Source organism: Pseudoalteromonas sp. PAB 2.2 (assembly GCF_001938575.1).
GTDB classification, from domain to species: domain Bacteria; phylum Pseudomonadota; class Gammaproteobacteria; order Enterobacterales; family Alteromonadaceae; genus Pseudoalteromonas; species Pseudoalteromonas lipolytica.
Map to the genome: position 1 here is coordinate 57,672 of NZ_LYPI01000008.1, position 230,686 is coordinate 288,357.

The window sequence follows — 230,686 nt, forward strand, 5'->3', positions numbered from 1 at the left end:
GGACAGTTCTTCTTAAATGGCGCTGATACAGAAACCGAAGGGGTTGATTTAGTCGCAACGTGGAATACCGAGGGCCTTGGTGGAACACTTGATTTTACTTTTGCTGCTAACTTTACAAAAACGGATGTCGTTGATTTATTCACCCCTGCAGGCAGTGGGCTTGAAACGATTCCGGTTGAAGATGTGTTTTCTGCGCAAGAAACATCGATTATTGAAGAGTGGCAACCCGAAGACCGCATTAACTTAAGTGCACTTTACCGACTAGAAGACTGGACGGTCAATTTATCACTTAATCGTTACGGTGAGTACACGGTAGAAGATGGAGGTCGCCAAACGTATGGTGCTGAAATCTTAACTGACGTAAAAGTTAACTACTTCTTTAACGAAAATCTGTCGTTTAATATTGGTGCAAACAACTTATTTGATGTTTACCCCGATAAGAATACCATTGGTAATTCGCGTTCGGGTACCATTGTTGATGCAAATGGAAACACTATTGTTTCAAGCCCGGGTGTGTTCACTTATTCACGTCGCTCAGCACCCTTTGGCTTTAACGGTGCGTACTACTACGTAGGCGCAGAATATAAGTTCTAAAAATCCTATCGATTCCTTTATTATTTAACCTTCAAAGGGCCGTTAGGCCCTTTTTTAGTTATAGAGACGTGCTTATAGAGATTGGAACATCTTGATATTGTTTTATTTTATCAAGCAAGGTGACTAAGGTTTTGTGGCTGCTTTGCTCACTTGCAGTTACTTGCACCTGTGTCATTTCAAACTGTGCGGCAAATAACGCGAGGTTAGCTATAATTTGCTCTGGTGTTATAAGTCGGTTTGCAAAGTAAATACTGTCGTTTTCAGTAATAGTAAATTGCGCTTGTTTTTTTGGGTTTTCAAGAGTTGGTTTTGCTAAAGGGCGATTGACTTCTATAGCGCGCTCTTTAACAAATGAGGTTGTAACGATAAAAAATATCAGCAATATAAATACAATATCGAGCATCGGGGTCATATCTACATCAGCGTTTGCAGTGGTTTTTTTAGGTTGTTTCACCATAATTAGGTCCTTGTTGTTTTTGACCAAGCCACAAAATTTACGATTAAGTGGACTAGCCATAGTCGTGTTAAGAACACGGATTATTTTTAAAATGCTGGGCGCCACAGCCATTTTTCGGATCCTAAATTTAAAGTTAGCAGCTTTTAAAAATACTGTAGTTAAATAAATATTCTAAGTTTATTAAATGTTTGTAGCGTTTTTGTTGGTAAAAATATTTATTAACTTTGATGAAATCATTTCGAGGTTTGTCAGGTCATTGTTGTTGGAACTAAGTTTAAAGGATGGATAAATGCTAAAAATTAAGTCTTTAGTTTGTGCTATGTGCCTTGTTTTACCAACAGCAAGTTTTGCTGAGCAATCAGTTAACGGGCAAGATTTTATAAATTTATTTGAGAAGCTGTCAGGTAAGCAGCCCGGAATTAGAAAAGGTCACGCCAAAGGTGTATGTGCTGTGGGCACATTTACACCTAATCAAGCAGCAAAACAGTATTCAATCAGCCCTTTATTTAACGCACCATCAAAAGCAAATATTCGTTTTTCTATGGGTGGGGGTAACCCTAATGCTGATGAAACATCACGTTCTCCGCGAGGAATAGGGGTGCAGTTTGTGCTAGAAAATGGGGATGTGCACAATATTGCAGGGCTAACTACGCCCGTATTTGCAGGTAACAGCCCTGAAGCATTTTTTGGTTTGCTAAGTACCTTAGTACCTGACGAAAAAACAGGTGAAATCGATTTTGCAAAAGTGAAAGCATACAGAGAGCAAAACCCGAGTACGTTAGGACAATTTAATTGGCTACAAAGCCATAACCCGCCAGCATCGTATGTGTCTTCACGTTATTTTGGTGTGCATACCTTTTACATGGTTGATGAAAAGGGCACTAAGCAAGCTTTTAGATGGACCATGGTGCCAGAAGCGCAAGAACAAGTACTAACTGAAGAACAAATGAAAGCATTACCTAAATCATTTCTTGCTAAGCGACTTGAAGAGGATTTAGCGAAAGGGAAAGTTCATTACCGTTTTCAAGCTGAATTAGCCGAGCCGGGTGATGCATTAACGGATCCTTCAGTGCAATGGCCTGCTGATCGCAAAACAGTTAATTTAGGAAAGCTCACGATAGAATCCACGGGTGAATCAGGGTGTGATTTAACTAATTACGACCCAAATCTGCTTTCACAAGGCTTTATGCCAAGTGAAGATGAAGTGTTAAAGCTGCGCTCAACTGCTTATGCTATTTCATTTTCAAAACGTATTACTGGGCAATAACGTTCTTTAAATTTTCAATATGAAGCCCAGTTATGCTGGGCTTCATATGATTAGCAGTTAATGCTTTTTCATTTTACTCATTTCGGCATGACAGCTTTGAATAGTTAGCAGGGTTTTTGATAACGCTGCTTCACAGTCGTGGGGTTGAGGTTTTTTGAGCGCACTTTTTATTTCTGCGAGTGTTTTGTCTTCGACTTCTTCAAGCTCACTGACGTAGGTTGCATCTTTGTCTGCACCGAGTTTAGTGATTAAAGATGTGTAAGCTTTACGAGCTTCTACCGCAAAGTCTGAGCCATTTTCACGGTGACCTGTTTGGTTGATGGCGTATGGCTGTAAACGTTCAATACTTACTTTACGGGCATCGATCATGCGCTGAAATAACGCGACGATACTGGGGTCTGAAACTTTTTCCTGTGCTTTTTCATAAAAATCGATACCACTATTCATAACTTGAATGATATCTGCAATATGATGAACGTCATGTCCTTGATGTGTTTGCATAATGACCTCTCTAATAATATAGACTGAATTAAAACAATGCTCTCTACATGAAGCAAAGCATGTTCCAATCCCTAACATAAAAGTATTATCATTAATAATCAGAGTGTTACATTTTTATTTTGAGATAAAGAGAGTTTGGTACGCCCATATAAAAAGGCGTACCAGCAATAATTACAGGTTAATAGGTAAAATATTACTTAAGCTCATTGGCCACTTCAGCTACTTTTTGTCTAAGCCAAATATGGCTGGCATCACGGTGTAAAAGAGGGCTCCAAATCATGTCGAGTTCAAAAGGCGGAATAGGGAAAGGTGGCTCAAGAATTTTTAATCCCGGATCATCTAAATAAATATTCGCCGCTTTTGATGGCAGTGTGGCCACTAAATTCTGCTCTTTAGCCAGGTGAATGGCGACATGATAGTTTCGAGTAAAGGTTGCAATATTCCGGTGCTTACCAAAATGAGCAAGCGCTTCGTCTACCCAACCTAACTTTTGGACATCTTTTGGGTCCATCCCTACGCCAACACCAAAACCTGTTTTACTTACCCAAATATGGCGCGCTTTTAAGTAACTATCGAGACTGAAGTCTTTAATGATAGGGTTGTCGGCTTTTACTAAGCAGCAAAAACTGTCTTTCCAAATTTGTTTGTAGTGAAACGATTGGGGTAAGTTTTCAAAGCGGTTAATTGCCATGTCGACCTTGCCGTTTTCAACGTCATGAAACGTAACGTCACTGGGGGTCAGGATATCAAGCGTGGTGTCAGGCGCTTCTTCGTGTAACTTACTAAGTAGTTTGGGCGCAAGGGTACTGGCCGCATAGTCACTGGCCATAATACGAAATACACGTTTACTTTGAGATGCTTCAAATTCACGGTTAGGAGCGAGTGTTTCTTCTAACGTCATTAAAATACCGCGTATGACAGGTTGTAGCTCTTTAGCACGCTCTGTCGGCACCATTCCTTCACTGGTGCGTACCAAAATCGGATCATTAAATAAATTTCTCAGGCGCTTTAAACCGTTACTCATTGCGGGTTGTGTAATGCTTAACTGATTAGCCGCTTTGGTTACATTGCACTCTCTGAGTAATGTATCTAGGTAAACAAGTAAGTTTAAATCTATTTTACTTATATTCATTCTGTGTCCTTGGTGTTTACCAATAATGGATAAATCGTTGTGCAGCAGGGTAAGGGTAAATGTGGCTTACCACGCCTTGCTTAATATTATATTGAGCTTGTCGCCAATAAGCGGGGTCTTCAAGCTCTGGGTGTGTACTTAATAAATAGTGTTTGTACACAGGGTTAGCCGTAACAAAGGTGCACAATTGCTCAGGAAATACGTCTTGCGGTGCCACTGAATAACTTTGCTCATTCGTTAAGTAGTCATCGTATGACTTGGCTTTTGGTAAGGCACGAAAGTTCATATCAGTTAAATATTGCACTTCATCGTAGTCATAAAAAATAACGCGGTTATGCTTACTTACCCCAAAGTTTTTCAATAGCATGTCGCCTGGAAATATATTCACGGCTATCATTTCTTTTAATGCTTGACCATATTCTTCAATGGCTTCAAATGCTTGTTGTTCACTGGCATTTTCAAGGTAGATATTTAATGGTGTCATGCGCCGCTCAATATATAAGTGTTTTATGATCAGCCAGTCACCTTCAATAATCATTGAAGAGGCGATTGTTTTATGCAGCTCTGCTAACAATTTACTATCAAAACGACTCAGAGGAAATACGACGTTAGAATACTCTATAGTATCGGCCATGCGTCCGACACGATCATGACTTTTAACTAATTGATAGCGTTTAAGCACGGTATCGCGCCCAAACGGTTTGCTTTCGCCAAAGGTGTCTTTAATCACTTTAAACACATAGCCAAAGGATGGCAGAGTAAATACCATCATCACCATACCCGGTGTGCCAGGGGCAATAACTAATTGATCGTTTGAGTTATTTAAATGCTGTAAGAACTCACGATAAAACTCGGTTTTACCTTGCTTATGAAAGCCAATTGCATTGTAAAGCTCTGCCAATGTTTTGTTGGGCATTAATTGATTTAAAAAACGAACTAATGCAGAAGGAGCATGCGTTTCAACCATAAAATAGGCGCGGGCAAAACCAAAGATAACCCGCATTTGCGATGATTTCGTCAGCAACGCATCAAGGTATAAGCCTTTATCCTCATGGTGTAAAACAGCAATGATAAAAGGTTGTACGCCACTTTCAGACACCACTCGGCCAACAATGTAAGCGGCTTTATTTCGGTAAAAAGGGGCTTGAAGGATATCAAAGCGCATGTGCCACGCTTGGTGGTGTGTATCGGGAGCTTGCTTATAAAACGCCTTAACCAACAATCGAATATCACGCTCAAGGTCCACAAAAGGGGCTTTAAAGTCAAATTGATTAATAATTTTACGTATTGTGGGTCTTAGCCCATCTACGACAGGAAAATAACTGCGATATTCAGCTTCCATTGGGAGGGCGGGAGCATCTGCGAGAGTGGCTTTTACAAATATAAAGTCGTTATTAAAATAGCGGCGGTGAAATAAGCGACAAAAAACGGAGTTATAGAAAGTTTCAGCCAGCTCGGCTTGTGGGTGAAAGCTTAAAAATTGTTGGTATATTTGTTTGGTTTCGAGCCAGCAAGTCTGATTGAGCTCAATAATTTGTTGTTCATTCAGCGATTTTAGCTTGGTAATGGTTTCGTTAACCCGATCATCATAATGGCTAATTCTGAGCTTACTAATTTCATTAATTTTTTGCCAATCTCGGTTGGCAAATGCGATAGGAGCTTTGGCTGTTATTGCTTGGAAGAGTTTATAGTGATTACGAAAGCCAGATAAAATTAACTCCGCAATATGTTGTGGCTGCATACAAACTCCTTCGAAACGGCTGAAATGTCGTGTTTAGAGCATTAACTCTATCCGTGTTAAGAATATGTTATTTATTAGTGAAACCCAATAGTAAAGTTAATTAATTATAGCGTGCTAATTTTTTTTCTAAGTCAGCCAGCTTTTTATTAGCCTTTTTTACGTCTCGTTGGTATTGCTTATTGATACTGTTTAGCTGCTTTTGTATGTCTTTGCTGATTTGCTTGCTTTGTGAATCAGACAAAATGCGGTTAAGCCGTTGCTCTTGTTGGTACTGCGCTCTATCACGTTCGCGACTTAAAATGTCTAAGCGATGTTTTTGACTACGAATTTCGGCTTCTAATCGCTTTATTATTTGTTCTCTTTCCAGTTCATTAAGTTGTTTAACATAATTATCAGGTGCTTGTATATCAGGATCAGTTACTGTAATGCGGTGTTTAGTTGCGCGATTCCCACAAGGAAATTGGCTAAATACGGTGCCTTTGTCAGTTACACATTTATAGTATTCCGCCGCTGTAAGTGCGGGAGAAAAGGTAATGAAAAGAGAGGAAAATAACGCGGTGATTGTGGCTTTCATGACATCCGTGTCCTTACTTTAATACGTGTTATTAAATATAATAAAGCCAGCTCGTATAGCAAATAATCAAAAGGGCTAAGGTGTATAGCGTTTTAGTTTTTTAATGCTTTGCACTAAAAAGGGTACATCAAGTCGCTGCTCTATTGCAAAGCCCTGAGCTGCAGAGATGTTTTTAAAATTACCATCCGAGTCAATTAAAGTAATTCTATCTTTCTTAAATGCAATAAACACATTTTGAGAGTAGTTTACGCCGGTATCATCATGGCGTTTATATAAATTACTGCCTAGCATGCTTTGTTTCGCGAGCGTTTGGCAATTTAAATAATGCCCAACACTGGTGGCTATTATGTCACTTGGTTGAATAAGCCCGTCTGTTTGCACAACTTTTTTATCTGAGCTGTACAGGCGAGACGTAGTCACAATGCCGTTGCTATGCTGAGCAAGGCTAAATGCGAAAACAGCGTGTGCATTATTACGCACTGTGGTTGTTTCATCTGCGCTGACAAGTCTTATTGATGAGTCTTCATTGGTTGAATTGATAAATTCAAATTGTTCGAAGCCCTCTACCTGTAATGAGCGAGATTCGCTTAACCAAACAGGCGACTGCTGTTTTTCAAATATAGGTGATTTGTAAAAAGCCGGTAAGCCATAAACAAGGCTAAATAACGTATCTTCAACTTCAATAGGTTGTAAGAATAAATCAGTTTTACGTAAATTTGGTTGAGTATTTACAAAGCTTTCAAGGGCGTCGTTGTTTGAAAATACTAAAATATCGATTTTTGCTGTAGTTTCATCAACACATTGTGCTGGAGGCGTCGGTGCTAAATAATCAATATTGTGCGGATCTAGCCTAACATCATGAGCTTCTTTATAGCTGTCAAGGTCAAGTAAATCGTTTTTAGCCAGCAGGCTTTTTGCAGTTGTTGGGTACGATAATGGCAGTACATTATCTTGCTTAGTAATATCAAATTTTAAATTAGCATCGGCCCAAATATGAATACTGTGACTAAGAGCAAAACACACTAAGATTGTGCTCGTAGCATAACGTGCGAATTTATACTGTTTTAAGCGTGCCAGATGATGCCAAGTGTAATTACTGACTAATAACTGGAAAGCTAAAATGAGTAGTACGATACCGCCCGCAAAAATAGTCGTGAGTGCAGGGGAGTCTGTAAGACGATGCCACAATAACGACACAATCTCAGGTAAAGCTGATGAATTCAAATGATAGCCTAGGTTGAAATAAACGTAGGCATCAAGTGTCAGCAGTGATGCACCAAAGGTCGCAATTACAGCGGCCATCCCCCGAATATGTCGAGGGTAAGGAAACACCAAACTCAGCGGAAATATCGTCAGAACAAAGGCAATAAACGTAATAAAGCTTGTGTGGCTTAACCAAGTTACAAACATGTACAGGTAACCCACAAAAGTAGTGGGGGCACTGTCGGCAAATAAATAACTTAAGCTGATAAACAGCAGTAAACCTATATTTGCGAAGGTGAACCAATGGCCCCAACTAAGAAGCTGACTTACTTTTGATGAAAATTGACTTTGTTGCGATAAATTCATAAATCTTATTTAACCGACTGCGCTAATGCTTTGGCAAAGTTGTCGGCAACCGCTTGTCTTTTCTCTGAAGGTACATGCTCTTTTAAAATATGCGTGATAGAATTTCCTAAACACATAAGGCTTAAATCTACAGGCGCTTTATGCTCTGTAAGTACATCAATCAGCTGATCAACGATTTGTTCTACTTGCTCATTAGAATATTTTGATATGATAGGCATCAGTTGGTTCGATAAAAAGAGTTATATTCCCGTATTTTAACACCAGAGGCGTGAAAAACAAAGATGACAATAGATGTTAAAAAATTAGTCGTTCATTATGTAGACAAAAAAGACGACGATACTGAAATTCATTTACGCAATGATGAAATGGTTGTTAACGACAAAGTCGCTGTATTCATAGAACAGCTTCACCATGCTTACAATGGTAAACCGGGTAAAGGGTATTGTGCATTCAGTGGCGAGAAAAACAGTGTTGTAGCTTCTGCAATGCAGAGCTATCGAAACAATGAGCTGGGCTTTTGGCATATGACTGAGCAGGCCACAAATGTATTAAAAGAAGAGCTAAATAAGTATGCGTTTAACGAAACTGGTTATTTAGTTTTTTGCCATTATCAATATGTTGCAAGTGATTATGTGTTAATTGCGCTGATCAATATTAAAGAACATTATTCAATTACTTCGGAACTTGATTTAGCGTCATCGCGTCACTTAGATATCTCACGCATGCAATTAGCTGCGCGTGTCGATTTGACAGCCTGGGACACGCAAGCGGAAGATAATCGCTATATTTCTTTTATTAAAGGGCGTGCGGGTCGTAAGGTTGCGGATTTCTTTTTAGACTTTTTAGGTTGTGAAGAGGGTATTGACCCTAAACAACAAAGCCAAGTAATGCTTAACGCCGTTGAAGACTACTTATCAGAGCAACAGTTTGATAAATCAGAAAAAGATGAGCTTCGTAAACAAGTTTTCGATTACTGTAATGACTGTGTGACCACAGGTGAAGATGCCAACGTTAAAGAATTATCGGCGACATTATCTAAAAGTGATGACAGCCCATTTGAAAGCTTTTGCCAAGAACAAAACTATGATTTGGAAGACTCGTTCCCTGTTGATAAAAAGACGGTAACGAGCATGGTTAAGTTCTCTGGTATGGGTGGTGGCGTAAGTGTGAGCTTTGAGCGCAAACACCTAGGCGAGCGCGTTACATACAACGAAGCAACAGACACACTTGTCATTAAAGGTATTCCACCTAACCTAAAAGACCAACTGCAACGCTTTATGGAGCAAGAAGAAGGTTAAATAAAGTCATGCGTTAAGGCATTAGACAGTTGGGTAAACCTCGACAAAACTGACAGACTTTTGGCCCAGTTACTGCTGGGCTTTTTATTGTTTAATAATTAAGGCTTGCAGTAAGACAGTTTATCATTGTGTATTAATCGTTTAGGGTATTATCGGTCATTATTGGTAAAGATCTGGCGTATACGTAAGGATGAATAGGGACTTTTCTAAGGCGTTTCACTACAAAAAGTGGGCAAATACTCAATTGCTTGATTTAGGAGAACAGCATTTTTCAAGACTTCCAGAAAGTGATGCTACCTTTTTCGTCAGAATTTTAAATCACACAACTGTCGTCGATAGCCTGTTTATTAGCCGAATTTTGAGAGAACCTGAAAAATACAGTGATGATAATACCGTTGAAACACAAACATTTTTAGAGTTGCGCGAGAGAGTAAATGAAAATGACTCATGGTTAGTTCAGTATTCTAAAACAGTACAGCAAGAAGTACTAGAGCGGGTTGTTTCATTTAAATTTGTTGATGGTGATACAGGGCAGATGTCAGTGACAGAGATTCTAATCCATTTGTTAACTCATGGCAGTAATCACAGAGGTATGGCATCTAGGGTACTTGCGGCAAATAATTTAGAGAGACCTAAGGATACATTCACTCGCTATCTGCATCAATTAGAGCCATAAAGAAGAGTTATAGTATAGCCTCTTCTTTATGGGGCGTTATATGCAAAACCTCAAGACGACATAAAGCGTATATCCAGAGTTTAATTGTCACTGAAAGTGAAGATAACAGAGATAAATGAGATGAGTCTTTAGATTTATTCGACCCTCAAATTAAATTTATAAATAGGGATTTTATGACTTACAAAGCAATTAATTTTAAAGAGAAGTTTTCTAAATTTACTGAACATTGGTCACCGCGAGTAATTGCAGAAATGAACGACTATCAATTTAAACTCGCTAAAGTTGAAGGTGAATTTGTTTGGCACGATCACCCTGATACTGATGAAGTGTTTATTGTTATTGAAGGCGAGCTAGAAATCGAATTTAGAGATGGCATTGTAAATTTAGAGTCGGGTGAAATGTTTGTAATCCCTAAGGGGGTAGAACATAAACCCCATGCGAAGACTGAATGTAAAATTATGCTTGTTGAGCCGAAAGGCGTGGTAAATACCGGTGAAGCTGGTGGTGAACTTACCGCAGCGAATGATGTTTGGGTGTAACAAACAAGTCTGATGGTGTCAGATTTGAATCAGCAGCAATTACAAACCCTGAAAAAGGCAGCACTGCGCAGTGTGTGGGTGTTTTTGCTATTAAATAGCAGTCTGTTGCTGTTGTTTTTCTTAGGTAATACAGAGTTTGTGTTTATCGCTTTAGTGATACAGATTAGCATAGTTGTTATTTGGCAATTACCCGTATTTATATTTCACGTAGTTTATAAAAAACAGCCAATATTAATATCGTTTTATAAAGCATTAGCGTCATATCGTTACGTTATAGAGCAAGTGCAATGGCCTTAGTATTTAATTTATATAAAAGAAGCGTGTAATGATGGTAACTGCATTTGTAGCAAATTTGCAGGTGGCACAGTCGCGAACCTTGCAGGCGTTGTATTAAATGCGGATAAGCTTTCTGATGCTGAAAAATATAATTGCCTAATTATTAATATTTATCTGTAACAGAGACAAAATAACCGCTAATCTACTGAGATGATTACGACGTATTCTAAGAAAAGGTTTTGAGGTGTAAATTTCTTTTAATACAGCTCTTTATTTTGAGCACCTTTAACCCATTTTTAGCAAGTTGTTAAAATGAAAATATTAGTTAGGAGAACTAATGTCACACTTTATAATGGACTGCTCTGAAAGTATCCTGAAATCTCATCATGAAGAATATATTATGGAACAAATCCATCATGTCGCTAATTCTACAGGATTATTCGATGAAGGTGATATTAAGTTAAAAATTAATCCATTTCAAAAGTATTCCGTGGGTAATACGAGAAGGTTTTATCCCCGTTTTTTCTCAAATTGATTATTCCATTATTTAGTTTTAGTTAGAAAAGGATGTCTAGCCTATGTATCAACTTTATTTTTCTCTTGCTGTAATATTTATTATTTTTAGTTTGCCCATTTATATTTACTATATAACATTAAAACTTGAACAGTTCGAAGATAAAGGTTCTAGTTTTTTCTTTTTATTTTTTGCAGAGCCAAGCTTGAGGGTAGTACTAACAGTATTGTGCTTTCCGTTTATAGGCATTATAAGTGTTCTAAGCACTATTAAGACTTTATGTAGACGGAAGCCAGTTAAACCATCTTTGTTATTTTCTGCAATAGTCTCATTACTGTGGTTGGCATTTTTACTTACAGGGCTTGTGCAATATTTAGGCGAATAGAAGTTAAATAAGCACGAAAATATTTAAAATTTTTATTCGCTTTTTAATGCTATTGTTTTTCTGTTATGACTATTGAGTTGTTTACAAGGAGATTTTAAAAGCATGAATATATTTCTTATTATTGCAGGTGTATTAAGTGGAATCGTTGCAATTTTGCATCTTGGATGTATTTATTTTGGCGCACCGTGGTATCGCTTTTTTGGTGCGGGGGAACAAATGGCGCTACTATCTGAGCAAGGTAGTATAAAACCAACCCTTATAACCAGTGGCATTACACTCGTGCTCTCAATGTGGTCAATGTATGCGTTTTCTGCTGCTGGGATTATTTTCAAACTCCCATTAACGCGTTTAGCGCTTATATTAATTACGTTCATTTATATTGCCCGGGGCATCGTCGGTTTTTTGTTTGTAAAGTCACCCCAAGGTCGAACTCCCGAGTTTTGGATTTGGAGTTCAATTATTTGTTTATCTTTAGGTGTTGTTCATCTAATAGGACTGAAACAACAATGGGCTAGTTTGTAGGCAAATTTAAATAAAGTCATTATGATTGCAGCACATATCCAAAGTGCCATCTCGTCAACAGATAAGGTGAGACAAGTTGCACTGCGCAAGATTTGAAAGTGCTGTTTGAGAATAAGGCGCAAAGCTATAAATTAAAACTACGGATATTCAACGTCTATATCAGTACTCTCTATATCGGTAATCTCTATATTGGTACTGACTATAACAATACTATTTATATTGACACTGTCTGTAGCTTTGATTCGTTAAATCTAAAAAGAGAGTTGTGTGAATGAAAGTAGAAGCATTTTTAGTTAACTCGTTTACTGCAGATGGAAGCGGAGGTAACCCTGCCGGTGTTGTATTCAATGCGGATAAACTTTCTGATGCGGAAAAACTGACTATTGCGAAAGCCGTGGGCTTTTCAGAAACGGCCTTTGTATCAGACGATGAAGAGGTCGATTTTTCGGTGTCATTTTTTACCACAACAGAAGAGGTCGATTTTTGTGGTCATGCTACGCTTGCTGTATTTTCGACTCTATTCAAGCAAGGTGTGATAGCTGCGGGTAATTACACGCAGAGAACCAAAGCGGGTCTACTCGGAATAACGATTGCCAATGACGGTCAAGTTACGATGGAGCAAACCTTACCTAAATACCTCGGCAGCTTTGCGTATCATGAGGTCGCTGGATTATTGGGGGTTGATGAAGCGGTTTTAGCATCAACGGCTTTACCGATAGACTTAATCACAACAGGTTTACCCGATATTATCGTTCCTGTACCACGGGGCTATCTCGATAAAATTGAAGTTAATAACGCTGCTCTCAGTGATTTTTGTAAACAACATGAAGTGATTGGTGTGCATGCATTTGAGCTTTACGATGCGCATGAAAAGCTGACTGCAAGTTGTCGAAACTTTGCACCTTTAGTGGGTATTCCAGAAGAATCAGCAACAGGGAGCGCGAGTGGTGCGCTTGCTTGTTACTTAACTAGGCATCTTTATTCTGAACACATTAATCATTTCAAATTTGAACAAGGACGACTTATGGGATGTGCCTCACATATCTCAGCATGCGTTAGATCAGACAAACAAGGTGTGAGTCAGGTGTTAGTGGGTGGATACGCCAGTGGCTTCGGAACCCAAATAATCGAAATATAGTGTATATATCTAAAACAAAAAAGCCGCGTTATTTTCATAACGCGGCTTTTTTCATATAACAGCTAGACTAGTCAGCCGATAATGTTTTAGCCATATCAGCACGGGCTTTACCGGCAGGTTTAATTGAACCTGCGCGTAAACCACTGTCTGGAATAGCTTCACGTTTATCGTGTGCCATAGCACCTGGTGTTGGTACTGGCTCGCTGTCTGCAACTGGTGCAGGTTTTGCCATTGCAGCGCTTGCTGAACCCTTAACTAACACTGTTCTTTCATTGTTAGGTGCTTGTTTAGCGTGCACTGGTTCGTCAGCTTTAACAGGCTCTTCAGCTTGCACTGGTTCATCAGCTTGCACTGGTTCATCAGTTTGCACTGGTTCATCAGCTTTAACTGGTTCATCAGCTTTAACAGGCTCTTCAGCTTTTACTGGTTCGTCAGCTTTTACTGGTTCGTCAGCTTTTACTGGCTCTTCAGCTTGTACTGATTCGTCAGCTTGCACTGGTTCGTCAGCTTGCACTGGTTCGTCAGCTTTTACTGGCTCTTCAGCTTTAACTGGCTCTTCAGCTTTAACTGGCTCTTCAGCTTTAACTGGTTCGTCAGTTTTTACTGGTTCGTCAGCTTTTACTGGTTCGTCAGCTTTTACTGGCTCTTCAGTTTTTACTGGTTCTTCAGCTTTTACTGGCTCTTCAGCTTGTACTGGCTCTTCAGCTTTAACTGGCTCATCAGTGTTAGCTGATTCAGGCGCTTCAACTGGTTGCTCAGTTTGCGCTTGTTTAGCTTTTAATTCAGCTTCATATTCAGCAGCAGCTTGATCCGCAACAGGAATAAAGGCAGGTGTGTCACCTTTATCTTCATTTTGCTTTTCATCTTGCTCAGGACGACGACGGCGTTGTCCAGCTGCACGAAGGTGACGAGGTGAACGACGTGAGCGTGTGCGCGGCTGTGCTTGTTCATCATCAGCAACTGACTCAGCGTTTACATTTTGCTCCTCAACCGGTGTGTTGGTTTCTTCTGTTTTAACCGATTTAACGTCAGCTTTTGCAGGTTTTTCTGCTTTAACCTCAGTCTGTGCAGGCGTTTCAGATTTAACCTCTGGTACTACATCGTCTTTCGCTTCTTTCGCCTGCTTGGCAGGTTTTGCTGCTTTGTCTGTTTTCTCAGCCTGAACAGTATCACTGCTCTGAGTTGATTTTACTTCCTCGGCATTTTCGTCTTGTAAACGCACTTTCTTACGAATATTACGACGTTGACGGCGAACCTTAGGTTTAGTCTCTTTCGGTTGCTCCGTTTGCGTTTCTTGAACTGCCTCTGTTGACGTTGTTTCTACGTCATCAGTACGCTTTTCATTTCGCTTTCGGTTAGTCGAATTGCGACGGCGCTTATTACGGTTTTCGTTACTTTCTTTTTGCTCAGGAGCTGAAGTAGTGGCCGGTTTCTCTTCTTTAGCTTCAACGTCTGAAGGACGCTTATTACGAGAGTTGTTACGACGACGTTGGTTATTGCTTCTGCGACGGTTGTCGTTATTGCGACGGTTGTTGCTGCGCTGTTGTGCCGCTTTTTTCTCTTCTTGCTCTTTTTCAGTCTCTTCTTCAGAGTTGCTGAAGAGTGATTTAAACCATTTACCAATGGCTGCAAATAAACCACCGTCACTTTTCTTAACGTCTTGAGCTGGTTGTTCAGCTTTTGGAGCAGCTTGTGGCGCTGGGTTTGTTGGCATAACAACACCCTTTAACACAGGCTCTTCACGAACCGGTGCTGTGGGTGCTTTAGCCATTTCAAATGCTTCTGGCTCTGGTGCAACGACTTGCTCATAGCTAACAGTTTCAATCGTTTCATCTTTGCGTAAACGAACTACTTCATAGTGCGGTGTTTCCATGTGTTGATTTGGAATAATGACCACATCAACACTATGGCGTTTTTCAATACGGTGCACACTACGGCGTTTTTCATTTAATAAGTAAGCAGCTACCGCAACAGGTACTTGTGCGTTTACTTGCGATGTATTGTCTTTGATTGCTTCTTCTTCGATTAAACGAAGGATAGACAATGCAATTGATTCGTTTGAACGAATAGTGCCTTGACCATTACAACGCGGACACGGACCTTGGCTTGCTTCACCTAGAGATGGACGCAGGCGTTGACGCGACATTTCAAGAAGGCCGAAGCGTGAAATTTTGCCTATTTGTACGCGAGCACGGTCTGGACGTGCAGCATCTTTTAGGCGATTTTCAACTTCACGTTGGTGGCGAGGTGGTGTCATATCGATAAAATCGATAACAATAAGACCACCTAAGTCACGTAGACGTAATTGACGTGCAATTTCATCAGCGGCTTCTAGGTTCGTATTAAGCGCGGTCTCTTCGATATCACCGCCTTTGGTTGCTTTTGACGAGTTAATATCGATAGAGGTAAGCGCTTCTGTTGGATCAATAACGATTGAACCACCAGAAGGTAAGCGAACTTCTCGTTGGAACGCTGACTCAATTTGGCTTTCGATTTGGTAATGTGTGAATAATGGCACATCGCCTTGATAAAGCTTAACACGGCTCATGAAATCAGGGCGGAAGCGTTCAATATGCGCTTTAGCTTCTTCAAAAACACGGGCTTTATCAATTAAAATTTCACCAATATCACGACGTAGATAGTCACGGATAGCACGGAAAATAACGTTACTTTCTTGGTGAATTAAGAATGGAGCAGGGCCGCTATCTGCAGCTTGTTGAATGGCATCCCAGTGAACTAAAAGCGCTTTTAAGTCGTAGTCTAGTTCCTCGAATGATTTGCCAACACCCGCAGTACGGACAATGAGCCCCATACCTTTAGGAAGTTCTAAACGGCTTAGCGCTTCTTTTAGTTCAGTACGCTCATCACCTTCAATACGACGTGAAATACCGCCGGCACGAGGGTTATTTGGCATAAGTACTAAATAGCTGCCTGCTACGCTTATAAAGGTTGTTAGTGCCGCGCCTTTTTGGCCACGTTCTTCTTTATCAACCTGAACAATTACTTCTTGGCCTTCTTTGATTACGTCACGAATATTCGGACGACCTTGGAATGTATAGCCTTGTGGAAAGTATGTGCGTGCAATTTCTTTCAGTGGAAGGAAACCATGTCTCTCCGCGCCATAATCAACAAAGGCTGCTTCTAGTGATGGTTCGATACGGGTAATTTTACCCTTGTAAATATTGGCTTTTTTTTGTTCGTGACCTGGGCTCTCTATGTCTAAATCATACAGGCGCTGGCCATCAACCAGTGCAACGCGCATTTCTTCTTGCTGCGTCGCATTGATTAGCATACGTTTCATATTGTTACTCTACTAATTTCTGTCGCTGACATGACGATATCATTTCGTCTGTTCAGTGGTTTTTGACGGTTATTCTTGTGCAATCTCACGACTGGTTAAAATCAAAAACCGACGTTGTTCGCTTACATTGAGCGTGTCTATGGTGTGGCTGACAATAACATGTTGTCACGTTATTAAATTCTTTTTGGTGCCAAAACTGCCGCGTCTTTCACGGTTTTAATTTACGAGTTCTGTTCCGAAGTCGACCATGTTCAAATTTTAATTCAATGTCTTGCTACAACAGCTTACTCTGAATGACGTTGTTACGTCGTCACTATCAGACAATTTATCTTGTTCAATTGCTTTTTCTATTCATTAATCAGCATTCGTGCTCAAATTATGCAGGCAATATATTACGCGCATCGCCGATAATTGAACGCTCGTGTTGGCTGGGTAATTATAAAAGCTTTGGAAAACTTAGCGCGGATCTGTATGATCGGCAACCCAGAATATGCATCACGAATGTTTTAATGTGGTAAAAAGCACCGTTGTTACTTGCAAACTTTATGTTCGCAGCGGTGATTATCCCACTATTACAACCGCGTTAGCAACTAAATTATTTACTTAAATCAGTGATTAGGCAATGTCAGAAAAAACCGGCTTACAAGTATCATTTGTTACCATAGGTGAAGACCACTTAGGTCAACGCATTGATAACTTTCTTATTACTCACCTGAAGGGTGTGCCTAAAAGTGCAGTTTATAAAATTCTTCGTAAAGGTGAAGTGCGAGTAAATAAAAAGCGCATTAAACCCGTTTATAAATTACAACTTGATGATGTTATTCGTATTCCGCCCATAAAAGTGGCCGAAAAAGATGAATTTGTGCCGAAAAAGCTAGATAAGGTTAAACAGCTTGAAGAGGCCATTTTATTTGAAGATAAATACTTGATGGTGATTAATAAGCCGTCAGGAATGGCGGTGCATGGCGGCAGTGGTTTAAGTTATGGCTTAATCGAGGCACTGCGAGTACTTCGCCCAGAAGAGCGCAGCCTTGAACTGGTTCACCGTCTTGACCGTGATACTTCAGGCTGTTTACTTATTTCAAAGCGCCGTTCTGTGCTTACACACTTGCATCAGCAGTTGCGTGAAAAAACCATGGAAAAAAATTATTGGGCACTGGTTGATGGGCAATGGGATGCGAAAACTAAAAACGTCACTGAAGGCTTACGTAAAAATACTTTAAAGTCTGGTGAGCGCGTGGTGCGTGTAGACAATACCGAAGGTAAACCGTCGCACACACGTTTCCGTGTTCTAGAGCGTTATGCAGAGTGTTCACTGGTACAAGCGTCGCCGGTGACTGGGCGTACTCACCAAATCCGTGTTCATACGCAATGCAAAGGTCACCCAATTGCGTGTGATGATAAATATGGTGTGACTGAATTTGATCAATACGTTAATAAGTTAACGGGGTTAAATCGGTTGTTTTTACATGCGCATGATTTACGCTTTATCCACCCTAAAAACGAAACAACGATGCATGTTGAAGCGCCGTTAGATAAAGCTTTAAGTAATTGTATTAAAAAGTTACGTGCTGATAATGAACAGGTTTAAACTCGCTATTTTTGATTGGGACGGCACAGTCATGGATTCTGTGCCAAAAATTGTGACCTGCCTGCGAAATACTGCGCGAGATTTAGGTATTCCAGTTCCAACAGAGCAACAAGCGAAAGATGTGATAGGTTTGTCGCTAACTAAGGCCACTGAAGTACTTTTTCCTGCCCATTTGCATTTAAACGATGAACTTGTTGCAGGTTATAAAGCACAATATCGTGAATTAGATGTCACACCTACACCTCTATTCGCAGATGTAGAAACTGTGCTGAAGCAGCTAAGCGAGGCTGGCATGCAACTCGCTGTGGCTACAGGTAAAGGACGTGAAGGTATTGATAGATTACTTAATGAGTCGGGCCTCGGTAAGTATTTTATGAACGTAAAATGCTCAGATGATGCTATGTCAAAGCCATCCCCTGATATGCTTAAGCAAATTTTGCGTGAGCAGGGTATAGCGAAAAGTGATGCCGTGATGATTGGCGATAGCCAATTGGATATGGCGATGGCGAATGCCGCTGGTATTGCCTGTATTGGTGTGAGCTTTGGTGCCCACAGCAAGGCGCAGTTGCAACAACATGCGCCGATTACTGTCGTTGATTCGTATTGTCAGTTACTTAGCGTGTTGACATCTCATGCTGAAGAGTCAGTACATCAACACCAAACTCAGCCAGCACTTTAGTTAATGTGATCAGTGGCAGGCCAATAAGTGTATTTGGGTCATCGCCACTGAGCTTGTCAAATAAGCAAATACCTAACCCTTCACTTTTAAAGCTGCCAGCACAATTGTAAGGTTGCTCAGCATCGCAATATGCGCAAATTTGCTCAAGTGTTAGTGTTCTAAAAGTCACGTCGAATGGCACAACCGTCGTGATTGCGTTATTTGATTCTATATCGAAGACACTCAAACCCGTTAAGAATCTCACAGTATGGCCGCTAAATGCGGATAATTGCGCAACGGCATTTTCTTTATTGTGTGGTTTACCTAGTATTTTATTGTTGAAAACGGCCACCTGATCAGAGCCTATCACTAAGCCATTGGTAAAATGTTCAACTGCGACACGCGCTTTTTGCTCACTTAGTCGCTTAACAAGTTGCGAGGGCGTTTCATTTTCTAGCGCTGATTCATCGATATCAGGTGAAAAACTTTCAAAAGGTAGATTTAATTTAGTTAATAATTGCTGTCTAAATGGTGAGCTTGACGCTAATATAAGTGTTGGTTTCATAAAATATTCTGGGTATAAAATGTCTTTTGGCAAGGATAAGCCACAATGAATCCGAAAACAAAGCAGAAGATCGTTAAAAACCGACTAAAATTGGTTTTTTACTTTGACTAACCAACTAACTATCTATATGATGCAGCCCCTATGCAAAAGGTGAAAATTCCCATCACTCTTCATCCCAGCAAAGCAGCACAACATCGTTTAACGTATGACGGTATTGTACCGCTTGAAAAACTTTCTCGTTTAGAGCAAGTTGTGCAGGAAGAAGCAGGTGAAATAGCGGTAAAGATTCATTGCAAAATTGATGACCAGGGTTTAGTAGTGATAAGTGGTAATTTATCAGTACATGTAACCGTAACTTGTCAACGCTGCAATGGTGAATTAGGCTTGGATTTGGATCAAGACTTTGTGTATTCGCCAGTCGGTTTGGATGCAGAGTCAGATCATCTTCCTGAAGGTTACGATGAAGTAGAACTGGACGAAAATGGCGAAATCAACGTGTTTGAGTTAATCGAAGACGAACTGATTTTGGCAATTCCTATAGTGCCTACACACAACGAAGCCTCGTGCAGTTATTCATCAGAGCCTACAAGCTTTGGTAAATTATCAGCAAAAGATGACAAACCAAATCCATTTGATATTTTGAAACAACTTAAGAAAGATTCTTAGGAGAAGACTAATGGCTGTACAAAAAAGCAAAAAGTCTCGTGCAAGACGCGGCATGCGCCGTTCACACGATGCGATCAGTGGTCCAACTTTAACTGTAGACCAAGTTTCTGGTGAGACTCACCGTCGTCACCACGTAACTGCTGACGGTTACTATAAAGGCGTTAAAGTAATTTCTAACTAAGAGATTGCTATATGCTGACCAATCTAACCATAGCGTTAGATATGATGGGGGGCGATTACGGCCCCCGTTCATCTATCCCCGCCGCCGTAAGAGCGGTAAATGCTAATACCAACTTAAGACTGATCTTATGTGGTAATCAGCAAGTTATTCTTAAAGAACTTGAAGCACTTGATTCGCTTTCTCATCCGCGATTAATCATTCGTCATTGTAGTGAAGTTGTTACTAATGCGTGTGAACCCGCTTCAGCTGTTCGTTCAAAAAAAGATTCCTCAATGCGAGTTGCCCTTGATTTAGTTAAATCGGGTGAAGCGCAAGCCTGTGTAAGCTCGGGTAATACTGGCGCGTTATTTTTTATGGCGCATTATGTATTAAAGATGCTACCGGGTGTAAAACGACCAGCCCTTATTTCAGCCGTCCCTACTGAGCGAAAAGATCCCGTTTATCTATTAGATTTAGGGGCCAATGTGCATTGCGATGCGCAAACACTTTATCAGTTTGGCATTATGGGCTCTGTGGTCGCAGGACAAGCGCTTGGCTGTGATAATCCTCGCGTTAGTTTATTAAATATTGGCTCTGAAGACATCAAAGGGCATGAGGGAATAAAGCAAGCTGCACAACTAATGCAGCAATGTAAATATCTCAACTATACAGGTTACAGTGAAGGTAGCGATATTTTCAGTGGTAAAGCCGATGTGATTGTGTGCGAAGGATTCGTAGGTAATGTGGCATTAAAAACCTGTGAAGGGATTGCCAAACTTATCATGCATAAATTAACGAAAGCCTTACACAAACATTTTTTATACAAATGTTTGGCGTTTTTATTGCGTCCAGTGATAAAAAAGCTCTACAAGCGGGTGAACCCCGACCAGTATAATGGCGCAAGTCTGGTAGGATTGCGCGGTATTGTTGTTAAAAGCCATGGTAATGCCTCTGCAAAGGCGTTCCATGCTGCTATAGATGAAGCCGTGCGGGAAGTCGAACGCCAACTCCCTGAAAAAATCGCTGCGATTTTTGAGCAAACACATCCAACAATAAAGTAGTGCAGCATTTAAAAAACTTGTTATGCTGCCTACAAAAGAATTATTTTTTTGTTTAATGATAAGAGCAAAGTATGGCACATAAAATTGCACTCGTATTTCCAGGTCAAGGCTCACAAACTGTGGGCATGGTATCTGAACTTTTAGCCGATTCTGATATTGTTAAAGCAACATTTGCAGAAGCATCAGACGCGCTTGGCTATGATCTAGCTGCACTTGTACTTAATGGTCCAGAAGAAGAATTAAATCAAACCCATCGTACACAACCGGCCTTGTTAACTGCCAGTGTGGCAATTTACCGCCAATGGTTAGCAGCAAACCCTGATGCAGACGTTGTTATGGCTGGCCACAGTTTAGGCGAGTATTCAGCGCTTGTTTGTGCAGGCGTTGTTAGTTTAAGCGAAGCCGTCAAGCTTGTTGAAAACCGTGGTTTATATATGCAAGAAGCAGTACCAGCGGGTACCGGTTCTATGGCAGCTATTATCGGTTTAGGTGATGATGAAATTAAAGCCGCATGTGAAGCATCGGCTAATGGCGAAGTGGTTTCACCAGTTAATTATAATTCACCTGGTCAAGTTGTTATTGCAGGCCACAAGGCCGCGGTAGAGCGCGCATCAGAAGCGTGTAAAGAAGCAGGTGCAAAACGTGCCTTACCGCTTGCTGTAAGCGTGCCTTCACACTGTGAGTTAATGAAACCTGCGGCAGAAAAATTAGCCGCTGATTTAGCCGCTTTAACATTTAATACACCTAAGTGTGATGTAATTAATAATGTTGACGTTAAAGCAGAGCAATCAAGTGAAGCAATTAAAGATGCGCTAGTACGTCAACTATACAGCCCAGTACGCTGGACTGAAACTGTACAGGCCCTTGTAGCGCAAGGCATTACACAAAGCTATGAATTTGGCCCAGGCAAAGTATTAACGGGTCTGGCTAAACGTATTGATAAAGCAATGGTATGCGCAGCGGTAAACACGCAAGCTACGATTGATGAAGCGAAATAAGTAGGAATAGAATGACAAATTTATTTTCTCTTGAGGGCAAAGTTGTCCTTATCACAGGTGCTAGCCGCGGTATAGGTAAAGCGATTGCGAATACCTTAGTGGCACAAGGTGCAAAAGTTGCGGGCACAGCGACAAGCGAATCAGGTGCTGCAAAAATCAGTGAGTACTTAGGCGATAATGGTAAAGGTTATGCGTTAAACGTGACTGATCCAGAGTCGATTGAAGCAACACTTGCTGCGATCAAAGCTGATTTAGGTGATATTGATGTATTAGTAAATAATGCGGGTATTACGCGCGATAATTTACTTATGCGAATGAAAGACGGCGAGTGGGATGACATTATTGACACCAACTTAAGCTCTGTTTTCCGTTTATCTAAGGCTGTTTTACGTCCTATGATGAAAAAGAAAAATGGCCGTATCATCAACATTGGTTCAGTTGTAGGCACGATGGGTAATGCGGGTCAAGCAAACTATGCTGCAGCAAAAGCAGGTGTGATTGGTTTTACTAAATCACTTGCACGCGAAGTGGCGTCTCGTGGTATCACGGTTAACGTTGTAGCGCCTGGATTTATCCAAACAGACATGACTGATGAGCTGACAGATGAGCAAAAAGCAGCCACGCTTGCAAATGTGCCAGCGGGTCGTTTAGGTCAGCCTGAAGAAATTGCAGCCGCAGTGTGTTATTTAGCATCTGACGCAGCTGCGTATGTATCGGGTGAAACATTGCACGTAAATGGCGCGATGTACATGGTTTAATGAATGTTAGCACCAAAGTGCTAACAAAAGATTATCGAAAAATGTTGAATTTTTTGTGATCTTGCTTTAAACATACTTGAATTCGCTATGAAAATAAGCGATAAATGAACAAATACCAATCAAGAGGTTTGACCAGATAAGTAATTATCAGCAAATCCTTGAATCACAGAATTATGCGGCGTAAACTACGCCGCAATCTGAAAATAACGCATTGGCGTATTTAATAAAGGAAAGAAGAATGAGCGACATCCAAGAACGCGTAAAGAAAATTATTATCGAGCAACTAGGTGTTAAAGAAGAAGAAGTAAAACATGAAGCTTCTTTCGTTGACGACTTAGGTGCTGATTCACTTGATACTGTAGAACTAGTAATGGCTCTTGAAGAAGAGTTCGACACTGAGATCCCAGACGAAGAAGCTGAAAAGATCACTACAGTTCAAGCTGCAATCGATTACGTTACAGCTCACGCTGAGTAATCAATCGCATTTTGATTTTAAGGGCAGCTTTAGGCTGCCCTTAGTCTATCTAAAGAATGATACTGAATATTTTGGTATACACCCCACCTAAAATAATTTCCTTATTGGAGGCAACCCGTGGCTAAACGTCGAGTCGTCGTAACTGGCTTAGGAATGTTGACACCGCTAGGTAATGATGTTGAATCTACTTGGCAAGGTTTGTTAAACGGTAAAAGTGGTATTCAAACTATCACGCATTTCGATACCTCAAGTTTCGGCACCAAATTCGCAGGTTTGCTGAATGACTTTGATGCATCAGCTTACATGTCACCGAAAGATGCAAAAAAAATGGATTTGTTTATCCAATATGGCATTGCAGCGGGTGTACAAGCACTACAAGATTCTGGCTTAGAAATCACTGACGAAAACGCGACACGCGTTGGCGTCGCAGTGGGTTCGGGCATCGGTGGTTTAACGTTAATCGAAGAAAACCACGTAAAACTATTAAACAGTGGTCCGCGTAAGCTTTCTCCGTTTTACGTACCGTCGACCATCATTAACATGATTTCGGGTCACTTATCGATCATGCATGGGCTACGTGGTCCTAATATCTCAATTGTTACGGCCTGTACAACAGGTTTGCATAACATTGGTCACGCAGCGCGTATGATTGCATACGGTGATGCTGATGCGATGGTTGCGGGTGGTGCTGAAAAAGCATCTACGCCAATTGGTATGGGCGGATTTAATGCAGCTCGTGCATTATCAACACGTAATGATGATCCACAAGCCGCATCTCGTCCGTGGGATAAAGACCGCGATGGTTTTGTTCTGGCCGATGGTGCAGGTGTTATCGTACTGGAAGAGTATGAGCATGCAAAAGCACGTGGTGCAAACATTTATGCAGAGCTTGTAGGTTTTGGTATGAGTGGTGATGCTTACCACATGACCTCACCGCCAGAAGATGGCGCTGGGGCAGCACTTGCTATGGAAAATGCGTTGAAAGATGCACAAGTAAATGCTGATCAAGTGGGCTACATTAACGCGCATGGTACTTCAACGCATGCAGGTGATAAAGCTGAAACATCGGCTGTTAAATCAATTTTTGGTGATGCAGCAAAAGATGTGATGGTTAGTTCGTCTAAATCAATGATGGGTCATTTGTTAGGTGCAGCGGGCTCTGTTGAGTCTATTATTACTATTTTGTCTTTACAAGACCAAAAAGTAAGCCCAACAATTAACCTTGATAACCCTGATGAAGGGTGTGATTTAGACTATGTACCGCACACGGCACGTGACGCTAAATTGGATTATGCACTGTGTAATTCGTTTGGTTTTGGTGGTACTAATGGCTCGTTGCTATTTAAAAAGGTATAATTGCCGGTAACAACGGACTAAATTAAGAAGAGCCCAGTTTAACTGGGCTTTTTTATATGAGTAAATTTAAACAAACAATAATTATAACCAACGACCACACCATGGTCAGCTTTCAAGATCGTGGTCTAAACTATGGTGATGGCTTCTTCACGACGGCTCGCATTGATGATGCCAGTATAGAGCACTGGCCATTACATAAAGCCCGTTTAATAGAATGTGCAGCGCGCTTAGCATTCCCAACTTTAGATGTCATGGCAATAGAAAATGCCTCGCTTCAGGCCATAGGCGATATGCAATCAGGCATTTTAAAAATTGTTATTACCCGCGGCAGTGGCGGCCGAGGTTACGGCTTACCTGAAGCGCCTTCGATTCAAGTTCTTATCACGGTATTACCTGCTGTTGCACATTATAAAACATGGCAAGAGCAGGGGGTTTCACTCGCTATAAGCAGTATTAAACTTGCACATCAGCCTGTGCTTGCCGGTTTAAAAACCTTAAACCGCCTCGAGCAAGTGCTCATTAAAAATCAAATGAACACACTTAATTGCGACGATGTTGTGGTGCTCGATATTAATGACAATGTAATAGAAAGCTCTGCTGCTAATTTATTTGCGATAAAAAATGAACAGATTTTTTCGCCACAATTAAATAACTGTGGGATTACTGGGGTTTACCTAAAATCGTTATGTGCTAAGTTAGCAATTGAGTTTAAACAAATTAGCGTAGAAGAGTTATTAGCGATGGATGCGGTTTTTATGTGTAATAGCTTAATGGGTGTTGTGCCTGTTGCAGCCATTACGGATACACAGTTTGACATTACTCGAAGTAAAGCATTATTAGCGACCCAGTTTGCCAAGGAGAATGTGTGATAAAAGTCATTGTTAGCGTGCTTTTATTAGCATTGCTATGTTGTGGTATTGGCTATCAACAACTTCAAGCAGCATTGAGTATGCCATTAAATGTTACTAACAGCACACTGTTTAAAGTGGACCGCGGAACAGGATTTAATCAATTATGCCAACAGTGGCAAAGTAAGCAATGGCTTGACAGTTGTTTTAAATTTCAGGTGCTTGCAAAGTTAGACCCGACCTTAACGGATTTAAAAGCAGGCTTGTATGAGCTTGATTCTACCTCTGTAATCGATAATATTCGCCGCATTAATCAAGGTGCTCAAGTCAGCTTTAGTTTTACTATTATTGAAGGGCAACCACTGAGAGAAGTAATTACCAACATTGCTAAGCAAACTCATTTAAAGCAAGACCTTGATGAAGAGAATTTAGCAAAGCAAATTAGCAATAAAGATGAAAATATAGAAGGCTGGTTATTCCCTGATACTTACCACTATCATAGTGAAGACACGGCCAGCAGTGTATTAAAGCGTGCCTACTCTAAAATGCAAACAGAGCTCGATAATGCGTGGCAAAATAGAGCACACGATTTAATCTTGAACTCACCGTATGAGGCACTGATACTTGCCTCAATTATCGAGAAAGAAACAGGGCTTGCAAGTGAAAGGCCCTTAATATCGGCTGTTTTTACGAATCGGTTAAAGAGCAATATGCGCTTACAAACAGACCCAACGGTAATTTACGGCATCGGAGCCGACTTTGATGGTGATATTAAACGTAAAGATTTAACCACTTACACACCGTATAATACGTATAAAATTAAAGGGCTGCCGCCAACGCCGATTGCCATGCCATCGCGAGCGGCATTACTTGCAGCGATGAATCCGCCTGAGTCAGAGTATGTTTATTTTGTAGCGAAAGGCGATGGGAGCCATCAATTTTCAAAAACATTGAAAGAGCATAATCGTGCTGTGCAGCAGTACCAATTAAACAAATAACCAGAATAGAGTCATATGACAGCGAAATTTATAGTGATTGAAGGTCTTGAAGGGGCTGGAAAATCAACGGCAATCGCCGTGTGCCAAGCTTACCTACAGCACAAGCAGGTTGAATTTATTAATGTACGTGAGCCAGGTGGTACCCCTGTGGCGGAAGCACTACGTCACATTGTAAAACAGGCTCATGAAGAGCAAATAACGGGTGAGACAGAATTGCTTATAATGTACGCTGCACGGTCTCAACTTGTTGCGAATGTTATTAAACCTGCAATCGATAAAGGGACCTGGGTACTGGGAGACCGTCATGATCTCTCATCGCAAGCCTACCAAGGGGGGGGGCGTGGTATTGAGCAATCAAAACTCTCTTTTTTGGCTGATATGGTTTTAAAAGGCTTAAAGCCAGACTTAACAATATATTTAGATATTGACCCTGCTGTGGGCCTTGCACGTGCGAAGGGACGCGGAGAACTTGATCGAATTGAACAAGAAGAGCTCGGCTTTTTTGAACGTACACGTGAGCGTTATTTGGCACTTGCTGAACATGATCCCAGTATTCAAACTGTTGACGCAAATAAAGCGATGCCTGAAGTGCATGCTGCCATCACCACGGTACTTGATACCTTTTTTGAGAGTTTAAAATAATATGCCATTGCCTTGGCTTGAACCCTTACAACAACAGTTAGCACAGAGCTATTCTCAGCATCGTTTTCACCATGCGCAATTGTTTAATGGTGATAAAGGGGTTGGCAAGCAGCGCTTAGTAGAGCAGCTAGCTGATGGTTTGTTATGTGCCTCAGCCAATAATTTGGTTGCCTGTGGTCATTGTAAAAGTTGTTTGTTAAATCAAGCAGGCACGCATCCCGATAAACGGGTGGTTAAAGTAGACGGGCAAACGATCGGTGTTGATGAAATTCGTGATATTACCGATTTTATAAACCATTCAGCTGCTCAAAACGGTAATAAGGTGGTTGTACTTGAGCAGTGCCATAAAATGACCACAGCCGCTGCAAATGCGCTATTAAAAACGCTTGAAGAGCCAAGTTTACACCGCTACCTATTATTAACCTGTGAACAAATCGCGCAATTACCTGCGACCATACTCAGTCGTTGTGCGGTGCACGAAGTGAAAGTTAATATAGAAACTACGACACAATGGTTAGCCTCCCTAGATATTCCTAATTATTCTTGGTTAGGTTTGTTTTCGCAACAACCACTCCTTGTAGAACAATGGCAAAATGAACAGCAATTAGAGTCTATTGATACACTCTATAAATTTGCAACTGAGATAAAAGACAGCCATAATTTCAGTGCGTTAGTCGACATACTGAATAAAGATACAAGTTTGGTTAATGTCTTTACTTTGTTTTTAACTGAGCATCTAAAAACGCAATTAGTATTGGGAATGGATTTTTTCAGCTATCAAAAAGCGCAATCTGCAATTTCTGAGTTTATTTATAACAGCTCACATGTGCTTGGTTTGAATATGCCGCTGGCCATTTCGAAACTAGCGTTTTCTTTACGTGAAAGCCATAATTAGGACATATTGTGCAAGAATTATTAGTAGATATCGAAGATTTAGAAGAATTATATCGCTGTTACATGCCTTTCATAAAAAATGGTGGTTTGTTTGTACGTACTAATATGCGGTTTGAAATGGGGCATTCATTGGCTTTAAAAGTGACATTACCAGATGCTTTAGAAGATGACGTAATTACTGGGAAGGTTGCTTGGATAACCCCACAAGGTGCACAAAGCTCGAATCCGCCAGGTATTGGTATAAGCTTTATCGACGATAAAACCAATTTAAATGCCAAGATCGAAAAACTGCTGGGTACTATGTTAAACTCTGACAATCCGACGTATACCATGTAAAAAAGTAGTACCATGATTGTAGATTCTCATTGTCATTTAGACCGTCTTGACTTCGACAAACTCGACCTTAATTTAGACCAAGTACTTGAAAACGCACGTACAAAGCAAGTCGAACACTTTTTATGTGTTAGTGTGACTTTGGAGCAGTTTCCAAGCATGCTTGAAAAAATTAAAGATTATCCAGATGTATCCGCTTCGTGTGGCGTACACCCTCTTGATCAAAAAGATGCACTTGATAAACACCAACTGATCAACCTTGCTACTCACGATAAAGTCGTTGCAATTGGTGAAACAGGTCTTGATTATTATTACTCAAAAGAAACGCATATCGTTCAGCAAGAGAGCTTTGTTGGGCATATAGACGTTGCTAATGAGCTTAACAAACCCCTTATCATTCACACTCGAGATGCGCGTGAGGACACAATTAACCTGATGCGCGCTCATAATGCTGAAAAATGTGGTGGTGTACTGCATTGTTTCACTGAAGATTGGGATATGGCTAAGAAAGCGATTGATATGGGCTTTTATATTTCGATTTCAGGCATTGTCACATTTAAAAATGCCGTTGAACTAAAAGACGTTGTGAAGAAAATCCCATTAGATCGGCTCTTAATCGAAACAGATTCGCCTTATTTAGCCCCTGTACCATACCGTGGAAAAACAAACCAACCCGCGTATGTAGAAGACGTTGCGTATTATATTGCTGAGTTAAAAGGGCTTACTTTTAACGAATTGTCTAACGCAACGACAGATAATTTCTATTCACTGTTTAAGCAAGCAAAAAGGGCTTAACAATGACCGGCGTATCAAATTTACCTCAACTTATTATGGGGCCTATGGTACGCCGTGCAGATCCTCATCAAGTTTGTTTTCAGTTTGTAACAACCCGAAATAGTGATTATAGAATTGAGTTTAAGGGCCTTGAATCTACCTGTCAGCATGAGGTCATTCAATTAGGCGAGGCTCTCTTTCTTCACTATGTCATTGTTTTACCAATCTCACAGCCATTTGGGGTTGATTCACTGATCTATTATTCACTTCATGATCGTGATAAAAGCCTCGATTTATCTGCATTTTGCTACGAACGTGCCGACTTTCCTGCATTTGTAATTCCCAATAGACTCGATAAAATCTTACATGGTTCGTGCCGTAACCCCCATCATCCTGCTAAAGATAGTTTGGTGGCAGCCGACACGTGGCAAAATGAGCAGCGACAATCGCTAAACGCGGGTGCTGATTTACTTTTGTTATCGGGTGATCAAGTATACGCAGATGATGTTGCAGGGCCGATGTTACTGGCGATAGAAAAAATCATAACGCTGTTTGGGATCTTTATAGAGCCGCCGCTTAAGCTCAATTTACCCGTCTGTTTTAGCGAACAGCTTTATAGTCGCCATCTTTATTTGCCTAAAGTGCCTTGGCAAAATCGCAGCAAATGGGGAGTCGGTTATTGGCTTAAAAAAGATGAGCCTCATTTTTCTAGTTTAAAAGCTGAAAATCATTTAGTACATTTTCAAGAGTTCATTGCACTTTATATACTTAACTTTAGTGCTGTTTCGTGGCAGCTAATTGATTTTGCACAGACAGATTGCCCAACACTGCCGCCTAAACACGCCACGCAATTTCAGCTTGAAAAGGATGCACTCCTTGGTTTTGCGGATGGGTTGAATAAAACACAGCGGTTGTTTGCTAATGTATCAACCCTGATGATGTTTGACGACCATGATGTCACAGATGACTGGAATTTAACGGCAGGGTGGGAGCACGCTATCTATCAACACCCAGTCAGCCGACGAATCGTTAATAACGGCTTAATAAGTTATTGGTTAATGCAAGGGATTGGTAATGATGCGGGTGAAAAAACGCTGTCTTTGTTATCTGCGTTCACAAAAAGCTTTGACGGCCAAACATGGCAATTCAAAGAGTTCGATAAGCTGATCCTCAATTTTAATTATTGGCATTACGAGCTCAATACCATTCCTAAAGTGGTGGTGCTTGATACGCGCACCCATCGCTGGCGTAATGAGCAAAACTTTAATGAGCCTTCAGGTTTACTCGACTGGGAACGCTTAACTGAACTTGAAGAAAGCTTACTTTCGCATGATAAGGTTATTATCGTTTCTCCAGCGCCCGTATTTGGGGTGAAATCAATAGAAGCGATTCAGGCTATGTTTAATTTTTGTGGTCAGCCTTTATTAGTTGATGTTGAAAACTGGATGGCTCACGAAGGCTCTGCTAAAAAGTTACTCGATACATTTCGGCGTGAAGATACACCGAAAGAAACATTAATTCTTTCTGGCGATGTCCATTATTCATTTTGTTTTTCTGTTCAAAAGCGCTTTGGGAAACATAAAAACCGTATTTGGCAATTAACGGCCAGTGGTATTAAAAATGAGTTCCCGCGAAAACTTATTAACGTACTCGATAAGCTTGATTCAATTTTATATGCCCCGAAAAGTCCCCTTAACTTTTTTACTAAGCGCTGGCAGATGGAAGTTGATAAACATCAAACCAAAGGCGACGGGCAAAAATACCTTGTAAGTAATGCGGCTATCAGCTTGATTGAACTTAATGACGGGTTGCTTGCAAAGTATGAGCTTATTCACGCTGATAACCAAATTACTGAATTTGATTTAAATGATCATTAATCAATTTCTTGTCGGTTAGCTTTTACATATTTAGCCATGTTACTCACGGTATCAAGCCAAAAACCATTGTCTGGGTTTTGTAAATACACGATAAGCTTCTCAAGTGCTTCGCTGTCTGTGGTGTACTGACTGCTTTTACCCACCTCATGCCCCGCAAGAATAATCCAGCTGTTATTTGTACGGTGCTGCTCAAGCATGGTTTTTATTTGTTCAAAGGTAAGGCCATCAATCGCTAAGCTAGTAAGCTGAGTAAAATCAGTAAAATTGGGGTTGTTGGCGGTTTCATCTAGCCAAGTTCGACCTGTTTCGAAGTGCTTGGCAATAACAGGCACATAACTTTTTGTGTTAGCACCACGCCCTACAAATGTGTTTCCACACGGATATGCGAACGAGGTTGGTTCAATGCCCAGCGCATGCTTGATATAGTCTTGCGCTTTTAGAATATCTTGTTCTATATCTTTGAGCGTAATTTGCTCAAGAGAACCCCCCTGTTTACGCAACCACTCAAAATTGCCGGTGCATAAATGGCTGGTAGTGTGGTTCGCTATCTCATGCCCAGACTGTACTGCCATTTGCCATTTTTCAACGCGTTCTTTGACATTAAAAGGGGAGACATAAAAGGTGGCCTTAACCTGATACTTGTCTAATAGTGCTAACCCTGTGTCTACCTGACTGTGTCTGGCATCATCAAAGGAAATACTAATGGCGTTTTTTGCCTTATTCGGATAGCTAAAGCCTTCGTATTGGCTGTTTTTTGCAATACTTTGGAAGCTAATAAAAACGGGAAGTAATACACACAGCGGTTTTAACATAGAGGATCCTTTTTAGTTATTTTATTAATGAAATCAAAAAGGATTATGTTTGGCTATGCGACTTTTGAATAAAAAACGCCCAGAACGAATCCGCATTGTTCTGGGCTTAGGGGGTGGCTCTTGCGAGCCTGCGCTAACTTTAAAAAAACACCTTCTAAATTCAGTAGGGAGAAGTAGAAAGTACTTTTAAGTGTAGTTAATGAGATGAAAATTGCACTATAAATGTATAAATTTTATACTGGTTTAAAATCAAGTTGTTACCTTTGTTTACCCAAAGTAGAACCGTGTTTATACAGCGTTTGTTCGCATGTTATACCCATGTTATCAACTGGGTATTTTGCACGAGATCGCGTGGTAAAGAGTTTTTAATTTTATTTTTTTGCCATTTACCTAAACCCACGGGACAGCCACACAGCAATAACACAACTTCACCATTGTCTTGAACCGGTTTCTCAAGACGGATATCTTTACCATTGAAGTAATCATTTGCTTGAGAAGCTGTCATTTCATAAGTGTTTTTAGCGCAATCTTGGCCAAATACTGTGGCAAACTCATGCGTTAAGCGCACACCCCCTTTGTGGATCACACCAATTTGGATTCCTAAGCGGGAATATTTGATTTTATCTTGAAGTGCATTAAAGGATTCAGGAAATAACCAAAGTTCTTTGTCACGCTGCATTAAGCTGCCTGGCAGTGATTTTAGACCGAACTGTTTTTTAATTGTTTGCATAAATGCTTGGCTTTGTTTTTTATCAAACGCCGTAAATGGAAAAGCCCCTTTTTTGACTTTTTGATTCGGGTTATCAACTGAAGCTACTTTTTTGAATTTTGCGATAAAGAAGCCTTCGCTATCGTATGTTTGTGGCCATACGTGTAAGTAGCCCTCAGGGGTTGTCGCCTTATTTGCCCCTTCGAATAAACAATCAAGTGGCTGTACTTCAACACAGTTAGGAAATGTGTCTAATAAATACTCACAAACATGCTGGTTTTCAAGTGGGGTTAGGGTACAGGTTGAATAAACGAGTGTACCGCCAGGCTTCAATGCATAAAATGCACTTTTAATGAGTGCTTTTTGAACCGCTGCAATATCGATGTTAGATTCAATGGACCAATTTTTAAGGGCGTCTGCATCTTTACGAACGGTGCCTTCACCAGAACACGGTGCGTCGAGTAAAATGCTATCAAAGCATTCATACATGTAATCACCAAAGATCACACCATCAAAATGTGACAGCGCACAGTTACCCACGCCCATGCGTTTAAGTGTGGCAGCCAGTACTTTTAAGCGTGATGAAGACAATTCATTCGCGACTAAAACCCCTTGATTATTCATCATGGCGGCAATTTGTGATGTTTTAGAACCCGGCGCCGACGCCATATCAAGTACCGCATCGCTGTGCTGTACTTCTGTTCTAAGTGCAACCGGGGGGAGCATTGAGCTTGCTTCTTGTACATACATAGCGCCACTTAAATGCAAGTCAGTATTGCCTATGGCAAGAGCGGATTCCTCTTCGCTTGGTCGTGTTAACCAAAACCCTTCTTCGCACCACGGAATGGCCTTTAACTCCCAGCCTTTGCGTGCGCATTGGCGCTGAAACTCTTCAACAGACATCTTTAAAGTATTAACGCGTACAGAGCGTCTGAGCGGGCGCCTACAGGCAGTAATAAAATCGTCTAGGGATAAATGTGCAGGAAGGTAGCTTTTTACATCATCAATAAATGAATCGGGAATAAATGTATTAGCGTCCACGAAAGGGCTCTCAAGTCACGTGATAATGTGCTGATCATATCATTTTTGATGTGTACGGGGGACTTTTTTATAGTTTTACACGTATGACTAAACTGTCGACACTTCACCCCTATAAACACTGTTTATTGTCAATATTTTCAAAAGATATCACTTTATGTCGACATTTAGCTGTTTTTTTAGCCTGTTTTCATGGTCTGAAGGTTGACAGTTTATACGATAGCGCGCATAGTGACGTTATTAATTGTCGACAATCTAAATTCAGCACGTTTAAAGAAGTGACTATGACAGAGCAAAAAGCCAACGATAACTATAACGATATCACGATAACGACAGCGTCAGACCAAGTGTTTGTCGACATGCGCCGTGAAATAGTTCAAGGCACTATTGAACAGGGTAGTAAAATTTCTGAGCCTGAACTTGCGAAGCGTTATGGCGTTAGTCGCGCTACATTACGTGAAGCACTTAATCGTTTAGAAAGTTGCTACTTAGTTGAACGTAAAGCAAACGTGGGTTGTCGTGTTGTGGCACTGACTGCTGAGCGACTTATTGAAGTGTATCAGGTTCGCAGTGCGCTTGAAGGGCTTGCGTGTCGTTTAGCTGCCGACAATATGGAGCCACAAGAAGTGCAAGGTTTAAAGCAGTTACTTAATCAACACTTGCAAACACAACGTGTCAAAGAAGGTGAATCTTACTACCAAGAAGCGGGTGACCTTGATTTTCATTATCGCATAATCAAAGGCTCTAAAAACGCACACTTAATTCATCTTTTATGTAATGAGTTGTATCAGTTAATCCGTATGTACCGTGTACAAATGGGCATGGCGGGGCCTCGCGTATCAAAGGCTTTTGATGAGCATCTTGCAATTATTAATGCCATTGAAAATCATGATGGGGAGTTAGCTGAAATGCTAATGAAGCGCCATATAAGTGCATCTCAGGCCAATATACAGACTAAGTTTGATTTACACGCGGCAAAAAAATAGCCGAGTTGTCGTCAAACCGTCACAGATTAATTTTAAAAATTAGACACAGCCAAAGAGCTGTGACCGTTCAAAGATAGGAGTTATCCAATGTCAGCAGGATTAAAGTTCAAACAGGCGATAGCCAACAATAAGCCACTGCAAGTGGTCGGCACTGTCAATGCGTATTGTGCCATGATGGCTGAAAAAACAGGCCACCAAGCGTTATACCTCTCAGGCGCTGGTGTGGCTAATGCATCATACGGCATGCCAGATTTAGGCATGACCAGCCTAGACAACGTACTTGAAGATATTCGTCGAATTACCAGCGCTACCGACTTACCGCTTCTTGTTGATGCCGATACAGGCTGGGGCGGGGCATTTAACATTGCGCGTACAGTTAAAGAAATGACGAAAGCGGGCGCGGCGGGTTTTCATATTGAAGACCAAGTAGCACAAAAGCGCTGTGGTCATCGTCCAAATAAAGAAATCGTTTCTAAAGATGAAATGGTTGACCGTATTAAAGCCGCGGTTGATGCAAAAACGGATAGCGATTTTTACATTATGGCGCGTACTGATGCATTCCAAAAAGAAGGCCTAAATGCAGCTATCGACCGTGCAGCAGCCTGTGTTGAAGCGGGCGCTGACGCAATCTTTGCTGAAGCAGTTCATGATTTAGCCGATTATCAAGCGTTTGCGAAAGCGTTAAATGTGCCAATCCTTGCGAATATCACAGAATTTGGTCAAACACCGATTTATACCAAAGAGCAGTTAAGTGAAGTGGGTGTTGAAATGGTGCTTTACCCATTAAGTGCATTCAGAGCCATGAACAAAGCAGCACTTAACGTGTATGCATCTATTCTTAACGAAGGCTCACAACAAAGCCAAATCGATAATATGCAAACACGTGCTGAGTTATATGAGTTTTTAGACTATCACTCATATGAAAATACACTTGATAACCTTTTCTCAGCTAAAAAATCATAACGACAACATTGAAGGAGAACACTCATGGTAGATAAAGCATTAGGCGGCGCAGGTTTACGTGGTCAAGTAGCAGGTGAAACAGCTCTGTGTACGGTAGGTAAGTCAGGCTCTGGTTTAACGTATTGTGGTTATGATATTAGTGAACTGGCTGATAAAGCCCAGTTTGAAGAAGTCTCTTTTTTACTATCGCGCGGTGAATTACCAACAACCGCAGAACTTACTGAATATAAAGCTAAGTTAAAAACACTTCGTGGTTTACCAGACGCACTAAAAACAGTACTAGAAAATATTCCTAAAGATGCACACCCTATGGATGTTATGCGTACGGGTTGCTCTATGCTAGGTAACCTAGAAATGGAGCAAGATTTTAGTGAAGCCAATGATGCAATCGACCGCATGGTGGCTGTATTCCCAAGCATTATTTGTTACTGGTACCGTTTTAGTCATGACGGTGTACGTATTTATACTGAAACAGATGATGATTCGGTTGGCGCACATTTCTTACATTTATTACATGACAAAGCGCCATCGGCATTATTTGAGCAAGTAATGAATGTTTCGCTCATTCTATACGCAGAGCACGAGTTTAATGCATCGACATTCACAGCGCGTGTGTGTGCTTCAACTTTGTCTGATATTCATTCATGTGTGACAGGTGCAATTGGTAGTTTGCGTGGTCCACTACATGGCGGAGCGAACGAAGCTGCGATGGATATGATTGAAAGCTTTACGAGTGCCGATCAAGCTGAAGAAGCATTAATGGGCATGCTTGAGCGCAAAGATAAGATTATGGGTTTTGGTCATGCCATTTACCGCGAGTCTGACCCACGTAACGTGATCATCAAAAAATGGTCTGAAAAACTGGCAGCAGAAGTGGGTGATACTGTGTTATACCCGGTATCTGTTCGTTGTGAAGACGTTATGTGGCGCGAGAAAAAATTGTTCTGTAACGCTGATTTCTTCCATGCATCAGCGTATCACTTCATGGACATTCCAACGAAGTTATTCACGCCTATTTTCGTGATGAGCCGTGTAACAGGTTGGACTGCTCATGTTAAAGAGCAGCGTGCTAATAACCGTATTATCCGCCCAAGCGCTGATTACACGGGCCCAGAAGCACGAAGCTATACGCCAATTACTGAGCGTTAATAACACCAATCAAACCAATGACAGGGGCGGCCAAGCCGCCCTTTTATAAAAGGGCATAAAAACACTAAAAACAAGCCCAACTTCCTTCATCGTCACCAAGTACAAGTAGAGTCATCATGAATACAGAATTTAGAAAACCATTAGCAGGCACCGGCGTTGATTATTTTGATACTCGCGCTGCTGTTGATGCTATTAAGCCAGGCAGCTACGCCACACTTCCTTACACATCACGCGTATTAGCTGAAAACTTAGTTCGTCGCTGTGAACCTGAAATGTTAAACGATGCACTTTCGCAATTAATTGAACGTAAACGTGACCTAGATTTTCCGTGGTTTCCTGCACGTGTCGTGTGTCATGACATTTTAGGCCAAACAGCGCTGGTTGATTTAGCCGGTTTACGCGATGCAATTGCCGCGAAAGGCGGCGATCCTGCGAAAGTAAACCCAGTGGTACCTACTCAATTAATCGTTGACCATTCATTAGCAGTAGAACACGCAGGTTTTGAACCCGATGCGTTTGAAAAAAATCGCGCCATTGAAGATCGTCGTAACGATGATCGCTTTCACTTTATAAACTGGACAAAAACGGCATTTAAGAACATTGATGTTATTCCACCGGGTAACGGCATCATGCACCAAATCAACTTAGAGAAAATGTCGCCTGTTATTCAAAAACGTGATGGCGTTGCATTTCCAGATACCTTAGTCGGCACAGACAGCCATACTCCTATGGTTGATGCATTAGGCGTTATTGCTGTAGGCGTGGGCGGGCTTGAAGCTGAAAGCGTCATGCTTGGCCGTGCTTCGTACATGCGCTTACCTGATATTGTTGGTGTTGAACTTACCGGTAAACCACAACCAGGCATTACTGCAACCGATATCGTACTTGCGATCACGGAGTTTTTACGTAACGAGAAAGTTGTTTCAACTTACCTTGAGTTTTATGGTGAAGGGGCTGATGCACTGACGTTAGGTGACCGTGCAACGATTTCAAACATGACACCTGAATTTGGTGCCACAGCAGCTATGTTCTATATTGACGACAACACACTTGATTACTTGCGTCTAACCGGCCGCGAAGAAGAGCAAGTTAAGCTGGTGGAAACCTATGCAAAAGAAACTGGCTTGTGGAGCGATAGTTTAAAAACGGCTGAATATGAACGTGTTTTAACGTTCGATTTATCATCCGTTGGCCGTAATATTGCGGGCCCATCTAATCCACACCGTCGTGTTGCAACCAGTGACCTTGCTAAAGCAGGGATCACAGGGGTTGTTGAAAATGAAGCAGGCTTAATGCCTGATGGTGCATGTATTATCGCAGCAATTACGAGCTGTACTAATACCAGTAATCCGCGTAACGTGATTGCTGCTGGTTTACTTGCGCGCAATGCGAACGCGAAAGGTTTATCACGTAAACCGTGGGTTAAAACCTCTTTGGCACCAGGTTCTAAAGCGGTTAAATCATACCTTGAAGAAGCCAATTTATTACCAGAGCTTGAAAAGTTAGGCTTTGGCATTGTGGCATTTGCATGCACAACCTGTAATGGGATGAGTGGCGCGCTTGATCCTAAAATTCAACAAGAAATTATTGACCGTGACTTATACGCAACTGCTGTGTTGTCGGGTAACCGTAACTTCGATGGTCGTATTCACCCTTATGCCAAACAAGCATTCCTTGCGTCACCTCCCTTAGTGGTTGCTTATGCCATTGCAGGTACTATTCGTTTTGACATCGAAAAAGACGTATTGGGAATCGATTCACACGGCAACGAAATCCGCTTAATGGACCTATGGCCATCAGATGAAGAAATTGATGCAGTGATTAAACAAAGCGTTAAACCTGAACAATTTAGAAAGGTTTACGAGCCTATGTTTGATTTAAGTGTTGATTATGGTGAAGACAACGACCCACTTTATCAATGGCGTCCGCAAAGCACTTATATTCGTCGCCCGCCATATTGGGAAGGTGCATTGGCTGGTGAGCGTAGTTTAACTGATATGCGTGCATTAGCTGTATTAGGTGACAATATTACGACTGATCACTTATCACCCTCGAATGCAATCTTAGCATCAAGTGCTGCGGGTGAGTACCTTGCTAAAATGGGCTTACCCGAAGAAGACTTTAACTCGTATGCCACTCATCGAGGGGATCACTTAACTGCTCAACGTGCAACGTTTGCAAACCCTAAACTATTGAACGAAATGGTTAAAGAAAATGGTGAAATAAAGCAAGGTTCTTATGCTCGTATTGAGCCTGAAGGTAAAGTGACCCGTATGTGGGAGGCTATCGAAACCTACATGGCGCGTAAACAACCACTCATCATTGTGGCGGGTGCTGATTATGGTCAAGGTTCATCACGTGACTGGGCTGCAAAAGGAGTTCGTCTTGCTGGTGTACAAGTTATTGCTGCAGAAGGCTTTGAGCGAATTCACCGCACAAACCTTATTGGTATGGGTGTGTTACCACTTGAATTTAAAGCGGGCACAACACGAACTACATTAGGCATTGATGGTAGTGAGACCTTTAGCGTTAAAGGCGAGCCAACACCTGGTGCGACATTAACTCTGCTCATTACACGCACAAGTGGTGAGGTGGTTGAAGTACCGATGACCTGTCGCTTAGACACTGCCGAAGAAGTATCAATATACTCAGCTGGTGGTGTACTTCAACGCTTTGCTCAAGACTTTTTAGAGTCTGAGGAGCATTAATTATGGCCTTTAAACCACAAATTAAAGTGCCTGCTACTTATATGCGTGGCGGCACCAGTAAAGGGGTGTTCTTTAATTTAACTGATTTACCTGAACCTGCCCAAGAGGCAGGTGAAGCACGCGATAATTTACTTCTGCGTGTTATTGGTAGCCCAGATCCATACGGTAAACAAACGGATGGTATGGGGGGAGCTACATCAAGCACCAGTAAAACCGTTATTTTATCGAAGAGCCGCAAGGACGATCACGATGTTGATTATCTTTTTGGTCAAGTTGCTATCGATAAGGCATTCGTTGATTGGAGTGGTAACTGCGGTAACTTAACCTCTGCAGTGGGCGCATTTGCGGTGAGTAATGGTTTGGTTGATGCCAGCAAGATTCCAGATAACGGCGTTGTAGAAGTTAAAGTTTGGCAAGTAAATATTAGTAAAACCATCATTGTACATGTCCCCATTACCCATGGTGAAGTTCAAGAAACAGGTGATTTTGAACTAGATGGTGTGACATTCCCTGCAGCCGAAGTAAAGCTTGAGTTTATGGATCCGGCTGATGGTGAAGGCGCGTTATTCCCAACGGGTAATCTCGTTGATGAACTCGACGTTCCGGGCGTTGGGGTGCTATCTGCGACCATGATTAATGCGGGTATTCCTACTGTATTTATTAATGCCAGTGAAATCGGTTATGACGGTACTGAGCTTCAAGATGCTATCAATAGTGATGCTTCAGTCCTTGAAAAGCTAGAAACAATTCGTGCCTATGGTGCGCTAAAAATGGGTTTAATTCAGCACGTAGAGGAAGCTAAATCACGCCAGCATACACCCAAAGTTGCGTGGGTTGCACCCGCTAAAAGCTACCATGCATCCAGTGGAAAAGAAGTAACAGCCGACAGTATTGATTTACTCGTTCGTGCTATGTCGATGGGTAAACTGCATCATGCCATGATGGGCACGGCAGCGGTTGCTATTGGCACTGCAGCTGCGATACCCGGCACCTTAGTAAATCAAGCTGCAGGTGGCGGACAGCGCCATGAAGTAAATTTTGGGCACCCATCGGGTACGTTAAAAGTGGGAGCCGCAGCAGAACGAGTTGGTGAAGATTGGCAAGTAACAAAAGCCAGTATGAGCCGCAGTGCGCGAGTACTCATGGAAGGGTGGGTAAGAGTGCCAGCTTAACAGCTTTCAGTTACAAAAAGTTACATTGTAAATGTGAATAATTGTAAACAGGGATAACGCCTTATGGCACTGTTTTTAGTTATTCACATTTTTTTTTGTAATTTACGGAGGGTTTTTATGTAACCTAATGAAAATCAATGTCTTATTTTTTATTTCTTAGATGAAATACTCTGTGTATTTCTGCATTTTATATTCCATTTTCTTATGAATGTCATAAACATCCGTTATTTTGTCACGCCATAAAAAGGAATTATGCCTGCATAGTTTCTCGGTTACGTTTAATTAATGTTTGATAATAAATTGTAACCTAGTATTTTATTACTGCTAAGCTACAGAAGTAGCCATTAAGGAGAATAACGACAATGCGAATTAATAAATTTACCCCGATAGCAGCTTCTGTTGCTTTATCACTTGGGTTAACGGGTTGTAATTGGTTTGACGACGACAATAAAAAAGAAACAGTCAAGCCGGTTCAAACATTTGAAGGTTCAGCTTCTGCAAGCTTTGGAACAGAAGTAACAGGTCGAGCTGTAAAAGGCTCATTATCAAACGCAGCGGTCGTTGTCAAAACGATGAATGATGCAGGAGAGATGATACCGGTTGCATTTCGTTTAGCAGCTTCTGCAGACGAATCGTTTACAGCAACTGCTAACACACAAGCTGAAGCTGATGCGATGGCAAAAGCAAAAGTTCTTGCTGCAAACCCAGAGTCAGTTTTAACGGCAATGAATGGTGGTTACTCACTATTTGTTGAAGATGATTTTACTGGACCATTATATATCACAGTTACAACCTCATCTGAAGGTGATGACAGTATGGTCAAATGTGACTCTTTCACAGGATGTGGCGACTACGATACAGCACCAGGTGTATCAGAAGAAGCGGGCATGGAAAACAATGGTGATAGCAACATCGATTTCGGCGAGTGGTATAAAGACGATGTAACATTGCAAGTTGTTAAATTTATAAGTGCTCCTGCTGCAGCGGCATCTGTTCGTGGTATGAGTTATGCTGAAGGCGAAAATAAGTCAACTCAGTATTTTGCTAATTTAACGTTGTTTACCAGTATTGCTGCAGAGCTTCTACTTGAAGGTGCGGGTAACGGTGAAGCAATTTCTGAAGACGCAATCTCTCAAGCAAGTCTAAAAACATTAATTCAACTACTTGGTCCTGATACTGCCATTGAGGCTGCAGCCTTGTTAGCTGATATTTCAACAGGTGGTGCGGTAGATTTTACCGAACTTGAAGACGGTGATTCATTAGACGCGGGTACATTAGCGCTAATTCAAACTGCTATATCTCTACAATCAATGGCTGGCACGGGTACAAACGGTTCGCTTAATGAACTGATGTCACAGCTTGCTAAAGGTGTTTCTGATGGCAAAGTCGCCGATAATGATGATGATACTGTCAAAGCGGTTGCTGCGGCATTACAACAATCGGTAATTAATACGAGTTTAATTTTTGCAGCCCTTGTAACAGGTGAAGGTGTTGATGAAGCTTTTGCCGCGGTAGCTCGAAGCTTAGGTATAACGGATTCTGACGCTATCGCAAAACTAAAATCGAAAGCAACGAAAGCTGTTGAAAAAGTAGTAAAAGACGCTAAAAAAGCAGGCGCTGATGATGAGCTTAAAGAAACAGCTAAGAATGTAAAAGATGCGCTAAGTAAGATTGGTTGTTCTGGTGAAGAATGTAATGCTGGGGATGACTTTGATTCGAAAGCTGCACAAAAACTAAATGAAAAAGTGATTGAAGCCCAAGCTGATCTAGATGCTGTGATGGCTCTTATTGATACTGCGCAAGCGTCACTTGCCGATGTTACTGAATTAGGTGATGCAGGACTTGAGACCAATGAGCAAGTAATAGCATATAGTTCAGCGGTATATTTACTAAATGGTAATGTAGATACTTACACGGTATGGCAGAAGCAATTAAAATCAGTTAAATCTAAGATGAATGGTATTGCGAAAGCAGCTGCGGCATTTGCAGCTAAAAATAGTGATTACCAACAACTTGCAGAGCAAGCTGCAAGTGTCCGTGATGCGGTAGCACAGGAATACGACAACGTTGTGTCATTGATTGCAGGTATCGAAGCTGAAGTTGTACGAGCAGATGAAGCGGTATCGGCATTAGGTTTAGAGTTTGAAGTAACGAAAGCGAATGCGGTAGCTGCAGCAGCTGCTGCACTTGAAGCCGCAACGGTTGCAATGACAGCTGATACAACTTTGGCTACTGCGATGATCGCCGTTGAAGCTGCTGATGTATCAAACCTTGAAAGTGCGACTGCGGCTTTAGAGGCAGCAGAACAAGCAATAGCGGCTGCAACAGACTCGCAAATGAAAGCTGCGGCTTCAATTTCTGCGTCTAATTTATCAACAGATGCTGCCACAGCATTCAAGAAAGTCGCCACTGAAGCTGATGATATTGCAATGGCAGATGCGCAACTCGAAACTGCAGCAGCTGAACTTAAGTCAGCCGCTATGTATGCAGAAAACGCAGATGATGCACTATTAGCAGCACAAGCGCTTTATGATACTGCTATGGATGCAATTGCTAAGTTCAAAGTATTAGTCGACGTGAAAGCGGGAACAGAGACTGTTACTCAAGCAACGATTCTTACGAAGTCAGGCGGTAAAGCACTTTTTGATAAAGCTGAAGTAATCTACGACATTCTAACAGAAGCTTGGGACTTAGGTGACGAAGCCGACAATGTACAGTCTACTCGTTTCCCTGAATGGACATACAGCTTTGATAAAGATGCGTTAGAGTTATCGTTGTCTAACGACACAACATCTGAAATGATCAGTGTTAATGGTGTTATTGAAACAGATACACTTGTGTTCGCATTTGGTGGTACAGTTACCACCGAAGATGGAGTCACCGTTATCGTTGAAACGCTTGAGGATACAGCGCAAGCAACGCAAGATTGTGTTGATGTAAAAGACGGTAAGATCGCTGCAGATTTATCTGATTCATGTTTGATTGTTAAATTTAACGATGAGATATCTTCAGATACATTAGTGGATGGTGAAGTTGAAACTATCGAAGCATGGTCTCGAGTTCAAGTAACTGATGGCGATTCTGGCTTTACGGGGATGTTAAGTTTAGAAGGCTCTGATCTAACTAGTCTTGCTAATATTAAAGCATCAGGTATGACCGGTGACACTGAATTTACGGCGATGATTGGCTTAGACAGTGCTGTTGATGAGATGGAAACATACATGGTCAGCGTAGAGCTTCATAACGATATTGCTTATATGATGTCACTCAGTGCTGTTGAAAGTGCTGACTTCTCTGGTTCTGTTGATGCATTATATTCAGGGAAAATGATGAAGTTTGGTACAGTGACTGAAATTACCAATGGTATCTCTATAGAATATATTGATGGTGAAGTTATTGACTACACTGATATTAGTTTTTTAGACATGACTAAGTAATAACGCAGTATAAAAAAGAGGGGAGCTTGCTCCCCTTTATAATAATAAGTGGATAAACTATGAAAAAAACACTACTTGTTATGGCTATAACAAGCTCTTTATTTTCTTCCTTTACAGCTGCCGCAGAGCCAACTACTTTTTTCACCACCCTAGATGCAGAAGTTTACACTGAATCTCAACCTGTAAAGTCTTTTATAGATGACTTTGATGCTCCTTTAAAAAGCGGAGATAGTGCGTTTACTTTTAATATTTTTGAGTTAGGTATTAAAACCCGAAATTATACAGTGGGTGTACAAAGTCGATTTGATTACTTGCTTGAATTTGATCCTGATACCGCACGATACTTACACACAGAAAAAAATGATCTGCCGTTTGAAGAACGTGATTATCGTTATTTTTTAGACGGCAAACAAGCAACTACTAATGGTGTTTTTGTCGCTTATGATTTTAAATTTTTAGATAATAATGCGCTGACAATTACCCCCAAAATCACCATTTTTTCAAGTGCACATTTCCAAGACGCCAAGGTCGATGGCACGGTGTTTAGTGATGAAATTCAAGGAGCTTTGGAGGTTGATTATTATTACTCTAAGGACCTACTTTTTAAGCGATTTACTTCAGATGAAAACCCGACCGGTTTAGGCTATAGCTTCGATCTAAATATTAATTGGCAAATTACACCAGAGCTAGAGTTGAATGTACAAGCTCAAGACCTCGCGTATGAAACAGAATATAAAGAGGCGGGTTTTGTTCAAGGCTATACAACCGAAGTGCCATTCACTGAAAGTGAGAGTGGTAGCATCATTACTGAGCCTACAATAAGGCTTACTACCTCAGCGAATGGTCATGAGGTTGATCATACATTTGAAATGCCAGTACGACTAAAAGCATCATTAAATTATCGTATTAACAACGCATTCTCTGCGCATTTAATGGCTAAACAAATAAAAAGTGACACGTTTACTCAAGTAACTGGACGCTATCATTTTGCAGATACATGGAAACTACTTGGTGGATATGAGAGTAATAGCCAGGCATTTTTAGTCGGAATAGAAAATGAATACATAGGGTTAACTTTGCAAACTGATAGCTTAGATTTAGACGAAGCATATTATGCAAATTTGAATTGGTTTGTTAGAGTGAATTTCTAAGGATAAAGCATGGTAAAAAGAATAGCGCCCTTAGGCATTTTTTTATTTTTGGTAGGATGCGGAGGCTCATCAGAGCAAAACATCGTACCCGAACAAGTCGTGATTAAAACTACCTCGACAGCAAACTTCTACATTGCGCCATGGCAGTCAAATGCTGGCACGCTGATACTTACAAATAACGCAAGTGGTGAACGACAAACGTTTGAAACTTCAGATCTCAATAGTTTAGATATCTCACTAACGAGTCTAGCAAATTATTCAGTTGAGTTTGTATCAAATGATGACTTTGTTTTGTGTCCAAGTTATGAAGGGTGCGGCAGAACGTATCGTGACAATCCTGATGACACAAACGTAAATCGTCAAATTGATTTTGAAGAAGTTTTACCGCTTTCGTTAGATTACAGTGCGTCATTTTTTGCAGCTCCTGGTGAAAATAGGCTATTTTTATCGCCAGTCAGTGCCGTAATTAGCGCTCAAAAGCTAGATGTTACATCACAGAGCGTTAGCGCAACTCCATTTTATCACTTAACACATAGCCAATTGAATGATTCATTAGAAGCTGAACTATTAACTAACGCGTTAAGTTTTGGAGTCATTTTAAAGCGTGCGGCTGAATTAGAAGCAAACTTATCGCAACCTGAGCTTATTGAACTTGAAAGCCAGGCGCAAATTTCACGCTTCCCTGAGTACGCGCAGTATGCAAATCGCTATATTCGTGAAAATTTATTGAATGTAAAAGGAAATCAACTTATTCAAACGGTTGTGGGGAATTTAAAGCAACGTTTAGTTGGATTAGGCAAGGTTTCTGAACTTTCAGCATTAGATGAACACCCCCCCATACTTCAATCGCGCGAATTATTGGATGATATTCGTAATGTTATCGGCGTAGTAAGGTTACAAGAACAACAATACAGCGCTGAGTTGTCGTCACATTTAAATGGCTTCACGAATGCATTGGATGATGATTCACAGTCGGTTGTAGTTGCATTAGCAAATGTACTATTTGATGTTCTCTCAAATGTATCGCCCGCAGATGATACCTTACCGGGACTTTATACTGTAAATGGTCTTACAGTGCAGTATCAACATTCCCCTTATCGATGGTCAATTTCAGGGCAATACGATGGCATCGATGTGAATATGGATATAAACGTTCCTCAATGGCGGATTAGTAGTCTACTAGGAAATCAAATAACAGGCGTTATGAGCGCCCAAATGAGCAGCAATGAGACTCAGTTATTGGTTGATGTTAGTGAGTTACTGTTATCGTTTGATGGAACGGATGATCCCTTTACAATTTTAAGTGAGGACTCTACTGGTGAAGGGACTCTTAATACAGATATTACCTTAGTAAAAAAAGACAGCGAACTTGTAGGAAACCTAAACTTGACACTTAATCGCTTTGTGTCACCGTTTGAAGAATTACTTACTATTGTATCTGACTTTGATCTTGATGGTGAGTTTTCAACCGCATCGAAAACAACATCATTTAATCTTCAGGCTATTGAGGCTACGCCTTTTATAAATGAGGAAACTGAAAATCTTGTTTTCGCATTACATTTAGGCACGCCACTAAATGGTGCTACAGATTTTGAGTTTGGCTTTGTTGGTAAGTTAACTGCTTTAGCGCAGTTGACGAATACAGATATATTTATCAAGCAGAATAGCCGAACACTGGATATTAACCTACGAACTGTTGGTAATAATGTAAACGCGGTTATCAAAGGTGCTGATGGCCGATGGTTAGATTTGAAACAAAAAGGACGTAATTTTAGTGGTGGACTTTATTTTGGAGATACCCAGATTGGTGATGTTACTACTGTGAGGGGGGCACCCGGTATCTTGTTCCCTGATGGTACGTTTGAATCATTATTTTAAGTTAAGAAGCGGCATTTATGCCGCTTTTTCGACTCCGTAGCATTGCTGTTTCATCTTTTTAATGAAGTTTTCAAATTGGCCGCTTTGTCGTTTTTGCTTGATCTCATCATTTAAATCTTTCAGTACTTTTTGCCAGTGCGGTGTTGATTTACTAATAGAAAAATAGAGGGGCTTATATTCAAGTTTTGGTTCAAGCGCAACCAATGATTCAATGATTTGTCTTTTGCCATTAATCGATAACTCTGATTTATAAACACTGGCTTTAAGCACTTCAAGATCTGCAACAATGAGACTAACGCGATTGCTTAGTAGTAGGTGGATAAGTTGGTACTCATTGTTTGCAACGATGGTGTCAATTTGTTTATTATCAATCATTTCATCAAGTTGCTGAGTGTTTTTGTAAGATCTGACAACGCCAATCACCTGGTCTTTAACAGAGTTTAGGTCGCCATTAAAACGAATTTGGTTTCCTTTCAAGGCAACAAATGAGAGATCCCCACCAGGAATCGGTTGGCTGAGAGCTAATAACTCGTTGCGTGTCTTGTCTAAAAAGTTATCTGAAATAACCGTGCTTTCAATAAAGTATTCAGGAAAAAGGATGTCTGCTTTGCCAAGCTCTGCCTCCCTTACTGCCCGTGCCCATGGGTAGAAGCCGATATAGACGCCATAGCCTTTTTTAAGCAAAGATTGAATTGTAAACTGGTAAAGCCAGCCTTTGTTACATAGGTGTTCATCGATATAGGGTGGCCAATCAAGCGTAACAAGTCTTAATACATGTTCGGCATTTACGTTGTAACCATAGCCGTCTTTGTAGCGTACCGCATTTTTGGTAATGACTTCTCCATCTTTTTCATAGGTCACGGGTGTAAGCATTGCAACCACTTGAGTAGAGAAGAAAAAAAAGAGCATTACTAATAATTTCATATTTTTTCTAAGCATTTGTTATGTATATAAAGCTTAGCCTCTTGTTGCAAATATACAACATCGAAAAGTAACCGTGTAAATAGAATATACGCTTAAACGAGTTGGCAGAATTAAAAGCAGGGAATAAAGGGCCGATGCACCCGTTTTTAATCACTGCTATCAGAGGCTGAACTAGGGCGAGCATTCGTATCGAGTAAATTGAGTCCACTTTTAAAATTAGCGTTGTTTTTGGTACAAAACGATCATGTAAAAAATTATAATATTATAACGTCAAGAAGATTAGGAATTATGATGATATTTAAAAGGATATTGGGTGTATTATTTTTTGTTGTTTGCGGTGTCTTTACTCAAAGTAGTTTAGCGAATATATACGCTGAGAATGAAGTCTTTATCACGAAAATAGATGAAGGCGTTTGGTTGCATACCTCTTTTTATGTTTATCCTAACGGGACAACATTCCCTTCGAATGGTTTGATTGTCAGGGAGGGGCAAAGTTTAACCCTGATTGACACGGCGTGGGGAGAGTTACAAACACAACAGTTATTAAGCGTCATTAACACAGAAATAAACTTGCCGATAACCAAGGCACTTGTCACTCATGCACATGCAGACCGAGCTTCAGGGGTTGATGTATTAGAAGCGCGTGGTATCAAAGTGTATTCTCACCCTTTGACGCAGCAATTGACAATAGAGCAAGGGACTGCTGTGCCAAACAATGTGATAACCGAACTTGCAACAGTCGGTGCACAGGTGAAATTTGGCTCATTGAATGTGTTTTTCCCAGGCCCCGGTCATGCGATGGATAATATAATGGTATGGTTACCAGATAAACGTATCTTATACGCAGGCTGTGCGGTTCGTGCATTACAGTCTAACTCTGTAGGGAATATGGCCCATGGAGATATTCATTCATGGCTGAAAATTACTCAGCAGTTGAAGAATGATTACCAAAAATTACGAAGAGTGGTTCCCGGACAGGGTGAAATAGGCGGTTATGACTTATTGAGCCACACCGAAAAACTCATTCTCAATCAACTTAAGTAACGTCAAAACGTTGGGTTTTTAATAAAATTATTAGGAATATTTCGCAATGATTAAAAGCCCAATGGCCCCCGTTTATCCCCCTTTTTTTTACGCGTTAGAAAACCTAAATTCTGTCGCTAATCCTCTTTTATCTGAATCCAGTCTCGCTTTGTATTGTTTGAAACTCGCTTTGCCGAATTTGACTAGTAATGAAAAATGCTCCTTTAGATACTGTTAATTAAACGTAAAGACTTTAACACTAGAACACACATTAAAAAGGTCGAATATGCACACAATAAATAAAAAAGCTGTTGCTATCGCTGTCGCATTAGCATGCTCATTACCGGTATATGCACAGAATAATGATCAGCAAGATTCAAAATCTAAAGACGTTGAACAGCAGAATAGTGGGTTAGAAATTATCTCAGTAACGGCAACAAAACGTAAAACCAAATTGATGGAAACACCGGTGGCCATCACTGCACTTACAGAGGCTGAGCTTAAAAAAAATGGTGTAAATAACATAAAGGATATAGCGAACTTGGTGCCTAGCTTAGATATTTCTACAGCAACGGATCAATCTGCTCCTGTTATTTCAATGCGAGGCGTGCGTTCAACTAACTTAACTGAGTTAGGGGACCCTGCTGTTGGTGTTCATTTAGATGGTATTTATTCACCAAGAATGCAAGGTGCGCTTGCGCTGATGTATGATATTGACCGTGTTGAGGCGCTTCGTGGACCACAAGGTACTTTATTTGGCCGAAACTCGACGGTGGGAAGTATCAATGTGATTTCCGCCAAGCCTGAATTTGAAAACCAATATGGGCAGTTGAATATTGAAGCGGGCAAGTTTAATAGCCGCAGTATTGATGGCCTTATCAATATTCCAGTAACTGAAGAGTTTGCAGTTCGTTTTTCAGCGAAAGGCCTAAAGCGTGACTCTTACCTAGAGGGTTACTATGACCCTAACCAATATGACACGCGCCGACTTTCTGATGAGGTTTTAAATGCCCCTGTAATCTCTGAAGATTCATACCAAGGTGTTGGACAAACAGTGACACAAAGAGAAAACTGGTGGATTGATGGCGCAGGAACCGATCCTGAGGCTCAAAAAGTTCGTCAGTTAACAGCTGCAGATAAAAGTGATTTTTATAATAATGCAGATGAATATTCCTTCCGTATAAGTACACTTTGGGAGCCGTTGGATGGCAATTTTTCAAACCACACCGTTTTCCAAAAATATGTAAACGATAGTAATAATAACCTTGATTTAGTTAACTGCGATAAGTTACGTGGAAGACCCGCTGAAATGGGAGGTGATTGTACGAATTTCCTACCGAGTGATAACACGTATCAAGCCGTAGTTAATGTGCCTGGAAAGTTGAATCTAGACATAACATACCTTCGTAATACCTTTAACTACACCATAAATGATCAATATGATCTGGTGTGGTTAGTGGGATATGAAGATATGGAAAGGTCTTCAGCACAAGATAGCGAAGTTGGTTTAGACCCTTGGGATGGCGCTACTTATTTCCTAGATGGCACCGGAGCAGAATCATTTTCTACAGAATTACAACTGCAATCAGATGAATACGGCGACTTTATTTGGATTGTGGGTGCCAATTATTTTCATGAAAAAACAACCACAGTTGGTTATTACGATAATCCAATGGATGATAAAGCATTTTGGGACCAGCCAGACCGTTCAACAGATGCGTATGCTTTGTTTGGCCAAGGCACTTATAAATTAACTGAAAAGTTGCATGCGACATTTGGTTATCGCTTTAGTGATGAAACGAAGCAGGATAAAGGCGGTCGTACCTATCGTTGTTCAAATGCTGATGGCTGTGCTGTTGGTTGGTTAAATAGAACAGAGCTTAACAATCAACCCGTCGATTATTATGAAGATCCGTCTATTTATGCCTCGTACTTTGAAAACGACAATAAAGGAAGTTGGCAGCATCATGATTTTCGTGTTGGCTTAGATTATGACATCTCCGAAGAAACAATGCTCTATGCCTACCTTGCAAGCGGATTTAAAGCGGGTGGTATTGGTGATGTTTACGAAGTGGTTAATGATAGAACGGGTGAAGTAACTCGGTTTGAAACAAAATTTGATCCCGAAGAAGTGCTGACCTGGGAATTCGGTGCAAAGTCTAGCTTTTTTGATAATTCATTGAACCTAAAAGCTGCATTTTTCTATACAGATTATACAGATATGCAATATGCGTCAGTGGGATCAATTGGTAATGTTGAGCGCTTGTCTGTTGTTGAAGATGAGGATGGGGCACCTGTAATCGGTGAAGATGGTCAGCCAATTCTTGATTATCAGAATCAGCCTGTAATTGCTTATTATACTCAAAACGTTCCGGGCTCTACGATTAAAGGTCTTGAGTTTGAATTTGACTGGAAACCGTATCCAAATGGGCGAATTACTGGTTATGTGACCTGGACTGAGGCAAAAATTACGGAAGATTGGCACACTAAATGGGATTATGATTCTGAGTATTTGTTTAATATTTCTTATGAAGAATCTAAAGACCCTGAAAATACATTGCTAACGACTAACCTTAGAGGTAATAACTTAGCAATGACGCCAAAATACACGGCTAACATTAGTTATACACATACCTTTGATCTGGGCGAATATGGATTTATTCATGGTTGGTTTAATGCCAGCTGGAAAGATAAAGCGTATACCACCGTGTGGAATCTCGATAAGCATTTGGATGATATGGACTTTGCAGTTTCAGACGAAGCGACTAAATACATAGACGATAGCCGCGATGCCTTTGCTGTATACAATGCCTCTTTAAAATATGAGCCAAAAGAGAAAAACTGGTATGCAGAAATGTTCATCAATAATGCATCTGATGAGACGATTCAATACTGGAACAATACCAGCAAAGGTATTCCTAAGGGCAGCTTTGGCATGCCTAGGTATTATGGTGTAAGAGCTGGATTTTCATTCTAACCCCTCTATTTTACGCTCCCATATTTTTAATATGGGAGCCAAATTATTTAAGGCATAACAATGAAAAAACTGTTTCTTAGTGCATTATTGGGCTGCACAACTTTAGTCGCTACCCACGCGAATGCTAATTATTTTAAAGATAATTTTTCATGGGGATATGATAGCTCTGTTTGGACTGCACGTACTGGCAGTAATGGCACACCCTTTGGTTGCGCATTTAAAACTGATTTACTAAATCCTAGTGAGCATGGTTTAACGTTGTCATTAGCACAAGGCTCATGTTCAGAACTACAAAGCAACCATTTTTATGGGTACGGTAAAGTTCAGGGAAGATTAAAATCTGGCAACGTGGCGGGCACTGTTTCATCAATTTTTACCTATACATCGTGGTGGGATAGCCCTGGGAGAGCGTGGCAAGAAATTGATATTGAATTGCTTCCTTCGTTAGGTAATGTTGTTCATACAAATGTGATTTACCAACCGCAAGGTGGTCAATACCAAAGTTGGGAAAAGGATATTGACTTAAGTCAGTATGGGCTAGATTACCGAGAAAACTTGCTGACTATTGGCTTTGATTGGTCAAGCAATGCCATTCGCTGGTATTTATTCGATGCCAATGGCCATGAGCAAACGATCCGAACGGTGTATAAAGAAAACGGAGATGGTCATTTAGCAGAGAATGAAATTCCAGCTTACGCGTGGCCCATCGATAATAGCAAAATTATGATTAATCATTGGCATGGTGATAATTCTGTCGAAGCAAATTATTTCCCAGGTCAATATTATGGCGCTTCATCTTGGGTATATTACGATTTTATTGAATACATACCGCGTTGATTTTCTCTGTAATTAATTGTTCTTATAGGTTTTTGATGTCTAAATTTAAATTTTTAAAGTTACTGTTTTGCCCACTCTTTTTAACCGGCGTTGTTCATAGCCCATTGTCGTATGGTGTAGAAACGGGCAGTGTAAAATGGCCAAATGTTAATACGAAACTAAAACGCGACCCTGCAGTTGAAAAGCATATAGATAAACTGCTAGCCACGATGACAATTGAGCAAAAAGTAGCACAAATGGTTCAGCCAGAGATTGGCTATTTAACGGTTGAGCAAATGCGTAAATATGGCTTCGGTTCATATTTAAATGGTGGGAACACGGCCCCTTATGGCAATAAACGTGCATCAATGGACATGTGGTTAAAGTACGCTGATGAGATGTATCTCGCTTCAATGGACGCATCTGTCGATGGTATTGCTATTCCGACTATTTGGGGTACCGATGCCATGCATGGCCACAGTAATGTTTATGGCGCAACGTTGTTTCCACATAATATTGGACTTGGCGCAGCTAGAGATACTGATTTGATTAAGCGAATCGGTCAAGCGACAGCTAAAGAAGTTGCAGCAACAGGAATTGAATGGAGCTTTGCACCAACCGTTGCTGTAGTAAGGGATGACCGTTGGGGGAGAACGTATGAAAGTTATTCAGAAAATCCAGATTTAGTAAAAGAATATGCTGCAGAGATGGTGATTGGTATCCAAGGAGAAATCGGCAACGACTTTTTGAAAAAGACCAAGCGAATTGCAACAGCCAAACACTTTGTTGGTGACGGTGGTACAGAGCGCGGTATAGACCGTGGCAACACCATTATCGACGAGCAAGGATTAAAAGTGATTCATAGTCCGGGCTATTTTTCAGCCATTAATGAGGGTGTGCAATCGGTCATGGCCTCTTTTAATAGTTGGAATGGTCAACGCGTCCACGGTGATAAGTATTTATTAACCGAAGTACTGAAAAACCAAATGGGCTTTGATGGATTCGTTGTTAGCGACTGGAATGCGCATAAATTTGTTGAAGGCTGCGATCTTGAGCAATGTGCTGCTGCCATAAATGCGGGTGTTGATGTCATAATGGTGCCTGAACACTTTGAAGCTTTTTATCATAATACGGTTAAGCAAGTGAAAGAAGGTGTGATACCAGAGGCTAGAATAAATGATGCGGTTAGACGTTTTCTGAGAGCTAAAATTAGATGGGGAGTGTTTGCAAAAGGTAAACCTTCATTACGACCTGAGTCGCAACACCCTGAATGGTTAGGTGCTCAACCACATCGAGAGTTAGCTAGAGAGGCAGTGCGAAAATCTCTTGTACTACTTAAAAATAACAATAATGTACTGCCAATTAATGCTAAAAGTCGCGTTCTCGTTGCCGGAAACGGTGCTGACAATATTGCTAAGCAAGCTGGTGGATGGAGTGTCTCATGGCAGGGAACGGACAACACCAATGATGACTTCCCCAATGCAACCTCTATCTTTGCGGGTCTAAAATCACAAATTGAAAAGGCGGGTGGTGACGTTGAGTTTGCTGAATTTGGCGATTATTCTGTTAAGCCTGATGTCGCGATTGTCGTAATCGGTGAAGAACCTTATGCCGAATGGTTTGGTGACATTGAGTACCTAGAGTATCAATATGAAACCAAAAAAGATTTAGCATTATTGAAGACGCTTAAGGCAAAAGGTATTCCAGTTGTTACTGTATTTTTAACGGGTCGTCCACTTTGGGTAAATAAAGAGCTGAATGCATCAGATGCTTTTGTGGCTGCGTGGTTACCGGGGTCAGAAGGTGAAGGTATTGCTGATATTTTATTAACCAATGAAAAAGGCGCTATTCAGTATGATTTCACAGGGAAATTGAGTTTTTCTTGGCCAAAATATGACGACCAATATTCGTTAAATATTGGCGACGAAAATTACCAACCATTATTTGAGTATGGTTATGGTTTAACATACGATGATACGGTTAACTTACCTGTGTTAACCGAAAAAACGACACCGAGGAAAGTGGCAAGTACAGATTCGAAAGCGTTGTTTGTAAGAAGTTTATCTGACAACTTAGTGTGGACTCTTCAAGCTGGCCAAACTGATAAAGTCATTACCAAAAATTCATCGGCTACAAGTACTGATGGTATGAGTTTGTTGATGCAATCGGTGAATTTATCTTATCAAGAAGATGCGCGACAATTTATTTGGCGTTCTGGAACAGATAAAGCGACATTTGCTTTAGCGTATCAAAAACCAGAAAAAATGAGTGAGATGTATCAGTCAGGTTACTTAACACTGAAGATGCGAATTAATAAGTCACCCGGTGAACATACAGATTTACAGGTTATGTGTTCTCAGAAACAGTGTTTAAGGAAGGTTAGTTTTTCTTCATTTGATGCGATACTGAGTGATAAAAAATGGCATACCTTAGCAATACCGTTAAGCTGTAACGTTGAGGGTAATGAGTCGAAAGCGATAACTGAGGTTTTGAAAGTTGAAGCAAACGAAGCGAGTATCGCCTTCGCAGACATTGGTTTAACGATTAAACCTAACAGTGATGCTGTTGTGGTAAAATGCAGTAATTAAATTTGGAGCAAAGCAGTGGGGTTGATAGCCCGACTGCTTTGCTTTTTGGATAAATGATTTGAATACATCGAACCCTCGTAGCCAGTTATTTTGGTTATTTCAAATTTGCGGTTGGCTAGTTTACGCGATTCTGACCGAACTCATGATCAAAGTTCCCAGTAATGAACCATGGGCTATTCACATCCCTCATCTGATAATTGATACGTGCTTTGGCTTTTTAATTACTCTTTTTCTAAGAAAGGTTTTCACCTATCTTAGTTTACTCGAATTTAAGTTAAAAGTTGCATTGCATATCGTGGTCGTTATCTCTGCAACCTTAATTTGGACCCAAATAAAGTGGGTCACTTTACAATGGTTCTATGGTAACTTTTGGCTGCCAATGAGCTGGTTTGATTTTGGTACTTGGACATCCGCCTCATTGACAATGTTGTCGACATGGACTGCCTTTTATTATGGTATTAAGATTTATTTAGATAACTTAGAACAAACACAAAAAGCGGCTGAGGCAACACATTTAGCAAAAGAGTCCCAGCTAAAAATGCTTCGTTACCAGCTTAATCCTCATTTTATGTTTAATAGTATCAATGCGATTTGTACATTAATCCTAAAAAAGGAAAGCTTAGAAGCCGTTAAAATGCTTGAAAAGTTATGTGATTTATTGCGACACAGTTTGTATACCGACCCGCTTGAAAAAGTCACAATTAAAGAAGAAATCGCTATTCTTCGTACATATTTAGACATTGAGAAGTGTCGTTTTGCCGATAAACTATCTGTCAATATCTCAGTTGAAGAAGGGTGTAGTGAGCTACTTATTCCCTCTATGCTAATTCAGCCATTAGTTGAAAATGCACTCAAGCACGGTATGGCAGCTGATAAAACAATGGCTATAACAATCGTAATTGAAAAGAGTAAAAACACCCTAATAATAAAGGTTTCAGATACCGGCAAAGGCTTCACACATAATGAGAGTACTAAACGAGGAATAGGCTTGGCAAACTGCGAGCAACGTTTGAAATTAATTTATGGTAAAGCCCAGCGGATAGAAAAAGGCAATCATTCATCTGGTGGAGCTTGGGTATGTATGACATTGCCAATTAATGGTCTTATTAAATGATTCAGTTAAAAACGTTATTAGTTGACGACGAGTATAGTGCAATTGAAGGCCTACGTATTAGGTTAGAAGAATTTGCTGAGATTAACGTCATAGGCAGTGCAAGCGGTGTGGATGACGCAATTCAGTTTCTGAATGAACATGAAGTAGATTTAATTTTCTTAGATATTGAAATGCCATCAAAGTCTGGCTTTGAATTAATAAAACATTTTCAACCTGAAACCTGTCCTGCTGTTATTTTTGTCACTGCATTTCATCAACATGCAGTGCGGGCTTTTGAAGTCAGGGCAATTGATTACTTATTAAAACCAGTCAAACTCACTAGGCTAGCAGAGGCCATAGACAGAGTGGTTAATAATGTAAAGCTATACCAAAAAAGTGAATTAATAGAAGTACAACAAGAAATAGACAAAGCAGAAGAATCAACATTTGAAAAATCAGCGCAGTCAGATTATAAGTTTGACGATGAAAACTTGGTTATTAGAGATGCAAAAAGCCCAATTCAAATAATACCTTTTGCAGATATTCTATGGATTGATGCGGCGGGTGACTACATGTGTGTCCACACAGAAACGGAAACCTATGTAATGCGAGCCAGACTAAAAGAGCTTGAAAGCAATACCTTGCCAGAGGCATTCTTGAGAATTCATAAATCGACGATCATCAATCTAGAGTATGTAAAACAGCTTGATCCCTTGCGTAACTCTGAGTACATGGCAACACTACACAACGGAAAAACACTAAAAGTAAGCCGTACTTATAGTAAACATCTAAAGGGCTTATTTAAATAATGACGTGATAATAGTTGCTGACACTGCGTATATTGCGAGTGGCAGCAACGATGATTAATACTTATCACATTACTGTTTTGACCATACTGATTTTACAATATTAAAACCAATCACACCGAGAACAGCACCTGTAACTTTATCTATAAAATAAGACGCTTTAACAAATTTTTCCCTGACTCTTTGTTTGGATAGCATGTAAATAATGGCAACATCCCATATAAAAACAATCAGGGTCATCCACACACCTAAAATCACCTTAAAGGTAATGCTAACCTCAGGAGTAAGCGCGACCGTAAACAAGCTCAGATAAAATAAGAGGTTTTTTGGATTAAGAATGCCTGAGAGGAATCCAGTCGCAAACTCTTTACAAAAGCAGGTGAACGAAAACGCAACCGAGCTGTGAGCTGCGATAACAACATTATTGTAAGCGCTCTTAGGTGCTTTCAACGCGTGAAAAGCGATATACATTAAAAACAGCCCACCAATCACTTTAAGTGCGATCATTAAGCCAACAGACGTTGATAAAATTGCCCCAACACCAATCAAACATAACCCTATATAAACTGCATTTGCTATCGCAATTCCGAGGGCGACGCCAATAGCGTTCTTTTGGTTTCCTTTTAGAGCACTTTTCACTACCAGCACGAAATCTGGCCCTGGGCTGAGTAAAGCAAGGAAATGGGCTAGTGCCACAGAAATAAAAATACTCAGTAAACTTATATCCATATATACCTCTGTTAAAAATTATCTAGATTTAATTAGCGCTTACGGGCTTTGATTGAAAAAACCAATGGAACCTGTTGCCCGTTATGTAATAGTTGATAACCAGCGTGGGGAATATATTCTAGGCCATCAAAGCAATCATAAGGGCTGAAAGGGTATTCATCGTATGCTTCTATACTTAATCCCGCTTTTAGTAATGAGCTGATTACTTCACTTATTGAATGACTCCAACTGACTGTTTTGGATTTCGTGCCATCGCAGTTTTCGGTGTATGTTCCTTCCTCTTCAATATCAGGTGTTGATTTAGGAAAGTAACTGTAGCCATCAAAAAGTCCTTGAAAAGGATGAAATTCAATTAAGTAGAATTCACCACCAGCCTTCAAAGCATCGGCAATAACCTGTGCCCAGTTATCTAAATTTGGCAGCCAGCTAAGCACCCCATAAGACGTGAATACAATATCGTATTGTGTATCATTGAACTGACCGAACTGGTAAATATCACTTTCAATGAAATGCGCATTTAAAGCAAGAGAGTCTTTGAGTTTATTTGCCTGTTCGATAGCCGTTGATGATAAGTCAACGCCAGTTACATTAGCCCCCAATCTTGCCCAAGACAAAGTATCTTGGCCAAAGTGACATTGTAAATGCAGAAGTGACTTCCCTTTAACATCACCCAAAAGTGAAAGTTCTATGGGGTTTAGTGACGTTTGGCCTTCTATAAATGCGGGGAGATTGTAAAATTTTGATGCGATGTGCAATGGGGTCTTGTTGTTCCACGCCTCTTTATTAATTTTAATATAATCCATCATTATTCCGTTTAAATATATGCGAATATTTAGCGGGGCTCCCTCATAAGAGCAACGCTAAGCATAGAGTATAATAGCCTGTACTTTTTAATATAAGCCTTTAGTCACAGTGTGAACCCCGTTTTATAATATCAATTAAGCCAGTGTTGTTTTTGGGCATCGTCAGATAATATGACTGAGCGTATTCTGCAGCTAGCTCTGCGGGTGTGTCCATTGTAAGAATGACTCTTGCAGTTTTCCCTTTGAGGAGTTGAGTCGCGAGTAAGTTGCTATTTTAAAATTTAAAAGTTGAGCCAGGTAAAAATGCGCGTTCAAATAAGCCCAATGAAGAGATTTGCTAAATTCCTTTAAACATGGCGCAAGCGGTTGGTCATCATCATAACCACACACTAAATTTGGATCAAAATCCATTTCGGGTAGATTAAAAATACGAATGTTCGCGGACTTGCGTGCTGCCTGTGCATATTTATCAGTAATACTCGATGAAAAGCTGTTCTTTTTAGGATTGCCATTTACTAATATAATATTTTTCACAATTACCTCTCATGGGTAGAAAATAATTGTTATTTTAAAGTCTCCCCTGTGGTGGAGAGTCAATAGGCTTTCATTATAAAGAGTGTTTATTAGCAAATATTTATAATGTGAAATATTAATGTACTTGTATGGGGTCTTGGCAAAATTGCATTACGCGTAGCTGCGGTTATTTATTTTTTACCAACCAGTTAAAAGATTGTCGCAAAAAGTCTGTTGCGTCTTTCTTTATTATTTCACCATGCGCCATAATTAGCATATCTGCCTCCCAGGCAAATATCTTTCTAATATGTTTACTCGCTTGTGTTTTATTAAACATAAAGCTTAAGCGCCAGTCTATCGGCGTTTTTCCCTTTGGCGCTAAAATACCTGCGCCTTTAGCCAGCCATTTTTGCCAAAAGTTAAAATCGTTACCCGAAAAGTTTTCAACCAAATCGGTGACTATTAGGGTGTTAGATTGCTTATGAAAGAAGACACATTCCTCCATTAATGCTGAACCGGTGAATAATATCTGTGCAATGTCGTGTGACCAAGGGTATGACGTTTCATTATTTAATGATGCGTTGAATGAAATGTCATTGCGTTTCTTTATAAGCTCTTGCGTGCCATAAACTTTAGCGTCGCTGTATGCATCTATCCATTGTGGTAAAAACAAATGATGAAGGTGGTTAGGTGCAATTAAAAACGTTACTTTTCCTAAGCTATCTACTTGCTGCTGCAAAGCCTCTGTTAATTCGATAGGACTGTGTACCCACAACTCATTATTTGAAAGCTTGATTATGGTCATACGCGTAGAAAAGGGTAAGCCTAAAAACGTGACACTTTTGCCATTAAAGATCCAAAGGTTTTTTGCTAAATTTTCCATGTCATTCCTTATAGTTAGAAATCACTTATAAACAACGCAGGCAAGGGCCTGAAAGAGTAGGCTACAAAGCGAATTTATCTATTCAAAAACATACCAATTCAAAAACTAACCGATTAGTAAACGGATAAGCAGTTTGTTTAAAATGGTTTGATTTATTTCGTTATCGCGACCTTTTGTCCATCATACACTCTCTCGTTAAGGGGAGAGTCAAGAGGTGTTTGCTGATTGATTATACTGATACATGAATCTATTTTGGCAATTTTTGCTGCGGTTGCGTTTATTTGCTCTGTTAGACGTTCTTTTAGTATCACTAAAAACTCACTAATTTCTGACCAGTTAGCCTTTGAATCTTTAAATTTAATTAATCCCTTAAGTTCAGACAATGTGACGCCTAGGGTTTTAGCTTCAGAAATTAGCTTTAATATTTCAACGTGATCGTCTGTGTAGACACGGTACTTTCCTTGTCTTAGAGGTACTGGTATTAGACCTTTTTCTTCATAAAATCGGATTGTTTTGACAGTTAATTGTGTCTTCTTTGATACTTCACCAATAAACACCAACATCTCCTTTATCATATTTAGATATTAGTTGAATGTAACAAGTAGAAACGAAGACGTTGTCAACGCTCTACTTATTTATATTAGATAATACTCTCAAGGGGTTACCGTTAATTTGACCTTGGCGTTGAGTCTCGCATCATAAGATTGGGCGAAAAGATATGTTCTATATCGGCACGATTTTGTTTATAAATATCTCTTAAAACTAAATTAGCGGCCATTTTCCCCATTTGTTCAACGGGATTGTCAATCGTCGTGAGAGTAGGGTACAAATAACTTGTAAAATGAACATTATCGAAGCCAATAATTGCGAGATCTTTAGGAAGTTCAAAATTATGTTCTCGCGCACATTTCATCACGCCCGACGCCATTTCGTCATTAGCACACACGATGGCAGTAAATTGCTTTTTGTTTTCAAAAAAATGCTTTAAACCATTGTATCCGCCCGTTTCCTTAAAATCGCCAACGTACAGAGATTGCTCATCAAAATGGATATTGTATTCGTTGAGAGCCTTTTTATGCCCTGTCAGACGGTCCGCTGCATCTGGCTTAAACAAGGGCCCTGCTATGTAAGTTATATCGCGGTGCCCTAAGTCTAGTAGGTGCTTGGTTGCTAAATAGCCTCCCATGACATTATCAAGGCTGATGCAGTTTTCTTTCATTTGCTCAACATATCGGCTGATTAAGAAAATAGGGGTTTTTCCTTTATTTAGCTCAACTAAATAATCATCAGTAACAGCCTCAACATGGGCAATAATGGCGTCACAGTTTCGAGAGATCAAAAATTCTAAACCATTTTTTTCTTTGTCTTCTTCACTGTGCCCCGGCGTGATTATGACATGCTTACCTGCCGCTCTTAGTTGGGCTTCAATGGCAGACATCATTTCTCCAAAGAACGGACCGTCGAGCTCTGAGACTAACACGCCAACACTATTTGAACAGTTTGAAGCAAGAGAACGAGCAATAGAGTTAGGCTGATAGCCTAGCTGTTTCATTGCATCAAGCACTTTTTGTTTTGTTTTTTTACTTACATAGTCGTTTTCATTCAACACGCGAGAGACGGTTGAAAGAGAAACACCTGCAAGCTCAGAGACCTGATAAATAGTTGCCATAATGATAATTTAATAAATACCTTTGTAGATTAATTTACAGACTTGCACGTCTAATTGCCAAGTCTTCTGTAATTTTTTCTGTCATCTCAGTGGTTAATGGATATAAGAGCATGAGTGCGGCCGCTAAAAGTGCAAACGCTGCGGGTAACCAGCTCATAAGCAATTTCATACCTTCTAAAGATTGAGCGATTGTTGTTTCATCCATACCGTTATAGCCGTAGCCCGCGAGTACGACTAAAACAAGCGCACCGGCGAATCCACCGCCTGTCTTTTGCACAAATGTACCTGCAGAATAAATAAGGCCAGTAGCACGGCGGTTATTTTTCCACTCAGAATAATCAGCACTATCACCGAGCATCGAGAAAAACAGGGTAGGCATCATGGCTGCAAAGAATTCGGCACTACAACCAAGAGCAAAGATCAGCGGGATGTTGTCACTTGGTAGCCAGAAAAAGGCAATTGTAAACAGGGCGCTTAGAATTAATGAAAGAATAAATAAAGTGCGTTTTCCAAATATTTCAGCCAGCTTCCCCGTTAGTAAAGCCCCAAAGATAGAGACAACTAACAAGGCAATAAAATATTGTCCGGCCATCAGCTCATTACCCACATAATATTTAAAGTAATAGGCAATCACACCGTACTTTATGCCATTAAACATCATGGTTAAAAAGCCCATGCCTAATAATATAAGCCACGGTTTATTGGTTAATAAGTCCACCATATCCTGCTGAGAGCCACTGAGTTTACTGTGATCTTGAGACAGCAATTTACGAATGACAATTGTCATTAAGCCCATTGTTACTGCAAAGAAAAGGCCTGAATAAAGTTCACGATAATAAAAAAACAACGTAGTTGCTAATAATGGAAGCACTATAAAAGGTAAGCTCTTACTTAAATCTAATAACTCATATTTTAATGGGGTCTGTTTTTTTAAAGCGGGTTGAACGCGCTCTTTCGTACTGGCAAAGGTGATCAGCATGAGTATTGTGAGTAAAGCAGCGAATAAATACATAGTGTATTGATAACCTTGCGCACTGTTTCCTTGGCCAAAGTAAGCAACTAAATCCGGCAAAAAACCCATTACTAATAGTCCACCAGTGAATGCTCCAGCAAAACGGAATCCAGAGAGTTTTGCCCGCTCTAGGTCATCCCCTGTCATGACTCCCATTAAAGCTGAATAAGGGACATTACTTACTGTGTAAGCTAATGTGAGTCCGATATAAGTAAAGTAGGCGTATATTAGTTTTGCGACTGGGCTAATGTTGGGGGTGGTAAAGCACAGTACCATAAATAACGCTAAAAAAGGCGTCGACCACAAAATCCAAGGACGAAATTTTCCTAATCGCGTTTGCGTGCGGTCAGCTATCATTCCCATAATGATATCAGTGACACCATCGGATAAACGTACGACTAGAAAAAGGAGGGCAGCGGCAGACGCTGAAATACCAAATGTGTCAGTATAAAAAACGGCTAAGTAGGCTAATGCGCCACGCCACACTAAGTTGGCGCCCGCATCACCCATTGCGTAGCCTATTTTTTCATGTAAGGGCAGAGTGTTTTTTATCATTATTGGTATCTTTATTATTAGCGGTTTTTAATTAAGTGACTGTATGCGTTGCCACTGTCTTTAATAACACGTTGCTGGGTTACATAGTCGACATAAACAATACCGAAACGTTTTGAGTATCCTTCTGCCCATTCAAAATTATCCATTAAGCTCCATGCAAAATACCCCGAGACAGTAACACCTTGCTCCATTGCGTCGTTCACAGCGTTTAGATGGCTATTATAATAATCAATTCTATCTTGATCATGAACCTCTGAATTAATCATCTTGTCATCCATAGCTGCCCCATTTTCAGTAATAAAAACAGGAGGTAGCTGGTATTTTTCATGCAGCGATACTAATAATTCAGTGAGCGCTTTTGGGTATATCTCCCAGCCAATATCGGTCATTGGTGCTTGGTGAGGCATTTCTTCATAATAATCAGTTTCGCTCGCTTGATAGTGTAATCGCGTGTAAAAATTGACACCCAAAAAATCAAGTGGTTGAGCAATTGTTTCCATATCCCCTGGTAATATGTCAGGTTTATGAGCCTCAGGTAACTGCTCTATAATGTCAGGGTACGCTCCGGTCATTACCGGTTTCATGTACCATTGATTTATATAGTCATCAGCAAATGCTGTGGCAGCTAAATCGGCATCACTTTGAGTAACCGGGTAACAAGGGGTGAAGTTAAGTACAATTCCATTGAGCGCGTGTGGGCTATTTTTATTCAGAACCTTCATGGCTAATCCATGGGCAAGTAATAGGTGATGCGCTGCTTTTCGGCCAAATTCACGGCCTTTTATTCCAGGAGCATGAACACCAATTTCATAGCCTAAGTATGAACTACAGAAAGGTTCATTCAATGTCGCATATGAATAAACCTTATTACCAAATGCTTTACTTATTAAATCAACATAGCGTTCAAATTCAAAGGCGGTTTCTCGATTTAACCATCCCCCTTTGTCTTCCAAGTGTTGCGGTAAATCCCAATGGTAAAGCGTCACAAAGGCTTTTATATTACGACGTGCTAACTCATCTAGTATATCGGTATAAAACTTTACACCATCATGATTTAAAGTGCCGTCTAAGGTTATGACTCGTGGCCAAGAAATTGAGAGGCGATAAGCATCCACTCCCAAAGAGTCAATGAGAGCAATATCTTCACGCCATTTTATGACATGTTCACACGCACGTTCACCATTCGAATTATCGGCGATTTTCCCCGGGGTTGCGCAAAAAGTGTCCCAGATGCAGGGGAGGCGCTTATCCGCAGAACCTTCAATTTGAAACGAAGCCGTAGCGACGCCATAGATAAAGTCTTTGCTAAGCATAGGTGAGTTTTTTGGTAACGTGAGCTGAGTCATTTAAAGAAACCTTTGGTGAACAATTGCAAGTTAAATGGTGACTAATTCTTTTCTACTGAAAGCGCTTCCATGTTTTTTCAAAAAAACACGCAAAATATTGGGTGTATATGGTAGCGCTTCCATATTTAGGTTAGAGACTAATTTGGTTATGGTCAATAGTTTATTTTAATAACGGGTTTAATACGGTGTTTTTTGCATTTTAAAAAACAATAAAGCAAGTGTTACTGCTTGCTTTATAAAAGAAAAAACGATTAATAATTACACATCTCTGTTGACACTCGCTGTAATAGTATGACCTTATAAAACGCGTATACTTACCAAACATATTTAACGAGGTATGAGTACTGACACAGCATACAGACTCTATGCGATATGAGCCTAAAAAGTGCATGGCAATCAGTCAATACACTAATTGTTCTGTGAGCAATACTTACTTACAAACTCTTTATGGTTAGGCAATTGCGCAAGGCGATGTGCTATTTGCTGTTTAATACCGTGTAAAAACTGCATTAATTCTTGTTCACTCATTAAGCTGGCTACATGATGATATTGCTGTGGCTTTATTCCTTGACCAAGCATTACCTGCACCCATGAATCAACGCGAAATATGTCACCGTCATCTAAAAAAACGCGCCCTGTTTGTTTAAATAATGCAATTTTATGGCTGAGTGTTTGAGTGATCTCCATTGTTTTGCAATGACGCCAAAATTCACTATCGTCTCGGTCGGTTACACTGTAGTGCAGCACGATAAAATCACGAATGCTCTCGAGTTCAGATTTTAATTGTTTGTTGTATTCATCAATTGCATGTTGGCTGATATGGGTGAACGGGAATAATCGTATAAAGCGGATTATACCGGTCATAATAAGGTGAATACTGGTTGACTCGAGAGGCTCTAAAAAGCCACTTGCGAGACCCAGAGCGAGGCAGTTTTTATTCCAGCCTTTTAGACGACGCCCCGTTTTAAATTTTATGACTTTTGGTTCTGTTAAAATCTCGCCACTAATATTGTTGAGTAATAGGTGTGTGGCATCCGCGTCAGTCAAATAGCGACTGCAATACACTAAGCCATTACCTGTACGGTTTTGTAATGGTATTTGCCACTGCCAGCCCGATTGGTGTGCGATTGAGCGTGTATAAGGGAGAATTTCATCTGAGCCTGTTGTTTGTACAGCGACAGCGCTATCACACGGTAATAAGTGTGACCAGTCTTCAAAGCCTGTATGCAAGGCTTGCTCTATAAGTAAGCCTTTAAAGCCAGTGCAATCAATAAAAAAATCCCCCGAAACGGTGGTGCCATTTTTTAAAGTGACACTTTCAATGAAGCCATTCGTTGCAGATTTGTTGATGTGCTCTATCTTTCCTTCTATGCGTTTTACGCTGTGTTGTTCAGCAAAATCTCGTAAAAATAAAGCATAGCGATTGGCATCCAAATGAAAGGCATAGTTGATTGGGTTTTGCTTGTTGAAGCCAAATTTTCCGTGTTTTGCAGCCTGCAATTCGTAACAATAGTCGCCAAAATCATCTTTAACACCTTGATTTTTAGCATGTAACCAAAAGTGATGGAATTCGCCAGCCCAGCACTCTTTGCCTGTCATGCCAAACGAGTGAATATAGTCACTGTTTGGTTTGTGCCAATTTTCAAAACTGATCCCGAGTTTAAAAGTCGCCTGTGTTTGGGTCATGAAGCGCTGTTCATCTATACCCAGTAACTTATGAAAGGTGCGAATAGGGGGGATTGTTGCCTCGCCGACACCGACAGTCCCAATTTCATCAGATTCAATTAAAGTGATGGTTATTTCATTGCCTAATAATTTAGCTAACGCAGCTGCGGCCATCCAACCGGCGGTACCGCCCCCAGCAATAACGACATGTTTGGTAAAGTGATTTGTCATTCTTAACCCTTACTTAGCTAATAGTTGTTGGAGTAATAAGCGGTTGCTAGGTAAATTTTTTAAGTAATGCCCAATCCGCTCTCGATTTAGCTTACACAGTTGCTGCGCAAATTCTTGCTGTTTTGTGCTCATATGAGCGGGTAAACGGGTGTGAAAACCCATGCCATAAAGCACATATTGATAACTAGCCGAAGGGAATACTTCTTCATTTTCAATTAAGTCAAACCGACTTGGCGGTTGATAACACCATAATTCGAGTAATTTCTGTAACGCGGTTGGAATTGTATTCGTTTGGCGGTTATCGAGCCAGTATGGGCTATCATTGCGTTTGCTAAGCACATAATGGAGTTTTAAGAACTCGATGACTTTTTGCCAGCGGTAGTTAAAGCGCTCATTAAAACGTGCGCTTAATAAAGTCATATGTTGGCGGTTTGACGGCATTTGCTCGCTTAGCATACTAATACTTAGCTCCACCATCGCTAAAGCTGACGCTTCCAAGGGCTCAATAAAGCCTTGTGACATACCAACAGCGACACAGTTTTTATGCCAAAACTCTTTTCTGTATCCTGGTGTAAAGCGCAGCGTTCGAGTATCAAGTTGCTCCGCTAGTTTGGAGCCAATAGATTGCTCTGCATAGTGTTTTAAGGTCTTTATTGCCGTTGCTTCGTCACAATATTTATCACTGAATGTGTACCCTATGCCCCGTCGAGTAGGTAATCCAATATCCCATATCCAGCCTGCTTGTTGCGCAGTGGATAACGTTGCTGACGCGATATTATCGTGTGGATCCTGATAGGGAAGGTGGGTCGTGACGGCGCAATTATTGAATAAAATGTGATTCTGATTTAAGTACTCTATTTGGTAGTGCTTTGCAATTAATAAGCCTGCACTACCTGAGCAATCAATAAATAAATCCCCAGAAATAGCTGCGTTACTGAGCGTATTTACGCTTTGAATATAGCCATGACTATCATTATTTGCATTCAGTACATCATCAACAATGTGTTTTACATTAAGCTTGTTAACACAATGATGCGCTAAAAAGTGAGCAAACTTATGTGCATCAAGGTGGTATCCATAATTTGTAACAGCTGCATAATCAGGTGTTTGGGCTTGCTTTGGGGCGAGAGCGGCCTGACAAACAAAGCTTTGCATGTTTACAGTGTCAGCGTATTTATGCTCTGGGGATAGGTATTGCCATGCCGCATGAATATCACATTCGGTATAGCCTTGAGGCACCATAAAAGGGTGATAGTAATTATCGCCTTCTAATTCTGTTTGCCAGTTAATAAATTTAGAACCTTGTTTAAAAGAGGCGTCGCAATGACGTAAAAAGTCAGTTTCTTTAATACCGATGCGTTGCAGTGTGTTTCGCATCGACGGCCATGTGCCTTCTCCAACCCCAGAGATCCCAATATTAACTGACTCGATTAACGTTATGTTTTTATCAGGGTGTTCGCTTGCCAGTAATCCTGCTGTTAACCAACCTGCGGCGCCACCACCCACGATGACTATGTTATTTATGTGTGTATTCATAGCATTACTTTAAATAATAAAAGCCGCTCCAAACAAGGAACGGCTTGCGGGCATAAAAAGGGTTCAGCTAAATATGCCTCTGACAACAAAGCTAATTCTCATTACCATGAGCAATAATTAACCAGCGGTCCACACTGAAACACGTACGGTGTTTGTGCATCAAGAGACTGGCTAAAAATGCATCACGATAAGAGATAGTATCTAGAAGTTATAGCGCATACCGACATTATAACGCGCGCCATTTTGTTCTAAATTCCATAACTGTGCTTTGTAGCGACCATGCTGGCGGCTATTTTGTTCTGTGATGTTAATCCCTTCTATAAAGAAAGACATTTTTTCACTGTAGTTATATGCCACATTAAAATCGACTTGATAATATTCTTCTGTGAATGCTGGTTCGTTAACATATCGTGCAGCACTGTTTAAGAACTTATCTCGCCAGTTATAGGCAATACGCGCTTGGAATTTATCATTTTCGTACATGGCTATGATATTTGCTGTATCACTTAAACCGACTAATGCAAATTGTGTTGTTGTGGGATCTGCTGCAACGTTAAAATCAATATCGCCATTTACAATGGTGTAGTTGGCTTGAACACCAAACCCAGAGTCACCGAAGAAGTGCTGAATCGCTAATTCATACCCGTCTATTTTGGCGTCTTTATTGTTGGTTGGCACTTGAGCTGTAAATTCCATTAACGGATCGTCACCATTAGGCAATATATCATATGCGGCTTCGAATTCTTCGTAGCTCATTGAGTCAAATTCAACCCCATTTTCCATTGCAGCCACCATTTGGAATAGGTTTGAATCTGTTATTGCAAGTCCTCTGGCTTGTAATTCAGCAATGGCCGCTTGTGCACGAGGGCCAGCTGAGACATCACGTAAGTCATAGTAGTTTTGTGTCATGGGTGTTAAACCAATAAAGTTGTCGACTTTTTTATTGTAATAACCAACAGATACATAACTGACATCACTGTAATACCATTCAACAGACACATCAAAATTGTCAGACTCAAGCGGGACTAACCCCGGGTTACCTGTTGATGCTGGTGCATTCGTTGTTCCCGGAATAAGTTTTGGACCTGTAGGTACGCCGACAGTCGCTGCAGAACTTAAATTATCATAAGTAGGGCGGGCGATTGTGGTGCTGTATGATGCTCTCACTTTTACATCATCAACCACGTTTATATCGAAATCGATACTCGGTAAAAAATGGTTGTAGTCAGAACTGAGAGAGTAATCTTGTTTATCTGTACCATAACGCACATTGAAGTCATTATTGCCTTCCCATGCAACAGCATTAGGTAAATCAATATTAGCAGTTGATGTGACATCTGTGGTTTCGTAACGCGCACCCACTAATAGGTTGAATGGCATATCACCTATTTCACCTTGATGTTTATATTGTACAAAGGCTGCTTTAATTTCTTCTTTTATTGTTCGGTTGGTCGCGAATGCACCGTCAGCAGCAAAGTTAAAACCGTACTGTTGTGCAGCCCAATAACCAATTTCAGATGCACTGCCAGTAAACCCTTGATCAAATGATCCTGAGGTATCGTAGTCATCAAATTCATTTAAAAAATTAGTCGGGTTTAAATAACCATCAGGAAGTTCCCCTGGGTTTTCGATACCCCAGTTACCCATTGTATTTCGAGTAAGAGATTGTAATGAATGACTTTCCATTGAACGAGACTCAATGCCGAAGTCAATCACGCCCGTTTCTATTTCATATTTACCGAGTAATCGGAATTCATCGACTGTTGATTCTTGACGAGCAAAGTTACTATCAAGAATAGAAGTACCTACATCGCTTTGTTCCAAAGCACCACTGCAGTTTAGGTTAGTGCGCGAGCAATCATCAAAATTGATAACCATCGAAGGAAGATCGCGGCTAAAGTCAACTTGCTGGCCTGCAACTATATTGGCACCTAATCCCGCATTTACCCAGCTGCCGTAGGGGGCATCGGGTTCACTTGTTGCTTTTGAGCTATGTGCGTCAAAAACAAAGCTGAGTTGATCATTAAAAAAGTACTCAAGGTTTAGGCCGATAGAGTCATTTTTATTTACTTGATTTAACTCTTGTAGAGCCAAACCTATATCTCGAGTTGATAAATCACGACGCTCTTCTTGGTAATAAATAGGCGTTTTTACGGCATTATCGTCAAATATTAGGTGGGTTTTATAGTTATCCATCCATATTGACTGCTCTGCGCGTGCTTCATATAAGTCTTGTTGCGAATAGGTATAATCAAGTGTTGCTGTTAATGATTCGACGGGACTATATTGTAAAGTTAATTGAGCGTTCGTACGTGTTCTTTCGCGGTCCGCAATTGTATAGCGAAGATCAGATGGCATTGAATAATACTGGCCCATAGCAGGGGCGTTCTCAACAATAATGTCATCAGCTGCTTGTGGAATTGTTCCATCGTATGCTGTTGTGCGCCATTCGTTGACAAATGCACCCGTTGCAGAGCTATCACGTTTTTGCATACTCGCGGTGAGTGATGCGCCAAATTTGGCATCGGCATCAGTCCAACTAAAAATACCTGATATCTCTGGAGTGATATCATCAGCAACACGATTTGTTGTATCGTGCATTGCTTTTACACCCACGTTTGCAATTAAACCAGGGTTATCTAATGGGCGAGTTGTATTAATGTTGATTGCTGCACCAATTCCACCTGAAGCAATGCTTGCTTTACCTGTTTTATAAACTTCGACTGATTTAACACTTTCAGAGGCTAAGTTTGCAAAGTCATAAGCTCTTGAGTTAGGTGTTCCTCCTCCAGCTGGTAAGGAAGCTGCTGGCATAGTACGGCCATTGAGGGTAACCATATTATAATCAGGACCAAAACCACGCACAGTGACCTTCGAGCCTTCACCATTACTTCTATCAATTGATACACCCGTAATGCGTTGTAATGATTCTGCTAGATTCGTGTCTGGGAATTTACCAATATCTTCAGACGATATTGCATCCACAACACCGGAAGAGTAGCGTTTTAGTTGCGTTGATTCTTTTATACTACCTTTAAAACCAGTAACTTGAATAACTTCAATGTCGCTGTTGTGTTCAGTTTGTTCTGCGAAGGCCGGTAAACAGGTACTTGCACCTAAGAGCAAAGATAAGCTAGTTGCTAACTTTGTTCTTTTAAAGTTATGGCTTGACATTAGGTTTCCCTCGTTCTTTATCATTGTTATTCACGCAGCAAGTGCATGCTATTGTTGTCTAAATATGCCTTTTCATAAATATGGAAGCGCTACCATAAATAACGAAAAAGAAAACGCTTCTGAAAGCGCTTCCAGAAAAGGGTAGTGCTAATTTTCGTTTACGTCAACAGTTGATTTAAAAAATTGATTAAAAAATAACACAAGCCATTTACCGTTATTTATTAATTCGTTTTCATTATTACCGTTTACTTCATGTAGTAATTAAATGATAAATAAGTGCGGTAACTAACAGAGTCATTGCGATTTTTAATTATTCTACGACTCGCTTAAAGCTTGCAGTATCTGGCGTGGGCTAGGAGCAGTGAGCGTGATATAACCAACAGTGCTAGGGGAGATATAATTAAGAGTGGGTGTGCTTTAAGCCACTGGGCTAATTATTTTTATGAAAAAATTTTGGAGAGAATTAATTGATACGACCGAGTGGATACGCACCACAGACCACTGGACCGGGTCATTAAGAGTGGGTGTGCTTTAAGTAACTGGGCTAATTATTTTTATGTAAAAATTTTGGAGAATTGGTACGACCGAGTGGATTCGAACCACCGACCCCTACCATGTCAAGGTAGTGCTCTAACCAACTGAGCTACGGTCGTACAATAAAGAAATATCAAATAAATCGTGGTACAACCGAGTGGATTCGAACCACCGACCCCTACCATGTCAAGGTAGTGCTCTAACCAACTGAGCTACGGTTGTATTTTGATTTTAGTGGTTGTTTAATTGGCTAAACAACGGTGGCTAATATATAGCGACTGGTTTCTTGAATCAAGCTGCTTTAGCTATTTTTGTGTTAAGTGCTGTTTTTTTATTCATAATGGACTAATTTCACACTGCTTATAAAAGTTTTGCCACCAAGTAACGTGTTGTTTTGCTGAAAATTTAAGCTGTGTAAGAATGTTGCCTTCATGGCTGCTATCAACATAATGACCTAACGTTGGGTCTTGCCATATTTTTTCGTACAAAGGTAGCAGTGACTCGAGTTTACCCGTTAAGAATGATTGATAGGGTTGTAACTGCTCTAAATAAAACTTTTTAAAAATATTACTGAGCTTTTGTGCTTTCTGTTTATTTTTGTTAACAGGGCAGAGTGCGTCTATTTCATATTGCTGCAATAACGTTGTGAGTTGCTCATTATAATGAATTTGTGTTCTTACGGCAGACACTAATAAGGTGTTGTATTTAAACTTATTTAATACTTCTAACGCGTTTATAAGCGACGCTGTATCAATTTTACTAATGTCACCGGTTTTAATGTGTTCGTTTAACATCGCGAACATGCTCATAGCGTGCTCGGTTTCTGTGAAGCCTGCCGTGTGTTCATCTAAGTTAGATGACGTAAGTTGCCAAATAACTTTGAATTCTCTTTCGTTCGTTATCATTGCTTCAAAATACTGCGGGAGCGTTTGTTGTTTTTGCTCAGAAGCTTGGGCAATTTTTGTATACAGCGGATTGTCAGGCGATAGGGTATCTAAGCACTTTTCAGCGGCTTGAATAAATTCAATTTGATAGCTAAGCACACCCGCAGCAGTGGCTGTTTTACCTAATTGATTATTATGCTCTGCAATTAACGTTGCGAGTTCACATTGACGTAACTGCGCAAGTTCTAACATGCCAATGGTGTGAACGCTGCCTGAAACGATATCAAAATGAACGGGCTCAATGCGCGCGGGTTTAGTGAGTTCAAATTCTTTAAATGCTAGAACATTATTGAGCCTTTCGGCATATGTTTTGTTTATATCACTGGCTGAGGGTGAGCAACCAAATAGCACAAGGCTCACAGTACACACTGTGAGCTTAAATAAAGACTTAGTTTTGCTGAAAAGGTGCATAGTTAAATCGCCTATGAACTGTGTAGATCAACATGATGGCCGCAGCACTGAGGCCAACGATAATACCTATCCAAAACCCATGAGGCCCCATCGCTGGCACAATTAAATCTGTACGAGCAAGTACGAATCCAAGTGCAAAACCGATCAACCAATACGACACGAAGGTAATATAACCAATTGGGGCGGTATACTTTAAACCACGTAAAATTCCATTGGCAGAAACTTGTAATGCATCAGGTAATTGGTAAATACAGGCAAGTACCATGATTGATGAGGCAAGCGCTAAAACCTCAGGATTATCTGAGTACAATTGGCTTATAATATCTCGCGCAAAGAAAGTCACACTCGCCAATAAAAAGGCAATAATAGCGGCTAAAATGTAGCTTGTACTCACCGCACTTCTTAATTGTTTGAAATGCTGTTGTCCAAACAAATTACCAATACGAATACTAATAGCTATAGATAAACTCAACGGCATCATGAAAAGTAAAGTGGTTACACTTGCCGCTATTTGATGGCCTGCGACAGCAACAGCACCTAAATGTGCAATAAACAGTGGAATACAGGCAAACAGTGTCACTTCGAAAAATGTGGCCAGTGAAATAGGAATGCCGACTTTAGTGATTGTCCATATAGTGGCAGGCTGTGGTAACGAGAAATTCGCTAATAACGCCTTTGCATTAATTTTTTTATCAAAATGGCAGTATATCATTTGTGTGATAGCCATCGCCGTAAAGACTAACGCGGTTGCAATACCACAGCCTGCACCGCCATACGCATTAAAACCTAAATGACCGTGTATAAACACGTAGTTAGCAGGAATATTAACGGCTAAGCCAATTAAGCTTATGTAAAAAGCAGGTTTGGTCATGCCCATACCCTCAGTGATATTGCGATAAACACTAAAGAGTAAAAAGCCAAAAATGCCCCATTTTACAAAATGTATATACTGTTCAGCGAGCGTTGTAATCGCCGCTGTTGTATTTAAATGAGAGAGAATACTGTCAGCTAAAGTAGCAAGCCCTAAGCCAATGACACTAAGCACCAGCGCTAAATATAGGCCTTGTTGAAAATAATGGCTTATGCCGTGTTTGTCATTTGAGCCCGAAAACTGCGCAATAATTCCCGTCAGTGCAAGCAGGATACCTTGAAGCGCTAACATTAAGGGGTTCCAAATACCTGTTGCGATTGATAAAGCAGCCAGATCTGTTGCACTCACTTGTCCTGCCATTACGGTATCAACAACCGTCATTAATATCAGGGTCACTTGCGCCAAAAATACAGGGATGGCTAAAGAAATTAACCGTTTGGCTTCCCAACTACAAAAAGACATAAAATACACAACTAAAAAAACAGGTTGTCATTGTAATCTATTCAAAGATCAATAAAAATCGCAGATATGTATTTTGCGAATAAAAGAAGACGCCAAGATGTTTACTGGAATTATACAAACTCAAGCCATTGTCGAACACACAAAGCACGAGGGTGGGGTACTAAGGTTAACCTTAAAAGTCGCTAATGAGTATGCGCAAAAACTGACTATGGGTGCCAGCATTGCAATTAATGGCTGTTGTTTGACTGTTGTCGAATTTAAAGCACTTCAGGACAGTGATTTTACACTTATTTATTTTGATGTGATTGATGAGACATTAAAGTTGACTAACCTTGGTCAATTGCAAAACGGACATTGGGCCAACTTTGAGCGCTCCGTAACGGTAGGCACTGAGCTTGGGGGGCATATTATATCGGGCCATATTCACTGTATGGCAAACATAACGTCTATTATACATGAACAAAATAACTGCAAAATGCATCTTGCAATCGATCCAAAGTGGCAAAAATATGTATTGTACAAAGGGTTTGTCAGCGTAAATGGTGCAAGTTTAACCGTGGGTGAGGTTGATGAGCGTGGTTTTTGGTTACACCTCATACCTGAAACTCTCGCGATTACTAATTTAGATAAACAACGCGAAGGCAATCTACTCAATATTGAGGTTGACCAACAAACTTACACAATTATAAACACGGTTGAAAACTATTTGGCACGACAAGCAAATTAAAAAATTTGCTCGTCGTCACTGTCAACATGTAATTCTAATTTGTTGTGTGCGTAATCAATGTGCATGTTTAAATGAATAGGGTTACAGCAAGCGCTACATTCTTCGTAATAATCTTGGTCGCCTTCGCTGGCATCTAATGCCACGAATATATGATGTCCACAATGAGGGCAGGATATACGTTGAGAAAAGTTGTCTTTCATCAGCTTTTACCTTAATCAGGCATGCCTGAATTCGTTAAATTGCAATCTTATAAAATCGTAATCTAATGGTGATGAACGCAAATTTAATAAGATTGATATAACTTACACACTAACCGCTAAACAAGCGGCTAGCACCTGTATATAAACGTGTTCTATTTACACTATAGTCCTGTTCTTGCGTTTATGACATTCGTTTTACAGCAATTTAAAGTTTATTTAAGCAGCAAATCAATTTGTTGTTTAGCTTCAGTCAGATAGTGTCCGGCAAAAATATTAGCGTGATTTAAAATAGGGTATAGCTGATAGATCAATTTACGCTGTTCATAGCCATTTTGCAGGGGGTATTGTTGATTGTATGCAGTATAAAAAGCATCAGGAAGCGGTGCGAAAAGTTCGCTCATAGCGATATCGCATTCCCGGTCACCATAATAACAAGCAGGGTCATACAGACTAGGAACCGCTTGTATAAAGCCCATATTTCGTCGCCAAAAGTCGCCATGCAGTAATGAAGGTTCGACATTATGGCCGTGCAAGGTGTCTTTAATAAAAGCGATAAACATATCTTGATCAACGAGTTCAATGCCTTTCTCTTGTAAGAGTTGAAGTTGCCAACCAATCCGTTCTTCTGCAAAAAAAACATCCCATTTTTTGTGCCATCGGTTTGGCTGGACTGTGGGGCCTAAAAAGTTGTCGTGATCAAAACCAAACATGGCTTGCGTATGTTTTTGATGAAGTGTGGCTAAATGTTCGCCCATCGTATGCCAATTTGAGTGAGGAAGTTTGTCCAGTTCTAACCACTCTAAAACGATGAATGAAAATTCAATATTGCACCCTGTGGCAATGCAGTCGGGGATCATAAATAAGCTTTCTTGCGTTAAAAGCTTTAAATTAAAGGATTCGCACTCTAATCTTTCTAAATCACTTAAGTGAGCCACCTTGACAAAAAATCGGTGATTTTCATCGCGCAGTTCAAAGTATTTATCGCTGTTGGGCGATTGCAGTTGGCGTTTAAAGGTATGCTTAAAATCAAAGTGCATAGCTTGGCTTATCTGTTCATTCACTGAATTCCACATAATATCGCTCACCTTTTAACCATGTAGTTAAACTATGGCAAAAAGTCGGTGAATTAACAATCTCATAGCGTTAATATTATTAAATATTTTGCTGTGTGCATGAGGATTTAAATGAATAAAAGTCTTGTTACTAATTTAGTGGCTTTGGCCTTCGTGTTAGTTGGATTTTTGTTTGATCAGGCGATTGTATTATCTGTGGGATTATTTGCCTTGTCTGGCGCTGTAACAAATTGGTTAGCGATACATATGCTGTTTGAAAAAGTGCCTTTCTTGTATGGCTCAGGTGTCATTACGCTAAAGTTTGAGTCGTTTAAAGCATCCATCAGGCAGTTAGTCATGACGGAATTTTTCGCGGCAGAGAAAATAGATCAAGTGATGGCTCTTGCGAAACCTCAAATAGAATTAGAGCCTGTTATTGCTGAAGTAAACCTAAGCCCAGCCTATGACTCATTAATCGAAGTTATTGAGCAATCGCAATTTGGCAGTATGTTAGGAATGTTTGGTGGACGTGATGCCTTAGAGCCAATGCGTGAGCCGTTCATAAATAAAATGAAACAGGCCGTCATTGATATTTCTCACAGTGACGAATTTAAAACAATACTCGATGAAAAGCTGTTTGCAAACTCGCACATTGGTGGCTCGTTACATAACACGGTAGAAAGGTTAGTGGATGAGCGTTTAAACGAACTAACTCCCGTCATGGTAAAAGATATCATTCAAACAATGATTAAAGAACATTTAGGCTGGCTGGTTATTTGGGGTGGCGTGTTTGGTGGTGTATTTGGCTTAATTGCTGCGCTTTTATAAAAAGTGTGTAGCAGACCTATACAAGGTCTGCTACATCAAATCTGTCATTATTTAGAACCCGAAATGACGTAGACGGTGTTATCACTGACTTTAGCGATATCTTGAATACTTGTTTTTGTTTGTTGCTCTAAATTTAAGTAGCTTGCTGATTTATTAAAGCCATAGGTGCTGGCAAACTGTGCCGTAGACATATCATTGCACTGTAACTTGTCTGAGATGACGCGTTTGTTTAAGCGTAAATCACGCATTGTTTGAGCAAGGTTTATGGGTTTATTTGACACAATAGCCATACATGCTTGTGTCCCAGCAGAATTATCTGCAGCTACAAACTGTGCGGCGTTTGCATCTGTTGCTGTCATTGAAGAACCGACAATAAGTGCTGTACCAAATGCTAATGTTAATGTATTCATCTTTCTCTCCAGTTGTTTGTCCATGTGACATGAAAGTCGTGCAACCTCGCGTGGGATACTTCACAATTCCTATTTGCTAGGCACCATTAAAGTATTACCCTAAATTTGATTGATTGCTGTTAATGAAAACGGACAAGATGTAAGCAAGTATGTAGATGTGTACCCCAATATATAACCGTTTGATTAGACATATTTTAAAGTATGAATTTTGACACAAATAACGAGAAAATAATTTCATTTTAGAGCAAACTGAGCAGGTTTAGAGAGCGTATTTTCTATTTGTTTTACGGTATTGCTACATTTACGTTTTAACTCTAATTTAAATGTTCACTATTAGACACTGAATAAAGTGTAAGGAGTTTAAGTGACCACAAAATTATCAGGCTATTATCAACAAGCCTATGCCTCACATTCTAAGCATTTTAATCAATGCTTTTATTGTGGTTGTGAGGCAACTGAGCGCGATTATTGCCCCCCTCTTCATATGATGCAAAGTATTATTGATTTAGGTGAAGACGCTGAATTTATTTCAATACCAGCGTGTTATGAATGTTTTGCGCTACTTCATAATGAGCGAGTGCTAACGATTGATGGCCGATTCACCAAAGTAAAAAAGAAAATAGCCAATAAATATGCCAAAGCGCTGCGAGTATTTCACATGTGGCATGAAAATGAGCTTGATGATATGAGTGATGAATTTGTTCATAGTATTAAAGCGGGAATGAAATTAGGCGAAGAAGCTGCACAGCGGCTTGATTTTCAGGGGTACAGTTATGCGACTGAAGATGCCCGCGTTACTATTCGCGAAAAACGCACTGAATTTGATGTGCAAGGAATAGTCTTTTACGACTTTAAAGAGGCGCTAAATTACTGTATCAACGAGCTTAGCGTCGATAAAAGTGACTTTTATAAATTAGTCGTTGAAGATTATAACGGCGATTTTAATCGTGCCTTGAGTCAATATCGCCACCGTCATGAAAAAGTAACGGCAGCCACTGATACCAATACTTTAATCAAAAGCTTTGCTAAACAACATAAACAAAACTCTGATTTCGTAACCCGTACCGTGACGCATTTTATTAATAAAGATCCCAGCCTCACGACCGAAGGTGCATTAGAGAAGCTCTATACGAATTACATTAAAAAATAAGTAACGGAAGAAATAACGTAATTCGTCTTACTTAAACGTCACTTACCTCGTTTGTTAGCATTGCTATTAACATTTGATTAAAGTTATATAATAAAAAAAAGGAGAAACAACAAAATGCATAAATTTGCACCATCCTTGATGGTTATTTCACTTGGTATCGCGCTTGCGGGTTGCCAAGATAATGGCCCACAAGATCCAAAAGTAACGATTGATAAAAACCCATACCCAAGTACTTATAAGCCACTGGCATCAACAAGTACTCTTATTACCAATGCAACGGTACTAACAGGCACCGGTGAGCGTTTAGACGAGGCTGATGTTTATTTTGTTGATGGTAAAGTACAACAAGTAGGCAAGGACTTATCTGTACAAGCAGATAACACCATTGATGCACAAGGCAAATGGGTCACGCCCGGTATCATCGATGTGCATTCGCATTTAGGCGCATACCCAACACCGTCTGTGGCATCGCATCAAGATGGTAACGAAATGACAAGCCCAGTGACTGCTGAAGTATGGGTTGAACACTCTATTTGGCCGCAAGACCCTGGTTTTAACCGTGCTCGTGAAGGTGGCATTACGTCATTACAAATTTTACCAGGCTCAGCAAATTTAATTGGTGGCCGTGGTGTTACTTTAAAAAATGTTCCTTCACATACAATGCAAGGTATGAAATTCCCTGATGCACCCTATGGCTTAAAAATGGCCTGTGGTGAAAACCCAAAACGTGTTTATGGAAGCAAAGGGGTATTACCTTCAACACGTATGGGTAATATGGCAGGCTACAGAACAGCATGGATTGATGCAACGGAATATAAGCGCCAGTGGGAAAAATATGACAGCGATTATGCGGCAGGTAAAAATCCTGAAATTCCTCACCGTGATATTAAGCTAGACACACTAGCGGGTGTCCTTGATGGCGATATTCTTATTCATAACCACTGTTATAAAGCAGAAGAAATGGCGATGATGATCGACCTAGGCAAAGAATTTGGTTATCACTCAGGCACTTTCCACCACGGTATTGAAGCGTACAAGATTGCCGATTTACTCGCTGAAAACGGCAACTGTGCAGCACTGTGGCCAGATTGGTGGGGCTTTAAAATGGAAGCCTATGACATGGTTCAAGAAAACGTGGCTATTGTCGATGCGGTTAAAAACTCATGCGCGATTGTTCACTCAGATTCCGATACAACTATTCAACGCTTAAACCAAGAAGCAGGTAAAGTGATGTACCGTGCAAACGATGTTGGTTTTAATATTTCAGAACAACACGCTATTAAGTGGATCACAGCAAATGCTGCTAAATCACTGGGTATCGATGATAAAACAGGCTCACTTGAATCGGGTAAACAAGCCGATGTTGTTATCTGGAATCAAAACCCTTTTAGTGTGTACGCAAAAGCTGAGCAAGTATTTATTGATGGTGCCAAGGTATACGATCGTCATGATGAAAAATATCAAGCACAAAGCGATTTCATGCTTGGTCAACAGTAGGAGTAACATTGATGACAAAATTAACTAAAACATTTTCGCTCTCTTTAGTTGCTGCTGGTTTATTTTCGTCGGTAGCGAGCGCACAATCGATTGCAATTATTAATGCAACCATTCACACATCAACAGAACAAGGTGTATTAGAAGGTGCTAGTGTCGTTATTGACGAGGGAAAAATTGTTGCAATTAATCCAGAATCAATAAATGCAGACACCACTGTTGATGCTCAAGGTCAAATCGTGACCGCAGGGTTTATCGGTACGATGAACCAACTTGGCTTAGTTGAAGTAGGGGCTGTTGCGGGTTCTCGTGACGGCGGTGATGATAAAGCGAGTATTGATTTCGATCCTAGTCTTGCTTTTAACCCACGCAGTAGCTTAATTCCTTATGCTCGAAAAGGCGGGATTACTCAAGACGTAATCGTGCCAAATGGTGGTGAAAGTATTTTTGCAGGTCTTGCCTCTGTTGTTGATTTATCGGGTTCTTTCGATAGTGTAAATCAAAAACAAGTTGCCCTTGTGGTTCATTTAGGTGAAAAGCGTAAAGGCTCACGTGCAATGTCGATGAAAACACTGATCGACAAGCTTGAAGGGCACAAGTCAGCTAAAAAAGATGATAAAAAAGACCCCACCACAGAGCAAAAGATCCTTGATAAAGTACTCTCAGGTGAAATGCCACTGATTGCCAGTGTACAACGCGCGTCAGATATCTATGAATTAGTGAAATTAAAAGACACGTTTGGAATTAATTTAGTAATTCATGGTGGTGATGATGCCGTTGTTGTTGCAGATACTTTAGCAAAAGCTAATGTGCCGGTGATTATCAGTTCTATGGCAAATCTACCGGGTAGCTTTGATTCAATGCATGCTAACTTAGCCAATGCAGGCAAACTCGAAAAAGCCGGTGTTAAAGTGATTATTGGTGTTGCAGGGGACTCGAGTCACAATGTTTACCAGTTACGTTTTGATGCGGGCAACGCTGTGTCGTATGGTATGACACAAGAAGGTGCATTGAATGCGGTGACCAGTAATATTGCGGATGTTTTTGGCTTGAACTCAGGAGCAATAGCAACAGGCAAACGTGCGAACTTAGTTATGTGGTCTAATGATCCATTTGAATTGAAATCACACGTAAGTAAAATGTGGATCAATGGTGAAGAGGTTTCAACTGAAGCGCGTCAAGATAAATTGCGCGAACGTTACACAACCGAATCAGCGATGCCAAGAGCGTACACAAAGTAACTTTAATAAGAAAGGCCGCCTATGCGGCCTTTTATACCAATTAGCTTAATTAACTGTTCTTTTTTTCACGTAATAAAACCCCGTTTATACCAAGGCAAAAATGTCGTTAGCTAGTTGTTCTCGGCAATTGCTCCTGCATTGCTCTATCTCCTGCATCCATGCTGTCGTAAATTAGACATTTTTAACGCAGGTAGCGACGGGTTTAATCACTCAAAATAATTAAGTCGTATTGCGGATTGGTATTATCGCATTCATAAAAAAAGCGCTCAATGAGCGCTTTTTTAACAGATTTCAATAACAATTAAACTAATTTAGCTAAAATGTCATTGAATGTTGTGCTTGGACGCATTGCTTTAAATGCCGCATCGTCATTTGGTTGGTAATAACCACCTACATTCATTGCTTGACCTTGTGCATCGTTCAACTCAGTAACGATTTGCTCTTTTTGTGATTCAAGGTCAGAAGCGATTTGCGTGAACTGTGCTTTTAACTCAGCGTCATCGTTTTGAGCAGCAAGTTCTTGTGCCCAGAATAATGCTAAGAAGAAGTGAGAACCACGGTTATCAATCTCTTTCACTTTACGTGAAGGTGATTTGTTTTCAGCAAGGAAAGTACCTGTTGCTTTATCTAGCGTATCAGCAAGTACTTGTGCTTTCTTATTACCAGTATTAACGCTTAAGTGCTCTAAAGAAGCCGCAAGTGCTAAAAACTCACCCAGAGAATCCCAACGTAAGTGGTTTTCTTTTTCGAATTGCTGTACATGCTTAGGAGCAGAACCACCCGCACCCGTTTCGAATAAACCACCACCATTCATAAGTGGTACGATTGACAGCATTTTAGCGCTTGTACCTAGCTCAAGAATAGGGAATAAGTCAGTTAGGTAATCACGCAGTACGTTACCTGTTACAGAAATCGTATCTTTACCTTCTTTAATACGCTCAAGTGAGAACTTAGTCGCTTCAAGGGGTGCTAAAATACGGATATCTAAACCATCAGTATCGTGATGTGGTAAATACGCATTTACTTTTTTGATTAGCTCGGCATCGTGCGCACGATTTTCATCTAACCAGAATACCGCGGGTGTATTTGTTGCGCGAGCACGATTAACAGCAAGTTTAACCCAATCTTGAATTGGTGCATCTTTTACCTGACACATACGCCAGATGTCACCTTGCTCAACAGCGTGCTCAAGTAATGTTGTGCCGTTTGTATCTACCACGCGAACAGTACCTGCTGCTGATACTTCAAACGTTTTATCGTGTGAGCCGTATTCTTCCGCTTTTTGTGCCATAAGGCCTACGTTAGGTACGCTACCCATGGTTGTAGGATCGAATGCACCATTTTCTTTACAGAAATCAATAGTTGCTTGGTAAACACCAGAATAACAACGATCTGGAATAACAAAACTTGTGTCTTGTAATTTACCTTCGCTGTTCCACATTTGACCGCTTGAACGGATTGCAGCAGGCATTGATGCATCAATGATCACATCGCTTGGTACGTGAAGATTAGTAATACCACGGTCTGAGTCAACCATCGCGATAGCAGGGTTGTTGTCATAAACAGCTTGGATATCGGCTTCGATTTCAGCTTTTTTAGCAGCATCTAGTTTTTCGATTTTAGCAAATACGTCACCAAAACCGTTATTCACATCAACATCTAACTCTTTGAAAAGGTCAGCGTGTTTGGTAAATACATCTTTAAAGAATACTTTTACTGCATGACCAAAGATGATTGGGTCAGATACCTTCATCATCGTTGCTTTCATGTGTAGTGAGAACAATACACCTTTTTCTTTAGCAGTCTGAATTTCTTTCGCTAAGAAATCTTGTAATTTTGCAACGCTTAGACGAGATGCGTCAATCACTTCGCCTGCTAGAAGCGGTGTGCTTGCTTTAAGTACTGTAACGTCGCCATTTTCTGCAACGTGCTCAATACGCACATCAGTCGCTTCTGCAACAGTCACTGATTGCTCAGAACCAAAGAAATCACCTTCTTCCATACTTGCAACATACGACTCAGAATCTTTGCTCCAAGCACCCATTGAATGTGGGTTATTACGAGCATACTCTTTTACAGAGCTAGGTGCACGACGGTCAGAGTTACCTTCACGAAGTACAGGGTTTACAGCACTGCCTTTGATTTTGTCGTAAGTCGCTTTAATTTTTTGCTCTTCATCAGTTTTTGGCTCTGATGGGTAGTCAGGTAGTGCGTAACCTTTTTCTTGTAGCTCTTTGATTACAGCGCGTAGCTGTGGAACCGACGCACTGATATTAGGAAGCTTGATAATATTTGCTTCAGGCGTTTTAGCCATTTGGCCTAGTTCAGCAAGTGCATCATCAATACGTTGCTCTTCTGTAAGGTACTCAGGGAAGTTAGCAATTACACGACCTGCTAATGAAATGTCGCGAGTTTCAACTTCAACACCTGCCGCGTTAGTATACGCCTGGATGATTGGTAACAATGAATACGTTGCCAGTGCTGGCGCTTCATCTGTTTTAGTGTAGATAATTTTTGATGTCATCATCATTCCTAGATAGTTGGCGTAATGTTTGGCAGTTACTGCAAGCAGCCACCCTTAATTAGCCATATTCAACAATGCAATTATATTGCTATCAAATAATACCAACTCGCCATAACATTTGCTTTATTCGAGAATAAACCGCACCTAACAGCATTGCAGCGCTTATTTAGAATCACTAAATAACGACTTTTGCTGAGTTATCGGCAAGATTTTCCTCAATATCGCTCATTTAATTAACTGAATTGGTATCATAGCAATCAGTCTGTTAGCTGTTGCAACTTAATACGGGGTATCAAAATAACCACAGCTGACAGACTGTAAAATTCTTATAGCCTAAACAGGCATAAAATGAAATTAGCCATAAGCCTTAGGTCAAAATGACGAAAAAGCTAAATTTAAGCAACAAGAGTGTAACAAGCTTGGCTCTAAAGGGCTAATAACAATTAAACAATTGGGATGAAGAAAAGGAATTTCAAGGATAAATATGAGATATATTAGTGGGAAGAGAGTAAGCGAGGAACTTAACAAGGTCGCTCGCTTGATACTCGAATAGGTAATACCTAAGAAATTTCATCGTTAGGCGCAATATTCGTTGCGTGTAACCCTTTTGGACCTTGTTGCAATTCGAATGTTACATCTTGACCAGCTTTAAGTGTTTTATAACCGTCCATTACAATCGTTGAGTAATGAGCGAATATATCAGTCTCGCTACCGTCTTCTACGATGAAACCAAAACCTTTGGCATTGTTGAACCATTTGACTTTACCACAAGCCATACTTCTACATCCTTCTATAAGTTGACTAATTTAGTTATTCTAAACCGTGTAATTTGCTAGACTGACTAAGGTTTAATCAATCTATAATTGACTGTAGTTTATTTAGGCAGTCAGTCAAGTGTTTTGAACTATTTTTTAACAATTTATTTATTTTTTTATTCAAGTTTGCTTGAGTTCTAAAGACAAGACTATATTTAATTATGAGTGGTATGAAAGATTCTGGTGTTATTGAAACGGTTCGCGATAGTGAAAAGCAAAAACTGCAACCACCGCGAAAATATAAGGTCATTTTAAATAATGATGATTACACGCCAATGGACTTTGTGATAGAAGTACTAATGACGTTTTTTAATATGGATAGCGATAGAGCAACAGATGTGATGCTTCAAGTTCATCATAATGGTAAAGCAATATGCGGCATTTATAGCGCCGATGTTGCTTACACTAAAGTTGAGCAAGTTAATCGTTACGCACGAGACAACGAGCATCCACTGCTATGTAGTTGTGAGCAGGAATAAATACCAAGGTAGGGTGAACATTTAGCCCATCACAACGGTATATAAATATTATCTCAGTAAGGGGTTGCCAATGCTAAACAAAGACTTAGAACTAACCTTGAATGCGGCGTTTCGCGAAGCAAGAACGCGCCGACATGAATTTATGACCGTCGAGCATCTTTTACTCGCGCTGCTCGATAACCCTTCTGCTGGAGAAGCGCTTAACGCCTGTGGTGTAGATATGAGCGCGTTAAAAGTTGAGTTATCAGATTTTATCGACGAAACAACGCCGGTTATTCCTGACTTAGAAGAAGACAGAGAAACACAGCCTACATTGGGTTTTCAACGTGTGCTTCAACGCGCGGTGTTTCATGTGCAATCGTCAGGTAAGAACGAAGTAACAGGCGTAAATGTACTTGTGGCTATTTTCTCTGAACAAGAAAGCCAAGCTGTTTATTTACTTAAAAAAGCGGATGTAAATCGTTTAGACATCGTTAACTTCATTTCGCATGGTATTTCGAAAGCCGATGATGATATCGGTGGCGATGACCATGATGATATTCATGAAGAAGTACAAGAGGTGCAAGGCGAAGAGCCGACTAAACTTGAAAACTTTACAACAAACCTCAATCAGCAAGCGATTGAAGGAAATATCGATCCGCTTGTTGGCCGTGATAATGAAGTCGAGCGTACGGTACAAGTATTATGCCGTCGTAAGAAAAATAATCCATTGTTGGTTGGTGAAGCCGGGGTAGGTAAAACAGCCATTGCTGAAGGCCTTGCTTATCGTATTGTGAAAAACGAAGTGCCTGATGTAATAGCCGATGCGGTTGTTTATTCACTTGATATGGGCGCATTATTAGCCGGTACAAAATACCGCGGCGACTTTGAAAAACGTTTTAAATCGTTACTAAAAGAGCTGCAAGCTAAACCGCATTCAATTTTATTTATCGATGAGATACATACCATTATTGGTGCGGGTGCTGCGTCTGGTGGTGTAATGGATGCGTCTAACTTAATTAAGCCGTTACTTTCAAGTGGTAAATTACGTTGTATGGGCTCGACCACTTACAACGAGTATAAAAATATTTTTGAGAAAGACCGTGCTCTGGTACGTCGTTTCCAAAAAATTGATGTACTTGAACCAAGTGTGGCTGATACAACGAAAATCCTCAATGGCTTAAAAGAGCGTTACGAAGAGCATCATGGTATTCGTTACACGCAAAAAGCCCTTAAGGCAGCTGCTGAGCTGAGCGCAAAATACATTAATGAGCGTCATTTACCTGACAAAGCGATTGATGTGATTGACGAAGCCGGTGCAAATCAGCGCCTACAACCGATATCAAAACGCAAAAAAACCATTGGTGTAGCTGATATCGAGTTAATTGTGTCAAAAATGGCGCGTATACCACAGCAAAGCGTTTCTTCAAGTGATAAAGAAACATTAAAGAACCTTGATCGTAACTTGAAGATGCTTGTATTTGGTCAAGATCAATCAATTGATGCATTAACATCGGCTATTCGTTTATCTCGCTCTGGACTCGCAAATGAAGATAAACCTGTGGGGTCGTTCTTATTTGCAGGCCCAACGGGTGTTGGTAAAACAGAGGTCACTAAGCAGTTAGCTAAGTGCATGGGGGTTGAGTTTATTCGCTTTGATATGTCTGAATACGTTGAACGTCACGCAGTAAGCCGTTTGATTGGTGCGCCTCCAGGCTATGTTGGCTTTGAGCAAGGTGGTTTATTAACCGAAGCCGTTATCAAAAACCCACACGCGGTGGTGTTGCTTGATGAAATTGAAAAAGCGCATCCAGATATCTACAACATTTTATTACAAGTGATGGATCACGGCACCTTAACGGATAATAACGGCCGTAAAGCCGACTTTAGAAATGTGGTAGTGGTAATGACAACCAACGCCGGTGTACAAGAGACTGTGCGTAAATCGATAGGCTTTACAGAGCAAGATCATTCTCACGATGCCATGACTGAGATTAACAAGGTCTTTTCACCTGAATTTAGAAACCGCTTAGATAACATTATTTGGTTTAATCACCTTGAAAAAGACGTTATTTTGCAGGTTGTTGATAAATTCATTGTTGAGCTTCAAGCTCAGCTAGATAAGAAGTCTGTTAATCTTGAACTGACATCTAAAGCACGTGAATGGTTGGCTGATAAAGGTTATGACAAAGCAATGGGCGCACGGCCAATGGCGCGTGTGATTCAAGACGAGCTTAAAAAGCCGTTGGCCAATGAAATTCTATTTGGTGAGCTGGCCGCGGGTGGTTCAGTGAAAGTGTCGGTTAAGGACAAGAAAATTCACTTTGAATATGAAACAAACCTCGAAACAGCGTAAGGTTTAAAAGGCAGAAAACAAAAAGCCCAGCTAATGCTGGGCTTTTTGTTTATTAAATGGAATTGAAACTAGGGTAGTTTGAACACCATTTAATAAACGCTTTTAGCTCTTTGTAATAAACACACCTGCCCATTCAAAGCAGCAAAAAGCTAAATCTCTCGTTATCGCACTAACTTAGCGAGCACGGAATACGATGCGACCTTTCGATAAATCGTAAGGAGTCATTTCTACGGTTACTTTGTCGCCAGTTAAGATGCGGATATAGTTTTTGCGCATTTTTCCAGAGATATGAGCCACAACTACGTGACCATTTTCTAGCTCAACTCGGAACATTGTATTTGGTAAAGTATCAAGGACCGTACCTTGCATTTCGATTACGTCTTCTTTCGCCATGTTTAGCGTAACACCTCTTTAATAGTTAAACGCTGCAGATTTTGCCGAAAATACAGCAATAAGTAAAGCTACAGGGCTCAAATTTGTAAATTAAATCGCCAACCAGTGATCGCCAAGATGCTTTTCTGCGGGCAAAAATTGGGTTTTGTATTTCATTTTGTCACATTCGTCGATTTGATAGCCCAAATAGACAAATTGTTTTGCTTGTTGTTTAGCAAACTTAATTTGCTGCATGATCATGATACTACCAATGCTGTACTTCTCATAATCGGGATCAAAAAATGTGTAAATTGCGGAAACTGCATTGTGCATGCAGTCGGTGACTGCTACAGCAACGAGCTTGTCACCTTCTCGCAGTTCAATAAATGTCACAGGCAACCATTGGCAAAATAAAAAGCTTTCATATTGGTTCTGATCAGGCGGAAACATAGAGCCATCTTGATGTCGTTGCGTAATGTACTTGCAATAAAGAGGGTAATATTCTGCGCGTTCATATTCACTGTAACTAACCGTAAAAAGTTTGTCTGCTTTGTTTAGTTTACGTTTTTGTGATTTAGAAGGCGTAAATTGTTGCGCTAAGACACGCACTGAATTACAGGCGTTACAAACAGGGCAGTGAGGACGATATATTTGGTCACCACTGCGCCTAAACCCCAATGCTAACAATTGTTCAAATTTATCAGGGCAATAGCAACTTGGGTCCAATATAACGAGGAGCTGCTCTTGGCGATCCGGTAAATAACTGCAATCAAATTGCTGGCTCAAACCAAGCCTAGCGGGTAAATGCTCAGTCATAAATATTTATCAACTCTTGTGGTTGCCACATGTCTGCTGTGGGAACATAGTTTTTTGCTAACTTAAGTCTAGTTAAAAATTCACTACGTGGGATAACTTTTGCACCTAAAGTTAGCAAATAAGGGTTCTCTAACTGACAATCAATAAAATGAGCATTGTGTTTCTTTAGCCAGTTAACGAGTGCCCACATCGCTAGTTTTGAGCCGTTTGATACTTGGTGAAACATCGACTCTCCACAAAATACGCCATGTTGCATAATGCCATAGAGACCGGCGACTAACTCATTGTCATGCCAAATCTCGACACTGTGTGCAAGACCTTGTTGATGGGCTTGAATGTAAGCATCCATCATTTGCTCAGTGATCCACGTACCTTCTGCGTCTAAGCGTTGTTCACGGCAAGCTGAAATCACGTGAGAAAAAGCATGATTAATCGTGACGCGAAACGCAGAGCGCTTTAAATATTTTTTTAAGCTACGACTAACATGAAACTCGTCAAGTTCAATGATGCCTCGCAGGCTAGGTGACCACCACATAATCGGCTCATAATCACTAAACCAAGGGAATATACCGGATTGATAGGCGTTCTTTAAGCGCGCAACAGATAACCCACCGCCAATTGCTAAAAGGCCATCAGGCTCGTCAAGGGCATGCTCAGGGTTGGGGAAATCAACACCTGATTCAGGGAGTTGATAAATTTGCTTTGTCATTGCAGCGGATTCATTATTATTTTTGATAATTTTAGCAAAATTTTTGCCTAAAAAAAGGGGCTGTATAGCCCCTTGGTATTTTAAAAAGGTGTTTTAAATCGCTGGTTACAGATTGTCTAGGAAGCGCTCTGCATCAAGTGCTGCCATACAGCCTGTACCGGCTGATGTGATGGCTTGGCGATAAATATGGTCACATACATCACCCGCAGCAAAAACACCCGGTACGCTTGTTTGTGTTGCGTTACCGTTTAAGCCAGATTCAACCACTAAGTAGCCATCTTTCATTTCAAGCTGACCTGCAAACATATCCGTGTTTGGCTTATGACCAATCGCAATGAATACACCGGCAAGATCTAAATTCTCAGTCTCATCAGAATCCGTGGCTTTAATGCGAATACCGGTTACACCCATTTCATCACCTAATACTTCGTCTAGGGTACGGTTATAGTGTAAAACAACATTACCATTTTCAGCTTTTTCTTTAAGGCGGTCTGCTAAGATTTTTTCACTGCGGAAGCTATCACGGCGATGAACCACGTGAACTTCTGCTGCAATATTTGATAAATATAACGCTTCTTCAACAGCCGTATTACCACCGCCTACAACAGCAACCTTTTGGCCACGATAAAAGAAACCATCGCACGTTGCACAGGCTGAAACACCTCGACCTTGGAAGTTTGTTTCAGACTCTAAGCCTAAGTATTTAGCTGATGCGCCTGTTGCAATAATAAGTGCATCACACGTATACGTACCAGAATCACCTGTTAGAGTGAAAGGACGCTTAGATACATCTACTTTGTTAATGTGGTCGAACACAATTTCAGTTTCAAAACGTTCAGCGTGTTCTTTCATACGTTCCATTAATGCTGGGCCTGTTAGGCCGTGAGCATCACCCGGCCAGTTTTCAACTTCAGTTGTCGTTGTTAATTGACCACCTTGTTGAATACCCGTAATAAGAACAGGGTTAAGGTTTGCACGTGCAGCATATACAGCAGCAGTGTAGCCAGCAGGGCCAGAACCTAAAATTAGTAATTTACAGTGTTTTGCGTCACTCATGGTTTTTCCTAAAAACGTTTTGATACGATGTCTATGCGCCCGATTCTAAGAAAAACAAGGCGGAAGTAAACAAAAGGGCGGATTATTTTTTTAAGTAAATCGCGAAGCTGTCAAATAATCCTTACTTAATAAAATTTAAATGCCTCTTTTTGCTTATAAAACGAGCTTATAGTGAAGTATTAGCGTAGCAAAGTGCGTTAATTCATGACCAAGCAATATTTTTTTGGTATGTTTTAGCTAATTTTGATATTAGCTTAGACTTTAGGCTAGATAAACGAACAGGCAATTATGGTATTTTGGCAGGAAAAGCCCGCATTTGGGCTGACTACAGAAGACGTCCAAGTCTTAACCAATGCGAGAGAGTATCGCACTGAACTATTGCGTCTAATTCGTTCGGCGACGAAAAGAATTTATATTACTGCTTTATATTTGCAAGACGATGAAGCAGGTCAAGAGGTTTTAACAGCCTTACATGAGGCGTCTTTAGCGAATCCTGAGTTGGAAGTAAACGTGTTAGTAGACTTTCATCGTGCTCAACGGGGCTTAATTGGTGCTGCCAAGTCTGATGGCAATGCCAGCATGTATTGTGATTTTCAAGAAAAATATCAGTCAAACGTTAAAGTGTATGGTGTACCTGTAAAAGCGAAAGAGCTTTTTGGGGTATTACATTTAAAAGGCTTCGTAATTGACGACACCTTACTTTACAGCGGTGCGAGCTTAAATAATGTTTATTTACAACAGGATGATCGTTATCGTCTTGACCGTTATTTTTTAGTTCACCAAGCAGGCTTGTGTAATTCGGTCATCGAATTTATTAACACACATTTATTGAGCTCTGCAGCTGTTCCACGCATTGATACGCGTCCGTTAACTCAATTCAATGATATCAAAGTTGCTCAAAAGCAATTAATGAGAGATCTAAAATCAGCAAGTTATGACAGTGCGGCTGAGGCAAGTGCAGGTGAGTTAGGGGTGCGTTTGTTTTTGGGTTTAGGTCGGCGTAGCAATAAGCTAAACCGCTTAATCAAATCATTATTTGATACAACAGAGCACGAACTCATTCTTTACACGCCGTATTTTAATTTCCCTGCACCGTTGATGCGCTCGTTACGTCGCCTTTTAAAACAAGGTAAAAACGTGACCATTGTGGTGGGAGATAAAACAGCAAACGACTTTTACTTACCGCCATCTGAGCCGTTTAGTAAAATTGGTGCGCTGCCATATTTATACGAAACCATTTTGTATAAATTTTTAAAATCGCAAAAGCGTCATATCGCCAATGGTAACCTTAACGTTTATCTGTGGAAACACGAGAGCAACTCATTCCATTTAAAAGGAATTTGCTCTGACAAGCGTTTGCATCTGTTAAGCGGGCATAATTTAAATCCGCGTGCATGGGGGCTTGATATTGAAAATGGTATTTTAATTGACGATCCGCAGCAGCATATACTAAAGCAAATAGAGCAAGAAAAGCAGGCGATATTAACTCATTGCCGACGCTTATCAGGCCCGCAAGATTTAGAAACGATGGATGACTACCCAGCGCCTGTAAAAAAATTACTGGGTCAGGCCAAACGTGTGAAAGTTGATTTTATAATCAAACGATTTATCTAACTATCAACCAGATAAACAGAGTCTTGTGTTTTTGAGACGAAAAAAAAGCAGCGATATCGCTGCTTTTTTGTTTCACAATGCTAATTAAGCATTTTCAACTGCTGTACGTGGGTCAACATATTCCATGTTGAATGCTTCAGCTACTTCTTTGTAAGTAACTTGGCCTTTAATCACGTTTAAGCCTTTTAAGAAGTGTGCATCGTCAAGAAGCGCTTTCTTATAGCCTTTGTTAGCAAGGTTGATGATAAACGGTAATGTTGCGTTATTAAGTGCGAACGTAGAAGTACGTGGAACAGCACCTGGCATGTTTGCAACACAGTAGTGAACAACGTCATCAACAATGTAAGTAGGATCAGCGTGTGTCGTCGCTTTTGAAGTCGCGATACAACCACCTTGGTCGATTGCAACGTCAACGATTGCAGAACCAGGCTTCATTGCTTTAATGTGTTCAGCTGTCACTAATTTAGGCGCTGCAGCACCTGGGATTAGTACGCCACCGATCACAAGGTCAGCTTCTAGTACGTGTTTCTCTAGCGCATCAGCGGTTGAGTAAATCGCTTTCACTTTGTTACCAAACTGAGCGTCTAGTGCACGTAATACATCGATGTTACGGTCTAAAACAACCACATCTGCACCTAGGCCAACTGCCATTTGTGCTGCACTACGACCAACCATGCCGCCGCCGATAACAACAACTTTAGCTGGCTCAACACCTGGTACACCACCAAGTAACATACCACGGCCGTGGTTCGACTTTTCTAGCGCTTGTGCACCAGCTTGGATTGACATACGACCAGCAACTTCACTCATCGGTGCTAGAAGTGGTAAACCGCCACGAGCGTCTGTTACTGTTTCGTAAGCGATACAGATTGCGCCACTTTTAACAAGGTCTTCAGTTTGTGGAAGATCGGGTGCTAGGTGAAGGTAAGTAAATAGAATTTGGTCTTCGCGTAACATTGCACGCTCAACCGCTTGTGGCTCTTTTACTTTTACGATCATTTCAGCTTTAGCAAAAACGTCAGCTGGGGTAGGTAAAATTTCAGCGCCTGCTGCAATATAATCTTCGTTAGTGAAGCCAATGCCCATACCTGCATCAGTTTCAACGAACACTTGGTGGCCATGGTTTACTAGTTCACGAACACTCGCAGGAACCATACCTACACGGTATTCATGGTTTTTAATTTCTTTTGGTACACCAATAATCATAGTTTTTCGCCTTAATAGAACGGGATAAAATTTTCGACTATTATATTCATGACATGGCAGTGTGTCTCACCTTTTTTAAGTTCATTTGTAGTGATATAATCTAAAAAATATATTTTAACAGTGTAAAGCTCTGGTTTGGCGTATGCATCAATTACTTGACAGAATAGACCGAAAAATTTTAATGGAATTACAGCTTGATGGAAGGCTCTCTAACGTAGAGTTAGCAAGGCGTGTAGGCTTAAGTGCGACCCCGTGTTTAGAGCGTGTAAAGAAGCTTGAAAGAGAAGGCTACATACTCGGGTACAAAGCAGTTGTTGATCCTGCAAAATTGGGTCAGGGGTTGTCGGTGTACGTTGAGGTCACGATTACGAAAACCTCACCTGATGTATTTGAAGAATTTAATGCGGCGGTAAAAAAGCACGATGAAATAATTGAGTGTCACCTTGTTTCGGGTAATTTCGACTTTTTATTGAAGACCCGCGTTAATGACATGTCAGAATACCGTAACGTACTGGGTGATATCTTACTTAAGTTACCTAATGTAAGTGAGAGCCGTACCTACGTCGTGATGGAAGAAGTAAAAGGTGAGCAAGGGGTGATTATTCGTCCTTATATTGCATAAACTGTTAAAATAAACAAAGAGTAACAAAAACTTGTTCATTATCAGTCCATCATGGTTAAGATAAAGTGCAACAAACGGCATTTCCTGCTAAGGTATTTCACTGCTAATCGATGAGTAAAGAATAATAAGGAATAGGGAGCTATGCGCCTAAATGGTGTTCAAAGACTGTTAGAGACTGGGCTAATTATCAGCACCTTTGCTGCAGTATTTATTTTATGTGCATTAATCAGTTTTGATCCTGCCGACCCATCATGGTCGCAAACCGGTGAATTTGTTAATGTAAAGAATATTACCGGCACAGCAGGTGCGTGGATAGCAGATATCTTATTGCTTACATTTGGCTGGCTTGCCTATTTGGTGCCAGCGGCTATTCAGTTATTTGGTTACTTATTATTTAAGCAGCCCCATCGCATATTCCAACTTGATTACACCACGCTGGCTTTAAGAATCATTGGTTTTGCTTTATTTATTACCTCTGCAACCGCGATTAGCAGCATCAATTTTGACGATATTTATAATTTTTCATCGGGCGGGGTAGTAGGGGACGTTATTGCCTCGGCGATGATGCCGACCTTTAATTTTACTGGCACATCTATTTTATTACTGTGTTTCTTTTTCGCAGGCTTAACGCTTTTAACGGGTGTGTCATGGGTGCAATTTGTTGACTTCTTAGGTGATTGGGTAATGCGTGCCTTTTATTTTACACGCAAGCACTTGTCGGCCTGGCTTCAACGCGAAAAAGACGCAAATAAAGCTGTTCTTTCATCAGAACCCGATGCGAATTTTGTCGAGCCTGATAGTGAGCCTTCAATTGGTTTTACCGAACCCGATGTAAACCAACCTGCTCAAGAAAAAGCGGCTGCAAAACCAGCTAAAAAAACAGAGTCTGAATTTAATGGTTTTGATGAACTTGACGATATTTTAGATCAAGAAATCGGTTTTAGTGCGCTTGATGATGAATCGTTTGACACTGTATCAGCTCTCAATGCGCTTGATCAAAGCCCCGTTGTTGAACCTGAAAAGCCAACGACAACGGTTGTCTCTCCTGCACGCCCAATGCCAAAGGCAAAGCCTGCGTATCAGCCACCTCCTACTGCAAAAGAAAAATTTGAGGCCTTATTAGAAGAGCAACCGCCAGCAACCCCGTTACCGTCGCTTGAGCTGTTAGACCGCCCAGATAAAGCGAAGAACCCATTATCGCAAGAAGAGCTTGATGGCATTTCACGTTTAGTTGAAACTAAATTGCTTGATTTTAATATTCAAGCCACGGTTGTCGGCGTATACCCAGGCCCTGTTGTTACGCGTTTTGAACTCGATTTAGCACCGGGTATTAAAGTGGCGAAAATCACCGGTCTTGCAAAAGATTTAGCGCGCTCGCTGTCTGCTGTCAGTGTGCGTGTTGTTGAGGTTATTCCGGGTAAAACCTATGTAGGTATTGAGTTGCCGAATAAACACCGCGAAATCGTGCGTTTAAGCGAAGTAATCAATGCCCCTAAGTTTGAGTCAAACCCATCACCATTAACCATGGTATTAGGAAAAGATATTGCCGGTGAGCCTGTGTGTGCTGACTTGGGTAAAATGCCTCATTTACTTGTCGCTGGTACCACTGGTTCAGGTAAGTCAGTGGGCGTTAATGTAATGATATTAAGCTTACTGTACAAATCAGGGCCTGATGACGTACGTATGATTATGATAGACCCTAAAATGCTTGAACTTTCTGTGTACGAAGGTATTCCGCATTTATTGTGTGAAGTGGTCACAGACATGAAAGAAGCGGCTAATGCACTGCGTTGGTGTGTGGGGGAAATGGAGCGTCGTTATAAGCTTATGTCGGCACTGGGTGTGCGTAACTTAAAAGGTTACAACCAAAAAGTATTGGATGCGAAAGAGGCCGGTCAACCGATCCTTGATCCACTTTTTAAAGACACTGACGGCATGGCTGATGGCCCTGAAGAGCTGGGTAAACTGCCTAGTATTGTCGTGGTGATTGATGAATTTGCTGACATGATGATGATTGTCGGTAAAAAAGTAGAAGAGCTAATTGCACGTATTGCACAAAAAGCCCGTGCAGCAGGTATTCACTTAGTGCTTGCAACACAGCGCCCGTCGGTTGATGTTATAACGGGTTTAATTAAAGCGAATATTCCAACGCGTATGGCGTTCCAAGTATCAAGTAAGATTGACTCGCGCACCATTTTAGACCAACAAGGTGCTGAAAACTTACTGGGTATGGGTGATATGCTTTACTTACCGCCTGGCACCAGCGTGCCTGTGCGTGTTCACGGTGCATTTGTTGATGATCATGAAGTTCATGCCGTGGTCGACGATTGGAAGAAACGGGGCAAACCAAATTACATTGATGAAATTTTAAATGGTGATGCCACAGAAGAAATTTTACTACCAGGAGAAACCAGTGAAGACGGTGATGAAGAGTCAGATCCGCTTTACGATGAAGCAGTATCATTTGTGATAGAAACCGGCAAAGTGTCGGTATCGAGTGTACAACGTAAGCTTCGCGTTGGTTATAACCGCGCAGCACGTTTAGTGGAACAAATGGAAACGTCAGGCATTGTCAGTGCGCCAGGTCATAATGGTGCCCGAGAAGTATTAGTGCCCAATGGTGGAGCAAATTAATGAAAAAAATTACAGTGTTAACCCTAATAGTAGGGTGTTTATTAAGCGGTCAGAGTCGTGCTGACGACAGCCAAGCATTGCAACAGAAACTTGACGCAATTAACAGTTTTAAAGCGCAATTTATACAAAAAGTAACCGATGCACAGGGCGAAGCCATTATGCAAGGTGAGGGCAATATTGCGCTTCAGCAACCTATGATGATTCGCTGGCAACAGCAAAGCCCAGATGAAACGTTATTTGTTTCTAACGGTGAAAAAACCTATTATTTTGATAGCTTCGCTGAGCAAGTTACCATTATGAATACCCATAGTCTGATAGATTCAACCCCGTTTGTGCTACTTACATCAAAAGACCCTGAGCAGTGGGCTAAATACCAAGTATTGGCCACCGATACAGGCTTTAGTGTTACACCAAATAAAGGCATAGAAAGCCAAGTTGAGCAACTTGATATTGCATTCAGTGATGATAAACAGGCTTTATCTTCATTGACCGTGATGGATACCTCTGGTCAGCAATCGTTATTTACCTTTAAAGATGCTCAGGTTAATCAACCATTGGCTACGACGACCTTTGAATTTATCATTCCTGAAGGTGTTGAAGTTGATGATCAAAGCCAAGGTGAATAGGGCTTGAGTAATCTAGGATTTAATTTTGGTCCTGATGTGCGCCCACTTGCGGCGCGCATGCGACCTGAAACATTGAATGACTACATTGGTCAGCAACATCTTTTAAGCCCTGATAAACCGCTATACCAAGCAATTTTAGCTGGGCGCTGCCACAGCCTGATTTTGTGGGGCCCGCCGGGGGTTGGCAAAACCACTCTTGCGCAAATTATTGCTAATCATGCAGATGCAAGTCTTATTCAAATGTCTGCTGTCACTGCTGGCGTAAAAGACATCCGTGAAGCAGTCAATGAAGCCAAAGCTAACCTTGCTGGGCGAGGTCAGCGTACGTTATTATTTGTCGACGAAGTACACCGTTTTAATAAATCACAACAAGATGCCTTCTTGCCTCACATAGAAGACGGCACGTTTATTTTTGTTGGCGCCACCACAGAGAATCCTTCGTTTGCACTCAATAACGCCATACTTTCACGGGCACGTGTTTATGTACTTAAAGCGTTAGAGCAAACCGATTTACACAATGTGATTGAGCGCGCATTACGTGATGATGTAGAGCTAAGTGAAAAAAACATCGTCATTGCTGATAACGCGAAGCAGGCACTTTGCCAAGCCAGCGACGGTGATGCCCGTAAAGTACTCAATTTACTTGAACAAGCCGTTGATTTAACCACTGAAAAACAAGGTAATTACCTAATTGATCAGCATGTTTTAAGTCAAGTGCTGCCAACGCATTTAGCGAAATATGACAAAGGGGGCGATGAGTTTTACGATCTAATCTCTGCGTTTCATAAGTCTGTACGAGGCAGCTCACCCGATGGTGCTTTATATTGGTATTGCCGTATTTTAGCGGGGGGTGGCGACCCGTTATATGTTGCAAGACGTTTATTAGCCATCGCGACAGAAGATATCGGCAATGCAGACCCTCGCGCTATGGAAGTTGCACTCAATGCATGGGATATTTATCAGCGAGTGGGGCCAAGTGAAGGTGAACGTGCCATAGCGCAAGCCACGCTCTATTTAGCCAGTGCGCCTAAGAGCAATGCTGTGTATATGGCTTTTAATCAGGCCAAGCACGATGCGCAAAATGAACCTAGTTACCCTGTACCAGAGCACCTGCGTAATGCACCTACCAGCCTAATGAAAGATTTGGGCTATGGTGCTGAGTATCGTTATGCGCATAACGAAGAAGGCGCATTTGCCGCAGGCGAAAAATATTTTCCTGAAGCTATTAGCGATAGGCAGTATTACTTTCCTACGGATCGCGGGCTTGAGCAAAAAATAAAACAAAAGCTGGATTATTTAACGCAGCGAAATGAGCAAAGTGATATTAAACGTTATGAATAGTTTAAAACTTTACATGATGATTGCATTGGGTGGCGCATCAGGCGCTTGCTTACGCTATTTTCTTAGCGAAACAATGCTAAAACTGCTGGGTAGGGGATTCCCTTTTGGCACGTTGACAGTTAATATTCTTGGTTCATTGTTAATGGGCATTTTATACGGCTTGATTGAAAAAGAAATAATCGCTGTTAGCCCTGCTAAGACCTTAATTGGTATTGGCTTTTTAGGTGCATTGACCACCTTTTCAACATTCTCAATGGATTCGTTGTTGCTGTTGCAACAAGGTCACTTTTTTAAAATGGCCCTCAATATCACCTTAAACGTGGTGGTGTGTATATTTATGGCTTGGCTGGGCCTTCAGCTGGTAATGCAAAAAGGTTAAAAACTAACATGTTAGATTCTAAATATTTACGTCAAGATATTGAACAAGCGGCTGCGCGTTTAGCAACACGCGGCTTTGAACTTGATATCGATGCAGTGACTGCACTTGAAGAAAAACGCAAAACATTACAAGTAAAAACGCAAGAACTTCAAAGCGAACGTAACGCAAGTTCCAAAGCTATCGGCCAAGCTAAAGCCAAAGGCGAGCACGATAAAGCACAAGCTTTGCTTGATTCGGTCAGTACCCTTGGGGATGAACTAGACAGCGTAAAAGCAGAACAAGACGCAGTGCTTGAAGAGCTTAAGCAAATTGCCCTTGCCATTCCAAACTTACCAGATGAGTCAGTTCCTGTTGGTGAAGATGAAGAGCAAAACGTTGAAATATCAACGTGGGGTACACCAAAATCATTTGACTTTGAAGTAAAAGATCACGTTGATGTGGGTCAAGACGTAAAGGGTCTTGATTTTGAAATGGGCGTGAAGATCAGTGGTGCACGTTTTACTGTGATGCGTGGCCAAGTTGCGCGTATGCACCGTGCATTAACTCAATTCATGCTTGATACGCACACCGATAAAAACGGTTACACAGAAATGTACGTACCTTACCTTGTTAATAGCGCAAGTTTGTACGGTACAAGCCAACTGCCTAAGTTCGCCGGTGATTTATTCCACACGTTAGGTTTAGTGGATGACGAAGGTCAACAACAACCTGGTTTTAGCTTAATTCCAACAGCTGAAGTACCCCTTACGAACTGTGCCCGCGATGAAATTTATGACGAAAGTGACTTGCCAATTCGTTTAACCGCGCATACGCCATGTTTCCGCAGTGAGGCCGGCAGCTATGGTCGTGATACACGTGGTCTTATCCGTCAGCACCAATTCGACAAAGTTGAATTAGTACAGCTAGTAAAACCAGAAGACTCAATGCAAGCGCTAGAAGAGCTAACAGGTCACGCAGAGCAAATCTTACAAGCATTAGAGCTTCCTTACCGTAAAGTGATTCTTTGTACCGGCGATATGGGCTTTGGTGCCGCGAAAACTTACGATTTAGAAGTATGGTTACCTGCACAAAATACCTATCGTGAAATTTCATCGTGTTCAAACATGGTTGATTTCCAAGCACGTCGCATGCAAGCGCGTTTCCGTCGTCAAGGTGAGAAAAAACCAGAACTACTGCATACACTTAATGGTTCAGGTTTGGCTGTAGGTCGTACATTGGTTGCCATTTTAGAAAACTATCAACAAGCTGACGGCTCAATTGTTGTGCCAGAGGTATTGCGCCCATACATGGGAGGCTTAGAGGTTATTAAATAAGTTTTATTAGCCTAATAAGTTAAAAATGCCGCATAGGGAAACCATGCGGCTTTTGATTAAGTAATATTGCGCTGGTATAGACGACTAATCTGTATAAATGGCTTTGATTTTACCATTTCGCACAATCACTTTAGAAAATCAAACTGAATAATTTATAAATACTTAAACTAAAAATGAGTAACAAGACAGGGAAAACAACAACATTAACAAAAACAGAGTTAGTGTATTCTCCCATAATTGATTTTTGATTCACCAACCAAACAAGGTAGCAAGTCACAATCGGCAGGAGTAAGCCATTGGCTGCTTGCGCAAAGATGATCACAGCAACAGGGTCAAGTCCGAGAGACGCCACAACCGCACCAAACGCTAGGATAATAATTGCCACACCTTTAAAGCGTGTATGACTCATTTTTGTTGACCAACCCAACATACCACACACGGCATATGCACCCGCTAGAGGAGCCGTTATTGCACTGGTGAGGCCCGCAGCACATAAGCCAATAGCAAAAAAGTAGTGGGCCATTCCACCCAACAAAGGCTCTAATTGTACGGCCATATTGGCTGCAGAAATTTTACCCGCGTCGGTGCCATAAAACGCCACGGAAGCTGTTGATAAAATTGCTAAGGTAATAATACCGCCTAGGGTTATTGATATACTGGTATCTACATTCGTTTCTTTAATTACCTTTTCAATATCTTTATTTTTGTCATGTTTTTGGGCAAGAACGCCTGAATGTAAAAACAGATTATAAGGAACAATGGTGGTGCCGATTAAGGCTAATACCGTGGTAATGGAGTTATCAGGTAAACTTGGTATAAAGCCCTTTAAAACGAGAGTTAAGGGCGGCGCAGCCATTATTAATGTCGAAATAAAGACCAAGCTCATCAGCACAACTAAAACGATCAATGCACCTTCAATTACTTTATGCTTTGCGGTATACAACAGCACGGCACTTAAAATTGCAATCAAAGGTGTCCAAATCAAAGGGTTAAACGAGGGCAATATTTCTTGTAAACCCAGGCTTGCTCCAGAGAGGTTGCCTGCTTCATAGGCTGCACTGCCAATCCCTATTGCGCTGATCACCAAAAACGCGGCTAATAACTTAAACACAGGCGTTTTGATGGTTGTTCTCAGTGCAGTTGCTAAGTCTTGTCCCGTTGTAACACCGAGTCTAGCAGCCATAGATTGCAGCAAAATAGTGGCAATAACCGAAAATAAGAGTGTCCAAATTAAAGCAAAACCAAAGTTTGCCCCTGCAACGCTTGCGGTGGTAATGGTGCCTGGGCCTATAAAGGCAGCAGTGACAAGAAGTCCGGGTCCTAAACGCATGTAAAACCTTTTTATTATTAGAATAGTGAATTTTAGCTAATCAACTCATCGCTAGGCAGCAAAGCCACCGTGTGAGAAGTGCTGTCTGTAAATGCTCACGATATAATGTGTGGTTCTGAGGGTAAAGTAAAAACGGTGAGATTTGAGGGGGCAAAACGAAAACTACTTCAAAAGTGCAAGTAAATTGATAGTTAGCATACTTAATTATGATTATTTGAATGAATTTATTTACTCTTTTATAGTGTTTTAACGTTCTTAAATCAATATAGTAAAAATGAGCACAATAAAAAATATTCTTGTTTATTTTGCGACGCTGTTTGCGGTATTACGTCATACACATTTATTTAGCGCAGTGAGATAAATGGCAGTGAACGTTGAGTGAGTTAACTTTATCAAAGCGTGTTCAGCGCATTCCCTGGTCATGTTAATTACGCACAGTCATTTGGTTTTGCAACTAAAGAACAGAACTTTAATGTCACCAACAACACATTGTAAACTGGGTTCAATCTCTAAAGACGGCAAAGCAACAGTGATTGCCCGAGTTGCAGCACAAGCAAAGCTTACGGTGCACTACTAATATCGGACTTTTCAATTCAGTGACCGCTGACAAGCGTATAATAGTATACAGCGCATCCGCTTGGTGACATAGGCAGCAAGTAGCCAGCCTGTTGGTCATTCATAACAGCAGCAAAGCGCGCTCGGCCCGCGGTGGTACATCGCAGGAGCTGGGGCATTTTATCGACAACAAATGATATGTCTGATTTTACTTTATTTAGCTCTTCGAGAAAGCAAAATACTCTTTAAACAGTCTTGATAAGAAATGTTCGCGCCTTGAATAAATGAAACAGCGGGTTATCAGTGTTTTTATGGCAATGCTAGGGCACTTTATGTTTTAGGCCACTTAATAAGGTAGGGCACTTAATGAAGTGGTCGCGGGAAATAAGCGTATATTGCATGTGGCACACACATTGTAAAATTTATACACAGTCCGTACTAATTATGCAGCTTTAAGATTTAAAAAATTAATCTCATTAAAAATCAGTGGGTTAAATTGGTTGGCTTTTTGCAAGGTTAAAAGAATTCGTCTTATTTTAACAAAAGGAATTAACAATGCCTGAATTAACCTTGTCTGCTTATTTTGCTGTCTATGTTTACTTAATCATGCTTATTGTTCAATGGGGTGTGGCTGCGGTTGTTAAGGCAAAACAACCCGGTGCCGTACCTGGTAAGTTTAACGCATCTTTGGGTCATGAAAGCTTTGTATTTCGTGCGCATCGCACGTTTATGAATAGTTTAGAAAATAGCCCGTTGTTTTTAGGTGCGGTATTTTTAGGTTTTTTTCTAAATGTGAATAGTAATGTATTCGCTCTGTGTATCTGGGTGTATGTGATAGCAAGGATTATTCACATGCTGCTGTATTACGCTATTGCAACAGAAAAGAACCCAAGCCCGCGCAGCTATTTCTTTTTGATTGCAGCGATTGCCAATATAGCCCTCGTGGTATTAATAGGGTTACGTTTAGTGTAGTGGTCATCATTTTTTAAGCCTAATGTGCTTTGTTTTTAAACCACATTAGCGAAAAAAAAGAGGCATTGAATGAATTATCAATGCCTCTGCGATTAAGCGTTTAAATACGCGATTTACTACTCAACACCTATAAAACCACCGGTTTGATGAGACCATAAGGCAGCATAAATACCGCCTTGCGCTATTAATTGTTCATGGCTGCCTTGTTCAACAACACCGCCTTCATCCAGCACGATGAGTCTGTCCATTTGCGCAATGGTTGATAAGCGATGGGCAATTGCGATGACCGTTTTACCCGTCATTAAATCATCAAGGCTGGTCTGTATAGCGGCTTCGACCTCGGAGTCAAGCGCACTGGTTGCTTCGTCTAAAATGAGAATAGGTGCATCTTTGAGTAGTACGCGTGCAATGGCGATTCGCTGGCGCTGTCCCCCAGATAGTTTGACACCTCGTTCACCCACTTGAGCAGCAAACCCTTTATTGCCTTTGCTGTCTTCTAAATCTTCGATAAACTCAAGCGCTTTTGCTTGTTTTGCTGCGGCTAACATTTCATCTTCTGTTGCATCAGGTCTACCATATAAGATGTTATCTTTTACAGAGCGATGCAGTAGTGATGTGTCTTGCGTCACCATTGCGATGTGTTTACGTAAGCTCTCTTGGCTTACCGTAGCAATATTTTGGTTATCAATGGTGATATTTCCGGAATCAACATCGTAAAAGCGAAGAAGCAAATTAACCAACGTTGATTTACCGGCACCTGAGCGGCCAACTAGGCCAATTTTCTCACCTGCTTTAATGTTTAAATTTAAACCATTAATAACGGGGCCACGGTGCGTTTCATTTGCTGCTTTACCATAATTAAACTGCACGTTTTCAAAGCTGATTGCACCTTTCGATACTGCAAGCGTTGACGCGTTGGGTTGATCGTCAACCTCGATAGGCGCCGATAAAGTCTTCATACCATCGGCAACCGTGCCAATGTTTTCAAATAGGCTGCTAATTTCCCACATGATCCACTGTGCCATCCCGTTTAATCGCAATGAAAGACTGACAGCAATAGCGATTGCACCAACAGAAATAGCGCTAATCGACCACAGGTATAAAGATAAGGCAGCAATACTAAAGACCAGTAAATAATTTAAGGTATTGATCGAAAAGTTAAGGCTCGTCACTAAACGCATTTGCTTATAAACAGGTTGTAAAAACACATCCATGCTGTCTTTGGCGTATTGCTCTTCTCGCTGAGTATAAGAGAACAATTTGATTGTTGAAATGTTGGTGTAACTATCGACTACACGGCCTGTCATTTCTGAGCGTGCATCAGCTTGAGAGCTGGCAACACGCTTTAGCTTAGGAACAAAGTACAGTTGAATGGCGGCATATAATAGTAACCAAACTAATAGTGGGATCATTAAACGCCAGTCAGATTCTGCGACTAAAAATACCATCGCGCCAAAATACACCACAATGTACATCAAAACATCGAGCAGCTTCATCACGGCCTCGCGAACTGCAAGAGAGGTTTGCATTACTTTAGTCGCAATGCGGCCCGCAAACTCATTTTGATAAAAACTGATACTTTGCCGAAGTAAGTAGCGGTGAGCTAACCAACGTATAGACATTGGGTAGTTACCTAGGAGTGCTTGGTGTAAAACCGCAGAGTGAAAAAACACCACAATAGGCAACACAACAAGCAGTATCACAGCCATTCTGATCAACTCAGATTTTTGCTCAACAAATAAAGTCTCTGGTGTGTATTGGCCTAGCCAGTCAACTAACTGACCCATGTAACTAAAAAGAGAAACCTCTAAAATAGCTAATGCAGCTGCACTTAATGACATAAAGAATAATGACAGCTCCATGCCTCGCGTATAATGGCGGCAAAAAGCAAACAAACTATTGGGCGGCTGAGAAGGCTTTTCTTTAGGAAATGGATTGGTCATCCGTTCAAATATACGATACATAAGCGACGCTTTTATAAAATTAAGTAGTGGTACTATATCATTGAGCTGGCTTTTTAGCAGAGCATTTACGATAAAAATAACGTTTAAAATACAACATTTATTCATGTATTTACATGTATTTAAATTAATGAAAACATAGCAGGAAAAAGGACGCCATCATGAAAAAATTACTCTGTGCATTGTCGCTATTAGTGTGTTTGCCTGTCAGTGCGTATCAGCTCGAAACCGTTACGTTTAAAGGTCAAAAAACAGCGATTGAAAAGCCGCTGACTGTCATTCTACCGCAGGGTTACAATTCGTCTGTACGTTATAACGTGGTGTACGTATTGCACGGCTTTAGCGGAAACCATACCGATTGGTCAAACCTGACAGAGATAGAAAGATTAGCAGATCACTATAACGTCATTATCGTCAATCCGGATGGTAACTATGGTTCGTGGTATGTTGATTCTGAAGTTGATAACGCATCTCAATACGAAACATACATTGCAGATGATGTCGTTAATTTTATTGATAATACATATGCAACGAATGCCAGTAAATCAGGCAGAGCAATAACAGGCTTGTCGATGGGAGGCTTTGGTGCATTACATATTGCAATTAATAACCCTGAACGGTTTGCTGCGGTATCGGGTATCTCAGCTGGGGTTGATGTAAGGCCGTTTTCGGCAGAATTTGACTTAGCAAATGTGCTGGGCAGTTATGCACAAAATAAAGCCCGCTGGGATGATATTGCCATTATAAACAACCTTCATAAAATAGCTGGGGGCAATACGGCTTGGAAAAAAGGCGATGACAGTTTAGCGATTATGCTCGATATAGGGGTTGATGACTTTTTTATTGAACAGAATCGTGCATTACACCACGCTATGCTCACAATGCGAATCCGCCATGACTATATTGAGCGTGCTGGGAAACATGACTGGCATTATTGGCGTCGAGTGATCCCTTATCAGTTTTTATTCTTAACATCTCATATGGAGTAATAACATGTTACAACGCGCACTGGTCGTTTTAGCTGCTGCTTTTTTTATTTTTATCGGCTGGGTAATTTACCTCGCTAATACGGGTCAAAAAGCGGTGTTTTTTGATCTCGTTGCTGCCATTCCTTACGGTGATAAAGTAGGCCATTTTTGTCTGTTCGGGTTACTTACTTTGTTTATTAATCTTGCCTTTAAATTTAAAACGTTTGTTGTGGCCGGGTATACTATCTATTATGCCGCAGCAATCGTGGCAACGTTCGTGGTGTTAGAGGAGTTGAGTCAATACTTTGTTGAAACTCGGACGTTAGATTTTATTGATTTAGTCGCTGATTTCATGGGCATTGCTTTTTTTAGTGGTATTTCTGTTTGGTTATCTAAGCGCTTATACCCGATCAAAAATTAATTTTTAGTGGTTTAGTGACTCGCTTTGTTTCGGCTATACTCAGAATATGGGTTGCTTAGAAGTCGCTTATGAATACAAAAACATCTGAATATTTACCTGATATTGTTGAGCTTTTACTAGACGCTGTGTGTGTTGTAGATGTTAAAGGTTGCTTACTTTTTACAAATCCTGCCTTCGAAACTATTTTTGGTTATTCACCTGGCGAAGCAATTAATAGACAAATGCTCGATTTTGTTTACCCCGAAGACAGAGCAAAAACCATACATGCAATTAACCAAATAATGAACAACAATCAGCACCCACGGTTTGAAAATCGCTGGGTAAGAAAAGATGGCCGGATCGTGCATGTTTTGTGGTCTGTGTATTGGTCACAAGAGAAGCAAGTAAGAGTCGCCATTGCGTTTGACATAACAGAGCAAAAAAAACTCGAACAAAAGCTTATCTATTTAGCAGGGCATGACCCGCTCACTGACTTACCAAATCGAAGCTTTTTAATAAACCAACTTGAAGAATCACTGTCAATCGCTAATACGCTTTCGTCGGTGCTTGGGGTGTTGTTTATTGATATAGATGGATTTAAGCAAGTTAATGATATTCATGGTCATGCAGCAGGTGATAAATTATTAAAAACCATCGCGATGCGAATTCGTCATGTGCTTAAAAAAAATGACAGTGTAGGTCGCTTAGGGGGTGATGAGTTCGTTGTCATTTTAAACAGTATAAAGAACAAGCAAGACATTCTCATGTTGGTCGACACGTTAAAGAAAGAGATAGTAAAGCCACTTGAATTTAACGATGCCGAGCTTGCTTACTCCCCTAGTATGGGGGCCGTAATGTTTCCTGAATATTATGGTGATGCAGAGTATTTGATTCAATGTGCTGATAAAGCCATGTACCGTGCCAAGCATTCGGGGGGGAATCAAGTTGTGTTTTATAACGATGATATAAAGTTACCCGGCGCTCAAAACACAGGGTAACTTTAGAGTGAACACTACGTTATTTACAGTAAGTATTTAGCGCGCAAAATTTGAATATCTTCATCGCTTACGTCTAATTCAGTTTTAATATAATTAAGTACGCTACCATGCTGCTTTTCCATGCTTTGAATTGCAGACTCAAGTAAAGGTTGAGTTACTCCTTTAAGTGGCATCGCCACATCTTTTGGTAGACGGGCAAAAAACTGCATCATTGCTGCATATTTGGGATCCATTTTACCGGTGTCTTTTGCAAGCATATTTTCAAAGTCGAGATAGTCGTTTGATGCTAGGTAGTCGTTCATAATTGTCTGTTGATCGACTCCTAACACGGTCAAAATCAGTGCTGCACTGATCCCAGTTCGGTCTTTTCCTGCAGTACAATGAAACAATAAACCACCGTCTTTATTGACTAAACGGTCGAACATTTGCGTGTAGTTCTGTTTTTGATCTTCAACAATACGTGGGTACATTTGTACCATGATATTTTCAAGCTTTTCACGACTTAAGTTAGGGTCGCGAAGTACTTTGCCTATTTGCCCCATATCAAAGTCCATTTCGTAGTCACGGTCAATGATTTCTACTTTATCAGCAGCCCACACTGTTACTTCTGAATCACGTTCTGAATTAGCACGAAAATCAACTAGAGTATCGATATTTAAGCTATTGATAAGCGCATAATCATTGTTTGTTAGACCTGCTAAAACCCCAGAACGATAAATTTTACCCCATTTTACAGTGCGACCATCTTGTGTTTTATAGCCGCCTAAGTCGCGGAAGTTACGGCCGCCTTCAAGTGGAATTAGTCGAGTTGTGGTCATAATTGCTTCACCATTTTCTGGTTTTACAAAAAAGTAGTAACGCTGATGCTCATCGCTCGGTAGCCAATCAAATACATTGGTAGAAATATCATCAGCAATTATTGTTGCTTTACTTAAATCTGGCGTCGTTGATACCAGCACATCAACAGGTGCAGGGATATCTTGCTGCCAACTAATTTGATAGTTCTCATTATTAAAATTAGTCTGCGCAGATTCAATAGCGACTTTGGGCTCAGTTGTCGTACACGCAGCAAGCGTTGATGATACTAAAGCAGCAATGGCAATTTTTTTAAACACTGTTTTCATAGTTATTCCTAGGCTATTACTCAGCTCAGAGCTATTAAACTCTGAGCTGTAAAGTTAAAAAGTAGGTTAGAAGTTGATGCGTACACCCGCCATATAACGGCGACCATAGCGTTCAATTTGGTTAGGGGTTGCTTCTGTGCCGATGTAACGTACGTCAATTTCATCGGTAAGGTTGTTGATGTTGGCGTAAAAGCTCACATCTGCGTCATGCACAGGCTCTGCTAATGTATAACTGAGTGATAAGTCTAAACGGGTTTGTGCAGCCCAGTATTCACCCATGCTGTCGTTTTCTGTGGTAGATAACCAGTCATCACGATACTGATAATTTAAACGCGCAGAGAATAGGTCGTTTTCGTAGTAAACGGAGCTGTTGAAAATCATGTCTGATGTGCCCGGTAAACTAAAGCTATTACCTGAAAGCGTGGTAAATTCACTCTCTAATAATGTTAGATTGGCAGAAAAGCCAAAACCATCCCAACTAGGCGAGATAAAGTCACTTGCTTGGCCGATAAAGTTAAGCTCGATACCTTGAAAATGACCTTCGTCACCATTTACAAAACCAGTGTATTTCCATTGTTCACCGGCAAACTCACTGATGTAGTTACCTGCATCTATATAGGTAGTATCCGCATAAATCACATCATCAATGTGTCGGTGAAAAGCACCCACTGCAACAAGACTTGCATCGCCTGCATACCACTCTAATGATATATGAGCGCCATATGAAGACTCAGCGTCTAAGAATGGGTTGCCACCCGATATGGTTTGCTCTGTGGTATCAATCGACGCTGATGCACGCCATTCATTGTAAGTAGGGCGGCTCATACCCGTTGAAAGTGCAGCTCTGAATTTAACGTCATCATGTAAGTCAACGTTTAAATTCACGCTCGGCAATACTTCTGTAAAGGTATCTGAATGTTCACCCTCTGGTCCACTGCTCGTGTAGTCTGTACTTTCAATACGCACACCACTGACCACTGAGCCCCATTTGAATTGGTTGGTAACCATAGCATACGCTGTGGTGATTTTTTCATCGATATTTATTTTGCTGGCGTTATCAGGTGTGACCGTAAGCCCACCTGATGCGCTTTCTAAATCTGCTCGAAGCTGTTTATTGTTGTAGTAAGTGCCGTTAATACTGTTTGTGAAATCAGTATGCCACGCTTTATCAGTAACATAGTCGCTTGGATTAATGCCATTAAGTGATGCCATGCCACCATTTGTGCCATAACCTTGTGCTTCACGCTGGTCATGACCGACCCCCATTTTAAAGGTGTTATTAAGCCCTGCGAAAGCAAAGTCAGTTTCTGCATCTAGTTTAAATTGCAAGCTATCAATCGATAATGAACTGCCGTAAACCAACAACATTTCATAGCCATAGTCTATATCATTAAGTGAAGTGCCTGGTGCAAGCGTGACAAGTGGGTCGTTTATATCTGATACATCATAACTTACAGTTGCAGCGCCATATAAGCTGTATGGCAGGGGTAAAAACACATCGTTTTCTGTTTTAGTGAAGTTTGTACGTGCCTCTAAAAACCAATCACCTAACTGTAAATCAGCGCCTAGGGTATTGGACCATGTCGAGTTTTCATACAAACCATACTCTAATGAGCGACTTACCAATGCAAGGCCGGTACCTGTCTCACCCGAAACTAAGTTGCTGCCTGAAGTTTCTGCACCGCCTGCAAAGTCAAAAACATACTGGTTGCGCTCTTCGTGATCTTGGAACTTGCTGTAAAGAGTACTGAAGAAAAAACGGTTCATTGAATCACTTGGACGATATTCTAATCGGCCACCATAGGCTTCATCTTCACGTTTTACTTTATAACTTCGCATATCAAGTTCGTTAACAAGTAGCTCTCCATCCATGTATTCTAAGTCGAACTCGCGGTTATCCGTGATTTGTTCACGGCTGTTTTGTGATGCGAACAAGCTAATGCCTACATTTTCGTTAGACCATGAAGTACGAACTGAGAACTTACTAATATCACCATCCCCTAATGCTTGATTACCTAAACCTACATCAGTGGCGAGTGAGAAACCTTCGACATCAAAGGGGTTAAAGGTTTCGATATTAATAAAACCAGCAATCGATTCACCAGGCATATCAGGCATAATCGCTTTATTTGCTGATAAACGACTGGTAATAACAGAAGGGAAACTGTCAAAACGGGGAATACGGCCATTCTCAGCGCCAGGAATGGTTATGCCATCAATAGCAATTGTGGTGTAACGAAATGGTGCACCGCGGAAGTTAATATATCGTGCTTGGCCTTGATCCCGTTCAATAGCGAGACCAGGAACGCGCCCTAATGAATCTGCTAAGTTTTGATCAGGAAAACGTCCAATGGTATCAGCTGCTACAATATCAACAAAATTTGAGGCTGATTGCTTTGCCATGATTGCAGCTTTTTGGCTATCTTTGATGTGAGATGCCACAGCGACGACTTCTTCTATTTGGTTATAATCGCTTGTTTGTTCTGCATAGCTATATGACGATGAACAGGCAAGTACAACACACGCTGCTAATCGATTTCGAGTAAATGGTGTCACTTGAATACTCCGGGTTATTTTTTGCTGTTTAAAAAGTTGCCGAAAGAATGGAATAGAAATATTGCAGTTTGGTTAAAAAATAAATGATTCAAAATACAGGGATATCTTTTAAATTTTTGTTTATATAAAACATAGGTTTATTGTTTTTTAGAGATGTCTTTATGATTAATTTACTTAACCGAATAAGGGGACAGGCAAGGTGTGAATTTATGTTTCTTTGATAATAAAAAGTAATCAAATCGCTTTTCATAACTTTGTAATATTAATGCTATAAATTAGTCATTTAAAAGACCCCTTTAAAAATAATAAATGCCCCATAATTCTGTTTTCTACATTTTGAAGCTGCTTATTGTCATTGCGTTTTTTTTGTCTTGCATGGCTTTTTTTACCCATCAGACAATTGAGCCATTGACTTTAAAACAGCAATACACTTATCGCTGTAATGTTAAACAGCCTAGTGGTAAAAAGCGCTTTCATATTTATTTGCCCACTAATTGGCAAGTAGAGGTGTTTGCTGAAAAGTTATGTGGCTCATTGTTAGTTGGCCAACCCTTTGAGACAGTCACAGTATCTTGGCAGCCCAGAGAGATGCTCAATACAGAACAATTACTCAATGACAATTATGCACTTATTTTAAATCGTGATTATGCCTTAAGCGGGTTACTGCCAAATTGGGATGATTTTTATACGGCAATATTAAGTTTACCTAGTTATCAGATTTCATGGTTTTCACATCAACACAACATGCTACTTTCAGCAAATTCATTAAAGAATAAACGAATCGGTTTACTTGAAGACAAACGAAGCGAGTCTGGTTATCTAGCTCCAATGAGTGAGTTAAAACAGCTTGGTCACGGCCTTGATATTGCACAACTTGTTTTTTATCCAAATAGAGAAAGTTTGGTCAATGATTTCATGGCGGAAAAGCTCGATATAATTCCAAGTGTAGGTCATCATGAGCAGCTTCGGCATTGGCCTATATCAAAAACGCTGCCCTTACAACATGTTTCATCGACATTGTCTTGGTATCTCAATAATCAATATACTTATTTAGCTGCGCCGCTGACATCTTATTTACAACAATATCAAACAAGACTTTTAAAAGTTCATACTACGCATCCTTATAGTTTAGATGGGGGGTTAAGATGAGCTACTTAAAAATGCTCGTCTTATTTTTAGTCATTGTTGTTGGGCTTGTTTTCATGTCAGGGCAAAGTGCGAAACAGCAACTATTGATGACACTTGCAGATCAACTCCCTAAGGTAGTTAACCCATCACTCAATAATGCTATTGATGAAAGCCATGAACTTTTGTGAATGAGCCATTCGTTAGCACAAGACATGAATGAAATTACCTTTGTATCTCAATTACCGATAAATTTAGTCGAGTCATTGACTGTGACTAAATTAAACCTCAGTAAAATAGAGCTTTTAGGCAGTAATACGCTCAACTGGCAATTTGGTAATCATAGGCTTTATGCAAGCATTGCTAGCTCAATTAAATTTCGTTACTGGCTGGTGGTCATTTGCGCTAGTATATTAACTGCGCTTGGGGTATTAATTGATTATCTGTTGAGTCTTTTTGTAAAGCATAAAATTAATGCCAACAACATAGCGGCGTATGATGAAACAAGGTCTGCCGCGATTGAAGAAATAAAGGCGATTACAGAACCAAGTTGGCTTGACGATTTAAAACATCAAGGTTTAATTAATGAATTAACTGCCCAGCAAGCGTTACAATTAGAATCATTACCAGCACAGCAACGGTGCTGGCTAAGTATTGCGTTAAAGCAGGGGTTAACGATGTCTAACGCATTGCAAGCGGCAGAGGCTGACGATGAGTTGTGCTTTGACTTAGTTAATCAACAAGTGATTATCCATGGTGTACCTATCAGAATTTCCAAAACCCCTTTACTTTATTATTTTTGGTATGCGAAAAGAAAGTTTGAGGGTGAGCCTGCTTATTTGAATCCACCACAAGCTAAACCCGATCAAAAAAGTGGTCAGGTATTAGCCAAGTTAATGTTGCAATATAGTGGTCATCAAAAAGCAATTCGTGATCTTGATGGTGGCTTAAAGAGCAAAACTTTGGATCAGAACCGTAATAAGATTAAAACAGAGCTACAACGTGTACTTGATGATTTAGCATGTGACTACTTGTTTGACTGCGAACGGGATGAACGAACAGCTCGATACCGTTATAGCTTGAAGCTGTCAGCCTCTCAATTAAAGTTCGTCTCATAGTTTTAACCTAATAATCTGTCTTCTAACTCATTACTATTGCTTGAAGCGAAATATTAGTTAGCCTTGAATGATTCATTGAAGGAGTGACACTATGTTAAAGCGAAAAACAATAACAACGAGCAGTGTTTTGTTTGGCTCATCATTACTATTAGCAACGGCTGCACACGCCACAACGCCTGAAGTTAATAACCAACGAGCGTTGCATGAAATAGCCAGTGCAGTTTCAAAGACCCGTATAGAGCAAGATATTCAAACCTTGGTTGATTTTGGTACGCGACATACTTTATCAGAGACTAAATCAAATACTCGTGGTATTGGGGCTGCAAGACGCTGGATAAAAGCGGAGTTTGAAGCAATTTCAAAAGCGTGTGGCCAGTGCCTTGAAATCATTGAGGTCAAAGACACTATTTCTGGAGAAAAACGTATTCCAACCCCTGTTGAAGTGGTAAATATAATTGCCATTCAGCGAGGACAGGTTGACCCTAATCGGATGGTTATGATGTCGGGTGATATCGATTCTCGTGTCAGTGATGTGATGGACTACACCTCAGATGCACCGGGTGCGAACGATAATGCCTCAGGTGTAGCGGGTGTGATTGAGTCTGCGCGAGTGTTGTCACAATACACATTTAATGGCTCGATTGTTTATGCCGCACTATCAGGTGAAGAGCAAGGATTGTTTGGTGGTAAAATATTAGCGAAATACGCGCAAGATAATAACTGGCGAGTACATGCTGTCTTAAATAACGATATGATCGGTAATTCTACCGGTATTAATGGTGTAACAGATAACACCACCGCACGTATTTTCTCTGAAGGCACACGGGTTATTGAAACCAAAGAACAAGCCCATAAGCGTCGGTTTACCGGGGGAGAAGTCGATTCCGCGAGCCGCAACCTCGCACGCTACATCGATACAATCGCAGACAAATACATAGAAAATCTTGATACCATGTTGGTGTATCGATTAGACAGGTTTGGGCGTGGAGGGCATCACCGCCCATTCAACGATGTTGGCTTTGCTGCTGTTCGTATAATGGAAACCAACGAAAATTATAATCAACAACATCAAGACTTGCGCACCGAAGATGGCATTACATATGGTGATACAATTGATCATGTTGATTTTGCATATGCTGCAAAGTTAACGTCATTAAATGCAGTGAGTCTTGCGTCAATGGCATGGGCGCCAGCACCACCAACGGGAGTCAGTATTTCAGGGGCCGTTAAACCAAGCACCACCTTATCGTGGCACCACAGTGATGATCCTACAATTACAGGCTATAAAATTTACTGGCGTTATACCAGTGAACCTCAGTGGCAATTTAGTCGTGATGTTGGCAAAGTGACAACAGCGACGTTAAAAAATGTGGTGATTGATAACTACTATTTTGGTGTTGCAGCAGTAAATAAAGACGGTATTGAATCACCCGTTGTTTTTCCGGGAGATGTGGGTGCATTCGAATGGGCGAATAATGAGCCCTAAAACCTAATAACACGTCTTTATTATAAAGTGATCGATTTGTCTCATCAGTGAGTTTAAAACTAGTGAGACATTTCAATAGCTTGAAAAAGGAGCTGACATGCAATATCTAGAAAATATGCTGCAAACTGTAAAGGATTCTAACCCACACGAACAGGAATTCCATCAAGCCGTTGAAGAAGTGCTTACCTCATTAACCCCAATTCTTAAAGAAAATGACGTGTATCAACATAATGCGATTGTTGAGCGTTTAGTTGAGCCTGAAAGACAGATAATGTTTCGCGTGCCTTGGTTAGACGATAAAGGAAACGTGCAAGTTAATCGGGGATTTAGAATCGAATTTAGCTCTTCTCTTGGTCCTTACAAAGGGGGATTACGGTTTCATCCGAGTGTTAATTTAAGCGTGGTCAAATTTTTAGGCTTTGAGCAAGTTTTAAAAAATGCGTTAACAGGGCTTCCTTTAGGCGGTGCAAAAGGAGGGGCTGACTTTGATCCAAAAGGAAAGAGTGATCATGAAATTATGCGTTTTTGTCACTCTTTTATGACAGAGTTGTACCGACATATTGGTGCACAAACCGATGTGCCTGCAGGTGATATTGGTGTTGGGGAGCGAGAAATTGGCTATCTATTTGGTCAGTACAAGCGGATTTCAAACCAATATAATGGGGTACTTACAGGTAAGCCCACTCTGTTAGGGGGCTCTTCATTAAGAGTCGAAGCAACGGGTTATGGTATCGCCTATTTTCTTAGTGCCATGCTTGATGCTAAAAATGATTCACTAAAAGGTAAACGTTGCTTGGTGTCAGGGGCTGGAAATGTTGCGCTGTATTTAATGGAAAAACTGTCACAATTCGATGCGATTATTTTGACCTGCAGTGACTCAAAAGGCACCTTATATTGTGAAGATGGCCTTGATGTTGAATTAATAAAACACTTAAAAAAAGAGCAGGGCGCTGCGCTGCGTTATTACTTGAACGAGCACCCACAAGCAGAGTATATCCCTGTGAGTCAGTATCCAAAAGATGGTCACCAAGTTTGGCACTTTAACGGCGATATCGCATTACCGTGCGCCACACAAAATGAAATAACTAAAAAAGACGCCCAAGCGCTTGTCGATAATGGCTGTAAAATTGTCTGTGAAGGTGCAAACATGCCAACGACCGCTGAGGCACACGCTATATTTCAAGAACACGATGTATATTTAGGTCCAAGCAAGGCTGCTAATGCTGGTGGGGTTGCAACGAGTCAATTTGAAATGGCGCAAAATGCAAGCTTGCAAACATGGCGGCCACAGCAGGTTGACGAAAAACTGCAACAAGTAATGAAAAACATTTTTGATAGGGTATCAGCAACGGCAAAGCGTTATTCAAGTGAAGACAACCTGTCGCTCGGTGCAAACATTGCGGGGTTTGAGCGGGTTGCTCAGGCGATGCTTAAGCAAGGCGTTGTTTAACTCGCAGAACACTTATTAATGTTAAGAATGCGCTGCTAATGAAAATAGCTAGCCACTTTTTTGCTACTAGACTATGTTTAACATGCTTATTAAAGGAGTTAACTTATGTCTTATGCCGACGGTTTTGTAGCTGCTGTACCCACAGTAAACAAAGAAAAATACCTTGCACATGCTGAATTTGCAGCCGAAATATTCAAAGAATACGGTGCGTTAAAGGTGGTCGAAACCTGGGGGAGTGATGTACCCGAGGGTGAAGTCACTTCATTTCCCATGGCTGTAAAAGCGGATGAGAATGAAACGGTGGTGTTTTCATGGGTCATCTGGCCTTCAAAAGCTGTTCGCGATAGCGGCTGGCAGAAACTAATGGAGGATTCACGTATGAGCCCTGAAAACAACCCCATGCCATTTGATGGTAAACGTATGATTTATGGTGGTTTCGATATTATATTAGACAAATAAGAAGCGTGTATGTGGGCGTGTTTAAGCCCATTGAGTTTTTCTGTCTGATTGCCTATTTATGTAAAGCTCAGCCTTGCTGAGCTTTACTGCATCTAAACTACGAAAATGCCTTTTCGTTGAGTAGTTCTTGCATCTGTTCACGCATTTTGAATTTTTGCAATTTGCCTGTAACTGTCATCGGGTATTCGTCGACAAAGCGAATGTGCTTTGGCACTTTAAAATAAGCCAGCTTGTCTTTTAAAAAATCACGAATGGCATCTTCATCAAGTACGGCATCCTCTTTTGGTTGGATCCACGCACACACTTCTTCACCATATTTTTCATCACTGATGCCAAAAATCGCTGCATCCTGAATACCTGGGTAGGTGTATAGTACTTCCTCTATTTCACGAGGGTAAATGTTTTCGCCGCCGCGAATGATCATATCTTTAATACGACCAACAATCGCTACAAAACCGTGTTCGTCCATCACACCTAAATCGCCAGAATGTAACCAGCCGTGTTCATCGATAGTGGCATTGGTTTTTTCTTCATCGTTCCAGTAACAACGCATAATACCCGCACCTCGGCTACATACTTCACCGGGCACACCAATTTTTTGGATATCGCCAAGTTCATCAATAATTTTCACCTCGGTATGGGCAAGTGCTCGTCCTACTGTTGTCACTTGTTTTTCCAGTGGTGAATCGGTTTCGGTTACATTGTTAATCGGGCTGCATTCAGTTTGTCCATAACCAATAACCACCTCTTTCATGTGCATTAATGTTTGTACTTTGCGCATGACTTCCTCTGGGCATGTGGAGCCAGCCATAACACCTGTACGCAGGCTTGATAAGTCATAATCAGCAAAGTTTTTTAGTTCAAGTTCGGCAATAAACATAGTGGGTACGCCATGAAGTGCTGTACAGCGTTCTTTTTCAACAACATCTAACGTTGTTTTAGGATCAAAGGAATCACCCGGAAAAACGGCAGTAGCCCCTTTACTAATACACACTAAATTGCCCAGTACCATGCCAAAACAATGATATAACGGAACTGGAATGCATAATTTATCAAGATGGGTTAGTTTCATGGCTTGTGCCATTAAGAAACCATTATTGAGAATGTTTTTATGCGATAACGTTGCGCCTTTAGGGTTTCCTGTCGTACCCGAGGTAAATTGAATATTGATATCTTGATCAGCTTTTAATGTTGCACTAATCGCATCAAGCTCAAGTTTATGTGCATCGGTCGCACGTTGCATTATGTCGCTAAAACAATACATTCCCGCTGTAGGACGTTCGCCAATGCGAATGATATTTTTCAAATGGGGAAGTGCTTTAAGATCTAAATTGCCTGCATTTGCATTTTTTAGTTCAGGTGCAAGTTCATTTAGCATGTCGATATAATTACTCGATTTAAACTCATCAGCGGTGATGAGTGTTGAGCATTCGACACTGTTTAATGCGTATTTTAGCTCGCTTGGGCGGTAGGCAGGGTTAATACACACCATAATGGCACCTATTTTCGCCGTGGCAAATTGTGTTAAACACCATTCAATGTTATTGGGTGACCAAATACCCACACGATCACCGGGTTTAACGCCAATTGACAGCAAGCCCATCGCAAGTTGGTTAATCTGTTGCTGGTATTCTTTATACGTAAGGCGGATATTTTGATGATTAACAACAATCGCGGGGTGCTCTGGGTAATTGTCGACAATACCGTCTAGGTACTGACCAATGGTTTGCTCTATGAGAGGAATGTCAGTGCGACCTTTAAAATAGCTTTGTGTTAATGGGAGACTGTTATTATGTATGTTCTTTGCTTGCATTGTTTTCTCCGTGTCCTATTAAAATGTTGTCATGGACTTGATGCGAAAATAACAAAAATGAATACACTGCGTGTTCATTTAGTGTCAGCTTACAGTTTTAACTAAGCATAGATTGTCGACAAATAAAAGTCTTATAAGACTAATGTACAGTGATTGCAGCTAAATTAAGAGAAAAGAATGGTTTTTGGCAGGCATAAAAAAACGTGCCGTAGCACGTTCTTTTTAAACAAGATAAATTACGCTTGATCTTGTTTATAGGTTTTTCGCATTAAGTACACATAGGCACTGATAAACGCGTTTTCTTGAAACTTTTTCAGTCCAGTGTCTTCAAATTCGATAGGCAGTGGATTGCGTTTAAGCTGCTCTTTAATTGTTGTTGCGCTGAAAATCTGCACATCTAACTCTTCAATAAGTTGAATGGCTGTTTCCATTTTAAAACCTTTAGCACTGCCTGCAAATTTACCTTTAGGTTGACGCTCTTTAATTGCAACAGAATCAATTTGGTAATCTTGCATCAGTTTTCTAAAATCAAACTGAAATTTGCGCATAACTTCTGTGTCATTACCATCGCCTAACGTGAAGCGAGTTTGTCTTACATCACGGATATCAAACACGTCGTTATCTTTCGTTAAAATACACAGTAGTACATCACTACCTGTAATTTCTACACCGCATGTTCTCATAGTTAATCTCTAAATAACTTAATTTGCGCAATTATAGCAAGTAACGTCCTGAAAAACAGTTGCTTTAAAAATGAATTTTAATTGCAATCGAACTATGGTCACTTACTGTAATATCTTCTACTGCTTGGTGGGGGTTTAAATGCTCATCATAGCTTTCGTATTCCAGCTTTGAGACCTTTGATAGTGCGCATTGTGGATTAAAATGCGCAGAGACCAAAATATAATCGAGCACATTCCCCTTGCCGTGGTAATAGTGACTAAACGGCTTTGTGTTGTTCTCACTAGCAGCGCAAAATAGGTAGGCGTCTGTTAAGCCGACGACGGGTTCATTATTTGCTATACAGGGCTCGCAACGAGTCGGGTGAAAGCCTTGTGTCATAAATGATAATGTGGGGCTTGTCAGCACGTCGTTAAAATCGCCCATCACCAAGGTGGCACATTGTTTTTCACGCTGTGTTTTTAACGCATCGTAATAAACAATAGACGCTTCTAATGAGCGTGATATTTGCGATTGCATTGCGCCAACTGTTTGGTGCAGCAACTGCAATAAGGGATCTTCAAGGTTATGTATGTTGAGTATGTGCGCCATAGATTGCACACGTTGTGATTTAAAATGCACAACATAACAGCACACCTCACCAAATTCAGGAAAGTCCAAGAAACACTTTATAGGCGTGCGATTAAACTTAAAATCACTTTGGTTGTTGAGGTATTCAAGCAATTCTGGGCAGGGAGTCAAAGGTTCGACAAAAGTGAAAGGGTATTTACTGGCGATAGCAACAATAGGATTAAACAGCACTTGAGGGTACAGCGCATCGTGCGAAGGGGAGTCGACGGTTTCAAAATAATCATAACCGGCTTCTTTACACTGTATTTCTAATGCGTGAGCACTAAAAACCTCTTGAAACGCGACCACATCGGCTTTCGAATCAAACAGAAAATCACGCACAAACTGCTGCTTTTGCTGCCACTGCGTGTTGTTATAGCGTTCATGCTGTTGGTAAAACGAATAAGGGGGAGCGGTGTAGTTAAGTAAATTCAAACTAGCAAACTTGAGCGTATGCGTGTGTGGCATCGTGATCACCGTTAAAGTACTGACCTGTTAAGTATGAAATGACTTAAGTAATTGTCAATTTACTGACCTAAATACTTGTATTTGAGGACTCTAGCGGCGACAATGGGCGCTTGTATTTGCGAAGACTCAGTAAATACACGTCTTTTAGGCACCAAATGGCAATGCTTATTCGTAAAAGCGTTGCAGAGTTACTCAAAATTTATTTAAAAAATTACATGTGATGCATTGTAGGCATCACCACTGTATAAGGATTTATAATGCCAGTTATTACCCTTCCTGACGGCAGTCAGCGTAGTTTTGAAAACCCAGTAAGTACATATGATGTTGCCAGCGATATTGGCCCAGGTTTAGCGAAAGCAACCATAGCCGGTCGTGTAAATGGTAATCGTGTTGATGCATGTGACTTAATTACCGACGATGCGCGCTTAGAAATTATTACTGCCAAGGATGACGACGGTTTAGAAATCATCCGTCACTCTTGTGCGCACCTTATTGGTCACGCAGTTAAGCAACTTTTCCCTGACGCGAAAATGGCAATTGGTCCAACGATCGACAATGGTTTTTACTACGATATCGATATGGATCACTCATTAAGTCAAGACGATTTAGACGCCATCGAAAAGCGCATGCTTGAACTTGCAAAAACAAACTACGATGTGGTTAAAAAGACCGTAAGCTGGCAAGAAGCGCGTGATACATTCGAAGCACGTGGTGAAACATACAAAATGGAAATCTTAGACGAGAATATCGCAAAAGATGACCGCCCTGGTTTATACCACCACGAAGAATACATTGACATGTGTCGTGGCCCACACGTACCAAATATGAAATTCTGCCAACATTTTAAAATAATGAAAGTGGCGGGTGCTTATTGGCGCGGTGATTCTGAAAACAAAATGCTGCAACGTATTTACGGCACAGCATGGGCAGATAAAAAGCAACTTAAAGCGTATCTAAAACGTTTAGAAGAAGCTGAAAAACGTGACCACCGTCGCATTGGTAAAGCACTTGATTTATGGCATTGGCAAGAAGAAGCGCCGGGTATGGTGTTTTGGCATAATGACGGCTGGAGCATTTACCGTGAGCTTGAAGACTTCGTTCGTGAAAAACTACGTGAGTACGATTACGAAGAAGTGAAAGGCCCATTAATGATGGACCGAGTTTTGTGGGAAAAATCAGGGCACTGGGATAAATACGCAGATGCCATGTTCACCACAGAATCTGAAAAGCGTGAATATGCTATTAAACCAATGAACTGTCCTGGTCATGTGCAAATTTTCAACCAAGGTCTAAAATCATACCGTGACTTACCATTGCGTATGGCTGAGTTTGGTTGTTGTCATCGTAATGAGCCATCAGGTGCATTACATGGCTTAATGCGTGTTCGTGGTTTTACACAAGATGATGCACATATATTCTGTACTGAAGACCAAATTATGGATGAAGTATCAGCGTGTATCAAAATGGTTTACGACACGTATGAAACGTTCGGTTTTGAAAAGATCGTTGTAAAACTGTCTACTCGCCCAGAAAAACGTATCGGTGAAGACGAAATGTGGGACAAAGCAGAGCTTGCGTTAGCAGAAGCTCTGAAAGTAAACGACATTGAGTTTGATTACTTACCGGGTGAAGGGGCGTTTTACGGTCCGAAAATTGAATTTACATTATATGATTGTTTAGACCGTGCATGGCAATGTGGTACAGTGCAATTAGATTTTGCATTACCAGGTCGTTTAGGTGCGACATACGTTGCAGAAAATAACGAACGTCGTACACCAGTTATGATACACCGTGCTATATTAGGTTCGATTGAGCGTTTCATTGGTATTTTAACCGAAGAATACGCCGGATTGTTCCCGACATGGCTTGCACCTAAGCAAGTGGTGATCATGAATATCACGGATAAACAAGCTGACTATGTGCAAGAAATTGTACAAAAATTAAATAAACTTGGAATTAGAGCCGCTGCTGACTTGAGAAATGAGAAGATTGGCTTTAAAATCCGTGAACATACGTTAAAACGTATTCCTTACTTACTTGTTGTAGGCGACAAAGAAGTTGAACAACAAGAAGTGGCAGTACGCACTCGCACAGGTGAAGACCTAGGCAAATTTAATGTTGATGATTTCATTGCAAAAATTAGCGACGAAATAAAAAATCGACAATAAATCATGAGCGTGTAGGGCATAACAAACAGCCAACTACACGCTTTTTATTTTATATTCTTGGAGGATCGTACCATTAGAGGCGGCAAGAAAGGGCAACAAACAGCTCAAAAAAATCGTATCAACGAAGATATTACAGCTAAAGAAGTTCGTTTAATTGACATTGACGGCGAGCAAGCTGGCATCGTGTCATTAAAAGAGGCGCAAGCTATGGCTGATGATGCGGGTGTAGATCTTGTAGAAATCAGTCCTAATGCTGAGCCACCTGTTTGTAAGGTTATGGACTACGGTAAGTTCATCTTTGAGAAAAGCAAAGAACTAAAAGAACAAAAGAAAAAGCAAAAGCAAATCCAGGTGAAAGAAATCAAATTCCGTCCAGGCACGGATGAAGGTGATTACCAGGTTAAGCTTCGCAATTTGCGTAAGTTCTTAGAAGCGGGTGATAAAGCTAAAATTACTATTCGTTTCCGTGGTCGTGAAATGGCTCACCAAGAAATTGGTATTGAATTATTAAATCGTGTTAAAGCTGATTTGGAAGATGTTTCACAAGTTGAATCTTTCCCAAATCGTGTTGAAGGTCGCCAAATGGTTATGATGATGGCACCTATTGCTAAAAAGCAATAAACAAGCGATAATACGCACCGAATTTATCTCAGGTCATCAAGTAACAGCTTGCTGTTCACCTGAAATAACCGGTTTAAGTAAAGTTGCAGTGCATTAGTACTGGGCTTTCACCGGATAATGGCGGTAAGTTAGGCCTTGAAAGAAGAGCTATTTATATCTCTCGCCTGCTTGCCATATTGTTGAGCAATACATTTGGAGTTATTGCAATGGCTTACAAGCTAAAATCACACAGAGGCGCAGCTAAGCGTTTCAAGAAAACTGCTTCTGGCGGTTTCAAGCGTAAACAAGCGCATCTTCGTCACATTCTGACTAAGAAAACTTCTAAGCGTAAATTACACTTACGTCCTAAGATGATGGTTCATAAGAATGACCATGGTCTAGTTTCACGTATGTTACCATTCGCTTAATAGGAGTCTTCAGAAATGGCAAGAGTTAAACGCGGTGTTATCGCACGTGCACGTCACAAAAAAGTTTTAAAACAAGCTAAAGGCTACTACGGAGCACGTTCACGTGTTTACCGCGTAGCTTTCCAGGCAGTTACTAAAGCGGGTCAATACGCTTACCGTGACCGTCGTGCTAAGAAACGTACTTTCCGTCAACTTTGGATTGCACGTATCAATGCAGCAGCTCGTCAAAACGGTCTTTCATACAGCCGTTTTATCAATGGTCTTAAAAAGACATCTGTAGAAATCGATCGTAAGATCCTTGCAGATATCGCTGTTTACGACCAAGTTGCATTCGCAGCGCTTGTTGCAAAAGCTAAAGAAGGCCTAGCGGCTTAATTTTCGCTTTTGATACAGTTTAAAAAGGAGCCTAGTGCTCCTTTTTTTGATCTTAGAACTCCTGAACCGTGAATCTTTAAATAATCACGTCCTGTCATTTGCTCCATTTTTTTGTTGAATCACCGCAGTTTACGCAATCTATTCTAATTAGTTGTTATAATTCCCGTTAATAGAATAAGTACCGCACTTGAGAGTGATATGTTTGCCAGTTTAGTGTTTTTATCTACTGTAGTGACTTTAGACAGCCACCTACCTCCTTTGTTACCGTGGCAAGGTAACAGTGTGTCTTTAATGCAAGAAAAAGGGCCATTAACGACTGATTTTGAATTAAGTGATGGCACCTTATCGCCAAATTATGCAGACACAATGGCTTTTGTAGATCGACTCGTTGCGGCTAATCCTACTCAATTTAAAGTAAAAACGATTGCCACAAGTAGCAGTGGCCGCGCAATAAAAATGCTTGTTGCTAATGAGCAAGGGTTGTTTGAGCCAACACAACTTGTTGCAGATACCAAACCAACTATCTTTGTTCAAGCGGGTATTCACAGCGGGGAAATTGACGGTAAAGATGCCATGTTTATGCTATTACGTGATATTGCGACCGGAAAGCGTCGTGATATTTTAAGTAAAGTAAACATACTGTTCATTCCAATTCTGAATGTAGATGGTCACGAACGTAGTAGCCAATTTAACCGTATAAATCAACGCGGCCCAGCAGAAATGGGATTTAGAACTAACGGTCTAAATTTAAACTTAAATCGTGATTATACAAAGCTTGATACCCCCGAAGTACAAGGGGTTATGCAGGTTATAAATCAATTCAAACCCGATCTTTATATTGATGTACATGTAACAGATGGCGCTGATTACCAATACGATGTCACGTATGGGTACAATCCTGTGTTCTCAAGTGAGTCACCAAGTGTGTCAGAAGCGCTAGACACCCTGTTTAAACCTGTCATTGATGCCAAATTAGAAAAAGCAGGGCACATACCTGGGCCATTAGTGTTTGTTATGGACAAGCGCGATTTTAAAAAAGGCTTAGCAGGATGGGTTGCGACACCTCGTTATTCGAATGGGTGGGGTGACTTACGTTCATTGCCTAGTATTTTAGTTGAAAATCACTCTTTAAAACCTTACAAGCAGCGTGTGTTAGGCACTTATGTGTTTATCGACGGCGCTATTGATGCGCTTGCAGCTAACGATAAAGCATTAAATGCCGCTGTAAAAAAAGAGCTCGATTTTAAACCGAGACAACTTGTTGTTGAGCGTAGTTACGCAAAGCAACCCGACACACTCGTATTTAAAGGCATTGCCTATTCACGCAGTGAAAGCGCGCTTACAGGGCAAGCTGAAGCTAAATACCTCGGTGAAGCTAAAAACTATGAGTCATTGCCGATTTTTTGGCAAAAAGACGTTAAGAAAACGGTTCATGTTCCTCGTGCGTTTTACATTCCACCTGCGTATAGCAATATAATCAAAAAACTTAAGTTACACGGTATCGACGTTACTCCGGTTGATAACACGCCAACAGCAGTGATGACACAGGCAAGCGTAGTCGACTATACATTTGCTAAAGCTCCCTTTGAAGGGCGTTTTCGTGTAGATGCCAAATTTGACTATGCCCCTGTGCAGGTAGATGTACAAGGCTGGTATAAAGTCTCAACGGCGCAACCCTACTCAGAATTGGCAACACATTTGCTGCACCCTGAAGCGCCTGATTCATTTTTTTCATGGGGTGAGTTTAACACCATTTTTCAACGTACTGAGTACATGGAAAATTACGCGCTCATGCCGTATGCTCGACAGATGTTAAAAGAAAAACCGGCCCTTGCGTTAGAGTTTGATCAGAAAATTCGTGAAGATAAACAATTTGCGAATGATCCAGAAGCGCGTTTGAATTGGCTTTATGAGCGTACCCCATTTTATGATCAAGCGTATTTAAAATACCCAATTTTAATGACGTTTGAGACACCTGAACAAGGATAAAAACGATGAAAGTCATTACAGTCCCTGTGACGGGGTTTGCACAAAACTGCCGCATAATTATTTGCCAGCAGACGAATAAAGCAGCATTAGTTGACCCTGGCGGTGATGCTGAAAAATTATGCGCTCAGCTTGCCTCACTTGGTTGTGAATTAATTGCAATTTATCTAACCCATGGTCATTTAGATCATGTTGGTGCGGCTAAACAGCTTGCCGATAAGTTTAATGTTGACATCATTGGTCCACACATTGACGACAAGTTTTGGTTTGATTCACTGCCAATGCAAGCTCAAATGTTCGGATTTGCACCCATTTCACCTTTTTATCCAACACAGTGGTTAAACCATGGCGATGTGATTAGCGTGGGTAATAGTCAGTTATCGGTGCGCCATTGTCCAGGCCATACGCCAGGGCACGTGGTCTTTTATGATGACGAGACACAGCAGGTCATCGTCGGAGATGTTATTTTTCAAGGTTCAGTAGGGCGCACAGACTTTCCAAAAGGCGATAGTGCGCAGCTGCTTGCATCAATTAAATCAGAAATTTTATCGTTTGCAGATGAAGTTGCCATTTTACCTGGTCATGGTCCAAACACTACCGTAGGGCATGAGCGAAAAACGAATCCATTTATTAGTGGACGCTTTGGCTAAAATTGCATTTTTTTCGCATAAATAATAGAAAATAGGCAGACTGACATTCAAATCAGTTATATAATTTACTCAGTATTTTTAAAGAAAAAGAAATAAAATGTCTCTAAACCAAGTAGATCGCCAAATTTTGGCATTATTACAGCAGGATGCTAGCTTATCAACGGCAGAAATTGCCGATAAAGTTGGTTTATCTCAATCTCCTTGTTGGCGTCGTATCGCTAAACTTGAACAAGATGGTTATATCAAAGGTAAAGTTGCTTTACTTGATGAGAAAAAGCTTGGCTTTGATATGTTGGTTTATGCACATGTTCGCTTATCAAATCATGGCAGAACAAACTTAGCTGAATTTGAACGTTTAATCATGAGCTACGACGAAGTGACCGAGTGCTATAGCATGGCGGGTACTATGGACTTTATGCTGCGCATTATTTCTAAAGGAATTGAAGGGTATGAGCAGTTTGTTCGCGATAACCTTCTAAATCTTGAGTTTGTGCAAGAAGTACACTCAAATGTGACGATGACTTGTGTGAAGCGAAGTACATCTTTACCTCTTTAATTATACCTTCTTCATTTAGCTTTTTATTGACAAACGGTTAGTGCTTTTGCGTGCTAACCGTTTTGTTGTCTGTGTGTTTACGGTTGTTGCTGATTGTTAACGTAGGCAGTTTTTGCTAGAATTCTGCGCCTTGCCAAAATGCATACACTTGAAAGAGGATCTTAATGTTTAACTTACTCAGCAAAGCGCCAAGCTCTGCTAAAAACGATATATTATCAGGCCTGACAGTCGCACTGGCATTGGTGCCAGAAGCCGTTGCTTTTGCTTTCGTTGCTAATGTAGAGCCTTTAGTAGGCCTATATGCCGCATTTATTGTTGGTTTGATTACGGCTATTTTTGGTGGTCGCCCTGGAATGATATCAGGTGCAACCGGCGCATTAGCCGTCGTAATGGTAAGTTTAGTATTAGACCATGGCGTTGAATATCTATTTGCGACGGTATTATTGATGGGGATATTACAGATCCTCGCAGGTATATTTAAGCTTGGTAAGTTTATTCGCATGGTACCTCACCCCGTCATGTTAGGCTTTGTGAATGGTCTTGCTATCGTTATTTTCTTAGCCCAACTAGGTCAATTTAAAGTGCCAGATGGTATGGGCGGCCAACAGTGGATGGAAGGTCAAGCGCTCTACATAATGCTTGGTTTAGTCGCGTTAACAATGGCGATTATTCACTTTTTACCTAAGCTAACTACCGCGGTACCTTCATCATTAGTTGCTATTGTGACAGTCACGGGTATTGTGATTGGTTTTGACCTTGAAGCACGCACTGTGCTTGATTTCTTAAAAGGGATGACGGGTAACGAGCAAGCAACTATTGCAGGCGGTCTGCCGCAATTCCATATTCCAATGGTGCCATTTACCCTTGAAACGTTAAAAATAATTTTTCCGTATGCATTAATTCTAGCGGCAATTGGCTTAATTGAATCATTGTTAACACTCACGCTTATAGATGAAATTACAGAAACGCGTGGCCACAGTAATAAAGAGTGTATTGGTCAAGGTGCTGCTAATGTAACCTGTGGTTTCTTTGGTGCAATGGGCGGGTGTGCAATGATTGGCCAATCAATGATTAACATTAACTCGGGTGGTCGCTCACGTTTATCAGGTATTAGCGCGGCCTTACTCCTATTGGCATTCATTATTTTTGCAGCAGGCTTAATCGAAATGATCCCGCTGGCGGCACTGGTTGGTGTAATGTTCATGGTGGTACTGGGCACATTTGAATGGGCAAGCTTTAAAATGATGAAGCGCGTGCCTAAGTCTGATGCATTTGTGATTGTATTAGTGTCTGGTGTGACTGTTGCCACTGACCTTGCTATTGCTGTGTGCGTAGGTGTGATTGTGTCTGCACTGGTATTTGCTTGGCAGCATGCTAAACACATTTATACAAGTAACTATATCGACCAAGAAGGCTCAAAAGTGTATGAATTGCATGGCCCACTGTTTTTTGGCTCGGTGAAAAACTTTGCCGAATTATTCGATGTAAAAAGTGATCCCCAAGACGTCATTATTGAGTTTAAACATAGCCGAGTGGCAGATCACAGTGCGATTGAAGCCATTGATAGTTTAGCCGATAAGTATGCTAAAGCGGGTAAAAAATTACATTTACGTCATTTAAGCCCAGATTGTATTCAGTTGCTTCATAAAGCACGCGATCTTGTCGAGGTTAACGTGATTGAGGATCCTAAATACAAAGTAGCCTCTGATAAATTGGCGTAATAAATTGCCGATTAAAAAGCGAAGGCCGTCAAAGTCTTCGCTTTTTTAATGCCTGTAGAATGCGGTAAGGCTATTAAAAATTAAGATAGGTGGCAGTGCTTTGCATGAGTGACTATCGGTATAATAAAAATAACGACGAAAGGTAACTTGATATTTTGAATTGGCAATCATTAGTTGATAATCGACAACGCTTCTTCTGGGTTTTGCAAATAGCAGGCTGGATAGGCTACGCGTTGGTGAATTATATCGGCTCAAAAGTATTTGAAATGCGTGATATTTACGTATTTGTTATTGTATTAAACGCCTATGCAGGGTGTTTAATGACAGTACCACTGCGTTATATGTATCGCAAAGTTTGGAATGCATCGCCATGGGTTCTTATGCTGGTTGTGTTTGGGGCATCCTATATCACGGGTACGTTATGGGCGGTCGTTCAAAAATTCAACTTATGGGAAATTTATCGACACGGTTACCGGCCGAATGAATGGTTTTATTATTTTCAGCAAGGATTAGACTCTGTCTATATTATTCTGTGCTGGAGTGGTTTGTATTTTGGTATAAAGTATTACCAACTACTGCAAAGTGAGCGTCAAAAAGCCTTAAAAGCAACAACAATGGCGCACGAAGCACAGTTAAAAATGCTGCGCTACCAACTTAATCCGCACTTTTTATTTAATACACTGAATGCAATATCAACCTTAATTTTGGTGAAAGAGAATAAAGATGCGAATTTAATGGTCTCTAAATTAAGTGACTTCTTACGCTACACACTCAATACTGATCCCATTAAAAAGGTGCCTCTAGAGCAAGAAATACACGCACTCATGCTATATTTAGAGATTGAAAAAGTACGTTTTGATGAGCGTCTACAGGTCAATGTTGATGTTAGCGAGCAAGCGAAAGAGGCATTAGTACCGAGTTTGATCCTCCAGCCCATTATTGAAAACTCAATCAAGTATGCGATAGCGCAGCTTAATGAGGGGGGAGTGATTGATATTAAAGCACAAGTTTTTGCAAATGAACTATTATTGGAAGTAGGCGATAATGGTCCTGGTACTGAGTTAATAGATGGTCAACTGGTTAATTCTCAAGGCGTTGGCATAGCAAATACAAAGGACCGATTAAAAACACTTTATGAGAACAACTATTCGTTTGTACTCTCTGACAATTCGCCAAGTGGATTAAAAGTTAATCTGCGTGTTCCGTTTGAAAAGGCTGTTAAGAAATGAGCAAAATTAGAACTTTGATCGTTGATGATGAACCATTAGCTAGGAAAGGCTTAGCGGTTCGACTCTCTGAGTTTGACGACATAGAAGTCATTCGTTTATGTAGCAATGGTCAAGAGGCAATAGATGAATGCCTTAGTGGTAACATCCAATTAGTTTTTTTAGATATTCAAATGCCAAATATGAATGGTTTTGAAGTAGCACGTGCGTTAAGCGAAAGTGTGAACCCTTTACCTGCAATTGTATTTGTAACGGCGTTTGATCAGTTTGCTGTAAAAGCATTCGAGATTCATGCATTGGATTATATTCTTAAACCAGTCGATGACAACAGACTAAAACAGGCGGTAGAGAAAGTGCATACCTATTTAAAGACGCAACAAGATAACGCCCATAAGAAAAAACTAGCGAGTTTTGTCGCGGGTATAACAGGCAATAATTGCGAAGAGATTTTAAAAAAGCTGGCCACAGGTGATAGCTTAGCCGACCGTCGTTATCCGGAGTCACTGGCTGTAAAAGAGCAGGGTGAAATAGTCCGTGTGCCTGTTGTTACTATTCAATGGGTTGACGCTGCTGGTGATTACATGTGTTTACATTGCCAAGATGGGCAAACACATATCTTACGCAAAACAATGAAAGAGCTTGAGCAAGAGCTTGATCCCCAGTTATTTGTGCGAGTACATCGCAGTGCGATTGTTAATACAAAACAAATCAGCAAACTTGTTACTCAAGTCAGCGGTGAGTACTTATTAGTGCTCGATAATGGCCAAGAGTTAAAAGTAAGCCGCAGTTATCGTGATAAAGTAAAAGCAGCACTGGCAAGCTGATACGCTATTTTAAACAAAAAAGGCGCAAAATTAATTTTGCGCCTTTTTTCGTTATATTGGTTTTTAAACCGTCACAATTTTCATCGTGTTAGTTGCACCAATGGTTTCCATAGCGTCACCGTGAGTTAATATTACAGTGTCACCTGTGGCTAAAGAGCCTTGCTCAACAAGCGTGTTTAACGCATCACGAACCATGTTGTCTTTTTCACATTTAGTTGAGTCAAAGTATACAGGGTAAACGCCACGATAAAGTGCTGTTTGACCTAATGTACTTGCATGACGAGACAGCGAATAAATAGGTAAACCAGAGCTGATACGCGACATAAGTTTAGCCGTGCTACCAGATTCAGTCAGTGTGATAATCGCTTTCACTGAGTCAAGGTGGTTAGCAGCATACATGGCTGAAAGTGCAATAGATTCAGCGTTAGAAGAAAAACGGCTATCTAAACGGTGTTTAGAGACGTGCGTTTCTTTTTGTGACTCGGCACCTAAACATACACGCGCCATGGTTGCGACAGTCTCTTCTGGGTAGTCACCTGCCGCTGTTTCTGCTGATAACATAACAGCGTCAGTCCCATCAAGCACTGCGTTGGCAACGTCCATAACTTCTGCACGTGTTGGCATTGGGTTATCGATCATTGATTCCATCATTTGCGTTGCCGTTACTACTGTACGGTTTAATGAGCGAGCGCGTCTAATAATAAGCTTTTGCTTACCCACAAGGGCAGCATCACCAATTTCAACACCTAAATCACCACGCGCCACCATTACAGCATCAGAAGCTAGGACGATATCATCAATTGCTTCAACGGTTTCAACCGCTTCTGCACGTTCAATTTTAGCTAACAATTGCGCGTTTGAACCTGCTGCTTCGGCTAGTGAACGTACATAGCGCATGTCATCACCACTGCGTGGGAAAGAAACCGCAATATAGTCAACACCAATTTCGGTTGCTGTGATTAAATCTTCTTTGTCTTTCTCGGTGAAAGCAGGGGCCGTTAGACCACCGCCTAAACGGTTGATGCCTTTATTGTTCGAAAGCACGCCACCCACAGTGACTGTGGTATGCACTAATTCACCTTCAACAGAGTCGACAGTAAGTTGAATTAAGCCATCATTTAACAGTAGCAAATCACCTGATTTTACATCGTTTGGTAATTCTTTGTAGTCAATACCCACAGCGTTTACGTCGCCTTGGTCTTTTTCCATTTTTGCGTCTAGCGTAAATTTAGCACCTACTTCTAAGTTTACTTTGCCATCTTTAAATGTAGAAACGCGAATCTTAGGACCTTGTAAATCAGCAAGTATTGCAACGTGCTTGCCTAAACGCTTTGCTATATCGCGTACAGCTTGAGCACGGTCTTTGTGATCTTGAGCAACGCCATGTGAGAAGTTCAAACGAACAACATTTGCACCTGCACGAATAATTTTTTCTAGGTTGTTATCGCGATCGGTTGCCGGTCCAAGTGTCGCAACAATTTTTGTGCGTCTTAGCATCAAATTCTCCTGTGCGCTTAATCGATGTTAAGCGAATTGATGGTTTACTATTAAAAAGTCGTGCTAAAAGCCTTGCTAATGGGCTTATACAACGGCACGGTGTAGAACTCATAGGTAAAAATGTGTTTTTTAACTATGAGTATCTGAATCCATGTATTATTGAATCATAATACAAAAATTGAATGACGATATTATGACACCGGTGTCAGGTAGCGTCAATACACTTAACTTTTAAATGGGTATTATAAAAATCTGGTCCGATGCCTGCGTTATTTTGATATAATTTGAACAACGTCGCTTTTAAACACACTGATTTTTACCAAGTTGGCTTGGATGCTCGCATTTTTGGGCTGCTTGGGTATAATGCGCGCGTATTTATTTTGATTAACTAACCAATAGTTGTTACCGAGGAGGACACTAAATGCAAGTTGCATTAGTAGGGTTAGGCGTTATGGGTAAAAATCTTGCCCTCAACCTGATTGAAAAAGGGCTGACATTAGTAGCGTACGATAAGAACCCTGATGCGGGTGCTGAGTTACTAAGCTGTGCGAAAGCACTCGGATTGGCAGACCGTTTACATATTGTGTCTGATTTAAATGATATGGTTAGACGTTTAGAGCCGCCTCGTTCAATTTTACTTTTAGTTCCTGCTGGTGAATTGGTTGATAAAGTATGTACTGAGCTTGCGGAAGCAGGCGTCGAGTGTGATGACATCATCGTCGATTGCGGCAATAGTAACTATAAAGATGGTATTAGCCGTAAACTTAAGTTCCAAAATAAATTTGAATTCGCCACAATGGGGATCTCAGGGGGTGCCGAAGGCGCACGCCATGGTCCTGCAATGATGGCCAGTGGCTCAGAAGGCGGCTGGGAGCGTGTTGAGCCGTGGTTTGAAAAAGTTGCAGCAAGTTATAAGGGTGAGTCGTGTTTTGCGCGTGTAGGGCAATCTGCAAGCGGTCACTTTGTAAAAATGGTGCACAACGGTATCGAATATGCGTTGATGCAGCTTATTGCAGAAATGTATCAACTGCTTCGTTTGGGCACTAATCGCACGCCAAAAGAAGTTGCCGACATTTTTAATGATTGGTCTGAAGGAACATTAAATAGCTACCTACTATCAATCTCTAGTCATATTCTTAGCCTTGAAACAACTGAAGGTGAGCCTTTAGTTGACTTAATTGACAATAAAGTTGGGGCCAAAGGCACTGGATTATGGACAGCACAAAATGCGCTTGAGTTAGGCATTGCAGTGCCTTCACTGGTTGCTGCGGTACAAGCTCGCCATTTAACAAATACATGTGATACGCATGCTGCAAAAGAAATGACCTATGCAGCCAAAGCAACTAACACTGTTGAGTTAGACCTAGAAGAATTAAAAGACGCGTTTACGTTGGCAAGTTTACTGGCTTACCGTCAAGGTCTTGCGCTTATCAAAGGTGCATCACGTGCGCACCAATGGAAAGTTGATCTTGCTAAAACGTTACAAACGTGGCGAGCGGGTTGTATTATTCGTGCCGATTACTTAGATAATGTTGCTGAAGGCGTAGAGTTTATTGATTCTATGCAGCGTGAATCAGCTGCACTTCGTAAAGTGACAGGGGCGGCAGTTGCTTCTGGTCTTGCATTCCCTGTGTTAACTGCAACACAAACGTATATTGCAACACTTACAACACCAAGCAATGGACATTTGGTTCAGGCACAGCGTGATTACTTCGGTGAGCACGGTATCAAAACACACAGTGGTGAAGTTTGCCATTTAACTGATTTAGTCGATATTGACGAAAAAGTCCGTTAATGAGTTGAATTACTCACCATCATGAAAAAAGGCACCGTACGGTGCCTTTTTAATATCTAAAACGTTAATTTTATCGACTCAACTCGCCACGTAGGTTGTCTTGCATAAGATGGCGCACTGTTTCAACTTCAAGCTTTTGGCTAAATAAGTAATGTAACTTTGTTAAACAGGCTTCTAAAGTCATGTCATAGCCACTGATAACACCACAGTTGAGTAATGCATTACCGGTGGCATACCCGCCCATGTTGACATGTCCTTTTAAACACTGGGTAAGATTAACAATCACCATGCCACGCTTACTAGCCTCATTGAGGATGTCTAGAAAGGCAGGGTCTTGTGGTGCATTGCCAACGCCAAAGCTTAATAATACAAGCGCTTTAATGTTATCGTTAACCAAGCTTTTTACAACCTCAGGACTGATCCCCGGATATAAATACAGCACGCCAATTGGTTGTGGAGTAATGTTAGATACTTGCAGTTCGTTATCGACATACGGGCTCAATTGCCCCTTGATTAATTGTATATTGATACCTGATAACGCTAACGGTTCAAGGTTAGGTGAAGCAAATGCGTCAAAACCATCTGCGTGAGCTTTTGTTGCTCTATTACCACGGAACAGTTGGTTATTGAAAAACAGACTGACTTCAGCAATAGGGTAATTCGCTGCTAAATACATGGCGTTTAGTAAATTGACTTGACCATCAGAGCGAAGCTGTGACAAAGGAATTTGTGAGCCTGTGACAATCACGGGTTTGGTCAAATTTTCAAACATAAACGATAAAGCCGATGCCGTGTAGGCCATTGTGTCAGTGCCATGTAATACGACAAAGCCATCATAGTCTTGGTATTTACTTTTGATATCGTCAGCAATAAGTTGCCAATGTGCCGGTGACATATCGGATGAATCAATCAAAGGGCAGTATTCGTGAATATCAAATAAAGGCATTTCATCACGATTAAACTCAGCATTGTTGACCACTGTTTCGGTTAAAAAGCCTTCAGCAGGAACATAGCCCCGGCTCGATTTTTTCATCCCGATTGTGCCGCCTGTATAGGCGATATATATACGTTTACGTTTCATAAAAAAGCCCAGTAAATTAACTGGGCTTAGTATACCTAAAATCGCGTTAGTTAGTAACTTATTGAATTACATTACACACTAAACAGCGTGCATAGACACCTTGTGGGTCGTTGTAATCTTTTAAATTATCAATTTCACTACTCAACTGCTTAACAAGGCTTTGTAAGTTAGCTTGTGTTGCAAGCACAGAGTCAGAAGACTGCGACTTAGCTAAGAATGCTTGTACAGCAGCGGTGCCAAAAATATCCTGTAGCATTTGCTCTTGGGGTGTTAAAGATTGCTTGATGGTTTTAACATCGTAATGCTTTAATTTTGCAAGTTCTGCTGCCGCTTCAATCGCATCTTGTTTGTCACCTAGTTTATCAACTAAGCCAAGCTCTTTCGCCTGAGTTGCAATCCACACACGCCCTTGGGCAATTTTATCAACTTGCTCAGGAGTCATATTTCGTGCTTCGGCTACAACGTTTAAGAAGCGTTTGTAGGCATTTTCTACACTGAGTTGAATGATGTCGGCCATTTTTTCATCCAGTGAGCGAGCAATAGAGAAGCCTGCTAAATCAGTGGTTGCAACACCATCTGAATAGATACCTAACTCAGCCATGGTGTTTTCAAATGTCATAAAAGTACCAAAAACACCGATTGAACCTGTAATCGTACTTGGCGCTGCCCAAATCTCATTTGCAGCAGAGGCAATCCAATACCCCCCCGAGGCCGCAACAGAACTCATTGACGCAATAACCGGTTTTCCTGCGGCTTTAAGTGCCAGAACTTCAGCACGAATAACCTCAGAGGCAAACATGCTACCACCGCCAGAGTCAATACGCAGAACCACAGCTTTTACTTTATCATCTAAGCGCGCTTTGCGAAGTAGGGCTGCGGTAGAATCACCGCCAATTTCACCGGCTTTACGTTCACCATCAACAATCGTGCCTTTTGCAACAACTACCGCTACTTTTTCGGTAATAGGGTTATCAAATTCGATAGGAGGTTTAACCAGCGATAAATATTCACGGAAGCTCACTTGCTTAAATGTTTTACCTGTTTCTTCTGTACCGACTAGGTCAATAAGTTGCTGGCGAATTTGTTGAGATGTTTTTAGTGAATCAACCCATTGATTGTTTAAGGCATAGTCACCTGAATTTCCATCCACTGCTTGCATTTTTGCAAGGTAAACATCCATATCTTCGTCAAAGTTACTTTCATCAAATGGACGAGAAGCGGCAACATCTGACTTATATTCGTTCCAAAGTGCAGTTAACCATACTTGGTTAGCTTCTTTTGCTGCATCTGACATATCATTACGAATAAATGGTTCAACTGCTGACTTGTACGTACCTACACGGAAAATGTGCTGTGTTACTTTTAGCTTTTCAAGGGCTTCTTTAAAATAAAGCGGGAACATGCCGTAACCTTCAATGCTTACACCACCATAAGGGTGCATAGACACTTCATTGGCATGTGCTGCAATATAGTACTGTGCTTGAGTGTAGTAATAGCCTGTAGCAATAACTTGTTTACCAGCGTCTTTGAACTCATCAATCGCTTTTGTTATTTGTTTAAGCTTATTGATATGCGCGCTTGGCATTTTTTGAAGATCAAGCAACATAACAGAGATACGGTCATCTTTTGCAGCTTGGTTGATAACTTCAATAATATCATCAAGCAAAATCTCTGAAGGTGCTTCTTTGCCCATAGTCGCATCATTAATGGCTGCTTCTACAGGGTCAACATAGGTTTTCTCTTCAACGATAGGGCCATTTAAGTTTAGGCGCAGTACGGTTCTATCCGCGACTTTAACTTTGTCTTCTTCGCTAGTAATAGCGACAATAAAGAGTATTACTAGTATTAAAAATAATAGGTTTAGAACCAAACGGCGGGAAAAGTTTATCCCAGTCCATATGCCTTTAAATATCTTTGCTAGCAAAATAATTCCTTAATTCAGTACAGCTTAGTAGTAATCCCATCTTAGCTTAGAATAATCTGAAATTTAACTGTTAAATAGTAACAGAGTGTTTAAAACGAGAAATTGCGACATTTAATTACTCGCTAAAAGTTGATTATTCTGGGTTATTACCGCAGAATCTAAACATTACAGAGGTTCGACCAGTTAACGGGGCAGACAATGTTAGAACAAAAATTACAATTACCGCATACCGAACTTCGTAATCGTTTGGTTATGGGCTCAATGCACACTGGTCTTGAAGAAGGCTGGCATAATCGTAAACGGTTACGCGCATTTTATGAAGCACGTGCTAAAGGAGGCACAGGCTTAATTATTACCGGCGGGTATAGTCCGAATTTACGCGGTAAACTTACTCCATTTGCATCAACGTTTAGCTCATATTATGACGTTGTTAAACACCGTGCTTACACTGAAGCAGTACACCAGCATGGTGGGAAAATTTGTTTACAGATTTTGCATGCAGGGCGTTATGCCTACCATCCATTTAATCATGCTCCTAGTGCGATTAAAGCGCCAATAAACCCATACAAACCAAAGGCGATGTCGCTTGGTGCCATTAAAAAAACCATAAAAGATTTTGCAAGCTCAGCGCGCTTAGCCGAAAAGGCGGGCTACGATGGTGTTGAGATCATGGGCTCAGAAGGCTACTTAATTAATGAGTTTATGGCGAATCATACTAATAAGCGAAATGATGCTTATGGTGGTAGCTTAGAAAACCGAATGCGCCTAGCTGTTGAAATAGTGAAAGCAGTACGCGCAAAAGTCAGTGAAAAATTTATTATTATTTTTCGTTTATCAGTGATGGACTTAGTTCCTGACGGTTCTACTCCTGATGAAGTAAAGCAACAAGCTTTGGCGCTTGAAGAAGCCGGCGTTGATATCTTTAATACAGGTATAGGTTGGCATGAGGCTCGCGTTCCAACGATTGCCAGTATGGTTCCACCTGGCGCATTTAAAGAGGCGTCAAAACGTTTAAAAGACACGGTCTCAGTTCCTGTGGTTGCGGTAAACCGTATTAACACCCCACAGATTGCTAATAGTATTTTAGCGGCAGGAGAGTCAGACCTTATTTCGATGGCAAGACCACTTTTAGCTGATCCTGAGTTTTTTAATAAATACGTAAATAATAAAACTGAGCAGATAAATATTTGTATTGGTTGTAATCAGGGTTGTTTAGACCACGTATTTAAAAATAAACGTGCGACCTGTTTAGTGAACCCTCAAGCTGCATTTGAGCTTGAATATAGCCTAGAAAAAGCCGCGTCATCACGTTTAGTGTTAGTGGTAGGTGCAGGACCAGCTGGCCTTGCTGCGAGTTGCTATTTGGCGCAAAAAGGGCACAAAGTAACGCTCATTGAGCGTAAAGAGCAAATGGGCGGCCAGTTTAATTTAGCCATGCAAATACCCGGAAAAGAAGATTTTAATCACACGCTAAATTATTTCACTAATGAACTTAAGCGTTTAAATGTTGAATTAAAATTGGGCACTGAGTTTTCAGATAACATGCTAAATCAATACGATGATGTTGTTTTTGCGACCGGTGTTAGACCTCGTGAAGCTAAAATTGAATGTGCTGATGGTAAGCGTGTTTTTGCCTACGATGAAGTGATTAGAGGTGAGGTTGAACTGGGTGAAAAAATTGCGATATTAGGCGCTGGAGGTATCGGTTTCGATATGGTGGCCTTTTTAAGTGAGCATAAAGATCAAACCATTGAAGAGTTTAAAACTCAATGGGGAATAGAGTGTGAGCCACAACCTCACAAAGATAATCGCCAAATTTATATGCTAAAACGAAGCTCAGGTCGCTTTGGCAGTGAGCTGGGTAAAACGACGGGTTGGATCCACCGCCAAGTAGCAAAACAGCATGGTGTTAAACAAATTGCTGACTGCCAGTACATCAGTTTTGATAACCAAGGGTTAAAGATTACCGTAAAGGGTGAGGAACAGATACTTGATGTTGATACAGTGATTGCCTGTATTGGTCAGGTGTCTAACAGTGAACCATTTGCAGCTGAGGCTGAAAACGCAAAAGTGCATGTGATAGGTGGTGCAAAACTGGCCGCGGCCATTGATGCAAAACGCGCTATTTTTGAAGCATTGCAAGTCGCACGCAAAATCTAACTGAAAGATAACCACATTGTTAGCGGTCTTATTGATTAATCTATTTTAGTCATGAGACCGCTATGCACATTACACATACCTATCAAACAATCTTCAAACGTCTGCAGTGTTTACAGGGGATACCCGCTTTACTTTTTCGCTTAATCTTAGCGCCGGTGATGATAATCGCTGGATTTAACAAGTTAGCGTTGAGCGGAGATGTTTCGCATTTTTACCAATATTTTCTCGCATCTGATGACATCGTTACATGGTTTGGTAACAAAGAATGGGGCTTAGGTTTACCGATGCCTGCACTACTGGCATTTTTGGCCGCATGGGCAGAGTTTCTTGGCGGTATACTGCTATTTTTGGGGCTGTTTACACGTCTTACAGCTATTCCATTAATGATTACGATGTGTGTGGCTGCGACTAGCGTACACGGTGATAATGGCTGGTTTGCTGTCACGCCTACAGATGCCAGTACCAGTCCTGCAAGAGTATTAAGCTGGCTACAAATACCAGGTGCACAAGCAAGCCTAGACAACTCCTCAACGGCAGCTGAGCGCTTAACAAAAATGCGCGACTTATTAGAAACCCACGGTTTTACTGATTATTTATATGAAACAGGGCGCCCTGTGATTTTAAATAACGGAATGGAGTTTTCTGTTATTTATTTTGCGATGCTGTTAAGCCTATTCTTTACAGGCGGGGGACGCTATGTCAGTCTCGATTACTGGTTTAGCAGAAAGTACCGTAATCGCTTTATTGATAATGAAGTTAAATGATAAGCTTACATTTTATTGCCTGTATTAACGGGCATCGTATTTAAGAATTTACGGAATAATAATGGACGCTTTAACGCTTTTACAAACACGACAGTCAGATCCACGTTTAATTTCACCGGGTCCAACAGAAGAACAGCTTTCAATTATTCAGCGCGCTGCGATTAAAGTTCCCGATCATGGTTGCATTGCGCCGTGGCGTTTTATCGTGGTGGAAGGCGAAGCACGCCATAAATTAGGTAAGATCTATCACCAAGCCGCTATCGAAGAGCAGCAAGATGACCGCGTAATTGAGCGGGCAAAAGAGCTCCCCCTCAGAGCACCTATGGTGATAATCGCAATTGCCGATGTAAAAGAAAACCCAAAAGTACCGCGCATAGAGCAGGTGCAAAGTGCTGGGTGCGCTGTGTTAGCAATGCAACAAGCTGCATTTGCTCAGGGATTAGGTGGCATTTGGCGCACAGGCTACTTTGCGCAAAGTCCGACTGTTAAACACGCGCTTGGTTGCAAATCAGAGGATGAAATTGTCGGCTACTTGTATATAGGCACACCTGAGGTAGATATTAAAAAGCCCATTCGTCATAAACCAGACACTTTTTTTGAGAAACTGTAAGTTAAGGGAACTTTTTAGCATCACAAGAGTCATACCTGATTAAGCTTGCTTATGTTACTTTTTTTCAAGTTGTGGCTTTGCTGTAAGAAGCGCTTGGATGCAAAAACTTAATTATTCTTCTTCAGTATGTTTTTTAATCGGTTGTTTTTTGTTAACGTATGGATAGTCTTAGAAAAATAACGATAAAGAAGACGAGAAAAATGGGAAACTTATTTTTACGTGAAAAAGAAAATTGGTTCGCTTGGTCTCTTTGGGGCATTGTTGGTGCAGTGATCACTTTGTTTGTTGCACTCTCGACAAAAGCACCTCAGTTTTTAGGTTTATCAGCGGTCGGTGTTTTGTTTCTACTTACCTGGTGGATGCACAGTACAAAACGTTTTGATTTTGGGCGTGCGTTTAAAGTCTGTTGTTATGTTTTAACGTTTAGCAGTCTACCGGCCTTTTTACTGGTGATTGTGCCAAATCACAACATGAATAAAATAGACATTATTGTTCAGACGCTCGGCTTTGCACTAATCAGTTTATTCGTCTGTTTAATTTGTTCATGGATTGCCCGCAGACCAAAGCAATATTATTGATTTAAATTTTTTAGGCTTTTTTACAGTTAAGTCTTTACAATGAAAGCTGTAAGCACTATTATGCGCGCCGTACGGAGAGATGGCAGAGTGGTCGAATGCACCGGTCTTGAAAACCGGCAGGGGTTTGTAGCCCCTCTAGGGTTCAAATCCCTATCTCTCCACCATTATTTTTAAAAAACCGCCTACAGGGCGGTTTTTTGCTATCTGGAGATAAGTCATGTCAACAAGCGAGTCTTCGTCTACTTTTAAACACCTTATAAAACATATTCTGCTTTGGAGTGTTTTTTCTTATTTTTATCATAGCGGCGTGAATGTTCTAGTTGCTATGGCACATGATGCAAAGCCAGAGCATGGTTTACTCACATCGATTGCTTATGGCATCGGTTTTAATGTGCTGGTTGGTCACTTAATTGGAAAATATGATAAGCATTGGCCTGTTATAGCTGCACTGTATATCGCATCAGTTGGCTTGTTAATTGTGCCACTTGTTATACTCGGTAAAGCAGGATTGATGGATGTGTATTTTATTGTCGCAATGATCTTAAGTTTACCAACGTCAACCTTTGTCATTGAAAAAATAAAGCAGCGAATTAGTTTAAACACTGAGCAAACGCAGTAAACTAAGCATTATTCGTTGTTTTTTTATGTTAGTATAAATGCATCTTTTAACTAATAAACGTGAATTTAAACATGTCAGATATTTTTACAACAGACGCTGAAAAAGCAAGCTACGGTATTGGTTTACAAATGGGTGAGCAACTTAAAGCTAACCCTTTTGAAGGTTTAAACCTAAACTCAGTTTTTGAAGGTATGAAAGACGCATACGCAGGAAGTGATTTCCAAGTTGAGATCCCTGCAATTCAAGCTGCTTTCGAAAAAATCAATGCAGAAATCCAAGCTCGTCGTGAAGAAGAAGCTAAAGTACTTGCTGCTGAAGGTGTTGCGTTCTTAGAAGAAAATGCAAAACGTCCAGAAATTACGGTAACTGAATCAGGCTTACAGTACGAAGTATTAACAGCGGGTGAGGGTGAAAAGCCAACTGCTGAGTCTACAATTCGTGCTCATTACCACGGTACATTAATTAACGGTACTGTTTTTGACAGCTCTTATGAGCGTGGTCAACCTGCTGAATTCCCAGTAAGCGGTGTTATCAAAGGCTGGACTGAAGCGGTACAAATGATGGGTACTGGTTCAAAATGGCGTTTATACGTACCACACGAACTTGCCTATGGTGAGCGTGGCGCAGGTGCTGCAATCGCACCTTTCTCAACATTAATCTTTGATGTTGAGTTACTAGAAATTATCTAATTAATTTCTACAGACATAAAAAAACCTGCTTAATGCAGGTTTTTTTATGTCTAAATCAAATTTTAACTATTTGATTCAGCGAACTCTTTGCACTTAGCAGTGTCTTCGCATTCACCATAAAGGTAAAGAGAGTGGTTTGTTAGTTTAATACCGTTCTCTTTTGCGATTTCTTCTTGGCGACGTTCAATCGTATCATCTTCGAACTCAACAACTTTACCACATTTTAAACACACTAAGTGGTCGTGGTGAGTACTACCCGATAATTCAAAAACTGACTTGCCACCTTCAAAATGATGACGAGATACAATACCTGCATCGTCGAATTGGTTTAAAACACGATAGACAGTTGCAAGACCAATCTCTTCGCCAATGTCTAACAGAATTTTATAGACATCTTCAGCGCTGATGTGTTGGTTGTCTGGAGATTGTAGAATCTCTAAAATTTTAATACGCGGCAGTGTTACTTTTAACCCTGCTTTTTTTAATTCCAAGTTGTGATCAGTCATTAAATCTGTCTCAATTTTATTTATTTATACTAGGCATCATAAAGATGCACACGACACATTAGCAAATATTAGAATAACGTGCCTAGTTACTAAGTGCAAAGAACAATTCGTTTAATTGCCGATTTTTTAGACAAAAATGAACTGGTTGTGCATCTTTACATCAGCTAGTAAATGCGAGTAGTACTTGTTATTAATCAGCAAGTTCTGCTAAACACATTTCTTCATAAACTTGAGCACACCACTCTTTAACACGCTTTTCAGTAAGTTCTGGCTGACGGTCTTCATCAATGCCTAGGCCTACAAAGTGATTATCATCAATGACCGCTTTTGAGGCTTCGAAGTCGTAACCTTCAGTAGGCCAGTGACCCACAACTATAGCACCACGTTCAGTAACGATATCGTTGATCATGCCCATCGCATCTAAGAAATACTCAGCATAGTCTTCTTGGTCACCGCAACCAAAAATAGCAACAAGTTTACCATCGAAGTCTACTTCTTCTAACTCAGGGAAAAAATCATCCCAGTCACATTGCGCTTCGCCATAGTACCAAGTGGGGATACCGAATAACAATAAATCGAATTCAGCAATCTCTTCTTTAGAACTTTTTGCAATATCGTGAACAGCAACGAGCTTTTTACCTAATTCTTTCTGAATCATTTTTGCTACGTGTTCAGTATTGCCTGTATCGCTTCCGAAAAAAATACCTACGCTTGACATGGATTTAAAACCTTCTATCTATCAATAGCCAATCTTTCTTGTAAAATTGTTTCAATCAACGCGCTACGGCTAATATTCTGCGCATCGGCCATATCGCTTAGTGCTTGATATAACTGTGATGAAACCTTAAATTCTACACGCTTTAAACCACGTGCTTTGTCTCGTTTTATTTGATTACGTTTGTTGACTTTCAACTGCATGTCACGTGGTAGGGGATTTGTTTTTGGTCTACCAGGACGCTTTTCGTATTCAAATAAATCGGGTGTTGTTCTATCTGTTTCTGACTTTGCCATGCCTAGCCTACACCTGCGCCTTGCCAGAAGACTTGAATAAGTCCTTTTGCTATAAAACCAGAGCAGCCTAAAAATAGCACTAACCAAACGATGTATCGGCCAAATCGGGGCACGTCACCTTTCTTTAGTACGTCTTGAATTGCCATACCAATAAAAAAGAAAATGCCGGCTAAGCCAAAATACAACCCTAAGGTATCAAATTCGTTAATTAACTGACTGACCATCAACGTATAAACCTTCAAATTAAACGGCGCGTACTATACCACACAAAATCGTATTAATTTAGTGCGTACGATCAAAAACAGTGAATTTTATCGACGTTAATTCGAGGCTAAAAAATCACTGATTGCTTTATTTACAGCAAGCGGTTTTTGAGCATGAAGCCAATGACCCGCACCATGAATTATTTTTGCCTTTGAATTTGGAAATAACGCCATAATAACAGGGCGATGTTCAGCTAAAATATAGTCTGAATCATTCCCTTTAATGAATAAAGTATCACATAAACAAGAATCATTTTCATCAAGTTGTGCTAAAATATTTTCATATTGTTGGTCTAAAACAGCTAAGTTAAACCGCCACTGATACTGGCCTTGTTCATTTTTGGCAAAACTTTTTAATAAGAATTGGCGTACGCCAAGCTCGGGAATCTGTTTGGCAAGTATTTCGTCGGCTGCTTTTCTATCTGTAACGGCAGAATTAGCAACGTCGTTCAAACCTTTGAAAATAGCGCCATGGCGAGGTTTGTTAGCCACTGGCGAAATATCCATAACCACTAGTTTTTCAACGCGTTCTGGGTAGCTAAGTGCTAATTGCATAGCCACTTTACCGCCCATTGAATGGCCAACAATATGTGCTTTATTGATATTTAAATGGTTCAGTAACTCTAAAACATCGGCAGCCATTACCGTGTAGTTCATGCTATCATTGTGGAATGATTTACCATGATTACGTAAATCGATATTGGTCACTGTGTAATTTTCTGACAGTGCTTTCGCGATGACATTTAAGTTTTCTAGCGAACCAAATAATCCGTGGATCAAAACAACATGCGAACCTTGGCCGCTTTGCTGGTAATTTAATAGCATTTTTAGCTCCTATTTTAAGTGGCGCTATTTTGCCTAGTGAAATAACAAATTGCAAAACATAGAGAATTGCTGCGAGCTTAGGTATAATCATTGCGAACTTTTAAAATGTGACCCGTAAAGACAGGAATAACATGAAAAAAATCGACATAGACGACGAGTTATATCAATACATCGCGAGTAATACGCAAAGTATTGGTGAAAGTGCATCAACCATTTTGCGTCGTTTATTAAACCTTTCTGATGGCACTTTAACGACCAGTCATTCAACGACGACAAACACTGAACAAGAAATCAGCGTTGTTGAATCAGAAGAAGACACGGAACAACACACAGAATCAGCAGCGCCTGAATCAAAAAGCCAACCAGCTGTCACAGCAACGACATACGCTAAAGGTAATGTATTCAATGTGCTTAATAAAGAAGAGCTAGCGATGCAAAAAGGCGTTGTCGGCCGTTTCTTATTTATTTTGGCTGCTTTGTACAGAACACATAAAGACGATTTTGTTAACGTGCTTGAAATTAAAGGACGTGACCGCGTTTATTTTGCCACAAGTAAAGAAGCGTTACTTGAAAGTGGCAGCAGTATGAACCCGAAAAACATCACTGATACAGAATACTGGGTGATGACAAACTCTAATACTACGCGTAAAAAAATGATGCTTCATGAAGTCGCCTTGTGCCTTGGTTACACGGCTGATGAAGCAGAAAAGATTCGTGATTACTTATAATCAATAAGGAAATATTATGGCGATTCATCCAGATGCAGGTAAAACTGCACCTCAAGAAAGCTTAGTCAATGTACCAAAGCTGGTTTCAGCCTACTATTTAAATGAACCAGATCTAGAACAAAATCCAGAGCATTGCGTTGCCTTTGGTACGTCTGGCCATCGTGGTTGCTCGTACGATGTAAAGTTTAATGAGTCGCATATTTTAGCGATCACCCAGGCTATTTGTGATTTTCGTAAAGAAAACGATATTTTTGGACCACTTTTCTTAGGTAAAGATACTCACGCATTAAGTGAAGCGGCATTTAACTCTGCAATCGAAGTCCTTGTTGCTAATGAAGTACAAGTGATTACGCAAGAGAATGATGAATACACACCAACGCCGGTAATTAGCCACGCGGTAGTGTCACATAATAAAGTGAACCAAAATGAGTTAGCAGATGGGATTGTTGTTACACCTTCTCATAATCCACCCGAAGATGGTGGTTTTAAGTATAACCCGCCAAATGGTGGCCCAGCAGACACAGACGTTACCAAATGGATTGAAGACAGAGCAAATCAACTCTTATTAGAAGACCTTGTTGAGGTGGAGTTATTTCCTTTTGCAAAAGCGTCTCGCTCAGGCTTTATTAAATATCAAGACTTGATCACGCCGTACGTTAATGATTTAGAGAATATCATTAACTTGAAAGCCATCAGTGACGCTAAAATTAAAATTGGTATCGACCCACTTGGGGGGTCAGGTATTAACTTTTGGCCAGTGATTGCCGAAAAATACAATTTAGACCTAACGGTCGTAAATAAGTCAATCGATCCACGTTTTGCATTTATGCCGCTTGATAAAGACGGTAAAATTCGTATGGATTGCTCGTCACCTTACGCCATGGCGAATTTAATTGCCCTGAAAGACGATTACGATATCAGTATTGGTAATGACCCAGATTACGACCGTCACGGTATTGTGACACCGGATGGTTTAATGAATCCAAACCATTTCCTTGCTGTTGCGATTGATTATTTATTAAATCACCGCGATTGGTCTGCAGATGTGGCAATTGGCAAAACGCTTGTTTCAAGCGGCATGATTGATAAGGTCGTTGCGCGCAACAACCGTAAAGTAAAAGAAGTGCCGGTTGGCTTTAAATGGTTTGTTGAAGGGTTAAGTAGTGGCGCTTTAGCCTTTGGTGGCGAAGAAAGTGCAGGTGCCTCATTCTTGCGCTTTGATGGTACCGTGTGGAATACAGACAAAGACGGTTTCATTCTTGGCTTACTAGCTGCTGAGATCTTAGCGGTAACAGGCAAAACACCTTCAGCGCTTTACAAAGAGCTTGAACAAGAGTTTGGTGCGCCGATTTATAAGCGTATCGATGCGCCTGCGAATGCTGAACAAAAATCGCGCCTAAAAGCGTTATCAGCTGACGATGTGAAAGCCAATACACTTGCAGGTGATGAAATCATTCAAAAGCTGACCCATGCACCGGGTAACAACGCGGCGATAGGTGGTTTAAAAGTCGTAACTGAAAATGGTTGGTTTGCTGCGCGACCTTCAGGTACGGAAGATATTTATAAAATTTACCTTGAATCATTCAAAGGTGAAGAACACCTCGCATTACTAGAAAAAGAAGCCAAAAAATTAGTTGATTCTGTTATCCGCTAATTTATCTTTCTTTTTTATTATAACGGCTGATTTAATCAGCCGTTTTTGTATTCTACTCTCACGTAATATTAGGATCAGACCATGAGCTACTCATCAGCTACTTACCTGGATGCGCTTAAAGCGTCGGGTGATTTTCTAAGCTTAACTCGTGAAAACGAATTTTCATTACCTTATTCATCATTCACGTTAACGAATGGGACAAATGTGACTGTCCATGACACGGGGATTATCGAGTTTCAGCCTGCAACAGTAAGCAATAAAGATATTGTGTTATCAAGTGCGATACACGGTAATGAAACAGCGCCAATTGAAATTTGCGATCAGTTAATTAGTGCGATAATTAAAGAAGAGATGACCTTAAAACAACGCGTGCTGTTTATTTTTGGTAACCCAAAATCAATAAATATCGGTAAGCGATTTGTTGAAGAAAACTTAAATCGTTTATTCAATGGTCATCATACCCAAGAGGGCATTGCTTCAAACCCTGAGCGTGTGCGCGCAAAACAATTAGAAGATGTTGTCAGTGACTTTTTTAGTCGTGGCAGCGAAGGTAGCGCACGTTGTCATTATGATCTGCATACTGCTATTCGTGGTTCAAAAAATGAAAAATTTGCTGTGTATCCGTACTTACATGGCAAACCGTGGAAAAAATCACAATTGCAGTTTTTATTAAGCTGTGGCGTAAACACCGTATTAATGATGAAGTCGGCAGCGACAACCTTTAGCTACTACTCGTCATTTGTCCATGGCGCTGACTCATTTACCGTTGAGCTCGGTCAAGTTAAAGCGTTTGGTGAGAATGATATGTCACGCTTTGCGAAAACCAAAGAAACTTTAATTGCATTAATTAGTCAAGAAAGTGTTGAATATGGTGAGTTTAATGCATCTGATTTTGAGCTTTTTTCAGTTTATAGAACAATAAACCGAACGTGCGAAGACTTTAGTTTTCCATTCGCAGATGACGTAGAAAATTTTACGGGCTTCGCGAAAGGTGAATTATTAGCAACTGATGGTCAGACCAGGTATGTGGCTGAGGTTGAGGGTGAAGCTATAATCTTCCCAAATGCTGATGTAGCCTTAGGTCAGCGTGCATTATTGACGGTTATTCCAATGCAAGTTGATAGCAACTTTATTTAAAATAGTTGCATTTACACCCACCAAAATACAGTTAACTATATGATATTAAATAAAATTTATTGTTGTATAGTTAACTTTCCATGCATGTTTAGCGATTTATCGACTATTCGTCTATGATTAGTTGAATAACAACTTACGTTAACGTAAAGTGTCGGCAGTTTAATTTAAATAGATTGAAAATTACGCAAACTTTATCCTTACAGCTTTTGCTGATAAAAATTCAAATAAGGGCAGTTGCGTATGTATCTGACAACGAAAGAAGGTAGGTTATGAGTAATCCAAATAACGTATCGCTGAATATTAATCATGAACTGTCATTTATTGATGGTCACGCATTAAAAATCCCTACATTAAGCATTCTTAATGAGGAAGGCGACATCTATGAAGGTGCAACAGCACCTGATATCGACAAAGACACCGCAATTCGTCTTTATGAGACAATGCGATTCATTCGTGCGCTTGATGAGCGTATGCAAGCGGCACAGCGTCAAGGTCGTGTTAGTTTTTATATGCAATGTTTAGGCGAAGAAGCGGCGGTGACTGCCTCGGCTGCAGCGCTTGATCAAAATGACATGATTATGGCGCAGTACCGCGAACAAGCAGCATTACGTTATCGTGGTTTTAGCCTAGATCAATTTATGAATCAGATGTTCTCGAATGAGAAAGACTTAGGTAAAGGTCGCCAAATGCCAATCCATTATGGCTCTCGCGAACTTAACTATATGACTATATCGTCGCCGCTAGGGACACAAATCCCGCAGGCTACGGGTTACGCATACGGTCAAAAAGTACGTCACATTGATGCAGAAACGGGTGATTTAAACAGCACGATTGATAACATCACTATTTGTTATTTTGGTGAAGGTGCTGCCTCAGAAGGTGATTTCCATGCCGGTTTGAATATGGCTGCGGTTCATAAAGCGCCTGTTATCTTTTTTGCACGTAATAATGGCTATGCGATTTCAACGCCTGCAGATGAGCAATTTAAAGGTGACGGTATTGCATCACGCGGTGTTGGTTATGGCATTAAAACTATTCGAGTTGACGGTGCAGATGCACTTGCTGTCTATGCTGCGACTAAGAAAGCACGTGAAATCGTTACAACTCATGGTGAGCCGGTACTGATTGAGTCGATTGCTTATCGACTAGGTGCACACTCTACGAGTGATGATCCAAGTGGTTACCGCAGTAAAGACGAAGAAGCCAAACATCAAGGTTGCCCAATTGAGCGTTTTCGCAAGTGGTTACTTAAGCAGGGGTGGTTAGATGAAGCCCAAGATGCGAAAGATAAAGAAACCATTCGTGAAGAAATTTTAGCGGCACTTAAACGTGCAGAAAAAGTAGCGAAACCAGCGTTAGAAGAACTTATCTCTGATGTATACGATACGCCAATTCCATCACTGCAAAAACAATACGAAGAATTAAAACAACACATTTTGCAGCATCCTGATGCTTATCCAACGACTGCAGGGAGATTAAAGTAATGGCTAAAATGAACATGCTTCATGCAATTAATTCTGCCCTTGATATCACCATGGCAGAGCACCCAAATGCCTGTATTTTTGGTGAAGATGTTGGCTATTTTGGTGGTGTATTCCGTGCAACCTCAGGCTTACAAGAGAAATACGGTAAGCATCGTGTATTTAATACACCTTTGACTGAGCAAGGTATTTTAGGTTTTGCCAATGGCCTTGCTGCATTCGGTGCGCCTGCATTAGCAGAAATTCAATTTGCTGATTATATTTTCCCTGCATTTGACCAAATTGTGAATGAATCAGCTAAATTCCGTTACCGCAGTGGTAATGAATTTAACGTGGGTAATTTAACAATTCGCACGCCGTATGGTGGCGGGATTGCAGGTGGTTTATATCATTCACAATCGCCTGAAGCTTATTTTGCACATACCCCAGGTTTAAAATTGGTTGTGCCACGTAACCCTTATCAAGCTAAAGGTTTATTACGTGCATCAATCAAGGACAACAACCCGGTTCTTTTCTTTGAGCCTAAGCGTTTATACCGTGCATCAACCGGTGAAGTGCCTGAAGAAGATTACAGCATTGAGCTTGGTAAAGCCGAAGTTGTTCAAGAAGGTACTGACGTTACCTTACTTGCTTGGGGTGCGCAGATGGAAATCATTGAAGACGCAGGGAAAAAAGCAGCTGAACAGGGTATTAGTTGTGAAGTTATTGACTTACGTACAATTTTACCATGGGACGTTGAAACAATTGCTAAATCTGTTACTAAAACAGGGCGTCTAATTGTTAGCCACGAAGCGCCAATTACCAATGGTTTTGGGGCCGAGATTGTTGCGACTATTCAACAAGAGTGTTTCTTACACTTAGAGTCGCCAATTGCGCGTGTGTGTGGTTTAGATACGCCGTACCCACTCGCCCTTGAAAAAGAATATGTGCCAGATGCGCACAAAGTGCTTGCTGCGATTAAGCAATCAGTTGAGTTTTAGGAGTCAGTATGTCTAAAGATTTTATCTTACCAGATATCGGCGAAGGCATCGTAGAGTGTGAAATCGTTGAGTGGTTAGTTGCAGAGGGTGATACGGTAAAAGAAGATCAGCCTATTTGTGACGTAATGACCGACAAAGCACTTGTACAAATTCCTGCAGTGCACGATGGTGTGATCAGCAATTTATATTACGCAAAAGGTGATATTGCAAAAGTGCATGCTCCTTTATTTGCAATGGATGTTGATGGTGAAACGCCAAGCCAAACAGTTGAAGCTGCAGACGATACCGCTGCCCAGCCAACACCGCAAACTGCAACCTCAGGCTCGTATTTAGAAGACTTTATCTTGCCAGACATTGGTGAAGGTATTGTTGAATGCGAAATCGTTGAGTGGTTAGTCAGCGAAGGCGATGAAATAGTAGAAGATCAAGCCGTTTGTGATGTGATGACAGACAAAGCTTTGGTTCAAATTCCGGCTAAATACACGGGTAAAGTCGAAAAGCTATACTATCAAAAAGGCGATATTGCTGCGGTTCACAGCCCGTTATTCCAAATGAGTATCGAAGGTCATACTGCCGAGCCTGATGTCAGCTCAGCGGTTGTTAAAGCGCAAACTAACGCGGCCAATAAACCTTCAGAAAAACCAGCAACGCCTGCTGCAAATAAACAGCTTAACAAAAAAGCAGTTGCATCACCGGCAGTGCGTCGTAAAGCCCGTGAGCTAGATGTTGATTTAACGCAAGTGCCAGGTTCGGGTAAAAATGGCCGTATTTATAAGCAGGATATTGAAGACTTCTTAAATGAGGGTCAAAGCCAAGCACGCACTGAAACTGTTTCGTCAGCAACATCACAATCAACACCTGTGGTAGCGACAGGCGGAAGCCGTGTTGAGCCAATTAAAGGCATTAAAGCAGCGATGGCTAAGCAAATGGTTGCGTCAGTATCGACAATTCCTCATTTTACATTCTGTGACGAAATCGATTTAACAAAACTTATTGCACTGCGTACTGATTTAAAAGAGCAGTATAAGCAGCAGGGCGTTAAGCTCACTATGATGCCATTTTTTATCAAAGCGTTGTCGCTTGCAATTAAGCAGTTCCCAGTGCTTAACTCGCAAGTAAACGATGAGTGTACGGAGTTGACGTACTTTGATGATCATAATATTGGTATGGCAGTAGATTCGAAGATTGGTTTATTAGTGCCTAATATTAAATCATGCCAGTCGAAGAGCATTGTAGATGTTGCAAACGAAGTTACTCGTTTAACAGAAGCCGCTCGTGATGGTCGTGTATCACCTGATGACTTAAAGGGTGGAACAATCAGTATTTCTAATATTGGTGCGATTGGTGGCACAATTGCAACCCCGATCATCAATAAGCCTGAGGTGGCAATTGTCGCATTAGGTAAATTACAGCATTTACCGCGCTTTGATGAAAATGGTCATGTGGTATCGGCAGCTATTATGCAAGTGAGCTGGTCTGGTGACCACCGTGTTATCGATGGTGGTACTATTGCTCGATTCAATAATTTGTGGAAATCTTACTTAGAAGATCCCGCAAAAATGATGATGGCAATGAGCTAATTTATTCGTTATTAAAAAACCAGCTTCGGCTGGTTTTTTTATGTATGATGTTTAAGTGAATGTGTATAAATAACGATATTTTACAAGGAATTAAATGGAGCACTTTAAAGAAGCGTTGAATAGATATGCCGACTTTACCGGGCGCATACGTCGTCAGTCTTATTGGATGTTTATCCTCTTTTACCTGCTATTTGCGATGCTTTGCGGCTTAATTGATAGCTTACTGGGCGAAGAGATTATTAGCAGTATTTATGCATTAGCGCTTTTTATACCATCATTAAGTGCAACCACCAGACGTCTTCATGATACTGGCCGGTCAGGTTGGTGGCAGCTTTTGTATTTATTACCTGTTGTTGGTGTGCTTATCGTTATTGTGTTCTGTGTTTTAGACTCAGAAAAAGAACACAATCAGTACGGCCCATGTCCTAAATAGCACGCGTCACACAATGCCCTGTTTTCATAGGGCATTGTGCGTTTAATCTCTACACTAAAGACCGTAAAAATATAAACCGTAACCAACAATCAAGGCTGGGATAGACGAATAAACAGTGGCGACCACTGCGGCTCGTGGAGCCAGCGCTATTGCAGGGAACAGGGCATCACCATCATTAGAGATTGCGTTTGCAGCCATCGCGCTAAACGGAATAATGCCTTGAATATAAAGAGTCATAACCACAATTTGTGGTCCGCAACCCGGAAGCAGTCCTATGGCAACAGCTATCAAGGGGGCTAAATAGGCATAGTCAGAAAACCAACCAGTCAGGTCAACACCCACCACATTAACAAAAATCTCAAATACCATAAACGAAGCGACAACCCAGGCAGTAACGAAGTGTGTATCCATCAAGACTTTCGTTAACTTTGAAGGTGGGGTGCAGGGCGCTTCTTCGCTGGTAATTTGTTTGTAATTTTGACCTTTTGACGACAACGCCCAGATAACAACCACAAACAAGGCCATTATCGATCCAAACACACTGATGATATCGATAATAGGTTGGCTAAAAAGTGTTTGCTCAACATTCATAGCAATTAAAAAAGCGATGATCACACTTGGGAGCAGTGAAAACTTCCAAATAGGTCGGCTAAATTGGATTGCTTTTGGCTGACATTGTGGCTCTTCAATATAGTCGCTTGGCTGTGAAGGCTGAAAGCGGTGCCGACTATGAAAAAGGTTAACGATTTGTCCGCTGATGATGCCCACACACACGCCTAAAAGCATCATAATAAGGCCATCAAGTGGGCGGGTTGCGAGTAGTAAAAATGCAGCATCACCCATTGTGGCTGTTAATACCGCAACCACAGAACCAAAGCTTGCTTGTCGTTTAGTAAATTGAGTGACAACAATGATTGCTCCGCCACAACCGGGTAATGCGCCCAATATAGAGGCAAAGCTCACCTCTAAAAAACCAGATCTTGCGCGTAAATAGCTTAATTGCAGTTGGGGAAGGCGATCAATTAAATAGTAATAGATTAATAGGGTTGCGGCTACGAAAACAGAAACCTGAAAAAAAGCATCGCTTAATGCTTGTAAGGTAAACCCGCGAGTTGCTGGTACAACAAGGGCAATAAGAATTAAAAGGGGCAAGAATAAGCGCTTATTGTCCGTAATATAACACCTCGCTTTTTGAGAAAAGAATCTCGATTGTGTTAATAAAATCATACAGTGCAACCTAAAAATTAATCAGATTACACTGTATTATTACTTTAAATGAAAATCAATATCATTTGCATCTATTTGCGTTGGAATTCTGAGCTTTCATTCCATTTAGGCCATTCTTCACGCTCAGAGATATCAAAACCAACTTGATAGAATAACTGAAGGTCTTGAACTGCGCCTGAAAGATCCCATTCATCACGGTAACGATCGCAAGGTTGATGATAACAACCACGAAGCACTAAACTCATGCGCTTGCGGTAAGTGGCCGTTTCTTCATCAAAAGCAACACTTCCACCGCCTGCATACATTGCAGGCACGCCCATGTTTGCAAATGCAAAATGATCTGAGCGGTAGTAGCCACCTGATGAAGGTTTAGGATCGCCCGAAACAGTTCTATCTTGTGCCTTAGCTGCCGTTTCTAATAACGTGTCCATTTCTGACTTACCAATACCAACAACACTGATATCTTTTACTTTACCGAGCAAGTTCAAGCTATCCATATTAATGTTGGCAACAGTATTTTTAGCAGGAATAACGGGGTTAGCAGCGTAATACTTAGAGCCAAGTAAGCCTTGCTCTTCAGCGGTAACAGCTAAAAAGGTCATTGAGCGGCTAGGGTGCTTCGGTAAACTTGTAAATGCTTCAGCAACCTCAATTAAACCCGCAGTGCCTGTCGCATTATCGTGCGCACCGTTATAAATCTGATCACCTTTACGGGTTTTATCAGTGCCTAAGTGATCCCAGTGAGCTGAATATATAACATGCTCGTCTGGTTTTTCGCTGCCAGGCAGAGTCGCAATAAAGTTATATGAAATCGACTTTTTAATTGTATTATTTACAGTTACGCTTGCGGTTAAATCGCCCATATCAACATGGTATGCACCTTTTGCTGCGTTGGCTTTCATGGTATCGAAGTCTAAGCCTGCTTTTGTGAAAAGCTCTTTAGCGACATCTGTCGTTACCCAACCTTCAACAGCAACACGGTCCATATTGTTGTTTTCTTTTTGAAAACCAAACTGTTCGCCACTCCATGAGTTTTCAACCACAGACCAAGGATAAGAGGCCGGTGCGGTTTCGTGAATAATAATTGCACCTGCGGCACCTTGGCGGCTCGCTTCTTCATATTTATACGTCCAACGACCATAATAGGTCATCGCATCGCCGGTAAATAGCGCCGGATCTTTTGTAGCAAAACCAGGGTCGTTGACCAGCATAACCACTGTTTTACCTTCAACGTCTAAGCCTTCGTAGTCGTTCCAGTTATATTCAGGGGCGTTAACACCGTAACCAACAAACACGAGTTCAGAATCTTTGATGCTTTGTTGTGCGCTGATACGGCTACTGCCCATGACCATGTCTTTTTTATACTCATAATCTTTACCACCGATAGTAAGGACCATGTTAGGGTCGGCTTCAAGAGATACCAGAGGCACTTCTTGTAAGAAGCTATCACCATTACCTGGTTGGTAACCAAGCGCTTTGAATTGTTCTGTTAGGTAAGCAAGGGTTAATTCTTCACCTTTTGATGAAGGTGCACGACCACCAAACTCATCTGAAGCAAGCACTTTAATATGCTCAGCTAATTGTGCTGAATTAATGCTTTGATAGGCTTTTTCTACATCATCAGAAGTAATACTTGTTGAAGCACAGCCTGCAAGAATAGCGCTTGCGAGTACTGTCATTGGAAAATAGCGTTTCATAATAGCTCTTTTTTTGTTTTAAGATGGCAATAGTATATGAGGTTCTATTAATGAGAACCAGTTTTTACGGTAAACTAGCGTAAAGCTTCAAGAAGTTAAATGTAATAGCCCATGAAACGATTTACACCGCCAGAGCAGTGGTCAACACAGTATTTAACCACCGGCGCATTTGCCGACTTAGCCGATTTATTCAAAATTCATGAATTGACTGATTGGCCGAGTTGCCAATGGTTTTCACAATTTTTAAATGCCACAACGTCACAAGGCCAAGCTATTCGCTTTGTTGAAGACGAGCAGTTTGCTGATGAAAGCCGTTACTATGAACAAATTATATTCGAAACGGGCCACGTGCCGACGCGTCAACAGAATTGGCACGATCTCTTTGGTGGGTTTATTTGGTGTTTGTTTCCAAAAACAAAGTCACTGATAAACCATCAACATATTGAAGAAATTAAACTACATGGTCTAAAAGAGCGAAGTAAACACCGAAACGCCCTAACATTGTTTGATGAATGTGGTGTTGTGCTTGCAATTACACACACGCAATGGCAGCAACAATTGCGTGATCATCAATGGGAACATGCATTTGTTGATAAGCGCGAAGAATGGGGGCGCACTATTCGTCCTTATATGTTTGGTCATGCAAATTATGAAATGCTCACTCAACCTTATATAGGTTTGACAGGCAAGGCGTTGTTTATCGTTGTTCCTGATGACATATTTTGTAAAGATTTAAGCAGTCAATATGCATATCTAGATCAACGCCTTTATGAGATGATTAAGTTTGATGATTGTTTGCGCGATAATAAAAACTTATCGCCACTCCCTTTGTTAGGTGTGCCAGGGTGGTGGACCGACAATGAAAATCCAGAATTTTACAGTAATACAGATTACTTTAGACCAAAACGAAGGAAACGAACATGATTGAAGTAGCAGGGCTTAAAAAGAAATTTAAGCTGACGAAAGATCATAAAAAAAACAACACGGATAAAATCGATCCCCGTGAAGATAAGCAATTTTTTCACTCTGTAAGAGATGTCAGTTTTCACTGCGATAAAGGTGAAGTATTGGGTTTGCTTGGTCCAAATGGTGCGGGTAAAACAACGACACTTAGAATGATTTCTACCGCATTGAAACCAGATGAGGGCAGTATTACTATCTCTGGTCACGATATTGTTAAAAAGCCATTGATTGGACGAAAATCAATTGGCTTTTTATCAGGCAGCACTGGCTTGTATGGGCGATTAACCGTCAAAGAAAATGTAGAATACTTTGCACGCCTGCATGGTATGAATAAAAAACTGATTGCATCACGTTGTGACGAATTGTTTACTTTACTCGATATGCACAGTTTTATTGATAAACGCGCCGAAAACCTTTCTACAGGTATGAAACAAAAAGCCAATATAGCGCGTGCAGTGATCCACCAGCCAGACGTCGTCATACTTGACGAGCCAACCACTGGCCTTGATATTATGACCACACAAACCGTTATTAACTTTATTAAAGGCCTGAAAGAGCAGGGCACACCGGTTATTTTTTCAACGCATCATTTAGATGAAGTCGCCTTGTTATGTGACCGTGTCGCAGTAATTAATCAAGGGCTTAGCTGCTTTGATGGCACGTTAGATGAATTTAAACAAACAGGACAAAGTGACGTACTGAACCAAGCGTTTATGAATATTTTAACGGAGAGTCGTGATGTTTGAAGTATTTAAAAAGGAATTAAAAGAGCTATTACGCGACCGTAAAACACTCATATTTGTGGTTGCGCTACCTGTTGCTATTTTTCCATTGTTATTTGCAATTATGGCCTTTATTAGCTCGCAGGCTGCGTTAGAGGCTGAGCAAGAAGTGCATACCTACGCCATTATTAATGGTCAATACGCACAAGAGTTTACAGACAAAGTTTTTTATCATAAAAGCTTTTCACAGTATAAAGGCAAAGAAACGTTCAATTCAGTTGAAGATTTAACAAATGCAGTTAAAGCTGGCACGATTGACATGGGGATATACTTACCCTCAGATGCCAAACAAACGTTAGATAATGCCAAACAGAGTGAATGGCAAGTCGTGTATAACGATGCAAAAGCGATTAACTTTTTGTTTGACCGTGTAAAAGAACTTGCCAAAGAGTATGGCGATAAACTGCGTACTACCAAGCTGTTAAGTTTTGGTGTATCAGAGCAGCAACAGGCTGCGATTATCGAGCCTATAAAAGTCGTGAAAGTGGATACGGCTGATAAACGTGAAAATCTGGGTGAAAAAATTGGCGGGTTTATTCCTTATTTATTGATCCCACTGGTTTTAATGGGCGCAACCTACCCAGCGATTGATTTAGGTGCGGGAGAAAAAGAGCGCGGTACGCTGGAAACTCTTTTACTTACGCCAATCACGCGTACGCAGCTGGTTCTTGGTAAATTTATTACATTACTCGCTTCATCTATCGCAACAACGACGATTACGGTACTCAGTATGGGAATTTGGGTGTCTGTTGCTATCGCATTTGTTGATTTAGCCGTTGTTAAAACAGCATTTAGCTCATTAACTGTGTTTGATTTGGGATTGATTTTTATATTACTCGTTCCAATTGCGGCCATTTTTTCATCGCTTGCGCTCGCGATTTCTATTTACGCACGTACCTTTAAAGAAGCACAAAACTACATGGCACCGCTGAGTATTGGGGTTATTTTCCCGATTATGATTGCGCTAATGCCTAACGTAGAGCTCACCAGCAAAACGGCGTTTATTCCGGTAACGAATGTTGCTTTAGCGATTAAAGAGATTATTAAAGGCACTGTTGATTACACCCTCGTTGGGCTCATTTTCTTAGCCACCGTTATTGTAGCGGGGGCGTTATTGGCTTTCTGCGTTAAGTGGTTTAATAAAGAAGACGTGCTATTTAGATAGTCAATAAGTCAGTTATTTATACGATTAAAAGCACCGTTTTGGTGCTTTTTTCGTTTCTAGCGAACGCTGCTGTAGGTAGTCATAATTAATTATAATTTTTTATCTTTCCCCCATCTTTATCATGAAATTCTCCTATACTATTTACAAGGTGGTAAATAAGGCTTTTTGTTCAATGGATTCTGAAAAATTATCGCGTTTAATAGTGCTACACAAGTTACCTATATTTGCATTTATTGTCCTTGTCATAATGGCGTGCTTAGCAACCGTAAAATATGAAATTGATACGCGTGAAGATGTCTACAAACGAACTTATGAGCAAATGCAGCGAGAGCTTTCAGCAAAAAAGTCGACCTTTACTACGACGTTAAGAGAGAATATTTCAGCTTTAAACTTCCTTGATGCAACCCCGCCGATCATGGCGATTATGCGGGCCACAAATGAAAATAATATCGACCCTGTGTTAGGCACGCCCATTTCAGCCTGGAAAGACCGCTTAGCTAAAATATTTAGCGGGTTTATGGCAACCGACAAAGATTTAGCGCAAGCACGCTACATATATGTCGCTGATAACGGCAAAGAGGTTGTACGTGTAGACAACATAAACGGCAAAGTCAGCCGTATTGCTGAGCAAAATTTACAGCACAAAGGTCAGCGTGATTACATGCAAATCACCCGTCAATTAACTAATGGCCATATTTATGTGTCACCTATTAATTACAATCGTGAAAACGGCGCACTTCAAGTGCCTTATGTAAGCACGTACCGAGTCTCTAAGCTGATTAAAGATGCCAATGGTGACCCTTTCGCGGTGTTAATCATTAACTATTATGCAGACGATTTAATTCAAGGTTTAATAGAAGGAACCCCGCGAAAATTTAATGTTTTTCTTTTAAATGCAAAACAACAATTTATCTATCATCCAAATGAAGCATACCGTTTTAGTTTTGAAAAAGGCGATGCGCATTTTTGGTACGAAGAATTTAATAGTAATCATGATATGGCGCACGTTGATCTCTTTGACGTGGTGAACTTACCTGACAGGCTTTTTTTGAAAGAGGAGATAGCGTTTCAAAATGGTATTCAAATGGAGCCGTTAACGATAGCAGTGGCAATTGATACTGAAAACTTACTGTATGAAATAAAGCAAAAGCGCTACAGATTTATAGCCATGCTCTGTTTGATCATTGTAGTAGTCGTTATCTTGTTCATTATTTACCAGCGAGATATTAATCGTAAACTCGAGCTAAGCTTTCTTAAGGAGAAGAATAGCAAAATAATCGAAAGCTCATCCGATGCCATTATTATGATAAAAGCAAACGGTGTTATCGATAATGCGAATAAAACAGCGAAAGAGTTTTTTGGTATTGAAGAGCAACACACCCAATTTGATGAATTATTTAACTACAATGACGAAGATTTTCAGGGCATTGCTCAGGCACTTAAAGAAGGAAAACGGTGCTCATTCGAAGCGATACATATTGCCGATGAAAATACCCACTACTTTTCGATTACCATGGCTCCTATTTTTGATGCGGCTAATCAAGAATTTCAAATTGCGGCAATATTACGCAATATTGATTCGCTGAAATGTGCTCAACATCAGCTTGAAAAGCTCAATGGTTCACTGGAAGAAAAAGTAAAGATGCGCACAGCCGAGCTTGAAGAAGCAACCGAAAAAGCATTAGCGGCAAGTAAAGCTAAAAGTCAGTTTGTTGCCAATATTTCCCATGAAATTCGGACCCCGATGAATGGTGTACTCGGTATGCTAGAAATGCTTGAAGAAGAACTGCTTTCCCCACAGCAAAAAAAATATTTACATTACGCGAATAGTAGCGCTAATTCTTTAATGACGCTGATAAACGATATTCTTGATTTTTCGAAAATCGAGGCAGGCAAACTCGATTTAGACTGTCACGAATTTGATGTGGTATCTGTGTGCAGTGATTTAGTGACATCGATGGCAGTGCAAGGACAGAAAAAAGGCATTGAAGTACTTTTTGATTGCAGTGGCATTACACGAAGAACGGTTATGGGTGACAGTCATCGACTAAAACAAATCTTAAATAACCTGTTAAGTAACGCTTTTAAATTTACTCACCAAGGGCATGTTAGCCTGACAGTTACACAGCTGTCTGTTGAGAAAAATGAGTTAATGTTGAATTTTTCGGTGTGTGATACTGGGATTGGAATTTCAAAAGAGAATCAAGATAAGCTATTTGAGGTGTTTACCCAAGAAGACTCGAGTACAACGCGTCATTACGGTGGAAGCGGCCTTGGTTTGTCAATCAGTCGCAAGTTATCCCAACTTATGGGCGGTGATATCATAGTAGAAAGCGAAAAAGGTAAGGGCAGCTGTTTTATCGCGAGTGTTTGTGTCGCACCTTCAGACATATCCATACAACACAGTGTTATTGCTGCATTAGCTGAAAAACGGATGGGTATCGCGGTGCAGTACGATAAATTGGCAACCAACCTTGAAAAACAACTTACTGTGCTATCAGAGCCCGCACCCAAACAGCTACTTAGGTTAAATAACGTGACAGAGGCTGAACTTAAGTTACTTGATTTAGTGATTGTTGAGCACAAACATCCCTTATTCGAGCGAGTGTTGAATTGGGCGAGAAATCATCTGCAAAAACATGCACTCATCTTAGGGGTTATGTCGTCACTTGCCAAAAAATATGACTTACCAGCTAATGTAATGGTGATTGCAAAGCCCATTACGCCTGATGAATTAAGCTATCGATTAGCGCTATTATTGAATAATAGTCAGCAGTTTGTTGAGCATGTTAAAAGCACAGATAAAGAGCAAGTTAGAATTGATTTGAGCGATAAACATATTCTTATCGTTGATGATAATTTAATTAATATTGAAGTGAGTAAAGCCATCCTTCGCGACAGCAATGTGACTATTGAATCAGCCAATGATGGCTTTGAAGCATTAGAACTTTTGAAAAATAGTAAGACAATATTCGATTTAATTTTAATGGACTGTCAAATGCCCAACTTAAATGGTTATGACTGCACAAAGGAAATCAGACAAGGTAAAGCAGGCGATGCTTATCAAGATGTGATCATCATTGCGATGACAGCCAGTGCCATGGCTGGCGACAGAGAAAAGTGTTTAAGTGTTGGCATGAACGATTACATTACAAAACCCATCAAACAAGCCACATTACGCAATAAATTGTCGATGTGGCTCAAAGGTTAAATAGCTTATGCCGCATCTTGGCTTTTGTCGAAGGCGGGGGTTAGCTTTAATTTGCTGATATCTGCAGAGTGAATGACTTTTTGTGTTTCGCTCCAATGTAGCAACTCAATTTTTCCGCAACTGTTTTCAACAAGCGCTGTGCAGTTTTCTATCCAATCTCCGTCATTGCAATACACAATATGATCGACAATTTTCACCGCAGGGTGATGAATATGGCCACATATAATGCCATCAACGCCTTGTTTTTTTGCTTCATGAATTGCTGCATTTTCAAAGGCTTCAATTGCTGCACGTGCTTTGTGTACGCGTGCTTTGATCCACGAAGCAAGCGACCAGTAATTCCCTCCAAACAAACGTCTAATTCGGTTTGTCCAGCGGTTTAAAAAGAGTAAAAAATCGTATCCAGCATCACCCGCTATACTAATTAGCTTGTTGTAACGGGTTGCTGAATCAAAGTCATCACCGTGCAAAAGCAAAAAACGTTTATTCGCCTTCGTGGTGTGTATATATTTTTTATGAACTTCTATACCAAATAATGACTCGTTGGCGTAATGACGAAAAGTTTCATCATGGTTTCCTGGTATGTAAATAACACGCGTGCCGTCTTTGGCTTTTTTTTGAATAAGCGCAAGTACATCATAGTGACTTGGGTGCCAGAAAAACTGCCGTTTCATTGACCATAAATCAACTATATCGCCAACAAGGTAAAGTACATCACATTCGATGGAATTTAAAAAGTTTAATAGATACTGAGCTTGGCAGTCTTTGTAACCTAAGTGAACGTCGGAAATCCAAACGGCAGGATAGTGAGTTTTATTACTGCTAGTTGTGTTATTCATGGCATTTACTCATGGTGTAATAAACTAAATGCTAGGGATAGAAGGTGACATTAAAAAGACGGTTTAGCGAAACATCTATGACAAAGTGCTCATGATCAAAAAAACCGCCGAAGCGGTTTTTTTAACTGAGATAGCGTAAAAGGTTTAGCCTTTTACTAATGCCGCAATTTCAGCGATTGCAGTGTCTAAATCAAGCATGAGCTTTTCACCCGTACGACGGTTTTTAAGCTCAACTTTATTTTCATCTAGGTTTCGTTCACCAATAACCAGTGTGTAAGGCACACCGAGTAATTCCATGTCGTTGAACATAACACCTGGACGCTCTTTACGGTCATCAAATAACACATCGATACCTTGCGCTTTTAGACCGTCATATAAGTTATTTGCAATATCAGGAATACGATGAGATTTATGCATGTTCATAGGAACGATGGCTAAATCAAACGGTGCAATAGGTTGTGGCCATTTAATACCGTATTCATCATTATTTTGTTCAATGGCTGCGGCAACGATACGCGATACACCAATACCATAACAACCCATTGTCATGATCTGGTTTTTACCTGACTCGCTTAATACACCTGCTTTCATTGCTTCAGAGTATTTAGTACCCAGTTGGAAGATATGACCAACCTCAATACCGCGTTTAATTTGTAACGTACCTTGGCCACATGGGCTAGGATCGCCTTCAACAATATTACGAATATCGGCAACTTCATAGTTTTCAACATCGCGGTCCCAATTAATGCCGCTAAAGTGCTCGCCATCTTTGTTTGCACCGGCAACAAAGTCAGCCATTACATTGGCAGTGCGGTCTACAATAATAGGCATGTTTAGACCAACAGGGCCTAGTGAGCCTGGTTTCGCGCCAATCGCCGCAACGATGTCTTCTTCTTTAGCCATTTCAAGAGGTGAATCAACAAGCGGGTGTTTCTCTGCTTTTAGTTCATTTAATTCATGATCACCACGCACAATAAGAGCCACTAAACCACGTTGTTCGTTTTCATCAGGTGCGCCATACACAATCAGTGTTTTAACGCCACGATGAGGTTTAACCCCGTAATGCTCTTTTAGCTCAGCAATTGTTTTTGCATCTGGCGTAGGGAATGCCTTAAGCTCTTTTGTCGCTGCTGGACGTGCATCTGTTGGTGCAAGCGCTTCAGCTTTTTCGATATTTGCTGCGTAATCACTTGCATCACTGAATGCAATGGCATCTTCACCAGATTCAGCCAGTACATGAAACTCATGCGATACGCTGCCACCAATAGAGCCGGTATCAGCAATAACTGGACGGTAATCAAGACCCAGTCGCTCAAAGATATTGCAGTATGCTGTGTGCATTACTTGGTATGTTTTTTCTAAACACTCGTCACTTAAATGGAAAGAATACGCATCTTTCATGGTGAATTCGCGTGCACGCATCACACCAAAACGAGGACGCACTTCATCACGTACTTTTGTTTGTACTTGATAAAGAGTCAGTGGAAGTTGTTTATATGAGCTTACTTCTTTACGAACGAAATCAGTGATAACTTCTTCGTGCGTCGGACCAAGTGCGAATGGGCGGTTGTGGCGGTCATTAATACGCAGTAATTCAGGACCAAATTGCTCCCAACGGCCCGATTCTTCCCATAAGTCAGCTGGCTGGATAATCGGCATTAGCATTTCGATTGCGCCGGCTTTATCCATTTCTTCACGTACAATGTTTTCTACTTTTTTCAGTACGCGTAAACCAGAGGGCAACCACGTGTATAAACCCGACGCAACGCGGCGGATCATGCCAGCTCGTAGCATTAATTGATGAGAAACAATCTCAGCATCAGACGGAGTTTCTTTAAGTGTTGCGAGTATATATTGACTGGTACGCATCTCTATTCCAAGTAGTGTTAAAATTATTATCGTTTACTCAAATCATTTGAGTAGTAACAAGGCGCTCAGTTTACCAGCGGAAGCGGTGACACTAAAGCGCTAAGTGTTAAAAACTAGCATTTTTCGATACTGGTTACAGTATTATGGTCGCCAGTAACAAACCAACGAATATTAAAATCATATAATGTCATGCCGTAGCTTTGTGTTGATTCACGTTGCTTTTTGTAAGCAGGGCGTGGGTCTTGCTTTAACACATTGCTGATAAAGGCTTTTAATTCGGGATAATCGGTTTGTTTAGCGATAAAAGCAAGCGATTCTTCGCTAAATTCTACACTCATATCTGTTTCTGGGCGGGTGTCGGCAAAGCCAGCACTGGCCTCATGCATTGCATCTGAATAAGGTAAATAGGGTTTAATGTCTAAAATAGGCGTGCCATCAAGTAAATCAATACCCGATAACAATAAGCTCAACTGGCCATTTTTGTATTCAATGCCTTCAAGTTTTACGGCACTCATACCGATTGCGTTGGGTCTAAACGTGGCACGCGTTGCAAATACACCTTTACGCTCGTTACCCCCTAAGCGAGGAGGGCGTACCATAGCTGAATAGCCTTTGTCTGCTGTTTCATGAAATCTAAATAGCAGCCAAATATGACTAAACTCATCGAGGCCACGCACAAATTCTTCACGATTGAAATCAGCTGTAAAAACGAGTTTTGCTTTTGCTTCGGGTACTAAACGTGGTTGCCGTGGTATGGCAAACTTTTGTTTATAAGGAGAATGGATATGCCCGACAGCCGTTAATTGATATTCGCTCATAATGCGTTGTAATTAGGAAAAACTGCCATCATTTTACATGCAAACACAAAAAAAGGCAGTCTGGGCTGCCTTTAAACATTTAAACTAAGTGGTCTAAATTAAAACATGTACTGAAAAGAGACCGATGCGACATCCATATCAGGGTCAATATCATCTTCAAGTTCATAACGCTCATACTCAAAACGTACTTGCATATTGGTAGTAAAAGCATACTCAATACCTGCGCCATAAAATACATCGCCGCCATCTGTATCTGCACTAATGCTGCCAAGATCACCTAAATCTTGTTCCACTTCGGCATCCCATTCAAGCCACCCGCCTTTCGCATACACTGAAAAGCTCTCAGTAATGGGGGCAGCAAGCCTCGCTGCGAGTGAAATACCATCAAGCTCTACTTTTGAATCAATGTCACTTGCTTCATCAAAGTTTTGATAGGCAAGCTCTAGGCTTAAGTATTTATTGAACTGTGTCCCTATGTAGCCTTTAAGCATTTGTGAATCATCATCGAAATCGGTGTCGTTTTCACTGTCTTCAAATTGGAAAGAGTATTGACCATAACCAATACCAGTATAAATACGAGGAGAATCCATTTCGGAAGTATCTGCATGGGCAGCGTTATTAAAACCAAGTAGTGCTAAAGAAAGTGCAGAAATTGAAATTACTTTAATCATTTAATAGCTCCTTTAAAAAATAAATAAACGATGTATTCATATCGCTCGTAGAAACTATTGCACTGAATATGCCAATATATTTTATACGCTTAAAGTATTGGTTTTAACACTGTTTTAGGCTTTTTTTGCGCAGTATGATTAATCAGTGATCAGCTGTTCAGTTTCATACGCGCAACAATTTCAATCAGCTATGTAGAAGTTACTTAACTACGCTTTTTGCAGTAATGTTTCTGTTTCAATGGCAATCTCTTTCATTTTAATTGCGTAGTTTTCGATTTTCTTTTCTTCATCAGTTTCAGCTGTGTAGGTCGGTACCGCGATAGGGTAACCCGCTTCATCCATTGCTATGAAACTAATAACACAGTGATTTGTTTCGACTAAGTTTTGTGTTTTAGGGTCGCCGCAACGCACTTGAATAAAAATTTGCATACTTGTTTTACCGGTATGCGCAATACTGGCTTTAACTTCAACAATTTGTCCGACAAGAATAGGGCGCTGGAATTTAACGCCAGCAACAGACACGGTGACACAGTAGTGACCGCTCCAACCCGCTGCACAGGCATAGCCTGCTTGGTCTATCCATTTCATTACAACACCTCCGTGTACTTTACCTCCAAAGTTCACATCAGTAGGCTCAGCTAAAAAACGAAAAGTTACACTTGATGACGGCATATATCACTCACTATAAATTTAAACACGACTAAGGGTTTGCTTACCTTTCAAGGTTAAATTTGCAGCAGTCTGTGTGCGATTCAGTCAAGGCAGCGGCTATGGCGTGTGGTTATCCCCATGAATAGCCTATAACGCAGCATCAAAACCAAACAGGCGCTCCCCTTTGAGTAATGCTTAGGGGCGCTTTACTCTTTGTTGCTCGGTTTTTACTTAGCTCACTAGCTTACAAACCACGCGCCGTGATTTAAGCGTCCCAAGTTTGAACAAATCTTAATCTGCAAAGGTAAACAGATCTTAAGCATAGACTAAAAAAGGGGCCGAAGCCCCTGCAATTTAGGATAAATAGTAATTAAATGAGTAACGTGCGTTACATATTAGGGTAGTTTGGTCCACCCGCACCTTCAGGCGTGACCCAGCAAATGTTTTGACTTGGATCCTTAATATCGCAGGTTTTACAATGCACGCAGTTTTGTGAATTGATCACAAACTCTTTTTGGCCTTCGATTTCTTGAACTTCATAAACCCCTGCAGGACAATAACGTTGTGCTGGTTCGTCAAACTTCACTAAATTTACGTTAATTGGGATGCTGTTGTCTTTGAGCTTTAAGTGACAAGGCTGAGATTCTTCATGGTTCGTATTTGATAAAAACACCGACGATAATTTATCAAAGCTCAGTTTGCCATCGGGTTTGGGATAACTAATCTTTTCGGCTCTACTTGCATCAACAAGTGTTGCATAGTCAGGTGTATTGTCTTCAAACTTGAAGGGAAGTTTCCCTGCAAAGATATTTTGGTCAAGTGTGTTGTATGCGCCACCCAAAAATTTACCTAACTTGTGCATAACAGGGCCAAAGTTGCGTGATTGATACAGCTCTTTATAGGCCCAGCTTTGCTCAAATGCGGTTGCATATTCAGCTAAATCGCTATTTTCTTTGCCTTGAGCAAGCGCCTCAACAATCACATCGGCAGCGACCATGCCTGATTTCATTGCCGTGTGATTACCTTTAATTTTAGCAAAATTCAGTGTGCCGGCATCACACCCGACAATTAAGCCACCAGGAAAATGCATTTTAGGTAAAGAGTGCAGGCCGCCTTTTGCTATCGCACGAGCGCCATACGCAATACGTTCACCGCCTTCTAATACGTCTTTAAAGATTGGGTGATGTTTCATGCGTTGAAATTCATCAAACGGACTCAGGTGCGGGTTTGAGTAATTAAGGTCGACAATTAAACCAACCACAACTTGGTTGTTCTCGCTGTGATACATAAACGCACCACCGCTTGTATCACCCGTTAGTGGCCAACCAGTACCATGAACCACAGTACCTTGTTTATGTTTGCTTTCGTCAACGTGCCAAATTTCTTTAAAGCCTAAGCCGTAGTGCTGGGGTGATGCATCTTTATCAAGCGCAAAATGATTAATAAGCTCTTTGCCTAAATGACCACGGCAACCTTCAGCAAATACTGTGTATTTTGCTCTTAATTCCATGCCCGGCATATAGCCGTCTTTTTCATTACCGTCTTTATCAAGACCCATATCGCCGGTAATAATCCCTTTCACGGTGTCATCTTCGATAATTAACGAGTGCGCACTAAATCCGGGGAAAATTTCTACCCCTAGATTTTCTGCTTGTTCAGCTAAAAATCGACATACATTGCCCATCGAAACAATATAGTTGCCATCATTGTGGAACGTTTTCGGGCTCGCAAAGTGGGGGATGCTGGTGGCTTTCTCACTGTTATTAAACCAGTAAATGTCATCCTGAGTCACTTTTGTTGAAACAGGCGCTCCTAATGATTGCCAATCTGGGAGTAGCTCATCAAGTGCGCGTGTCTCGAATACTGCACCCGATAAAATATGCGCGCCCACCTCAGAGCCTTTCTCTACCACACAGATCATTAATTCTTGTTGTTTTTCTTGTGCTTGTTGTGCCAATCGAATAGCTGTTGATAAACCCGCTGGGCCTGCGCCTACGATAACAACATCAAATTCCATGGTTTCGCGTTCGACCATATAAACCTCTTATCAGTGACGGACCTGCATTAAAAGAACCGTATTTCATACTTGCAAATGAAACGTTACAGGCTGTGAATACTTTAAGGTTATTTTAGGTTGACGTTTACGTCAACAGGAAGTAGTCTGAAATCATAAAATAAATAAGTTGACGTAGACGTCAGCTTTAAGAACACACAATTGATGGAGTCACGATGAAAATCCTCGTTCCAATTAAAAGAGTAATTGACTATAACGTCAAAGCACGCGTTAAAGCAGATAAATCGGATGTTGATTTAGCTAATGTAAAAATGGCGATGAACCCGTTTTGTGAAATTGCAATTGAAGAAGCTATTCGTTTGAAAGAAGCAGGCACGGCAACAGAAGTTGTGGCTGTAACTATTGGTAATAAATCATCTCAAGAGCAATTACGTACAGCATTAGCACTGGGTGCAGATAAAGCGATTCATATCGAAACTGAAGAAAAACTAGAGTCGCTACACGTAGCGAAGCTATTAAGTAAGATTGTTGAGCAAGAGTCACCCGAGCTGGTTATTTTAGGCAAACAATCGATTGATTCAGACAATAATCAAACAGGTCAAATGCTCGCTGCTTTAACAGGACGTGGCCAAGGTACTTTTGCCTCTAAAGTTGATGTGCAATCAGGTACTGTGAATGTTACGCGTGAAGTAGATGGTGGTTTACAAACTGTCGCGCTTAAATTACCTGCCATTGTAACGACAGATTTACGCCTAAACGAGCCGCGTTATGCATCGTTGCCAAATATTATGAAAGCAAAGCGCAAACCGTTAGAGGTCATTGCTGCAGATAGCTTAGGTGTTGACCTTGCTCCGCGCATTCAGCTTGTTGAAGTTAATGAACCTGAAAAACGTTCAGCCGGTATTATCGTTGAAGATGTGGCGACGTTGGTTGAAAAGTTAAAAACAGAAGCGAAGGTGATCTAAATGAAAACATTAGTGATAGCTGAACACGACAACGGTGTTCTAAAGCCTGAAACACATAAAACAATGACCGCTGCTGTTAAATTAGGTTTTGACGTTGATTTATTATTAGCTGGTGAAAATCTAGCGGCTATGAGCGAAAAGGCAGCGTCGATCGCCGGTGTTAGCAATGTACTCGTTGCTGACGATACCGCTTACGCTCACCAATTAGCTGAGAATGTGGCTGATCTTGTTTTATCTCTTAGTGACAATTATTCACACATTGTGGCAAGTGCTACGACAACGGGCAAAAACTTTATGCCACGTGTTGCGGCCTTATTAGATGTTGCGCAAATCTCAGAAATTATCGATGTGATTGATGCTGACACGTTCAAGCGTCCAATTTATGCGGGTAATGCAATTGCAACCGTTAAATCACTCGATACTAAAAAAGTAATCACTGTACGTGCAAGCAGCTTTGATGTGGCCGCTGAACAAGCCCCTGTTTCTGTCTCAGCGATTGATAGTAAAGGTTCTGTAGGCTTAAGCGAGTTTGTATCACAAGAACAAACTGAATCAGAGCGTCCTGAGCTCACGGCAGCACCGGTGGTTATTTCGGGTGGCCGAGGTATGCAAAATGGTGAAAATTTCGCGTTATTAAACGGTATCGCTGACAAACTAGGTGCGGCAATTGGCGCGTCTCGTGCTGCAGTTGACGCGGGCTTTGTGCCAAATGATATGCAAGTAGGTCAAACGGGTAAAATTGTTGCCCCTGATTTATACATTGCAGTAGGTATCAGTGGGGCCATTCAGCATTTGGCGGGTATGAAAGACTCAAAAGTCATTGTTGCAATAAATAAAGACCCTGACGCACCTATTTTCCAAGTGGCTGATTATGGTTTAGTTGCTGACTTATTTGATGTATTACCCGCGCTTGAAAACGCACTGTAATACATAACGATTCTGGTTGTTAAAAGCTGTTCACCTTCTAGGTGCGCAGCTTTTTTTATACTCGTTTCTATCTGAATACGAGTAAGGCGTTATTCATGAAACTAACGCGCGACTTTTCTTTATCGAAAATCGGCATGTTACATAAACTTGCTTTGGGACTTTATTTGCTCTGATTTCTTTACCGGCTTTAACTGTTCCTTAGTACGGTTTAGACGAACTTTTACTGAGCTCAATAGACTGTTTTATGCGCCTACAAGTTTATGCACCTTCAAGTTGTTTTTTAGACATAAGAGGTCTTCTATTGGTTACACCTCTATTAATTCACTGCTAAATACCCTTGGTTGCTCATTTTGGCTTGCACTTGTGGAGACTTTAATAGCATTACTAGTTTTTCGCCAATCAGCTTAGAGCGGGGCGATTGGGTATTAACTATCAGAATTAACGGTCTTACAAATTCATAATCGCCATTTTCTATCGTTTCTTTGGAAGGTTTAACGTTATTAATTGATAACAGTGTTACTTTATTAATGCGTCTATCGTCTTCGAGTTTACTTATTGCACCGTAAGAGTCGTAGGCAATCGCGTTTGGAATCCGTTGAACAATGCCCAGCGCTTGGTTGAAATGGTCATATAGGCTCACTCGCTGGTTAGAAAACAAGCCTCTGTTGCCTGCATTTTTTAATCTTATGTAGTTTGTATCGGGGTCTTTAATGTAATCAAGTTCGAGAAACTCTAAAAACACATCAAAACTGCCGTGATGAGTCCCTTTACTAAAAAGTAGGATCTCATCATTTTTGTTACTTAATTTTGGTGTTTTTGATGACAGGCTAGACCACGTGTTTATTTTACCTTGGTAGATGTTTCTAAGCTCATTACTGGTCAGGTTGTCGATATTCAATGAACTATTGATGAAAAAAGCAAGCGCATCTTGTGCAATCACAATTTGCTTTAAATAAGGCCACTTCTCTTGTTCAATCTTTGTCAGGTATCGTGAACTGCTGCCAACATCAATCACATTGTCGGCAATGGCTTTTATGCCTTTATCACTGCCCATGGGTCTAATTTGTATTGAGTTGCCAAAGCCATTGCGTAACTCGTCCTTAATTTCTACAAGTAGCTCTGTAACGGTCGTTGATCCTGCGATTAAAATCGGTTTCGCATTAACGGGTTCTTCAAGGGCAACCAAGCGGGGCGATAAGGTAAAAATAGCGGTGAGGGTTAATATCTTAAGAGAGTGTATGAGCATGTCTGATAATAGCCCCTTTATAAATCACTAACGTTGACTATAGAGTATAGATTGGCTTTTGTAATTATTATGCTGGTGATTTAATTGAGAAGGCTGCGTATTTACAGGTATAAAAAAACCAGCCAATTGGCTGGTTTTTAACACTAACATTTAAGCTTGCTTAGTAAGTCGCGCTGCCTTTAGTACGTGGGAATGCAATAACGTCACGTACGTTACCCATACCCGTTACATAAGCGACTAAACGCTCAAAGCCCAGGCCAAAACCAGAATGTGGTACTGTGCCGTATTTACGTAGGTCACGATACCAGCTGTAGTCTTCTTTATCTAAGCCCATTTCTTCTAAGCGTTGGTCAAGTACGTCTAAACGTTCTTCACGCTGTGAACCACCAATGATTTCGCCGATACCAGGCGCAACAACATCCATTGCTGCTACTGTTTTGCCATCTTCGTTTTGACGCATGTAGAAGGCTTTAATATCGCGTGGGTAGTTTTTAATAACAACAGGCGCATTAAAATGTTCTTCTGCTAAGTAACGCTCATGCTCTGATTGTAAATCTACACCCCATTCAACAGGGAATTCAAACTGTTTACCACAGGCTTTTAAAATTTCGATAGCGTCAGTGTAGTCAACTTGTGCAAAGTCTTTGGTTACAAACTCTTCTAAACGTGAAATGGCCGTTTTCTCAACACGTTGTGCGAAAAACTCCATGTCGTCACGGCGCTCAGTTAATACGGCATTAAAGACATACTTAAGCATATTTTCAGCAAGCTTTGCGATGTCTTCTAAATCAGCAAACGCAACTTCAGGTTCTACCATCCAAAATTCGGCTAAGTGACGCGATGTGTTTGAGTTCTCAGCACGGAAAGTCGGGCCAAAGGTATAGATTTTAGACATAGCAGACGCATACGTCTCACCGTTCAACTGACCAGATACAGTTAAGAATGCTTCTTTACCAAAGAAGTCTTCACTGTAATCGATATCGCCTTTATCTGTGCGTGGTAGATTTTGCATATCAAGTGTTGATACACGGAACATTTCACCGGCACCTTCACAGTCACTTGCTGTAATGATAGGCGTACTGATCCAGTAAAAACCTTGCTCATGATAAAAACGGTGAATAGCTTGTGCTAAACAGTTACGAACACGTGTTACTGCACCCATAATGTTAGTGCGTGGGCGTAGGTGCGCATGCTCGCGAAGGTATTCAATACTATGACGTTTAGCTGACATAGGGTAGGTGTCTGGGTTTTCTACCCAGCCTAATACTTCAACCGTGTTTGCTTGAATTTCAAACGACTGACCTTGGCCAGCAGATTGCACAAGCACACCTGTTACAGAAACAGAACAACCCGCCGTTAAACGTGTAACTTCATCATAATTATTAAGTGAATTAGGTACTACCGCTTGAATAGGATCAAAACACGAACCGTCATGAACGGCTAAAAATGAAATTCCTGCTTTTGAATCGCGGCGTGTACGGATCCAGCCTTTTACTGTTACTTGGCTGTCTACCGCAACCTTGCCTTTTAATAGCTCTGAAATCGCTAAATGGCTCATCTTCACTCCAATGATATAAGTTGCCTAATATTATAATGCTGTGCATTGCACTTGAATCGACTATCTTACCTTCGTAAATCAAATAAAAAAACTATTCCGGCACACTCTTTAGAAGTTTTTCTTCAATTGGATAAAATAGCATCAATATTTTGCGTTAAAATGACGATTATTTAAATTCTCGCTGCGCTAATTGGTTATTTTGTGGCATTATTATCAATCCTAAACAAGAAATCGTTTCTTATTGTTTTTAACTTATTTGTATTACAGGTGCTATGAAACAAGTTTTTATTCTTCGCGGCTTACCCGGCTCAGGTAAATCATATTATGCGCAAAGCCTTGCCGATGAATTGGTGGCTGGTAATGAAAGTGATTATGTTGTGTGCGCAACCGATGATTATTTTTATAACAGCGAAGGTGTCTATCAATTCGATAAATTTAAGCTCCCTGAATATCATAATTTAAACTTAGCTCGATTTATTAATGCCTTAGCTGAAGAAATCCCCTTGGTGATTGTAGATAACACCAATATAAAAAAATGGGAGTTTATTGCCTATGCACAAGCTGCTACGGCGTTAGGTTATCAGGTTAAAGAAGTGATTGTAGGTGAAATCAAAGACAAGTCACTTCAGCATTTATATGCTAAACGCTGTGAGCACAAAGTGCCGCTAAGAATGATAAGCAAAATGGCTTATATGTTTGAATGGTAAAAGGAAGCATACGCTTCCTTTTTTGTGTCTAGAACATATTTTGGCTAATGGCGTCATCAATTGCGCCACACAATTTTTCTAAGCAAGTTTCGCTGCTAATGTACGGCGGCATTAAGTAAATAAGTTTTCCAAATGGGCGGATCCAAACCCCTTTTTCTACAAAAAACTGTTGTATTTTAGCCACATCAACACGGCGGTTTAGCTCTACCACACCAATTGCACCAAGTGTCCGTACATCCACCACATTGGCATGTTGCTTACACTTGCTTAGCTGCTCAGTAAGCACCTTATTAATATGCACAATTTGCTCTTGCCAAGGCTGCTCTAGTAATAAATCAATACTTGCACAGGCAGTTTCACAGGCCAGTGGATTCCCCATAAATGTGGGGCCATGCATAAGTACACCGGCTTCGCCTTCACTTATGCCAACGGCCACCTTTGATGTCGTTAATGTGGCTGATAACGTCATCATCCCTCCGGTGAGTGCTTTACCAATACACATGATATCGGGCTCAATGTCGGCATGTTCAACGGCAAAAAGTTTGCCAGTACGGCCAAACCCAGTGGCAATTTCATCACATATAAGCAGTACATTGTACTTATCGCAAAGTGCTCTTATATGGCGAAGATACTCAGGGTGGTAAAAGTTCATCCCCCCTGCGTTTTGTACTATAGGTTCAATTATAAAAGCGGCGACGTCTTGATGATGCTCTTTAAAGAAAACCTCGAGTGTTTCTGCTTCATGTATATCAAAGGTTTCATTAAAGCGGGAGACGGGGGCGGGTACAAACACATGCTCAGGGAGAAACCCAGAGTACATACTGTGCATAGAGTTAATGGGATCGCATACGCTCATTGCTGCAAAGGTATCACCATGATATCCCTTAAGCGGGGTCATTAATTTTTGTTTGGTTTTAATACCTTGGCTTAACCAATACTGCAATGCCATTTTGATAGCCACTTCGACACTTACAGAGCCGCTGTCTGCTAAAAACACTTTATCTAATGTTGATGGTGTGATCTCAACGAGCTTTTTGGCAAGTTCAACCGCAGGTTTATGGGTTAAACCACCAAACATAACATGGCTCATTTTACCTAACTGTTTGGTAATGGCTTCGTTTAGTACAGGATGACAATAACCGTGAATCGCACTCCACCACGATGCCATACCGTCTATGAGTGCTTCGCCTGTTTCTAAAAAAATGCGGTTCGCTTTTGCATGGCTTACAGGGTAAACGGGAAGCGGGGTGGTCATGGACGTATAAGGGTGCCAAATATGTTCACGATCAAAATCTAAATCAATTGTTTGTTTATTGTGCATATGTAAACTTTGCTCCGCTTGGATTCGTTGACAATGTTACGTCAAGACGTAGACTAAGCCAATCAGACCGTCTTAATAAATTTAAAAAGAGAAGATTATGGAGCACGCAATTGTCCGTCACGATTGGACCCACCAACAAGTAAAAGCATTATTTGATATGCCATTTAACGATTTACTGTTTAAAGCGGCCAGTGTTCACCGCGAAAATTTCAATCCTAATGAAGTTCAAATTTCAACGCTACTTTCTATTAAAACGGGTGCATGCCCAGAAGACTGTAAATACTGCCCACAATCAGGACATTATAAAACAGATCTTGAGCGTGAGCGCCTTATGGAAGTAGAAAAAGTTGTTGAGCAAGCGCGTGCCGCAAAAGAAAAAGGGGCTACGCGTTTTTGTATGGGCGCTGCGTGGTCAGATCCTAAAGATCGTGACATGCCTTACATCGAAAAAATGGTGCAAGAAGTAAAAGAATTAGGCCTTGAAACATGTATGACTTTAGGCATGCTCGATAATCAAAAAGCGCACGCCCTAAAAGAAGCAGGACTTGATTATTACAATCATAACCTAGACACCTCACCAGAATATTACCAACAGATTATTACCACCCGTACTTATCAAGACCGCTTAAATACAATAGACAACGTGCGCGATGCAGGCATGAAAGTATGTTCTGGCGGTATTGTTGGCATGGGTGAACAAGCCGCAGACCGTTATGGTTTATTGATGCAACTTGCAAACTTAGATCAGCAACCAGAGAGTGTGCCTATCAATATGCTGGTAAAAGTAAAGGGCACGCCACTGGAAGATGTCGATGACCTTGATCATTTTGAATTTATTCGCACCATCGCTGTGGCACGTATTATGATGCCAAAAAGTTATGTACGTTTATCGGCAGGGCGTACTGCGATGAACGAGCAAATGCAATCGATGTGTTTCTTTGCGGGCGCTAATTCTATTTTTTATGGTGATAAGCTACTCACAACAGAAAACCCAGAAGCGGATGCCGATATGATGCTGATTAAAAAGCTGGGTATGAACCCTGAAAAACGTGAAGATTATTCAGATGAAGCCGTCGCGGCGTCACTTTCTTCAAAAGTGGCCGACAAAGCAACATCAGAACTATTTTACGAAGCTTAAACACGTTATGCCTTTTGAATTTATTGCACAGCATCTTCAAGCGCGTAAAGAAGATGCTTTACTTAGGCAGCGCCAACTGGTCGAAGAGTCAAACGGACGCTTTATTCGTATTGCAGGAAAACAGTACTTAAATTTTGCCAGCAATGATTATTTAGGCTTCGCTGATGAACTCGTTACAGTGAGTGAGCTGCCACTAGGCAGTCACAGTTCAGCATTAGTAAATGGCTATAATAAACCGCAACAGGCTCTTGAGCAGCGCCTATGTGAGTTACTCGGTTATGAAAGTGCCATGCTTTTCAACAGTGGCTTTAGTGCAAATAGCAGTGTGTTAAAAGCCTTGTTTCACGATAAAGCTGTGGCGCAATCTGCCGCAATTTTTCAAGATAAACTCAATCATGCTAGTTTGATTGATGGCGGTCTCCATTCTCAAGCGGCGATGGTGCGGTTTAATCATAATGATTTAAAGCACTTAGAGTCACGCTTACAAAAATCGAAAGCTAAACATAAACTCATTGTGAGTGAAGGCGTGTTTTCGATGGATGGTGATAAAGCACCTGTTGCACAGCTGTGCGAACTTGCGCATAACTATAATGCCTGGCTAATGATTGATGACGCCCACGGGTTTGGTGTGTTAGGTAAACACGGGCTTGGTAGCTGTGAAGTGCACAAACCCGATTTATTGATCATTACATTTGGTAAAGCCCTCGCTAGCAGTGGTGCATGCTTGCTGGCGAGTAAATCGGTTATTGATTACATGCTTCAATTTAACCGTGATTATATCTATTCAACAGCCATGTCGCCTGTGATGGCAAGTAGTACGCGTGTACAACTAGAAAAAATACTGGCCGCTGATAATAAACGTATGCAGCTTTTTAAAAATATTGCGTATTTTAAAACATTAGCAAAAGCGAAAAACTTAGCGCTTATGGATTCAGATACAGCAATACAACCATTGGTACTCGGCGATGCCGCACAAACGATTGATGTGGCGAATAAGCTAAAACAGCGTGGAATTTGGTTAACAGCCATTCGTCCACCAACCGTACCTTTTAATACATCGCGATTAAGAGTCACACTTAGCAGTGCCCATCAGCTCGATGATATAAACACGTTGGTAGATACGTTAGTGGAGTGCTTATGAGCCAATTAGCACACAGTACTGCTAACGGCGTTAAAGATCACAAGCTGTCCACAGCGAGTCAGTTTTCGAAAGCGGCTGCGCATTACAACAGCCATGCTAACGTTCAAAAGCAAGCAGCAGCGCATTTAATCAAACTGCTTGCGAATAAAAACCAACAGGGCGTTTGCCTCGATTTAGGTGCAGGACCGCTGGTTAATACAGCCCTATTGCAACAATATTTTGCAACGGTAGTGGCGATGGACTTAAGCCACGCCATGTTAAACACCGATAAAAGCCGTGAATATTTAAAGCTGTGTGCCGATATGGATAATTTGCCACTGCAAAAAAACAGTGTTGATTGCGTATTCAGTAATTTTGCTGTGCAATGGTCGGCAGATTTACCCTTGCTTTTTAAACAGCTGTTTGCCGTGCTTAAAGACAATGGTCGGGTGTATTTAAGTTGTGTTATTGCAGGCTCATTACACGAAATTAAACAGGCTTTTGCCTGTTTAGATGACCAATCTCGTATTAATCAATTTCACTCATCCGACAATGTCACACAGTATGCGAAGGCTGCTGGATTTAAGGTGAATTTTGCAGTAGATACCTGTTATACCGACGCTTATAAAAGCCCACTTGAGGCAATACGTTCAATTAAGGCCATTGGCGCTACGTCATTACACAGTAATAAAAAGCGTCAGGGTCTTTTAACAAAGCAAGCATTGAATAACGTGTGCAAGGCATATCCTCTGGTTGATGGGCATGCTAGAGTGAGTTATCACGTCGTACTTTTAGAATTAGAAAAACAATGAAAGAATTTTTTATCACTGGCACGGACACCGATGCCGGTAAAACCCATGTCACCAGTTTATTATTAAAGCTGCTAGCACAACATAAACAACGAGCGGTTGGTTACAAACCCATTGCAGCAGGGGCTGAGATGGCTTTTGGTGAATTGGTAAATGAAGATGCGCTAACCTTAATGGAAAGCTCGTCTGTTGGTGCTAAGTACACAATTGTGAATCCGTTTACTTATGAGCCACCAATTGCTCCGCACATTGCCGCAGCGAAAGTTGGCGATAGACTCACCTTTGAGAAACTAGATAGCGCGTATGAGAATGTGAAAGCACTCAATACTGATTATATTCTGACAGAAGGGGCCGGTGGTTGGTGCTTACCCATTAACGAAACTGACTTGTTATCTGATTGGGTTAAACAGCAAAACCTCAATGTTATTTTGGTTGTAGGCATGAAACTGGGTTGTTTAAATCATGCTTTATTGACTGCCGCTCATTTTAAAGCGTCGGGCGTAAACTGTGTAGGATGGATAGCAAATCATGTTGACCCCACCATGCAAGAACAAGAGGCTAATTTACAGACCCTTAAAAATACTTTACCGTTTCCGCTATTAGGTATTACCCCCTACACAGAAAAAACTCCTAAATTAAATATTTATAAAACCTTACTTGAAATTTTATCCATTCACCCATAATAATTGAGTTGTTACTTTTGACATACTCTGTCACAATTGGTTGCAATTAGTTCCTTGTAACCAATTGCTTTAAAACTAAACTAAAGGTAGTAACAAGCTCAGTTAATTTTATTAACTAACGGTTTTTAATCATGCCGTTAGTTAATACAATTGGTATGTTTATTCTGAGGTTTTTATGAAGCGTGTATTCTTGTTTCTACTGACTAACTTAGCGGTCATGCTAGTGTTAGGCATTGTGTTGTCTATTGTGATGAGTGTACTGGGTATTAGTCATCGCAGTTTAGGCGGCATTCTAGTCATTTCGACCGTATTTGGTTTTGGCGGCTCATTTATTTCGTTATTTATGTCGAAATGGATGGCTAAAAAGTCAACGGGCGCTCATGTTATTGAACAGCCTCGTTCAGAAACTGAACAATGGCTTGTTTCAACTGTGGCTGCACAGGCTAAAAAAGCAGGCATTGCAATGCCTGAAGTGGCCATTTACGACAGCCCTGAAATGAACGCATTTGCAACTGGGCCTAGTAAAAACAACTCGTTAGTTGCTGTGAGTACAGGTTTATTACACAACATGAATCAAGACCAAGCGGAAGCTGTTTTGGCGCATGAAGTATCGCATATTGCTAATGGTGACATGGTCACGCTTACGCTTATTCAAGGCGTGGTGAATACCTTTGTTATCTTTATGGCAAAAGTATTGGCAGGTATTGTTGATAACTTTATCAATAGCGATGAAGAAGAAGGTGGCAGTAGCTGGACTTACTTCTTGTTTGATATGATTTTCCAAATGTTATTTGGTGTATTAGCGAGTGTAATTGTGGCCTACTATAGCCGTAAACGTGAGTTTTCGGCGGATGCAGGCGCTGCAAAACTTGTTGGCGCAGATAAAATGCGCAGCGCACTTGAGCGTTTAAAGCAAAACCACCCATCGCAACTAGAAGGTTCAATGATGGCATTTGGTATTGCAAGCGGTAAAGGTGTCGCTGAGTTATTCTCATCTCACCCGCCACTTGATGAGCGTATTAACGCCTTACGTTAAATAAACTGATAACGTGAGTTGCTAATTAACACATTAAAAAGCCAGCTTGTTGCTGGCTTTTTGTTTTTATTCACTTTGACTTTTTTCTCTTTCGAGTTGCTGTGGTAGTAATACTTCAACGATTTCTCTGGCTGGCAGTGTGTATCTCACACCGTCAAACATGACCGATGTGTGCTCATCAATACTCGTGATCCCTGTTAAGGTCCAGCCTTCGCCTCGTTCTTTGCAATAAACAGTGGTGGTTGGTTGAATTACTTTAAATTCTTCACTCATCGTACTAAACCTAATTGCTTGTAATTGCGCTTATAGTAAGACAATAATGCCTGCTCATAAAGTAAAAAGAAGAAATAGACGTGTCTTGTGATGACAACTATGCCTACGATTTAAGGCCCATACGCCATAAAGATTGCCAAGCAATATGGGAGATTTTAAAAGATCCTCAAGTGCAGTCATTTAATGACTATAAAAGTGATTTAACAAAAGGTGACGTATACGATTTTATTCAAGGGGATATCGAAGGTTTTTATAACCAGCAAGGTATACGTTTAGTGATTGTTTTACGAAGCAATGGCTTAGTAATTGGCAGTATTGGGCTATTTAACATAATAGATGGGCAGGGTGTGTTAGGCTTTGAACTCGCATCTCACTACTTTGGTAAGGGGATAATGCAAAAAGTGCTGTTAGAGTTTTTTCAAAAACTAAATGCGTTTATAACAACCCCTGTCGATAAAGTGCATGCAATTGTTCAACCCGAGAATACAGCTTGCATAAAGCTGCTTGCAAAATGTGGTTTTGAACTTAACAATCAGCTGTGGACAAAACACATCACATAAAGATGTTATTATAGTACAAGCTTGTTATGGCAAAATGGCTACTATAAAATGAGCGCCTGTTTAATGAGAGGACCTTAAGTCGGTATGGCCAAAGCTAAACCTGTTTCGACTATTGAAAGTTATGGCATCTACAGTCATTGGGATGCAAAAGAAAAAGACCTACCACAAATCACTGAATTTACCACGGATGTGCCAGCCGAGTTAGATATCGAATTTGGCTTTATTGTTAATATCAAAAAAGCAAAAGGCCAAAAAATTAAGTTCTGTGTGTATCATCCAAATATTCCCGATGATGACGGTGAAATAATGCCGCCATTTGAAGGTGAAGAGTATGTAAAAACAAACGACTGGCAGTTTTACTTAGGCGATACTATCTGGGCGCCTGTTGATAATAAAGTGGGTATTTGGCGCATGACTATTGAGCTAAATGGCCATATAATTGCTGATAAATCGTTTAACTTACTGAAACCAAGCGAAGGCTCAGCCAACGATTTTTGGAAGCATCGCGGCTATTAAAAACCACAAGAGGGAATATGTACCAAGGAAGCTGTTTGTGTCGCAAAGTAACGGTAACAATTGCTGGTGGAATTGATTCAATTATTCATTGCCATTGCTCACTATGCCGTAAAAATTCGGGTACCGCTTTTGCGACGAATGGGTTTATTCGCCGTGATGGGTTTGCAATTACACAAGGTAAGCAGTATCTGAGTGTGTTTGAATTTAAAGCCGGTAGAATACGTTATTTTTGTCGCTGTTGTGGCTCGCCTATTTACAGTGAAAATAAAGAGGATATGAGTCGTTTGCGTATACGCTTAGGTCTATTGGACAGCGATATTACAGAGCGTCCGATTAGTCATAACTTTGTCAGTTCGAAAGCCAATTGGGATACCTTCGACAGTGATATTCCATGCTATGATGGTTTTGAACCAAGCAGACGTAAGTAACCATTATGATAGCCACGACGCCCAAACCCCCGTATTACGCAGTTATATTTACGAACACCTTATCTGAGAACACCGCAGGCTATGAAGAAATGGCTAACCGTATGGTTGAGCTTGCCGAGCAACAACCTGGTTTTTTAGGCATGGAATCAGTGCGTGATGGTGTAGGGATTACCGTTTCTTACTGGCAAAGCCTAGATGCTATTAAGTCGTGGAAACAACATGTTGAGCACCTCAACGCTCAACAACTTGGTCGCGATAAATGGTATAACGCATTTACAACACGTATCGCAAAAGTAGAACGTGAATACTCGCTGTAGAATAGCAGTAACAATAAGAACACATCATACTCTATATTTATTAATTACACTCTCAGCAATTGAGTGTGGAAGTATAATAGTTAATCGCAAGAACGATGGTTCAAGCCCTAAGTAACATCTAATTTAGTCGAATTAACTTTGCAGAGCTGAGTTTATCTTTTGCATTTTTGTCGCTTCTTTATTTCCAATAACATGTCTTAATTTCGTCATAAACCCCAGTTGCATTTTGCACCCAGTTACCAGCAAACTGCATACGTAATATCAGAACAGTGACTTAATTTCTCCCCATAACATCGAAAAAACGTTAGGTATGTAAAAGCTCGCAAAATAGAGGAGTAGGGAAAAATAAGAGTTTTCACAATGGTGTTATCGATAACATCTTTTATGTGTATTTATATTCAATTAGCTTTTAATGATTTGAATGTAATTATCGTTATTGCAGTGTCGTACAGGGTACGTTGGCAGAGAGTTATTTATCTAAAAAATAAAGCCCACGATTGTGGGCTCTAAATTAAAACTTAATTACAATGTGTAATTGAAGCCGATGGCAATACCATCATCTTCGGTTTGCGACATTTGAGCTTCTTGCTCTGCATCATTGCTTGAAAAGTCACTAAAGTCTTTACGCGCTTCGATATACAAAATCGTGTCTTTGCCCATGAAATAGTGTGCGCCTAAAACTGCAAACTGACGCTTGAACACATCCTCAGGATCTGCATTAAAGTTTGGCTGGATCACGTAATCGTCACCGGCATCAAACACGTTATAGGCAACAAAAGTACGTAAATTATTGTCGAATCGATAACTTAAAATTGATTCTAACCCGACAGCGTCTTTTATTAAGCGGCCAATGTTATCGGTGTCGTGGTTTTCGTTTTTGTTTATGTTGGCCGACGCATACCAGCCCGGTTTATAAAAGTCACCATAGGTAATGCCCGCACCATAAATTAGATCAGTGACCGATTGATTGCGTCCACCCGCGTATAAAACATCAAATTGTCCACGGTTTACACCCGCTGTTAATTTTAAATTATCAGTAGCAAAATAGGTGAGGGCAGCACCATAGGTTGAATTAAACTCTACTTTTTGCGCAGCGTTATTGCCTTGGTTCCAAAGCACTTCACATGAACTTCGTGATATATCGGCAATATCACATGTATAAAAATCATCAGATTTTAACTGGGCTTGCAGTGCAACATGAAACTTACCCCATGTATTACGGTATTGCAGTACTTTATCACCTCGACCGGTGCCGTTTACTGCACCATCGTCTTTATTATACGTATACACGCCGGCTGCGTTACCATCCCACACTAAACTAAAATTAGTGTTATAAACAACGTCATACCAAGCACCCCATTGTTTACCCAGCGTAATTTGACCATAGTCATCGTGCTTAATACCGACATAACCTAATCGGTTATATAAAAACTCATCCTGAATTGATTCAAAGCGATTATTATAAATAATGTCACTACTGCCTACCGGGTTTACGCCCCATTCTAGTAATGCAAATGCATGCCATCCATTTTGTAATTGGCGCTTAAAATCAAAATTAATGCGTGACGCACCATTAACAACTTCTGTCTGACCTTGCGTGTTTATAATACGCGCATCGATAAAGCCGCCTACTGTGACACTGTTCGTTTCATCTTTGTATATTTCGATTGCATCTACAGTGTAACTTGTGAATAAACCAGCAATCAGTGTGGCAGCGAGTGTTCTTTTCATAGAGTACCTTGTTTTATTATTGTCCCTAAGAGGTATAAATTAACTAAAAGATGAAGACTATCAAAGCTAAAATAAGGTAAAAAGTGAAAAAATATCATGAAAGGTACAGCCTTTGTGGAATATTTATTCATTTTTAGTTCACATCATTGAATAATCAACGTATTAGTCAGACTAAAAAATAGACACTTTTTGACTAAGTGTTCTTAGCATTAATTTAGTATTGGGTGTGTCTGCACCTAATCCATACAATAAAGTCATAAAATAACAATCAAGCAAGATTGCGGCTTTTACTTTGTTAAATTGTGGTTGGTCAGCAAAAACTAATGAATGCATTAGATCCATATGCTGCTGTTGAAATGTTTGCGAAAACAATCGTTGGCTAAAAAGCACTTTATAAAAACAATGGTGCAAACAATAAAATTGATAAAAATATTGTGCATAGTGATTAAGTTTAAGTCGGGGAGGGCGATGTATATCGGTCTCTTTTGCACGCTCTAACACATCTTTAAAACGCATGTCTAAACACGCCTCTAAAATTGCCACCTTATCAGAAAAATGATTAAACAAAGTGCCTACAGCAATACCGCTTGCTGTAGATATTTGCCTGGTTGACGTGTCGTTAAAGCCACTTTCAGTAAAGAGACTCCATGCTTCGTTCAGTATCCGTGAGTGCGTTTGATCGTGCTTTGTCATGTTTAGCCCATTGATTTATATTGCTAAATTTTTAAATGAGCGCGCTCATAAGTAAAAGTGAGCATGCTCATTAAAGGTAGACTGCCCATTTGAAATTGTAAAATCACTGCGCGTATTTAAAGAAACTTTCATGGCGTGCAAAGCGGCTTTAGTTTAAAATTGCACGCAGTTTTATTTTTACTTTTACCCGCTGGAGGGTACCGCTATCATTAGTACAGCTAATATCACCATGCAATTTGGTGCTAAACCTTTATTCGAAAATATCTCAGCTAAATTTGGCGATGGCAACCGCTATGGTCTAATCGGTGCAAATGGCTGTGGTAAATCAACGTTCATGAAAATCCTCAGTGGTGAGCTTGAGCCATCAGCAGGAAATGTCAGCACAGATCCAAACGAACGTATCGCAAAACTAAACCAAGACCAGTTTGCTTACGAAGAGTTTTCTGTTATCGACACGGTTATCATGGGTCATAAAGAGCTGTGGGAAGTAAAAAAAGAGCGTGATCGTATTTATAGCTTACCCGAAATGAGCGAAGAAGACGGTATGAAAGTAGCCGATCTTGAGACCGAATTTGCTGAAATGGACGGTTACTCTGCTGAAGCTAAAGCAGGTGAGTTACTTATTGGCGTAGGTATTGGCACTGAACAGCATTACGGTCCAATGTCTGAAATTGCCCCTGGCTTTAAACTGCGTGTGTTACTTGCTCAAGTACTGTTCTCTGACCCAGATATCATGTTACTGGATGAGCCTACCAATAACTTGGATATTTACACCATTAAATGGTTAGAAGACGTGTTAAACCAGCGCGACTGCACCATGATTATCATTTCGCATGACCGTCATTTCTTAAACTCAGTGTGTACACACATGGCTGATATCGATTACGGTGAATTACGTATTTACCCAGGTAATTACGATGAATATATGTTTGCTGCAACACAGGCTCGCGAACGTTTACTAAGCGAAAACGCCAAGAAGAAAAGCCAAATTGCTGAACTTCAACAATTTGTATCGCGTTTCTCTGCAAATGCTTCTAAAGCAAAGCAAGCTACATCACGCGCTAAACAAATTGATAAAATTCAGCTTGAAGAAGTAAAAGCGTCATCACGTCAGAGCCCGTTTATTCGCTTTGAACAAGAAAAGCAATTATTCCGTAATGCACTTGAGTTAACTAACCTTGCACAAGGCTTTGACGAGATACTTTTCAGCGGCCTTGAGGGCTTAGTGGAAGTGGGCGAGCGCATTGCGATTATCGGTGAAAACGGTGTTGGTAAAACAACACTTTTAAATACTCTTGCTGGGCGTTTAGCACCAAAGCAAGGTGAGTATAAATGGTCTGATAACGCGAACATTGGTTATTATGCACAAGACCATGCAGATGAGTTCGAAAAAGACATGAACTTGTTTGAATGGATGGAACAATGGCAACAAGCAGGAGATGATGAGCAAGTTGTTCGTAGTTTCCTTGGTCGTATGCTGTTTTCACAAAACGACATCAAAAAATCGGTAAAAGTCATTTCAGGTGGTGAGCAAGGCCGTATGTTGTTTGGTAAAATTATGATGCATAAGCCAAACATTTTGTTAATGGATGAGCCAACCAACCACATGGATATGGAATCTATCGAAGCGCTAAACTTAGCCCTTGAAGCGTACGAAGGTACATTATTGTTCGTTTCACACGATAGACAGTTTGTATCATCACTTGCAAATCGTATTTGGGAGATTAAAGACGGTAAAATTATCGACTTTAAGGGAACATATACTGAGTACCTAGCAAGTAAAGAAGCATAATCGTTAAGTTACTGCTTAAAAGCCATGCAAGTCATGGCTTTTTTGTGCTTCTAGAGTCGCATCTTTATGTGACTTAGGTATATAATACACGCCACAAAATAAGGACAAAAGTCCGCTTTTATACCAATTTGCATGATTAAATTATCAGTTGGTATTAATCGCTTTTTTATAAAATAAATTGATTGAGGTGTAAATATGACTGTTGGCATTATTATGGGTTCCAAATCAGATTGGCCAACGATGGAACATGCGGCGTTAATGCTTGAAAAATTCGGCATTGAATACGAAACCAAAGTTGTTTCTGCACACCGTACTCCTCAATTACTTGCCGATTATGCAAGCTCAGCTGCTGAGCGTGGTATAAAAATTATTATAGCGGGTGCCGGTGGTGCTGCGCACTTACCTGGTATGGCTGCAGCGTTTACCTCGCTACCTGTATTAGGTGTGCCTGTTAAATCTAAAACCCTAAACGGTGTTGATTCATTATTATCTATTTGCCAAATGCCTAAAGGTGTTGCTGTCGGTACGCTTGCTATTGGTGAAGCCGGTGCGGCAAACGCAGGTCTACTCGCTGCACAAATTTTAGGTTGCCAACAGCCTGAAATCTTCGCAAAAGTAGAAGCATTCCGCAAAGAACAAACAGAGACTATTTTAGCTAACCCAAATCCTGCAGAGTAATATGAATATTTTGATTTTAGGTGCAGGTCAGCTAGCTCGTATGATGAGTTTAGCGGGCGCACCGCTTGATTTAAACGTGGTTGCTTACGATGTAGGCAGTGAAAAAATTATTCACCCTTTAACGGGTGAAGTTCACAGCAGCACATTACAACAAGCAATCGATAATGCAGATGCTATTACCGCAGAGTTTGAACACATTCCCGATGATGTCTTAACACTGTGTTGTCAAAGCAATAAGTTTTACCCGGGCAAAGCAGCCATAAAAACTGGCGGCGACCGTGCATTAGAAAAAGCGTTACTCGATAAAACACACGTAGAGTGTGCGCCTTATCAATTAATCACCGAAAAAGCACATTTAATTGCCGCAGTTGAACGTTTAGGTAAACCGCTGGTAATTAAAACTTGCCAAGCTGGTTACGACGGTAAAGGCCAGTGGCGTTTAAAATCAGATGACGAAATTGAACAAATCTGGTCTGAAATGGCAGACTTCATTGCTTCAGGTACTGACTCTGCGCCACATTCAATCATTGCTGAAAAGATGATCCCATTTGACCGTGAAGTATCAATCATTGGTGCACGCGACAAAGCAGGGAACACGGTTATTTACCCATTAACCGAAAATCAGCATACCAACGGTGTATTAACGCTATCTGTTGCTGGCAAAGAAAAAGCGGCCATTCAAGAGCAAGCTGAGCGCGCGTTTAATAAATTAGCGCAAGAGCTTGATTATGTAGGTGTGTTAGCGATTGAATTCTTTGATGTGCAAGGTACATTGCTCGTTAATGAAATTGCGCCACGTGTGCATAACTCGGGTCACTGGACGCAGCAGGGCACTCACTGTTCGCAGTTTGAAAACCATATGCGCGCAGTGGCGGGTTTACCTCTTGGTAGCACGGAGTTACTTCGCCCAACAGCGATGATTAACGTATTAGGCCAACCGTCTATTCCTCAATCAGTGCTGGCTACACAAGACGTTACGAGTCATTGGTATGGCAAAACAGCAAAGCCGGGGCGCAAAATGGGGCACATTAATGTCTCTGCCGATAATCTTCATCAACTGGGTGAGCGTTTAGCGGCCCTTGCCGAAATTCTACCAGAAGAAGATTACCCAGGTGTCGCAAACACCAGTACACAGTTGATTTTAAACTAATCAGTTTAAATTGCTAAAAGCCGAGGTCTTCTCGGCTTTTTAATGCCATTACATGTATTTACGTCTCTTGTCTCAAAGAGCTTGCGTCTATAAATTCTTCCGATAGACTCCTATTTTTATACTAATATTAGCGTGCTATGTTCCATCCACGATTACAAACAGTCGTATTTGCGTTTTTTATGGCGTTATTTATGTCTGGTTTTATGTCATTGGTGATCAGCATTTTTAACGTTGGTTTTGTCGATAATATTGTGATTCTTTGGTTAAAAGCATGGGCTTTTGCTTTTTGTGTTGCATTTCCTACTGTGATTTTAATCGCGCCTTTGGTGCATAAATTAACAAACAGACTGATAAGAGCCCCGTTGTGATTGCTGAACGTCCCAAACAACTTCTTTTTATTGCGTTATTCTTAATCTCGGCTATTCCTTTTGTAGGTTCTGCTACATCGCTCATTGTAGGGGCTTTATTTGCTATTATTTTGGGTAACCCCTTTGCAGCTCTCTCTCAAAAATTGAGTAAGATAATGCTCAAAATTGCTGTCATAGGTTTAGGATTTGCTGTTGATTTTAATCAAGTTATTGAAGTAGGGCGCAGCTCTATCGTACTCACCATTGTTAGCATTACAGCCATAATTGGCCTTGGTGAAATTTTATCTCAGTTATTTAAACTGAATAAAAATACTGGGGTATTGATATCGTTTGGTACGGCAATTTGTGGTGGGAGTGCAATAGCAGCTATGGCCCCCGTGATAAAAGCAAAAGATCATGAAGTCGCCATTTCACTCGCGGTTGTTTTTTTATTAAACGCGCTAGGTCTGGTGCTATTTCCAATGATTGGTCACTATCTTGGCCTAACAGAACAGCAATTTGGTTTATGGGCCGCACTTGCAATACACGATACCAGTAGCGTTGTTGGTGCATCAGCTGCTTATGGCGCATCAGCATTAGCGATTGCAACCACCATAAAGTTAACCCGAGCAATGTGGATTATTCCTTATACAAGTATTGCGGGAGTTTTTTGGAAATCCGATGAAAAAGCAAGTATCCCTTTGTTTATAATTGGATTTTTGGCAGCTGCACTGATAAATTCAAGCTTACCAGAGTATCAACCTCTTTGGCATGCATTGAATATTGGCGCGAAACAAATATTAGTTATGACGCTATTTTTAATTGGCAGTGGCTTATCTGTTACAGTGCTTAAGCAAGCTGGTATTAAACCTTTTATCATGGCAATGATCTTATGGATCATCGTCAGTAGTATTATTTTACTTTTAATAGTAGATGGATTTATTTCATGAAAAACGCCTTATTAACGTCTTCAATTGCACTTGCAACTGGTTTATTTGCAACTAACCTTGTTGCTGCCGACTTACGCGTTGCGACTTTTAACGTCAGTATGGACGCAACAAACTATGCAAGCAAAGGCGAAGCAATCGATAAAGACGCGCTCAGTAAAGCGCTTGCAAGTAACCACCAGCAAATTCGTAATATCGCAGAAATTATTCAACGCGTCAGACCAGATGTTATTTTACTCAATGAATTTGATTACATCGATGCAGATAAAGGCATTAATGTTTTTCGTAAAAATTATCTGCAAGTCTCACAAAATAAGCAGGTTGCAATAGATTACCCATATGCTTTTATTGCGCCTGTTAATACAGGTTTACCCACTAATTTTGACCTAGATAAAGATGGTGTAAAGGGGCATTACAAAGGCGATGCGCACGGTTTTGGCTTCTTTGAGGGGCATTATGCGATGGCTGTGCTCTCGCGTTATCCTATTGATTTAGAAAAAGCCCGTACACTGCAAACATTCAAATACAAAGATATGCCAAACGCGCAAATGCCTATCGACCCCAAAACAGGTAAAGATTGGTATTCAAAAGAAGCGTGGCAAGCTATTCATTTAAGCTCAAAATCGTTTTGGGATTTACCCATAAATGTAAAAGGAAAGACATTCCATTTATTAGCTTCGCATCCTACGCCACCTGTATTTGATGGTGATGAAGACCGTAACGGCAAGCGCAACCATGATGAAGTTAGACTGATTGCTGATTACATTAACAACGAAAACTACCTCTATGATGATAAAGGCCAACAAGGTGGCTTAAAACCGAATAGTCGGTTTGTAATTGTTGGTGATTTAAATGCTGCACCAGAAGGGGATAAAGCACGCCCAACGACAACGGATCAAATATTAAAAAATCCACATGTTAATGCGTCGTTTACACCATCGAGTAAAGGTGCAAAAGAGTCTTATAAAGACAGTTACGCTAAAAATTACACCGCATATTGGCAAGCACGTGCTGATTATGTACTGCCATCAAATTACGGTATTGAAATTAAAAATGGGGGGGTATTTTGGCCAACCAAAGACAGCGAATTGTACCGTTTAATTAAAGATCGTAATGCGTCTTCTGATCATCGCATGGTGTGGCTCGATATTTCGTTAAAATAAGCTGTTATTAAACGGAAAAGTTTGGCTGTTTATCCTATTAAAATTGCTATTTCATCAGTGCTTCTGCTTAAATAAGGCGAATTATAATTACCTGTAAGAAGCACTATGAAATTCAAAACCACTGCTAACAAAACGTTAGTGGCTCTCGCAGTCGCATCTAGCTTCATGCTAGCTGGTTGTCAAACAACCGCCTCAACTGCAACAGAAGTAAGTCCTACTCAAGTTGCTCCAATGGTTGCTACACCCGTAGACACTGGTTCATCTGAAATTACATTAGAGCAAGCTGTGGCTCACCCTGATTGGCTTGGTCGTCAGCCTGAGCGCGCTTTTTGGAATGGTGACTCTAAAAGCATCGTTTATGCGCAAAAGCAACAAGGTAACGAATTACGTGACTTATATGTTCAAGCGGTTAATAGCCAGTCTGCATCTCAAGTTGCGTTAAATAAACTACACACTGTTGGTGCAAAAAATGCTGTTTATTCAACAGATAAAAAGCAACAGGCCTATGCATTTGAAGGCAATATTTTTGTTAAAAACTTGAGCTCAGGTCAAATAATGCAGATCACACACGACAGTGCACAGCAATCAAAACCGCAGTTTTTAACCGACGGCAATCTTGCTTACCGCCAAGGTAATGCATTTTATAAAGTTGATTTAGCGACAGGTCGTCAAGTAGAGCTTGTAAATCTGCACTTAGACGATGCACCAAAAGGTGTTCAAGAGCCTGACACGTATATTGCAAAAGAACAGCATAAATTAATTGATTACATTGCACTTACGCACAAAAATAAAAAAGATCGTGAAGCGCGTGAAGAACAAATCAAAGAGCAAAACGACAGCATTGCAAATTCACAGTTTTACTTAGGTAAAGGTAAGCGTTTAGCCGATGTACAGCTTTCACCAAATGGCCAAGCATTAGTTGCAGTAACCACCGAAAGCCGTCCATGGCGCGATGAAGGCGATATTATGCCTAATTACATCGCTGATGATGCGCGAGTTAAAGCAGAAAAAGTACGTCGCCGTGTTGCAGATGAAAAACCAATCAGCTCAGATGTTATTTACATTGACCTTAAATCGGGTGAGCAAACAACACTAGCGTACGACACATTACCAGGCTTTGATGAAGATGTGCTTGCCGCGGTTAAAAAAGAAAACTACGCCCGTGATGGCAAAACTTACAAGTCTGAAAAAGCACCACGTGCAATTAATCTAATGATGGACTGGGGTTGGGATCAAAGTGCAATCCAATGGAACACCGATGGCTCAAAGGTTGCACTTATGCTTGAAGCATGGGACAACAAAGACCGTTGGTTAGCAACTGTTGATACAAAGAACAACACACTTGTTTCTCAACACCGCTTACACGATGATGCGTGGGTTAACTATGCATACAATGACTTTGGTTGGTTAAATAACTCAGATACGCTTTACTACTTATCAGAAGAGTCTGGTTACAGCCATATCTATAAAAAGCCGCTAAATGGTAAAGCAACACAACTTACTAAAGGTCAGTTTGTTGTTTCAAACCTAACATTAACAGCGGATAACTCAGCGATTTACTACAAAGCAAATGTTGAGCACCCAGGTCTATACGAAATTTACCGTGTAAATCCTGCTAACGGTGAGTCTGAGCAAGTGACTAACCTAGACGGTATGACTGATTACCAGTTAAGTCCAGATGAAAGCAAATTACTGCTAACTCACTCAAAAATTATGTCGCCACCAGAGCTATATGTTGCTGATGCAAAAGCAAATACACAAGTAACTCAGTTAACGCATACGGTGTCTGACGAGTTTTTGGCTAAGAAGTTAATTGCGCCTAAAATTGTTGCTGTGCCTTCGAGCCACACTGATCAACCTATTTACGCAAAAGTGTATTACCCCGCTGACTATAAAGAAGGCGAAACAGGTAAAAATCGTAAAGCAGTTATCTTCAACCATGGTGCAGGTTACTTACAAAACTCGCACATGGGTTGGTCTGGCTACTTCCGCGAGTTTATGTTCCATTCACTATTAGCATCTGAAGGCTATGTAGTCATGGATATGGATTATCGTGCGTCGAAAGGGTATGGGCGTGATTGGCGAACTGCAATTTATCGTCAAATGGGCACACCAGAGATTCAAGATTTAGCCGATGGCGTAAGCTGGATGGCTGAAAACGCGAATGTTGATACACAAGCTGTTGGCACGTATGGCGGTTCTTACGGTGGCTTCATGACGTTTATGGCACTATTTACCCAACCTGATTTATTTAAAGCGGGTGCTGCACTTCGTCCAGTGACCGATTGGGCTCATTACAACGGACCTTATACGTCTAACATCTTAAATCATCCAGATGTTGACCCGATCGCCTACGAAAAGAGTTCACCAATTTACTTTGCTGAAGGCCTGAAAAGTCATTTATTAATTAATGCGCCTATGGTTGATGATAACGTATTCTTCCAAGATTCAGTGCGTTTAGTACAACGTTTAATTGAGCTTGAAAAAGAAAACTTTGAAACAGCCATCTTCCCAGTTGAACCCCATGGTTTTGTACAGCCATCAAGCTGGTTAGATGAATACCGTCGTATTTATAAGCTATTTAAAGAAACGCTTTAATACTATTAAGTAATTTAAAAACAGCCACTTTAAGTGGCTGTTTTTATTTACATTATGATTATTTCAATGGGTCTATTTGCAGTGAAATGTGCTTACATTGAGCACTTTTGTATACTGTTCTGATTCGCCTTTAAAAATTAAATCATCGCTCACTAAGCTCATCTTAAAGTTCTTTATCCACGATAGCTTGGCTATAAACTCTAATTCATAGCGATTAAAGGATGCAGGGCACTTTAAATACACATAATGATGCGCTTTGCCAAAAGCACCGGGGTCCGCTGTATAAACATAGAAAGTACGGTCATTAAGTGTGTGTTCTTGATAAATGTAGTCTTTATGTGAGCCGAAGGTCGCATCCAGAAACATAACTAAGCCTGCCCCAGTAATCATCAAGCAAGCATACAAAAAACTCAATATAAGTGTGATGTTTGCGATTATTCTATTTTTAAAAAGCGCACTTACTTCCTGGTATTTCATGAGTAATAAGGTGAAGCCCAAAATAGCTGAAGCAAATACAATAATATTTTTTACCTGAGAGACATCACTCATATACCTTGGCGATATAAACTGTAAATTAATAAATGAGCTTAAAAAGCTAAGCAGTAAAGGGCCGTAAAGGCAAAGTGCGATGAGACCAAGATAAAAATAGCCATTATTCTTTATCATTTAAAATTCCTTTTTCGTATTAACAATTTTTCGTGTTAAAAAAGAACACAGCTAAAAAAAGCGAGCAAAGTTATGAAGTTACTCGCGATGTTTAATAGCTTTAATCAGCACAGGCAAAGCCAGCACAGTGCCGCCAACTGCACCGATAAAGTGAGCATCAATGGCAACATTTGACGCAATCAATTGGCTAACCGATTCACTCGGGCCTGCTATTTGCTCCCAAATCACTTTAGCCCAAGTACCAGCAAACAATAACCAGCCTGAAAACATACCTGCTTGCACATCTTTGACAGCGCCCCAAATAATAACACCGTGCAAGAGTGCACTCAGTCCAGTGTATATTTTTATATCAGGGCAAAATAACCATACGCCTAAACCACACCATAAAGCCAAAACAGCGGTATTAAAAGCATACCGAGCAGGGGAGGTATGTTCTGCATGCAATGCCCATATTAATAAAATTCCGGCGCAATTTAAGGCTAAATGAGGCCAATTTGCATGTACAAATTGACTCGTGAAAATACGCCAAAATTCACCATCTGCAACTAAATTACGGTTAAATTCTAAATAATCATTTAAGTTAAACGCAGCAAAAAGGGTACTAATCAGCATTAAACACAGTGGCGGCAGTACATATTGTGGTTTCAGAGGAAGGTTGATCATGTTATTTTTGTTGTATCTTAAATTTTGCATATTGTGCACGTTTAATTTTAAGATGCCAATTAAACACCGGGATTAAGTTTATTTATGTTATTCAAAACAAAAGCACTTATTGTGCTCTCTTCGTCATTAATTTATACAACGTCAATTTTTGCAGCCCCAACTAAGGTTGAAACGCGTGAGCCTGAAGCCGCAACAGGCTTTGCGCATAAACAGGTCGTTGAAGGCACTAAATACATGGTTGCTGCTGCAAATCCGTATGCAGTAAAAGCCGGTCAAAAAATGTTAGAAATGGGCGGCTCAGCGGTAGACGCAGCCATTGCAACTCAACTGATACTTACACTGGTTGAGCCGCAATCATCGGGCATAGGTGGTGGGTCGTTTTTGATGTATTTCGACAACAAAAACAAAAGCCTAACCACTTTCGATGGTCGAGAAACAGCGCCAAGCCATGCTGATGAAACTCTTTTTTTAGACAAACATGGTAAAGCAGTAAAATGGATTGAAGCAGTTGTGGGTGGTCGCTCAGTAGGTGTACCAGGGATTTTACATGCCTTTGCAAGCGCGCATAAACGTTATGGTAAATTGCCATGGCATACGCTGTTTCAACCGGCAATTGAGCTGGCAGAGCAGGGGTTTGTTGTATCCCCTCGTTTGCATAAGTTGCTGGCAAAAGAGCTAAACCCTGGCGTTACAACGTTACCCGTCATTCGTGATTACTTTTTCCCTGATGGTAAGCCACTGGCTGTCGGGTCTGTAAAAAAGAACCCTGAATTAGCGGCTCTTTATAAAGACATAGCAACACAGGGCATTGATGCCTTTTATAAAGGTGATAATGCCAAACAATTAGTGCATGCAGTACAAAACTCAGTGGTTGCACCAGGCACGTTAACAGAAGCAGACCTTGCTAACTACCAGAGTAAAGAGCGTGCCCCTGTGTGTGTTGATTATCGTCAATACGAAGTATGCTCAATGGCCCCTCCGAGTAGTGGGGGTGTTGCGGTATTACAAATTTTAGCGTTGCTAGAACACAAAGACATGGCCAAGCTTGCACCTAACTCAGTACAAGCATTGCATTACTTTACCCAGGCATCACGTTTAGCGTTTGCAGACCGTAATGTATACATGGGCGATCCTGATTTTATGGCTATTCCAACGGACGGTTTATTAGATAAAAATTACCTAGCAAGCCGTGCTAAGTTGATTACCGAAAAAGATGCCCACGCAGAGGCTGGAACGCCTCCTAACTCATTGGCCTATGCGCAGGATGACGCTTATGAATTACCGTCAACGTCGCATGTATCAATTGTAGACAGCGAAGGCAATGCTGTATCAATGACCAGTTCAATTGAAATGGCTTTTGGTTCAACAGTTATGGTGAACGGGTATATTTTAAACAACCAGCTTACTGACTTTGCTTTATCGCCAACGAAAGATGGTAAACCACTCGCTAACCGTGTTGAGGCAGGTAAACGTCCGCGTAGTTCTATGTCGCCAGTAATGGTATTTAACAAAGACGGTAGCTTACGATTAGTCGTGGGTTCACCGGGTGGAAGCCGAATTATTGATTATGTAGCGCAGGTTGTTGTGGCTGTTCTTGATTGGGATTTAGATGCACAAGAAGCAATTAATTTGCCACGTATCACAAATCGTAATAATTACACCAGTCTTGAAAAAGACACCGAACTTGCCAACCACGAAGCCGATTTTGTTAACCGAGGCCACCAAGTTCGCATCTTAGATTTAAACTCTGGTTTACATGCTGTTGAACTAAAAGACGGTAAACTTTATGGTGCTGCAGATCCACGCCGTGAAGGCATCGCTTTAAGTGATAAAAGCCACTAAAAATAGGCTCAGCAGCCTTAAAGCTGCTGAGTTTTCATGTATACTTAGCCTTATGCTTTTTAGAGCATAAAATTCATTTTCTTCAATGGTCTGACAAGGTGGATTGTCATTGCAATTTAACCTTCAACAGTAATAATGTCAGATCATAATTATGACGCCATCAAAGCTTGGAAATATGACTACAAATACCGATCCGAATTATCTTTATATTCCTTATTCAGGCCCAGGTCTGATCGAAACGCCACTATTAAATAAAGGCAGTGCATTTTCACAAAAAGAGAGGGAAAGTTTCAACCTAGCCGGTTTACTGCCACCGCGTTATGAAACAATTGAAGAGCAAGTTGAGCGTTGTTACCAACAATATTCAAGTTTTAGCGACAACTTAAACAAACATATTTACTTACGTGCTATTCAAGATAACAACGAAACACTTTACTACCGTTTAGTGCGTGACCATCTTGAAGAAATGATGCCGATTATTTATACCCCGACAGTGGGAGACGCTTGCGAAAAGTTCTCTGATATTTATCGCAGTGCACGTGGCTTATTCATTTCGTACGAAGATCGTTTCCAAATCGACGATATCTTGCGCAATGCGACGAAAGGCAAAGTAAAGGTTATCGTTGTAACTGATGGTGAGCGTATTCTAGGCCTTGGTGACCAAGGTATTGGGGGCATGGGTATTCCAATTGGTAAGCTGTCGCTTTACACCGCATGTGGTGGTATAAGCCCAGCATACACATTACCTGTTATGCTTGATGTGGGTACCAACAACGAAAAACTACTTAACGATCCTATGTACATGGGTGCTCGCCATAAACGTATTTCGCAAGAAGAATACGACGAGTTCCTTGAGTTATTCATTAAAGCAGTAAAACGTCGCTGGCCAAGCGTGCTACTTCAATTTGAAGATTTCGCACAACCGAATGCAATGCCATTGCTTAAACGTTACCGTGACGAAATTTGTAGTTTTAACGACGACATCCAAGGTACTGCAGCTGTTACAGTTGGTTCATTACTTGCAGCGTGTCGTGTTAAAGGTGCTAAGTTATCAGAACAAAAAGTTGTGTTTGTTGGCGCAGGTTCAGCAGGGTGCGGTATTGCAGAGCAAATCATCAGTACGATGGTTGCTGAAGGCATTTCTGACGAGCAAGCGCGTTCACAAATATACATGGTCGATCGCTTTGGTCTACTAACAGAAGGAATGGAAGGTCTTCGTGATTTCCAAGATGCTTTATCGCAATCAAAAGAAAACTTAAAAGACTGGACTTACAGTGGCGAATACGCCTCGCTTCTTGATGTAATGCACTGCGCTCAACCAGATATCCTTATTGGTGTATCGGGTCAACCTGGCTTATTCACTGAGCAAGTTATTCGTGCAATGCATGCCTCGTGTGCGCAGCCAATTATTTTCCCACTTAGCAACCCGTCTAAGCAGGTAGAAGCACTGCCAGCAGATGTTATAGAATGGACCGACGGACAAGCCATTGTCGCCTCAGGAAGCCCATTTGAACCGGTTGAATACAACGGCCAGTTATTCCCAATCCCACAATGTAATAACAGTTACATTTTCCCTGGTATTGGTTTAGGTGTAATTGCTGCAAAAGCAACCCGTATCACAGATGCAATGCTTATTGTATCAAGTGAAACGTTAGCAGAGTCTTCACCACGTGCAAACACAGGTCAAGGTAGCTTATTGCCAGCACTAACTGAAATACAAGCATTGAGTAAACGTATTGCGTTTGCTGTTGCTAAAAAAGCGATGGAAGAAGGTGTGGCACTAGAACTAACAGACGACGCGCTGTGGGCTGCTATCGAAAAGAATTATTGGTTACCTGAATACCGCAACTACAAGCGACGTAGTATTTAAACTAAAGCATTTAAACTTAAGTATTTAAACTTAAAATATTAATAGAAACCAAAGCCTTCGCGCTTTGGCTAAATGACAAAGGGGACCTAAAATAGTAGGTCCCCTTTTTTTGTATAAAAATACATGCACTCAACACCAGTAACACCAATACCAGTAACACAATTGTCGAGCTAAGATGAGTCGATACTGGACTAATTGCTATTAAGTAACGCAATTTCATCGGCTTTTATTTTCTGCTAAACAGCTTCGTTAAGAGAGTCATCAAGGATTCAAAGGGATAAAATGCGTGCTTGTAGAACAATTCCCCCATTGTGAAATGTATAAGTTAGTAAGCCATACCAACTAAACAATCGTCCTCACAAAACCTAATATTTTTATTAGAATGACCCATATTCTATTTACTATATTATTAGTTTTTTAAATTTATCGAGTAAAGATCTGACCTGTTTTGTTTATTACAAAAAGATTGATTGGAATTAATGTCTTTTCGTCAGGTATCGCTGTAAGGTGGTTAATTATTACTCGTTCTTATTAAAGTAACGTCGTTTGGGTAACCCCATGTTTAATTCGAACTTTCATCTTACTTATCTACAACATGCATCCCTAGCCAAATAACAACGTGTGCATGGTTTCTAGTTTGCTACATCACGATTAGGTGACATACATAGTTATTTTACGGATAACAGTAATACATAGAGTATTTTTAAGTCTTTAATTTTATAGTCAATTTACTGAATTATAAATTAGCCAGACTGTAATTTATTTTTAAATGATACCTAGCAAGAATCCTATTAAGTGGCTGCTGCCAGCCCAAAACACAGGGCGCTTTTTTTTGCCGCAGAGCCATGCATTAAGCAACTAGCCGATTTTTTAACTCAGGAGAGTAAAATGAAGAAGGAAATGATCCAAACTGCAGTCATTGGACTGATAGCGATATTAGCATTCAGTGCAGGTGCAGTAGATAAACCAATTTCGGCTTCGCCGAAAGACAAAGATCTTAAGTGGGGACCTTGTCCGGCATTTTTTCCAACAAAGTGCGACGTGAATATAAACTCTAAAGCTTGCACGAATTTAAAGCGCTACGGCAAACAGGGTGCTCTGTTTCTCTCAGCTTCATTTTAGCCACATTTTTTGCCCATATTAAGGGCAAGAAATACATGAACATTCTGACAACAGCGTGTATAGGAGAAATATATGAGTACAGGGAAAATAGCGATTAGAGTTGTCTTGTTTGCAATTTCCATACTCCTTGTAGGGTGTGAATTAAATGCAAAAGGTAGCGCAGAAACTGCTTTAGAGGAATTTAACTTAAAGAAGGCGCTGTATTGCATGGAAATCCTCGAAAATAGACCAGATCTTGAGCCTAAGCATCGAATAGATATTTTGCGTAATGAATGTTACAGCGAACATTTTATTGAGCATTCACCAAACATACCTGATGGCCGTGATGCGCTGTTGAGTTTGTTTGAGAGCCGTTATAAAAAGTACCCGAAACTGTCAATGTCCATTAAGCGCACCGCTTCTGACGGTGATCTTGTTTGGCTTCACCTTCATGTAAAACATACACCTGAATCACTTGGCGGTGCAGCAATCCAAATATTTCGGATGGAAGAAGGTAAAATTGTTGAGCATTGGGGGGTTGGGCAGTCTGTTCCAAAGGAATCTAAAAACAGTAATACAATGTTTTAATCCTGATGTGTAAATAAAAAGCGCATAAAATAATGTTGTTCAAAGCCGTGTTGTTTCGAGCGTTAAGCTTCTAGTTTAAGCTTGTTCATTGCTAATTAACCTTATAAGGTATTTAATAGTTCACGTTTATACAAAAGGAACAAGGTTATGAATAAATTTGTTTTTTCATCTATTGCCGCATTTATGAGTTTTAATGTTTTTGCCTTGGCAACGCCAGACGCTCCGCATATTTATATTCAAGGTAATGCGTCTATCACCACAATCCCCGACAACGTAAAACTAACGGTCGCAATTGTAGAAATTGATAAAGACTTAATCGCCGCTAAAAATAAAGCCGACAATACAATGGCAAAAGCTATAAAGCTTGCAAAGTCAAAAGGGGTAGAAGAAAAGGGCATTTATGCGTCTAATATTTCTATTCAACGCGAAACGGAATATAACCGTGAAACAGGCAAACAAAACTTCGTTGGATACCGTGTAACTCGTAATTTATCACTCACGCTCACTGATACAAAACAGTACCCTGTTTTACTTCAACAACTCGTAAACTCAGGTATTAATGAAATAAATCAAACACAGTTTGTATCGAGCCGATATGAAGAGCTACAAAAGCAGGCACAAAAACTGGCAATTAAAGATGCCCGTGCCGCAGCAAAAGAGTTTGCCAATGATTATGGTGTTGAGTTAAAAGGCCTTTATACGGCTTCAAATAGCCCACTCGACACGGGAGTGCAACCCTACATGAGAGCTGAAAAAATGGTTATGGCTGATGCAGCACCGAGTAACTATGTACCCGATGCATACAATGGGGGTGAAATAACCATCACCGCAAGTAGCTATGCGGTTTATTATATCGAAAATTAAACAGTTAGTTGGTGGTAAACTTTGCCACCAACGCCTTTCCTTTGTGTTCTGAAATACGCGCAATAGCCTTGAGCATATTGGTTACTTGCTGACGGTCGTATTCATTCGTTATATGCTTATTAATGTCTTCAACAATAGCCTCTAAATAAACAAATAAGCTTTCTGTCGCTTTACTGCTATCAGCCGATCTAAACAAAATATTTTTAAATGCTTCAAGTACATTGACCATCACATAAGCATCGCCTTTTGCATAATTTCTAATCGGTGTGAAGTTATCATGCAGTAATTCATCAAACGATGTCTCGTGCAAGTATAAATAAGGTTGATTATTCGTTGAATGCTTTAGCGAATAATTCACATCGCTTATTTTAAGGCGTTCTATCAGTAAAATGCTTAACATATCAATGGCCTTAACCGCAGTGCCCGGATCATTAATACCTGGGCTCATTGCTTTTACGGCAATTTCAGAAATTTGCGTCATACCATAGCGATAATGGTCACTTATGTATTCTTCAATATAAAAAATAAAACAGTTGAGCAGGGCATCAACAAGTTCAGGCATGTCTGATAAATCTTTATCACACTTTAAGAATGGGTAGCCTTTAACAGTGAAAAAACCTTGTTTAACCGCAATATAAATTTTTATATCGTGCTCTTTACACAGCGCACATAATTTATCACTGTGAGCCCCTTTAAAATAACCTTCTGTTTCACTCTTAATGTTGTGCCATTCATCAAAGTTAGGAAACTCATTAACATCGGTATCTTTTTGCATTGCGACAATGCAGGTGAGTTCATTTTTGGTATTTTTAAATAAATCGTTAAGTACATTATCAACTTGGATAGCCTTTGAGATTGAATGAATAAAGTAAACAAAAAACCCCAACGACACTAAGCCAAACAGCAAAGAAAAGAAAATACCCAAAGAGGGGATCCCCATTTCACCGTTTTCCATCGCGCGTATGTTTATCAACATAATGATGGTGTAAATGATACTGCCTAAGTAAAAACCTAAAACAAGCTGATGCGATTTACGAGTGATCAAACCAGGTAAAACTCGCGGTGACAGGCTCGCACTGGCACTATTAAGTACCACCATTACCATTGAAAAGCTAAACACGGTTAGCGAAATGATACTGCCGGCAAGGGTACTCAATATGGTTCGTGCGTTTTCTTCACTATCGACTAATAGCACAGCAAAAAATTGCTTAACTTCCATTGTGATAGCTGCGTATTCAATTGCAGTTGTGATTAAAGCAAACAAAAGAAATAAAACGGATAGCATCGATGGGTAAAACCCAATACTGCTGATCATCTCGCGGTAATTGTCTGCAATTTTTCTTGGCGTAAACATGCATATCCTTTAAGAACAGTTAGACATTAATCATTATCGAGTCATAATATGTGCTAACTTAAATACCTATTTTATAGCCTAGCAACAAATAGTGCTAAGCGTCTAACTTTAAATAAGAATTGGAAATACAGTGATCGTTTCAAGCTTTGCCGCCATATTGGCGATTTTATACATTCAGTTAAGTTTTCGTGTTATTAAAATTCGTAAAGCCAAGCAAATTTCACTTGGCGATGGCGGTGATGCATCTTTGCAAGCAGCAATTCGTGCGCATGGAAACTTTATAGAGTATGTGCCATTTACTTTGATCTTATTGTTCTTGGTTGAGTACCAAGGTCTATCAAGTCATTATTGTTATATTTTAGGAAGCATGTTGCTACTAGGTCGATTTTGTCACAGCTACGGGCTTGCTGATAACGTAATGAAATTACGTGCTTTTGGTATGATACTTACCTTTTTAACACTTGTTATCAGTGCTTTCATGTTATTAGTTACACAAGTTATGTAGGTAAAAGCGGGTGTCATTGCTAACGTTAGCAATGACACTAAAATGACTGGTTTAAAACGCCACTCATTAAGCAACCCCAGTTCTCATGCCAACATAATTAATACGAATTAAGATGAAGAATAAAATTTTTATAATAGGTCTGCCGCGCACAGGCACTACCAGTATTTGCTATAGCTTTTTACAATTAGGCTATAAAACGGCCCACACAGCGTATACACAAGCGGCAATTGAAAGTGCAGAGGTTATAGCTGACACTCCCGTCTTTAGTGAGTTTCCGTTACTTGATAAGCATTACCCAAACAGTATTTTTATTAATTTGCAGCGTGATTTATCAAAATGGATCCCCTCAATAAGACAACTGCTTGCGCGCATGCATACTAATTTAATGCGCGAAGATGGCGGCTTTAATAGCCATTTAAAACGCTGTTATTTAGAGGTGTTTGGCCACTACACACTGGCAGATATCGAATCAGATGAGTACCTTATTGCATGTTACAAGCGGCATCAACAGCAAGTGCAAAACTATTTTAGTGATAAAAAACAGCAACTATTAACACTTGATGTTGCAGACGAGCATAGCCCTGACGCACTCAAAGCATTTTTACAAACCGAGCAACCAATTGTTTTTAAACAACTGAATATGGCCGGTAAAGTAACGGCTTGGAATGACATAAAACACCCCGACAAAATAGCCTCAACCCGCAATGGAAAAATAGATAAATCCCTTGGTTACAATCACAAGATTTTATAACCAAAATGCGTTAAAATCGCCGCCATTATAAGTTAAGTTGTTCCTTATCATGTTTGAATTAAAATATCACACTCCCTTTGAATGGACAGAAGGTGTCTTAGCGGACTTCAACACCTTTTTACAAGACCATGCTGCCGCTGAAAAAAAAGCATCGGGTATGGCTATGTCAATGCTGTCGCATTACCCAGATCGTCGTAAACTTGTTAAAGCTATGACCGACTTAGCGCTTGAAGAAATGATTCATTTTAAGCAAGTTCTCAAGCTATTAATGGAACGCGATATTTCATTGGGTAACGATCAAAAAGACCCTTACATTAAGCAAATTCGTGGCTTATTCAGAAATGGCCGCGACGAGTTTTTAATGGACCGTCTACTCGTTGCGGGTGTTATTGAAGCAAGAGGGCATGAACGCTTTTCATTAGTTGCCGAAGCGCTACCTGCTGGCAAAGAAAAAGAGTTTTATGTGGCCATCGCGAAATCTGAAGAAAAGCATAAAAACTTATTTGTCGAACTTGCCTACGAGTATTTCGACAAGCATGAAGTAGATACACGACTAGAAGAAATTCTTATTGCTGAAGCCAAAATCTGTGAAAGCATTCCGTTTACAGCCGCACTTCACTAAATGGTATCACGCGCATAGGGCTCAGTGAGCTCTATGCGCAAAATAGGTACTTAGAAAACAGTAATTAAGTATTTTGAAAATACTTTTTCGAACTGTGATTGATTAAATAAACATCAAACATCTCGCTTTCCTCCTATAGTTAAAGTAATCAATAGTGAGGATAAAAGCATGAAATGGATGATGACTCTCACAACGCTATCGTTAATTGGTATCGTAATTACGGGTAACTCAATTTACTCTGAAGTGAAAATCTTTCAAAGCAACGATAAGCCAACCGAAATAACCGCCAGTATGTATCGTTCTCTTATTTGGCACAGTGAAGTGTACAAAGACGATGAGTTTCTAACAATTTCAAATAGTTACTTTAGCGATGGCAAAATTGATACCCGTGAATATTCTAAACTAACCAGTTTAGCAAAGAAAAATACCGGTCCACTTATTTACCTGCAAGAATCTGATGAACAGCTTTGGCACGCAAGGTATAAGTACAAGCAGTATCTCGAAGAAAACATTCCCTCTGAACTTGCTTCAATCCATTGAATGGGCTTGTTTAAAGTCGCTTATTAAAGAACTCAGCTCGACAAGTGTTGGCTCACCGCCTAAATAATTTGTATCGATGTGATAAGTGTTCCCAATCCAATAGGGCCGAGGGGTCGAGTTATGGCCATGAATAGAAAAGTCGACGCCTTGGTTGTGCAAAACCTTACCTTGTTTTGTAATAGATCTATCCCAAAGTAAGCCGGTAACGGCTTGAGAATGATTGCGAGGAATATTTTGCCAATGCCAATTTTGTGGCACCGTGTGCGACAAACCAATTGTCATGCCTGCATATTCAATAAGGTAAGAAAGAGGGCAATTTAGGAGTTGCAGGCAAACATCCATACGTTCAGCCTCGCTTAATTCGTAATGCCAACGCCCGCCATTTTCAACCCATAACGCGTGATAACCACTATCTTGGGCAAGAACTGATTCGAGCATCATATGTTCATGATTACCCAGAGTCATATAAACACTCAGCTCTTTAAACCTCTGTAATAGAGCAACACTGTGTGCACCTCTATCAATAACATCGCCAAGTGCAAATAATACATCGTTTGCTGCATTAAAATTTACCGATGCTAACGCACGTTCAAACTTGGGTAGGTCGGCATCTAAATCACCAATAACAAAAACACGTTTTTTAGCATCAAGTGTCAGTTTTACTTGCACAGTATTATTGAGAATGGCTTGGCAATTAACTAAATTCAAAATGCACTCCTTTCACGTTCTATGAATATTAGCCTAACATAACTCGTTGCCTTTTTGGCAAGGGCTGGATATTATCTAGTCTCATTATTTAGGAGCACGCGCCAACATGAACAACTAAACCTGTTATCCAATTTCATTTTTTCTTTGGACCAACAGGGTTAGTAGGCGTTGCTCACTATCACTTTACACGCGTAAAATATCTTTGCGTTACCAACGCTTTCTGCCCCTGTATTACAGGAGGCACTATGCCACAACTTCACGCTTTTAACCTTTGCTTTCAGCATGCCAATGGCAAACGTCTGTTTAACAATATAACACTGTCATTAACAGCAAAAACAACCGCACTTGTTGGTCGCAATGGCAGTGGTAAATCAATTTTAGCATCGTTACTTTGTAAAGAGCGCTCGCCAACGTCAGGAACAGTAAACAGCAGCGGCGTAATGGGTATATATAAACAAGTCGACGACATTAAACGGTTAAATACCCTCACAGTTGCTGAATCTATAGGGCTTGATCATTACTTCAACGCCTTGCAGGCCATTAATGAAGGCCAATTCACAGAACACGATTTAGCACTAGTGGATGGTTATTGGGATTTAGAACAACGCTTTACTTCAGTATTAAATAAATTAGGCCTTAAAAGCATCACTGCCACTGCGCATGCGAATTCCTTAAGTGGCGGGCAACTCAGTCAATTAAAATTATGGGCTTTGTTTACCTTAAACCACGATATTTTGATTCTCGATGAGCCTTCAAATCATTTAGATAATCAGGGTAAAGCATGGTTAAAAAATCAAATTGAATCATATCCAGGGCAAATACTACTGATCAGCCATGACCGAGAGTTACTAGAAATTGTTGATGAAATATGGGAACTATCGTCACTGGGGTTAGCTGTTTATGGTGGCAACTTTACAGATTACATCCGCCAAAAACAGCTACATGTTACAGCATTAGAAAACAAGCTTAATGCAGCGACAAAACAACAAAGTAAGCTTGAAGCTCAACAGCACGTTAATAAGCAAAAAGCAGAAAAACGCGCGAATAAAGGCACAAAGCTACAAAAATCAGGCAGCCAGCCCAAAGTACTTCAAGATGCTAAAAAAGACAGAGCCTCAGCAAATCAATCATCGCAAAGTAAAAACGTAGCAAAAAGAGAGGCGCAAATCACTAAAAATAAACAAGTGCTTATATCTCAACTTGAGCAAGTAAAACCCCAACAGTTCTATTTAAATCAAACAGAATTCAAACGCCAAAAAGCAGTAAAACTCGAGAACGTTGTATTGCAGTATGGTTCGCACACCCCCTTAAAATTATCGCTTTATAATGATGAAAAAATACATTTATCGGGCGCCAATGGCACCGGCAAATCAACACTTTTAAAAACGATGATGGCTAAATTGCCAGTTAGAGCAGGGCAGATACATGTTAATCAACCACTCTATTATTTAGATCAACATTTTTCATTAATAAATAATGACTTAACCCTGCTTGATAACCTAATGTTCTATTGCCGCGAATTAACCCACAATACAGCCCGAACACTGCTTGCTAGTTTAAACTTCAGAAAAGACGACGTTTATAAACAAGCCGCACAGTTAAGTGGTGGCGAAAAAATGAAACTCGCAATGTGTATCGTAAGCCATATTGAAAAGCATGTTTTTTTGTTACTCGACGAGCCCGATAATCACCTAGACCTTGAATCAAAACAGCTTTTAGCCGATGCATTACACGCATTTAATGGCGGGTTTATCATAGTCAGCCATGACCAGTACTTTATAGAGGGAATTGGTTGTCATAAGAAAATTGCATTATAAAACAGATGGATAACCTTGCATTATAAACGCTGAAACCATAACGATAGCGGCCAAGGGGTAGGGTATGGCCATCGGTGCAAACTCAATAAACTTGCTTTTCATTGTCATTGTGCAAATTGGTGGCGCGTTCGCCACCGTTGCCGCAGTGAAAACAGATATTACTTGGATAAAACAGGTAATTAAAAAACACGGTGAAGATATTACGAAACTACAGGATAAATTATGATAGCCACATTAGGTAAATATTTAGCAGCTAAATTGCTAACCGAAGCATTTATAAAACGAGTGTGTTTAGCTACGGCAAGACACTTCGCCAGTAAATCAGAAAGCAAGCTTGATGATGAATTAGTTAGTGCTTTGACAGATGCCTTAAAATAAACCAGTATAAAACTTTGCTGCATCTTGCTGCTAAGTTATATCTAATTAAAGGATTTTTAAATGCCTAGAGGGGTTTGTAAGCTTTGCAATAAAGAGAAAAATCTTAGTCTGTCTCATATAATACCACGCTCTTATTATAAGTTCATAAAAGGGAAATCTAGTCAACTCGTTGAAATTATTGAAGGAAATGACGAACCTTTATGCACAAACGGTGATAAGAAAGAGTACCTTCTATGTGCTAAATGTGAAGATAAACTTAATAGGAAGTACGAAGGGTACGGAACTGTAATTTTAAAAAACAGAAAAAAAATAGTAAAAATCACGGATGATAGACTTCATTTTGAATATGATTATAAAAAACTTTACCTATTTTTTTCTAGTATCATGTGGCGTGTATCGGTTTCTAGTAAATATCCAGATATAAGCCTTGGGGGCTTTGATAGCATCTTAGCGGATTGTATTTATAACAATACTTTGAATATCAAACACCCAGAAGTTCGAGTTGATAATTTTTTAAAGATTTATTTAATTAAACTTACTGATAAATCTAAAACTTATTCAGACGATACACTTCGGAAAATATTATTTGATTTCAGATTAGAAAGAACAAGTGATCAAGGTAACTTTGCATTCTATTGGGTTGTTGGAGGGTTTCTAATTTGTTATCACTTTAATACTAAGCATCAATTTGGCAACTCAACAGGCATTCTATCTACAGAAGGTAAAATGTTAATACCGATAGCAGATATTTCTAATTTTAAATCAATAATTGATTCATTTAATTTAGCTTTCGACATGAAAAGTCGGCCACCTAAATAGTGGCCTTTCTTTATGCTGTTTTCTTATCTCCATACTTCAAAACAATATCTTTTAGAGCAAGCTGATCACTCATTTTGATTAAGTCATTACCAACGATTTTCAACGTTTCACTGGCTTTAACTAGGTCATACAAGTTTTCAATTTGAGCTTGTAGGGCATCCACGTGGCTTTCGTTATAACGAACAGAGCGTTGTAAAAACTCAATCTTGTTGATGAAATTAGAAGTTACCTGAAATTCACCGCGTGGTACCTATAAACAACCATCTCTAAAAATTAATAAATAACCAGACTGTGCAAGTCGTAATGCTAGTAAAGCAATGTGTATTTAAACAGACGAACAGTGTAATTACAGATTGCCACTTAAATGAGAGTGAGTGTAAATCAGATCGTTTAAATTAAACCGTGATAGAAATGACAAACACAAATTGCTTTATAACTCACAATGTAAAAGAGTATCTTTGTACAAAAGCAGGTGAAAATACGTTAAATCTACAAGGCAACGAACTTAATTATATAAATATTTATGCTATTTAACATAATATAAATTATAGGAAGTAATGGTTTATATCTATCTGAGTGCTTTCTTTAGTGGCGCTAAGTCCAATACTAGACGGTATCGGACATTAGGTGGTTGTTTTGCTATATAATCCATTTAATTATCGACTGTTTCTTGAGCTTAGGTATTGCATGGCATATATTAAAACTATCAAACTAAGATGTAACGATAAGATGTAAACAATATGGAATTTGTGAAACCGTTAGAACCCATTTTGATAATTGATGATATGCAAGATATCAGAGACTATCTCAACCAGATATTAACAGGCCTTGGCTTTGAAGATATTTTAGAAAGCCGAGATTTTGAATCAGCTAAAACAGTTATTGAAGAAAAATCGCCTAACGTCATCTTTCTCGATATAGAGCTCCCCAACACAGACGGCACAGAGATTTTAGAATTCTTAAACGACAACTACCCACACACACATGTTGTTATGTGCTCTGGCCACAACAGTCTCGAAAATGTACAAAACACGTGGGAACTTGGCGCTAAAGGTTTTATTGCTAAACCATTTAACGCAAAAAAAGTCGATACTGTTATGAAACGTCTAGAATTGATGTAAACCATAACAAATTAAGAAGTTTATGAATTCGACTATTGAACGCGTTATAGATGACCTATCGACAGTAATATTTGGTAAACAACAACAAATTAAGTTGGCATTAGCCTGTTTATTCAGCCAAGGTCATTTGTTAATTGAAGACTTACCAGGTATGGGTAAAACCACTTTATCGCATGCACTTGCGGCGGTTTTAGGTTTATCGTATCAACGCATTCAATTTACCAGTGACTTACTTCCGTCAGATATATTAGGAACAAATATATTTGATGCCAAAGAGCACACTTTTTCATTTCATCAAGGGCCTGTTTTTAGCCAAGTTGTTCTTGCAGATGAAATAAATCGCGCGGGTCCTAAAACACAAAGCGCTCTGTTAGAAGCAATGGAAGAAAAGCAAGTCACGGTCGACTCTGTTAAACACGCCCTGCCATCGCCTTTTTTTGTGATTGCTACACAAAACCCAGTAAATCAGTCTGGTACATATCCTTTACCTGAGTCACAGTTAGACCGCTTTTTTATGCGAATTAGTTTAGGGTTTCCTGATAAACAGGCTGAGAAAAATTTAATTTTGGGTTTAAATAATCGTAACTACGACGATTTACCCGTGCGTATAACAACTAAGCAACTCTCTATTATTCAAACAGAAATTACTCAGGTCACACTCAGCAATGCCGTTGTTGATTATATTTTAGAGTTAGTTGCATTTACTCGCCAAGACAAGCACTTTGTTAATCCTTTATCGCCAAGAGCATCTATTGCGCTTTCTCGTGCAGCTAAAGCATGGGCCTACATTGAAGGACGTAATTTTGTTTTACCTGAAGACGTTCAAGCGGTGTTTGCAAGTGTGACCGATCATCGTCTTGGGTTGAATAAAGATGACAGTGCTTATGCACTAAAACATGTTCCTGTTAGCTTGTAAAAGATGCTTAAGCGCCCTACTTTTGCAACTCGTTTTACGCACTTTTTTATAAATAAGCTATTAAAAAATAAGCATAAAACAAACGAGATTACACTGCGTCATAATACAATTTACGTTTTGCCATCGCGCTTAGGAGCTAAATTTTTATTTGTGGCACTGTTAAATTTTGTGATGGGTATTAATTATCAAAACAACCTTATTTTAGCGATGGCGTACCTTATGGTTGTTTTATTAGTGTTCGCCATTTTAACGGGTTATAAAAATCTACGTGGTCTCAGTGTAAAGTTTAATCACGTAACGCCATGCTATGCACCCAATCAACCAAGCGCTCATTTTTCTATAAAAGCTAAGAGCGCGTGTCAAGGTGTTGCGCTTGGATATAAAAATACAAAATCACAGCTCATTGATGTCGGTAATAACGAAGTAGTAAATACGCATATTTCGTTAAACGTAGACAAACGTGGGCGTTATTGCTTCGAAAAAGTCCAAATTTATAGCTCTTTTCCTTTTGGGCTTGTGTCGGTATGGAGTTATATTCAGCCCAGTGATGCAATTTATATATACCCAGAGCCAATCGATGACCCTAGTTTAGTTTTTGACACACTGGAATTAGGCGATAGCGAAGAGCATGAAAGCCAACAAAAGCCGGGATCGGATGATTTTCACCAACTGTCTCCTTTTATCCCCGGTACAGCACTTAATAAAGTATCTTGGAAACACTACGCAAAAACTCAGCAGTTACTCAGCAAGGAGTTTACGAGTCATTCGTCTGCCAAAATGGCACTTAACTTTAATAAGTTAAACGGCAATACTGAAACTAGGCTCAGTCAACTATGTTATTTAGTCAATAAGCTCACTGAACAGCACGTTACATTTTCTTTAACGTTGCCAAATAGTGAGGTTGCTTCGGGTTACGGTTTAAAACATCAAAAATCGTGCCTTCAAGCGCTGGCGGAGTTTTAAATATGCTGAAGATGCATAATGCAGGCTTAATAAATTCGGCACTTTCATTCATATTCATCATTATGAGTGGATTTTTGTTTACTGAAGTCCCTGCTCTTTTTCTCGCCATTTTAATTTCTTTAAGCTGCCTTAATTTATTAATTGGAAAGTTCTATAAAAAACTCAATGGTAAGGTGGCTAATATTTTAGCTGCGGCCTGTCTAATCGCTTTATTTGTTGTTGTCGGTGTGTCTGACACAGTTAAGTTATTTGTTTCAATGATGCTACTTGCAAGTACATTTAAACTATTGCAAGCGCGAACAACCAAGCAATATCAAACCGTGTGTTTACTCGTGTTTTTTAACTTATCGACCCTGTATCTCTTTCATCAAGGTTTACTCGAAACATTGCTGGTAAGCAGCTTATATATCGTTAATTTTGCAGTCCTTGGCTATTTAGACAGCCCTAATAGCTTTAAAACGGCTAATAAACAGAGTGTTAAGACCATTTTGTTCGCTTTACCTATTGCTGCATTTCTAATTTTATTTTTACCAAGACTTCCTGCTTTTTGGCAATTACCGGGACCAAAGCTTGCTAAAACTGGTTTGTCTGAACAGGTAAACCCGTTTTCTATTGCCAAATTGGCAGAATCAGACGAGCTAGTTTTTAGAGTTGAAGAGCCTAATAATACAGCTCTGCAGCCCCCCTATTATTGGCGAAGCCTTATTCATGATGAGTTTAATGGTAACGAATGGTTAATATCGGATATTTTAAGATCTCAACAGTTTAACCTTACTCGCAAGCCAGTTGCCCCTCAAAACTACGTTCAATATCAAGTTATTGCAGAGCCTTCATCGGCTAATTGGTTATATGGTTTGGGGTATGCAACAAGTGATAATACGGCTGTAGTCTCCACCTATAATGGTTTGCTAAAACGCAAAGGCAATTTAAATAAGAATATAAAATACACCGTTAAAAGCGGCTCATTAAATAATGTTGTTCTGTCTGACTTTGAAAAAAGACTCTATACGCGACTTCCTGGCAACGTGAACCCTAAAACGCGCACACTGTCATTATCTCTCGCTGAAAAAAATACCAACGAAGAAGCCTATTTTAATGCTTTATTGCGCTATTTTAATGAACAAGCATTTAGCTACACACTCACACCAACAGCAATGACTGGCGAGAATACAATTGACCAGTTTGTATTTGATAATAAACGTGGCTTTTGTGGACATTACGCAAGTACAGCAGCCTTTATGTTCAGGGTTGCCAAAATTCCTGCGCGTGTAGTTTCTGGTTACTTAGGCGGCGAACAAAAGCAAGGTTCAACACTCAACGTCTATCAATACGATGCCCATGCCTGGGTAGAAGTACATTTTAATAATGCGTGGCATGTGTTTGATGCAACCGCGGTTGTTGCTCCAGAGCGGTTAAATGGCTCGTTATCACAATTAAGCGAATTAAATGAAAGCTTTAATGAAAATTTAGGGTTTGGCCTAAAACGCTGGAGTCACTTTAAAGCAATAAATTGGCTTAGAAATCACCTTGAAGAATTAGATTATAAATGGACAAATTGGGTGCTGACTTTTGATCAGCAATCACAACAAAACTTTTTAAAATCATTATTTGGAAATAAAGCGAACTGGATAACGCCACTTGTAGTTTTGGTTACGCTAGCCTTTATTTTTCTAGGTTACTTTTTCTATTCAAAGCGCACGCCTCTCTCTAATGAGCCACTTATTAACGAAATAGAACAGCTTTACCGTTGGGCAAATAAACGGGGTCTTAAAACCGATGTCACTCTTACTCCTTTGCAAAACATTGCAAATATAAAAAAACAAAAGCCCCATTTATCCAGCGAATTGGCTAAATTTGAACAGATAATCATCGAAGTGCGCTATCAACAGCTCGCATTTACTCAAAAACGTAAAACCACTGCTCGAGTTCTGTTAAACTCTCTCAAAACAGCAAAATAGAGAACAATATGAATGCAGTAATTGTTGGCGTTATATTAATGCTGGTACTGACACTTTGCCGTATTAATGTCATTGTCGCGATGACACTAAGTGCCATTGTTGCCGGTTTAACGGCTGGGCTTGGCTTGTCAGATACGCTTAATGCATTTAACGAAGGGTTATCGGGCGGCGCTGAAATAGCACTAAGTTACGCAATGCTAGGTGCATTTGCTGTGGCTATTTCTAAGTCAGGGTTAACACGCATTTTAGCAGCCAAATTGCTCAAGCAAGTGAATGATAACAGCCACAAAGGCGAAACAACCCTAAGCTACTTAATTTTAAGCATCATATTATTGTGTGCGATTTCGTCGCAGAACTTAGTCCCGGTACATATCGCATTTATTCCTATATTAATTCCCCCGTTACTTATTGTATTTAACACGCTACGATTAGATAGACGTGCCATTGCCTGTATTTTAACTTTTGGTCTTGCAACCTCTTATATGGTTCTTCCGTATGGGTTTGGTGGAATCTATTTATATTCAATATTACATAAAAACCTCACTGAAAACGGTTTAGAACTTGTGAATACACAAGTCCCTATCGCTATGATAATTCCTGCGCTTGGCATGTTAGTTGGCTTAATTATCGCGGTATTTGTTAGCTACAAAAAGCGACGTCATTATGAGGCTCACGCCCTAACAGAAAAACAGCAAGACGTTGTTATCGAACAACCAAAAAAGGTATTGGCTGTTGGCATTGCTGCCGTACTTTGCTCGTTGCTTGCTCAAAATGTGAGTGGCTCTATGATTCTAGGTGGCCTTGTTGGAGTTATGATATTTAGTCTGTTTGGTATTGTTAAGTGGGAGCAGAATAGCGACGTTTTTAGTAAAGGTGTAGCCATGATGGCAATGATTGGCTTTATTATGATTTCGGCACAAGGCTTTGCTTCCGTTATGAAAGCAACTGGCGACGTTACCTCATTAGTAAGCTCTGCTGCTGGTATGATAGAAGGAAACAAACCGCTTGCCGCTGCACTCATTTTATTAGTTGGCCTATTGATCACCATGGGCATTGGTAGTTCTTTTTCTACGGTGCCAATTATTGCGACCCTTTTTGTACCACTGTGCTTAGAACTTAACTTTTCTGTTATGGCAACGGCTGCACTTGTTGGTACTGCTGGGGCATTAGGTGATGCGGGCTCCCCTGCTTCTGATTCTACCTTAGGACCAACGTCTGGATTGAACGCCGACGGCCAACATGATCATATTTGGGATTCAGTGGTACCCACATTTATTCACTTTAATATTCCGCTATTGATATCGGGTTGGATAGCAGCAATGGTACTTTAAATTAAAACACTGTACTGCAACTTCAAAAGTTATTCAGCCAGTTAAAAAGACGTTAGCCCTGCATATGTGGGGCTTTTTATTACCTTGTTACGGCCAATTTTAAACATTTTTTTGCTTTGCTCTTAAATTACACCTTCTGCTATCCCCTGTTTAATTTAAGGTAAAGGATTCATAAGTGCTGAGCAATACATATTACAATATATAGTATGATGTGTTCTTTTTGATTGATTAAATAAGTACCCGCAGGTACTTATTTATTTTAGCCATCTTTGAGTGTGTTAGCTGTCGAAACCGTAGATCATTTTATCGCACACAACCGGTGTTGGTCTGTGGTTATCATCAACCGCTACAAACGTAAAGCTACCCGAGATAGCAAGATGCTTATCGTCTTTATGCATTCTCTCTAAAAATATCTCTACGTCTACTTTTAGGCTGGTATTACCAACATAGACTACTTTAGAGATAAGTTCTGCAAACGTACCGGCAGGAATCGCTTCTTTAAAGTCAACACGGTCAGACGAAATCGTTACTAAAGGTTTACGACAAAAACGAGTTGCAGCAATAAAAGCAACTTCATCCATCCACGCTAACGCATCACCACCAAATAAGGTGTTGTGATGGTTAGTACGGCCAGGAAATACTGTTTTTGTTACCGACGTTGTTGAGTCAGCAATACGCTGGGCAATAATAGCGTCACGATCGATTTGTTGTGTCATAGTCTCTACTTTTCATTAGCTAATGTGTCTTGCATCATTAGCGCAGGGTCAAGGCGTTCATTTTTCCAATTAAAACGCCAGTCTAAATGGGGTCCTGTTACTCGGCCCGTTGCACCTATCTCAGCGATTTTATCGCCTCGGGTAATGGTATCCCCTACTTTTACATCTAATTTGCTTAAATGAATATAAGTCGAAGTCACACCATGGCCATGATCAAGAATCAACGTGCCACCAGAGTAATATAAATCAGGCTCAGCAAAAACAACGGTACCACTGACAGGCGCATACACAGGGCTGCCAGTTTTATTTGCGATGTCTAAACCAAAATGTGGTCTACGTGGCTCACCGTTAAAGTAACGCTGGCTGCCATACACACCCGAAATACGGCCTTGTACTGGCTTATAAACCGGATCTAAAAAATAACGGAGGTCAGAATTAACTTCTCGCGCTTTTCGTACAGCAACCGCTTCACGAGAAATTCGCTCAGATACCTCTTTGGGCGGCGAAACATACTTTTTTGCCACGCCTGTAATTTTGTCAATTTTGTATTCGCGCTTTGTAATAACAATGGCTTGCTCATGCTCGACACCGTCATTATCAACCCACGTTAATGTGTGCTGTGTGTCTGCGTCACGGCCAAAACCGAATACAAATTCACCTTGAGGCGACAATTTTAAGTTTTCACCGTTAAAACTCACACTTTTAACGTTTTCAAGTTGGCCTGTGACTAAACCACCTTGGGTTAAATGTCCTTTTAGTTCAACCGCATTTACATGTATAGACAACAAACTTGCCAACGCGGTTAGCAGTAATCCTTTACGCATAGCTAATTGATCCTTTGCCGACCCCTTCGTACGCGGTAATTTTCACCTTAGACTCTGGGTATTCGTTTTTAACTTGCGTGCTAAGATAGTCAGCTATGCATTCAACCGTGGTATCGCACGGTAAAATGTCGCAACGCGATTTAGCAATGGCCATTTCAAAGTAGCCTTGCTGCGATGTATACGCAAAGCACACATCGTTATCTTCTGCTGTAACATGTTTTAACTCTGCTTTGCTGACTTCGTCTTCAGCTGTCGCTAAATAAATATCTTCCCATTTATCGGCCCACTCTTTTTGCAAACGCGGCATAGCCATGCCATCAAGGCTAATACCAATTTGCGAACGGTGACCATGAATAATGCGCTGACAATTGCCATCATGCTTTTTAAGACCATGGCTGTAGTGGTAGTAAAAACTTTGGCTGCGCTCAGGGTATAAATTAATTTCAATTTTTTCGATGTTGCTAGGCAATTGCGGCATTATCGTTTTAATTAAAAACGCGGTTACTGAGTGCTCATCAATCACGTCGGCATCAATTAAACAAAAGGCTTGGTTTGGTGCGCTCATCGCTAAGTGATGGTTGTCACCAAAATGACAATCTAATACGCTATGTTCATCGTGTTGAGTAAGTGAACCGTTTAGTTTCGCAGGCACGGCAAGTTTGTGATCAATACATTCATCAATAATGCCTTTGATTTGTTTTTTAACTAAACCAAAATCAAGCACCATAGACTCATCATTAAGTTGGCCATGCAGGGTTAAATCAACAATCCAGCTCTCGCCAACTGCGCCGCGTTTATTACACAAGTAAGAAAAATCAATCACTGTCAGTGAGTTTACAAAAAGGATCATAAATTTCCTTTAGACTGGTTAAAGAATCACAGCAATTATAATGATTTTTAATACACAATGCGCGGTTTTATCTCCCTTTAACAGCAACAGTTTAATTAAATGGTCATAAAACAAACGAAAAATAGCAAAAAATTAACTGCTCCGAGTTGTTTAGCGTACAAGTGTACGCTAAAGTACGGGGCAATTTCTAAGCGATGAAAAAGAGTTATGGAACCTAAAAACAGCTATACAAAAGAAGAATTGGTCCTTTGTGGTCAAGGTGAAATGTTTGGCGAAGGCAATTGTCGTCTTCCAAGCGATAACATGTTAATGATGGATCGTATCGTTTCTATCACTGCCGATGGTGGTGAACACGGTAAAGGTCAAATCGTTGCTGAACTTGATATCAACCCTGATCTTTGGTTTTTCGACTGCCATTTTAAAGGTGATCCAGTAATGCCGGGTTGTCTTGGTTTAGATGCAATGTGGCAATTAGTTGGCTTTTTCCTTGGCTGGTCAGGTGGCCCTGGTCTTGGTCGTGCACTGGGTGTAGGTGAAGTTAAATTTACTGGTCAAATCTTACCAACGGCTAAAAAAGTAACTTACCGTTTAGATATGAAGCGTGTTATCAAGCGTAAATTGTTCATGGGTATGGCTGACGGTACTGTAGAAGTAGACGGTCGTGTAATCTATGAAGCAAAAGATCTTAAAGTAGGTCTTTTCCAAGATACAACTGCATTCTAATAACCCCAGAATGCAGAAACAAAAAAGCCCCTTTTGGGGCTTTTTTGCGTAAATAAGATGCCTATTTTAAGTTTTGAACATATTTCGGTTTTCTATTGCTTCTCGCCATCCACCTAACCATTCTGATTTAGGGTCAATTTGTTGATAAGGGCATTGTTCTTTGGAACGGCCTGCCAAGCCTGCTTTATAACCTTGAGAATGAGCTCTTTCTAAACGATCTCTTTTCTGTCTCTTCATAGGTAATATCCTCACCTTTTATATTTATAGATATGTAGCGAAATTGACATCTACATTTAATGAATAGTTAATAAAACTGTTAAATTCAAATGACAAAAGCAATTAAATAAATTGACAATGAGTAACGTGCTGATGATCAACTGAATTAACATTTAAAACCTTTAAGTGGTCATACCTCTATATTTCAAACCACCTATAAATACAGTAAAAACGAGCTATAAATTGCATAGCCATTATTTGTGACACAGGCTATTTCAGTAAAGTTCCCCATTAATTTGTAATTATGACATTTTTATTATGATTACAATTTAGACAACAAATTGCTTGCATGTTAAAAACCGATCGGTCTAATATTGAGCTATGGAAACAAAAATAATACAGCCAAGCCGTCGTGGCAGGCCCCCAAAAATTGAGCGCACAAATGCAGATACCCGCGCACTGCTAATTAATACAGGGTTAGCTGTATTAACTGAAAAAGGCTTTAGCGCCACAGGTATCGATTTAATTTTAAAGTCGGCGCAAGTGCCTAAAGGCTCTTTTTATCATTACTTTAAAAGTAAAAATGATTTTGGTTTAGCCTTAATTGATGCTTACGACAGTTACTTTCAAGCAAAGCTTAAACGCCATCTCACTAATAGCGCCATTAGTCCACTTGAACGCGTTGTTTTATTTGCTAACGATGCCAAACAAGGCATGGCAAAATATGCGTTTAAACGAGGGTGCCTTATTGGCAATCTTAACCAAGAGCTCAGCCACCTTGATGACGCAATGATAGCCAGCATTAAACAAGCGTATGCGCATTGGCAGCAATTAGTTGAGCAGTGTTTAATTGAAGCGAAAGAACAAAAACAAATCGCAAAATCAACAGACTGCAAAATGCTTGCTGAATTTTTTTGGATTGGCTGGGAAGGTGCCGTTATGCGCTCAAAGCTTGATAAATCAAGCGAACCCCTTACCCTTTATACAGCACAATTTTTACGTTTAATCTTATAAAGCCGTTATAAATCAATTAACGGTTTTAATTTAACCATTAAAAGACGATCGGTCTAAAAGGAGTCAACCATGACAACATCAGCCAAATCGATAGTTATAAATAAAGATGATCAAGGCTATCACGCCAATTACACAGATTTTCCTGTTGAGAGCATCCACCAGCATAATGTTAATATTGATGTTGACTACAGCACCCTCAATTATAAAGATGCTCTGGCGATAACGGGTGCAGGACCAGTGGTAAGACAATTTCCTATGATCCCAGGTATTGACCTTGCAGGCACGGTTAGCGAGTCCGATTCTGACGAATTTAAACCGGGCGACACCGTATTATTAAATGGCTTTGGTGTTGGCGAAAAGTATTTAGGCGGTCTTAGCGAAAAAGCCTCAATGAAGAGCGATTGGCTTATTCCCCTCCCCGCTAATTTAACCCCTAAACAAGCAATGCAAATTGGCACCGCAGGCTACACCGCAATGCTGAGTATTATTGCGCTTGAAAAGCACGGTATTAGCCCACAAAGCGGCGAAGTATTAGTGACAGGAGCAAATGGTGGAGTGGGAAGTTTTGCCATCTACTTACTCAATAAGCTCGGTTTTGACGTTGTAGCAACAACGGGTCGTATGAACGAGGCCCAACACTTACAAAAACTTGGAGCAAAACGTGTTTTATCACGCGATGAGTTCTCCACTGCTGGTAAACCACTTGCCAAAGAGCAATTTGCGGCAGCCATTGATTCGGTAGGTAGTCATACACTGGCAAATGTCTGTGCATCAATTAACTATGGGGGTGTTGTTACAGCCTGTGGTTTAGCACAAGGCATGGATTTCCCAGCAACCGTTGCGCCATTCATTCTTCGGGGTATCAGCTTAATAGGCATAGACAGTGTCATGCGCCCCAAAGCTGACCGTATCGAAGCATGGCAACGTCTGAGCGAGTTAGTTGAGCCTGAGTATCTAGATACAATTTCGCGAGAAATTCCATTATCAGACGCCATTAGCCATGCTGATGCATTATTAAAAGGCGAAATACGTGGCCGTGTTGTGGTTAACTGTAAAGAATAACCACTCAAAATACAGTTTCTTGCTTCGTTAGGTATAAAACTAGGGTAAAGGCAATTATACTTACCCTAGTTTTGAGAAATACCGGACAGTCGAATGAGTAATAAAGAAATTTTCAGCAATAACCCACTACAGGGTGTGGGCATTGAGCAGGTTGTCACTGAACTTGTTGACCAGTATGGCTGGGAATTACTCCATGCCTACCTGCGTTTAAACTGCTTTAAAAATAACCCTGATGTAAAATCTGCCGTTAAGTTTTTGCGAAAAACTCAATGGGCGCAAGAAAAGGTCGAGAACTTTTATCTATACCGCCTAAAAAACTTACCGCGCCCTGATGACGTTAACTACGAGCTACCACCACGCGATCGCGTGATCCCAGCAGATCAAAAACCCGGTGAGCCGTGTGAGCTTAGTTTTACTGATGCAAAACGCATTCATGAGAAAAAAGAAGCGAAACAAAAAGCCCGTGCGCGTAAACAGCGTTCAAGCGCAAGTAACCCTTGGGGTAATTAATCTAGCTTCATGTTTTAAGTTTAAATGAGCCGTTTTTAAGAGCGGCTTATTTAGGTTGTTTCTCTGCTTTTTTCACGACTAATCAAAAGTAGTTGTTAAAAAGTATCTGTTAAAAAAGTACTAATCAAAGTTCCAATCAATTTAAGTCAATTTGTTAGACGTTTTCGTAAAACCCACATCGTTATTTCTTCCTTGGTTTATAAATATCTGCTCAGTCTTTAATAGCATCGGCCCGTGTATTAAGTGACATAAACAGATACACCTATTTTAAAGAAAATAGTTCACTTTATTAGATAGCCTTTACGTATCATGGTTTAAATTTCAATGAAGGTTGATTATGATTACTACACTACATTTATGTTTTTTCACCTCTCACTTTTCAAAGGACATGTATGTCTGACTACAATGAATCGCCAGAACAAATCGCAAATGCGACACAAGATTATGTAATGCAACAAACAATGCTGCGTATAAAAGATCCTAAGCCTTCATTAGAGTTTTACCAAAACGTTTTAGGAATGAAACTATTAGGCAAGTACGATTTTCCAGCAATGGAATTTACACTGTACTTTTTAGGCTATGAGCAAGCTATACCAAAAGGGACTGATAAAGAAAAAGCACAGTGGGTATTTCGCCGCCCAGCGCTTATAGAGCTTACACATAATTGGGGCACTGAAAACGACGACAGCTTTGAGGGTTACCATAATGGTAATAACGAACCCAAAGGGTTTGGTCATATAGGTATTAGCGTGCCTGACGTATACGCAGCCTGTGAACGCTTTGCTAAATATGATGTTGAGTTTGTGAAAAAGCCTGATGATGGCTCAATGAAAGGCTTAGCCTTTATTAAAGACCCAGATGGATATTGGATAGAAATACTCTCCGCTGAGGGGATCACTGAGATCATAGAAGCTCAGAAGCCATAAAACTTTAACATTCAAAAACCTGCAATATGCAGGTTTTTGTTTAATGTGGCGTTAAGCATAAAAATAGCTAACAATCCGTAATCTAATAAGACGCAAACCCATAACCAGCATCATCACTGGACACTGTCACTGAAAGCGTTTCATCAGCGCTTTCAAAAACCAAAAAATTAATAGGCTTACAACAAACTTGGCAATCTTCTATGTATTGCTGATCAACATCAGCGGGGTCCAATAATACATCAATGTGTTCACCACAATACGAACACGCAATCGTTTTTTCAGTTAATTGATTCATCAGTACGACTCCCTATTATTGAGCTCTATACTAAATAGATTGTTATTCTCTCTATGCTTTTCAACATAGTCATCTTATAAAGTATCAAAAAGTGCTTCAATTCTCTCTTTTTCATTACATGCCGCGTCAGCCATTGACAATAATCCCATATCAATATTTGTATAAATCTAAGGTAACACACTGATGATTTTAGACACTTGATATCATTTACAATCGAACGTACCTTGGCACCTTGCTTGTTAGCAATTTAATAAGTTCTGGTTGCATCCGTTGATAATTATCAGGAATTTCTAGGCAGGCAAGTTTCTTTCCTTTAAGTAGTTCTTTGTATTTGTTCGATACTTTATTTTTGTGAGTTTTTTCCATCACAAAAATAACGTCTGCCCATTCGATAAGATCACCAGATAAAGGTGTTTCAGAATCGAGGTTTGTTCCGCACCCTATCGCATTAATACCTTCGTATTCAGAAAACACCTCTTCTGCGGTAGGACTGCGCAAACGATTTTCTGAGCAAACAAATAATAGATTCATTTTCACCTTTAAGCCCCTTATAAGGGGCTGTTTATTCGTCGACAAAAATTTAATGTAATCAAGCGTAATTGAATTTAAATTGCCTGATTGTATCCATGCTAATAATTTTTAGTAATTTCTGTTTGGTTGTTTATCCAGAACAACTAATAAAAATGTTGCTAATGGGCCTAAGAGCAAGGATATAAAAAACCATAATAGCCCACTTCTGTTTTTACTTTGAGCTAAGCCTGCATTTAATAATGCTAAGGTCCCTAAACCAATCACATATTGACCGCCACCTGACAAAATTTCACTTCCATTCATCGTACTTTCCTTCATTTAATTAATTACGCCGAAAAACCGGTCCGCAAACGCTTTTAAAACTGAAACATAAATTTGTAGCTTAACTATCGATAAATAACTAGGGCCAAGGAGATTTTTGGTATTAGTTGCTTAGTAATAAAATTTCGCATACGTACCCTGCGGCTTCACTTTCCAAAGCATCACTGTTGTAAATTGTATAAAGACATGGGAAAGCGTTTCATCAGTACGACTCCCTATTATTGAGCTCTATACTAAATAGATTGTTATTATCTCTATGCTTTTCAACATAACCACCTTATTAAGTATCAAAAATACCTATTAAGTAAGCTTAGTTGCTATAAACTACTCACTTTTAGGCTTGCGCAGTTTAGATAAAATAAGATTATCAATATCATTACTAACGCTTCCTATGCTGCTATTGGTAAGTATAACGTAGCCTCTATTTTGGTCTGTAATCGACCGTGTTAACGCTATCCACCCTTGGTTAAATCCAGCGAACCCTAAACTTTTATTTTCTGAATCGACAACATAACTCATACTCCAGCGACCCCCTGTATTTGCTACAGGTGTAATCATTTCTTTAATTAGAGCTTGTGATATAAAACGAGAGCCATTGTATTTATTTTCCTTATTTTTAAGCACGGCTAAATTAAATCGTGCTAAATCAATAGCAGTTGTTTGTAAACCCGCAGCGGCTTGCTCAGCAAAGTAGATCATGGATGTTTTCTTTGCATTTTCATCATACGGTGTTGCTGATTTACTCATAACAGCAGGTGTTACATTAAATGTTGAGTTATTCATTCCAAACGGCTTAAGTACATTTTTCTGCATATAGTCTTCAAAACTTAAACCCGATACATCTTCTATGAGTAACTGAACAATAGAGTACCCACCACCTGAGTATGACCATTTTGTATTTGGTGTATGTATTATTTTTACATCGCCTGCACCATTATTCTTGCCATTTAATGAATCTACAATCGAAGGAACATCTGTCGGTGAGCCCCAGCCAAAATAAGGACCGAGAGACAAGCCCGATGTATGCGACAGAACATTTCTTAACGTTACATTTTCAGTTCCAAACTCAGACTTAGGTATCTTCCAGCGTTTTAAATAATTATTTATTGGTTTATCAAGTTCAACTTTACCTTGATCCACCAACTGCATAACCCCCCACGAAGTCACTACTTTTGATATTGAGCCTACATTAAACATGGTATTTTCTGTAATGGCTTTTTGACTTTCAATATCTGCAAAGCCATAAGAAAGAAATCCGGTAACCTCTTCGCCTTGAACAAAGGCAACGGCAACACCAGGGGCTTTATGCTTATCTAAAATCTTTGGTACAGCCTGATCAAGCTCGGCTTTTAGTTCTGAGAAATAAGTCGCGTCAGCTGCTTGAGCATTACTAATAACGAAAAAAACAATAAAAAATAATAATTTATTCATAACATCCCTTTTGAAACACTAAATAACGCAAATACACGCTTCTAAAGTAAGAATCTCTTATAATAAAAACAACCTAATATTAATTATTTAAGTAAGTTCCTATAAATATTTACAGCAATATCTAATAACCTTGGTTTTTTGTTAATCTCACGCCATCAACAACCATTACCCATTCGTCACCAACCAAATGTGGTGCTTCTGTCACATCGAAATTAGAGGTTAAAAAAGCCACACCTACTACAAAGTCGTCTCCTATAAACTCTTTTAACGGCGCGTTTATAGATGTTGACCCACCATCTTGGACCCTCTCATATACCACCGTACCGTCTTGATGGATAAGCAAGTACATTTCTTTGCTTTCCCACTCACCTACGTAAGATAACTTATCCGCTGGCAAAGGCTTGCTACAAGAAGTCAAAGTAAGCACAGCTAAAACCAGTAAAATAAACTTTTTCATTTCTACCATTAAGATCCCACCGAAAACCTGTCTTAAAAGAGCTTAATTTTGCTTTTATCGTTGTATTAATTAAGATCTATTTCAGGGTGATCTTTTATACCGTAAATTTCTTCCATTAACTTTTTATAAAAATCGAGTGGTGGCATTTTCATTTTTGCTCGACGTTTATCAACATTAGCCTTGTCTTCAATAGGACTAAATACAATTTGACCCTCGATTAAGTCAGCCTGAGTGCCATAGAGTTGCTTGTTGCCCTGAGCAATAAGGACCCTATCAGTTAGTAGGGCAAGTTGCTGTCCCTTTATACCTTCATTATTTAAATATGACGTCTCTAAATACGGGAGCATTTTTGCTTTAAATTCGATATCTGATGAATGCTGAATTATTAAAAAAGCAGCACTCACTCCTTCAATACCGACCAATTCTTTTGTTAGCCATGAATGTTCTTTGATAATAGCTTTTAGCTTAGTTGTATTAGCTTCATCTATTATCTTTAGCTGGTTTATGAGTTCTTTGGGGGGATTTTGCCAGCCAACTTTTCCTATTTTATTGCGGATACTTTGATCTTGAATTTCCATTTGCATTAATTCCTTTTTTAGTTGTGTATTGCTTTCAGCTAAAGTAAAAAATGGAATAAATAAGATAAGTATTAAATAACGCATAATTTTCTCTTCCTTGTAAAATGAGTTTTATCGCTGTGGCATGAACGACAACCGATTTAACTATAAACAGCGTTTTAATAAGGGTTCAGAGCGACCGCTATTGTAAACGCTATTTCTAGGTAAAGTTCTTCCATGTTTCTCCAATCTGTATAACTGCCAGTTAAAATTCACACTAGCAAGGCGTGTTATGTTGTTTTTAGATGCAATTTTTTTGATTGATTTAAAATAACGACCGCAAACACGATTTCTAATGCAGCCCCTGTAAACGCACCAATTACAAAATGACTTGCGAAAAATATGCACAGCGCGCCAGATATCATAAGCAGAGCCCCTAAAATCCAATACACTTTTGTGCCATATAAAGTATTAAAAATTAAATAACGTACACCAATTATCATTAGCATAATTGGATAAAACCATTCAGGCTTTAACGTTGCTACAGCAAAGGCAATAAACAACCCAACAAATAAAATTATCGTACTTTCTAAAGCAAGTTTTCCGAGCGGATTATTAGCATTATGTTTTCCTGAACGCTTCAGTGCTTTTGATAAAAATATAGCGATAGGATGTATAAACATGCCACCAAAAAAAAGCGCGAGCATGCTTGATTGATATGAGTATTGAAGTGCAACTATCCCCGCTAAACACCAGATAACCCCAGATGCTAAAACGCCGGTTCCGCCACCACAGTAAGAAGTATTCATATCTTTTTGTGCATCTTCAAATGTCATAATTACTCCTTACATGCCCTTTAATACCCAACCACTTTACTGCTTCATAACGCATTTGATGACTTGTTTTTTATACACCCATCTTTCTACACATAAACATCTTTGTAAACACATAATTAAAAAGCATATTTAGACTTCGTAAATCCATTTCAAAACAGTGTACTTAATATTATTGGGCACAAGCACTCAAAACTGTATATAAACACAGTGCTATGTAAATTACCGTGCCCGCACCTAAAACCCATCAATTAAAACTAAGTCTTAAGCCAATTTTGCTCCCTTTAAATCAGTGCATTGCACCTAAGAAAATTGTACCAATTCGCTAAATTAAGTACTCTTGAGACAATAAAACATCGTTGATACCAAAATGATGATCTATTACTGCGGATTGATATTGGTATTAGAAATGGCTAAGTGAGCGGTAAAACAACTTACGCGACGTCTTTATAAAGTGGCAGGTAAAAAAGTGAGTTCTGTATTTTTGGCTTTGTTTGGCGATGTAAAGCCCAGCGCATTAAAGAGCGACTCTTTTTGGATCCCGTGGGTAGAATTCATCGGGTTGTTTGGCACATAAGTCAAATTCACGGGTGTTTTTATACGGGAGTTTCATAAAACCAGCAACGCCTACATCGGTAATGCTAACAGCATATTGCATCAACTTACTAAGTAAGCGCTTAAATTCAGGTTCTTTACTGGCGTCAAGTAAGCGGTAGTAATGGTGAATTTTCATTCTATCTGGCAAAGCTTCAAAAATGATACAGCCTGTGTGATGTATTTGGTTTAGCTCAAATACGCATTTAATCACTTTTTTAGGCAGTTGTAGTTGCTCATCAGGGTCTTTGCCGTCTTCAAAGTACGAGTGTGGTCGCGTTACATCAGAGGCCTGTACATCCATCACTTCGTAATCAAGCTCTGGTAAATGTTCAAACTTAAAGGCCCCTGTCCCGTCACGTTCTAATTGAATAGTTTTACGTGCATCGAATAAGCAACACTTAAACAGGCCTTTTTGTTCAATACCTTGAGCAAGCATCACGGTATTATTTATAGCGTCTGTAAAGGCAGTGCCTAAGCTTTCGTCATGCAAAATTAAGGATGACTCAACAAACACGGAGTTTTCTTTCCAGTGAAAACTTAAGCCCCCTACTACCGGGTATTTAGCTAATCGACTGATTGCCGCCAAAAATGCTTTTTCGGTATCGCCGGTATCAAATAAGAACTCTTTATAGTATCTATCAAGCTGTGCATCATTTACATCGAGCAGTTGTTGATTATGATCAGCTTGGCGCAAAAACTGTTTACGCGAGCTGTATACTACGGTATCAGGGTGCTCGTCTATGTCGCTAAACCAGTAGGGAATATAGGGGCGTATCACCTCACGCGGCAGCTCTGGTAAATATGCTTTAGCCATGGTTGGCATATTACGCATAAAGTAATCGCCCGCACCATCTCGCGTTGCTTTATCTTTTGAAAGCATGCCATCAATTACCCGTGCAAGCTCAATGGGTAAGTTAAGACTGGTGGCAGGAATAACTTTTGCGCCAAAGCGGCATGATTGCGCAGATGCTAATGCATACAAGGTTGATGCAACGCCTTGCTCGTCAAACCGTGGCGATGATTGACCGCCCGACATCTGCTCATCACCAATAAAGTACACATCGCCCATGCGTGCGTTGGTGGTGCTTATATCTGCCGACATTAAATCCATAAAATTGCTGGCAACCGGATTCCCTTCACTGTCGATTTGGGCATACACAGAACTGCCCCAATCAACCAAAGATAATTTATTACTTTGTTCGTCATACACGATATTAGAAGGCTTAATATCACCATGCACAATGGGTTGTGGGCTAATGCCATTTTTGTGCTCACGCAAATCAACCAGTACATTCCTGAGCTTAAGCGCTAGCGACATAATTTTTGCTGCACTAAAACGCCCTTGCTTAATGGATATTTTTTCTAAATCTTCGCCAAGGGCGCGTTCCATCATTAAGATGCCTTGCTTTTTTATTCTTTCAAAGGCGTAAAACTTCGGCACCAAGGGGTTATTTACTTGAGAAAGCATGTAAGCTTCGTCTTCTAGGCGGTCGCGAACGCTTTGTGCCAGTGTTATCCGCGAAAACTTAAATACCCACGGCACGCCTTCATCATCAATCCCCGCAAAAACAAAGCCAAAAGCCCCTGAACCAATTAGCTCAACCTGCGTGTAACCAAGCAAGGTTAATTGCTTAATACATATGTTGAGCCATCGACGGTGCTTTTTTGCATCATGGTGAGACAGTAAGTATACAGACTGCTCTTCGTTGATATAAAAATTGCGGATTTGTTTGGGATTCACTGCATCTCTCAAAATAAAAAACGGCATTGTTAGCCGTTTAATTATTGAATGTTGGTAAGTTAATTACAAGGATTTTGCTCTTCAATGGTCCAACCATGTTGTTTAAAAAACAGTTCTGAAACAGTTAAAATGATGCCTGCCAGAATAATTAACTCCATCACACTTATTACGTCGCTCATAAACATCCAGCCTAGAGCAAAAAATGCCATAAGTTGAATCGCTTTAAAATACCATGCAACTTTTCGTATTGTACCGTACTTAAGCTGATAGCTTTGCTCTAAAACGCCATCACACATTAATGAAATAACTGCGGTGGATTTTCTAAAGGGCTTTACGATTACATCTAGCTTGCAGGCTTTACCATCAATATCAAATTCATGGCAAGAGGAAGTTTTAAAACTACGGGCTTCTTTTATTAATTCACCATCGACTTTTAAGGTCTCTTTACCGGTATAGGCTGACCCCCAATATTCAATAACATGCTTGCCTAACGTAAATTGTGCAGTTATTCCCTTCATTAGTGAAGCTTTAACGTTCTCTGTTGTCATTGTAATTTCCTTATTAATCAGAAACTCACCCTAATCTAAAAACAAAAAAACGGCAAGCTAAGCTTACCGTTTTGGTATTCAATGGGTAATTGAAATTAAAGTCGAATACCGCCGTCTATTTCAACAACACGGCCTGTAAAGAAATCGTTTTCAACAATGTACTGTGCCGTTTGTGCAATTTCTTCTGCTTCACCAAAGCGACCCACAGGGGTTACAGCCATCATGCGCTGCTTTGCCTCTGGCTTCATTGCATCGGTCATTGCAGTGCGAATAACACCCGGTGCAATTGCACCCACACGAATTCCAAAGCGGCCTAGCTCTTTTGCCCAGCCCGTTGTCATGGCAACAACACCCGCTTTAGAAGCAGCATAGTTTGTTTGGCCAATATTACCTGCTCGTGCAACGCTTGACATATTAACGATAACGCCACCTTTACCAGACTCAATCATGTGGCTTGCTGCTTCACGTCCGGCTAAAAACACGCCCGTCAGGTTTACATCAATAACAGACTGAAATTGGGCAAGCGACATCTTATCAACCACTTTGCCTTCTTTCGCTTTGATAAACATACCATCACGTAAAATACCCGCATTGTTGATAAGCACACCAATATGACCAAAGTCATTATTAATCGTGTTGAATGTTGTAACGACTGCATCTTCATCAGTCACATTTGCAACATAGGCTTGTACTTTTGTGCCGTATTTAGCCAAGGCAGATACCGCGGTATCGAGGATGTCTTGTTGCATATCAATCAGCGAAATATTTGCGCCAAGCGATGCAAACTTTTCGGCCATGGCAAAGCCTAAACCTTGCGCACCACCAGTAATAACGATGTTGTTGTTTTTAATTTCCACAACACACTCCTACTTCGAGAATAATTTAAAAATGGCACTAAAATCATCACTGCCTGCACCTTGGTGTTGCAGCATGGTGTATAAATTTTTAGCCATTGACCCCATTGGGGTTGATGAAT

216 protein-coding genes and 3 tRNA genes (2 of these 219 only partly in view) are annotated in these 230,686 nt (G+C 40.4%); 133 read left to right on the top strand and 86 right to left on the bottom strand.

Translation table 11 applies throughout. From position 1 onward, the window contains the following. A protein-coding gene (locus BWD47_RS04310; protein ID WP_075593677.1) for a TonB-dependent receptor domain-containing protein crosses the window boundary here: on the top strand, window positions 1-594 show its end. The gene continues 2,313 nt to the left of window position 1, outside the view; the window shows 594 of its 2,907 coding nt (coding positions 2,314-2,907); the start codon falls outside the window, past its left edge; it ends in the stop codon at window positions 592-594. A 58-nt stretch (window positions 595-652) separates the two neighbouring features. Here the strand turns inward: BWD47_RS04310 and BWD47_RS04315 are convergent, their stop codons facing one another. Continuing rightward, a complete protein-coding gene (locus tag BWD47_RS04315; RefSeq protein WP_036969180.1) occupies window positions 653-1,051 on the bottom strand; it encodes a biopolymer transporter ExbD in 399 nt (132 codons plus the stop codon). 289 nt (window positions 1,052-1,340) lie between these two features. Between BWD47_RS04315 and BWD47_RS04320 the strand changes: the two genes are divergently transcribed. Beyond that, window positions 1,341-2,318: a catalase family peroxidase gene (locus BWD47_RS04320; protein ID WP_051501756.1), complete on the top strand. Its 978-nt coding sequence runs from the start codon at window positions 1,341-1,343 to the stop codon at window positions 2,316-2,318. Window positions 2,319-2,375: 57 nt separating this feature from the next. On the opposite strand, the gene BWD47_RS04325 is transcribed toward BWD47_RS04320, so the two are convergent. The 6 genes from BWD47_RS04325 to BWD47_RS04350 form a co-directional block, all read right to left on the bottom strand. Beyond that, window positions 2,376-2,819, bottom strand: coding sequence for a PA2169 family four-helix-bundle protein (locus BWD47_RS04325; RefSeq protein ID WP_036967916.1), 444 nt, complete (start codon window positions 2,817-2,819; stop codon window positions 2,376-2,378). A 193-nt stretch (window positions 2,820-3,012) separates the two neighbouring features. Continuing rightward, complete coding sequence (locus BWD47_RS04330; protein WP_036967919.1) at window positions 3,013-3,951, bottom strand: LysR family transcriptional regulator; 939 nt, start codon at window positions 3,949-3,951, stop codon at window positions 3,013-3,015. Window positions 3,952-3,967: 16 nt separating this feature from the next. Further along, window positions 3,968-5,692: a bifunctional isocitrate dehydrogenase kinase/phosphatase gene (gene aceK / locus BWD47_RS04335; RefSeq protein WP_036967922.1), complete on the bottom strand. Its 1,725-nt coding sequence runs from the start codon at window positions 5,690-5,692 to the stop codon at window positions 3,968-3,970. Between the two features lie 100 nt (window positions 5,693-5,792). Continuing rightward, window positions 5,793-6,266, bottom strand: a complete 474-nt coding sequence (locus tag BWD47_RS04340) for a DUF4124 domain-containing protein (protein WP_036967925.1) — start codon at window positions 6,264-6,266, stop codon at window positions 5,793-5,795. Window positions 6,267-6,341: 75 nt separating this feature from the next. Next, window positions 6,342-7,835 (bottom strand): DUF3413 domain-containing protein, encoded by a 1,494-nt coding sequence (locus tag BWD47_RS04345; RefSeq protein WP_065978494.1) that lies wholly within the window; start codon window positions 7,833-7,835, stop codon window positions 6,342-6,344. Window positions 7,836-7,840: 5 nt separating this feature from the next. Further along, window positions 7,841-8,053, bottom strand: coding sequence for a DUF1414 domain-containing protein (locus tag BWD47_RS04350; RefSeq protein WP_036967930.1), 213 nt, complete (start codon window positions 8,051-8,053; stop codon window positions 7,841-7,843). Between the two features lie 63 nt (window positions 8,054-8,116). Between BWD47_RS04350 and yejK the strand changes: the two genes are divergently transcribed. From yejK to BWD47_RS04390, 6 genes are all read left to right on the top strand, one after another. Further along, window positions 8,117-9,133 carry a nucleoid-associated protein YejK gene (gene yejK / locus BWD47_RS04355; protein WP_075593491.1) on the top strand — a complete coding sequence of 339 codons (1,017 nt, stop codon included), beginning with the start codon at window positions 8,117-8,119 and terminating at the stop codon, window positions 9,131-9,133. A gap of 190 nt (window positions 9,134-9,323) precedes the next feature. Beyond that, the gene (locus tag BWD47_RS04360; protein WP_075593492.1) at window positions 9,324-9,809 is read left to right on the top strand and encodes a DinB family protein; all 486 of its coding nucleotides are present in this window, start codon (window positions 9,324-9,326) and stop codon (window positions 9,807-9,809) included. Between the two features lie 173 nt (window positions 9,810-9,982). Beyond that, window positions 9,983-10,348 carry a cupin domain-containing protein gene (locus BWD47_RS04365; protein ID WP_074989399.1) on the top strand — a complete coding sequence of 122 codons (366 nt, stop codon included), beginning with the start codon at window positions 9,983-9,985 and terminating at the stop codon, window positions 10,346-10,348. Window positions 10,349-10,372: 24 nt separating this feature from the next. Continuing rightward, window positions 10,373-10,645: a hypothetical protein gene (locus BWD47_RS04370; protein ID WP_141687230.1), complete on the top strand. Its 273-nt coding sequence runs from the start codon at window positions 10,373-10,375 to the stop codon at window positions 10,643-10,645. A gap of 980 nt (window positions 10,646-11,625) precedes the next feature. Continuing rightward, entirely contained in the window at window positions 11,626-12,045 is a 420-nt protein-coding gene (locus tag BWD47_RS04385) for a hypothetical protein (RefSeq protein ID WP_036967950.1), read from the top strand. A 271-nt stretch (window positions 12,046-12,316) separates the two neighbouring features. Further along, complete coding sequence (locus tag BWD47_RS04390) at window positions 12,317-13,183, top strand: PhzF family phenazine biosynthesis protein (protein ID WP_075593494.1); 867 nt, start codon at window positions 12,317-12,319, stop codon at window positions 13,181-13,183. A gap of 67 nt (window positions 13,184-13,250) precedes the next feature. Here the strand turns inward: BWD47_RS04390 and rne are convergent, their stop codons facing one another. Beyond that, complete coding sequence (gene rne / locus BWD47_RS04395; RefSeq protein WP_075593495.1) at window positions 13,251-16,484, bottom strand: ribonuclease E; 3,234 nt, start codon at window positions 16,482-16,484, stop codon at window positions 13,251-13,253. Window positions 16,485-17,106: 622 nt separating this feature from the next. On the opposite strand from rne, the gene rluC reads away from it, so the two are divergent. Next, entirely contained in the window at window positions 17,107-18,075 is a 969-nt protein-coding gene (rluC, locus tag BWD47_RS04400) for a 23S rRNA pseudouridine(955/2504/2580) synthase RluC (RefSeq protein ID WP_075593496.1), read from the top strand. Next, window positions 18,062-18,754 (top strand): HAD family hydrolase, encoded by a 693-nt coding sequence (locus BWD47_RS04405; RefSeq protein ID WP_075593497.1) that lies wholly within the window; start codon window positions 18,062-18,064, stop codon window positions 18,752-18,754. The genes rluC and BWD47_RS04405 overlap by 14 nt, the downstream gene beginning before the upstream one ends. Here the strand turns inward: BWD47_RS04405 and BWD47_RS04410 are convergent. Beyond that, the gene (locus BWD47_RS04410; protein ID WP_075593498.1) at window positions 18,690-19,298 is read right to left on the bottom strand and encodes a nucleoside triphosphate pyrophosphatase; all 609 of its coding nucleotides are present in this window, start codon (window positions 19,296-19,298) and stop codon (window positions 18,690-18,692) included. The two genes, BWD47_RS04405 and BWD47_RS04410, sit on opposite strands and share 65 nt — an antisense overlap. Before the next feature lie 141 nt (window positions 19,299-19,439). Here BWD47_RS04410 and yceD point away from each other — a divergent pair, with 141 nt between their 5' ends. The 14 genes from yceD to BWD47_RS04480 all read left to right on the top strand — a co-directional run bounded on the left by yceD (window position 19,440) and on the right by BWD47_RS04480 (window position 31,138). Next, window positions 19,440-19,964, top strand: a complete 525-nt coding sequence (gene yceD / locus BWD47_RS04415; RefSeq protein WP_036967966.1) for a 23S rRNA accumulation protein YceD — start codon at window positions 19,440-19,442, stop codon at window positions 19,962-19,964. 10 nt (window positions 19,965-19,974) lie between these two features. Then, the gene (rpmF, locus tag BWD47_RS04420; RefSeq protein WP_036967969.1) at window positions 19,975-20,145 is read left to right on the top strand and encodes a 50S ribosomal protein L32; all 171 of its coding nucleotides are present in this window, start codon (window positions 19,975-19,977) and stop codon (window positions 20,143-20,145) included. An 11-nt stretch (window positions 20,146-20,156) separates the two neighbouring features. Next, window positions 20,157-21,185, top strand: coding sequence for a phosphate acyltransferase PlsX (gene plsX, locus BWD47_RS04425; protein WP_036967971.1), 1,029 nt, complete (start codon window positions 20,157-20,159; stop codon window positions 21,183-21,185). Between the two features lie 71 nt (window positions 21,186-21,256). Then, entirely contained in the window at window positions 21,257-22,183 is a 927-nt protein-coding gene (gene fabD / locus BWD47_RS04430) for an ACP S-malonyltransferase (protein ID WP_036967973.1), read from the top strand. An 11-nt stretch (window positions 22,184-22,194) separates the two neighbouring features. Then, complete coding sequence (gene fabG / locus BWD47_RS04435; protein ID WP_036967976.1) at window positions 22,195-22,941, top strand: 3-oxoacyl-ACP reductase FabG; 747 nt, start codon at window positions 22,195-22,197, stop codon at window positions 22,939-22,941. 238 nt (window positions 22,942-23,179) lie between these two features. Beyond that, entirely contained in the window at window positions 23,180-23,416 is a 237-nt protein-coding gene (gene acpP / locus BWD47_RS04440; protein WP_016707440.1) for an acyl carrier protein, read from the top strand. A gap of 117 nt (window positions 23,417-23,533) precedes the next feature. Then, on the top strand, window positions 23,534-24,772 hold the full coding sequence (gene fabF / locus BWD47_RS04445; RefSeq protein WP_036967982.1) for a beta-ketoacyl-ACP synthase II: 1,239 nt from the start codon (window positions 23,534-23,536) through the stop codon (window positions 24,770-24,772). A gap of 56 nt (window positions 24,773-24,828) precedes the next feature. Next, window positions 24,829-25,641: an aminodeoxychorismate lyase gene (pabC, locus tag BWD47_RS04450; RefSeq protein ID WP_075593499.1), complete on the top strand. Its 813-nt coding sequence runs from the start codon at window positions 24,829-24,831 to the stop codon at window positions 25,639-25,641. Beyond that, window positions 25,638-26,618: an endolytic transglycosylase MltG gene (mltG, locus tag BWD47_RS04455; protein WP_075593500.1), complete on the top strand. Its 981-nt coding sequence runs from the start codon at window positions 25,638-25,640 to the stop codon at window positions 26,616-26,618. Before pabC ends, mltG begins: the two co-directional genes overlap by 4 nt. Window positions 26,619-26,633: 15 nt before the next feature. Next, window positions 26,634-27,260, top strand: coding sequence for a dTMP kinase (gene tmk / locus BWD47_RS04460; RefSeq protein WP_075593501.1), 627 nt, complete (start codon window positions 26,634-26,636; stop codon window positions 27,258-27,260). Window position 27,261: 1 nt separating this feature from the next. Continuing rightward, a complete protein-coding gene (locus BWD47_RS04465; protein ID WP_036967994.1) occupies window positions 27,262-28,155 on the top strand; it encodes a DNA polymerase III subunit in 894 nt (297 codons plus the stop codon). Window positions 28,156-28,163: 8 nt separating this feature from the next. Continuing rightward, complete coding sequence (locus BWD47_RS04470; protein ID WP_036967997.1) at window positions 28,164-28,490, top strand: PilZ domain-containing protein; 327 nt, start codon at window positions 28,164-28,166, stop codon at window positions 28,488-28,490. A gap of 12 nt (window positions 28,491-28,502) precedes the next feature. Further along, entirely contained in the window at window positions 28,503-29,282 is a 780-nt protein-coding gene (locus tag BWD47_RS04475) for a TatD family hydrolase (protein ID WP_075593502.1), read from the top strand. Between the two features lie 2 nt (window positions 29,283-29,284). Then, entirely contained in the window at window positions 29,285-31,138 is a 1,854-nt protein-coding gene (locus BWD47_RS04480) for an alkaline phosphatase D family protein (protein ID WP_075593503.1), read from the top strand. Here the strand turns inward: BWD47_RS04480 and BWD47_RS04485 are convergent. Together BWD47_RS04485 and rsmF are read right to left on the bottom strand one after the other, a co-directional pair. Beyond that, complete coding sequence (locus BWD47_RS04485) at window positions 31,135-31,950, bottom strand: polysaccharide deacetylase family protein (protein WP_075593504.1); 816 nt, start codon at window positions 31,948-31,950, stop codon at window positions 31,135-31,137. The two genes, BWD47_RS04480 and BWD47_RS04485, sit on opposite strands and share 4 nt — an antisense overlap. Window positions 31,951-32,260: 310 nt before the next feature. Next, the gene (gene rsmF / locus BWD47_RS04490) at window positions 32,261-33,700 is read right to left on the bottom strand and encodes a 16S rRNA (cytosine(1407)-C(5))-methyltransferase RsmF (protein WP_075593505.1); all 1,440 of its coding nucleotides are present in this window, start codon (window positions 33,698-33,700) and stop codon (window positions 32,261-32,263) included. 281 nt (window positions 33,701-33,981) lie between these two features. Between rsmF and BWD47_RS04495 the strand changes: the two genes are divergently transcribed. From BWD47_RS04495 to BWD47_RS04530, 8 genes are all read left to right on the top strand, one after another. Further along, a complete protein-coding gene (locus tag BWD47_RS04495) occupies window positions 33,982-34,683 on the top strand; it encodes a GntR family transcriptional regulator (protein WP_036968009.1) in 702 nt (233 codons plus the stop codon). 87 nt (window positions 34,684-34,770) lie between these two features. Further along, entirely contained in the window at window positions 34,771-35,646 is an 876-nt protein-coding gene (gene prpB / locus BWD47_RS04500; RefSeq protein WP_036968012.1) for a methylisocitrate lyase, read from the top strand. 24 nt (window positions 35,647-35,670) lie between these two features. After that, window positions 35,671-36,795, top strand: a complete 1,125-nt coding sequence (gene prpC, locus BWD47_RS04505; RefSeq protein ID WP_075593506.1) for a 2-methylcitrate synthase — start codon at window positions 35,671-35,673, stop codon at window positions 36,793-36,795. Between the two features lie 116 nt (window positions 36,796-36,911). Beyond that, window positions 36,912-39,503: a Fe/S-dependent 2-methylisocitrate dehydratase AcnD gene (acnD, locus tag BWD47_RS04510; protein ID WP_036968020.1), complete on the top strand. Its 2,592-nt coding sequence runs from the start codon at window positions 36,912-36,914 to the stop codon at window positions 39,501-39,503. Window positions 39,504-39,505: 2 nt separating this feature from the next. Next, on the top strand, window positions 39,506-40,675 hold the full coding sequence (gene prpF, locus BWD47_RS04515; RefSeq protein WP_075593507.1) for a 2-methylaconitate cis-trans isomerase PrpF: 1,170 nt from the start codon (window positions 39,506-39,508) through the stop codon (window positions 40,673-40,675). 362 nt (window positions 40,676-41,037) lie between these two features. After that, window positions 41,038-44,112, top strand: coding sequence for a hypothetical protein (locus BWD47_RS04520; RefSeq protein WP_075593508.1), 3,075 nt, complete (start codon window positions 41,038-41,040; stop codon window positions 44,110-44,112). A 59-nt stretch (window positions 44,113-44,171) separates the two neighbouring features. Further along, a complete protein-coding gene (locus BWD47_RS04525) occupies window positions 44,172-45,263 on the top strand; it encodes a hypothetical protein (RefSeq protein ID WP_075593509.1) in 1,092 nt (363 codons plus the stop codon). A gap of 9 nt (window positions 45,264-45,272) precedes the next feature. Next, a complete protein-coding gene (locus BWD47_RS04530; protein ID WP_075593510.1) occupies window positions 45,273-47,141 on the top strand; it encodes a hypothetical protein in 1,869 nt (622 codons plus the stop codon). Window positions 47,142-47,156: 15 nt separating this feature from the next. Here the strand turns inward: BWD47_RS04530 and BWD47_RS04535 are convergent, their stop codons facing one another. Then, complete coding sequence (locus BWD47_RS04535) at window positions 47,157-48,065, bottom strand: ABC transporter substrate-binding protein (RefSeq protein WP_036968026.1); 909 nt, start codon at window positions 48,063-48,065, stop codon at window positions 47,157-47,159. A gap of 288 nt (window positions 48,066-48,353) precedes the next feature. Between BWD47_RS04535 and bla the strand changes: the two genes are divergently transcribed. The 6 genes from bla to BWD47_RS04565 all read left to right on the top strand — a co-directional run bounded on the left by bla (window position 48,354) and on the right by BWD47_RS04565 (window position 57,371). After that, a complete protein-coding gene (gene bla / locus BWD47_RS04540; RefSeq protein ID WP_083633634.1) occupies window positions 48,354-49,109 on the top strand; it encodes a subclass B1 metallo-beta-lactamase in 756 nt (251 codons plus the stop codon). Between the two features lie 265 nt (window positions 49,110-49,374). After that, on the top strand, window positions 49,375-52,065 hold the full coding sequence (locus tag BWD47_RS04545) for a TonB-dependent receptor (RefSeq protein WP_036968029.1): 2,691 nt from the start codon (window positions 49,375-49,377) through the stop codon (window positions 52,063-52,065). Window positions 52,066-52,125: 60 nt separating this feature from the next. Continuing rightward, window positions 52,126-52,902: a family 16 glycosylhydrolase gene (locus BWD47_RS04550; RefSeq protein WP_065978475.1), complete on the top strand. Its 777-nt coding sequence runs from the start codon at window positions 52,126-52,128 to the stop codon at window positions 52,900-52,902. A 35-nt stretch (window positions 52,903-52,937) separates the two neighbouring features. Further along, on the top strand, window positions 52,938-55,469 hold the full coding sequence (locus BWD47_RS04555) for a glycoside hydrolase family 3 protein (RefSeq protein ID WP_075593512.1): 2,532 nt from the start codon (window positions 52,938-52,940) through the stop codon (window positions 55,467-55,469). 58 nt (window positions 55,470-55,527) lie between these two features. Then, window positions 55,528-56,583, top strand: coding sequence for a sensor histidine kinase (locus BWD47_RS04560; RefSeq protein WP_227006816.1), 1,056 nt, complete (start codon window positions 55,528-55,530; stop codon window positions 56,581-56,583). Continuing rightward, window positions 56,580-57,371 (top strand): LytTR family DNA-binding domain-containing protein, encoded by a 792-nt coding sequence (locus tag BWD47_RS04565; RefSeq protein ID WP_075593513.1) that lies wholly within the window; start codon window positions 56,580-56,582, stop codon window positions 57,369-57,371. Before BWD47_RS04560 ends, BWD47_RS04565 begins: the two co-directional genes overlap by 4 nt. 69 nt (window positions 57,372-57,440) lie before the next feature. Here the strand turns inward: BWD47_RS04565 and BWD47_RS04570 are convergent, their stop codons facing one another. The 15 genes from BWD47_RS04570 to BWD47_RS04640 form a co-directional block, all read right to left on the bottom strand. Next, complete coding sequence (locus BWD47_RS04570) at window positions 57,441-58,097, bottom strand: LysE family translocator (RefSeq protein ID WP_074989381.1); 657 nt, start codon at window positions 58,095-58,097, stop codon at window positions 57,441-57,443. Between the two features lie 32 nt (window positions 58,098-58,129). Further along, the gene (locus BWD47_RS04575; RefSeq protein WP_074989380.1) at window positions 58,130-58,900 is read right to left on the bottom strand and encodes a bifunctional 2-polyprenyl-6-hydroxyphenol methylase/3-demethylubiquinol 3-O-methyltransferase UbiG; all 771 of its coding nucleotides are present in this window, start codon (window positions 58,898-58,900) and stop codon (window positions 58,130-58,132) included. Window positions 58,901-59,092: 192 nt separating this feature from the next. Then, entirely contained in the window at window positions 59,093-59,434 is a 342-nt protein-coding gene (locus tag BWD47_RS04580) for an NAD(P)H-dependent oxidoreductase (RefSeq protein WP_075593514.1), read from the bottom strand. Between the two features lie 166 nt (window positions 59,435-59,600). Then, window positions 59,601-60,296, bottom strand: coding sequence for a DUF4336 domain-containing protein (locus tag BWD47_RS04585; RefSeq protein WP_075593515.1), 696 nt, complete (start codon window positions 60,294-60,296; stop codon window positions 59,601-59,603). A gap of 152 nt (window positions 60,297-60,448) precedes the next feature. Further along, window positions 60,449-60,853 carry a MerR family transcriptional regulator gene (locus tag BWD47_RS04590; RefSeq protein ID WP_065978471.1) on the bottom strand — a complete coding sequence of 135 codons (405 nt, stop codon included), beginning with the start codon at window positions 60,851-60,853 and terminating at the stop codon, window positions 60,449-60,451. Between the two features lie 110 nt (window positions 60,854-60,963). Then, window positions 60,964-61,965, bottom strand: a complete 1,002-nt coding sequence (locus BWD47_RS04595) for a LacI family DNA-binding transcriptional regulator (protein WP_036968046.1) — start codon at window positions 61,963-61,965, stop codon at window positions 60,964-60,966. 34 nt (window positions 61,966-61,999) lie between these two features. Beyond that, entirely contained in the window at window positions 62,000-63,532 is a 1,533-nt protein-coding gene (locus tag BWD47_RS04600; RefSeq protein WP_075593516.1) for an MFS transporter, read from the bottom strand. Window positions 63,533-63,549: 17 nt separating this feature from the next. Continuing rightward, window positions 63,550-64,878 (bottom strand): GH1 family beta-glucosidase, encoded by a 1,329-nt coding sequence (locus BWD47_RS04605; protein ID WP_074989377.1) that lies wholly within the window; start codon window positions 64,876-64,878, stop codon window positions 63,550-63,552. 408 nt (window positions 64,879-65,286) lie between these two features. Continuing rightward, window positions 65,287-66,774: a tryptophan halogenase family protein gene (locus tag BWD47_RS04610; protein ID WP_075593517.1), complete on the bottom strand. Its 1,488-nt coding sequence runs from the start codon at window positions 66,772-66,774 to the stop codon at window positions 65,287-65,289. 9 nt (window positions 66,775-66,783) lie between these two features. After that, the gene (locus BWD47_RS04615; RefSeq protein ID WP_075593518.1) at window positions 66,784-68,310 is read right to left on the bottom strand and encodes a tryptophan halogenase family protein; all 1,527 of its coding nucleotides are present in this window, start codon (window positions 68,308-68,310) and stop codon (window positions 66,784-66,786) included. 201 nt (window positions 68,311-68,511) lie between these two features. Next, window positions 68,512-71,484, bottom strand: coding sequence for a TonB-dependent receptor (locus BWD47_RS04620; RefSeq protein WP_075593519.1), 2,973 nt, complete (start codon window positions 71,482-71,484; stop codon window positions 68,512-68,514). Window positions 71,485-72,060: 576 nt separating this feature from the next. After that, a tRNA-Val gene (locus BWD47_RS04625) sits at window positions 72,061-72,137 on the bottom strand. A 26-nt stretch (window positions 72,138-72,163) separates the two neighbouring features. Next, window positions 72,164-72,240, bottom strand: a tRNA-Val gene (locus BWD47_RS04630). Window positions 72,241-72,353: 113 nt separating this feature from the next. Next, window positions 72,354-73,322: a DUF3080 family protein gene (locus BWD47_RS04635; protein WP_178387079.1), complete on the bottom strand. Its 969-nt coding sequence runs from the start codon at window positions 73,320-73,322 to the stop codon at window positions 72,354-72,356. Between the two features lie 28 nt (window positions 73,323-73,350). Then, a complete protein-coding gene (locus BWD47_RS04640) occupies window positions 73,351-74,706 on the bottom strand; it encodes an MATE family efflux transporter (RefSeq protein WP_075593521.1) in 1,356 nt (451 codons plus the stop codon). 97 nt (window positions 74,707-74,803) lie between these two features. Here BWD47_RS04640 and BWD47_RS04645 point away from each other — a divergent pair, with 97 nt between their 5' ends. Then, a complete protein-coding gene (locus BWD47_RS04645; RefSeq protein WP_075593522.1) occupies window positions 74,804-75,433 on the top strand; it encodes a riboflavin synthase subunit alpha in 630 nt (209 codons plus the stop codon). Here the strand turns inward: BWD47_RS04645 and BWD47_RS04650 are convergent. Both BWD47_RS04650 and BWD47_RS04655 read right to left on the bottom strand, forming a co-directional pair. Next, the gene (locus BWD47_RS04650) at window positions 75,430-75,633 is read right to left on the bottom strand and encodes a CPXCG motif-containing cysteine-rich protein (RefSeq protein ID WP_036968072.1); all 204 of its coding nucleotides are present in this window, start codon (window positions 75,631-75,633) and stop codon (window positions 75,430-75,432) included. The two genes, BWD47_RS04645 and BWD47_RS04650, sit on opposite strands and share 4 nt — an antisense overlap. A 212-nt stretch (window positions 75,634-75,845) precedes the next feature. Then, the gene (locus BWD47_RS04655) at window positions 75,846-76,706 is read right to left on the bottom strand and encodes a fructosamine kinase family protein (RefSeq protein WP_065978462.1); all 861 of its coding nucleotides are present in this window, start codon (window positions 76,704-76,706) and stop codon (window positions 75,846-75,848) included. Window positions 76,707-76,817: 111 nt separating this feature from the next. Here BWD47_RS04655 and BWD47_RS04660 point away from each other — a divergent pair, with 111 nt between their 5' ends. Beyond that, a complete protein-coding gene (locus BWD47_RS04660; RefSeq protein WP_036968078.1) occupies window positions 76,818-77,513 on the top strand; it encodes a hypothetical protein in 696 nt (231 codons plus the stop codon). Between the two features lie 47 nt (window positions 77,514-77,560). Here the strand turns inward: BWD47_RS04660 and BWD47_RS04665 are convergent, their stop codons facing one another. Beyond that, window positions 77,561-77,923 (bottom strand): DUF3718 domain-containing protein, encoded by a 363-nt coding sequence (locus BWD47_RS04665; RefSeq protein WP_065978461.1) that lies wholly within the window; start codon window positions 77,921-77,923, stop codon window positions 77,561-77,563. A 364-nt stretch (window positions 77,924-78,287) separates the two neighbouring features. Between BWD47_RS04665 and BWD47_RS04670 the strand changes: the two genes are divergently transcribed. The 3 genes from BWD47_RS04670 (at window position 78,288) to BWD47_RS04680 (ending at window position 81,808) form a co-directional block, all read left to right on the top strand. Then, window positions 78,288-79,073 carry a hypothetical protein gene (locus tag BWD47_RS04670; RefSeq protein WP_075593523.1) on the top strand — a complete coding sequence of 262 codons (786 nt, stop codon included), beginning with the start codon at window positions 78,288-78,290 and terminating at the stop codon, window positions 79,071-79,073. A gap of 114 nt (window positions 79,074-79,187) precedes the next feature. Next, window positions 79,188-80,570 (top strand): amidohydrolase, encoded by a 1,383-nt coding sequence (locus BWD47_RS04675; protein WP_036968087.1) that lies wholly within the window; start codon window positions 79,188-79,190, stop codon window positions 80,568-80,570. Between the two features lie 11 nt (window positions 80,571-80,581). Continuing rightward, window positions 80,582-81,808: an amidohydrolase family protein gene (locus tag BWD47_RS04680; RefSeq protein ID WP_075593524.1), complete on the top strand. Its 1,227-nt coding sequence runs from the start codon at window positions 80,582-80,584 to the stop codon at window positions 81,806-81,808. Between the two features lie 301 nt (window positions 81,809-82,109). Here BWD47_RS04680 and BWD47_RS04685 read toward each other — a convergent pair whose 3' ends face one another. Continuing rightward, entirely contained in the window at window positions 82,110-84,332 is a 2,223-nt protein-coding gene (locus BWD47_RS04685) for an NADP-dependent isocitrate dehydrogenase (protein WP_065978459.1), read from the bottom strand. Between the two features lie 560 nt (window positions 84,333-84,892). Then, window positions 84,893-85,108 carry a cold shock domain-containing protein CspD gene (gene cspD, locus BWD47_RS04690; RefSeq protein WP_036968098.1) on the bottom strand — a complete coding sequence of 72 codons (216 nt, stop codon included), beginning with the start codon at window positions 85,106-85,108 and terminating at the stop codon, window positions 84,893-84,895. A 209-nt stretch (window positions 85,109-85,317) separates the two neighbouring features. Here cspD and clpS point away from each other — a divergent pair, with 209 nt between their 5' ends. Both clpS and clpA read left to right on the top strand, forming a co-directional pair. Further along, the gene (clpS, locus tag BWD47_RS04695; RefSeq protein ID WP_174403847.1) at window positions 85,318-85,626 is read left to right on the top strand and encodes an ATP-dependent Clp protease adapter ClpS; all 309 of its coding nucleotides are present in this window, start codon (window positions 85,318-85,320) and stop codon (window positions 85,624-85,626) included. A gap of 70 nt (window positions 85,627-85,696) precedes the next feature. After that, complete coding sequence (gene clpA, locus BWD47_RS04700) at window positions 85,697-87,961, top strand: ATP-dependent Clp protease ATP-binding subunit ClpA (protein WP_036968105.1); 2,265 nt, start codon at window positions 85,697-85,699, stop codon at window positions 87,959-87,961. A 174-nt stretch (window positions 87,962-88,135) separates the two neighbouring features. On the opposite strand, the gene infA is transcribed toward clpA, so the two are convergent. From infA to trxB, 4 genes are all read right to left on the bottom strand, one after another. Beyond that, entirely contained in the window at window positions 88,136-88,354 is a 219-nt protein-coding gene (gene infA / locus BWD47_RS04705) for a translation initiation factor IF-1 (RefSeq protein ID WP_002962494.1), read from the bottom strand. Window positions 88,355-88,444: 90 nt separating this feature from the next. Next, window positions 88,445-89,149 (bottom strand): arginyltransferase, encoded by a 705-nt coding sequence (locus BWD47_RS04710; protein ID WP_036968108.1) that lies wholly within the window; start codon window positions 89,147-89,149, stop codon window positions 88,445-88,447. Beyond that, window positions 89,142-89,858, bottom strand: a complete 717-nt coding sequence (aat, locus tag BWD47_RS04715; RefSeq protein WP_036968111.1) for a leucyl/phenylalanyl-tRNA--protein transferase — start codon at window positions 89,856-89,858, stop codon at window positions 89,142-89,144. Before aat ends, BWD47_RS04710 begins: the two co-directional genes overlap by 8 nt. A gap of 105 nt (window positions 89,859-89,963) precedes the next feature. Beyond that, window positions 89,964-90,914: a thioredoxin-disulfide reductase gene (trxB, locus tag BWD47_RS04720; protein ID WP_036968114.1), complete on the bottom strand. Its 951-nt coding sequence runs from the start codon at window positions 90,912-90,914 to the stop codon at window positions 89,964-89,966. A 288-nt stretch (window positions 90,915-91,202) separates the two neighbouring features. Here trxB and pssA point away from each other — a divergent pair, with 288 nt between their 5' ends. Further along, a complete protein-coding gene (pssA, locus tag BWD47_RS04725) occupies window positions 91,203-92,528 on the top strand; it encodes a CDP-diacylglycerol--serine O-phosphatidyltransferase (RefSeq protein WP_036968117.1) in 1,326 nt (441 codons plus the stop codon). 84 nt (window positions 92,529-92,612) lie between these two features. On the opposite strand, the gene ald is transcribed toward pssA, so the two are convergent. Then, on the bottom strand, window positions 92,613-93,734 hold the full coding sequence (gene ald, locus BWD47_RS04730) for an alanine dehydrogenase (protein WP_036968120.1): 1,122 nt from the start codon (window positions 93,732-93,734) through the stop codon (window positions 92,613-92,615). Between the two features lie 142 nt (window positions 93,735-93,876). On the opposite strand from ald, the gene lrp reads away from it, so the two are divergent. From lrp to serS, 6 genes are all read left to right on the top strand, one after another. Next, on the top strand, window positions 93,877-94,356 hold the full coding sequence (gene lrp, locus BWD47_RS04735; RefSeq protein WP_036968123.1) for a leucine-responsive transcriptional regulator Lrp: 480 nt from the start codon (window positions 93,877-93,879) through the stop codon (window positions 94,354-94,356). Window positions 94,357-94,497: 141 nt separating this feature from the next. Next, on the top strand, window positions 94,498-96,990 hold the full coding sequence (locus BWD47_RS04740; protein ID WP_036968127.1) for a DNA translocase FtsK: 2,493 nt from the start codon (window positions 94,498-94,500) through the stop codon (window positions 96,988-96,990). Continuing rightward, window positions 96,990-97,616 carry an outer membrane lipoprotein chaperone LolA gene (gene lolA / locus BWD47_RS04745; RefSeq protein ID WP_075593525.1) on the top strand — a complete coding sequence of 209 codons (627 nt, stop codon included), beginning with the start codon at window positions 96,990-96,992 and terminating at the stop codon, window positions 97,614-97,616. Before BWD47_RS04740 ends, lolA begins: the two co-directional genes overlap by 1 nt. A 3-nt stretch (window positions 97,617-97,619) precedes the next feature. Next, window positions 97,620-98,957, top strand: coding sequence for a replication-associated recombination protein A (locus BWD47_RS04750; RefSeq protein WP_036968135.1), 1,338 nt, complete (start codon window positions 97,620-97,622; stop codon window positions 98,955-98,957). Further along, on the top strand, window positions 98,950-99,336 hold the full coding sequence (gene crcB, locus BWD47_RS04755) for a fluoride efflux transporter CrcB (RefSeq protein ID WP_074989576.1): 387 nt from the start codon (window positions 98,950-98,952) through the stop codon (window positions 99,334-99,336). Before BWD47_RS04750 ends, crcB begins: the two co-directional genes overlap by 8 nt. An 8-nt stretch (window positions 99,337-99,344) precedes the next feature. Further along, on the top strand, window positions 99,345-100,649 hold the full coding sequence (gene serS, locus BWD47_RS04760; RefSeq protein WP_036968138.1) for a serine--tRNA ligase: 1,305 nt from the start codon (window positions 99,345-99,347) through the stop codon (window positions 100,647-100,649). A 130-nt stretch (window positions 100,650-100,779) separates the two neighbouring features. Here the strand turns inward: serS and BWD47_RS04765 are convergent, their stop codons facing one another. After that, window positions 100,780-101,979: an Nramp family divalent metal transporter gene (locus tag BWD47_RS04765; protein ID WP_075593526.1), complete on the bottom strand. Its 1,200-nt coding sequence runs from the start codon at window positions 101,977-101,979 to the stop codon at window positions 100,780-100,782. 1,110 nt (window positions 101,980-103,089) lie between these two features. On the opposite strand from BWD47_RS04765, the gene BWD47_RS04770 reads away from it, so the two are divergent. Then, the gene (locus BWD47_RS04770) at window positions 103,090-103,506 is read left to right on the top strand and encodes an MAPEG family protein (protein ID WP_036968147.1); all 417 of its coding nucleotides are present in this window, start codon (window positions 103,090-103,092) and stop codon (window positions 103,504-103,506) included. A 116-nt stretch (window positions 103,507-103,622) separates the two neighbouring features. On the opposite strand, the gene BWD47_RS04775 is transcribed toward BWD47_RS04770, so the two are convergent. Continuing rightward, window positions 103,623-105,470, bottom strand: a complete 1,848-nt coding sequence (locus BWD47_RS04775; RefSeq protein WP_075593678.1) for an ABC transporter ATP-binding protein — start codon at window positions 105,468-105,470, stop codon at window positions 103,623-103,625. A gap of 158 nt (window positions 105,471-105,628) precedes the next feature. On the opposite strand from BWD47_RS04775, the gene BWD47_RS04780 reads away from it, so the two are divergent. From BWD47_RS04780 to BWD47_RS04790, 3 genes are all read left to right on the top strand, one after another. Further along, window positions 105,629-106,456 carry an alpha/beta hydrolase family protein gene (locus BWD47_RS04780; RefSeq protein ID WP_075593527.1) on the top strand — a complete coding sequence of 276 codons (828 nt, stop codon included), beginning with the start codon at window positions 105,629-105,631 and terminating at the stop codon, window positions 106,454-106,456. Between the two features lie 4 nt (window positions 106,457-106,460). Beyond that, window positions 106,461-106,856 (top strand): VanZ family protein, encoded by a 396-nt coding sequence (locus tag BWD47_RS04785; protein ID WP_036968155.1) that lies wholly within the window; start codon window positions 106,461-106,463, stop codon window positions 106,854-106,856. A 68-nt stretch (window positions 106,857-106,924) separates the two neighbouring features. Continuing rightward, window positions 106,925-107,833: a GGDEF domain-containing protein gene (locus BWD47_RS04790; protein ID WP_075593528.1), complete on the top strand. Its 909-nt coding sequence runs from the start codon at window positions 106,925-106,927 to the stop codon at window positions 107,831-107,833. Between the two features lie 23 nt (window positions 107,834-107,856). On the opposite strand, the gene BWD47_RS04795 is transcribed toward BWD47_RS04790, so the two are convergent. Next, window positions 107,857-108,957 (bottom strand): tyrosine-protein phosphatase, encoded by a 1,101-nt coding sequence (locus tag BWD47_RS04795; protein ID WP_075593529.1) that lies wholly within the window; start codon window positions 108,955-108,957, stop codon window positions 107,857-107,859. A 66-nt stretch (window positions 108,958-109,023) separates the two neighbouring features. Next, window positions 109,024-111,513 (bottom strand): TonB-dependent receptor, encoded by a 2,490-nt coding sequence (locus BWD47_RS04800; RefSeq protein ID WP_075593530.1) that lies wholly within the window; start codon window positions 111,511-111,513, stop codon window positions 109,024-109,026. Between the two features lie 375 nt (window positions 111,514-111,888). Here BWD47_RS04800 and BWD47_RS04805 point away from each other — a divergent pair, with 375 nt between their 5' ends. The 6 genes from BWD47_RS04805 to BWD47_RS04825 all read left to right on the top strand — a co-directional run bounded on the left by BWD47_RS04805 (window position 111,889) and on the right by BWD47_RS04825 (window position 117,151). Continuing rightward, complete coding sequence (locus BWD47_RS04805) at window positions 111,889-112,662, top strand: hypothetical protein (protein ID WP_075593531.1); 774 nt, start codon at window positions 111,889-111,891, stop codon at window positions 112,660-112,662. Then, window positions 112,659-112,829, top strand: a complete 171-nt coding sequence (locus tag BWD47_RS20095) for a hypothetical protein (RefSeq protein ID WP_178387080.1) — start codon at window positions 112,659-112,661, stop codon at window positions 112,827-112,829. The genes BWD47_RS04805 and BWD47_RS20095 overlap by 4 nt, the downstream gene beginning before the upstream one ends. Further along, a complete protein-coding gene (locus BWD47_RS04810; protein WP_075593532.1) occupies window positions 112,830-113,756 on the top strand; it encodes a hypothetical protein in 927 nt (308 codons plus the stop codon). 91 nt (window positions 113,757-113,847) lie between these two features. Next, window positions 113,848-115,242 (top strand): M28 family metallopeptidase, encoded by a 1,395-nt coding sequence (locus tag BWD47_RS04815; RefSeq protein WP_075593533.1) that lies wholly within the window; start codon window positions 113,848-113,850, stop codon window positions 115,240-115,242. A 97-nt stretch (window positions 115,243-115,339) separates the two neighbouring features. Then, a complete protein-coding gene (gdhA, locus tag BWD47_RS04820) occupies window positions 115,340-116,692 on the top strand; it encodes an NADP-specific glutamate dehydrogenase (RefSeq protein ID WP_075593534.1) in 1,353 nt (450 codons plus the stop codon). Between the two features lie 105 nt (window positions 116,693-116,797). Beyond that, complete coding sequence (locus BWD47_RS04825) at window positions 116,798-117,151, top strand: DUF1428 domain-containing protein (protein ID WP_036968171.1); 354 nt, start codon at window positions 116,798-116,800, stop codon at window positions 117,149-117,151. 97 nt (window positions 117,152-117,248) lie between these two features. Here BWD47_RS04825 and BWD47_RS04830 read toward each other — a convergent pair whose 3' ends face one another. From BWD47_RS04830 to BWD47_RS04840, 3 genes are all read right to left on the bottom strand, one after another. Then, window positions 117,249-118,964 (bottom strand): AMP-binding protein, encoded by a 1,716-nt coding sequence (locus BWD47_RS04830; protein ID WP_075593535.1) that lies wholly within the window; start codon window positions 118,962-118,964, stop codon window positions 117,249-117,251. Window positions 118,965-119,200: 236 nt separating this feature from the next. Beyond that, window positions 119,201-119,647 (bottom strand): DUF3010 family protein, encoded by a 447-nt coding sequence (locus BWD47_RS04835; RefSeq protein ID WP_036968178.1) that lies wholly within the window; start codon window positions 119,645-119,647, stop codon window positions 119,201-119,203. Window positions 119,648-119,711: 64 nt separating this feature from the next. Continuing rightward, window positions 119,712-120,722: an endonuclease/exonuclease/phosphatase family protein gene (locus tag BWD47_RS04840; RefSeq protein ID WP_075593536.1), complete on the bottom strand. Its 1,011-nt coding sequence runs from the start codon at window positions 120,720-120,722 to the stop codon at window positions 119,712-119,714. A gap of 257 nt (window positions 120,723-120,979) precedes the next feature. Here BWD47_RS04840 and thrS point away from each other — a divergent pair, with 257 nt between their 5' ends. From thrS to BWD47_RS04890, 10 genes are all read left to right on the top strand, one after another. Further along, window positions 120,980-122,890 carry a threonine--tRNA ligase gene (thrS, locus tag BWD47_RS04845; RefSeq protein WP_036968184.1) on the top strand — a complete coding sequence of 637 codons (1,911 nt, stop codon included), beginning with the start codon at window positions 120,980-120,982 and terminating at the stop codon, window positions 122,888-122,890. 57 nt (window positions 122,891-122,947) lie between these two features. After that, a complete protein-coding gene (gene infC / locus BWD47_RS04850) occupies window positions 122,948-123,511 on the top strand; it encodes a translation initiation factor IF-3 (protein WP_074989585.1) in 564 nt (187 codons plus the stop codon). 206 nt (window positions 123,512-123,717) lie between these two features. After that, complete coding sequence (gene rpmI, locus BWD47_RS04855; RefSeq protein WP_004587840.1) at window positions 123,718-123,918, top strand: 50S ribosomal protein L35; 201 nt, start codon at window positions 123,718-123,720, stop codon at window positions 123,916-123,918. A gap of 15 nt (window positions 123,919-123,933) precedes the next feature. Beyond that, the gene (gene rplT, locus BWD47_RS04860) at window positions 123,934-124,293 is read left to right on the top strand and encodes a 50S ribosomal protein L20 (protein ID WP_036968189.1); all 360 of its coding nucleotides are present in this window, start codon (window positions 123,934-123,936) and stop codon (window positions 124,291-124,293) included. Between the two features lie 198 nt (window positions 124,294-124,491). After that, window positions 124,492-126,282: a M14 family metallopeptidase gene (locus BWD47_RS04865; RefSeq protein WP_075593537.1), complete on the top strand. Its 1,791-nt coding sequence runs from the start codon at window positions 124,492-124,494 to the stop codon at window positions 126,280-126,282. Between the two features lie 5 nt (window positions 126,283-126,287). Beyond that, the gene (locus BWD47_RS04870) at window positions 126,288-126,929 is read left to right on the top strand and encodes an MBL fold metallo-hydrolase (RefSeq protein ID WP_036968195.1); all 642 of its coding nucleotides are present in this window, start codon (window positions 126,288-126,290) and stop codon (window positions 126,927-126,929) included. A gap of 97 nt (window positions 126,930-127,026) precedes the next feature. After that, the gene (locus BWD47_RS04875; RefSeq protein ID WP_036968198.1) at window positions 127,027-127,485 is read left to right on the top strand and encodes an Lrp/AsnC family transcriptional regulator; all 459 of its coding nucleotides are present in this window, start codon (window positions 127,027-127,029) and stop codon (window positions 127,483-127,485) included. 164 nt (window positions 127,486-127,649) lie between these two features. Continuing rightward, window positions 127,650-129,206 carry a SulP family inorganic anion transporter gene (locus BWD47_RS04880; protein ID WP_036968200.1) on the top strand — a complete coding sequence of 519 codons (1,557 nt, stop codon included), beginning with the start codon at window positions 127,650-127,652 and terminating at the stop codon, window positions 129,204-129,206. Window positions 129,207-129,361: 155 nt separating this feature from the next. Then, window positions 129,362-130,435: a sensor histidine kinase gene (locus BWD47_RS04885; RefSeq protein WP_036968201.1), complete on the top strand. Its 1,074-nt coding sequence runs from the start codon at window positions 129,362-129,364 to the stop codon at window positions 130,433-130,435. Further along, window positions 130,432-131,256, top strand: coding sequence for a LytTR family DNA-binding domain-containing protein (locus BWD47_RS04890; protein ID WP_036968204.1), 825 nt, complete (start codon window positions 130,432-130,434; stop codon window positions 131,254-131,256). Before BWD47_RS04885 ends, BWD47_RS04890 begins: the two co-directional genes overlap by 4 nt. Window positions 131,257-131,319: 63 nt before the next feature. Here BWD47_RS04890 and pyk read toward each other — a convergent pair whose 3' ends face one another. After that, window positions 131,320-132,753 carry a pyruvate kinase gene (gene pyk, locus BWD47_RS04895; RefSeq protein WP_075593538.1) on the bottom strand — a complete coding sequence of 478 codons (1,434 nt, stop codon included), beginning with the start codon at window positions 132,751-132,753 and terminating at the stop codon, window positions 131,320-131,322. Between the two features lie 421 nt (window positions 132,754-133,174). On the opposite strand from pyk, the gene gndA reads away from it, so the two are divergent. Then, complete coding sequence (gene gndA, locus BWD47_RS04900) at window positions 133,175-134,548, top strand: NADP-dependent phosphogluconate dehydrogenase (protein WP_075593539.1); 1,374 nt, start codon at window positions 133,175-133,177, stop codon at window positions 134,546-134,548. A 70-nt stretch (window positions 134,549-134,618) separates the two neighbouring features. Here the strand turns inward: gndA and ansA are convergent, their stop codons facing one another. Together ansA and sppA are read right to left on the bottom strand one after the other, a co-directional pair. Further along, complete coding sequence (ansA, locus tag BWD47_RS04905) at window positions 134,619-135,629, bottom strand: asparaginase (RefSeq protein WP_036968216.1); 1,011 nt, start codon at window positions 135,627-135,629, stop codon at window positions 134,619-134,621. 58 nt (window positions 135,630-135,687) lie between these two features. Next, on the bottom strand, window positions 135,688-137,553 hold the full coding sequence (sppA, locus tag BWD47_RS04910; protein ID WP_075593540.1) for a signal peptide peptidase SppA: 1,866 nt from the start codon (window positions 137,551-137,553) through the stop codon (window positions 135,688-135,690). 198 nt (window positions 137,554-137,751) lie between these two features. On the opposite strand from sppA, the gene BWD47_RS04915 reads away from it, so the two are divergent. The 7 genes from BWD47_RS04915 to BWD47_RS04945 all read left to right on the top strand — a co-directional run bounded on the left by BWD47_RS04915 (window position 137,752) and on the right by BWD47_RS04945 (window position 142,973). Further along, window positions 137,752-139,713 carry an FAD-dependent oxidoreductase gene (locus BWD47_RS04915; protein ID WP_075593541.1) on the top strand — a complete coding sequence of 654 codons (1,962 nt, stop codon included), beginning with the start codon at window positions 137,752-137,754 and terminating at the stop codon, window positions 139,711-139,713. Between the two features lie 62 nt (window positions 139,714-139,775). Next, on the top strand, window positions 139,776-140,477 hold the full coding sequence (locus BWD47_RS04920; protein WP_075593542.1) for a DoxX family protein: 702 nt from the start codon (window positions 139,776-139,778) through the stop codon (window positions 140,475-140,477). Window positions 140,478-140,538: 61 nt separating this feature from the next. Further along, complete coding sequence (locus BWD47_RS04925) at window positions 140,539-141,087, top strand: NAD(P)H nitroreductase (RefSeq protein WP_075593543.1); 549 nt, start codon at window positions 140,539-140,541, stop codon at window positions 141,085-141,087. 200 nt (window positions 141,088-141,287) lie between these two features. Further along, window positions 141,288-141,665 carry a hypothetical protein gene (locus tag BWD47_RS04930; protein WP_036968230.1) on the top strand — a complete coding sequence of 126 codons (378 nt, stop codon included), beginning with the start codon at window positions 141,288-141,290 and terminating at the stop codon, window positions 141,663-141,665. 73 nt (window positions 141,666-141,738) lie between these two features. Further along, window positions 141,739-141,829: transfer RNA gene (locus BWD47_RS04935), tRNA-Ser, on the top strand. A 53-nt stretch (window positions 141,830-141,882) separates the two neighbouring features. Beyond that, the gene (locus tag BWD47_RS04940; RefSeq protein WP_051501762.1) at window positions 141,883-142,284 is read left to right on the top strand and encodes a hypothetical protein; all 402 of its coding nucleotides are present in this window, start codon (window positions 141,883-141,885) and stop codon (window positions 142,282-142,284) included. A gap of 71 nt (window positions 142,285-142,355) precedes the next feature. Continuing rightward, entirely contained in the window at window positions 142,356-142,973 is a 618-nt protein-coding gene (locus BWD47_RS04945; RefSeq protein ID WP_036968233.1) for an FKBP-type peptidyl-prolyl cis-trans isomerase, read from the top strand. A 62-nt stretch (window positions 142,974-143,035) separates the two neighbouring features. Here BWD47_RS04945 and fur read toward each other — a convergent pair whose 3' ends face one another. The 5 genes from fur to BWD47_RS04970 all read right to left on the bottom strand — a co-directional run bounded on the left by fur (window position 143,036) and on the right by BWD47_RS04970 (window position 145,578). After that, window positions 143,036-143,479, bottom strand: coding sequence for a ferric iron uptake transcriptional regulator (gene fur, locus BWD47_RS04950; RefSeq protein ID WP_036968236.1), 444 nt, complete (start codon window positions 143,477-143,479; stop codon window positions 143,036-143,038). 190 nt (window positions 143,480-143,669) lie between these two features. Then, window positions 143,670-144,197, bottom strand: a complete 528-nt coding sequence (gene fldA / locus BWD47_RS04955) for a flavodoxin FldA (RefSeq protein ID WP_036968238.1) — start codon at window positions 144,195-144,197, stop codon at window positions 143,670-143,672. A 14-nt stretch (window positions 144,198-144,211) separates the two neighbouring features. Next, window positions 144,212-144,490, bottom strand: a complete 279-nt coding sequence (ybfE, locus tag BWD47_RS04960) for a LexA regulated protein (RefSeq protein ID WP_004586673.1) — start codon at window positions 144,488-144,490, stop codon at window positions 144,212-144,214. 2 nt (window positions 144,491-144,492) lie between these two features. Continuing rightward, window positions 144,493-144,714, bottom strand: a complete 222-nt coding sequence (locus tag BWD47_RS04965; protein WP_036968243.1) for a DUF2788 domain-containing protein — start codon at window positions 144,712-144,714, stop codon at window positions 144,493-144,495. 96 nt (window positions 144,715-144,810) lie between these two features. Next, window positions 144,811-145,578: an alpha/beta fold hydrolase gene (locus BWD47_RS04970; RefSeq protein ID WP_075593544.1), complete on the bottom strand. Its 768-nt coding sequence runs from the start codon at window positions 145,576-145,578 to the stop codon at window positions 144,811-144,813. 131 nt (window positions 145,579-145,709) lie between these two features. Between BWD47_RS04970 and seqA the strand changes: the two genes are divergently transcribed. The 7 genes from seqA (at window position 145,710) to BWD47_RS05005 (ending at window position 153,571) form a co-directional block, all read left to right on the top strand. After that, the gene (gene seqA, locus BWD47_RS04975; RefSeq protein WP_036968250.1) at window positions 145,710-146,306 is read left to right on the top strand and encodes a replication initiation negative regulator SeqA; all 597 of its coding nucleotides are present in this window, start codon (window positions 145,710-145,712) and stop codon (window positions 146,304-146,306) included. Window positions 146,307-146,322: 16 nt separating this feature from the next. Further along, a complete protein-coding gene (pgm, locus tag BWD47_RS04980; protein ID WP_075593545.1) occupies window positions 146,323-147,960 on the top strand; it encodes a phosphoglucomutase (alpha-D-glucose-1,6-bisphosphate-dependent) in 1,638 nt (545 codons plus the stop codon). A gap of 81 nt (window positions 147,961-148,041) precedes the next feature. Further along, on the top strand, window positions 148,042-149,097 hold the full coding sequence (gene astE, locus BWD47_RS04985) for a succinylglutamate desuccinylase (RefSeq protein ID WP_036968256.1): 1,056 nt from the start codon (window positions 148,042-148,044) through the stop codon (window positions 149,095-149,097). A 269-nt stretch (window positions 149,098-149,366) separates the two neighbouring features. Next, window positions 149,367-150,581 carry a thiamine pyrophosphate-dependent dehydrogenase E1 component subunit alpha gene (locus tag BWD47_RS04990; protein WP_036968259.1) on the top strand — a complete coding sequence of 405 codons (1,215 nt, stop codon included), beginning with the start codon at window positions 149,367-149,369 and terminating at the stop codon, window positions 150,579-150,581. Beyond that, window positions 150,581-151,558 carry an alpha-ketoacid dehydrogenase subunit beta gene (locus BWD47_RS04995; protein ID WP_075593546.1) on the top strand — a complete coding sequence of 326 codons (978 nt, stop codon included), beginning with the start codon at window positions 150,581-150,583 and terminating at the stop codon, window positions 151,556-151,558. Before BWD47_RS04990 ends, BWD47_RS04995 begins: the two co-directional genes overlap by 1 nt. 8 nt (window positions 151,559-151,566) lie before the next feature. Then, the gene (locus tag BWD47_RS05000) at window positions 151,567-153,138 is read left to right on the top strand and encodes a dihydrolipoyllysine-residue acetyltransferase (protein ID WP_065979959.1); all 1,572 of its coding nucleotides are present in this window, start codon (window positions 151,567-151,569) and stop codon (window positions 153,136-153,138) included. A 94-nt stretch (window positions 153,139-153,232) separates the two neighbouring features. Next, window positions 153,233-153,571: a DUF805 domain-containing protein gene (locus tag BWD47_RS05005; RefSeq protein WP_065979958.1), complete on the top strand. Its 339-nt coding sequence runs from the start codon at window positions 153,233-153,235 to the stop codon at window positions 153,569-153,571. Between the two features lie 54 nt (window positions 153,572-153,625). Here BWD47_RS05005 and BWD47_RS05010 read toward each other — a convergent pair whose 3' ends face one another. Together BWD47_RS05010 and BWD47_RS05015 are read right to left on the bottom strand one after the other, a co-directional pair. Next, window positions 153,626-154,798 (bottom strand): putative manganese transporter, encoded by a 1,173-nt coding sequence (locus BWD47_RS05010; protein WP_036968273.1) that lies wholly within the window; start codon window positions 154,796-154,798, stop codon window positions 153,626-153,628. Window positions 154,799-154,869: 71 nt separating this feature from the next. Next, on the bottom strand, window positions 154,870-156,495 hold the full coding sequence (locus BWD47_RS05015; RefSeq protein ID WP_036968276.1) for a M28 family metallopeptidase: 1,626 nt from the start codon (window positions 156,493-156,495) through the stop codon (window positions 154,870-154,872). A gap of 111 nt (window positions 156,496-156,606) precedes the next feature. Between BWD47_RS05015 and BWD47_RS05020 the strand changes: the two genes are divergently transcribed. From BWD47_RS05020 to BWD47_RS05035, 4 genes are all read left to right on the top strand, one after another. Next, window positions 156,607-157,419 carry a DUF3025 domain-containing protein gene (locus BWD47_RS05020; protein ID WP_036968279.1) on the top strand — a complete coding sequence of 271 codons (813 nt, stop codon included), beginning with the start codon at window positions 156,607-156,609 and terminating at the stop codon, window positions 157,417-157,419. Continuing rightward, on the top strand, window positions 157,416-158,204 hold the full coding sequence (locus BWD47_RS05025; RefSeq protein WP_036968282.1) for an ABC transporter ATP-binding protein: 789 nt from the start codon (window positions 157,416-157,418) through the stop codon (window positions 158,202-158,204). Before BWD47_RS05020 ends, BWD47_RS05025 begins: the two co-directional genes overlap by 4 nt. Next, window positions 158,197-159,405, top strand: a complete 1,209-nt coding sequence (locus tag BWD47_RS05030; RefSeq protein ID WP_075593547.1) for an ABC transporter permease — start codon at window positions 158,197-158,199, stop codon at window positions 159,403-159,405. The genes BWD47_RS05025 and BWD47_RS05030 overlap by 8 nt, the downstream gene beginning before the upstream one ends. Window positions 159,406-159,577: 172 nt before the next feature. Further along, complete coding sequence (locus BWD47_RS05035) at window positions 159,578-162,616, top strand: ATP-binding protein (protein ID WP_083633635.1); 3,039 nt, start codon at window positions 159,578-159,580, stop codon at window positions 162,614-162,616. A 5-nt stretch (window positions 162,617-162,621) separates the two neighbouring features. Here BWD47_RS05035 and BWD47_RS05040 read toward each other — a convergent pair whose 3' ends face one another. From BWD47_RS05040 to BWD47_RS05065, 6 genes are all read right to left on the bottom strand, one after another. Next, window positions 162,622-163,455 carry a UDP-2,3-diacylglucosamine diphosphatase gene (locus tag BWD47_RS05040; protein WP_075593548.1) on the bottom strand — a complete coding sequence of 278 codons (834 nt, stop codon included), beginning with the start codon at window positions 163,453-163,455 and terminating at the stop codon, window positions 162,622-162,624. A 144-nt stretch (window positions 163,456-163,599) separates the two neighbouring features. Beyond that, a complete protein-coding gene (locus BWD47_RS05045) occupies window positions 163,600-165,324 on the bottom strand; it encodes a proline--tRNA ligase (protein WP_036968292.1) in 1,725 nt (574 codons plus the stop codon). Window positions 165,325-165,437: 113 nt separating this feature from the next. Next, window positions 165,438-166,142: a tRNA (N6-threonylcarbamoyladenosine(37)-N6)-methyltransferase TrmO gene (tsaA, locus tag BWD47_RS05050; protein ID WP_036968295.1), complete on the bottom strand. Its 705-nt coding sequence runs from the start codon at window positions 166,140-166,142 to the stop codon at window positions 165,438-165,440. A 98-nt stretch (window positions 166,143-166,240) separates the two neighbouring features. Next, on the bottom strand, window positions 166,241-166,813 hold the full coding sequence (locus BWD47_RS05055; protein WP_036968298.1) for an outer membrane beta-barrel protein: 573 nt from the start codon (window positions 166,811-166,813) through the stop codon (window positions 166,241-166,243). Window positions 166,814-167,020: 207 nt separating this feature from the next. Next, complete coding sequence (locus tag BWD47_RS05060) at window positions 167,021-167,485, bottom strand: acyl-CoA thioesterase (protein WP_036968300.1); 465 nt, start codon at window positions 167,483-167,485, stop codon at window positions 167,021-167,023. Between the two features lie 367 nt (window positions 167,486-167,852). Continuing rightward, window positions 167,853-169,499 carry an electron transfer flavoprotein-ubiquinone oxidoreductase gene (locus BWD47_RS05065; RefSeq protein WP_036968302.1) on the bottom strand — a complete coding sequence of 549 codons (1,647 nt, stop codon included), beginning with the start codon at window positions 169,497-169,499 and terminating at the stop codon, window positions 167,853-167,855. A gap of 194 nt (window positions 169,500-169,693) precedes the next feature. Here BWD47_RS05065 and BWD47_RS05070 point away from each other — a divergent pair, with 194 nt between their 5' ends. Together BWD47_RS05070 and BWD47_RS05075 are read left to right on the top strand one after the other, a co-directional pair. Next, complete coding sequence (locus BWD47_RS05070; protein WP_036968304.1) at window positions 169,694-170,443, top strand: electron transfer flavoprotein subunit beta/FixA family protein; 750 nt, start codon at window positions 169,694-169,696, stop codon at window positions 170,441-170,443. After that, entirely contained in the window at window positions 170,444-171,370 is a 927-nt protein-coding gene (locus tag BWD47_RS05075; protein ID WP_065979951.1) for an electron transfer flavoprotein subunit alpha/FixB family protein, read from the top strand. It abuts the gene before it with no gap. Between the two features lie 316 nt (window positions 171,371-171,686). Here the strand turns inward: BWD47_RS05075 and BWD47_RS05080 are convergent, their stop codons facing one another. Together BWD47_RS05080 and asnS are read right to left on the bottom strand one after the other, a co-directional pair. After that, entirely contained in the window at window positions 171,687-172,616 is a 930-nt protein-coding gene (locus tag BWD47_RS05080; RefSeq protein WP_074989598.1) for a PstS family phosphate ABC transporter substrate-binding protein, read from the bottom strand. 160 nt (window positions 172,617-172,776) lie between these two features. Next, window positions 172,777-174,174, bottom strand: coding sequence for an asparagine--tRNA ligase (gene asnS, locus BWD47_RS05085; RefSeq protein WP_036968310.1), 1,398 nt, complete (start codon window positions 174,172-174,174; stop codon window positions 172,777-172,779). A 272-nt stretch (window positions 174,175-174,446) separates the two neighbouring features. Between asnS and BWD47_RS05090 the strand changes: the two genes are divergently transcribed. After that, window positions 174,447-174,881 carry an ATP-binding protein gene (locus tag BWD47_RS05090; protein WP_036968312.1) on the top strand — a complete coding sequence of 145 codons (435 nt, stop codon included), beginning with the start codon at window positions 174,447-174,449 and terminating at the stop codon, window positions 174,879-174,881. Window positions 174,882-174,909: 28 nt separating this feature from the next. On the opposite strand, the gene bioA is transcribed toward BWD47_RS05090, so the two are convergent. Beyond that, entirely contained in the window at window positions 174,910-176,202 is a 1,293-nt protein-coding gene (gene bioA / locus BWD47_RS05095; protein WP_075593549.1) for an adenosylmethionine--8-amino-7-oxononanoate transaminase, read from the bottom strand. A 97-nt stretch (window positions 176,203-176,299) separates the two neighbouring features. Here bioA and bioB point away from each other — a divergent pair, with 97 nt between their 5' ends. From bioB to htpX, 5 genes are all read left to right on the top strand, one after another. After that, window positions 176,300-177,340, top strand: a complete 1,041-nt coding sequence (bioB, locus tag BWD47_RS05100) for a biotin synthase BioB (RefSeq protein WP_036968319.1) — start codon at window positions 176,300-176,302, stop codon at window positions 177,338-177,340. A gap of 7 nt (window positions 177,341-177,347) precedes the next feature. Beyond that, complete coding sequence (locus tag BWD47_RS05105) at window positions 177,348-178,481, top strand: 8-amino-7-oxononanoate synthase (protein WP_075593550.1); 1,134 nt, start codon at window positions 177,348-177,350, stop codon at window positions 178,479-178,481. After that, the gene (locus tag BWD47_RS05110) at window positions 178,478-179,272 is read left to right on the top strand and encodes a methyltransferase domain-containing protein (RefSeq protein WP_075593551.1); all 795 of its coding nucleotides are present in this window, start codon (window positions 178,478-178,480) and stop codon (window positions 179,270-179,272) included. The genes BWD47_RS05105 and BWD47_RS05110 overlap by 4 nt, the downstream gene beginning before the upstream one ends. Then, complete coding sequence (gene bioD / locus BWD47_RS05115) at window positions 179,269-179,952, top strand: dethiobiotin synthase (protein ID WP_065979947.1); 684 nt, start codon at window positions 179,269-179,271, stop codon at window positions 179,950-179,952. The genes BWD47_RS05110 and bioD overlap by 4 nt, the downstream gene beginning before the upstream one ends. Before the next feature lie 175 nt (window positions 179,953-180,127). Next, entirely contained in the window at window positions 180,128-180,988 is an 861-nt protein-coding gene (gene htpX / locus BWD47_RS05120) for a protease HtpX (protein WP_036968332.1), read from the top strand. A gap of 66 nt (window positions 180,989-181,054) precedes the next feature. Here the strand turns inward: htpX and BWD47_RS05125 are convergent, their stop codons facing one another. Beyond that, a complete protein-coding gene (locus BWD47_RS05125) occupies window positions 181,055-181,261 on the bottom strand; it encodes a hypothetical protein (protein WP_036968335.1) in 207 nt (68 codons plus the stop codon). 80 nt (window positions 181,262-181,341) lie between these two features. Between BWD47_RS05125 and BWD47_RS05130 the strand changes: the two genes are divergently transcribed. The 4 genes from BWD47_RS05130 to BWD47_RS05145 all read left to right on the top strand — a co-directional run bounded on the left by BWD47_RS05130 (window position 181,342) and on the right by BWD47_RS05145 (window position 183,082). Next, entirely contained in the window at window positions 181,342-181,821 is a 480-nt protein-coding gene (locus BWD47_RS05130) for a GNAT family N-acetyltransferase (protein ID WP_075593552.1), read from the top strand. Window positions 181,822-181,905: 84 nt separating this feature from the next. Continuing rightward, window positions 181,906-182,337 (top strand): DUF3859 domain-containing protein, encoded by a 432-nt coding sequence (locus tag BWD47_RS05135; RefSeq protein WP_036968338.1) that lies wholly within the window; start codon window positions 181,906-181,908, stop codon window positions 182,335-182,337. A gap of 17 nt (window positions 182,338-182,354) precedes the next feature. Further along, the gene (locus BWD47_RS05140; RefSeq protein ID WP_075593553.1) at window positions 182,355-182,765 is read left to right on the top strand and encodes a GFA family protein; all 411 of its coding nucleotides are present in this window, start codon (window positions 182,355-182,357) and stop codon (window positions 182,763-182,765) included. A gap of 5 nt (window positions 182,766-182,770) precedes the next feature. Then, entirely contained in the window at window positions 182,771-183,082 is a 312-nt protein-coding gene (locus BWD47_RS05145) for an antibiotic biosynthesis monooxygenase (RefSeq protein WP_065979943.1), read from the top strand. A 522-nt stretch (window positions 183,083-183,604) separates the two neighbouring features. Here BWD47_RS05145 and BWD47_RS05150 read toward each other — a convergent pair. Together BWD47_RS05150 and BWD47_RS05155 are read right to left on the bottom strand one after the other, a co-directional pair. Beyond that, entirely contained in the window at window positions 183,605-184,813 is a 1,209-nt protein-coding gene (locus BWD47_RS05150; protein ID WP_075593554.1) for a porin, read from the bottom strand. Between the two features lie 171 nt (window positions 184,814-184,984). Further along, the gene (locus BWD47_RS05155; RefSeq protein WP_075593555.1) at window positions 184,985-185,506 is read right to left on the bottom strand and encodes a TetR/AcrR family transcriptional regulator; all 522 of its coding nucleotides are present in this window, start codon (window positions 185,504-185,506) and stop codon (window positions 184,985-184,987) included. 205 nt (window positions 185,507-185,711) lie between these two features. Between BWD47_RS05155 and BWD47_RS05160 the strand changes: the two genes are divergently transcribed. The 7 genes from BWD47_RS05160 to BWD47_RS05190 all read left to right on the top strand — a co-directional run bounded on the left by BWD47_RS05160 (window position 185,712) and on the right by BWD47_RS05190 (window position 194,181). Continuing rightward, complete coding sequence (locus tag BWD47_RS05160) at window positions 185,712-187,298, top strand: ABC-F family ATPase (protein WP_075593556.1); 1,587 nt, start codon at window positions 185,712-185,714, stop codon at window positions 187,296-187,298. Between the two features lie 195 nt (window positions 187,299-187,493). Then, window positions 187,494-187,976, top strand: a complete 483-nt coding sequence (gene purE, locus BWD47_RS05165; protein ID WP_065979940.1) for a 5-(carboxyamino)imidazole ribonucleotide mutase — start codon at window positions 187,494-187,496, stop codon at window positions 187,974-187,976. Between the two features lies 1 nt (window position 187,977). Further along, window positions 187,978-189,126: a 5-(carboxyamino)imidazole ribonucleotide synthase gene (locus BWD47_RS05170; RefSeq protein WP_065979939.1), complete on the top strand. Its 1,149-nt coding sequence runs from the start codon at window positions 187,978-187,980 to the stop codon at window positions 189,124-189,126. Window positions 189,127-189,263: 137 nt separating this feature from the next. Beyond that, a complete protein-coding gene (locus BWD47_RS05175) occupies window positions 189,264-189,494 on the top strand; it encodes a DUF2798 domain-containing protein (protein WP_036968356.1) in 231 nt (76 codons plus the stop codon). Then, entirely contained in the window at window positions 189,491-190,423 is a 933-nt protein-coding gene (locus BWD47_RS05180) for a YeiH family protein (RefSeq protein WP_083633637.1), read from the top strand. Before BWD47_RS05175 ends, BWD47_RS05180 begins: the two co-directional genes overlap by 4 nt. Beyond that, the gene (locus BWD47_RS05185) at window positions 190,420-191,583 is read left to right on the top strand and encodes an endonuclease/exonuclease/phosphatase family protein (protein ID WP_036968360.1); all 1,164 of its coding nucleotides are present in this window, start codon (window positions 190,420-190,422) and stop codon (window positions 191,581-191,583) included. The genes BWD47_RS05180 and BWD47_RS05185 overlap by 4 nt, the downstream gene beginning before the upstream one ends. Window positions 191,584-191,688: 105 nt before the next feature. Continuing rightward, window positions 191,689-194,181 (top strand): prolyl oligopeptidase family serine peptidase, encoded by a 2,493-nt coding sequence (locus tag BWD47_RS05190; protein ID WP_075593557.1) that lies wholly within the window; start codon window positions 191,689-191,691, stop codon window positions 194,179-194,181. Window positions 194,182-194,253: 72 nt separating this feature from the next. Here BWD47_RS05190 and BWD47_RS05195 read toward each other — a convergent pair whose 3' ends face one another. Together BWD47_RS05195 and rrtA are read right to left on the bottom strand one after the other, a co-directional pair. Then, window positions 194,254-194,847, bottom strand: a complete 594-nt coding sequence (locus BWD47_RS05195) for a hypothetical protein (RefSeq protein ID WP_051501764.1) — start codon at window positions 194,845-194,847, stop codon at window positions 194,254-194,256. A 78-nt stretch (window positions 194,848-194,925) separates the two neighbouring features. Continuing rightward, entirely contained in the window at window positions 194,926-195,540 is a 615-nt protein-coding gene (rrtA, locus tag BWD47_RS05200) for a rhombosortase (protein ID WP_371915635.1), read from the bottom strand. A gap of 54 nt (window positions 195,541-195,594) precedes the next feature. On the opposite strand from rrtA, the gene ggt reads away from it, so the two are divergent. The 5 genes from ggt (at window position 195,595) to BWD47_RS05225 (ending at window position 201,775) form a co-directional block, all read left to right on the top strand. After that, on the top strand, window positions 195,595-197,352 hold the full coding sequence (gene ggt, locus BWD47_RS05205; protein WP_075593558.1) for a gamma-glutamyltransferase: 1,758 nt from the start codon (window positions 195,595-195,597) through the stop codon (window positions 197,350-197,352). 175 nt (window positions 197,353-197,527) lie between these two features. After that, window positions 197,528-199,222 (top strand): NAD-dependent malic enzyme, encoded by a 1,695-nt coding sequence (locus BWD47_RS05210; RefSeq protein ID WP_075593559.1) that lies wholly within the window; start codon window positions 197,528-197,530, stop codon window positions 199,220-199,222. A 795-nt stretch (window positions 199,223-200,017) separates the two neighbouring features. Further along, complete coding sequence (locus BWD47_RS05215; RefSeq protein WP_075593560.1) at window positions 200,018-200,344, top strand: hypothetical protein; 327 nt, start codon at window positions 200,018-200,020, stop codon at window positions 200,342-200,344. Window positions 200,345-200,416: 72 nt separating this feature from the next. Next, the gene (locus tag BWD47_RS05220) at window positions 200,417-200,911 is read left to right on the top strand and encodes a nuclear transport factor 2 family protein (RefSeq protein ID WP_075593561.1); all 495 of its coding nucleotides are present in this window, start codon (window positions 200,417-200,419) and stop codon (window positions 200,909-200,911) included. Window positions 200,912-201,058: 147 nt separating this feature from the next. Next, window positions 201,059-201,775, top strand: a complete 717-nt coding sequence (locus BWD47_RS05225) for an SIMPL domain-containing protein (protein ID WP_036968370.1) — start codon at window positions 201,059-201,061, stop codon at window positions 201,773-201,775. Window positions 201,776-201,779: 4 nt separating this feature from the next. Here BWD47_RS05225 and BWD47_RS05230 read toward each other — a convergent pair whose 3' ends face one another. Then, complete coding sequence (locus BWD47_RS05230; RefSeq protein ID WP_065979934.1) at window positions 201,780-203,129, bottom strand: DUF2254 domain-containing protein; 1,350 nt, start codon at window positions 203,127-203,129, stop codon at window positions 201,780-201,782. Window positions 203,130-203,259: 130 nt separating this feature from the next. On the opposite strand from BWD47_RS05230, the gene BWD47_RS05235 reads away from it, so the two are divergent. The 4 genes from BWD47_RS05235 to BWD47_RS05250 all read left to right on the top strand — a co-directional run bounded on the left by BWD47_RS05235 (window position 203,260) and on the right by BWD47_RS05250 (window position 205,547). Beyond that, window positions 203,260-203,634, top strand: a complete 375-nt coding sequence (locus BWD47_RS05235; protein WP_075593562.1) for an MAPEG family protein — start codon at window positions 203,260-203,262, stop codon at window positions 203,632-203,634. A gap of 112 nt (window positions 203,635-203,746) precedes the next feature. Next, window positions 203,747-204,385, top strand: coding sequence for a sulfotransferase (locus BWD47_RS05240; RefSeq protein WP_075593563.1), 639 nt, complete (start codon window positions 203,747-203,749; stop codon window positions 204,383-204,385). 49 nt (window positions 204,386-204,434) lie between these two features. Beyond that, on the top strand, window positions 204,435-205,007 hold the full coding sequence (locus BWD47_RS05245) for a tRNA-(ms[2]io[6]A)-hydroxylase (protein WP_075593564.1): 573 nt from the start codon (window positions 204,435-204,437) through the stop codon (window positions 205,005-205,007). Between the two features lie 168 nt (window positions 205,008-205,175). Beyond that, window positions 205,176-205,547, top strand: coding sequence for a hypothetical protein (locus tag BWD47_RS05250; RefSeq protein ID WP_036968379.1), 372 nt, complete (start codon window positions 205,176-205,178; stop codon window positions 205,545-205,547). Here BWD47_RS05250 and BWD47_RS05255 read toward each other — a convergent pair. After that, window positions 205,536-206,255: a metallophosphoesterase gene (locus BWD47_RS05255; protein ID WP_075593565.1), complete on the bottom strand. Its 720-nt coding sequence runs from the start codon at window positions 206,253-206,255 to the stop codon at window positions 205,536-205,538. The two genes, BWD47_RS05250 and BWD47_RS05255, sit on opposite strands and share 12 nt — an antisense overlap. Window positions 206,256-206,500: 245 nt before the next feature. Between BWD47_RS05255 and BWD47_RS05260 the strand changes: the two genes are divergently transcribed. From BWD47_RS05260 to BWD47_RS05265, 4 genes are all read left to right on the top strand, one after another. Continuing rightward, window positions 206,501-208,072 carry an ABC-F family ATP-binding cassette domain-containing protein gene (locus tag BWD47_RS05260; protein WP_075593566.1) on the top strand — a complete coding sequence of 524 codons (1,572 nt, stop codon included), beginning with the start codon at window positions 206,501-206,503 and terminating at the stop codon, window positions 208,070-208,072. A 64-nt stretch (window positions 208,073-208,136) separates the two neighbouring features. Next, entirely contained in the window at window positions 208,137-208,298 is a 162-nt protein-coding gene (locus BWD47_RS20100) for a hypothetical protein (RefSeq protein ID WP_178387077.1), read from the top strand. Continuing rightward, window positions 208,295-208,450 (top strand): hypothetical protein, encoded by a 156-nt coding sequence (locus tag BWD47_RS20105; RefSeq protein WP_178387081.1) that lies wholly within the window; start codon window positions 208,295-208,297, stop codon window positions 208,448-208,450. Before BWD47_RS20100 ends, BWD47_RS20105 begins: the two co-directional genes overlap by 4 nt. A gap of 60 nt (window positions 208,451-208,510) precedes the next feature. Further along, on the top strand, window positions 208,511-209,269 hold the full coding sequence (locus BWD47_RS05265; RefSeq protein WP_075593567.1) for a hypothetical protein: 759 nt from the start codon (window positions 208,511-208,513) through the stop codon (window positions 209,267-209,269). Window positions 209,270-209,279: 10 nt separating this feature from the next. On the opposite strand, the gene BWD47_RS20110 is transcribed toward BWD47_RS05265, so the two are convergent. Then, window positions 209,280-209,432, bottom strand: coding sequence for a hypothetical protein (locus BWD47_RS20110; protein ID WP_178387082.1), 153 nt, complete (start codon window positions 209,430-209,432; stop codon window positions 209,280-209,282). 577 nt (window positions 209,433-210,009) lie between these two features. On the opposite strand from BWD47_RS20110, the gene BWD47_RS05270 reads away from it, so the two are divergent. The 5 genes from BWD47_RS05270 (at window position 210,010) to BWD47_RS05290 (ending at window position 215,558) form a co-directional block, all read left to right on the top strand. Then, the gene (locus BWD47_RS05270) at window positions 210,010-210,390 is read left to right on the top strand and encodes a response regulator (RefSeq protein ID WP_074988210.1); all 381 of its coding nucleotides are present in this window, start codon (window positions 210,010-210,012) and stop codon (window positions 210,388-210,390) included. A 22-nt stretch (window positions 210,391-210,412) separates the two neighbouring features. After that, complete coding sequence (locus tag BWD47_RS05275; RefSeq protein ID WP_065979925.1) at window positions 210,413-211,306, top strand: MoxR family ATPase; 894 nt, start codon at window positions 210,413-210,415, stop codon at window positions 211,304-211,306. Window positions 211,307-211,456: 150 nt separating this feature from the next. Further along, window positions 211,457-212,269, top strand: coding sequence for a DUF58 domain-containing protein (locus BWD47_RS05280; protein WP_176714572.1), 813 nt, complete (start codon window positions 211,457-211,459; stop codon window positions 212,267-212,269). 2 nt (window positions 212,270-212,271) lie between these two features. Next, window positions 212,272-214,227 (top strand): transglutaminaseTgpA domain-containing protein, encoded by a 1,956-nt coding sequence (locus BWD47_RS05285; protein ID WP_075593568.1) that lies wholly within the window; start codon window positions 212,272-212,274, stop codon window positions 214,225-214,227. An 8-nt stretch (window positions 214,228-214,235) separates the two neighbouring features. Further along, window positions 214,236-215,558 (top strand): Na+/H+ antiporter family protein, encoded by a 1,323-nt coding sequence (locus BWD47_RS05290; RefSeq protein WP_074988212.1) that lies wholly within the window; start codon window positions 214,236-214,238, stop codon window positions 215,556-215,558. Window positions 215,559-215,836: 278 nt separating this feature from the next. Here BWD47_RS05290 and BWD47_RS05295 read toward each other — a convergent pair whose 3' ends face one another. Genes BWD47_RS05295 through BWD47_RS05305 form a run of 3 tightly spaced genes read right to left on the bottom strand, consistent with a single transcriptional unit; the run spans window position 215,837 to window position 217,948 of the window. Continuing rightward, window positions 215,837-216,274 (bottom strand): acyl-CoA thioesterase, encoded by a 438-nt coding sequence (locus BWD47_RS05295; RefSeq protein ID WP_036968399.1) that lies wholly within the window; start codon window positions 216,272-216,274, stop codon window positions 215,837-215,839. 5 nt (window positions 216,275-216,279) lie between these two features. After that, on the bottom strand, window positions 216,280-217,098 hold the full coding sequence (locus BWD47_RS05300; RefSeq protein WP_075593569.1) for a M23 family metallopeptidase: 819 nt from the start codon (window positions 217,096-217,098) through the stop codon (window positions 216,280-216,282). Then, complete coding sequence (locus BWD47_RS05305; RefSeq protein WP_075593570.1) at window positions 217,091-217,948, bottom strand: 6-carboxytetrahydropterin synthase; 858 nt, start codon at window positions 217,946-217,948, stop codon at window positions 217,091-217,093. The genes BWD47_RS05300 and BWD47_RS05305 overlap by 8 nt, the downstream gene beginning before the upstream one ends. 207 nt (window positions 217,949-218,155) lie before the next feature. Here BWD47_RS05305 and fabA point away from each other — a divergent pair, with 207 nt between their 5' ends. Beyond that, the gene (fabA, locus tag BWD47_RS05310) at window positions 218,156-218,671 is read left to right on the top strand and encodes a bifunctional 3-hydroxydecanoyl-ACP dehydratase/trans-2-decenoyl-ACP isomerase (protein WP_036968405.1); all 516 of its coding nucleotides are present in this window, start codon (window positions 218,156-218,158) and stop codon (window positions 218,669-218,671) included. Window positions 218,672-218,737: 66 nt separating this feature from the next. Here fabA and rmf read toward each other — a convergent pair whose 3' ends face one another. Further along, the gene (gene rmf / locus BWD47_RS05315; RefSeq protein WP_036968408.1) at window positions 218,738-218,908 is read right to left on the bottom strand and encodes a ribosome modulation factor; all 171 of its coding nucleotides are present in this window, start codon (window positions 218,906-218,908) and stop codon (window positions 218,738-218,740) included. Between the two features lie 360 nt (window positions 218,909-219,268). On the opposite strand from rmf, the gene BWD47_RS05320 reads away from it, so the two are divergent. From BWD47_RS05320 to gloA, 4 genes are all read left to right on the top strand, one after another. Further along, complete coding sequence (locus BWD47_RS05320; protein ID WP_065979923.1) at window positions 219,269-219,901, top strand: TetR/AcrR family transcriptional regulator; 633 nt, start codon at window positions 219,269-219,271, stop codon at window positions 219,899-219,901. Between the two features lie 69 nt (window positions 219,902-219,970). Further along, the gene (locus BWD47_RS05325; RefSeq protein WP_065979922.1) at window positions 219,971-220,963 is read left to right on the top strand and encodes an MDR family oxidoreductase; all 993 of its coding nucleotides are present in this window, start codon (window positions 219,971-219,973) and stop codon (window positions 220,961-220,963) included. Between the two features lie 93 nt (window positions 220,964-221,056). Beyond that, window positions 221,057-221,473 (top strand): VF530 family DNA-binding protein, encoded by a 417-nt coding sequence (locus BWD47_RS05330; protein WP_036968414.1) that lies wholly within the window; start codon window positions 221,057-221,059, stop codon window positions 221,471-221,473. A 392-nt stretch (window positions 221,474-221,865) separates the two neighbouring features. After that, window positions 221,866-222,399, top strand: a complete 534-nt coding sequence (gloA, locus tag BWD47_RS05335) for a lactoylglutathione lyase (protein ID WP_036968417.1) — start codon at window positions 221,866-221,868, stop codon at window positions 222,397-222,399. Window positions 222,400-222,481: 82 nt separating this feature from the next. Here gloA and BWD47_RS05340 read toward each other — a convergent pair whose 3' ends face one another. From BWD47_RS05340 to mmsB, 11 genes are all read right to left on the bottom strand, one after another. Further along, the gene (locus tag BWD47_RS05340; protein ID WP_075593571.1) at window positions 222,482-222,694 is read right to left on the bottom strand and encodes a CPXCG motif-containing cysteine-rich protein; all 213 of its coding nucleotides are present in this window, start codon (window positions 222,692-222,694) and stop codon (window positions 222,482-222,484) included. A gap of 207 nt (window positions 222,695-222,901) precedes the next feature. Beyond that, window positions 222,902-223,225 carry a low molecular weight protein tyrosine phosphatase family protein gene (locus BWD47_RS05345; protein ID WP_075593572.1) on the bottom strand — a complete coding sequence of 108 codons (324 nt, stop codon included), beginning with the start codon at window positions 223,223-223,225 and terminating at the stop codon, window positions 222,902-222,904. Window positions 223,226-223,333: 108 nt separating this feature from the next. Then, a complete protein-coding gene (locus BWD47_RS05350) occupies window positions 223,334-223,528 on the bottom strand; it encodes an antitermination protein NusB (RefSeq protein WP_075593573.1) in 195 nt (64 codons plus the stop codon). 342 nt (window positions 223,529-223,870) lie between these two features. Continuing rightward, entirely contained in the window at window positions 223,871-224,977 is a 1,107-nt protein-coding gene (locus BWD47_RS05355; protein WP_075593574.1) for a serine hydrolase, read from the bottom strand. Between the two features lie 121 nt (window positions 224,978-225,098). Further along, window positions 225,099-225,443 (bottom strand): lipoprotein, encoded by a 345-nt coding sequence (locus BWD47_RS05360; RefSeq protein ID WP_227006818.1) that lies wholly within the window; start codon window positions 225,441-225,443, stop codon window positions 225,099-225,101. 56 nt (window positions 225,444-225,499) lie between these two features. Further along, entirely contained in the window at window positions 225,500-226,096 is a 597-nt protein-coding gene (locus BWD47_RS05365; protein WP_075593575.1) for a DUF6624 domain-containing protein, read from the bottom strand. A gap of 185 nt (window positions 226,097-226,281) precedes the next feature. Then, window positions 226,282-226,827, bottom strand: coding sequence for a hypothetical protein (locus tag BWD47_RS05370; protein ID WP_075593576.1), 546 nt, complete (start codon window positions 226,825-226,827; stop codon window positions 226,282-226,284). Window positions 226,828-227,341: 514 nt separating this feature from the next. Further along, window positions 227,342-229,162: a serine/threonine protein kinase gene (locus tag BWD47_RS05375; RefSeq protein ID WP_036968435.1), complete on the bottom strand. Its 1,821-nt coding sequence runs from the start codon at window positions 229,160-229,162 to the stop codon at window positions 227,342-227,344. Window positions 229,163-229,221: 59 nt separating this feature from the next. Next, a complete protein-coding gene (locus BWD47_RS05380; protein ID WP_075593578.1) occupies window positions 229,222-229,710 on the bottom strand; it encodes a hypothetical protein in 489 nt (162 codons plus the stop codon). Window positions 229,711-229,805: 95 nt separating this feature from the next. Next, a complete protein-coding gene (locus tag BWD47_RS05385) occupies window positions 229,806-230,567 on the bottom strand; it encodes an SDR family oxidoreductase (RefSeq protein ID WP_075593579.1) in 762 nt (253 codons plus the stop codon). Between the two features lie 9 nt (window positions 230,568-230,576). Next, on the bottom strand, window positions 230,577-230,686 hold the 3' end of the coding sequence (mmsB, locus tag BWD47_RS05390) for a 3-hydroxyisobutyrate dehydrogenase (RefSeq protein ID WP_075593580.1). Its footprint extends 781 nt past the window's final position; only the last 110 of its 891 coding nucleotides appear in the window; the start codon falls outside the window, past its right edge; the stop codon is at window positions 230,577-230,579.

Bases quoted from the DNA above. Each gene is read 5' to 3' on its own strand.
- BWD47_RS05355 (WP_075593574.1), bottom strand. From the start codon at position 224,977: ATGAATAAATTATTATTTTTTATTGTTTTTTTCGTTATTAGTAATGCT.
- BWD47_RS04390 (WP_075593494.1), top strand. From the start codon at position 12,317: ATGAAAGTAGAAGCATTTTTAGTTAACTCGTTTACTGCAGATGGAAGC.
- BWD47_RS05300 (WP_075593569.1), bottom strand. From the start codon at position 217,098: ATGCGTAAAGGATTACTGCTAACCGCGTTGGCAAGTTTGTTGTCTATA.
- acnD (WP_036968020.1), top strand. From the start codon at position 36,912: ATGAATACAGAATTTAGAAAACCATTAGCAGGCACCGGCGTTGATTAT.
- BWD47_RS05070 (WP_036968304.1), top strand. From the start codon at position 169,694: ATGAAAATCCTCGTTCCAATTAAAAGAGTAATTGACTATAACGTCAAA.
- BWD47_RS04610 (WP_075593517.1), bottom strand. From the start codon at position 66,774: ATGACAAATCACTTTACCAAACATGTCGTTATTGCTGGGGGCGGTACC.
- BWD47_RS05055 (WP_036968298.1), bottom strand. From the start codon at position 166,813: ATGATTAAAGTAATTTCAATTTCTGCACTTTCTTTAGCACTACTTGGT.
- aceK (WP_036967922.1), bottom strand. From the start codon at position 5,692: ATGCAGCCACAACATATTGCGGAGTTAATTTTATCTGGCTTTCGTAAT.
- prpF (WP_075593507.1), top strand. From the start codon at position 39,506: ATGGCCTTTAAACCACAAATTAAAGTGCCTGCTACTTATATGCGTGGC.
- BWD47_RS04710 (WP_036968108.1), bottom strand. From the start codon at position 89,149: ATGACTGAGCATTTACCCGCTAGGCTTGGTTTGAGCCAGCAATTTGAT.
- BWD47_RS05330 (WP_036968414.1), top strand. From the start codon at position 221,057: ATGAGTAATAAAGAAATTTTCAGCAATAACCCACTACAGGGTGTGGGC.
- rpmI (WP_004587840.1), top strand. From the start codon at position 123,718: ATGGCTTACAAGCTAAAATCACACAGAGGCGCAGCTAAGCGTTTCAAG.
- BWD47_RS04810 (WP_075593532.1), top strand. From the start codon at position 112,830: ATGAGCCATTCGTTAGCACAAGACATGAATGAAATTACCTTTGTATCT.
- BWD47_RS04680 (WP_075593524.1), top strand. From the start codon at position 80,582: ATGACAAAATTAACTAAAACATTTTCGCTCTCTTTAGTTGCTGCTGGT.
- BWD47_RS20100 (WP_178387077.1), top strand. From the start codon at position 208,137: ATGGCCATCGGTGCAAACTCAATAAACTTGCTTTTCATTGTCATTGTG.
- bla (WP_083633634.1), top strand. From the start codon at position 48,354: ATGATGATATTTAAAAGGATATTGGGTGTATTATTTTTTGTTGTTTGC.
- BWD47_RS05220 (WP_075593561.1), top strand. From the start codon at position 200,417: ATGAGTACAGGGAAAATAGCGATTAGAGTTGTCTTGTTTGCAATTTCC.
- gndA (WP_075593539.1), top strand. From the start codon at position 133,175: ATGCAAGTTGCATTAGTAGGGTTAGGCGTTATGGGTAAAAATCTTGCC.
- BWD47_RS04320 (WP_051501756.1), top strand. From the start codon at position 1,341: ATGCTAAAAATTAAGTCTTTAGTTTGTGCTATGTGCCTTGTTTTACCA.
- BWD47_RS04600 (WP_075593516.1), bottom strand. From the start codon at position 63,532: ATGATAAAAAACACTCTGCCCTTACATGAAAAAATAGGCTACGCAATG.
- BWD47_RS04475 (WP_075593502.1), top strand. From the start codon at position 28,503: ATGATTGTAGATTCTCATTGTCATTTAGACCGTCTTGACTTCGACAAA.
- BWD47_RS04330 (WP_036967919.1), bottom strand. From the start codon at position 3,951: ATGAATATAAGTAAAATAGATTTAAACTTACTTGTTTACCTAGATACA.
- BWD47_RS04870 (WP_036968195.1), top strand. From the start codon at position 126,288: ATGAAAGTCATTACAGTCCCTGTGACGGGGTTTGCACAAAACTGCCGC.
- BWD47_RS05290 (WP_074988212.1), top strand. From the start codon at position 214,236: ATGAATGCAGTAATTGTTGGCGTTATATTAATGCTGGTACTGACACTT.
- BWD47_RS05230 (WP_065979934.1), bottom strand. From the start codon at position 203,129: ATGTTTACGCCAAGAAAAATTGCAGACAATTACCGCGAGATGATCAGC.
- pyk (WP_075593538.1), bottom strand. From the start codon at position 132,753: ATGCTAAGACGCACAAAAATTGTTGCGACACTTGGACCGGCAACCGAT.
- fldA (WP_036968238.1), bottom strand. From the start codon at position 144,197: ATGTCAAGCGTAGGTATTTTTTTCGGAAGCGATACAGGCAATACTGAA.
- BWD47_RS04645 (WP_075593522.1), top strand. From the start codon at position 74,804: ATGTTTACTGGAATTATACAAACTCAAGCCATTGTCGAACACACAAAG.
- BWD47_RS05090 (WP_036968312.1), top strand. From the start codon at position 174,447: ATGAAACAAGTTTTTATTCTTCGCGGCTTACCCGGCTCAGGTAAATCA.
- BWD47_RS04740 (WP_036968127.1), top strand. From the start codon at position 94,498: ATGCGCCTAAATGGTGTTCAAAGACTGTTAGAGACTGGGCTAATTATC.
- lolA (WP_075593525.1), top strand. From the start codon at position 96,990: ATGAAAAAAATTACAGTGTTAACCCTAATAGTAGGGTGTTTATTAAGC.
- bioA (WP_075593549.1), bottom strand. From the start codon at position 176,202: ATGCACAATAAACAAACAATTGATTTAGATTTTGATCGTGAACATATT.
- fabG (WP_036967976.1), top strand. From the start codon at position 22,195: ATGACAAATTTATTTTCTCTTGAGGGCAAAGTTGTCCTTATCACAGGT.
- BWD47_RS20095 (WP_178387080.1), top strand. From the start codon at position 112,659: ATGAGCTACTTAAAAATGCTCGTCTTATTTTTAGTCATTGTTGTTGGG.
- BWD47_RS05240 (WP_075593563.1), top strand. From the start codon at position 203,747: ATGAAGAATAAAATTTTTATAATAGGTCTGCCGCGCACAGGCACTACC.
- acpP (WP_016707440.1), top strand. From the start codon at position 23,180: ATGAGCGACATCCAAGAACGCGTAAAGAAAATTATTATCGAGCAACTA.
- BWD47_RS04775 (WP_075593678.1), bottom strand. From the start codon at position 105,470: ATGTATCGTATATTTGAACGGATGACCAATCCATTTCCTAAAGAAAAG.
- BWD47_RS04585 (WP_075593515.1), bottom strand. From the start codon at position 60,296: ATGGAAAATTTAGCAAAAAACCTTTGGATCTTTAATGGCAAAAGTGTC.
- BWD47_RS05025 (WP_036968282.1), top strand. From the start codon at position 157,416: ATGATTGAAGTAGCAGGGCTTAAAAAGAAATTTAAGCTGACGAAAGAT.
- BWD47_RS04385 (WP_036967950.1), top strand. From the start codon at position 11,626: ATGAATATATTTCTTATTATTGCAGGTGTATTAAGTGGAATCGTTGCA.
- BWD47_RS04495 (WP_036968009.1), top strand. From the start codon at position 33,982: ATGACAGAGCAAAAAGCCAACGATAACTATAACGATATCACGATAACG.
- rmf (WP_036968408.1), bottom strand. From the start codon at position 218,908: ATGAAGAGACAGAAAAGAGATCGTTTAGAAAGAGCTCATTCTCAAGGT.
- BWD47_RS05295 (WP_036968399.1), bottom strand. From the start codon at position 216,274: ATGACACAACAAATCGATCGTGACGCTATTATTGCCCAGCGTATTGCT.
- BWD47_RS05265 (WP_075593567.1), top strand. From the start codon at position 208,511: ATGCCTAGAGGGGTTTGTAAGCTTTGCAATAAAGAGAAAAATCTTAGT.
- BWD47_RS05350 (WP_075593573.1), bottom strand. From the start codon at position 223,528: ATGAATGGAAGTGAAATTTTGTCAGGTGGCGGTCAATATGTGATTGGT.
- BWD47_RS04595 (WP_036968046.1), bottom strand. From the start codon at position 61,965: ATGGCAACTATTTATCAGGTCTCTGAGCTTGCAGGTGTTTCTCTTTCA.
- BWD47_RS05065 (WP_036968302.1), bottom strand. From the start codon at position 169,499: ATGGTCGAACGCGAAACCATGGAATTTGATGTTGTTATCGTAGGCGCA.
- BWD47_RS05345 (WP_075593572.1), bottom strand. From the start codon at position 223,225: ATGAATCTATTATTTGTTTGCTCAGAAAATCGTTTGCGCAGTCCTACC.
- BWD47_RS04825 (WP_036968171.1), top strand. From the start codon at position 116,798: ATGTCTTATGCCGACGGTTTTGTAGCTGCTGTACCCACAGTAAACAAA.
- ggt (WP_075593558.1), top strand. From the start codon at position 195,595: ATGTTATTCAAAACAAAAGCACTTATTGTGCTCTCTTCGTCATTAATT.
- BWD47_RS05105 (WP_075593550.1), top strand. From the start codon at position 177,348: ATGCCTTTTGAATTTATTGCACAGCATCTTCAAGCGCGTAAAGAAGAT.
- BWD47_RS05340 (WP_075593571.1), bottom strand. From the start codon at position 222,694: ATGAATCAATTAACTGAAAAAACGATTGCGTGTTCGTATTGTGGTGAA.
- BWD47_RS04405 (WP_075593497.1), top strand. From the start codon at position 18,062: ATGAACAGGTTTAAACTCGCTATTTTTGATTGGGACGGCACAGTCATG.
- rne (WP_075593495.1), bottom strand. From the start codon at position 16,484: ATGAAACGTATGCTAATCAATGCGACGCAGCAAGAAGAAATGCGCGTT.
- aat (WP_036968111.1), bottom strand. From the start codon at position 89,858: ATGACAAAGCAAATTTATCAACTCCCTGAATCAGGTGTTGATTTCCCC.
- BWD47_RS04940 (WP_051501762.1), top strand. From the start codon at position 141,883: ATGTCAACAAGCGAGTCTTCGTCTACTTTTAAACACCTTATAAAACAT.
- astE (WP_036968256.1), top strand. From the start codon at position 148,042: ATGAGCTACTCATCAGCTACTTACCTGGATGCGCTTAAAGCGTCGGGT.
- fabA (WP_036968405.1), top strand. From the start codon at position 218,156: ATGGAACCTAAAAACAGCTATACAAAAGAAGAATTGGTCCTTTGTGGT.
- BWD47_RS05140 (WP_075593553.1), top strand. From the start codon at position 182,355: ATGTACCAAGGAAGCTGTTTGTGTCGCAAAGTAACGGTAACAATTGCT.
- bioB (WP_036968319.1), top strand. From the start codon at position 176,300: ATGGAGCACGCAATTGTCCGTCACGATTGGACCCACCAACAAGTAAAA.
- BWD47_RS05150 (WP_075593554.1), bottom strand. From the start codon at position 184,813: ATGAAAAGAACACTCGCTGCCACACTGATTGCTGGTTTATTCACAAGT.
- BWD47_RS04805 (WP_075593531.1), top strand. From the start codon at position 111,889: ATGGCTTTTTTTACCCATCAGACAATTGAGCCATTGACTTTAAAACAG.
- BWD47_RS04650 (WP_036968072.1), bottom strand. From the start codon at position 75,633: ATGAAAGACAACTTTTCTCAACGTATATCCTGCCCTCATTGTGGACAT.
- BWD47_RS05175 (WP_036968356.1), top strand. From the start codon at position 189,264: ATGTTCCATCCACGATTACAAACAGTCGTATTTGCGTTTTTTATGGCG.
- clpA (WP_036968105.1), top strand. From the start codon at position 85,697: ATGCTAAACAAAGACTTAGAACTAACCTTGAATGCGGCGTTTCGCGAA.
- trxB (WP_036968114.1), bottom strand. From the start codon at position 90,914: ATGAGTGACGCAAAACACTGTAAATTACTAATTTTAGGTTCTGGCCCT.
- BWD47_RS05325 (WP_065979922.1), top strand. From the start codon at position 219,971: ATGACAACATCAGCCAAATCGATAGTTATAAATAAAGATGATCAAGGC.
- crcB (WP_074989576.1), top strand. From the start codon at position 98,950: ATGAATAGTTTAAAACTTTACATGATGATTGCATTGGGTGGCGCATCA.
- prpB (WP_036968012.1), top strand. From the start codon at position 34,771: ATGTCAGCAGGATTAAAGTTCAAACAGGCGATAGCCAACAATAAGCCA.
- BWD47_RS04840 (WP_075593536.1), bottom strand. From the start codon at position 120,722: ATGCCACACACGCATACGCTCAAGTTTGCTAGTTTGAATTTACTTAAC.
- rrtA (WP_371915635.1), bottom strand. From the start codon at position 195,540: ATGCAAAATTTAAGATACAACAAAAATAACATGATCAACCTTCCTCTG.
- plsX (WP_036967971.1), top strand. From the start codon at position 20,157: ATGCTGACCAATCTAACCATAGCGTTAGATATGATGGGGGGCGATTAC.
- BWD47_RS04675 (WP_036968087.1), top strand. From the start codon at position 79,188: ATGCATAAATTTGCACCATCCTTGATGGTTATTTCACTTGGTATCGCG.
- BWD47_RS04570 (WP_074989381.1), bottom strand. From the start codon at position 58,097: ATGGATATAAGTTTACTGAGTATTTTTATTTCTGTGGCACTAGCCCAT.
- BWD47_RS04520 (WP_075593508.1), top strand. From the start codon at position 41,038: ATGCGAATTAATAAATTTACCCCGATAGCAGCTTCTGTTGCTTTATCA.
- BWD47_RS05010 (WP_036968273.1), bottom strand. From the start codon at position 154,798: ATGATTTTATTAACACAATCGAGATTCTTTTCTCAAAAAGCGAGGTGT.
- BWD47_RS04765 (WP_075593526.1), bottom strand. From the start codon at position 101,979: ATGCGTTTAGGACCCGGACTTCTTGTCACTGCTGCCTTTATAGGCCCA.
- tmk (WP_075593501.1), top strand. From the start codon at position 26,634: ATGACAGCGAAATTTATAGTGATTGAAGGTCTTGAAGGGGCTGGAAAA.
- BWD47_RS04970 (WP_075593544.1), bottom strand. From the start codon at position 145,578: ATGCTATTAAATTACCAGCAAAGCGGCCAAGGTTCGCATGTTGTTTTG.
- BWD47_RS05275 (WP_065979925.1), top strand. From the start codon at position 210,413: ATGAATTCGACTATTGAACGCGTTATAGATGACCTATCGACAGTAATA.
- pgm (WP_075593545.1), top strand. From the start codon at position 146,323: ATGGCGATTCATCCAGATGCAGGTAAAACTGCACCTCAAGAAAGCTTA.
- BWD47_RS04995 (WP_075593546.1), top strand. From the start codon at position 150,581: ATGGCTAAAATGAACATGCTTCATGCAATTAATTCTGCCCTTGATATC.
- BWD47_RS04875 (WP_036968198.1), top strand. From the start codon at position 127,027: ATGTCTCTAAACCAAGTAGATCGCCAAATTTTGGCATTATTACAGCAG.
- BWD47_RS04990 (WP_036968259.1), top strand. From the start codon at position 149,367: ATGAGTAATCCAAATAACGTATCGCTGAATATTAATCATGAACTGTCA.
- BWD47_RS05245 (WP_075593564.1), top strand. From the start codon at position 204,435: ATGTTTGAATTAAAATATCACACTCCCTTTGAATGGACAGAAGGTGTC.
- purE (WP_065979940.1), top strand. From the start codon at position 187,494: ATGACTGTTGGCATTATTATGGGTTCCAAATCAGATTGGCCAACGATG.
- BWD47_RS04880 (WP_036968200.1), top strand. From the start codon at position 127,650: ATGTTTAACTTACTCAGCAAAGCGCCAAGCTCTGCTAAAAACGATATA.
- BWD47_RS04925 (WP_075593543.1), top strand. From the start codon at position 140,539: ATGGACGCTTTAACGCTTTTACAAACACGACAGTCAGATCCACGTTTA.
- seqA (WP_036968250.1), top strand. From the start codon at position 145,710: ATGAAAAAAATCGACATAGACGACGAGTTATATCAATACATCGCGAGT.
- lrp (WP_036968123.1), top strand. From the start codon at position 93,877: ATGCATCAATTACTTGACAGAATAGACCGAAAAATTTTAATGGAATTA.
- BWD47_RS05155 (WP_075593555.1), bottom strand. From the start codon at position 185,506: ATGACAAAGCACGATCAAACGCACTCACGGATACTGAACGAAGCATGG.
- BWD47_RS05370 (WP_075593576.1), bottom strand. From the start codon at position 226,827: ATGACATTTGAAGATGCACAAAAAGATATGAATACTTCTTACTGTGGT.
- BWD47_RS05195 (WP_051501764.1), bottom strand. From the start codon at position 194,847: ATGATAAAGAATAATGGCTATTTTTATCTTGGTCTCATCGCACTTTGC.
- BWD47_RS04555 (WP_075593512.1), top strand. From the start codon at position 52,938: ATGTCTAAATTTAAATTTTTAAAGTTACTGTTTTGCCCACTCTTTTTA.
- rpmF (WP_036967969.1), top strand. From the start codon at position 19,975: ATGGCTGTACAAAAAAGCAAAAAGTCTCGTGCAAGACGCGGCATGCGC.
- BWD47_RS05005 (WP_065979958.1), top strand. From the start codon at position 153,233: ATGGAGCACTTTAAAGAAGCGTTGAATAGATATGCCGACTTTACCGGG.
- asnS (WP_036968310.1), bottom strand. From the start codon at position 174,174: ATGAGCCATTTAGCGATTTCAGAGCTATTAAAAGGCAAGGTTGCGGTA.
- BWD47_RS05260 (WP_075593566.1), top strand. From the start codon at position 206,501: ATGCCACAACTTCACGCTTTTAACCTTTGCTTTCAGCATGCCAATGGC.
- BWD47_RS05225 (WP_036968370.1), top strand. From the start codon at position 201,059: ATGAATAAATTTGTTTTTTCATCTATTGCCGCATTTATGAGTTTTAAT.
- BWD47_RS04915 (WP_075593541.1), top strand. From the start codon at position 137,752: ATGTTAGAACAAAAATTACAATTACCGCATACCGAACTTCGTAATCGT.
- prpC (WP_075593506.1), top strand. From the start codon at position 35,671: ATGGTAGATAAAGCATTAGGCGGCGCAGGTTTACGTGGTCAAGTAGCA.
- yceD (WP_036967966.1), top strand. From the start codon at position 19,440: ATGCAAAAGGTGAAAATTCCCATCACTCTTCATCCCAGCAAAGCAGCA.
- BWD47_RS05080 (WP_074989598.1), bottom strand. From the start codon at position 172,616: ATGCTCATACACTCTCTTAAGATATTAACCCTCACCGCTATTTTTACC.
- BWD47_RS05125 (WP_036968335.1), bottom strand. From the start codon at position 181,261: ATGAGTGAAGAATTTAAAGTAATTCAACCAACCACCACTGTTTATTGC.
- BWD47_RS04795 (WP_075593529.1), bottom strand. From the start codon at position 108,957: ATGAAAACAGTGTTTAAAAAAATTGCCATTGCTGCTTTAGTATCATCA.
- BWD47_RS04615 (WP_075593518.1), bottom strand. From the start codon at position 68,310: ATGAATACACACATAAATAACATAGTCATCGTGGGTGGTGGCGCCGCA.
- BWD47_RS04345 (WP_065978494.1), bottom strand. From the start codon at position 7,835: ATGAATTTATCGCAACAAAGTCAATTTTCATCAAAAGTAAGTCAGCTT.
- fur (WP_036968236.1), bottom strand. From the start codon at position 143,479: ATGACTGATCACAACTTGGAATTAAAAAAAGCAGGGTTAAAAGTAACA.
- BWD47_RS04770 (WP_036968147.1), top strand. From the start codon at position 103,090: ATGCCTGAATTAACCTTGTCTGCTTATTTTGCTGTCTATGTTTACTTA.
- ansA (WP_036968216.1), bottom strand. From the start codon at position 135,629: ATGAAACGTAAACGTATATATATCGCCTATACAGGCGGCACAATCGGG.
- ybfE (WP_004586673.1), bottom strand. From the start codon at position 144,490: ATGGCAAAGTCAGAAACAGATAGAACAACACCCGATTTATTTGAATAC.
- yejK (WP_075593491.1), top strand. From the start codon at position 8,117: ATGACAATAGATGTTAAAAAATTAGTCGTTCATTATGTAGACAAAAAA.
- BWD47_RS04785 (WP_036968155.1), top strand. From the start codon at position 106,461: ATGTTACAACGCGCACTGGTCGTTTTAGCTGCTGCTTTTTTTATTTTT.
- BWD47_RS04315 (WP_036969180.1), bottom strand. From the start codon at position 1,051: ATGGTGAAACAACCTAAAAAAACCACTGCAAACGCTGATGTAGATATG.
- BWD47_RS04550 (WP_065978475.1), top strand. From the start codon at position 52,126: ATGAAAAAACTGTTTCTTAGTGCATTATTGGGCTGCACAACTTTAGTC.
- BWD47_RS04525 (WP_075593509.1), top strand. From the start codon at position 44,172: ATGAAAAAAACACTACTTGTTATGGCTATAACAAGCTCTTTATTTTCT.
- BWD47_RS04410 (WP_075593498.1), bottom strand. From the start codon at position 19,298: ATGAAACCAACACTTATATTAGCGTCAAGCTCACCATTTAGACAGCAA.
- gdhA (WP_075593534.1), top strand. From the start codon at position 115,340: ATGCAATATCTAGAAAATATGCTGCAAACTGTAAAGGATTCTAACCCA.
- BWD47_RS05365 (WP_075593575.1), bottom strand. From the start codon at position 226,096: ATGCGTTATTTAATACTTATCTTATTTATTCCATTTTTTACTTTAGCT.
- BWD47_RS05135 (WP_036968338.1), top strand. From the start codon at position 181,906: ATGGCCAAAGCTAAACCTGTTTCGACTATTGAAAGTTATGGCATCTAC.
- gloA (WP_036968417.1), top strand. From the start codon at position 221,866: ATGTCTGACTACAATGAATCGCCAGAACAAATCGCAAATGCGACACAA.
- BWD47_RS05305 (WP_075593570.1), bottom strand. From the start codon at position 217,948: ATGATCCTTTTTGTAAACTCACTGACAGTGATTGATTTTTCTTACTTG.
- fabD (WP_036967973.1), top strand. From the start codon at position 21,257: ATGGCACATAAAATTGCACTCGTATTTCCAGGTCAAGGCTCACAAACT.
- BWD47_RS04665 (WP_065978461.1), bottom strand. From the start codon at position 77,923: ATGAATACATTAACATTAGCATTTGGTACAGCACTTATTGTCGGTTCT.
- ald (WP_036968120.1), bottom strand. From the start codon at position 93,734: ATGATTATTGGTGTACCAAAAGAAATTAAAAACCATGAATACCGTGTA.
- BWD47_RS04920 (WP_075593542.1), top strand. From the start codon at position 139,776: ATGCACATTACACATACCTATCAAACAATCTTCAAACGTCTGCAGTGT.
- BWD47_RS05190 (WP_075593557.1), top strand. From the start codon at position 191,689: ATGAAATTCAAAACCACTGCTAACAAAACGTTAGTGGCTCTCGCAGTC.
- BWD47_RS04530 (WP_075593510.1), top strand. From the start codon at position 45,273: ATGGTAAAAAGAATAGCGCCCTTAGGCATTTTTTTATTTTTGGTAGGA.
- BWD47_RS05110 (WP_075593551.1), top strand. From the start codon at position 178,478: ATGAGCCAATTAGCACACAGTACTGCTAACGGCGTTAAAGATCACAAG.
- BWD47_RS05030 (WP_075593547.1), top strand. From the start codon at position 158,197: ATGTTTGAAGTATTTAAAAAGGAATTAAAAGAGCTATTACGCGACCGT.
- BWD47_RS05210 (WP_075593559.1), top strand. From the start codon at position 197,528: ATGACTACAAATACCGATCCGAATTATCTTTATATTCCTTATTCAGGC.
- BWD47_RS04660 (WP_036968078.1), top strand. From the start codon at position 76,818: ATGAATAAAAGTCTTGTTACTAATTTAGTGGCTTTGGCCTTCGTGTTA.
- BWD47_RS04340 (WP_036967925.1), bottom strand. From the start codon at position 6,266: ATGAAAGCCACAATCACCGCGTTATTTTCCTCTCTTTTCATTACCTTT.
- BWD47_RS05185 (WP_036968360.1), top strand. From the start codon at position 190,420: ATGAAAAACGCCTTATTAACGTCTTCAATTGCACTTGCAACTGGTTTA.
- BWD47_RS04815 (WP_075593533.1), top strand. From the start codon at position 113,848: ATGTTAAAGCGAAAAACAATAACAACGAGCAGTGTTTTGTTTGGCTCA.
- BWD47_RS04605 (WP_074989377.1), bottom strand. From the start codon at position 64,878: ATGACTCAGCTCACGTTACCAAAAAACTCACCTATGCTTAGCAAAGAC.
- BWD47_RS05360 (WP_227006818.1), bottom strand. From the start codon at position 225,443: ATGGTAGAAATGAAAAAGTTTATTTTACTGGTTTTAGCTGTGCTTACT.
- BWD47_RS04485 (WP_075593504.1), bottom strand. From the start codon at position 31,950: ATGTTAAAACCGCTGTGTGTATTACTTCCCGTTTTTATTAGCTTCCAA.
- BWD47_RS04640 (WP_075593521.1), bottom strand. From the start codon at position 74,706: ATGTCTTTTTGTAGTTGGGAAGCCAAACGGTTAATTTCTTTAGCCATC.
- BWD47_RS04620 (WP_075593519.1), bottom strand. From the start codon at position 71,484: ATGTCAAGCCATAACTTTAAAAGAACAAAGTTAGCAACTAGCTTATCT.
- BWD47_RS05000 (WP_065979959.1), top strand. From the start codon at position 151,567: ATGTCTAAAGATTTTATCTTACCAGATATCGGCGAAGGCATCGTAGAG.
- BWD47_RS04835 (WP_036968178.1), bottom strand. From the start codon at position 119,647: ATGAGAACATGCGGTGTAGAAATTACAGGTAGTGATGTACTACTGTGT.
- BWD47_RS04350 (WP_036967930.1), bottom strand. From the start codon at position 8,053: ATGCCTATCATATCAAAATATTCTAATGAGCAAGTAGAACAAATCGTT.
- BWD47_RS20105 (WP_178387081.1), top strand. From the start codon at position 208,295: ATGATAGCCACATTAGGTAAATATTTAGCAGCTAAATTGCTAACCGAA.
- BWD47_RS04930 (WP_036968230.1), top strand. From the start codon at position 141,288: ATGGGAAACTTATTTTTACGTGAAAAAGAAAATTGGTTCGCTTGGTCT.
- rplT (WP_036968189.1), top strand. From the start codon at position 123,934: ATGGCAAGAGTTAAACGCGGTGTTATCGCACGTGCACGTCACAAAAAA.
- BWD47_RS05040 (WP_075593548.1), bottom strand. From the start codon at position 163,455: ATGAATAACACAACTAGCAGTAATAAAACTCACTATCCTGCCGTTTGG.
- BWD47_RS05060 (WP_036968300.1), bottom strand. From the start codon at position 167,485: ATGCCGTCATCAAGTGTAACTTTTCGTTTTTTAGCTGAGCCTACTGAT.
- BWD47_RS04685 (WP_065978459.1), bottom strand. From the start codon at position 84,332: ATGACATCAAAAATTATCTACACTAAAACAGATGAAGCGCCAGCACTG.
- BWD47_RS05045 (WP_036968292.1), bottom strand. From the start codon at position 165,324: ATGCGTACCAGTCAATATATACTCGCAACACTTAAAGAAACTCCGTCT.
- BWD47_RS05320 (WP_065979923.1), top strand. From the start codon at position 219,269: ATGGAAACAAAAATAATACAGCCAAGCCGTCGTGGCAGGCCCCCAAAA.
- BWD47_RS04565 (WP_075593513.1), top strand. From the start codon at position 56,580: ATGATTCAGTTAAAAACGTTATTAGTTGACGACGAGTATAGTGCAATT.
- BWD47_RS05285 (WP_075593568.1), top strand. From the start codon at position 212,272: ATGCTGAAGATGCATAATGCAGGCTTAATAAATTCGGCACTTTCATTC.
- bioD (WP_065979947.1), top strand. From the start codon at position 179,269: ATGAAAGAATTTTTTATCACTGGCACGGACACCGATGCCGGTAAAACC.
- BWD47_RS04325 (WP_036967916.1), bottom strand. From the start codon at position 2,819: ATGCAAACACATCAAGGACATGACGTTCATCATATTGCAGATATCATT.
- tsaA (WP_036968295.1), bottom strand. From the start codon at position 166,142: ATGAGCGAATATCAATTAACGGCTGTCGGGCATATCCATTCTCCTTAT.
- BWD47_RS04360 (WP_075593492.1), top strand. From the start codon at position 9,324: ATGAATAGGGACTTTTCTAAGGCGTTTCACTACAAAAAGTGGGCAAAT.
- BWD47_RS04575 (WP_074989380.1), bottom strand. From the start codon at position 58,900: ATGGATTATATTAAAATTAATAAAGAGGCGTGGAACAACAAGACCCCA.
- BWD47_RS05145 (WP_065979943.1), top strand. From the start codon at position 182,771: ATGATAGCCACGACGCCCAAACCCCCGTATTACGCAGTTATATTTACG.
- BWD47_RS04480 (WP_075593503.1), top strand. From the start codon at position 29,285: ATGACCGGCGTATCAAATTTACCTCAACTTATTATGGGGCCTATGGTA.
- pabC (WP_075593499.1), top strand. From the start codon at position 24,829: ATGAGTAAATTTAAACAAACAATAATTATAACCAACGACCACACCATG.
- BWD47_RS04465 (WP_036967994.1), top strand. From the start codon at position 27,262: ATGCCATTGCCTTGGCTTGAACCCTTACAACAACAGTTAGCACAGAGC.
- thrS (WP_036968184.1), top strand. From the start codon at position 120,980: ATGCCAGTTATTACCCTTCCTGACGGCAGTCAGCGTAGTTTTGAAAAC.
- BWD47_RS05015 (WP_036968276.1), bottom strand. From the start codon at position 156,495: ATGAAACGCTATTTTCCAATGACAGTACTCGCAAGCGCTATTCTTGCA.
- rluC (WP_075593496.1), top strand. From the start codon at position 17,107: ATGTCAGAAAAAACCGGCTTACAAGTATCATTTGTTACCATAGGTGAA.
- BWD47_RS05380 (WP_075593578.1), bottom strand. From the start codon at position 229,710: ATGACAACAGAGAACGTTAAAGCTTCACTAATGAAGGGAATAACTGCA.
- BWD47_RS04890 (WP_036968204.1), top strand. From the start codon at position 130,432: ATGAGCAAAATTAGAACTTTGATCGTTGATGATGAACCATTAGCTAGG.
- BWD47_RS04790 (WP_075593528.1), top strand. From the start codon at position 106,925: ATGAATACAAAAACATCTGAATATTTACCTGATATTGTTGAGCTTTTA.
- BWD47_RS04655 (WP_065978462.1), bottom strand. From the start codon at position 76,706: ATGTGGAATTCAGTGAATGAACAGATAAGCCAAGCTATGCACTTTGAT.
- BWD47_RS04965 (WP_036968243.1), bottom strand. From the start codon at position 144,714: ATGGTCAGTCAGTTAATTAACGAATTTGATACCTTAGGGTTGTATTTT.
- htpX (WP_036968332.1), top strand. From the start codon at position 180,128: ATGAAGCGTGTATTCTTGTTTCTACTGACTAACTTAGCGGTCATGCTA.
- clpS (WP_174403847.1), top strand. From the start codon at position 85,318: ATGAAAGATTCTGGTGTTATTGAAACGGTTCGCGATAGTGAAAAGCAA.
- BWD47_RS04545 (WP_036968029.1), top strand. From the start codon at position 49,375: ATGCACACAATAAATAAAAAAGCTGTTGCTATCGCTGTCGCATTAGCA.
- BWD47_RS05020 (WP_036968279.1), top strand. From the start codon at position 156,607: ATGAAACGATTTACACCGCCAGAGCAGTGGTCAACACAGTATTTAACC.
- BWD47_RS04780 (WP_075593527.1), top strand. From the start codon at position 105,629: ATGAAAAAATTACTCTGTGCATTGTCGCTATTAGTGTGTTTGCCTGTC.
- BWD47_RS04535 (WP_036968026.1), bottom strand. From the start codon at position 48,065: ATGAAATTATTAGTAATGCTCTTTTTTTTCTTCTCTACTCAAGTGGTT.
- BWD47_RS04365 (WP_074989399.1), top strand. From the start codon at position 9,983: ATGACTTACAAAGCAATTAATTTTAAAGAGAAGTTTTCTAAATTTACT.
- BWD47_RS05075 (WP_065979951.1), top strand. From the start codon at position 170,444: ATGAAAACATTAGTGATAGCTGAACACGACAACGGTGTTCTAAAGCCT.
- BWD47_RS05250 (WP_036968379.1), top strand. From the start codon at position 205,176: ATGAAATGGATGATGACTCTCACAACGCTATCGTTAATTGGTATCGTA.
- BWD47_RS04865 (WP_075593537.1), top strand. From the start codon at position 124,492: ATGTTTGCCAGTTTAGTGTTTTTATCTACTGTAGTGACTTTAGACAGC.
- BWD47_RS05170 (WP_065979939.1), top strand. From the start codon at position 187,978: ATGAATATTTTGATTTTAGGTGCAGGTCAGCTAGCTCGTATGATGAGT.
- serS (WP_036968138.1), top strand. From the start codon at position 99,345: ATGTTAGATTCTAAATATTTACGTCAAGATATTGAACAAGCGGCTGCG.
- BWD47_RS05035 (WP_083633635.1), top strand. From the start codon at position 159,578: ATGGATTCTGAAAAATTATCGCGTTTAATAGTGCTACACAAGTTACCT.
- pssA (WP_036968117.1), top strand. From the start codon at position 91,203: ATGGTATTTTGGCAGGAAAAGCCCGCATTTGGGCTGACTACAGAAGAC.
- cspD (WP_036968098.1), bottom strand. From the start codon at position 85,108: ATGGCTTGTGGTAAAGTCAAATGGTTCAACAATGCCAAAGGTTTTGGT.
- BWD47_RS05270 (WP_074988210.1), top strand. From the start codon at position 210,010: ATGGAATTTGTGAAACCGTTAGAACCCATTTTGATAATTGATGATATG.
- infA (WP_002962494.1), bottom strand. From the start codon at position 88,354: ATGGCGAAAGAAGACGTAATCGAAATGCAAGGTACGGTCCTTGATACT.
- BWD47_RS04830 (WP_075593535.1), bottom strand. From the start codon at position 118,964: ATGCAAGCAAAGAACATACATAATAACAGTCTCCCATTAACACAAAGC.
- BWD47_RS04945 (WP_036968233.1), top strand. From the start codon at position 142,356: ATGTCAGATATTTTTACAACAGACGCTGAAAAAGCAAGCTACGGTATT.